Here is a 230,686-nt window from a genome sequence, read left to right as displayed (position 1 = left end):
TTCGTAAATACTGCTGCTACAAGATTGAGTGTCGTGTTAACAGAACTTGCTGTAGCAAAGATCATTCCTCCTAGCATCAGACCCAACATTCCGTTTGGCAAAACAGTTTTACACATCAACAGGTACGCTCCTTCATTTTCCATCCCTGTCAGATCGGTACTTACTAACCGGTACAGCATCGGCGGAAGCATCCAGATCACGGGACTAATGATGTACAATGCACCAAAGAGGTAGGCAACCTTGCTGGCGTCACGTTTCGTATTGACCGTCGTATATCGCTGCACGTATGCCCAGTTGCCTCCAATAAAAATCATGTTGTAAATAGCGAATGCAAACAAAAACCATCCATTATATTCTGAGTGCACCAAATCGAAAAACGATTCCGGAGACTGTGAAATAAAGGCATCTACTCCCCCGACTTTTTCAAATGCCAGCGGAACAACGATCACTACAGCGGCAGTAAGTATTACAAACTGTAGAACATCTGTTATTACAACGGCCCACAAACCACCCACAGCTGTATATATGATCACCATTAAACCCAGCACCACTATTGAACTATTGATGGAAAAACCAGATGAAACATTTACCAGTTTAGCTACCGGATAAAGGAAGGCACCTGTATACCCCAGGGAAAGAAATAAGATCAGGTAAGTATAATATCGCTGCGTATTCGCACCAAGTCTCTTTTTGATAAACTCGCCGGCTGTTAATATTTTTGCTTCTTTCCATCTCGGCGCAATGTAAAGGCCGATCAAGAATCCACCTATAGCCATCATCCATTGAATGCTAACAGCAACCATTCCGTGTTTGTAAGCAATTGAACCCCAAACAACAAATGTACCTGCGGAAAAAAAACTCATGAACAACGAAAGGCCATTAATCGGCCACGGAACATTACCTCCCGCAGCAAAAAATGATTTCATGTCCTTTCCCTGGTTTCCAAACGAAAGCCCTGCCACAAGTATTAACAAGGAAAACAAAACGATAACAAAAATGTCAAGTGGATTCACCGCTCTTAAGTTTTTTTGATTGGGGAAAATATTAGGGTTGTTCTTTGTTTCATTGATAAGTGACACGGAAGACTTTTAATCCATAAGGATCAATTTCAGTCTGCCATGTTCCCTGAGGTTCCAACTGTCCCTGTCCAGTAACATCATGAACCGCGCTGATTTTTCTTTCTTTTTCAAATAATTTTAGGGTAACAGATTGTTTTTCACCAACGTCATTTAACAAAATGATAAACACATCTTTTTCAACGGATTCCGCGAGAATGTATTCAATGTTGGGATTGTCAACATCGACAATTGCTTTTGATATAATAAGCTTTGCCTTTTCACCAAAAACATTTCCCGTTTCAAACCCGTAAGACTGATGTGGCCCGACTTTAGGAGTAACAAAACCTCTTGGAAAAATAATCTTTCCTGCTGAACGTAATTCAGCTTCTGCCATCAGGTAATCCATAATCCATCCGATCTGCCACCAGGCATGGTGGGGATATGGACCCGCGCCCCTACCCATAGCGTTCCAATAATACGATGCAACTTTTGTTTTGTTGTCCAGAAAAGCATCACGACCAATGGCGGCAGCACGTGCCATTGTAATAAATAATGAATCGCCAGTGATATTAAACATTCTTACAAATAATCCAGCATGACTGGCAAGTTGAATTGGGCCATGGCGTTGCGCTGAGCCCATGATACCACCGTGTTCAAAACTTAAACCCGCCTGGGAAATTTCCCAGTCTTCCCGGGTATTATCTTTTACCGTCTTAAGAACTGTTGAAGGTACTGGATGCGTGTAGACTGACGTTGTATATATTCTGGCAGCAGCAATAGCTGCTGCCTTATATTTTTCATTGCCTGTGATGTCAAAAAGATCCAGCAAAACCTGAGCAGTCTGGGCCGTAGCAAAGTCGGGTGCATACCTTGCGTCTCCACATACACCTATGAAATGACCTTTATTCACGCTGTGTTCAATGAGCCAGTCTGCCCCTTTAATCGCACCGGCCAGATAACGTTCATCTTTTAGAATACGGTACGCGACTACAAGACCATAAAATGTTGGACGCAGATCTTTAATGTCTTTAAAAAGTGGTTGTTTCGTTTTACGATCGTATGCAACTTCCCAATACCCATCTTCATGCTGCCACTTCAATAGTAATTCAGCACCATGCCTGAGCCGCTGATGAAGTTCCTGATCTTCCGGCTGAAACAAAAGAATATTTCCAAGATCGAGCATGGTGTAGTAGGTAAGACTTATAGGTTCGATAAAATCACCCCATTCCTCTACAAACGTCTTTCGTTTTGCGAGATAGTATTGACCCATAGCGGCACCGTTAAAAAAGCCCGGTTTGTCTTCTTGCTGAACGAGCTTGAAATTGCGAGCATAAGGCAACACTTTTTCATTGATTGCCAAATCTCCGGTAGCCTTACCCAACATCCACATGGCGCCATAATCAGCGTTTTTCATGGCATCTCCCTGTGAACCAACGACGCCACCCAGGTATGACTGCGCGCCAATGGTGCGGCCTTCATACTCTTCAAGATTCCACATGGACGTTTTCGGATCTGTCAGATAGCTATGCATCGCTTCGATTCTTTTTGTCAGCGACGTTTGATTCCTTCTCAACTTGAGTTTATCAGAAAACTGATACACATCATTGATGGCATGATCAAGGTTATCCATCCAGTATCCATTCCTTACACTGAACCTGAATTCCACTTTCAGTGTATCCCCAGCGGCAAGCTTCGATCCCTTTTCGCCTAGCACAGGATAATACAACGTCGGTGATAAAACGCCTTTCCTGCTCATGTGAGAAAATGCTGTGTTCCATTTTAAATGCGTATTCTGATCCTTCTCCCAGGGATCTCTGGTAAAGCCAGGTTCAACGGTCACCGCCACGCTCAGACTATCCTTGATGTCGGCAATGCTCGTTGGTGTAGTCATACAACGGTCTGGATAGATCGCAGGAAACGTTGGTATGCCCTGACCATATGCGTATGCAAGGACAGAATCCGGTTGCAAGGCGGCGCCATGAAAATACCCAGGAACAGTAGCCCAGGTAATGTCACCCGTGGCAATGTTCACCAACGACGGACTTGTCGTTGAATAAAAACCAGGCTTTTTTGCTATCAAGCTCTGGTTGACGATAATATCGTTTTTATGTACCGGGTCCACATTCCATTCGGCACTTACGATAGCAATTTCATTTTCCGATTGCAGCAAGATACCGTCTTGTGTCTCTGATATTCGGCTGGGGAAAAAATGATAGGCCTTTCCGGCTGTATTCATTGATACCGCAGATGTCGCAGCCTTCCAGGGTTCTTTCTGATAACGGTAAATTTCCTCCGGAAACACCACGCCTGTATTAGCGTGCATGGTGATAGAAGTCGAGTCGGGCTTTGTTGCGCTGAACAAAATGGTATGTTCTCCCGATGCACCTTTTACGACCTTCCAGTCATTGTTGCGCTTCACTTTTAACGCTTTAATTTTCCATTGTTTGTCAACTTCCTCCCACTCGACACTTAAATTTTCAGAAGCCAACCTACGGGTTTTGCTCGTATTGCACGCCGTTAAAATGAAAACAGAAAAAAAAATTAGGAATGTTAATCTCATATGAAAATAATATACTTAACTATTAATGTTAGAAACACCAAACGCCAAAGACAGAAGCAGGAATGTCTTCCGCAGGATGATCAACCTGGATGATCAGCTGTTTAGTAATGACTGGGTCATCGAATTCGATTATGTTTCGTGTCTGATAATTATTATTCTTTTCAAAAAGAATTTTATTGCCATCTCCAATGATCCTGTAGCTTCTTACGCAGAAAGGCATAATCGATTCTGGATGGCCCATCAATACCGTCTCCATGGGATGATCAAAATCAGTATCAAAACTCAGAACAATTTTACGTATCGTTTTTTTCGTTTCCCAATTGAGCCTGAGCTGTGGCTTGTCGTCATGCAAGTCTGCAACCCATGCGTTAGGCGCCAGAACAGGTCTGTCCACTCCATTGATCACATTACCAGGTGAAAAACAATCCAGCGGAGGATTTATTTTAACTGCAATGTTCTGTCCCTGTGGCCTTCGTTGCGGACACCAAAACTCAAATGAATCTACCCCAATCCCATCGGGTGGTGTTTGCTTTCCGTAGTTTGAAACGGCTTCGTTGACGAGATTGAATACAGATAAGATCCCGGTAATTCGCTGAGCTGAAAAATGCAGGTGTACCCGAGGGTTTTTCTTGAATAATATGAACGCGTACCCCTGATCGTCGAGTACGGTTTTGAAATTCAGATGTATACAGTTCCGGCCTGGCGACATACTGATGCTTATTGCTTCATGAAATCGATCCGGAGTAAAGCTTCCGCTTCGCTCACATGTGCGCAATTCCACCTGCAACACGGTCGACTCATCCGCCTCGGCGTGAACAATCAATTCAGGTACTTTGCCCTTCTTGAAGGGTAACAGCTGGCCGGCGGCAGGATCGAGTGTTTTCAGGATGCCACCTTCAGGAAGTTCTGCCAAAACAAAATTACTGCTTGCATCTACATGCGCCTTTGCCGCCAGATTCTCTGGTGCTATTACCTCTATGGCCGGTATGAACTGCCCTGACATTAATAAACGCTGTTGCATTTCCTCAAGTACCTGCTCACTGATCTGCCGGGGCAACAGATTCCTTTCTTTGCAGAGTGCGGCAGCTATTCCTACCGCTTGTCCTCCATATGCACTTGTTCCCATTACCCGCGACGAACCAAATGCAACATGGCTGACACTGATAATTCTTCCCGCAAGAAAAAGATTGTCGATGTTTTTACTATAATAACAACGATAGGGAATAGAATATATACCCTTGCTATGCCACTGGTTACACCCTGGGCGCTCACTGAATACACCATCTGCAGGATGGAGGTCAACAGACCAGCCACCGTAGGCAACTGCATCCCGGTGGAATCGCTGTTCGATAATATCTTGCTGGGTAAGTATATAGTCTCCTTCAAACCGCCGGCTTTCCCGCTTTCCTGGTATCGTGCCAACCCATTCCAGCGTCAGGTTCTCAGCTTCTGGAAACAAACCCGAATTCTTAATGTGATTCCATACCCCATAGACTACACGCCACAGTTCCCATTTGATATTTTCGGTATCATGAACAGTATCCAACCTTCCCCCATATTCAATCCACCATAGCTGGCAGCCCTGTTCGCTAGCGTTGAATTTTTTGTAACGTGGTATTTTCGTGATATCATCCAATGCGAATGAAGGTGGAACAAAATTTACAGGCCTGCCCGTATCTTTTGTATAAAAGTATATGGAATGACCCAACAACTCTCCGTATTCATTGTCTGGAGCGAACAATTCACCGAATTCTTCCCTTGATTCCGCTCCCATTCGAAAGGCGGCACCAGCCAGGAAACCTACAACGCCGTCACCGGACGCATCACAAAACAAGGGTGCTACTAAGTTATACGCCGTGGAGTTTTGACTGCAAAATGCTTTCAGTCCTTTGATCTTCGTGCGATTAAATTTTTCAACTTCTATTACTGCAGTATTTAATAACAACGTGATATTTTTTTCATTGACGACTTTATCCAGCACGACGGTGTCGAATATGACGGCATTACCTTCGGGATTCCGATACATATTCTCGACAAGTATTTCGTCAATCACGCCGCCCTCACGTGCCCACCGGTTGTTATTTCCCATGTGTGACGTTGCTCCTAATACCCATAACCTTATCTCGCTGGAGGAATTACCACCAAGCACCGGTCGATCCTGAACAAGAACTACTTTCATGCCTTCCCGGGCTGCGGTGATGGCACAACAAGTACCCGCCAGACCTCCTCCAGTTACAACCAGATCTGCATGTATAGTTTTTTGGAGAAAACTTCTCCGTTCTTCATTTTCTGATTTGATCATTTCAGTTCTGCATTAACCCATTACTATTCAACACTTTTTTCAGAATGACAAAACCTCCGGGTTTCACCAGTTCGATAATATTCTCTTTATTGCCAACGACGGAAGAAACCTGTTCAGGAATTATTTTGGATTCTCCTGGCTTAAGAACACCAAGCTTGAAAGCATTGCCATTGATACGAAGTTCATAGTTGTGTAACACATATGAAGGGAAGTCGGCGCGGGCGTGAACAGTTATCTGAAGTTTACCGGATACATTCGCAACCTGAATGGTAGCCGGTGAAAATTGCTCCTGCCATGTTACATACATTTCACGCAACTGGCGATTTGCATCCACAAGTCCCCAATGACGATATCCATCGATGTTAGTTCCGGGATAAAGACTCTGGTAATCATTGAAAGTCCAGATGGAAGCGCCAATCAAAAAATCACATTTTCTGAAATCCGCTACAGCTTTGATTAAATGTTGTATACGCTCATCCTCACTTTTAACATGATCAGCGCGAATCCCAAACTCACTGACATAAATAGGCTTGTAAGGATATAGTTCGTGAATATGTTGCAAGTGTTTCAAGTGATTACCGTATATATTGGCGCTGATGAAATCAACATATTGAGAAGCTTCATCTTCAGGCTTCTTGATAACATCCCGGAAAACCAACATACTGGCGAACGTCACCAAACGCGAAGGGTCAAGTTCTCGGGAGTAAGCAATCATGTCCTTTGTCCACGCCTGTCCCTCAGGTGTACTCGACTGATATTCATTGCCAACGCTCCATGCAATTACTGAAGGATGATTCCAGTCCCTTTCGATCATTTCCCGGAACTGGCTTTTAAACTTCTCTCGCATGACGGGATCTGACATTTGCTGCGGTGTCATTTGCCAGTTACCTGCTTCAAGTATAAGTAACATTCCATGTTCATCTGCCCAGTCCAGCAATTCAACGGAAACAGGATAATGACTGATCCTTGACAATTCCATGCTTCCATTCTTGATCAACGTAAGATCCTTTTCGAGGATTTGTTTTGGATCCATAGAACCAAAACCGGGATAATCCAGGGGACGGTTGCACCCTCCCATACGTACAGGCTCCCCGTTGAGAAGAAGTTTTGTACCGCTTATTTTCACCGACCTTATACCAAACTTCTGTTTCACAGTATCAAATCCACAAATCAACTCAGCTTCATATAATTCCGGTGTATCGAAGCTCCATAATTTCACATCTCGGCGAAGGAGAATCGAGGTTTCAAAAACAGCTTCCTGGCCCGGCAGAATATCCTGTTTGTCAACCTTGTATTTAACCTGCACATTTTTTCCTGCCTGGTATAAGTTGACACGGACATCTTGCTTTGCCGCTAGAGAACCGGAACTATTTTTGACGAAGGCCCTAATGTCTATCCTGGCAGTTTTGCCAGTGAGATCAGGCTCTGCAGATATTTTTAATTTTCCCAGATAAACTTCTGGCCGAAAGATAATTGATACGTTCCGGGTTATTCCTCCATAATTTATCCATGGATAAACCTGGGCGCTGCTACTCGTTTCATAATTAACTTTTGTCTTGGCACCTGGAATTGTTGTAGTATCCCAAGCGTTAGTCACCCGTATGGAGATTGTGTTTTCGTTTTTAACAATCTCGCTGATATCGAACTCAAAGGGTGTGTAACCACCTTCATGCTCACCTAGCTCAGTTCCATTCAGCCACACTGTGCATTTATAAAAAACAGCTTCAAAACGAAGAAATGCACGCATGCCTTTGCGCAAATTTTCCATTTTAAGTTGCCGAGTATACCAAACATCTCCAGTGAAATTATGGTAGCGTCTATCAACGGAAAAGCTATGCGGCACATTGACTTTATCCCATCCTTTTGGTATGAAGTCATCTCTAAACCATTGCTGGTCCTTGCCAACGGATACAGGATCTAATGCGAACGACCATTCACCATTTAATGACATCGTTCGTGGGAACTGTGCTAAAAGAAAATGAGGTAGCAGAAGAAATAATAAGAATATCTTTTTCACTTGTCTTTTGTTCTGTGTCGATCAAACTTAAGAAAAGGGGGGACTGATCTGAGGATCAGCCCCTGCCCAACCCAAACCAAATAATTACTTCCACGGGTCGTTTTGCGTCAGTACAGGGTTTGCATTTAATTCATCCTGTGGAATCGGAAAGTATTTATTACGCGCTTGTGGTGTACGTTGTGGGTACACATTATTCACGGCGGATGGTATTACCGTTAGGAATTTATCAGTCCGGGTAAGATCATACCAGCGGTCCCCTTCTGCAAACAACTCCCACGAACGTTCCTGGAGGACAGCTTCGATAAAACTGTCTGAGTTTAATCCGTCCTGCAATGGTTCAAGACCAGCACGACTGCGAACCATGTTAACATACTCATAGGCCAGTGGTGTAGCTCCGTTTAGATGAGCTTCAGCTTCTCCCGCGATAAGATACACATCGGCCAGTCTGAAAATAGGAATGTTAATGCTGTTACCGGAGACCGCTAGTGGATCTTGGTACTTTTTAACAAGCACCCCCTGCGTGGTAATGGGTGTAAGGTTCTTCTGTGGCACTATTGCCCCGCCGTTATTTACATAAGTTGTATCAAGTAACAAGCGGCGCTCATCATCGGGATCAAACGATGTAAAAAAAGAATAATATGCAAAGGTTGATCCATAGGTTGGTCTTCCATAATCCCTCCCAGCATTGTTTGGCGGCCCATAAAGTCCTGTTAATTGGTGTCCATAAAAAGTAGTCGATCCAGAAACCGTTGTTGATGATTCCGCTTCGTACGAAAAGATGTTTTCAGTCCTTGCCGCATCTTCACGTGTCACATTAAATACATCACGAACATCATCCAGCAGTTTTAAATATGGATTGGCTATGACTGCCTGTGCGTTGGCCAGCGATAGCGCCCATTTTTGGTTATACAAGGCAGCTTTTGCATATAATGCATGAGCAGTTTCCTTCGAAGGCCGGCCTTTCACAAGTGTTGCTGAATGAACTGGCAGTCGCGCTATCGCTTCATCAAGGTCCCTAAAAATCTGTGCATATACTTCGTCAATAGAACTTTTTTCAACAAAAGCTTCCGCTTCGGTTAGGCTGGCTTGAATTTTTATAGGTATCTCACCAAAGTTTTTCGTCGCCATCCAGTGATAAAATGCTCGAAGAAAATATGCCTCACCAATGATCTGCTGCTTTCTACCGTCATCCATGGTAGCAGCCTCAGCGCGTTGAATGACCCAATTGGATTTTTCAATGCCATCGAAACATGATATCCAGATCTGTTGCGGCGATTCGTATAGGCGGCCCGCAGCGCGCTGAGCAATGTAGTTTACATCGTATGTAAAAAGCGTTAATGTATTTCGCGACACGGCTACACGCGGATAAACCTGATCAGCACTGAAATCGGGAACCATCACTGCCGCCGGTCCAGAATAAAGTCCGACCAATGGTCCATACGCTGCAGCTATCGCAGCCTCCGCGTCAGAGGCAGTCTGAAAAAAATTCTCAGTATATATGGAAGAATATACTTCTTCCTCAAGTTCGCATGATGTGCACACTAACGCCAGTGCAAATGCGATTGAAAAGACATTTTTTATGTTATTAGTCATAAAGGATATTAATTTTCAGTTGAACTTAAAAAGTAAGCTGTACGCCTCCGATAAATGAACGCGCGGATGGGTACACGAAATTATCTACCCCTATCGTTGTGTTTGATCCCGCAAATGTATTTACCTCCGGATCGAAGCCACTGTAATTGGTGAGTGTAAATAAATTATTTGCGCTGATATAAATTCTAGCTCTTGAAATATGTTTGATCACTGGCAATACATATCCGAGCGTTATGTTCCGGCAGCGCAAGTAGGAACCGTCTTCTATAAAGCGATCGCTGATGGGAAGACGTCCGCCTTGCAATGGGCTGGCAAATTCATTACTTGGGTTAGTTTCCGTCCAACGATTTGCCACGCCCTGAAGGACATTACGCTGCCCAAGCGGGTTTTCAAATGAGGCACGGCTTACATTATAGATTTCATTGCCATAGGTTCCCGACAGAAACACACTCAAATCAAAGTTTTTCCATTGTAAATTGGATGAGAATCCGTAGATGAAATCCGGATTTGGGTCCCCGGTAATAACTTGGTCGGCAGAAGTTATCACTCCGTCTCCGTTAATATCCTTTACCTTATGGCCGCCAATGCGCCCATCTTGTCCTGGAATTATGGTTTCACCCGTTTGGTAAATTCCATCAAACACATAAGTCTTAAATACTCCTAGCGGTTCACCAACCTTTAGTAGCGTATACGTTGTAATGAATCTTTCCGTGGTTGTGCCGCCATCAATATTTGTCACCTCATTTTTGTTTACAGAAATGTTGGCATTTACCCGCCACTTCACCGGGCCATCCAAAATATAGGCCCCTGTAGAAAATTCAATTCCCTTATTTTCTATGTCACCCAAATTGGTAGTAATGAACTGGTATCCTGAAGTAAAAGGCAATGCTTTATCAACCAAAAGATCTTCTGTTTTTTTGTTGTAGACGTCTACTGTAAAATTGAGCCGATCTTTTATAAGACTTATATCTACACCAATGTTTGCCTGTGTTGACTTTTCCCAACGAAGATCGGGATTTGAAATTCCCAGCGGACTTATGCCTTTAGCCAGTCCGTGGTTGAGGTGATAATTGGCACCAGTAGCCATCAGCGACAATGATTTATAGGGATTAATGGCGCCGGCATTTCCTGTCATGCCATAGCTCACCCGGAGTTTCAGATCCGATATGAGTTCCTGATTTTGCAAAAACGGTTCTTCGATAATCCGCCAGGCTGCAGAAGCTGCCGGGAAATATCCGTATTTATGGTTTGCGCCAAACTTGCTGGATCCATCGGCGCGCATGGTAAAATCGATGAAGTATTTATCCCGATAACCATAATTCACCCGACCCATGTATGAGTCGAGTCGTTCCTTACTGCGGTAACTTTGCGTGGCGACCGTTTGCGCAAGTTGCAGTGCCTCGTTGCTCGTTACATCATTTGGAAAACCATTTGCCGATATAGAATGCGATCGATAATTGGTACTCTGCGTTCCGTAAACAGCCGTAAATTTCAAACTGTGTTTTTCTGAAATTAGTGTTGAGTAGGTTAAGATACTTTCATGCAACAGCACATCGGTTTTTGCAGTACCCTTCTGAGCTGAGCCGGAATTTACGTTACGGTCGCCTGTGGCAATTATATAAATGGGCGAATAGTACTCGCGGTCATCATCCTGCATATCAGAATTAAATGAAGCACGGTACGTTAGTCCTTTGGCGATTTGAGCGTCGAAGTATACATTGGTAAGTATACGGTCTATCTTTTTTTGATTAAGAATACTTGCAATACCTAACGGATTAGTGACTTCACGATAGCGACCACCAAACTGTTCTCCAAAGGGAAATATGGTACCATCATCGCGATAAGGTTTCAATGTGGGTGGCGCTCCTATCGCCGCACCGACAATACTTGAAGTAACGACGGCAGCATCACCTACATTTGTAACACCTGTGATCGTGCCATCATTAACGTTACGGCTACCCATGATGCTCGTGCCCACCTTGAATCGTTCGCTGATTTTATGGTCGAGATTTACCCGAAGGGAATAGCGGTTAAAAGATGAATTGATGATTGTTCCTTGCTGATCAAAGTAATTCGCAGATAACGCAAACTGTGTCTTTTCATTACCGCCTGTAATGCTTAACTGGTGATTTTGAATCGGCGCATCACGAAAGATGATATCCTGCCAGTTAATGCCTTCGCCTTCTGCCGGAGGATCAGCGTATAGTGCAGTTTTGTAAACATCGTTTTCAAGCTGGGCATATTCCGCAGCGTTCAATACATCGAGTGTCTTTGTGTTTTTCTGCACGCCATAGTAGCTCTCGATGGAAACATTTGTTACACCATTTTTCCCTCTTTTTGTGGTAATCAGCACGACACCGTTGGCGCCCCTGGCACCATAGATCGCAGTTGCCGAAGCATCTTTCAAAACTTCCACAGACTCAATATCGTTGGGATTTATCGTAGCAAGTGGGCTCACATCGGTGATACCGCCGCCGTTAGAGACTTGTATGCCGTCAATTACATATAATGGCTCTGACGTTCCATTGATGGAATTTGTTCCTCTTACCCTGACACTGATATTTCCGCCGGGAGCACCCGAATTCTGTGTGATCTGAATACCAGCAACTCTTGCCTGCAACCCTTGGGCTACATTACTTATGGGCAACTGGTTGATCTCTTCACTTTTGACGGAAGCAATGGCTCCTGTGGTTTCGATTTTTCGTTGGGTTCCATATCCCACCACGACGATTTCACTGAGTGTTTGAAGATCAGGAGTAAGCTGAACATCAATTTGTGTTTGTGCTCCTACCGTGACCTCCTGTGTTTGATATCCAATAAAGGAGATCACAAGCACGTCCTCTGCTCGCAGGTTATCAAGCACATAAATTCCATCGGTGTCGGTAACAACACCACGGGTGGTGCCCTTTACCAGAATGTTTACCCCTGGTAAAGACTCTCCTGTTTCAGCAATAATCTTTCCTGATACACGCTGGCCCTGCGCCTGAGCACTGATAAAGTGTCCGATCGAACAAATCCAAAGTATCAGCAAACATGCTAATCGACTTGGAGTAAAAATTTTTTTCATAGGCTGGTTTTATTACTGGTACCAAAATAGAATGCCGTTTCGAAACGACTATAGTAATCGATTGAAAAGTAAAAACAATAAGTACCGGGAACGCTTTCGGAACCGGTCACGATACGTTTTTAAACTATTACAGGGCAACATTTTTTTAGAACTGAAACATAACTGGCTTATTCCCTGGCTTTTTAAAGGAACCTTAGATCACAACGTTTGGCTATACATTTAAGAGCTTCAGGGACATTTCGTAGTCGAAAAAAAAATAAACGCCTCCCGTAGATAAGGCAGGAGGGTTTCTAGTCTACCATCTAAAATTGGTTATCAGAAAAAGACAAATTACAGGTGTGACACGTATTAATATTTACTGAAAAATTCATTTTCCCGATATTGTTTGAGCATGGCAAGACTAACATTCCATGAAGCGTTCCAATTGATCCAGCCTTCGGGATGCCGGTATTTGCCATCAGGGTTATAGGGATACATTTCCGAGCCTGGTGACGCATCAAGGCCACCTCTGCAAAATTCCAGACGCGCACACACATCCAACTTATAGCCTATTGGCCATCCCCGCTCAACCAGCTCGTATCCCTTCTCCGGCCGATGAGAAGCAGCAGCCATTTTTGGATTTCGACCAAAAAGATTGTCGATATGCGCATAGGCCACTTCTCTAATTCTGGCTTTAACATGTTCATCCTTGACGACGCGATAAGCAGCAAGTGCACACGCTGGAAACCCCGCGAGATTACCCGTTTCATTCATCACCGGAATGGTCCAATGATCCTGCAAGTCATATCGTCTGAAATCCCACATATTATCAGAACGGGACACAACTGTCTTTGCCCATACCTCAATTTTTTGCTGCAGGCCTTCGGGTGCATGCTCCGGCATTTTCTCAAGAAACCAGACAAGATTGAGGATGGTTTGAAATTCACTTCCTCGTTGTCCTTTTGTTGTACCAGGATGGTTCCAGTCAAGGTGTTCGATGATCCATCGCGTTTGTTCCTGTGCTGCGGCAAGAAAGGTTGCTGATAGCTCAGGATATTTATCCTTAACAACTTGTGACATATACAAGTTGGGAAGGATCGAGTGACCTGGAACATGTCGCCCCTTATAAGGATGCAAGTCCTTGTCAAGTTTCCATTCGCCAGCGGCTTTATCCGGATCCGTGTATGTTTTGGTGTCCCATAAAGGATCAACGCCAAAGCTTCCGGAAGCCTTCCAATGTGTCAGCGCAAAATGCAGGCACTGGTCATAGAAGGACTGCGGAAGCCACCGGTTCAACTTCAGACGATCCCATGCGTACAGCAGATGCGAAAACTGCTCAACGACTTGGCTATGGATCTGGCGAGGTGCAGGATCAGCCGAAGGATCCTTCGTATAAGGTTTCATCAAATAAAATCCCAGGCCCCAGTGGATCAACTTTACGATATCAGGCGCATCTTCATGAGGAGCTGCCAGTTCTGTATAATATCTTTTCACGGACTCCATGACCTGGTCACTTTCTGGATTATTTGCATCGAATATAAAACCGCTCGACAAGATCCGTTGTTTGTCATCTTCCCAGTTGATCTGTTTCGTCATTTGTTCAAAAAACGCCGGATCAGCTCGATAGAGCCAAATGAGTGATGGAACTTCATAGGCATAATAGACGCCGTCACGCCAGGGACTTCCCCCATAAGCACTTGGATGGCTACCTGTTACACTTCGGCTATCGACCATAAAATTCAATGCACTATTCCAGAACTGCTCCTGGTAAAAATTGCGCTCTATATTGAAAGGAAAGGATGTTTCAGTGCCGCCTTTCAGCACTACCACAAAATCTTTGCCCTGCGCATTGAAAGCCGTAAAATCACCGATGTGGTTTTTAACTTTAGCCTGAAAAAGATTTTTTGAATCGTTTTTTTTTCGAATCACAAATACTGCACCATCACTGGTGAGCGGTGCTGTAAATCTTTTGGGTGCATCAGGTTCAAAACCAGTTTGATTTAGAATTACCGGTTCATGCTTATTTACTAAGGCCTGAAAGGATGCAAGTATTAAAATGGATGAACCCAAAAATAACTTCAGAATAATATTGGTCTTTCTGTTTGTCATGGATTTAATAATGAACAAGTGTTAACGTTTAGCTTAATGAAGCCAACTGCTTCGCCAAAATAGTAATCGAAATGGTAAAGACACTTGTTTTTGAACTTGTTATAGCCCCATGATCTATCGGGAACGCTTTCGGAACCGGTCGCGATATCTTTTCTTCAACCGCCAAATGCCGGCGCTGCAATCCTTTGCATTACTGGGTGCATCTTGTTATTTTTCGAGTCCCTAAGGGAACATTGATGATCAAGTGTGTTAAATGCAATGAGGTGGATGCGATCGCGAAAGCGGGCATAGTCCGGGGCAAACAACGATACCATTGTGAGCATTGTGATTATTATTTTACGCTTCCACTTGTAGACGCTGCCGCTGAAAAAACTCCTACGCGCAAGCATCAGACCACGATCATCGATATCGCCAGGACGCTTCAAGTCTCTAAATCGACAGTATCCCGGGCCTTGCGTGGACACGCTGATATCAACCCCCAAACAAGACAGGCAATATTGGAACTTGCCAAAGAACTGGATTATCAACCCAACCTCCTTGCGTATGGATTGGCCAAAAACGTGAGTCTCACCATTGGCATTATTGTGCCGGAGTTCATCAACAGTTTCTTCCCTTACGTAATTATCGGTGCCCAGGAAATTGCAAATCCCCGTGGTTATCATATTCTGATCTGCCAATCAAATGAATCGCATGCCATTGAGATCGAGAATACAAAAGTACTCATGGCAAGCCGGGTGGACGGCATCCTTGCATCGCTTACTGGAGAAACACCTGACGTAGAACATTTTCGGAAATTTGAAAAAGCTGGTATCCCCGTCGTTTATTTCAATCGTGTATGTGACAATGTAAACGCCTCAAAAGTTATTGTCGATGATTACGAAGGTGCTTTCAAGGGCGTAGAACATCTGATTGAAAACGGATGTTCTAAAATTGCGCACATCGCCGGGCCGCCAAATCTTATGATTAGCAAAAATCGTCTTCAGGGGTATGTGAATGCCCTGAAAAAGCATAACCTTACCGTTGATGAGTCCTTAATTGTTAGGACCAACCTTACCACTAAGAGTGCTACAGATTGCGCACGTCATCTTTTTTCCATGGCTGACCGACCAGACGCGGTATTTTGCCTGAACGATCCAGCTGCAATTTCAGCGATGCTTGTAGCGAAAGAACTTAAAATTAAGATTCCTGACGATGTAGCGTTTGTTGGATTTAGCGATGAACCTGCTGCTGCACTTATGGAGCCGGGTCTTACTACACTAGCTCAGCCAACAAATGAAATTGGCAAAACTGCCATCGGTCTTCTTTTTGATCAGATGAACGCATCCAGGGAAACATTTGAGCACGTCACAAAAATTTTACAGACGAAACTGATCGTTCGAAAATCATCGCTACACGGAGTAACTAAGATTTAGCAGCAAACCCTTGTCCAGGAATTCACAGAATTTTTTTCATAACAATTAAACCCGGCTTCCTTAGCAGCCCAATATTCACGCGTTTGTATACCTCACCGTAGGGTAAATCAATATTGTGGGTTGACCTGAATTAACCATGTCTGATATTATATTACCAGGATAGTTGACACTCCCCGTAATTTTTTGAATATTTAATACCGAACCAACTCCTCTTATGTGAAGATTCTACCATTTAAAATTCCAAAAACTTCCCAGGAATCATTCCGGTTGCAGGAAGATCATGAGAGTCATTTTTATGATTATCTCCATCAGCATCCGGAGGTTCAGCTGACACTGATCCTCAGCAGCGAAGGAAAAGTAATTGTCGGAGATTTCGTCGGTACATTTAAACCCGGGGACATTTTTTTGGTTGGCCCAAATCTGCCACACGTCTTTCGAAACGATAGTAAGTATTATGCATCAAATAAGGACGGGCAGGCGCACTCTTTTTCTGTTTTTTTTGAATGGCAAACCTTTGGAGATAAATTCCTGTCTCTGCCGGAGCTCGCGCACTTGCAAGAGTTTTCTAAATTATCCGAACGTGGCCTCTTTATCCAGGAGCCTGTAAAATCTCGGATATCACAACTCATCAAGCGAATGTTTAAGAAACAGGGAATGGACAGGTTGATAGTCCTTCTCAAAATTCTGAACATTCTGTCTGAATATAAGCATGTGGAACCACTCGCTTCATCAGGGACTTATAATGATTTTGATGAGATCGATGGAAAGAAGTTAGCGGACATCTACCGATTTACAATGAATGAATATCACCGGAAGATTTCATTGGAAGAAGTTGCCAGCATTGCCCATATGACTACTAATTCGTTTTGCCGGTACTTCAAAAAAAGAACACGGAAATCCTATATCGATTTTCTTACAGAAATACGGATGGGCCAGGCGAAAAAATTATTACAACAAAAGAACCTTAGCATCTCACAGATATCCATCGAAGTTGGATTTAATAACCTCTCTAACTTCAACCGAAAATTCAGGGAAGTATGTTCCATTACGCCGACAGAGTTCCGAAAAATACAGGAAAATAAAGTTATGGACAGTTAAAAATTCAATTCAAAAATCTTTTTAAAGTTTGATAAACTTCCAATTGGTCTTGTAATCTGCTTTCAACTCCTGTTCGAGAAGAACGGCCCTGATCATTTCGATAGGAATGCAATTTTCCTTTAACACAGCATCATGAAATTCTTTTTCAGACATCTTCCCGGCAGTCACGATTTCTTTTTTCAACTCATACAATTGCAAGCCACCAATCATGTAAGCGATCTGGTATAACGGGCCATATCCACCCATAAATGATCTGCGAACCTCAGCCTCTGCGTTGGCATACTCATGTCCGACACGGTTCACTAAAAAGTCAATGCATTGCTGCGGTGTCATTTTTTCAAGGTGGTAATTCAACGAAAAAATTATCCTCGCACAGCGATGCATTCTCCAGAACAGCATTCCTATCCTATCCTCAGGACTTTTCGCAAAACCTTTATCCCAAAGATTCATTTCCCAGTATAACGCCCAACCTTCAATCCAAAAAGGAGTCTCGAAAATTGCGCGATAAGGCTTGTATCTTCTTTGCATAAATTGTTGAAGGTGATGGCCGGGAATGAGTTCGTGTTGCACCGTAGCTTTTGAAAAATGTGGATTGTTTCCGCGCATGCTCATCATTTTCTCACGGTGTTCCATGGTGTTTGTCGGATAAGAAATAATAATTTCTTCGCCACCCAAAAAGAAAGGATTTATCTTTTGAGCCGCCGGAGACATCATACGCGTGCGCCACGTTTCTTTGGCTAAAGGAGGAATGGTAATCAGATCCCGTTCTTCCAAAAATTTTACGGCATCTTCCGCCAGTCCTACAACCATCGCAGGCTGATCACCGGGTGCGACGTAACTATTTTTTACCCTTTCCAATGCTGATTTCCAATCATCACCAAAGCCCATCTCTTTTGAAGCTTTTAGCATTTCGCTATCACACCATGCAAATTGTTTTTGAGCAATGGCAATTAACTCTTCGGGCGTGTAAGGAATAAATTCTGTTTGCAAGCTTTTTATTATTGCCTCTCTTCCGATGGGCCTACCAATAATACCGCTACCGTCATCTTTTACTGAAGTGTTCTTAAAGTTCTGCTTCAGAAAATCGGCATATAAAGTCATAGAAGAATCGAGAACAACAAGAGGTCTTTCTGTCCACCATGTGAATAACGGATCGTAATTTTTATAAAAATGGAAGGCTTCCAGCATTCCCTTCCGCAACGAAGTAATAATTTGATAGGCCTTATCTGCTTCTTGCCAGCTGGCAAAGGGCAAACCACCTACCTTTTTTTGGTTCGCTGAAAGTGACCTATTCATATCGTCAAACATCTTCGCTGTTTGTTCGGCATTTACCTTTCTACCTCCCGCTCGCTCGTTAATAAACTTATAAATCGGATCCGCGAAATCAATCACATGTGCTACTGCCAGGAATTCTTTCTGCTCAATTTTCAGAAAGTACAAATCTTTTTCGACTTGATTTTTTAACAGAATATAATCAGCTTTTTCATCTTTCGAGAGATTATTAAAGTTTACGGCTTTTAGTTCATTGTTGAATTCATCATGATACTTCACCATCCGGTTATAAAATTCAGCAGACTCGTTTACCGGATACTTTCTGTAGAGCGCATTCTTGTCCTCGCCGTATTTATGAATTAAATTATATACTTGTTGTGCATGAACGACATGTACCAAAAGGACAATGAGCAAAGAAAGAAATCCCTTCACTTTAAAATTTTTCATACTTTCTTCATGCGTTTACTTCGATTCCTTGACAAGGCGGACACCATACACAGGCCCCGCTTGATTACCTGGTTTTGCCTGAAAAGTAATCTTTATTATTGATTTACCTTCCACAAGCCGCGCTGGAATTCTGTAGGAGATATCGTAAAACCTACTCTCCTTGTACTTATTAAGATCCTCGGTTGCAATTTTCTCACCGTCAACAAGAATATCAAACGTTCTTCCGCGGTTATCCATTCCCCAATAAGTGCCTATCAGGTTGTAAGAAAAACCAGCAACAACTTTCATATTAAAGCTAAAATATCCACCACCATTAGCTACCCTGAATTTTCGTGTATGCGACTCTCCTGTTTCCAGATTTTCGCCCGTAAAATTATGATCGCGTTCTGGCTGCATCTCTCCCACCCTAAGCATATCCAAGGTACTTTTTTCCATTTCGTACACCGCCCTTTTCTTTTCTTCATAACGCTTCTGTTCTTCCTTCCATGAATATGGTGTGAATACATCTAGGTATACAGAATAATATTCGTCGTCCAGTTCATAAAAAGGCTGAAACTTAACGTCTTCAGGAAAACCGACACCTCTGGTAGAGAAGGCCATTGAATCAGCTGGGGTGGCAACAATTAATTTCTCGATATTTTTTTCGTCCGATACAAGAACAGGAATTCCATTCATGGGATCGGGCTCTGTAGTTCCGAGGTTAGCAGCAAGCAAAACAGGTCCGAAGAAGAACACCCGACGTGAAGCATTATCTGGCATTGCTACGTCGTACAAAGATGACTTTAAGCTCAGCTCTACAATATCCTTGTTATGCCACTTACGAGAAATCAAAAGATAGCCATCGGGTTGTAAAATTGCAGGCGTCTCTTCACCATTCACCCTAACAATAATGTTTTCGGAAGCCCAATGCGGCTTGCGTATTCGGAGGTTCATGGATTGAGCTTTTCCGGTTTCAATAGTGAATGAAACTTTTTCATCGGACGGCAAGTTGCTTTTTAACGTAAGTTGGAAATCCTTTTCCTTCCATTTCAACACAGATGGAATGAATAGGTTAATAAACAAACTTCCATCACTTCCTTTGAAGTAAATACTTTCACCATACTTCACATGATTTTCTATTCCCGAACCGACGCAACAGGTAAACGTGTTGTATTCGTCACTGAACTCTTTTCTGGTCCCCATGCGCAATGGCACAAAGTAACACATCATGCCAGTGTTATGATTTTGTGACGCGAGGATATGGTTGTACAAAGCGCGCTCATAATAGTCCATGAATTCCGCTTTTGGCTGTAATGCAAATAAATGTCGTGTTAATTTCAACATGTTATAAGTATTACAAGTCTCCATCGTATTATCGGTCAACTTCTCATTCAGCTTATCGGGTTCGCTGAAGTATTCATAATTGCTGTTGCCGCCAGGAGCATAAGTGTGATGCTGTACAACGGTCTTCCAGAAGAAGTCACCAGTTACGTAATCATTTTTATTACCAGTCACTTCATACCTTCTCACTGTCCCAATTACTTTTGGAATCTGCGTGTTAGAATGTCTTCCAGATAATATATCAACACCTTTTGCAAGGGAATCCAATACAACCCTATCATGAAATTTGTACGAAAGGTCCAGATACTTTTTATTATTGGTAAAAGCATAGGTATTCACTAAGACTTCATTCATTCCTCCATACTCGCACAATAACATTTTTTGAATTTGATCGTCGTTTAGTTTTCGAAGTACATCGCCTGTCCAATCTGCCATTCGTTGTTCAATTAGCAACGCCTTCTGATTGTTGCAGTATAAATAAGCATCAAGCAAACCAGCCATTACTTTATGAATGGTGTACCACGGCGACCATGCGCCGTTTAGGTCGAACCCACGGGAGCGAATATCTCCTTGCGATACCTCCAGGAAAACAGAATCCTCCCTTGGGATTGCACCGATGTAACCCGTCTTTCTTGCACGCTGGCATTCTTCTAATTCGTCAACGATGTAATTGACACGCTTTAAAAATTCAGGGTTCTTCGAAACAGCATATTCCATCGCGCAGGCAGAGAGGTAATGTCCTAATGTGTGACCCGCTAATCCTTCGCTTTCCCATCCGCCATATTTTTGCGCCTTTGGTTTCAGTCCCGAGTGCGTCCGGAATTGCGACAGCAAACGGTCCGGTTCAATCAGCAAAAGATATTTAACATCAACGTCGTGGGCACGAGCAAAAGGACTTGGAAGTAAAGTCACATCGCTTAAAGGAAAAGCAAATGCTTTGACCTTAACAACCGGCTTAACTTTGACGGCGGGATTATTTTCCTCTGGAACATACGACTGGGCAAAACCTTCCGGACAATTAAAAATCGTTTGTCCAAAAAAGCACATCAGATATAAACCACTTCTTAAAGTCTGCCAAAACTCTTTAAATCGTATTCTCATTGACCAAGGTATTTTATGAATTTAGTGCTGAACACTCCACTCCATTATGCCGCTGGAATGTTCTTTGGGAAGTGTTACTTCCAACCTCAGGGCTGTTGTTATAATAGCCTCGAATGATACCTCAGCATATTGATCCTTCACGATTGTGTAAGGTGCTTTCGGATCAACTGGAATCCACGCTTCTCCTTTCTTATACAATAGTCGCCAGCCGGCGGGAATGCGGCAGCCTCCGTAGGGACCATCATCATACCAATAAACCTTTGAGGATGAAATCGTCTCGGCTTTTTCAAAGTCATACTGTACCCAATGGGTTGTATCTTTCTTTGGCCACCAATGATAATACATGATAGAATGATCGCTTGACGACTTAGGCTCCATCTGGTCATTCAATGCTTTTAATGTTAATTTGTTATAAGAAGCTGAAATCTTACTGGATGAAGCAATCGATGGTGCGGGTAACGGTTGAGTTGCTGATGCATCCTTTGGTATCCAAACAACCATTTCACCAGCGCCGCGATGCGCCCATGCATAATAAGGAATTAATTTTACAGGTACTTTTGCGGAATTAGTTGTTGAAGCAGAAGTTCTCGCGCTAGCCTGTCCTTGCGATTGAAGAACATACACACCTTTCAGCAAAGTAGAATCGTAGACTGCATTTACCGTGGCATCTTCAGGAATAAAAAGATTGAGCACTTTTTTACCAGAATTGTCTGGCCATTCCGCACAATAAACCAATGGTCCGCGTTGATAAGCGTATTTATTTCTGTCGGACACTATTTTATCATTTCCCTTTACCCTGTGTACTGGCATGGGGAAATTGATATCAATGACATCACCCTTTCTCCATTTTTTCCGGACTCCAGCATACCCTTTATCCAATTTGTAGCTGAACACTTTTCCATTAACGGAAATCTTGGGTTGCTCAACAGATTTTTCCTTGAAGGAATACAGATCGCCTGGAATGGGTTTATCAATTGCCCATCCCGGAATGCGTATTTTAATTTCTGCGTCTGCCGATGCCTGCGGGGTTACTAAAATTTGAACCTTCCCACTCCAGGGATAGTTTGTCTTTTGTTCAAGCTTTATCTTATTCGTGTTAACCATAAGTTCAGCTGTACTTCCAGCAAACAGGTTCACATAAATGGCATTGTCTTTTTGCGCATAGAAATATCCACCTATGGAGGGAACAAATCGTGTAACATTGCTGGGGCAGCAGGCACAACTAAACCAGGGACTTCGTTCATGTTGTCCATGTGACTCTAAAGGGTTCGGATAAAAAAAGCGATCGCCGGTCAACGATACGCCCGACAAAAAAGCGTTATAAAGTGTCCGCTCCAGTACATCATAGTATTTAGAATCTCCATGCAAAAGGAACTGTCTATAATTCCAATAAACATTTGCAATAGATGCGCACGTTTCGTTATACGCGGACATATTCGGAAGTTCATACGCAGCTCCAAAAGCTTCGCCATTGCCTGTTGAGCCTATCCCACCCGTTACGTATATTTTTTTAAACACTGCATCCTCCCATATATCATCAATGGCTTTGATGTACAACGAATCATTGGTAAGCGCGGCAATGTCAGCCATACCGGCATACATATACGCAGCCCTTACCGAATGTCCGACGGCTTCATGCTGATCTACAACTTTTTTGTGCGCCTGATTGTACGGTTCTCCACCCGGCCCTCGCGCATCTAAAATAAATTTGCCGGCATCCAGGTATTTTTTCTTCCCGGTCACTTTATACAATTTCGCCATGGCGAGTTCAACGATCTGATGGCCAGAATATGTGTGCAATTTTCCGGGACCGAAATCCTCACATACCAGATCAGCAGCTTTTACGGCAATATTCAACAATGTGGCCTTGCCCGTAGCATGATAATGTGCGACTGCAGCTTCGATTAGATGACCGATATTATATAATTCATGACTTAGAATTTCCTCCTTCTCCCACCGCCTGGCTCCTGCCCACTCATGGGAGTTGGAACCCATGATTGTTCGGTTTGTGTAAATATATCCGTCTGGTTCCTGGGCTTTCCCAATAACGTCAATCAATGAATCAACTTTCAACTCGAGAACGGGATCTTTAAATATTTGCAGAGAATAGCTGGCACCTTCGATGATCTTGTAAACATCGGTGTCATCGAATGTGAACTCCGTACAAAACGTACCGGTTTTCAAACCCGCGGCGATTTCAAAATTCTTGATCCTGCCTGTTGATTTGCACTTCTCTAATGTAAAAGGAATTGTAACCTCATGATTTGTTTTTATGCGACGTGCCCAAAAATCATCCTGAAGGTGTACGGCGTTAAATAAAACAGGTTGAATTGGATAGTCACCTGATTGAAGCTTCGCTTGTGAAAAGGAGACGCCACTTCCAACAACGCAGCCCAACACCATTAACATCAACTGATAAACACACTTCATACGATAATATTTAGAGATACAAAATACCTAAACAAATCTAGCAGATAGAAATACCTACGATTTGTTGAATCTTATCTTGATCTAGTGAAATCTTAGCTTAGGAATCTACGCTGGTAATGGTAGCCAAAAAAATTTAATTAAACCTCTCTGGATTAAATGGAGAAATGTCCATGCTGGTTTCCGTTTCGTTAACAAGTTCAGTCACAAGCTTGCCAGTTGCTAGCCCCAAGCTCAATCCCATCATGGAATGCCCCGTAGCAATGATGAGATTTTTATATTGACTTGACCTGCCAATGTAAGGCAATCCATCAGGGGAGCATGGGCGTAAACCATTCCAAACTTGGTTAGGAATAGGAACGTTCACCGACATCTCGGGATAATATTTAGGAATGGTTTGAACAATACCTTTAACCCTGTTCATGTTAACCGATCGATCAGTGTCTCCGATTTCCATTGTTCCTCCAAATCGCAACGAGGTGCCCATGGGTGTTACAGCCACGCGACCTTCCAACAGCAGTGACGGTATGCGTACATTCTTTTTTACATCCTGCAGGTTAAAACTATACCCTTTGCCCGACTGCATCGGAAGATCAAGGTTTAGCTTTGAACAGAAAATTCCCGACCAGGCTCCAGTGGCAATAATATACTCATCGAACGCCGGTCTTTCTTGTTGTACCTGAAGACTTGCAACCCGCTGGCCAGCGACCATGAAATCATCCACGCGCGTCTCGGAGAAAATTGTGACACCCCGTTTTTGCAAGTGTTGAATTAAATTGCTGATCAGCAACTGAGGAATCAAATGTGCATCTCCCGGAAAATAAATGCCGCCTCTTGCTTTTACCTGCACGTCGGGCTCAAGAAGTTGAACTTCAGAAAGCGAAAGCACACGCGCCTCAACTCCGTTTCTATTGGCAAGATTTGCAGCCTGGATTTCTTCCTTTTCCGTTTCGCTGGTTTGATAAAGCATGAGCAAACCCCGTTCCTCATATCCAAAATGAAAATCAGATTCCTTCGCAAGATCCCGATACAGACTTTTGCTCATGGCACTAATTTCTTTCAACACTGGAGCAGACTTTTCGACATGCTGATGATTTGCATGCGCATAGAATTTTAATCCCCAGCGAATAAGATCACCACTCAACCGCGGTCGGACATAAAAAGGACTCTTTGAATTAAACATCCAACGAATACCTTTGGAGATCATGCCCGGAGCAGCTAAGGGTATGATGTGACTGGGCACAATCATACCTGCGTTTCCACTTGAGCAATTATCTTTTAGATTTCCCTGATCAAAAATCGTGACCTTATGACCAGCTTTGTTTAAGTAATAAGCAGTACTCAATCCGATAATGCCGCCGCCTATAATTGCAATGTTCTTCATTTTAAAATCAATAAGTCAGGGTGCGGGGTGCTACGTTTATCATTCCGGATAATATCAACAAAAAAAATCTAGATAACCTGGAAGCCATGCGCATATGGATCGCTATCGTCAATGATAATGGTATTGTAACCCGTAACCATGGCCCAACCTTCTACACTGGGAACGATAGCCGGTTTACCATTCAACAAAGTTTCCTCTTCCACCCTTCCAATAAATTTAGACCCGATGATACTTTCGTGAATAAAAGCTTCGCCTCTTTTTAATTTTCCTTTTGCATGCCACTGTGCCAGTCTCGCCGATGTGCCAGTTCCGCAGGGTGAACGATCAATTGCTTTGTCGCCATAGAAAACAGCATTCCTCGCGGTTGACGTCGGATCGATTACTTTTCCCGCCCATAAGATGTGGCTGCATCCGTTAATGGTGGGATCTTCCGGATGAACAAATTTGTATTTCGTGTTAATATTCTTTCTCAGCTCCCGACTCCAGCCCACGAGTTGTTCTGCGCGATACTTCTCAACGCCTTGGAAATTTTTCTGCACATCGACAATCGCGTAAAAATTTCCGCCATAAGATACATCAAATGAAAGCTCGCCCAGGTCAACACATTCTGCAGTGAGTGCCTCAGCAGCCAGAAAAGATTTAATATTCCTTATCTTAACAGATGTTACTTTTTTACCATCCTGTTTATATTCGACTTGAATTAATCCAGCGGGGACTTCGATGTTTAGCAGCCCCTCTTTCTTCGGAACAACTAAACCTTCTTCTATGGCAATCGTCACTGTTCCAATAGTGCCATGACCACACATCGGTAGACATCCACTGGTTTCAATAAACAAAACGGCAATGTCATTATTTGGATCAGACGGCGGATACAAAATACTTCCACTCATCATATCATGACCGCGCGGTTCAAACATGAGACCTGTCCTGATCCAATCAAATTCTTTCAAAAAGTGCTGCCGCTTCTCGCTCATGTTTTTTCCTTCCAGCAGCGGTCCGCCGCCAGCAACCAGGCGAACAGGATTTCCACAGGTGTGCGCATCAATACAAAAAAATGTTTTCTTCATCAGCTAATGAATCAACTATCCATCCCTAATTTAAATTGTTAATTCGCAGCAATAATACTTTTCTTTTTACCAGTCGTGGTCGTAGAAAGTGTCGGCCGTGTTTTGATTGCTTCGCGGATAATGTGCAGCACTTCCGTACGTTCAGTACCAGAGAGAACAAGTCTCGGCGCGCGGACTATTTCCGTTCCGAGTCCAACTTCAGCTTCGGCTAATTTGATATACTGGACTAGCTTGCTGTAAGTGTCGAGTTCCAGGAGGGGCATAAACCACCGATTGATCTCTAGCGCTTCTTTTACTTTCCCCTGCATTACCAAATCATAAATGGCAACGGTTTCCCTAGGGAATGCACATACCAGACCCGCGACCCAACCGTGTGCGCCCATTATCAAACTTTCCAAAGCCAACGTGTCAACACCGGACAATACTTTAAACCGGTCACCAAACTTGTTTATCATTCTGGTTACGTTCACAACATCTCTTGTTGATTCTTTCACCGCGTCAATATTTCTGCATACCGTCAGTTCTTCAAACATATCCAACGTAACGTCTACCTTGTAATCAATGGGATTGTTGTAGATCATGATTTGAAGATCGGTGGATTCTGCCACCGCCTTAAAATAGGTAACGGTTTCGTGGTGATCAGATTTATAACGCATCGGGGGTAACAGCATTAACGCGCTGATCCCATTCCTCCTGGCTGACGAAGCAATCTTCACCGCATCACGGGTTGCACCTTCGGCAATATTCAGCACGACAGGAACACGGCCACCGACCTTTTCAATGGTAAAACTTAACAACTCCTCCTTTTCCTGGCTGGATAAAACACTCGATTCCCCCAATGTTCCACCAATGATTATTCCATTTACGCCTGCCTCCAGTTGAGCTTCCAGGTTCCTCTCAAAAGTTTTAAAATCAAGTTTATCATCCGGAGTAAATTTTGTCGTTAGTGCAGGGAAAACGCCTTTCCATGTAATCATGATCAGTTTATTTTTAATTAATACTTATTATAACCATTCTCCTCGGATTATTTTTATCCGCCTTTCACTTTCTTAGCTTCCCGGCACTTTAACCGTGGCATCCTTTTTACTCATGATGAAATAGTATACCGGAATACCCAACAAAATTATCCCGAGCCCGGGAAGCGTAAAATTTGTTTCAAACACCAATAACAAAAGTGCAAGTACGGTTGCTGTGGCGATGTATAATGCAGGAAGAACCGGATAGCCAAAAGCTCTGTAAGGTCTTGGAGCGTGAGGCTGAGTTCTTCGTAAAATAAAAATACCCAGAATCGTCAATGCATAAAATACCAGAACCCCAAAAATTACAAGCGCAAGCAGGTCGTTGTATTTGCCGGTTAAGCACAACAATGAAGCCCACGCACCTTGCATCCAAAGGCTGTTAGCAGGGACGGAGTATTTGTTTAACACACCGGCCTTCGGAAAAAAGAGCTGATCTTTAGCCATCGTGTAGTAGACACGTGCCCCGGCAATGATTAAACCATTATTACAACCAAAGGTTGAGATCATAATCATGATTGCGATCAGCAGCGTGCCATACGAACCGAAAATAAGTTCAGAGGCAACCACCCCGATGCGATCGCTTTTCGCAAATGCGATTTGAGGTAATGGAACGACAGCCAAGTACATGATATTTACCAAAAGATAGACTCCTGTTACAAGGGTCGTTCCAAGCACCAAACTTAACCCAATGTTTTTTTTTGGATCCTTTACTTCACCAGCGATAAACGAAATGTTGTGCCACGAATCACAGGAAAACAATGAGCCTTTCATGGCAATGGCTATCCCGCTGAATGCTGCAAGGCCCATCAACGGTATATTACTAATTCCAGCATCATCTTTTATCCATCCCGATAAATTCCAACCATCTTTCCAGTTGGCAGTCCACACGTCAGCATCGGCACCCCATGCAAAACCAAAGACTATCAAGGCCAGGATAGAAACAATTTTAATAACCGTAAGTGTTGTTTGAATTAAAACACCGTTTTTTACACCCAATGAATTGATGTATGTGAGAAATACGATTACGCCGATCGACAATAACTGCGACGCCGCAATTTTTACACCACCGATCGTGAGGAGAATGTTTTCTTCCGCCACGCCGGGAATGATATAAGCGGTAAATTTTGCAAAGGCGACCCCGACCGCAGCAATTGTTCCTGTTTGAATGATGGTAAAGAAAGTCCAACCATACAGAAAACCAACGAGTGGACTATAGGCCTCGCGTAGATAAACGTACATGCCGCCAGCCTTAGGAAACATCGCCGTGAGTTCACCGTAGCTTAAAGCGGCTATGATGGTGATAAGTCCGGCAAAAAACCACATCAATAAAAGTAAGCCAGCACTTCCTACATTTCGTGTAATTTCTGCACTAACAATAAATATTCCAGAGCCAATCATAGAGCCGGCCACGATCATAGTAGCATCGAGCAAGCCAATACGCTGCTTAAAGTCTCTCTTAGCTTCTGCCATTCTCCCTGTGTTTAGGTCTCTACGATGAATAAAGGTATTGCCATTAGCTCAAACTAACCCCGTAAAAATTATCCTACTTTGATACAATTTTCACCTGTCTCAAACGAACTAGCTGCCATATTTTAGCCATTAACTTGTTTAGCATGAGGTGCCAGCTTCATCAGATTTTTATTGATAGAAAGAATAATAACTGCTACCACAAAAATTACTAGCGCTATTGACATGAATAAATTTACAAGAACCTGTGGATCGACAGATATCAATTCAGCATCCATTTCTCCCGCAATCAAACCTGCCAGCAAGTTTCCTAATGCCAAAGACATAAACCAAACACCCATTAACTGCGCTGAATACTTTTTGGGTGCGAGTTTTGTAACCGCGCTCAAGCCAACCGGGTATAAACATATCTCTCCAAACGTCTGCAGTACGTATGTCATGATTAACCAAAGCGGTATCGCCTTCTGACCACCGAATGTTGTAAGCGCGGCGGCACTCATTAATGCGTAACTTGCTGAGACGAACAAAAGTCCAAATGAAAGTTTCACCGGCGTTGAAGGATTCAATTTACGTTGCGACAGGTATACCCACAGCCACGCAAAAACAGGTGCAAATATCAAGACCGAAACAGCCGGAACGGATTGCAACCATGATGCCGGCATTTCGAATTTTCCAATAAACATATCTGTGTAGCGTGATGCGAACAAATTCAATGAGGAACCTTGCTGTTCATAACCCATGTAAAAAACGACAGAGATAAAAAAGAAGACCGCGATCGTCAGTACACTTTTACGTTCGGCATTTTCAAGCGCAGCAAAAAATAAAAGAAAGATGAAATAGAGTACGGCACATGCTGCGATTACATATGCAGAAATTCTGGCAATCGACACAGGGTTAGGCTTTATGATGCCTATCATCATCAACAAAACGAATAAACCAATAATCAGCATAGCGAAAAAAAAGATCGTTTTGTTCTTGGTAAGTTGCTGCCTGTCTTCTGCCAAAAATGAGGGAAGCGACCCCTTGCTTTGAAGAAGATGTTCTGATAGTTTATATTGAATAAGGCCCAATACCATTCCTATCCCGGCCGCTCCAAACCCATAGTGCCAGTTAATCTTTTCACCAAGGTATCCGGTAATAAAAGGCGCCAGAAAAGCGCCAATATTAATTCCCATAAAAAAGATTGAATACCCAGCATCACGCCTTGCATCTTCATGAGGTAAATACAAATTACCTACAAGGCTGCTGATATTTGGTTTAAGCATCCCGGTTCCAACGACAATAAACAATAGTCCAAGAAAAAATGTCTCCAAGAATGGTAACAACAGAAGAAAATGTCCCACCGAAATTATGCATGCACCATAAAAAACAGTCTTTCTTAATCCCCATAAATTATCTGCTAGCCAACCTCCTGGCAATGCTAACAAGTACACGAGCATAGTGTACAAGCCATAAATTGCGCCGCCGGTTTTTTCATCGAAGCCTAACCCACCTTCCTCAACACTGGCTACCATATATAATAAAAGCAAAGCGCGCATCCCGTAGTAACTGAAGCGCTCCCACATTTCCGTGAAAAATAGTGTTGCGAGACCCCGCGGATGACCAAAGAACTTATGCTCCATCAAATTGTTTAAAAAAAGTCAATACAACGAAGATAGGAATTAGGAGATACGGACATCGATCTTATCGTGGTTTTGAATTTAGATAAGTAAGGAAATTTGTGCTACCTAAACGCCTTGATTAGAAGTCATATTGGTGCGCGCTATCAGGATGGTGATAGCACGCATCAAAGACGAGTTTGTATTACATTGATTAATTATAACCAGGATTGTGCTGAAGGTTTGGATTCGCATTCAGTACAGACTGTGGAATATCAAAAATCGTCCTATGTTCTCCGTTAGGAGAATGGCTCAGCCATGACTTTGAAGTAAATACGCCAAACCTTATCATATCCTGTCGTCTATGAAACTCCGCTGCGAACTCCCACCCCAGCTCATCAAAAAATCTGCCGTATTGTATGTCAGCCCCTCCTTCCGTTGTTAGCAATACACCGTTTTCATACTTTCCATAATTGTATTTGCTGCCTGCCATGAGTTCACTTCCAGTAACCACCGCGTTAGCAGGATTTTCCAGAAACGCTCTTTGCCTGACTTCCGTCACTATTGTGGCCGCAGCGTCGGGTTGTCCAAGACGTAGTAAACATTCCGCTTTAATCATCAATGCATCGGCATAACGGAACAAAGGAACATCATTGCTGATAGCAGTCCCTGTTACACCACGCTCAATTTCAAATTTACCAACGCGGTATCCTTCATACTCTTTAGTTTCATCTACGCTCCCAATTTGTTTTGTGTAATTCAATTGAACACTGCTTAACGCTGGGTCCATCGAATTATAGACTGGCGTTCCATTGCTGGCAAATTGCAGTCCTTTAATCCAGATATTTATTCTCGCGTCATCAGTATCATATGTGTCAATAAATTGAGGGATGGCACAACTCCCTCCCCATGGTTGCTCTGCGAGATCGTAAGTGGCGGCACTGGAAGGGTGAAGCGTTTTCCAGGGGTAGTGTAACCAACCAGATCGCGTAGCATCATAAACAATAGAAAAAATCTGTTCGTTGGATGTTTCATTTTTCACCGAGAAATTCGCGCTGTAACTCGCTTCCAGATTGTATAATCCACTTGCAATAATATCATCCACCTGAGCGATTGCATCATTCCATTTTGCCGCTCCGATATAGACTTCCGCATTCAAGTAAATCTTGGCAAGAACCATCTTTGCTGTCCACTTATTCATTTTGCCATACACCTTTGCTTCATTGAGCAATGGCATTACTTCAGTCAGTTCGTTCTCCACAAATTCAAAAACTTCGAGTCTGCTCTTTTGTTCTGGCGTCGCGTTTTTGTTTAGCAAATCAACTTCGGTTACAACTGGCACGTTTCCAAAGTTATCAAGGAGGAGGTAATAATATAATGCACGCAAAGCCCGTAATTCAGCAATTGCTCCTTCGAATCCTTGCTTAGTCTGATATTGAGCAATCCGTGTATTTAACAAGTTAATGGATCCAAATGCCCGGTTCCATAATGAATTAGGCTGACTTTGAAAAGAGTTCCAGGAATGCATGTGTAAATTACGATAGGTTCCGCCATCAACCCAGCCGTTGGGCCTTGCCGGTGTTACGATGATATCAGAACATTCTTCCTGAAGATCAAAATAGCCATGCCATCCGAACATTAAATCTGTTAAGCGGGTGTAGACAGGCGCTGTCAATGCCTCCAACACATCCGGCGAAGGCGTATCGCCGATGTCTGACTCCGTTAATAGATCATAAGGATCCTCACTTAAGTCAGTACAGGAAAAAACAAACAGGAGAAGTGTAAGTACAAGCGGATTGAGTTTTATAAATATTGATTTCATAGTGTTAGCTTTGAATGAATGGAAATTAGAAGGTAAGATTTACACCGAGTGTAAAAGAACGTACCGTTGGATACTTGTCTCTTTCATCCACTCCCGGAGCAAGTCCGGCGCGATTTACTTCAGGGTCGATACCTTTGTAGTCGGTAAACGTTGCGAGGTTTGAAGCCGAAACATAGACCCGCGCCGCCGCAAATTGCTTCACTTTCGACGCATTAAAATTATATCCCAACGTGACGTTGTCAATTTTCCAGAAGTCACCATCCTCCACATATGCACTCACATACGACTGCGGTGAGGTTAACACTTTTCCATCGATGGTATTAAAAGCAGAATTAAGTCTATTGTAAACGATGGTAGGATTCTCATAAAACATTCGCTGCGTATTTAATATCTGATAGTCGAACGCGCCACGCATCGTGACATTCAAATCAAAATTTCCATACCTGAAAGTGTTATTCCACGCCAGGTACCATTTAGGCAAACCATTTCCTAATATCTGACGATCATCTTCGGTAACATCAGTGATGGGCTTTTGCTCTCCTTTCGAATTTTCGATCAACCAAATGCCATCTTCGGTAATGCCAACACTTTTATAACCAAAGAAGCTTCCCATCGGCCTTCCGGTTTCCAATTTGTGAGTGGACATTTGGATGGGATCGCCCGTATATCCTTCAAATAAAAAGTCATTCGCCAATTTGAATTCACTGCTTGACAATGAGCTCAGTTTATTGGTGTTCCTAGAATAATTAATACTTGAAACCCACTCAATTTTTGATGTCGTGACAGGAACAAGGCTCAACGAAATTTCCAGCCCTTTATTTACCATAGAGGCCGCATTCGCCAACGTTGTGCCTACCAGGTTTGGTGGCACTGGTACGGGATAATTGTATAAGAGGTCTTCAAGGCGTCTGTCATAATAGTCGATGGCTCCATAAATGCGGTTTTGGAGAAATCCATAATCCACACCAATGTTATATTCCGTATTGGTTTCCCAACCAAGGTCAGGATTTGCATTCCCGACAGGGGCCAAAATATATACCCAATCTTCGCCATTAAAATAATAGTTACCCGCATCGTACCTGTACCGAACCAGCGATTGATATGGATCATTTGGTGTAGATCCTGTTTTACCAAAACCAGCCCGTAGTTTTAAATTGCTAACGAAATCTGCATCGGCAAGAAAGCTCTCGTTACTGAGCGTCCATCCAACGGAAACAGACGGAAACAATCCCCAACGATTATTGGCACCAAATTTAGACGAACCTTCATATCGCAAGCTTGCCAGGATGTTGTACTTATCATCAAACCCATACCCTACTCGACCAAAAAATGCAATTAGTTTGGAATAGTTTGGCCACATATCACTAGTAGCGTTCTTGTCAATGTTTACACCCGATCCATTCAACCCTTGCGCTAGTGCCTGTCCTAAATGAATGGCATGGTAAGAAAATTCATCGGTTGGGAAGTTAAAGTTGGTGATGGTGTTTCTCGAATAATAGTAATCGAGGTAACTATAACCTAACAATGCGCTAATTCGATGTTTGTCAATTGTTTTAGAATAATCTGCCGTGAGATCAAGGAATTTTTCTGTCTGCTCGGCATTGCTTACATACGCCACCCCATTTTTTCCGCGTAAAGCAGAGATGTGTTTTTTTGACTGGTACCATCCGATATCTTCTCTCCAATCATGCTGTGATCCTGCGATCTTAAGTTCAAGATCTTCGATGGGATAATAAGAAAGTGAAGTAGTTAGCCAGGTCCAATCTTGTTTATTATCTGTGATTTGTTCTTTAATCCGCGATACAGGATTTTCATACTGGAACTGATCGGTGTGTTCTACCCACTCACCATTGTTATTTTTCACGTTGTCAGTCGGATTTCTAATCAGTGCCTGACGATAAATATCTCTATCAAAGCTTCCGATATGCTGAATACCTTTTAACACATTCACATTTAACTTCAATTTATCTTTTACCAAATAGTGGCCCAGATCGAGGCGGAGCTTTAATTCCTCATTATCAGATTTAAGAAACATACCTTCCGCTTTTTGGTAGCTTGTATTGATGACATAAGTAGATCTACCGGTTCCGCCGCGGAGTGAAACATTGTGAAAATGATTTATGGGGTTCCTGGTAATTTCGTCCAGCCAGTCGGTATTTCCACCGAGGTCATACGCAGGTTCAATATTTCCGGCTGCAATCTGGCTACGAACTTCGTTTGCATCCATAAAATCAGCTTTTTTCAGAAAACGGTCGGTAGATACATAGCCCGAATATTCGACAACAGGTTTCATTTCTCCCTTTGCTTTTTTCGTGGTAATCAAAATGACACCATTTTTTCCGCGAGTTCCATAGATAGCTGAGGCCGATGCATCTTTTAAGACATCTACAGATTCGATATCACTCGGGGAGATGGAATTCAGATCACCCGTAAAACCATCAATAAGAACCAGTGGCTCTGATGAACCCAACAACGAAGTAATACCTCTCAATAAAAATTGGGCATCTTCATTAGGGTCACCAGTAGGCGTACCGATAGACAGCCCTGCCACTTTCCCTCTCAAAAGTTCGCCAACATTGCGAACGGCACCGGGCACAAATTCCTTGGGTTTTACCGAACTAACAGCGGTAGTAACATCCTGAGCGCGTTGTGTTCCATAACCTATAACGACAACTTCTTGCAAAGACGCTATGTCGGGCGTCAGGTTAACTGTAATATTCGTTTGATCACCGACTGGAATTTCCGTATTGGTATAACCAACAAAACTTATGACGAGAATTGCCTGGGGGCCGGGGACGGTAATTTCAAATTTTCCATTCGCGTCCGAAATCGTTCCTTGTGTTGAACCCTTAAGGACAACGTTTGCGCCAGGTAACGACTCACCATCTACCGAAAGAACGGTTCCGGTAACATTGTGTTGAGCGAAAGCACCTTGCATCGCTGTTAACATGCTCAATAAAAGCGTTAACCGCAATACATGTTTAAGTTTAGTAATTGATTTTATCATACGTTATTATTTATGGGTAGACATACTAACAAACTGTCTCCTTCAAAAGTAAGGACACACTTCTTTATGAAGGAGTTTCTAAAAATTAACTAATACGCCAGGTTTATATCAGGACGTTACAAGTCGGACGTCACTCATCCGAAATTGTATCTGTAAGGTAGGCTCGCAGGAAAGCGGTTATTTATCAAATTTTATCATTTGATAATATTATTTTGTCCAGTTATATATTTTTGAATGATACTTGGAATGCCGTAGAATATTTTCAGCTAACTAATTTATCTAACGGTATGCATATATCAGCCACAGATTATGGAACGTGGCGCAATGCTGTTGGTTGATGTGGAACATGTGTCATTGGTTCTTATCTAGCAACCTCCTGTGATAATTAATTTGTCCGAGATGATAGTTAATATGACTTACCAGATGAATCATAAAAAAACCAGTTGTCATAGACTTCCCTCCCGGTTTTTCCGGAAATTCGTCTTCTAAAATCTCCAATGAAATTACCGGTAGAACTTGGTGTATTGTTTCAATCGCGGATTTAACCTTGGATAGGATTTCGTCGCGGGTAATATTTTTTTCAGAAAATTCTTTATCCCTTTCCCTGACATAACCGTTCCTCCCCAATACTGCACCGATGAAATGATTTATCGCTCCTGCAATATGAAGTGCCAGGTTACCGCCTGTATTACCGATATTACCGGCAAGCGACCAAATATGATTTTCATTCTTGTAGGATTCAATTTCCTGTATCACTTTATTTAAGTCACGATTAAGAATTTCCAGAACAGTTTGGCTAAGGGATGTATTTCTCGTATTCATAATAGATTAGTTATAATTGCTTTTCTTCGTTATGAAATAATAGATTGATATTTAAATCATGACAATTAGATTGTAGGATTCAAGGAAGAGTATTCAATAAACTCAGATGACAGTCCGAACATATTGTCCATGAGAATCCAACGATGTATTGTTAAGGACCACGATCTATTTGTTCCTGACGTATTTAATGAAAGATCGGGAAGCTGCCAGTGTATCTGAACGTTTCCGATGATTTGAAGTGTTCTTTTTGATTCGTGATCCAACAGAAGTATTCCCGCGTTCGGATTAGTTATAAAGTTTCCCAACGTGTTAAACATGCCGTTACCGGGATAGTCTGGGATTATTAATGTAACCGGGTTGGTGATGTGAATAAATCCGGGTAGCCCTCCCCGGTGTGATGCATCCATTGAACCGCTCAGATCTGCGCTACCCACGAAAATACAATCTGCAGATTTGACTAAAGAAATTAACTCTGGTGATAATTCACGTCCCTGAATGATTGATTCGGGATAAATATTTTTTTCAACGCGCGCAAAACTTCTTTTCTGAATATATTTTGGACAGTTGGGATAAGCCTGCTCCAAAACAATTTGAATTTTTTTACCAGTTGAATCGATTTTGCCATTTAATCGATATCGCCTTCGTGTCAATGGCTCGATGAAGAGAAATCCAATATGTTGACCCAGTTGCGCATTGCGCCAGAATTGATCGTTAGGATTTGAGGAGCTTAATTCAACGTTGATCTCTATGTGACTATCGTTGATAACCCTGATAAAGCCTTCTGATCCCGAAAGGAAGGAAACGAAAATTTCTCCAGCCTCATTTCTGGAACTCGCGATTGCAAACGGAAGCTTTTCGATAAAATTTATAGCGCCGGGAATTATTTTATTAGTAACAGCCCTTCCGTTTCGATCAGCAATTGTTCTTTCATTCGCTTTTTGCTGTACCAAGATTTCTCCTGGATGATAAATATTCTCCATATAGGGAAACCCAGGAACAGAAATTGTTCCTGGGGAGTTTGATTAAAAAGTCAATACATTAAAACCCTGTTTTTGAATTGCATAAACGCTAGGAAGTCCTGTCGTACCAGGAACCTTATTGTCAGTAATAAGGTCGAAGCCGGAAGCATTAGCACCAAAGACATCGGCACAACCGCACGAAATGCCTACTACGTTATCCTGAACCGCTCTAAATAGTCTGTGTCCAGGATGATCTTTTTTAAGAAGCTCTTCGGGCCATCGGGTACCGGCGCCCTGAAAATAAATTCCGACTTCTTCACCTGCGTTCTTAATTTCATATGCAGTAGCCATGGCGTTAAATACCCGCCCGAGTGCTTCCTCCGACCCGGCCTTGGGATCAGAGAAAACCAGTATTGCTGTTTTCATAGTGTATTTGTATTCGTAAAAAATATTAAAGATGTCTGTCGGCAGCCTGGATTGATAGATCATTGATGCTTGCAAACCTTCTACTCATGTATCCATCCTCATCAAACTCCCACATCTCATTTCCATACGAGCGAAACCAATTGCCATCAGGATTATGCCATTCATATTCAAACCTGACGGCAATTTTATTCGCCGTGAATGCCCAAAGTTCCTTTCTAAGTTTATAATCCAACTCCTTCCTCCACTTTCTTTCGAGAAAAGCTTTCACCTCGTCCCGCCCTTTCAAAAATTCAGAGCGGTTTCTCCATTCGGTATCAGTTGTATAAGCTTTGCTTACACGATCGGGGTCTTTCGAATTCCAAGCATCTTCGGCAGCCTTTACTTTTTGAAGTGCTGTCTGCTGATTGAATGGTGGTACAGGGTGTCGCTGTTCTTTCATATAATTTTTTTTTTACCGCAGGTCATTTTATTTAAAATAGAAAGACAAGTCTGTCTATTTAAAAGACAAAATTTTTTACGCTTCTTCCAATATCATTTTTACCATTTTCTTTGCTGACTTAACGGGCCATGCATCCTTGTAAATTTTCGATTCAACGATAGCACCTTCGAATAATAGATAAATTGAATCTCCCATAGTTTCGATCCTTGCGGAGTCTTCCATCATGGCGTCCTTTACAAATGTTTTAATGTAATCTCGCAGCTTAGCTTTATGCTCAACGATTTGCTTTAACATTGCCGGACCAGCATCCGCTAACTCTGATAACATATTGATAAATTTGCATCCTCGAAACTCGTTATTTCTAAGGGCATATTCGAGGAAGTCAAAGCATGCATAAAGTTTCTGCAAGGGCGTACCTTTACTTCCGGTCCATTTATCCAAACCTTGGAACCATTCTATGCGAGCAGCTTTCAGGTATTCAAGTCCTACATCCTCTTTTGACCCAAAATGTTGGTACAAACTCGCCTTTGCTACTTTCGCCTCATCCAGTATCTGGTTGATTCCTGTATTGTTGTAACCTTGCTTGTAGAATAGTCTCGAAGCCGTTTCCAGTATCCGGTCTTTTGGTCCTGTTTCTTTACTCATATTTACTCCTGACAGCAGCAAATGTAAAACGATAATATTTAATAGACAAGTCTGTCTATTAAATATTATCGTTTAATTTAAAATCAGTCGATCCGGAATAATACGGACGATAATCCCTTAAACCTTATTCTTCTCTAAATCCAGCTCATCTAACATTTTCCTGGACGCAGTAATGTCTGTTGCAAACTTTAATACTTTAATAACTTTTCCTTCCGTGTCTAGTATGGGATTATAAATAGCGTTTAACAATACCACCGAATTATCAGAAGCGACACGTTTAAACACTCCACTCACAGGTTTACCGGAAGCCAGCGTAGGCCAAAACTGTTTATAACTTTCTGAGTGCCTGACTTCCAATGGAACAAATTTGCTGTGATGCTCGCCTTTAATTTCATCCAATGTATATTTCATGGACGTTAAGAATAGCTTATTAGCATTAACGATGGTTCCATCAGGTTTAAATTCTATTGTTGCCATTGTTGTCTCAATACCTTCCATAGTACTTTTTATCTCGGCCAGCAGCTCCTGTTGCTGTGTGATATCCGTTGCAAATTTGATGACCTTTACGACATCTTTGTTGGCGTTTAGGATAGGATTATAAATAGCATTCAACCACACCGTTTTGCCAGACGAATTGATACGTTTAAAGACGCCTGCGATAGCTTCACCCGATGATAATCGTTTCCAGAATGTCTTATAATCAGGCGAGTCTAATATTTCTTTAGGGACAAATTTACTATGGTGCTTTCCTTTGATCTGGTCAAGACTGTATTTCATTGCCTTGGTAAAATTCTCATTTGCTGTAAGAATGGTACCATCCGGAGTGAACTCAATTAACGCCATCGTAGCATTCATACCACTTATTAGTCCTTGATTTTCACTAATACGTTCCTGTTGCTCGGTAACGTCGGTCGCAAACTTGACAACTTTTGCTACTTCGCCTTTTGCATCAAGAATCGGATTATATACGGCATTCAACCAAATGATTTTTCTTTCAGCAGAAAGCCTTTTAAAAATTCCGGTAAAAGATTCACCTGCCGCTAATCTGCTCCAGAATTTTTTGTAATCATCAGAATCAATGATCTCTTCTGGAACCAATTGTTTATGATGCCGACCCTTAAGTTCACTGATCTTATAACCTGTCACTTTTAAAAAATTCGGATTTGCTGCTAATATTAAACCATCAGGCGTGAATTCAATCGTCGCCATGGAAGCATCAATACCATTTTTAATGCTGATCATCTCCGCTGACGCCTTCGCGATTTCGTCACTTTTACGTTGCATTTCTTCCTGCGTTGCCTGTAACTCTTCCATATTCTGCCGCATTTCTTCTTCTTGCGCTCTCAGTTCCTCAGCTTGTTCCTGACTTGAGTGGAGCAAGGTGAGTATACGGTCACCTTCCTTTACATTTTTAATTGCAGCGGCTATATTTTCTGAAAGCTTTTTCAAAAAATCTATTTTGTAAGGCGGAAATTCTTCGAAGGACGCAAGCTCTATTACACCGAAACTTTTTTCATTAATGAGAAGCGGTACAATCAAAACTTCTTTGGGTGTTGCCTGTCCCAAACCAGAAGTGATGCGCACATAATCATCGGGAGTTTTCTTTAAATAGATCATATCCTTTTCAAGTACACACTGACCTACTAACCCCTCGCCAAGATTTATTCTTTTTTCCAAATATTTTTTCTTTTCATACGCATAGCAGGAGATCATCTCCAGGTATGGATCTTTTCCTTCGCCCTCTTCATTCAATACAAAGATTGCCCCTTGGTTAGCGCCTAGATACTGTACGATATTTTTCAAAATCTCATCTGATAGTGCAGCCAATTTCTTCGATTCCTTGTTTCGAAGGATATCTGAAAAATTTGCCAGCCCTGTATTTAACCAATTACGTTCGTTATCGCCTTTCTTTATGTCCTGCAAATGAGCTTTAATGCCGAGAAGAGATTTACCCAACGTTGCTTGTATCATTTTTTCCGAAAGCGGCATATCGAGATTACCTCGTTCAATTTCCTTCATAAAGGAAGCAGCTTCATTTAATAAATTATTTTGCTGTAATAGTTGTTCGGCAATTTCTTTATGTTTTGCGCGCGTCTTAAAAATTTTCATATGTATCTCTAATCCTGAATGTTTCGAGATCACGTATACAACTATTAAACCCTGCCAAAACGTATAGCATTTTGTTTAATGAATGGCTTTCGGAGCTTCTTCCGTAAGAAGAAAAAAGGTTAGACCATTTTCGTCCTTAAACAAAACCTATTTTCTGCAAACCAGTTGATTCAAAATTACTCCGTGTAGCATGTTTTACTTCCAACCTGGGGAATGATGATGACCATATTGGGAATGTGGTAAAACGCATGGTGGGCAATAGAAATTACCATTTAAGGAAAGCATTTTAACTACAAAAATTCATTTAGCTCGTTCAATTCAACCGTTTAAGGATATATTATTTCCAAACAGACGAAAGTGGTGAAATGGCAAACTGCGGGTCGCCCTGTTCTAAGCGTATTTTATTGTAGGGTACAGAAGGAAACACAATTTCTGTCAGAACACGTCCGCCGCCGTTGACAAAAACCTCGATTGAAGCCAAGTCTACATACACGTCCAACGTTTCGATGTTTATGTCATGCATGTTCACTTTGTGTACAGCTGGAAAATCCTTGTTAAAAGATGTTAAACCAGATTGCCTGCGATCGAAGGATAAAACGCCAGCATTCAAAGACATCATCACCTTCTCGTTCTTTTCATTGTAAATCGTCAGGAGAAAGGTCTGCGAGGAATCTACTTTAAATGAAATTTTACACAAAGGATTATCAAGGGTCGCATCTTCATTGAAGTTTTTAGGAGTCCCTTCCAGGTTCTTCACTTCACGAGCCGGAGAAAACTTCAATTCGTAGACATCCACATTTCTTAATAAGGAGATTTCGCGTGGCAGCGTCATGGCGCTTCTCCATTTTTCAGTGGGCACCACCTGACCGTATTGCCAATTGCTCATCCATCCCAAAAACAATCTTCTTCCGTCACTCTGGGGAATATCAGACCAAGTAACCCCTGCGTAATTATCAGGACCATAATCGATCCAGCGGGTGATCGTATCCTGAGACGTGAATTTTTGCCCATCAAAATTGCCAACAAAATACTGCGTGGCAGATCCGCCTTGTGGTCCACCCGGGTTAATGCTGACAAACAAAATCCACTTTGTGTTTCCGTTTTGGTCCTTGAGGGGAAACAGATCGGGACACTCCCAAACACCACCATGAGCACCGACTCTTTGCCCGAACTCGCTCAACTTATTCCATTTCTTAAAATCAGGAGAACTGTAAAATTCAATATGATCTTTTACGGCCAGCGACATTATCCATTGCTTACTGCTTTCATGCCATGAAACTTTTGGATCTCTGAAATCCGCTATTCCAGGATTGTGTAATACCGGATTACCATCGTACATCTTCCAAGTCCGTCCCTTGTCCAAACTGTATGCAATGCCCTGTGTCTGAAAATCGTTCCTACCTTTCTCCGCTTCTGCTGCATCGTGAAAAGTAAAAATCGCTACCAACGGAGGGTTGGTTTTACTGCCCAGTCCACTGGTATTTTTCCAATCAACAACAGCGCTTCCGCTGAAGATATATCCCAATGAATCAGGAAACAACGCTATGGGTAGATGCTCCCAATGCATGAGATCTTTACTAGCTGCATGCCCCCAATGCATCGGTCCCCAAACCGTACTATCCGGATAATGCTGATAAAACAAGTGATATTCGCCTTCATAATAAACCATGCCATTTGGATCATTCATCCACCCGGACGGAGGCGTAAAATGAAATTGGGAACGATAGGGTTCCTGAAATTGGGTCTGATGATTATCATTTGGTTTATCCTTTTCCGGCTGGCAGGCTACTGAAAAGGAAAGGGTAAATACCAGTAAACATATTCTAATCATATCACTCGGGGTTGGGTCCAGGAACGCCGTAAAATTTAAAAGTAATGGTGATTCGTTGTCACCTTCAAGGTTTACTTATTTTGCTTTCATTGTTTATCCGGTCGTGTTGCTCTCTGACTAAACACATTTTTGATAAAGAACAAAGATCAGTGATCCGTCGACAATGGATACCAATCTAACTCAAACCTTATTTCCATTTTCAAATACGTTAATGACCACATTTCCCTTCTTATGAAATGTTTCAACATAAGCATGTGCTTCCCTGATTTGTGCAAGCGAATATCGCCGATCTATTACGGTTTTTAACTTTCCGGATTCAATAATCTTTTTTAGGACCAATAAATCATCCGGGTTTTCCTTAGGAGAACCTGATACCGATACATATTTGCCCGTGGGTTTTAATAATTTCTTGCAGACTGATTTCGATGTTTTCCCAACAGCATCCAAAATAATATCGAAACGCGTTTCTGTTTTTGTAAAATCCTCCTTCGTATAATCGATAACATGATCTGCACCGAGTGATTTTACCAGGTCCAGATTTGTAGTACTGCATACCGCAGAAACATGCGTACCAAAATATTTTGCAATCTGTACAGCAAACGTTCCGACACTTCCGGATGAACCATATATGAGAACGTTATGTCCTGGGCCTATCCCCCCTTGTTTTAAAAGTCGCAAGGCGGTAAGGCCACCAATCGGCACTGTTGCAGCTTCCTCGAATGTCATGTTGGAAGGCTTTATGGCAATCACATTGTTTTCAGGGAGACATTTGTACTCAGCATATGCACCAAATTTAAATCCACATGAAGCAAACACCGGATCTCCGATTTTAAATGACTTGACAAGTTTACCAGCTTCCTCAACCACGCCAGCTAATTCAAACCCAAGTATTTTTACCCTCGAAGGTTTGAATAAACCACTGAAAATTCTTACCAGGAATGGATCCGCTTTACGCATGCGCCAGTCTCCGGCAGTCACGGTTGTCGCATATACTTTCACCAACACTTCATTGTCTCTGGGTGCAGGCTTATCAATATCTCTAAGTTCAAGAACTTCTGGTGGCCCATATTTCTCGTAAACAACTGCTTTCATTGAATGAGTCTTAATGTTGAGATCACACTGTTAATTTAATTTCAGAACTAATATTTTACATCGTGTTCTCTTAGGAATATTTTCAAGACAGCATGCAGAGAACGGACCTCTTGATAATTTGTGGTTTCCGATTGTCAAGAAAGTGCCTGCGGCGACGGGTTACCTGCCGGCCTCGTGCGATCTTCAGGAAGGGGAACGAATTCATGGTTATCAGCAGGCGGCAAAATTATTCTTCCTTCTTTCCAATCTGCTTTGGCTTGCTCTATTCTTTCTTTGCGGGATGAAACAAAATTCCACCAGATAAATCTTTCGCCAACGGGTTCTCCCCCCAACAACATTAGTGTAGCAGGTTCTTTAGAAACGATCACAGGGTCTACTCCTTTGCCAAAAACCAATAGCTGTCCGGCGACATAAGTTTGCCCCGAAACCTCAATACTTCCTTTGGCTACATAGACGCCACGTTCGGAATGTTCCTTAGGTAATCCGAACCGTGTTTCTTTCTCCAGTAAAACATGAACATAAAACAAAGGGGAATGAGTTTTAACTTTATTCATCAAGCCAAAAGCATCTCCGGCAATCAATCTCATCCATACTCCTTTATCTGTAAATACAGGTAATACATCCGGTTTATAATTTACAAATGTCGGTGTGGATTCTTCATCCTTTTCAGGAAGCGCTACCCAAGTCTGAATCATTTCCAGTTGACCTCCAGCTAACGCAGCGGGATCTTCAAATCGTTCGGAATGAGCAATGCCCTTGCCAGCTGTCATCCAATTTACTTCGCCGGGCCGTATGATCTGCTCAACGCCAAGGCTATCCCGGTGCGTAACCTGTCCGCCAAATAGATAACTTACAGTAGACAGACCGATGTGCGGATGGGGCAATACATCCATGGTACGTGCCTCTTCCGGACGGACCGTCACCGGACCTGCATGATCCATAAAAATAAATGGGCCTACCATTCGTCGCATCCGAAACGGAAGTATTCTGCGAACTTCCATTCCTGGTGCCAATGACGCCTTTCGCGCTTCTATAACAATCTCAAGCATAGTCTAACAAAACCCGATAAAGGTAAAACAGAATCTTTCTTATTGACGCCAGTGGCGATTCCATATATCGTCATATTGATCAGGGTGCCTGTTAAATTGTGCACTAACGTATTGACAGAGTGGTACTACCTTCAACTGTTTTTGTCGCGCATATTCCACCATCTTGGACAATAGATCTTTAGCGATCCCCTGCCCTTTTAATTCTTCCGCCACCTCTGTGTGGTATACCATAAGGTTATTACCCGAAATTCCAATTTCCATTTCAGCGACCCGTTCGCCGGCATCTTCAATTATAAAAGCACCTTTTCCGTTTTGCTCTAGCCTCAATTGAATTTCATTCATCATGCCAACTTTTTATTTAGATTTTCAGCATTCTTCGAAATTAAATAAATTTTATGAACACGACGCCATTCGTCTCCAATCACTTTTCGACAAACCCAGAAACGAAATATTTGTTGATGCTTAACATCTATTTTCTTAAACTATTCCAGGGACCCGTTATGGCAAACGTTAACCCCTGTGTCTGAACATTTACAAAAAGTGTTTTTCCGGAAGGAGAAAAACAAAGGCCTGCAAGTTCTGAATCCGATCCCACATTTCTACCGATGTTATATATCTTACCTTCCGGAGTAATGCCACGTATATAGGAATCTTTAGAATCTTCAACCAGTATGACATCTCCCCAAGGGCTTACGGTCAGATTATCACAAAACTTCAGAATATCCATGTTGTTGGGTTCCGCGAATAAAACCAACTTACCCGGATTATCCTTTTCTTCTTTTTTCCCTTCACTGGGTGAAGGAATATACTTAAAGACCTGCCCGCATTTTTTCGCTCCACCATTCGTGCATGCGAAATAAATCTCTTTGTTACCATACCACATCCCTTCTCCGCGCGCAAACAACGCAGCGCCTTGTGCATGTCCACGGAGTCGAAGGTCATCCGCGTCAGCATCAACATCCGACAAAGTAATCCATTCCACATCAACCGTCTCGCCAACGTTTAGGGTAGGTGTTTCCCAATTCCGGGTATCAAAGGCTTTTGATGCGCGGATAACGAGCGCCTGTAGCGTACCCCCTAAATGCAGCTTCTCTGGTTCTTTTGGAATGAACCGGTAAATTAAACTATCAGATCGATCTTCTGTCTGATAAACAATTCCAGTTGTTGGATCAACACAAACCGCTTCGTGATTGAATCGTCCCATTTCTTTTAATGGCACAGGAGTCAACAATTTTTTATTGGCAGCTGGAACTTCAAAGTTATAACCATGTTTTGTTTCTGAAGTCTCACTCTTGGGAGAAGTATCTTCTTCGCAGGAAAGCCAACTACCCCATGGCGTTGGTCCACCTGCGCAATTCCTGTATGTTCCGGTTAAGCTGAGAAACTGCTGTTCAACCACTTGTTTGCTTTCATTGTAAATCAATGTAGTTGTACCGCCTAGCCCGGGCGTTTTTCCATAACCGTAATCAAATGCATTCAGTTTGTTTACTTTGCTGAACAAGGCCATATCTTCACCATAAGGACCAAACTTTGCAGGCAAAGGACTATTTTCATGATTTCGTATCACTACTACTTTTTCATTTAAATTAAAAGCGGCCATACCATCGCCTTTGCCTGGAACGAAAAATCCGTCAGACATTTTATCTCCCCATTTTGAAATCATCCTGGCTGTAAATCCTTCCGGTAGCTCAAGCCATTTTTCATCAGTCTGCATCATCCGTTTAGGCATTGCTAATGCGGGAATCGAAAGGAACTGATTTAATCCGGCAATGCCTGCCGAAACTGCAAGAGACTGTCTGATAAAATTTCTTCTTGTGGTCATAAACTACATTTTAGATGAACTAATTATGGATTAAAGATTGACATTTCTTGTTGTACAAATGAACTGGAGTTTTGCAGACTGGCCTTTGATTCTTCAGGATAAAATTTCCTTCTGAAAAATACGTAGTGTTTATCTCTAAAGAATTCTGAATATAATACTTTATGAAATAAATCAATCTCCAATCAAAAAACGTTGCAAGGAAATTTTTTTACAAAAGGCCCTAGCAAATTGAATGTTATCTTTTTATTAAACAATCACGATTGAAATCGACCAAATAAAAAATCAACAATTACAAGGCACAAAGCACATTAACGAAATAATGACTTGTGCCTAAAGAAATACAGACCAATGCCATCATTCCTGCTTATGATATAAAAACAAACAAACAATGAGGAAGGCCATGAAAGGTCCCTGCAGTGAATGTGGGCACAATCTAATTAATCATGCCCTGCATCTTCAGCCATTCGCAAAACAGGTTTATCCAATTGTGTGTTGTGTTAGAAGGACTTCCAATACCGAATCCATGTCCACCTTTTCCAAAAAGATGCATTTCGACGGGACGCCTGGCAGCATACCATTTTTTATACATATTAAGAGCATGAGGAGCAAATCCAAACTCATCGTCTTGTGCACATAACATGTATAATGGAGGCGCATCTGGCGAAACTGCACCAACTCTATTTTCGGGCATATCCGCATACACAGGTACGACAAAATCCGGGCGATTTTCAATCGTGTAGTCAAACGCAGAAGACGCAGCCACCATTCCTCCTGCAGAAAATCCCATGATCCCTATACGTTCAGGGCTTACGTTGTACTTCTTTGCATGTTTTCTCACATAAGCAATCGCCTGCCTACCATCTGCTATGGCTAATGGTATTATCGGCAAACTCTCCTCATCCCATGCCTTTTTATCAGGCGCGTTCAGCATATCATCGAACGGATTTTCGCTGTAAATACGCACAAGTCTGTACTTTAAAATAAAAACCGTTATACCTTTTTGTATTAGGACTTTTGCGATGTCGTTTCCCTCGTGATCAATCGCTAAAAAATGGAAACCTCCTCCTGGACAGATTATGATGGCTGTTCCATTAGAGGCTGAAGCCGCCGGCGAAAAAACTGTTAACGTTGGATGAACTACATTGAAAACAGTGGTAACGCTCACACTATTCCTGTTATTCACTCCTTCTTGCCATGTCCAGCTTTCGGAGCCAGGAGCTTTACCATCGTATAGTTGTATTTCCATTTGCTGGGCATTTACAATCGTTGTTATCAACATCAGAATTAGTATAATATTTTTCATCTTCTGTATCTCCTATCTTTGTCTCCTCAAAAGCTGATTGGACACCTCACAAAGGTAGAATTGTAATATTTTTCATAAGCGCTTATTCACGGCAATTTGGGGGCGAATTACGACAGAATGGTGAACGCGATCAAATTCCAAACTGCTTCTCGACTACATTTTTAATGATCCCAAAAGTTGTTCTCCAATAAAAATCAATATGTTTATAGATCGTCTCCGTTGGAAAATTACTAAGGGTCAATGTTAAGGATGTCTGATTTTCTAATGGTGCAAGTTTAAACGTTACTGTCGTATAATTTTCAGGTCGATCCGGTAAACGTGACAATGAACTTAGAAAATTATACTGAAGAATAGTATAAGGTTCAAATTTTAACACCCTTCCTTTGTTCTCGAAGTGGATATGATGAAATCCTTTCATAATGATTGGTCCACCCTCCATCCAATCTGTAATAATTTCTAAGGCTAACTCAGGCTCCGCTGCCCACAATTTCATGAGTGCTGGCACTGTCAGCGCTTTCCATACATCGAAAGAAGATGCGTTTACGATGTCGGTCATGCGAATTTTTTGCTTCATTCTTCTTTTTCTTTGAAGTAACTCATTTTTTCCAGAATGATGTGATAACTTTTGAAGTGACAGAAAGAATTTAAATATCTGATAATTCTTTCATTGCCCTTTTTCGTGATTGATGTCTAATTTGTTCCAAAACAATATTCCCCACTGTAGAATCAATGCATCAGCACAGCTTCAATTAATGTTTACGATGATTGATTTAAAATCGGCACAATGTTTTTGCAGGAAAATAAAAAAGTTTAAAAAAATTATCTATGAAACACATAGCAATTCTATTCGTATGCGTAGCTGCCACAAGTACGATTTCGTATGCACAACAAACAGACTCCTCTTATAATCGCGCAAGCTCTACTGGAATTAATCAAACCGACTCACAGAATGGAAACTTAAACCAATCAGCAACGCCGCAATCTATTCAAACCGCGCCTGCCAATCGAAATCAAAACAATGGCATGCAGCAATTCCAAAGCACACCACAAGCACAAGATCCAAATTCCCCAGTGGCCCAGCCGTTGCCTCAACCTCAAGGGCAAACACAACCCCAACTCCAACCGTCGTTACAGCCGCAACCTGAAATCAACTCGCAGCCAGAATTACAGGTATTGCCAACACAACCTCAGACACCAACCTCCGGGCAGCCAGTACCGAATAACCGGGACCTCCAAAATCGCTACAATGAATCCGTACAACCGACAACACCCCAATCGACTAATCCGGCAAACAATAACGGTACGAAACCCCTTAGATAATAGGCATTACCGATGCTCTATACGGACCTGAAAAATATCCGATCGTTTTACAGTTGACAGTAGGTTTAGGACTTAACTTGCCAATTACCTCGCCTTAACAGTATTCGAATTTCCTCGCCCAATAAACAATCCATATACGTTACACCGATTGTTTCCCAATTTCGTCGGCGATCAAATACCGCATAACTTCAAAGGTAGCCTCCCTTAAACCAGTTATATATATCTTATAATAAGTTTATTACCTTTCCTGAAAAACATTTAACCCTCTAAATCACAATATTATGCCGGACAAAACCGATGATTTAAAAGACACCAGACCTACGCGAATTGTAAAGAGAAATTCTCCAGAGCAGGAGAAGTGGGAGCTTGCACAAACTTATATGAAATCAAGTGACCTGGACAATGCACGAAAGGTATTAACAGAACTACGAGGCAACGCTAACCCATATAGTTCAAAGGCAACAAAATTACTTAAAGAGATTGGGGAGTAGTTCATACTCCTATTTACCTTCATTAACAAGCTTGCGAATTTGACACGTCACGGGCTTGTTTTCTTTTTCTTCGAAGAAAAAATAGAGAAGCTGCAGTCGCCAGAACCGTCATTATTGAGACTGCGTATATCTGCACCGATATGTTTTGATCATTTAGCTCCTTGTAATTACCCCATAACACTAGCCCAACCCAAAAGCGTGGGTGCGCCGTATATTCATCCGCCTCCTTTAAATACGTTAGTTGGGATTTACATAAAGCACTGCTCGCATATTCATTCTGTGCAAGGTTTTTATAAAACTGATGTATCAATGACACATTCTCGCCATCATTAATTCTCCAGAGCGTCATTAGTAAACTTTTTGAGCCTGCGTAGAAAAAACCACGGGCAATGCTGTATACACCTTCCGCCGTGAAAATCTTTCCATAACCTGTCTCACATGCACTCAACACTGTAAGATCAGAACCCAGGTTATATCCGTACAATTCATGTGCAAACAACTTTTCATCTCTGAACTGTAAATAATTATTATAGATATCATGTTCGTCGCCTACTCCGTGAATTGCCAAATGAAGTATCTTATAAGAGGAAGCTTCGGCCATAAATTTTTTCTTAACAGCGTCCTTTCCCATACTGAAGTCGCCCGGAAAAATACTGGCAATGGCTTGCAATTCACGATACGTTCCAGGAAGATCGTCAGTTGTATATTTTTCTTGCTCGCCATCTGACCACCCGAAAGCTAGCAATGGTTTCTCCGAATGGCTGCGCGGGTTAGTTAGAAATGGAGAGACCGCATCAAAAGAATATGAAATCGTAAAATGCTTAACAAGATAGTCCAGATCGCGGTAATTTACATGAGTTGTATTTGGCTTGGAAGCAAGTAATGCCTGAAACGGCAATAAAGAAAGCGGGCCGTCTGGCACAACCATGAGCTGGTGACGGTCATCTCCTGCTTGTAAGCCGAAACGATTAATTACTGGCAGCAAAAGATCTTCATATAAACTTGAGCCTAGCATTACGTAGTTCGCGAAATCCTCTTGCAGGTCTTTAGTTTGTAAGCCGTTTTTCAAGAGTTCGCAAAACTTATAAATATCCTGTGTCAGGTTTTTAGTCTCAATGGCTTCAAACCCCTGCGCTCCATCAAATGATGCGATCGCATATATCGTTTCTGCACCAAAAAAATATTCAACAAAGATCATATCCTCTTCTAATGCTTCCTGTAAACGGTAGAGCGTCATGACAGGCGACCTTTTTACTCCAAAGGTATATTGCGGAAACTGCTTTTTTATTTGCCGCTGCCAGACCGCTAACTCCTTCTGTCTGTTTAGCAGCTCTACATTCAATTCACTCTCTACCTCCAAGTTTTTTACCGAACCAAGCTTATTTTCTACCGATGTTATTTTGGCCTTGATATTTAACTCTTGTGTTAAGATGCTGTCAGGAATATACTTTTGTGCACGTTGACTGGCTTGCTCAACACCTTGTCGCAGAATACGCGCTTTGCTTTTATCCATTAGTTCAAAAGCAGATGCGATGTACTGCTCATCCGATGTAAGCCCGTAAAGTTTATACAAAGCGCTCAGCGCCCGTTCATAAATGTAATAGGTATCGCTTGCAAAATGGAGTTTTGAATTTTCATTCTCCTGAGAATCCCAATACCTGTCCATTAGCCTATCCGATAGATAAAAACATTCAGCAGCAAGTTTCAAAGTATTCACTGCATTTCTTCCTTCCGCAAGTTGCATCAACACGGTACCTTTATGAGCTAAAATATCATACAATCTTGGTTTATTCTCAAGTACCTTGTAAGACGGATTTGATGTGGAAGAAAGCGTTGTCTCTGAACCTAGCGCAGACTGAATACTTTGCTGCGCATAGAAAAGAGCCGAATCAAATTGTTTCATCTTGTACAAAACCTCGCTAAGATGTTTATAAGTATTCGAAATATCTGCAGTGTTGCTTTGTGAAAATGCATTTCGTATATGCAAACTCCGCCGGTAGTTTTCTAGCGCCTCCTGGTCGCGGTTCGCTTCACGCAGTGCTTTACCTTTGACAAGATAAATATCAGCCATTGTCGTTGAGTCATAAGCATTCTTATTTTTTATAATCAATAGTGCACTGTCAACGCAATGTAATGCCAATAAATGCTGTCCTGTTTCTATATAAGCCTGCGACAAATTTGTAAAATCATTGGCCATCTCAGCCGACATTTCGTGACGATCAAGCCGCAGGGACAAGGCCCTTCGATAATACAAAATTGCCTTCTCAGAAACATCCTGATTATTGTAAATATTGGCGATGATACCATAACATCGTATGAACGAAGTAGTGTCAACGGGGTCGATAGATTCGAGTGTTTGAATAGCACTGAAGGCAAATCCCAGCGCACGTTCAAAATCCTTCTTTAGACGGTTGGTAGTTGCGAGATTATAATAAACGCGGTAAAGTTGTTTGAGATATTTTGGTGGTGTTGTCTCCAAGATGTTGACTGACTTTTGAAAATATTTTTCCGCTTCAACATAATCCCTTAGCGTATAGCGGTAAACCTCCCCAATGCCGTTGTAACTTTCTGATACCAGGATGTGATTGGAACCCAACAAACGCACTCTAATGTTCAAGGCATGCTGATGCATTGCCAAGGATTCATGAGGCTCGTTGAGCAAGTCCAAAAGAATACCATATACATAATAGATTCTAGCAACCTCAATACCTTCTCCTATATTGTCACCGACAATTACCGCAGTGTCTAATAGCAGCCTTGCATCATCGAATGCACTCAGCCGGACTAAACAATAAGCCTTGCCTGCTACAGCGTTTAAGTAGCCACTCCAATTCTTTTGTATTTTAAAGTTGTTAGCAGCACTACTGTAATGCTGCAATGCTTTTTTGTAATTGCTGACTTCAAAAAAAACTTCAGCGCGTTTCATCGCTATCTCTGCTCCATTGCCAGATTGAAAAGAAAATCCCTGGTAACAAGGACATACTACGCATAAGGCAAAAAGAATAAAAAAAATATTATGTTTCATAGCACCTCCTCGATAACAAGAGGAACAGGGTATGAAGGTACAGAAATTATCGAAAAAGCTGTTACAACCCATACACTACCCTTAGCGCCTTCAACCTATGCTCATTCTTTTGAACTTCAATATATCATCCATTTCAATGGACATATCTGATGGCTTCGTTTGACCCAAAGTAGAATGCGACATCAACACAGCAGGGAGCCATAACCGAACCAGCCACAACGATAGGAAAAATCGCTGCCTCAGTTCGATGTGTACACCCTCACCCAATCAACCATCATCGTTCCTTCTTCAATGGTTGAAGGATCAAGGTTATTGAAAAACCATCCTCCTACTGCAACATTTAACGTTACCCTTTGCTGCTTTCCAAAAAGTTGCGGAATGTATCCACCCGATGCTTTCACTTCAACGACGGTACCATCAAGGATGGAAGTAAGCTTAGATTCTTCCCATATCAATTCATAAACATGATAACATGTTGTGAGATTGGCATCCGTTTCAATGACATGTTCTGCTCCTTTTACTAAATTGTTATTCGTGGATGTTCCAAAAAAATAATTGGTCTGATACTTCGTAGGTTCGTTTCCACGGGCTTCAAGAAAATCGATTTCACCTTGTGTTGGCCAAGGATCTCCGTAACTCCAAAATGCAGGCCATAATCCTTTCCCGCTAGGAAGTTTTATTCGCGCTGCAATTCTGACTTTGGGAGCATTCGGATTTGCAGATATATTTGTTTTGCTTTCAATTCGTCCCGAGGTAAAACCAAAAGATTTTTGCGTCGGATCCTGAGGCGTTGTATTTCCAGTAACAGATTCTTTTTTTGCATTGATCAGCAGTGTGCCATTTGCAACTTCAAGATTCGACGCCTGATAATGCTGAAGTTCTTCGTTATACGCTCCACCTGTCCATACATTCCATTGAGAAAGGTCTGATTCAAAATTATCTTCAAAAACCTTTAACCATCCTGTAGCTTTCATCTCCACTTCCTTCTGTTCGTAATCACAAATAGCCGGAGCTATGGAGGGAATGAGGGCATCACCATTCTTAGTAGACTCTTTTGAACAACTTACAAATAGCAATAAGAGGGCGACCGACCTACAGTTCATATCAGATAAGTATCTAAGTAACAATTTCCAGATATCCATAAGCGTCAATTTAATACTGGTAAATTAGATAAACTTTTCTGAATTGTATCGGGCTGTCCTGAGGGCTTCGTTTACAACAAAAACCTTCGCTGTGTGAGACTATAAATGTGCGCTTAGTTTTTTTGATGATGCGAGCACGTAAAGCCGGGTATCATATTTTCTCAAGCTTGCAAATCCCTAACAAATCTTCTCTAACTCAAATAAATAAAACTTTAGCTAAAAATATCTCAATGTGATTTTTGTCACTGTAACTGATACTACCCAATAACGAAATTTGTATAGTCATTCAGAAAGACATTTTCTGAGCATCGAAAAAAGTAACTATAAAAAGAAAACCATATGTTCAATCTATTTTCAAGTCCTGCCAAAGACTACAGCTCATTGAGTGGAAGGGAATTCAAAGAAAAATTCCTTAACACTAAAAAACCGGTTCTAATTGATGTCCGGACTGCATCTGAATATTCTTCCGGAACCATTAAAGGTTCAAAGAATATTGATATCATGTCGCCGAGATTTAAAGATGCCATTAGCAAGCTGGATAAGACTGTGGAATATTTTATCTTCTGCAGAAGTGGCGGCAGAAGCGCACAGGCTTGTTCTATTATGGCAAAGGAGGGTTTTAAAGTTAATAATTTAAAAGGTGGAGTTGGTGAATGGCCTCAGTAACAAGGCCATTTTTAAAATATGTATCACATCATTGCAAAGCCCATTATTGCAAATCATCAAAAACTTATTTTGTAACTGATGGTTGGTAACATTCCTAACTGTCTTCCTTTCGAAATTGACCCCGTCGCATGGACATATTCTTCGGATACTACTGTCTGATTGTTAAATATATTCTGAACATCAAATTTTAATTCTGAAGTGGTCCGTTTCCTATTCCTTCTCAAACCTATAGATAGATCGGTTCTGAAAATATCGTCACCTTTCTTGGAAAAAGGTTCTACTTCATCCGTAACTTCGTCACCGGCCTCAATTGATTTCTCAAGATCAATAGGAGAATATCTTTTTCCACCGATCAACGCAATTTTTGTGTTAATAAAGAAAACTTTGTTCTTGGAAGGAGCACCAACATTAAATTCCTTCCCACCAATCAGATTAGCAACATAATTATTATCGAAAGCGGATTTACGCTCAATGCCATCCATCGGCGTGTATAATGAGCGGAACAATGATAACGTTCCCATATAATATAAACCTTTGTGGAGATATCGTTCAACGGTAATTTCGACGCCATAATTCTTTCCATAACCTTCATTGACTAGCTGCCGTGTTGTATAACCTTCTGTTTGATTAAGTAAGGAAAATGAAGATGGACCGTTCTCTACAGGCACGTCATACAAATATTGGTAATACGTTTCAATTTTAACATGTGTATTGTTGGCAATTTGCCGATCATATCCTATGACAAAATGCGCAGCTTTGGTGATTTCGAGATCTTTGTTTGGCTGCGTGTAACCACCATCATTATCATATCGTTTTGCCAGATAAGTAGACACCGGCTCCAGTTTGCTATGCAGTCCTACCCCCGCATTAAAAGATTGTTTTTCATCAAATTGCCATTGCACTGCCAAGCGTGGTTCCAAAGAATAATTTTTATTTAATGCAAAATGAATGTAGTGCAAACCACTGATCATTGTAAATTCTTCACTCATTCTGTACTTCCAACTGGCAAATGCCTGGTATGTATTGGAGTTCCCTTTTTCCGAAAGTTGGTTCTCCAATAAATCCCTTTCAAAATTAAATTCGTCGGATCGGAGGTTATAATTCAGTCTTGTCAGGATAATTCCTGTTTCAACTTTATGTTTTGAATTAAGCTTATAGTTAAAAGCGCTAGAGGCTATGACAGATGATTTTGAGATTTTACCTGTTTCAATGGTATAAAATTCTTCCAGGTTGTTTGGAATGTCGTAATTGAAAATACTTTCACTACCAGTACCTGCGATAGAGCTCTTAATATACATATCGTCGTTCACCTGAAATGTATGTGAAATGCCTAACACGCCTAATTTGTTCTCGCCATTAAATTTCCCGATAATCCGGTCTTCATCTTCCTCGTCTTTGTCTTCCGTGTCAATGCTACTCATTCCCCCAAGGCCGAATAACGCAAAGTTATGTTTGCCGCTAACAGGCAATTGAATTTTGAAAGATAAATCCTGATATCTTGGCACGCCACCAAAATCTACAATGCCCGCTTTATCCAGGAGGTCAAGTGCGGAGTATCTGTAGTTGGCTATATAAGATCCTTTTCCTCCTTTTTTAAAAGGTCCTTCCGCCGTCATGTCGAGTCCTAACGTACTAATAGATGCAGTATATTCACGCTGCTCGTTATTACCAGCCTTCAGTTTCATATCAAAGACGCCAGATGTAGCATCTCCGTATTCGGGCGCAAATGCTCCCGTGAAAAAATCTGAGTTACTCAACATTTTACTGCTTAAAGCATTAATGGGACCGCCAGTAGAACCTTCTCCGGCAAAGTGATTTGGATTTGGAATCGCTATTCCTTCCAGTCGCCACAAAATTCCCTTAGGTGAATTGCCCCTTACGATAATATCATTATTACCTTCAGTGTTACCGTTGACACCTGCAAAGGCAGAAACCATTCGGGCCGGATCATCAAATGAACCGGCATAACGTTGGGTTTCCTCTACTGAAAATGTATGGGCACTTACTATAGCCATCTCGTTAAGAACTTCCCCTTTTTGTTTATTCGCATTAACTGTAATTTCTTCCAATGTACTGATAGATTCTATTAAACTAATATTTAACACCTCTTCCTTAGCCGCGCCAACAAGAAGATTCGGTATGATGCGATCCTCATATCCGATAAACGTGATCTTCAGCGTAACGCGGCCAATGGGCACACTATTAAGCCGGAAGTCTCCATTTACATCAGTAACCGCTCCTATCAACGGATTTGAATCTAGCACTACAACGGTTGCGCCAATGAGCGGCATTTGACTATCCTGGTCCAGGATACGGCCTCTTACCGTTTGATTAATCTGTTGGGCGTATAAAAACGTCGCTTGCAACGTCAGGAGAAGAGAAATTATTCTAACATTCATGAGTAGTGTGATTTTTGGTTGGTTTGGTTAATGACAACTCTATTGAACGATACCCCTACGGCAATTTTAAAATATTAGCTATTTTTTCAGGAGTCCAAGAGCGCCACGCCAGAATGTGCTACACTTTGTTCTTCCATCAAAAGCTGCTAATTTTAAATAACTCCTGTGATCATGAAAAGTATTCTTTTATTCACCTTATTTAATATTTCAAGTCTCTATGTTTTACATGGCCAGAATTTAGTCCCTACTGAAAAACAGAGGATAGATCTTCAGGTCTTAATTGACAAATACTCCCAGGCACGGGAAAACAGAGATACCCTTCTGCTTAAAAATATCTTATCTAGAGATGTGGATCAGTTGGTTTCTACAGGCGAATGGAGAAACGGAATAGCTTCATCTGTACAGGGAATGCTAAGAAGCTCTGCTACCAGTCCTGGAACCAGGACCCTTACTATTGAAAAGATACGCATGCTTAATTCAACAAGTGCTATTGTCGACTGTAAGTATGAGATACAAAATACAGATGGGAGCATTCGAAAAATGTGGAGTACGTTTATTGCCGTTTCTGATAAAGGTGTTTGGAAAATCAGTGCTATTAGAAATATGCTCCCGAGTGGGGGTTGACTTGCTCTTACAAACCTTTAAAACAAAAGACCTCCCAACGCCTATCTCTGCCGTCCCTGCGCAAAGTTGAACAACGTTTCCGCGAAAAAATCATCCGGCTACATAATAATGTTCTATTTTGACGGGTTGAGAAATAAAACAACATAACTATACGTTTATATGAAGCCCATCGTCCAAATTTCACTAGACTTAACCAATATTGATGAAGCACTGGAAACCGCAGCAATGGCAATGCGCGCCGGTGTTGATTGGCTGGAAGCCGGAACACCTTTGATTTTAGCTGAAGGATTGCACGGCGTTAAAAAATTACGGGAAGCGTTTCCCAATACACCTATTGTTGCAGATCTTAAAACAATGGATGGTGGCTACCTTGAAGCCGAGATGATGGCAAAAGCTGGCGCCTCCTATGTAGTCGTGATGGCGCGTGCTCATGAAGAAACAATAAAGTGTGTGGTTAAAGCTGGCAAAGATTATGGCATTGGCGTAATGGGTGATAATCTTGGGTGTCCTGATATGGTAGGCGCTGCCAAATGGTTGGAAGATTTAGGCTGTGGTTATATCATTCATCACATTGGTTACGATGAACGTCGTGGCATCGCAGCTGCTGGAAAGCGTATGCCTAGTCCGTTAGACCAGCTTCGTGAAGTGGTTAAAGCAGTAAACGTTCCGGTGCAGGCAGTTGGCGGCCTTACCTTAGAACAGGCGATTCAATGTCCTGCATATGGTGCCCCTCTTGTAGTACTGGGTGCACCTTTAACTATTGATGCCGACGCTTTTAAAACCGCAGACGGCAATCTTGAATCTTCATTACGTTTAATTTGCGATAAGATCCACGCTTATGGAGATATTCGTGTAGGTAATTAAAATAAAATTTATCAAATGAAATTAAACTGGGTCTATTACTTATCATTCTGTGTTCGTCCATATTTGAACCCAATAAAAGAATTAATGTATGATTGAATTCCGACGCTTATCTTTAAAGTCATCAAATTAAAACAGCATCTATCTGAAATTCCTTCCTTCTGGAAAAATTTTACCTTGGATAACTTCCCGTATTTTTGTTTTATCCTTCTTTGGAGGAACAGGGGCTGTTCTTTCATCCGCTCGTGACATTGGCGCCAAAGATAAATCCTCCGCACCAAATGCGATGGACTGTCTTAACAGTTTTGAGAAATTAAAACAACGCTTTACAATAACGTGTATAACTTTACCTTCACGCTGCATTGTTCCTTCCACCATTAACAAACTGGATTGCAAAATTTCTTTGCGATATTGATTAAACAGTTTTTCAAAAACAACCAGATTGATGCAACCTGTCTCGTCTTCGATGGTTATAAAACAAATGCCGCTTGCAGTTCCTGGTCGCTGTCTTACAAGAATAAGCCCTGCAACTTTTACCGCATCCCCGTTTTTCTTTGTATTAAGTTTCGAAGCAGATGAAATATGAAGCTGGTCAAGTTTCTCCCGGATAAAACTTACGGGATGTGCTTTAATAGATAATGAGGTAGTAGCATAATCATGCGCGACATGCTCTGAAAGTTTCATTTCAGGCAGCACCACTTTTTCTTCGTCAATACCCCCAAATTGTTGAACAGGGAAAATTGCTGTAGGACGATCTTTTGTCGACACCTCCCATAATGCCTTACGGCGGTCAATTCCGAGTGACCTGAACGCATCGGCATTTGCTAATTTTTCGAGCGCTGTTTCTGCAAGTCCAATTTTTCGAAGTTCATGGATTGATGAAAACATTTTTTCTCTTGCATCCATCAATATTTTTATATCATCTTCCCGCAGTCCTTTTACCTGACGAAATCCCAGGCGAAGCACACAGTACTTTCCGGATTTTTCTTCTAAGGTGTTATCCCAGCTGGAATAATTGATATCTACGGGGCGAACATCTACACCATGTTTACGTGCATCAATAACAATTTGTGCCGGCTGATAAAAACCCATAGGCATACTGTTGAGCAAAGCACAAGCAAAAATATCCGGATAATAACATTTGACCCAGGATGATACATACACCAACAAGGCAAAGCTGGCGGCATGACTTTCCGGGAATCCATAACTACCAAATCCCTCGAGTTGTCTAAACACGCGTTGTGCATACTCCTTGCTGTACCCATTTTTAATCATACCGCTGATTAATTTCTCTTCAAAATGAGCGACCACGCCTTTTGCTTTAAAGGTGGCCATACTCCGCCGTAGTTCATCTGCTTCAGCTGGTGTAAATCCGGCAGCAACAATCGCGATCTTCATGGCTTGTTCCTGAAATAACGGTACACCTAGAGTCCGTCCAAGAATTTCTTCTAAATCTTTTGAAGGATAATCAATCGGCTCTTCACCATTCCGGCGGCGCAGGTAGGGATGCACCATATCACCCTGGATGGGACCTGGGCGTACAATGGCTACTTCAATTACCAGGTCATAAAAACATTTGGGCCGCAGCCGCGGCAACATCGATTGCTGCGCACGACTCTCAATCTGAAATACACCAATAGTATCAGCTTCGCTTACCATATCATAAACAGCAGTATCATCCTGCGGGATGTTAGCAAGCGTTAAAGCTAAACCATAATGTTTACCCGCAAGATCAAACGCCTTGCGGATACAGGTTAGCATGCCCAGCGCCAGTACATCAATTTTAAGAAAGCCCAAGACGTCGATGTCATCTTTGTTCCATTCAAGGCAGGTACGATTTTCCATTCGCGCATTGAGGATAGGACATAAGTCAGATAATTTGGTTTGCGTAATAACAAATCCGCCAGTGTGCTGCCCCAATTGCCGGGGAAATCCCATAAACTGAGATGTGAGTTGTAAAGCTTTTACCAATGTGGCATCATTAGGATTGAATCCTTGCTCTGCAAGACATTTTCCATTCACCCATTCGTCGGTAAATTCCCACATTGCGCCAGACAAACGATTAATGGTATCAACCGAAAGTCCCATAGCCTTTCCTACATCCTTAATCGCTCCTTTATGATGTTGTTGCGTTACAGTTGCTACAATGGCTGCACGGTGACGGCCGTATTTTTCATAGATATATTGGATTACTTCTTCGCGTCGTTCGTGTTCGAAGTCCACATCGATATCCGGCGGCTCATTGCGCGCCGATGAAATAAATCGTTCAAACAGTAAATCGAATTTTGAAGGATCGACAGCAGTAATACCCAGACAATAACAAACAGTGGAATTTGCCGCAGAACCACGGCCTTGACAAAGAATACCTTTCTCACGTGCGAAGCGTACAAGATCATGAACCGTCAGAAAATATTCGGCATAGTTCATCTGTTCCATAAAGGCTAACTCATACTTGATGTTTGCTTGTATCTTGTCAGGAATCTTATCTCCATAAATATGTTGCGCACCTTGCCATGCTAAAAATGTAAGTTCTTCCTGCGGCGTGCGCCCATCGCTGGTGATTTCTTTAGGATATTGATATTTTAATTCATCAAGCGAAAAAGTACAAGCTTCAGCAATTTCAAAAGTACCTTGAATAGCCGCGGGATATTGTTGAAATAACCGCATCATCTCCTCCCCGGACTTGAGGTATCTTTCCGCATTCGGATGCAAGCGAAAACCTGCATTTTGAATGGTACATTTCTCGCGAATACATGTAACTACGTCCTGCAATTCCCTGCGTGTGGGGACATGGTAATGAACATCATTGGTTGCTACCATAGGCACATTGAATTGTGATGCGAGTTGTGAAATTCGGAATAAGAGTTTACTATCATCACCACTGTACGTGCGCGTTGCCGCCACATATAAATGTTCACCAAATACATGTTTATATTCTTGCAATGTTTTTTTAAACGATGGATCAAAATCCAAAACTCCATTCAACACTCCAGGAGGTAAGACGATCACTTTTGCACCTTGAACATATTGAAACACATCTGCCCTGTAGAGATGACATTCACCTTTTTCAGCACGAAGATTACCTAAGGTGATTAATGAGGATAATTGAGAATAAGCATTTATATCAGTGGGAAATGTCAGGAGTGACGGCCCATCCAAAAGATCAATACGACATGCAGGTATAATCCTGATTCCAAATTTTTTTGCAGCAACATGACCCCTGACAATACCAGCAAAACTATTTCTATCCGTAATGGCAATCGACTTGTAACCTAACATTGCCGCCTGTTCAACAAGTTCTTCAGGATGTGATGCACCCCTTAGAAAGCTAAAGTTTGTTGTGACTTGTAATTCAGTATACTCCATGCGCTATTTCTTCTATGCAAAAAAACCGTGCATAAACCATTGATAGGTTTTGTCATTATAATGACCTAGCCGGAACAGCCAATATCGCTGTCCTTCCTCATCCTCCACGCGGTAATAGTCACGATGTTGTCCTTGTTGCAGCCACCATTCTTGTTCGATTCGCTCAGGTCCATCTGCCTTCATAATTCTATGCAATTTTCCCTGGTATCGAAATAACATGGGTGGATAATCAGGAATAGGTGAAGTAACCTCAATCCGCTCGGGAACCGACAAAATGTTTATAGGCCGAGGCCTGTCCGATCTCCATGCTATTTTTAATTTTTCATTAAGTGACGATGCCGGTCTGAATGAGCGCTCCGGCCAGTAATGTTCATCTGGCAAATAACGAATAGCCTGTACGCCAGTTTTACCAGCCAACCGATCTATAAGTTCCGATATGCTGACGTCATCCAGTCCACCTGGTTTTTGCCACAATTCTTCCTGTTTTGGAGTATGGTCTTCAATTTTAGATGCTTCTAATACGAACAATTCGATACCCAAAGCTGGCTCTATCGTTGAGAGTTTATTTTCAAACAATTTGAAAAGATGGCTGACATTATGCGATGGCTGATGTGTTCCGATATCAACATGCACAACTTTTCCATCGACACGATAACCTTTCAACGTGGCTACACGAAGTCCTTTCTGTTCCTGCTGAAGACGATGGCATAACATTTTCAATACTTGATCTAAGGCGATCTCTATTCCTGTTAACGTAACGATTGGCTCGAGGCAAGGCAATCGCACGTGGTATGGTTCCATTGGCTGCACACTTTGGATTACTTCTTCTTCAAGCCCCAAGGCCAGATTCAAACGATGAATGAAATGCTCACCAAAACGTCTTCTTAAAGAAGAACGCGGCATTCCAATAAGTTGGCTGATGCGATGAAGACCAAGTTTATGTAAGCGATCGATCGTATCCATCTCCAGGCGGAGCGCTTCAGGCGGCAAAGGGAGCAATGCTTCTATATGAAACTCACTTGTAATAACAAAAGGGCCATTTCCATATCGTGCCACGGCCCATGCAGCTCCTGCGGTATCAGCAATTGCTGCGCGCACATCATATCCACGTGCGTTTAATTTCTTAATAATTTCATCCAAATAAAATTGATCGCCGCCCCAAAGATGTGTGCATCCAGTAACATCAAGCAAAAGCCCGTCTGGGGAATCAACGGCTACACTAGGTGTAAAACGAATACACCATTCAGCAAGACGTTTTAATAATCGATCCCCAAGGTCCGACTTATCATCCGCAATTTGTAAAGTAGGAATGATGGCACGTGCGTCTGCCACCGCTGTTCCCGTGTCTATTTCCATAGCCTGCGCAACAGCATTCGCTGCAGTGACTATCATTCTCCCATGTGAAGGGGCGCATAAGACAAAAGGCAGATCACGAAGGTGCGGCTGGCGAAGGGAAAACCAGTCAGTAGTTAAATACCGAAACCAGATAGAAACAAACCGCCTTTCCATTTATCCCGTTTTCTTTTGATATTCCCATGCCTGCTGAACTTTATGAGACCTATTGTATCCAGCCTCACCGTTATGGTCATGAGCAATTGTAGGTATGAATTTTCCATCCTGCCATCTGATATGCCACACACCAGGTTTACCATTTCTGACACGCAGCAACTCCACTCTCCAATGCGAAAAACCTATGCCTGGCAGCTGATCATCCGATTGACTGGTCAGGGATGTTATCTTCCAACGTGCGGCACAGGCAGTTGTATTAAGCTTGCGCGGATTCTTTCTAAGGATAAAACCTGTGACCTTACTATGCTCCACTGCTAATTGCAAGCGTCTCGAAGCGGTAAAACCAATTTCTTGCATCTCCCCTACCACTGCGGTTAGTGCGCTGCACTTCAATGCCTCTTCCATGGACCATATCACATGTTTTTCTTTTTGAAGATCAATAAAGATGAAACGATCGGGATGCATGCCAAAATTTTTCAGCGCCGGGGGAAAAAGTGTACGCGATGAACTAACCCATAATGCTACACCATTTTCATGCATAAGAGGTGTTAACATAGCGGCCAAAAAACCACTGGTTACTGCCGCAGATTCTGAACCTTCAAACACAAACTCATGGACAGCACCGGTTGGAAAGGTGTTATTTGGAAAAGCATCTTTTATTGGCCCAAGCCCCGTATCGATGGAAGGGCTGTTGGCTGGCTTATATCCTTGCAGCAGGAGTATATCCTGCTGCAGTTGGGAGATAATGTTTGCTCTTTCTGTTCGCATAAAGATATACGATGGCGTGAGCAACAAATTAAGACAAACTAATTTTATTAGACAATAAAACTAATATTTTTAGTTTAATTCTGGGTTTTAAAATATTTAAACCACTTTATGAGAAATAAAAAAGTAATAACTGGCATCTGCCAATTAAAAATATGAAGTTAAAATGCCTAAAAGAGGGGTCGAATAGAGGGTCAATTATGTAATAAAATTATACAATCCAGGCCACGTTCAAACGTTACCGCAGCATTCACATTCCTAGTTCCGCCCCGGTTCTAATTTCATAGCGGTTTAGTCCCAAAACAAGACATTTCCTTAATCAAAATGGGACAAGTACACGGAGAATTTCATGTAAGGAAAAGTTTAAAGTTTACATTTTTGATGCTGGGGATATATAGGGTACAAAACATCCGATTTGGTGCGCGCATTGCATCTAGATGGACAAAATGAACCCTAACCATGAAAGTTACCGATTTAATAAAAGGTAGAATTTCCTGTGCTTCGCAGGAAATATTCTATTTTTTTTGCCGGCAAGAATTAAAAGAAAGGCTTTGGATCTCAGTTTTTGCAGCTTCTATTCTTTTTCCTGTACATGCATCTGTTGCGCAAAATCCAACCCTCACAGGAATTGAGGTCACATCTTTAAATTATGATGAAGGACAAGCTGCTACGCATCTCTCAGCCGACATTGAAGCATCAGATCCTGATAGTCCATTGTTAACGAGTGCAACCATTCAGATTAGTGGGAATTATTCAAATACCGAGGATGTACTCGGGTTTAGCAATGCTTTTTCCATCACCGGATCATATGATGCGCTGACCGGAACCCTTACATTGACAGGACCGGCTTCACCAGCTGACTTTACAAACGCATTGCGTTCCATCACATATCAGAATACAAATAATAATCATCCTTCTAATTTAATAAGGACTGTTTCTTTTTCCGTGAATGATGGATCCACCAATAGTCTTACCGTTACCCGTAACATTCAAGTTAACCGGATTAACGACACACCGGTAGGACAACCCGACACATTTGTCATGAACGAAGACACAGACCTGGATTGTGGTTGTTTGTTGTCGAATGATACAGATCCAGATGGTGATCATCTGATCGCACTGGTTGGTCAGCCTCCCGCCAATGGTACAGTAGTCGATCAAGGGGGATTTTTTATTTACACCCCCAATCCTAATTTTTATGGAACAGATAGTTTTACCTATCACGCCAACGATGGTACGCTAAATTCAAGCGATGTACTTGTAACCATTACTGTACTTCCAGTAAATGACGCTCCCATTGCTTTAAACGATGGCATATCAACAGATGAAGATACGCCGATAAGCATTTCCATACTTTCCAATGATATTGATGTAGATGATATATTGGATGCCAGTATGATTGTATTGGTAGGATCCCCCGCAAATGGATCAGCTGCCATAAATCCATCAACCGGACAAGTAACATACGCGCCTAATGCCGATTTTAATGGTTCAGATTCTTTTACCTATAAGCTGAAAGATGCGGCTGGTGCATTATCCAATGTTGCTACCGTAAACATTACAATCAATGCTGTGAACGATGCGCCGATTGCTAATGCAGATTTAATAACAACTCCAGAAGAAACTGCCATATCAATTCCGGTTTTGGCAAATGATGTTGATGTAGACCATACGTTAGATGCCACCTCATTGCTCCTGATAAGTAATCCTGCTAATGGCACTGCGGTAATTGAATCTTCAACAGGTAAAGTTCTATATACTCCCTCAAATAATTTCACTGGAAATGATTCATTTACGTATTCACTGAAGGACGGTGCCGGTGCCTCATCTGCAACAACTACCGTGACGATAACGGTAACTCCGGTAAATGATGCGCCAATAGCTAATCCTGATGTAGCAGTCACACCGGAAGAAATTCCAATATCGATTCATGTTTTAGTCAACGACACGGATGTGGATAATGGGTTAGATATTTCTTCCGTGGTGGTTGTGAGTGGGCCTTCCAACGGTTCGGTGGTTGTACAATCGCCGACGGGAATAGTTCTGTATTCGCCGGCGAAAGACTTTACCGGAGATGATTCTTTTACTTACTCGGTAAAAGATTTGGCAGGCGCAACATCAGCAGCTACCACCGTAACTGTAACGGTAACTCCAGTGAACGACGCTCCAGTGGCAGTTGATGATGAGGCGACAACCGATAAAAACAGTGGAGTAGACATCAGTATTCTCTCAAACGATTATGATGTTGATAGCGATGTGGTGGCAACATCGGTTACGATCACAAGCAATCCGGCACAAGGTATAGTTACTTATAACGCATCAACAGGCGTAGCAAGTTTTACACCTGACAATGATTTCGACGGAAATGATTCTTTTACGTACACCATTAGGGATTCGGATGGGTTAACATCTTTGCCGGCAACGGTAAGCATATCCGTTGCAATGGCTCCGAATCTTGCACCGGATGCCGTAGACGACGGACCCGTGGTAAATACATCACTCTCTCCTATCACGATTGATGTTCTCGCCAATGATTATGATGAAGACAATAGTCACGACGAGCTATCGATCGTTTCTGTGACGAGCCCGGCTATGGGGTCTGTTAGCATCGTCAATGGAAAAATCGTGTATCAGCCAGGAGGTTTAACTTCAGGAACAGTCACTTTTATTTATACTATTCAAGATCCTGCGGGGCTTACCGATGCAGCAGTAGTTACGATCGAAAATCTTTACGCACCACTAACGATCTCTGAGGGCTTCTCACCGAACAACGACAATAACAACGAAACCTGGTTTATCCTTGGCATTGAAAATTACCCAAACAATTCAGTCAAAATTTTTGATCGCTGGGGATTTCTGGTTTATCAAAAACAACGATATGAAAATACAACAGCACCATGGGATGGCCGTGGAAATATGGCACAGCATGCCGGGAAGTTACTAGATCAGGGTACTTATTATTACATTTTAGAACCAGGGGAAGAAATGGAAACCATGACCGGATACGTGGTTATCGTCAGGTAACAAAAAAGGATTACAATGAAGAAAACATTACATATCAATGTAAAAAAAATGGATTCAGTAAAAAAAATGTGGAGGCTGCACCTGGTATTGGTAATCATACTGATCTCGCTTGAAGGTAACGCACAGCAGAATCCATTATTCACGCAATATATGTTTAATGGACTGGTGATTAATCCCGCGTACACGGGAAGTCATGAGTCGATGACAGCGACATTGGCTGCACGTTCGCAATGGACAGGACTTAAAGGTGCTCCTCAAACACAAGTCGCATCCCTGCATTCACCGTTAAAATTTTCGCGGTCTGCAGCAGGTGCGGTATTCGTGCACGATAAGGTTAGTGTTATCAATCAATACATGTTTTATGGAACGTATGCGTATAGGATCCCAGTGTCAAAAAATGCAAAAATTGCCATAGGCGGTCAAGCTGGCGCAACCTACTACCAGGCTAATTTATCCGAGTTAAACATCATTACCCAAAATGGCCAGGTAGACCCTACGTTTGCTCAGAACGAAAGCAGAGTTTTACCCAACCTCGGTATTGGTGCGTATTTCTATTCTAAGAGGAGTTATATTGGCATATCATTACCCACATTGATCAACAATCGCTGGAACGACCAGGATACCTACACGCAAGCCAGACAAAAAAGGCATTATTTTCTTTCGGCCGGGCATGTTTTCGCACTGGGTCCACAGGTTAAGCTAAAACCTAATGTGTTGTTAAAATGGCAAGAAGGGGGAGCTTTTCAATATGACCTCAATGCCAATATGCTATTCCACGAAGTTCTTTGGGTGGGTGTGTCCTATCGAATGAAAGATTCTGTGGACGGTTTACTTGAAATGAATATTAATAACCAATTAAGTCTGGGATATTCATATGGTTATCCAATCAGTTCGATCTCATCTATACAGACAGGTACCCATGAGGTTGTGCTTAACTACCGAATCAGTCGCAATAAACATATTGTTTACTCACCCCGATATTTTTAAGATGAAAAGGATATTTACCATACTACTGTTGTTCGTTGGAGTACAAGGATTTGCACAACACAGTAGCAATGCATATCGTGCTTTGGCTGACTCTCTTTACGTGCACCATCATTACCAGGTTGCAACCGACTATTATATAAAAGCCCTGAAAAAATCTCCACACCAGGGTAACATCATGCTTCAATTGGCAAAATGTTATTATAAAATCAACGGTATAGCTGAATCAGAAAAGTGGTTCATAAGTGCGCAAAAAAACAAAGGTTCCTTCTCCACAAAGGATTACTATGAGTTTGCGCAGGTATTAATCATGTTGAAAAAAAGAGAACAGGCTGATACGTTATTAGAACATGTATTAAAGCATGATCTTAATAATAATGTGGCACGAAAGGCCCTTGAAGATCTCCGGAATTATAAACAGTATTATCGCGATTCATCGGCGTGCACGGTAGTTAACTTACCAATTAATACATCAGCTTCAGAATTTGCGCCAGCATATTACAAAGACGGTATTGTCTTTACGTCCTCAAGGCATGAAGGTGCTTTCAAGAAAAAATCACATTGGGATAATAGTCCATTCCTCAATCTTTATTATGCTGGAAAAACACCTGACCAACGCCTAGGGGAACCCACATTATTTGAAGACGATTTGGATACAAGGCATCACGATGGTCCGGCAACGTTCTATTCACAGCATCAAAGAATGATCATTAATCGTAATCAACGAGTCGAAGTCGAAGGAAGAGAAAATGTTTTTGAATGGCGACCAGGTTTATATGACGCGCGACTGGATGTTAAAAAATCGTCCTGGGAAGTTGTGCCGTTGCCTTTCAATGATCCAGCCTATTCTTTTTTGCACCCAGCTATTTCAGAAGATGGCACTGTTTTATACTTTGCCTCCGATAAGCCTGGTGGATTCGGCGGTACAGACATCTACCGAACTACACGCACTAATGGCGTCTGGGGACCAATTGTAAACCTCGGACCAATTGTAAACTCAGCGGAGGACGAAGCCTTTCCATTTTTAGTTGAGAACACATTATACTTTACATCCAACGGCTGGGGTGGATTAGGAGGTTTAGATTTATTCAAGTGTGAACTATCGCCGGATGGGATTTCTGCGCCTGTGAACCTTGGATATCCGATAAATTCTACCTCAGATGATTTTTCTCTTATAATAAATCCGGAGCAACGGAGTGGGTACTTTGCATCCGCACGCAATGGCAATGACGACATATTTTCATTTCAAATGTTAACCAACGTCGATGTGCTCGCCATGGGACGTGTTACAAATATATTAGGAGAATTGGTAAGTGGGCACAAGGCAATTGTTACTGAAAAAAGTACAGGGGATACACTTGCTGTTGAAACAGATAAAGGATCTTTAACCTTTCTGGGTGAACGTGGTAAAGCATATGACGTAACGGTGGCGCATGAAAATTATCAAACAACCTCCCAGGAACTAAACATACCAAAGAACGGACCGGAAACTGAAAATTTTTCCATACTATTAAAAAATAAAGACGATGGAAGCGGATCTGAACTGCTTGTAGTAGATACCGAGCAAGGTACTTCTAAAATGTACATTACTTCTGGTAAATCGCTTACCGAAATAACTGAGAAAGATAGTCTGTTGTATCTTAAGACGCCTAAAGGAAACGAATATCTGACGAAAGGGAATTTATCAAAAATCAGAACAGATCCTTCGCCAGTGTTAAAGAAGTTAGGCATGGAAAAATCAGATCGCACCAACCTGCGAAATATATATTTTGACTTTGACATGGCAACCTTAGACGAGGAAGATAAAATCTATCTTGATCAAGTGAAAATGATTTTGGAACACGATCGATCTTTGAAACTACTGATTGCTGGCCACGCTGACGACCGAGGTGATGAAGACTATAATATAGGGCTATCGCAAAGACGAGTACAGGTAGTGACTAAATATTTGGCAGGCCATGGTATTTCAAAAGACCGGATTATACAAAAGGCATATGGGGAATCACTTCCAGTGGTACCTTGCTATGCTGTAGATTGTTCGGAAGAAGATCACCAAAAAAACAGAAGAGCAGAATTTGTGTTAAGAAACGATAATATTCATACGTCAGCACCTAGATTTTCAAATACACCCGTCGCAGCGGAATCCAATCAGTAAGAACTATATAAAAGATTTCAAGTCTCATGTAGATAAGCTTCCCGACCATTCAGTTAATCTTAATGAAACTATTGTTTCTGTGTCTGTTAAATACACAGATAGCAATAAACTTACACCATGTTATAATCAGTGGCAGTTTTAGCTACTTTTAAAATTCTAAACTTTATTAATGAAACCGTTTCTTCTAATTCTCGCCTTACTGATAAGTGGGGTATCAGTAGCCCAAAGCTCCTATTGGCAACAGGAACTTCGTTACACAATACAAGCCGAGCTAAATGATGCAGAAAAATCAATAATCGGTTTTGAAAATATCGTTTATAAAAACAATTCTCCACATACCTTAAGCTTCATCTGGTTTCATATCTGGCCTAATGCTTACAAGCATGATTCGACTGCGCTCATGACTCAAATCAAGAATGATAGTGCGCGTTCAAAGAAAGAAAGTCACGCGGGAATCGGATCAATTGATGGCTTGGCATTCAAAATAAATGATCAACCTGCGCAGACAGAGCCACATCCTAATCCACAATACATTGATGTAATAAAGGTAATACTTCCGAGTCCATTGAAACCGGGCGAGTCAGTCACTATTAGCACACCTTTTAAGGTTTTACTTCCACCATATTTTTCAAGATCTGGCCACTCAGGTACGCAGTTTATGGCATGCCAATGGTATCCTAAACCAGCAGTCTTTGATGCCGCAGGATGGCATGAATTTCCTTATCTAGACATGGGAGAATTTTATAGTGAGTATGCAGATTATGCTGTTAGCCTTACAGTTCCATCACACTATGTCGTTGGTGCAACTGGATCGCTACTGACAAGGGAAGAATTGGAAGTATATAAGACCGTGGGAAGAAAGAATACAGCAAAGCGTAAAAAGAAACCTGCTTTATATACGCCGTATTCCAGCAACAGGACAAAAACACTTGCATACGAAGCAAAGCATGTTCCTGACTTTGCATGGTTTGCCGATAAAGATGTGGTGATACAATACGACACCATTCGACTACCCAGTGGCAAAATCATAGATGGCTTTTCTTACTACCACAATAAAAAGAAAACTCTATGGAACAATAGCATAGATTATATTGAAGATGCGGTGAGAAAATATAGTGAATGGATTGGCGATTATGAGTATCCCGTGGTACAGGTAGTCGAAGGGCCTGCAAATAATTCCAGTGGCGGAATGGAATATCCAATGATCACTCTGATAACAGATCCTGATGCAACAGAGGAATCTTTGGACGGCGTTATAACGCATGAGATAGGGCACAATTGGTTTATGAGTATGCTTGGCAGTAACGAAAGAGCACATACCTGGATGGACGAGGGTTTGAATACTTATTTTCAATTCAGGTATGAAGCTGAAAAGTATAGAGGCAATAGCATGTTTGGAAAAAATATCCCTGCTCACATTAGAAAGCTACCCACCGATAAATTTTTGGGAGTAATCTATGAGGTTATCCATAAAAACCTTCCGATGGAATCCGCAATGGATATACCTGCTGATAAATTCCCAAGTAGCGACGAGTATGGAATGGTCTCCTATATAAAAACAGCTTTGTGGATGTACTTAATGGAATCAGCATTGGGTCAGGAGAAGATTGACCTTGCGATTAAAAACTACTTTAACAAATGGAAGCATAAACATCCTCAGCCCGGTGATATGCAAACTGCTTTCGAAGAAGCGGTCGGAGAAGATCTTGATAAATTTTTCATTCTAACAAAAAAGCAAGGAAAATTTTAAGAAATTTTTACACGTCAACTTCAGTTACTTTTCCGCCTACAGTAAACGTACTTCCTACATTCAGCTTCTGCGCCAGGTAATAAGCCATAAAGTTGAAGGGAACGATGTTATTCACCACAGAAAGGTTTTCTGAGACATTTTTTTCTTCTACCTGGATAACATGTGCTCCAGCTTTTTTTAATATTTCGGCCAACTTTATAGTGCGGACATAGGAAGGTCCTTGAGAAACAATTTGAATTATAACGCTATTTTTAGCAGTTTCTTTCGGTCCATGATCGTATTGCGCCATAGGCAAACCGTGAAAGTTACGCTTTGTGCTTTCACTTAATATCAGCGCAGCTTCCATGGCGGTGGCAATATTTGGGCCATTGCCAACAATGTATATCCCATGAATAGTGCCTGATTGCAGTAGTTCAAAAACTTCCTTGGCCATTGCTTTTCCCCGATCCTGGTAGACAGCCATATTATTTACCAATACGTTTAGCCCTGGCGTTACATCTATTCCGAATCCTTTGAAAAGCGTTAGCAATGTATTGGTATACGTTTTACTGGACGAATTATGTTCCTCACCAGCCATAATTGCAATTACCTGCTTTGCATTTTTTGCAAGTGCCAAAGGACTATTAAGATCATTTGTGATCGCCGTGTACGCATCCACCAGCGAAGTACACCAAACAGGTTCACTACTTCTACCCGATTGTGATAAGATAACAGCTTCAGGAATCTTATTTTCCTTTTTTAAGTATGCATGAAATTCAGAAGCTATTTCCGGGTAAATCTCAAAACCCATGTATTTAAAAGCAAGTGTCGCAAAGTGCGATGAACCCATTGCGAGGTAAGGAACATGTAAAGGCAAAGAATATTTCGCGGGATCTTCGAGTAACGTTTTGGCCCGTTCTGGTATTTCCAGAATTTCTGACAAGTTGCTATCCATATCTTATATGTTAATACTTTGCAACTTGACTTAAAAATTCGATAGTTGCGAGGAGTCCAAGGTAATCAACATTTCGGTTAAGCAACTAAGTTTTTTTTAACCTTGAGATTAACAAACCACTTAGAAAAATTGAGAGCGTTCCAACGACAATTACCATATTCATGTGAAGTGGATTTCGCAAGCCATCATACTGGTCGGGAAGTAGACTTGAAAATGTCATCCATATTATTACCAAGATACCAATCATAGTGGCCAGTTTGGCAACAGCATTTCCGGCGGTTCTGCTGATCATACCCAACAGGAATAAGCCGAGCATACCACCAGCAAAAATTCCTGCAAGTTGCCACCATAAATCAAGAATACTTTTTACGCCAATCATGACAATGCCGGTAACGATGGCTAATACGCCCATAGCTGCAGTGGCGATATAAAGTACAAGCAATTCTTTCTTAGGCGATATATCCTTGTCGATATATCGTTGGTAAATATCTTTTAAAAATACGGTGGCACTGCTATTCATACCGCTGCTAATAGTGCTCATAGCTGCAGAAAGAATGGCGGCAATAATTAATCCAAGCAATCCATGCGGCACCTTCGTGACCATAAAATGTGGTAGTACTTTGTCGCCGTAGTCCGCAGGCGTTAGTGCTGTTGCAGGTATACCCTTATCGGTGGCAACTTGTTGCTTGACGGCCTCGATAAGCTCGGGATGTTGGTGAAAGTATGCATACAAAGAAGTTCCAATAAAGAAAAACACCATAGACACCGGCAAATACCAATACACACAAAGCCAGATACTGCGGGCAGCTTCTTTGGAATTTTTTGCCGTATGATACCGTTGTACATAATTTTGGTCGATACCGAAGTTATTGAGGTTGATAAAAAAACCATATAGAAATACAACCCAAAATGTAGACGTGGTAAAATCAGTAAGACTAAAACTTCCCAGGCTGAACTTTTCATCAGCGCTTCCAATGCCGATAATGTCAGAAAAACCATTTTCCATTTCCATGATCACGATACCCAAGACCACCATTGCGCCAATGGTCTTGATAATACCCTGGGCAACCTCGGTCCAGATAACAGCCTCCATCCCCCCAAGCATGGTGTAAATTATAATACAGATTCCACTCACGACCATGATTGTCCGCATATCTATTCCAGTGAGTGCTTCCAACGTTAAGGCTATTCCAAAAAATATAGAACCCATCCGGGCCAGTTGGGTAAGCACGAAACAAAGCATCGCATAAGTTCTGGCCCAAGGCCCAAAACGGTGTTCAAGATGTGTGTATGCGCTGATCTCGCCACTCTTTCTATAAAAAGGGACAAAATACTTCGCGGCTATCCAGGCGGCAGCCGGCATGGAAAGGCTGAAGACAAAAGAATTCCAATTACTTCCAAATGCTTTTCCGGGTACACCAAGGAATGTGTTGCTACTGAGAAAAGTTGCATAAAGACTTATTCCCAGTGCCCATCCCGGTATATGCCCTGAAGCTTTCGTGAATTGATCCGTACTATTATTTTTTCTGGAAAAATAGACGCCAACCCCAATCATTCCGAGCAGGTATAAGGCAATGATCGAAAGGTCAATTAGAGGTAATGAATTCATTTAAATAATTATACACTGAAATTAATAATACCAAACCGCATGTCTACATATTTCATCCCTACTGGATTTTAACTTTGAAAAGTTCGTTCCAGTTTTTTACAACTGCATTGTTGATGATCGGCTTTGCCCATACCCCAATGGAAAGAATGTAACCCAGTGTTATGAATAAAAACAGCATGGCCAATTTAAGTCCTATCAATTCTGCGATGCCACCGATAATCAAGGGAACGACGGCACCCCCGACAATACCTGTGCATAAAATCCCTGAGAAAGTGCCGTGATGATGCGGAACGGAATTCATTCCCAGAGAAAAGATAACAGACCACATTATTGAAAGAAAGAAACCGGTTGCAGGGAAAGCGATTAAGGCAATGTTCATCGATCCGAATAAAGCCATTGATAATGTTATGATGCCACCCGATGCAAATACCACCAACACCCCGCGACTATCAAATAACTTCAACAACAGCAATCCTAAAAAACATCCCACGGTAATCAACCCCCAGAAATAAGAAATGGCTGATGCCCCACCTGTAGCCGGATCGATGCCATGATAAAGCTGAAGAAATTTTGACATCCAGTTTGCGATACCTTGTTCGGTTCCCACATATGCAAATATGCCAATGAAATAAAGGATTACATTGTTATTACGAAGCAGATCTTTGAAGGCAACGCCGGTATCAATTTTCTCATCAGCCTTTAACTCAACTTTTGGAAATTTAATTAAGCCAATGACTACAATCATTATCAGGCAAGTGAGTGCAAAAACCCAATACAGTGAAACCCATTTCAATTCAGGCGTTACCAGCTTATTGAAAAATAAAATAATACCACTAGCATTATTGCTATGGATATTGCTAACCATGGCGCTATACAACAACGGACTTAAGAACGATGCGGCACCGAAAAAGAAATTGGCAAGGACGGAGTTGAAAGCAAAATGCTCCTCTCCTCCTGCATGTCGAAGTAATGGATTAATAACCACCTGTAGCATTGCCATACCAATTCCAATGGAAAATAGCGAAAGCAAGGCCATTTGAAATGTTGGAATTATAGCAAACACTAAAGCAGCCGCGAATGCCAGTATAAAAGCAGCAATCAAGACCTTTTTTTCAGAATATTTTTCAATCAATATTCCGGAAGGAATGGACATTACACCGTATGCAACAAAAAATGAAAAAGGTAAAAAACCAGCTATACCAATGCTGAGGTTAAAGCTGTCAATAATGTCTGGTACCAGTGGTCCAAGAATATTTGTTAGAAAAGAGATAACAGAAAAAATCAAAAAAATGAGAGGAACAATTATTCGATTTGACTTCATAAAGTTGTTTCTACTAAGTTCCTGTTAAAATATCTATCCAAGTTTACATTCCTTTCATCAAACACACGCACCTTTCGCGAATATCATACCTCAAAATGCGTTTTGATGGATTGCGAAGGAAGATTTAAAGGTTGTAAAATTCCACATCAATATGCCGGGGTCAATCTTAAATCTTCAATTTTAACAATCCAATCTTCTAATCCCCTCCATGATTTCTAAAACTCTTAGGAGGCACTCCCATGATTTGTTTAAAGACTTTCGAGAAATGATATTGATCGAAAAATCCAAGGCTATAGGAAATAGATTTTATAGTTTGAGTCCTATTTTGCAATAACTGACATGCACGCTGAATTTTCATCGATGTATAAAGCTGCATAGGTGTTTGCATTGTTTTCTGTTTGAATAATGCGCAATAATGTGATACGGACAATCCCGCAACTTCAGCGAGGTCCTCCAAGGTAACCATGGTGTTTATGTTCTCTCTCATGTATTCGATACTCTGAATGACGCCATCTTTACTACCGTGTTTTCGCGAAGACAATACCATGAGCCTGAAGGAACACAAAAAACTATAGAAGCGACTGTTTGCGTATACAAGGTTCTCAATATTTTCCATCAACTCAAGGTGATGAAGAATGTCATTAAACTGGGCGATTCTTCCAATCAATGGTTTTGCTTTCTTCGGGGAATATTGCTTTCCGACCAAGTGTTGAACAACTTTTTGGGCCTGGGCTCCGGAAAAGTATGCCCAGTAGATACTCCAGGGATTTCTACTCGATGACTCCAAACCATTCGCAAATCGAACCGGCAAAACAAAAAAATCATTCTCCGTAACAGGATATACTTTCTTATTCACACGATACCTTCCCTCACCCTTAGAAACATAGACTAATAAATATTCACTGCCCTTACTTTTTGTAAATGGATGAAAAACCGTTTCATCTTCATATCCAATTTCAGTCAAATATAAATTGCTACACAGTGGGTGGTTAACTATCCGTTTCAGGACACTTTGGGGAATAACACAATACCGTTGATGAAGCGAATGAGTTTGTAATTGCATGCGAGAAATTCAAAGCCAAAAGTCTAACCAATGAAAATCATCCGCTCCAAGGTATAAAAAGGATCGCAAAATTTATCAGAATTTTATACATCTTTTTAGTAATGGCCTCCATTGATTCCCCTGAAAAGGTTGTTCAACTTGAGGTATGCTAAAACGACCAAGTTTTTGCAATGCTTTAAAGCTCTTATATGAATTCTAATAATGTAGAAATCCTCAATGCAACCTTCACTCCCATGGATGAGGATGGAATGATAAATTATGAACGGATTCCCGATCTATTCCGGCACTGTATTAACACAGGTGCAAATGGCATCTTTCTTAATGGAACCACCGGCGAGTGCATGTCACTTAGCGTTGAAGAACGTCTTAAACTTGTTGAAACGTGGACTTTACACCGTAGGGAACTGAATCGACCGGATTTTAAGATATTCGTACATGTGGGGAGTTGTAACCTGTATGAAACCGCACGCATGGCGGAGCATGCGCAATCGCATGGGGTAGATGGCATTGCAATGGTTGCTACATTTTACTTCCGACCAAAAACACTAGAGGAATTAGTCGAGCAATGTGAATATGTAGCCGCTGCCGCTTCCAAGACACCTTTTTATTATTATAATATTCCATTTCTTACCGGGGTGAATTTCCCTTTAATTAGTTTCCTCGAAATAGCATCAAGGCGCATTCCAAATTTTGCCGGGCTTAAAAATAGCTTTACAGACATCGTCGATTATCAACATTGTATTCACTTTGCCAAGGAGAATTATTCTCTTTACTGGGGCACAGATGAAGCATTTATGATGCTCTATGCAGCGGGGAACCGACATTACGTGGGAAGTACTTATAATTACATGGGAGATATCTACCAACAAATGCTGCAAGCACATCAGGCTGGCGATTTGAAATCGGTAGTGACCCTCGAGGGAGAAGCAGACGCCATCTACAAAATTATTTTGAAGCACAACGGTATAACTGCTGGAAAAGAAATCATGCGGTTTCTTGGAATAGACTGCGGAACCGTTAGGAAACCATTAAAGCCCTTTACTAAGGGAGACAGCGAAACACTGTTGAGGAAATTACGAGAGACAACGTTCTTTCACCATAATATCAGACATGTTGCAGTTAGTCCGATATGATTTATTGTATTAATGATGAATCGGATCAGAAGATTTTATATCATGAAACTCATTTACCTAACATACAACACTTATGATCAAACTGATTTTACTAAGCGACTTTGCCGAAGAATATAATAAAAATATTCTTCGCGGAATTACGCGGTACTCCAAAGACCACGGTCCCTGGACGTTCTGTAAAATGCCAACCTACTTTCGCGAAACCATTGGCATCGATGGCATTTTAAAATGGGCAAAGGAATGGGAAGCCGATGGTATTATCGGTCAGTTTTACAATGATGAAGAAGTCGAAAAGTTTACAAAAGCAAACATTCCGGTTATTGCACAGGATTTTAAAGAAAGATTTACTGACATTCCTAACATCACGGGCGCATATAAGGAGACGGGACGATTAGGAGCAGACTACTTCTTAAAGAAAGGATTCAAAAATTTTGCATTCTATGGATTTGGCAACATCGTTTGGTCACGTGAACGCGCAGAAGGTTTTGAAGAACGTATACAGGAAGCGGGATTTAATGTTCACTATTACGAACAAACAAATTCTCATTCCACGGACCTTTGGTATTATAAACCATCGGCGCTGAGTGATTGGTTAAAATCTCTGCCAAAACCTATAGCATTGATGACCTGCGATGACAATCAAGGGCATCATATCACTGAAGCAGCCAAGCATGCCGGTATTCGCATCCCTGACGAAGTTGCCGTGTTGGGGGTGGATAACGATGAAATGGTTTGTGATTTATCTGACCCACCCTTATCTAGTATTGAATTGGATTCGGAGAAAAGCGGATATGAAGCTGCACGTTTAATGGAACAAATGATCGAGGAAAAAACGTGCCATGCGCCTGACATTATCGTTAAAGCGACACAGGTTGTGACGCGTCATTCTACGGATATCTTTGCCAGCAAAGACAAATATATTGTAAGTGCGCTGAAATATATCCATTGCAACCTGGATAAAAATCTTAAGGTAGATCAGGTCTTGAAAGAAGTTCCGCTTTCAAGGAGATCACTTGAAAAGAGATTTATTCTAACAACAGGATATCCGGTGTACGAATATATCTATAATCAACGGATCGAAAAGTTTACACAAAAACTTTTAGAGACTGATATGACCATCTTTGAAATTGCTTTGGATCTTGGGTTAAGTGATAGCAAAAATATTGCTAGACAGTTCAAACAAATAAAAGGTTTGACGCCGATGGAGTACCGAAAAAAACACATGTTAACGAAGCAGTCGGCCTGAGTAAATTCTAAATTTAACTTTTTGATTTGATAATCGGTGTTCCGTATTCAATTATCACGGGCACCGATTCACCGACGAATCGCGCTCCATGATGGTGAAAACCAGATAGGTACAATGGGTATAATCTTAAGATAACGCAGCTTGCTTGATCTTCTTTATCGCTTCAACAAACTGATTCATATCTTCTTTTGTACCTAACATCGCGTGTTGTAGTATCCAAATAGCTTCTTCATAGCATGCACGCTCGGCTACTGGGCAATGAACCTTTGTATAATCTACATTTTCGGGAATCGCGTAGCACATGAAATTCTTTTTCTGAAACAATGGCTGTTCATAAATCGGTCTGGGATACCCCATAAAAGAAGGAACACCTTCTGCCGCAAGCATTTCTGAAAACTCTTTTTTTGGCAAGCCATTAAATTTTGTCTTGTCATATCGAAAAATATAAAGGTGATACGTGTGCATTGTTTCACCGTGACCACGCGTAAGCGGACTTATTCCTTCTACTGATTCCAGTAGCTTATTGAGATATTTTCCATTTTGATCTCGTAACTTCGTTTGCTCATCCAATCTCGTCAACTGTTGTGAAAGCAAAGCCGCTTGAAATTGTGTGATCCGATAGTTACACCCGATATAATGATGCTCATACCATTGACCGTCTTTCACACGGCCGACGTTTCGCAGCGAGTTCATGATGTTGTACAACGTCTCGTCATTCGTTACCACTAATCCACCCTCCCCCGCATTCAAATTTTTTGATGATTGAAAACTGAAGCAACCGGCATGGCCAATGCTCCCTAGTTTCTTGCCTTTATATTCTCCGCCGTGGGCGTGCGCGGCATCTTCAATGACAACAAGATTATGTTTATTTGCTATCGCCATGATCTGATCCATGTCACACGCTTGCCCGGCGAAATGAACCGGAATAATTGCCCTGGTCCGATCTGTAACCGCCGCCTCAATTTTGGAAGGATCAAGATTGTAGGTATCTGGTTCGATATCCACAAAGACTGGAACACAGTTCGCTTCAATCACAATAGTGGCCGTTGCAATAAACGTATAAGGAGGAACAATTACTTCATCACCCGGTTTAACACCTGATGCGATAAGCGCAAGCCGTAAAGCTACTGAACCATTTACGCAAGAGATGGCGTACTTACTATCACAATATCCAGCAAATTCCTTTTCGAATTTCTCGACCAGACCGCGACAATCAGGATTTCCCCATTGGCCGCTTTGCGCTACCTGAGTAACTGCATCCACATCCCTTTCATTAAAAACGGGCCAGACAAAATTCTTCTCGACCGTTTTCTTTCCCCCGTAAAGGGCTAAATTTTTTTTCATAAATCAAATATTGAGTTATCAGCCACACCTATGACTATTGGCCTTCATAGATGATCATAGCACAGTTCAATAGTTTTCAACGATGAGGCTGGTGTACATTCAAGAGGTTCGGTGTCATTCTCAATACAGGAGGCAAAATAATCAATCTCGTTGTAGAAACCATCCATAGCATTTCCGGCAGGAACATTGTCCATTTTCTCATGGGTGCATACCTGAATAAATTCCGGATGCAATGTTGAATAAACAACACTTCCAGTTTCAAATTGCGCCATGTATCCGGCTTGAAACGGAAAAGATGAATGAAATATATTTCCGCCTTCAATTTTCACTTTTGAGTGTGGGTAATTCCAATGTGCAACAATATAATCGTGTACGCTGAGCGCACCTGAATAACATACTGACTCAATTTTTTCCGGTACGCCCAAAGTATAATTCAAAAAATCAATATCATGAATTAGGAGATCAAACAAAGCTCCGCCAGAAGAACCATATTTCGCTTGCTTCTCTTTCCACTGACCCCACGAAGGCAATCCTGAAAAGCGTGTCAATGATATAAACTTCACCGCGCCAAATTCGTGGTTATCTATCCATTCCTTCAGCTTCCGGTAGGGTGGCATGAAGCGAACAACATGACCAACCATAAACTTAACTTTTTGATGCTTTGCATATGCAATCAACAATTGTCCTTCCTCAAGCCGTAACGTGATAGGTTTTTCCAGGAAAACATGCAACTTGTTTTCAATTGCTTCCTTTGCCATTTCATAATGCTGGTCCGTATGAACGCATATTTGTACAGCATCAATCCGCTCTGTCTTCAAGCATTCGTGAAGGGTTTTATATACCGGAACCTGAAGGATTGCGTTCACATCAACTTCTCCACCAGAGAAGTTTCCAACCTGCTCAGCAAGTTTTTCTGAAATCCCGTTTACGTTCCGTGTAATAATGGCGCGAAGAGACAATCTTTTATTCTTTAGTATATTCAAGGCATGTGTGATGCCCATAAACCCAAATCCGATAACAGCTACATTAATCATTTAAATCGAGTTTGACTCCCACCTAATTCGCCATGCGTCTGTATGGCAATTACTGCAAACATGGCAATGAGCAACACGGAAACTAAAGTAGCGGTCACCCATGGTCCCGAAGATTCTTGCTTCACTTCAAAATTATTACGGATACCAGGTAGCACCAGCACGATGACAACAATATTGACGAGATACAGATACTGTTCTATAGGATGCGTATAAATACCGGTCAGAAGAAAACTTAGAAATGTATACACTCCCAGGTATAAGAGAAAAATAGTCCTAACGTCATTAAAATTGAATTGCGAACGATAATATTTTGCTATTATAATTACTATGCATACCACGATAGATATTAAAGCGAGGCTCTGAAACCAAAAAATAGTCTCTCCGTTTCCGCCTAACTCAACTATGAATTTGAGTTTCTCGGTTACAAAGGACTGATCCCACAACACAAAAGGAATAAAAACCATCAGAAACAAAATAGGAAAAAGGTTAGCGTGTTTATTGACATGATCATTCGACACGGCCCATGATGAAGTTAATGTACCATAGGCCATACCCAAGCCACCAAAAAATCCTATCGAATATTCCATTACATTCCAAAAGTTGATTGACAAGGATGAACCTGCGCCGAGCACTTGCAAAAAATTACCGAACGCAAAACCAACGCCTGCACCCAACGCAGACCAGATCGCAACCTTTAATACGCCTTGCTGCCTGTTCCTCAACACATACCATCCTAACGCGATCGATGCTCCTAAACAAGCTGCCCATAATTCAGAACGTGGTGGCGTCATGAACCATTCCAATTGATTAATCAATAGGCCATACGTTAATAATGCAAAGGCTAACATTTCCGCAATTAGTGAAGTCCAGGTCACTTTAAAATCTTTTGAGTCCGCTAACGCAAGCCCAAAAAGTCCGCCTCCTAAAAAACCATACAACACCCCAATTACAAAAAGCATCAGCAAACCATAATAGGCATTTCCAAAATCTACGCTTCGGCCATAACCAACAATTTGTCCATAGCTGATCATACCACTCAATCCCCATCCAACAGCAGCGGCCAATGCAATTTTAAATACATTGTTATACCAGTCACGTCGTTTTGCGACCAGGACAACCGATATGGCACCGATAGCCCCTGCCCACGCAGCGCCCTGCTCATGTCCAAATTTACCACGGATAGCCCAGGCGGTGCCCAGCGCCATACCTACGATCAAAATAGATATAAGCGTTTGTTTATTCTTGATCATATAATACTAGTCTAATAGTTTACTTTATATTAGATCGCTAACAGACTGAACGTTTATTAAGCATTCAATTCTTTACCCAACTCAAAGGAAAAGAAACATACTTCACCGTTTTTCCAGGCTTGATGTCATTTCGATGAAAGCTGTAAGAAACATGGATCCGGCCATCCGCACCTTGAATCACCGATGGATAGTGACTGGATGTTGGTTTTTCCGACCGTGTATCATTCTCGATATGCTTTTTCCATTTCCAGGATTTACCTTCGTCATCTGATACTGCAACGCTCAGGTTATACCTTCCGTTTTCAGTATCGTTGAAAATCATCACCCACTCGCCAGTCGACAGTGTAACAAGATCAAAGCCTGCACCCGGGTTTGGTAGTACATCATCTTTGGGAATGCTCCACGTAAGTCCCTTATCACGAGATTCGGTACGTTGCATCCGCTGTGGCGGTGGGCCATTGTCACGTAAGTAAGCGACTAAAATACTGTCCTTCCCAATTGCAATTGTCGCCTGGATACCAGCACCGCCCAGTACAGGATTACTAAATATCCAGTGCTTTCCCGCGTCATCGGAAATAGCAAACAGCGAACAATCGAAACCGTCCGAATACAACGGTACAACCATACGATTACCAAGAAATACTGCTTTGTTTTTCGTCTGCCAGCCAATTCGCCTTGTTAACGGATAGCCCAACTGAGCTGGAGTTTCTTTATCGCCATCTTCAATCCGTCCCGCCCGAATCATATTCTTTCCTTTCGAAAGACTGTCCATTTTAACTTTATATTTTTTCCATTCTATAAGCAATGGTTTGCTGACACTATCGGGAAGGGTAGGCAACAACGATGCGCCCAGGTATTTCTCATAATCTTCTAATTGCTGATTTACTTGCTGCACAAAACTATCATCCGGTTGAATACCACGCTCTGTTTTGTCGCCAGCTTTTACAAAGAGAACATCTTGCCATGACCAAATAGGTGGCCCGGCAGAAGAATAATTTTCACTGATGCGATACATGGGAATAGAAGTCTCCCACTGATTGGCTAACACGGGATACCACATTAGCCATAACCGTTGATTCCGATCCATAAACATGATTGGATTAATATCCGGGAATCCGGGTACATCAGCCATTTCAAAAGTTGAAGACCAAGTCGTGTCACCTTTTACCAGTCGTGAACCCATAATCTTTACGTCATCTGCCCAACGCTCACCAGAACCTTGGAACCATGCCGTGAGTAAATCACCGTTGGGTAATTCAACAAGCGTTGAACCATGCACATGTTCATCCTGATAAGGAAAAACAATGTTTGAAATAAATGCTTCACTGCTCGTCGTTTCGTCTCTCTTAGTCTGACACGACAAAGTCGACCCGATGATAGCAAGAATTAAAACTATGATTGCAATTTTTCTCATTCAAATTTACGTTAAGGATGTAAACCTCTTTCACGAAGTGCTTGCAGCAACAACTGAGGTTCGTCCGTCTGAATTACATTGGCGCCGTGCTGTAATAATTTTTTAAGCGCACGTTTTTCTTTACCACTTTTTATGTCCTTGTCAGCGTCACCCAATGCGTTGATCCAAATACGTGCATAACTGCTTTGAATCGACTGAACACATTCCGGGTTATAAAACGAAAAGTCAATATGAACGACGGGAGGATCAAATAAACTGATCGCTGAATCGGCTTGTTCTATGGAATGAGCTCGCGGCATAATCATAAAATCTTTATCGGCTGCGTGTATACGGGATAACACTTTATAGTCGCTATCAAAAAAGAATACAATATCTTTTGTATCTGTTTTATTAACCACCCCGATTACTTCTTCTACTTTGTCCGTTTTCAAATCGAGATCAACGAGAATTTTACCATAGGCAAGTTCTAACGCATCTTTTAGGGAAGGAATTTTGAGAGATGTCCTTTTGCCTTTATCAATGATAAACAATTGCTGTAACTCGTCCCACGTAAATTCTTCCGGATCACCTTTCCCTGTTGTCGTACGATCCAGCGTACGATCATGCATCAAAAACGGAACGCCATCTTTTGATACCTTCACATCAATTTCTATAATATCAACACCAATTCTTATGGATTCCTGAATTGCCTTTAAGGAATTTTCGGGATACACGTTATGCGTAGCTCGGTGCGAGGCCACCAATACAGTTCCTGTATTAGCATCCAAAAAGGTTCTTCTGATCGCATCTGCATTTTGTTGCCCGAAAGCGACCGCGCTGCAAAGAAGAAAAAATTGGAAATAAAAGAACCGCTTCATTTAATAGTTACCTTACTTTACAAAGACCTCATCATTATCCGCCACATACATCCGCGTACTTTTTGTATACTCTCCCCCATTCGAATCTTTATATTTCAGATCGAGATAAAATGCACGATATCCACTGGCGGGATAAGGTTGTACAGAAGTGATCACAGCAGACTTCTTCTTTAGCCCAAGACTTTTTCCTTCCCACTTCTCATCGCGAAAATCAGTATCAGTCGAACTTGTAGACCAAAGAATCGCATCCACCAAAACATCCGGCGTCGCTTTTACTTTCAGCGTAATACCTTTCTTTCCGTATGTCAAATCTGGTTGACAAACAGGATAAGGTTTATTGGCTACAGTCGCCCCAAAGAAGGCGCTCAATGCTGCCAACGCTTGCTTTTTATCACCCAAGTCATGACCGACGTTGGGTACATAATGAACAAAGTTCTGACCCGGAATACTATCAATATAATGTTTGATAGCATCGACAGTCCAATATTCATCGTTGGTTCCCATGATAAGCATCTTGGGCATGGTTAATTTTTTTCTGTAGGAATAGGGATCCACCATCGTCGTAATCGCCTGACCTTTTTCAGAAGTCGCTGTTTGTGGTATTCCAAGTTTTACATAATCCTCAATTTGAACGCTGTAATCTTTCCACATTTTAACTTGATAATCGAGATTCACCGGCATATTCAAAATATCAATTACCATTGGAGCGATGGCAACCACCCGGCTATCGCTCGCGCCAGTAAGCCAGGTGGTCCATCCACGTTTGGAAGCTCCGGAAACCACAAAACGCTTTACCTCATGCTGTAAGGTGTTTTTTGCAAATTCTTGAACCGCATCCATGGCACGCACCGCGCTCTTCACCATTGGAAAAAGTAATGGCCAGGAGTAGTCGCCGTCTTCTTTGAATTTATGCAGTGTATATGAAATCAACGCGTCTTCAGTAAGGTCGCCATGAAGCGGTTGATTCGGTGTTTGACGAAGCAAAGCAACAATGCTTTTGTTCTTTGTTGCAACACTACCAAGCGCCTGAAGAAATTTATCATCCTTACTGTTCCAATTGGGTAAACCTTTTTTGTTACTTCCACCCGTGATGAACAACAGGGCGCCGTCATATTCATTTTCAGCAGGAACAAGAATGGTTAACTGATGGGTCCAGATGTATTCGTGCCATTGTTGAGAAGTAAGTAATAAGCTATAAGCTTTAGCATCCCCAACCGTATACGTCTCTTTTAGCTCCCAGTGATACGCTTTATCGCCATTGTTAAGGTATCCATGTAAGGCTGTCTCCGGAGTCAAGGCCGACTGCGCATGAATATGAGATAAAAAAATAAATTGCAACAGCACCGTTATCATGCAAATGAATCGTCTGGTCATTCTGGTTAATTTAAATGAGTGAAATTATTTATGCTTAGAATATCTTTATTTTTTTTCTGCTTTACTTTGATGCCTGTCTTTTAGCCATTGTAATACTTCACTGATGTAGATCTCTCCCGTCATTTCTCCAAGGCTGGTACGACTAACATAATCATATCGTTTGAAGCTATTAAAGTCAACCTTCGTGAGTATATATCCAAATGCATCATTGGTAAGCCCGAAAAGGAAAGCGTTGTCAGTATTCATATTCCGTTTGATATAAAACCCGATATTCGGCAATGCTTCGCCCGGAATGGTAAGTACTTTGGCTGTTCCTATTTCCAAATAATTTAAACGCGTACTGATTATATCATCTTTCACCGAAGTCATTTTAACAGGAGAATTTTTCAGAATATAACGCATCATTTCCGATTCAACAGGGAAATTGATTATTCGGGATTCACAAAGCAGTTTGGGCACCTTTTGAATTTCAGCTTTTTCAATGATGCGAAGCGCCTCGTCTGCCAGCAAATTTCCAATACGAATGCATTCTTCCCAGGTATTTGCTTCCTTTCCGTTTTCAAGTCGGGTATCAGCCGTGACCATGCCTCCCTGAGCACCATTCATAAAAATTGCAACACCACCCGTTTTCGCCTCGATGCGATCGTACAACGGTCCGCATAGATCAGGACTCAGTATGCCTTGACTGGAACCGATAACTTCCGGATGAATGGCATAATTCACAAGTGTAGCAATCACTTTTCCTTTGTCCTTACCAGACTCGGCAATGGCCTGCATCACACCACAACGGGGATCATACAGTTTATCAGCATAATAGTTATAAGAAATTTTACCGTTCGCTTCACCTACAGCAATTTTGAGAGATGCAGGGGTGAGATTTTTTTCCGCCTCCTGAACAGCATCTGCTATTTGGCCTACACACCAATCAAGATATCCCATGTCAGCCTGCGATTTACCAGCCTCATCGGGGAAACCATAGGCATCGGGTGCGCTATGTGTATGTGTGGCGCCGATAAGGATGTTCTCAGGAGGGATTCCTTTGATCAAGCTTCTTGAACGATCACCCAAGGCCGATGACCACCCAAGATTATCAACACTCACGATAGCCACACGCGTTTTTCCACGTTCAAGGACCATGGCACGAACAAAGAGATCACCTTTCTTTTGTGTTGATTTTTTCGGTTGGCCTACTCCGCCGGAAACAGGTAACAGCGGATCTGGCGTAATGACGCGAACGGCAGCTCCAACTTTAAAGTCCTGTGCGCATGCATAAGTGGCAATAGACAACACCCACAGACTAGCCAGAAGGTATTTGTGCAACAGTAAGAAATTACGCGTACTCATGTTATGAAGTGTGCATGCTATCAATTCACAATACTGCAAATACGAACGCAAATCACCTGCTATAAAAGTATCATTATTACCACCTCATTTTTTCACACTTCACGCAAATCGTAGGTCAAATTGCGCAATGTTGTTTTTTGCTATTTGATAGCAGCGTCCACCGCTCTACCTTTAAGTTAGTGGCAAATAAAACCTTTAAGGAACTCATGATGAAAAGCATTGGAATAAACATTATCGTTGTTTTAGTTCTTATACTGCAAAGTGGCGCTTTGACTGTGGATAGTAAACGAACTAAAAATCAAGAACCACATATCACGTGGGCCGAAAAGCTAAATTTCCCCAAGGGAAAAAAAGTGATCATGCTTCATGCCGATGACATTGGCATGTGTGAAGAAGCCAATATTGCTGCGATCAATTATTTAAAACAGGACAAGATCCAATCGGCAGCAATTATGATGCCGTGCGCATATGCACCTGACATGATCAATTGGGCTAAAAAAAATCCAAAGAAAGATATTGGTTTGCATTTGACCCTTACGAGTGAATGGAAAACGCACCGATGGGGCCCTGTCTCTCCGATGGCAGAGGTTCCGACCTTACTCGATCCTGATAAAAAATTGTGGCGAGACGTACCGGGAGTGGTCACCCATGCATCAGCAGCAGAAGTTGAAAAAGAAATTCGCGCTCAAATTGAAAAGTCGATTGCACTAGGATATCGGCCAGACCATATTGATACGCATATGGGTACGTTGTATGGCCACCCGGATTACATAAAGGCATTCTTCAAGGTTGCGGAAGAATACAATATCCCGGCAAATGTTATTGATGTCTCTGATGCAGCTGTGCTTGAAGAATTTCGGAAGATGGGATACCCAATTACAGATGAAGTCGTTAAACTATTTGCGAACTACAAACTGCCAAAACTGGATTATTTCACCAGTGTACCCAATGGCTCAAGTTACGAGGAAAAATTAAAAAACTTCAAAATACTCATTCAGTCGCTTAAACCAGGCCTCACAGAAATCATTTTCCATCCGTCTGTAGAAACGGAGAATCTAAAAACCATTACAGGATCGTGGCAACAACGTGTTTGGGAAGCTAAAATGTTTTCTGACCCCGAAGTTATTAAATTTTTAAAAGCTGAAGGAATCGTATTTACCAATTGGAATGAGATCATGAAACGGTTTAAAAAATAGTGAAGGTTAAAGTGTAACGCAGGATACCTATGGCGCAGTCAATTTTAAAACAGAAACCAATGGAAACTAAAAGTAAGTTTTCACGAAAAACTTTTATCAAACAAATTACGACTACAGGTATCGTTGCTTCGGTTTCAATACGAAACTACGGTAGCCCGACAGTTGAAATAAGCCCAGCAATTTCGCCTACAGCACCTCTGGCAAAGGCTGAAGATAAAAAGTTTGTACCTGTGATGATTACGCCATTTTTGCAGAATGGAAAAATCGATTATGATACGCTTACAAGGCTCATTGATTTCTACCTTGCTGCCGGTGTTAAGGGATTTTTTGCTAACTGCCTCAGCAGCGAAATGTATCACCTGAACGAGGAAGAGCGACTTGCATTGACGAGGCATGTTGTGAAACGTGTCAATGGTGTTGTACCCGTTGTTGCAACGGGGTCTTTCGGCGCAACGATGAATGAACGGGTAGAATTTTCCAAGAGGATTTACGACACAGGAATAAAAGCCGTGATATTGATTTCAAGTCACTATGCAACAAAGGACGAAAGTGACGCCACACTGTTAAGCAATATCGAAACTATGCTGGAGCTCACCGGCAATATTCCGATGGGACTGTATGAATGCCCTTCGCCTTACAAACGAATTGTGAGTCCCGAAGTTTTCAAAGCGTTGCTGGAAACGAAACGAATGGTATACCATAAAGACACATCCATAGATCGCGATAAGGTCAAAGCCAAACTTGCGCTGATTAAAAATAATCCAATGGAATTTTATGACGCGCATACAGCGAACACCGTATTTTCACTGCAGAACGGTGCGAAAGGCATGTCCGCCATTTCTGGAAATTTTTATCCCGAGATTTTAGTTTGGATGTGCAATCATGTAAACGACCCACTTAGACAAAAAGATGTCCAATGGCTTCAGGCTGAACTCGAAAAAACCGAGGACCTGATTTCAAGAGCTTATCCTATGAGTTCAAAATATTTTTTAGAAAAGCGTGGAATTCCGATTCAGCCTGTTAGTCGTTCGTCAGCGCAGCCCTTGACGGCTGAACAAAAGAAAACGCTGGATGGTGTACATCAGACTTTTTTAGGATGGTGTCAGCGCCTTGGTATCCAACATGTGTCTGTGCAATAATTTCCGGAGGAACATGAGCTATAAAGCCCTTATCATTTCATATTCAATTGCCCCGAGCTTCAGCTCGGGGCAATTGAGGGAGTTTTATAATCGCTCTTTGGTTGGGGGAATTCTATTCACTAGTTTATTCACCTTTCTGGACGATTTAAGCAAATCAAATGCATCATACAATTCACCATGGGCTGTAAAAGCTTCATACGACATTTTATCTCCTTCAATGGAGATAATCTGAAACAATTGTGTGCTCCGGGCCTTCCGTTGCATCCAGGGATCATTCGATACATCATACATTTTCGGGCCGCTAACGGATACTACGTACATGGTACCGGATGAATCATCTTTCAAATTTTTCCCGGTAGGTACATTGCTGACAATTCCCCTACCGTAAGCATGATCGTGGCCCTGCAACACAATATCCACTTTATGTTTATCAAATAAGGGTTTGAAGTGATTTCTCAAGTTTTCGTTATCGCGGTTTGGTTTTGTAGAAAAAACAGGATAATGAAAAGTAATGGCCGTCCATTTCTTAGGGTTATTGGATAGCACAGAGTCTAACCATTGTTTTTGTTTTTCCAGGTACATTGGCGACTCATCGATCTGTTCGGCGTCGAGAGAAATAACTTTCAGGTTTGAATAATCCACGACATAGCAAGTTTCTTCCAGCCCTTTTGGGCCGTTCAAGGGCAGGTTAAACTGAGGTCTCCATTGTGGTGAAAGTATTACCCCTTTTCCATACTCATGGTTACCAGGTGTCATCACGCTAGGCACCGTTGCGTGAATAAAGTTTCCTGCGTAGAACCATTCGCCCCATTCAACATCTCTATCGTGACGATTAATCAGATCGCCTGCATGCAACATGAAATCTACTTTGGGCAAAGTTTTATAAGCTTCGCGAATCACCCGTGACCACATCGACTTTAAATCATTCTGCGCATCGCCAAAATAGATGAAAGACAATTTCTGTTTTGAAGCATCCGGCATTTGAATTTGATACCATTCACTCCATGCAATGGCAGAGCCTACTCGATACACATATTTTTCTCCCGGATTGAGGCCTTCAATTTTTCCAGAGAAATAGTTTGATATTACAGTTGGTTCCTCGGGCCGGACTACTTTTAACCTTTCACGCACGGCGTTGACTTTCTGTACACTGTTTAAAAATTCAGGGCCCGCAGTAGCAACAGACCATTCGATGGTTCCTGATAAGACAGTCGTATCCGTTCGCCAGTTTACTGCAATTGAGGTTTCAGGGTTTTCGGTAAGATTTAGTATTACCCTGTCCGGATCAGGTGAAGGAAATAATAATTTTTGTGGGAGTAAGGTTTTTTCGCTGTGAGAATGCTCATGATAATGGTCGCTATGATCGTGATGATGCGAATGAGAATCCATAATGTGATTCTCATACAAGAATCCTGTGTAAACAAAAAGAGCAATAAGCAGAACCGTGAAACCAATTACTTTAAAAAATTTACGATGCATGTTTGATAAAGATATTTACTGAAGTAACATTAAAAAAATAGCGGGGAACCACCCCCGCTATTTAAACCCAATCCTATACCAACTTACTCCCAGGGCTTACCGGTTCCTTGAATCAGCCATGGTTTTGACCATGCACTGTTTTTACCGTCAGCCTGAGTATAGCCAGTGACTTCTAAATTATTCAATGCTTGTTCCGCATTATCTCCATTCAACGTTATTTCTCGCTGCATGTAGTAAAACCTTACGGGTAATACACTGCGTTTCGCAGCTGGTCCGGCCTGCAATGCTGGAAATCCTGTTCTTCTATAATCAAACCACGCTTCAGCTGCAGAGGTCCAACTGGCTATCCACTTTTGCTCCATGATTTGCTCTAGGGTACCGTTGTAAGCAACGCCAGGACCCGCGATATAAGTATCATAGGTACTACCAACTCCCCATGTAGTTAAGGACGCTTTAACGCCTTGTTTATAATAAGTTTCTGCATTCTCACCTACACTCCATCCCTTTAATGCCGCTTCTGCAAGAATGAAATTCACCTCAGCTGCCGAAAGTAGCCTGGCTTTTAACAATGGTCCTGTGGCAGCTTTATAAATATCGTTCAAAAAAGATACATGCGGGTTTTGAGATGTTTGCCCTGGCGTAGGATTCAGATTATAAGCGGAAGGTAGCGCAGAAAAACTTGTGGGTATACCGACGTATTCTGGATCAGTATCTACTGGCGTATCCCCAACCTTGTCTGGAGATAAATACCTAACACCATCAATAATCTCATCTGTATCAGGAGGAAGAGTAGCGTCAACCACTAAAGGAATCTGAACTTTATTAGCCCAAACTGCCAGGCGTGGATCTGATTTTGCCTGAAGAGACTCGACTAACGTAGCCGCCATTTTTATCCTTCGGTAATTGCTTCCGCTTGCGTCGAGCACCGTGTTTGCAGGCCAGGCGTTGTCGTTGCTGCTGCCAGGAAAAGACATTGTCACATCATCACCTTGAGATGTTATAATGGGATACTGACTAGGGTTATTAACAATCTTTTCAATGCCAGCTTTTGCCACATCAGGTTTTTTAACAGAGATTCTCATGAAGTAACGCATCATTAGAGAATTGGCAAACTTCCTCCATTTTGCAGGATCGCCTTGGAAGTATACATCGGTGTTTTTAACGATACCCGTGTACTCAGCTTCGTCCTTTGACAAAAGTGTATTCGCAGTTTCAAGATCCGCTAATATTCCATTATATATAACCTCTTGGCTATCGAATGATGGTTTAATATTTTCTTCACCAAGAAGTTCTCCCTTTAATGCGTTAGTATAAGGAGCATCTCCCCAGAGATCTGTGATGAGACCGAAAACGTAGGACTTCATTACCAGCGCAACACCCTGATGAAATTCGAGCTTTAAATCAACCGCTCTGTCATATACTAGCGCATTATTTCTCAGAATGCTATAGTACGGTCCCCAATCCTGGCTTCCTCCCCAATCGTAATCATTGTGTCCGTTAGACCACGCATCCTTTTGCGTATGCTGCATAACGCCGGCGATATCCTGGTATCCCAGATTAACATAAACTTTACCAGTCTCTGTCAAAACGCTTGGAAGAACCAAGTTAGGATTTACAACCTGAGGCTGTACGCCGTTTGGATTTACATTTGTTTCTGTGAGGTCTTCGCATGCCAGCAATAGTGAACATAGCAGGACAGCGAATGCGACAATTTTTTTATTTTTGATTATCATAATCTTAATTTTTTCAGGTGCTTAGAAAGTTAGACCAAGTTTGAATCCAACAGGTATAACCCAAGGGTTAACATTATACCGCTCGATACCTTGTTTGAATTGTGAGCCACCGTTTTGTATAGATCCCTCTTGTTGGAAAGCGGTTTCCGGATCAACACCAATCTTAGCTTTGGTCCAAAGCATAATGTTTCTGCTATACACAGAAAGGCTGGCATTTTGCAATCCAATTCTTTTGACAAAGCTGCTTGGAAGCGCATAAGAAAGTGATACCTCACGAAGTTTGATAAAAGAAGCATCAAACATAGCCGCCTTTGTAAAATCCCATGGGTAGTTGTCACCATAAGGAATGATCTTGGTACCTGGTCCACCTAAATTTTCTGTATAGCCAATAACGTTGCCGTCATCATCATATTCAGCAATTACGCCGGGATTAAACACACCATAAGGATAAGTATTTCCGCCGTACTCAAAAGGAAATCCACCATATTCAGCTGTGGGTCCGCCTACAATGTTGAATTTGTCGCCTACAACTACCAAGTTGTTATCGATCAGATAATTTCTGAGTTCATCGGCTGACATGTCACCAGGGTTGATCAAGTTATCGAGGAATCGTTGAGTCTTTAAGTCAGATTCGCCATAACGATAAGTTTGTGAAATAAAATCACCACCGCTGCGCCACTCGAAAGCTAAATTCAATGTGAATGCCTTATACGTAAGTGAAGTTTGCAATCCCATAATAAAATCAGGGTTAAAATTTCCGATTTTATTTTTGGTATTACCAGCGCTGATGCTCTGCCATGAACCATCATCATTAAGGATTGGATATCCATAATATGGTGAATTCTTATCCTCCACTGTAATCAATTTCGCATCATATAAATCGCCAATTTCGTCTCCTACATAGGTCCAAGCACCACCTTTTGCATCAGACCATAACTGGAACCGATCCATACCCTCGGTAAGCTCTTCAATTCTTGTTCTATTTTTTGAATAGTTCATATTGATATCCCACCGTAAGCCATTTCGATCAAAGGGTGTACCACCGATCGCTAACTCAATACCTTTGCTGACCAATAGCCCCGCGTTAAAATTAAGGAATGTAAATCCAGACGAAGGTGCAAGTTCATTGCGTACAATCTGATTTTCATTTTCTATCGTATAATATGTTCCGGAGAATCTCAGCCGGTTTCTGAAAAGCGTTACATCCATTCCCAAATCCACTGAGGTGGCCTGTTCAGGTTTCAGATTTGGTAACAGTATCGTTCCTGACTTAGAGAGGCGAGTAAGTGTACCCCAAGCCTCCATGTTATCGAGGATATTTACCAGGTTATAGGGATTTGTGTCATTACCTGCTACAGCAATACCACCGCGTAATTTTAATAAATCAAGACTGGGAGAAATGTCGATCATCTCATTTATCAAAACACTTAACGAAGCTGATGGATAAAAGTAAGAACGATTTTCTTCAGGCAATGTACTAGACCAGTCGTTGCGAGCGGTAAGATCCAAATACACCATATCCTTATAACCCAGGTTTATCAATCCATAAATACTGTGTACGGCTTTTTCTGTACCATAGCTGGTATATTGCAAATTGGCTGGCGCAATATTTTGAATGGTAAACAAGCCCGGAATAATAAGTCCTGTTCCGTTTTTACTTTGTGAGCTTACATCACTGGTTTTGCTGAATCGTACGTTTCCACCGACCGAAGTTGTAAGACTGAAGCTTGATAAATCCTTCTTATAGGTTGCAAGAAAGTCCGCATTCCGTTCATATCTCTTTAAATTAAGGATACCATAGGCGCCTCTAGGCTCACCTGTATAACTGGCACCAATTTTCGTTTCGCGTTGCTCATTATAAGTATCCAACGCATAGCGCGCCATAAAACTAAAGGCAGGTGTTATTTGATATTCCGCTTTGATATTTCCAAACAACCTGTCTCTAACGAAACTATTGTTGACTTCATAAGCGAGGAAGTACGGGTTATTGTAATCGCCAGGCGCTTGAGAAAGTTGTTGTAAGCCTTCCTGACCTGGTACCCAGTAATTTTTTAGATCACGAATGTCGATATGTGGTGACACAGCGTATGCCCATTGCAAAGGATTTGTGCCACGATTACCAGAAGGACGATTATTTGAATTGTTGCGACTAAAATCTAGGTTAGAGCTGATTCTCAACTTTTCACTCGCTTTAATCGATGTATTTAAATTCAATGAATTTTTAAACAGATCAGAATTGGGGATAATCCCTCTGCTATTCATGTTAGAATATGACAAGCGGTAAGAAAGTTGATCATTTCCTTTTGCGATCGAAATGCCATTGGTTGTGGTTATACCTGTCTGAACAAAATTCTTCACATTATTAGGATGCGATACTAACGGTGTGGGTATTGGATCACCGTTTGCATCCAATGGACTGTTCCATTGAATGGCATTGTAACCCTTGCCAAGCTCTGGGCCCACGCCACCTGCTGAACCTTCATCGATCTGTAAAACTCCACCAGGATAAGGATTGTTGTCTGGTGTAAAAGGTAAAATTCCCGTTGCAAATTTTGAATGCATGTCCAGGTATTTGAACGGAATGTCAAACACGGTATTAGAAGTAACTGAAACAGACAATTTATCTGACTTTGCTCCCTTTGTTGTAATAAGCACAACACCGTTACCTGCACGAGAACCATACAACGCCGCTGCACTTGGTCCTTTCAACACCGAGATACTTTCAATATCCTCAGGATTTAAGTTTGAAATGGCATTTCCATAGTCAACCTTGTTATCACGACCAATCTCTGTGATGTTGTTTAGTGTATTGGCGATGGGCACACCGTCTACGACAAATAAAGGCTGATTGTCATTTACCAGAGAAGTAGCACCGCGAATAACCATGCTCACGGATGATCCTGTTCCCCCGGTTGAGTTTATTGTTACGCCCGGCATTTTACCCGCCAGACCATTCAACACGTTTTCCTGCGCGATTCTTGTCAGGTCGCCACCGTCAACTTTTCCGACAGAATAACCCAAAGATTTTTCTTCGCGCTTAATACCCAACGCAGTGACTACTACTTCGTCAAGAGATTCGGCGCTCAGTTCAAGTACAACATCAATAGTGGCGCGTCCGCCGATCAAAATTTCCTGCGTAGCATAGCCGATGTAAGAAAAAACAAGCGTTCCATTCTCGTCTCCTACAGTAAGGGAATACGTACCTTCACTGTCGGTAATGGTTCCAATTTGAGTTCCTTTAACATACACGTTTACCCCAGGAAGTGGATTGCCGTCATCGGCAGCAGTTACTTTCCCGGTAATCGTCACGTCAGCGCCATCGGCACTTGCAAATACTTGGCTGGCAAGCAGCATAACCGTTAGCAGCGAAAATAAAAATCTCCTGCCCGGCCCCTTTTTGTAAAAATTTAAATTCATAGATGGTTAGTTAATACGGTCTCATTTTTTTTACTGAACTGCAGTTCATCTACAGTGGTTTTTCGTGAAATCAAAAGATGGAGTCGCGAATAACCTTTTTAAAGTTCGTGATTAAGTAAGTTGGAGATATCCGCATTTTGCGTTAACCAGTGCAGGGTTTGCGCAAGAGATCTAACATTTAATATTGCGGTAATAGAATGTAAGTCAATTTGTTAAAAAGGAAACAAACCGAACACACCTAAGCAACGGAAAGAGTTAAACGATGGCTGACTAATCAGGATATATTGGCAAGAGAAGCATTAAACTGCCTAACCATAGCGGCGGCGCCCAATAGCGTGATATTTTCGTTTTGAGACTGGAAAATCTTAAGTCTCTTCATGGATTCCGGATAGGTAAAATCCTTTAGGGTGGCATTCATGTTGTCCCGGAATAAGTTAAATGCTTTGGACAAAGAACCGCCTAAAACGATAGCCTCGGGATCATAGGCGTATACTACACACTTTACGGCTTCTGCCATGTGAATTCCAAATTCTTTCCAATATCCCAAGGCTTTGGCATCGCCGGCGAGGGCGCGCTGATGTGCCTCTTCCGCATTAATGTTGAAATACGCACGGAACAAATTTCCGCTGGCATAGTATTCAATGTTGTGATCCAAGTATGGCAACAGTCCGATTTCTCCTGCACCACAATTGTTGCCATAAAAAGGTTGATTGTTGATAATAATACCTGCGCCTAATCCAGTACCTGACGAAACTCCAACCACATGTTTCATTCCTCTCAATAACCCAAATTGGTGCTCGCCAAGTGTAAAACAGTTCACATCGTTATTCACACTGACCGGTATTCTAAATTCTTGTTCAAGAATGTCTTTCAATGGAACCTGTTCCCACGACGGTATATTGGTAACATTGTATACAATTCCTTTCTCGATATCGACCACGGAAGGAACGCCAATGCCCAGGCCTCTCACCTCTGCACGAACCAACGGTCTGACAAATTCTATTAACTGCGTTATCGTTTCTTCTAATGACCGGTCGGTGCGAAATATTTCTTTTCTCTGGTTGAAGACATTCCCACCATTTTCAATCCCTGCACGTATGTGGGTTCCACCCAAATCGACACCTATTGTCATATTGCTTTAGATACAATGTTTAAAGTAATGGAGTACAACCAGCACGCTGTTTGCAAAAGTATTCTATGCCTTTACCCTAATTTGCGAAACTTTGCGTTAATAAAACTTCATTTTGCGTCAAAGGTTTTCAACGGAATCCGTTTTTTCGCAGGACGTCAACGCACACAAATTCATAAGACAATTGAAAATTAAAAACCACTTACTTCAGTTTACCTGAACAACACGACTTGCTTTTCCTGATGCATCAAAACTTTTAAGAAGAATGGTACCTTTGATATCCACCGGGTTTTCATACTTCAACGAATTCAGCGTTGGTTCAGTGCCATCAGTCGTGTATCTGATGATCAAACCCGGATACGCTACGTTTGCCTTCAGCTTGCCATTTTCAACAATCGCGCCCGGAGAAGGAATACGATAGTGATATCCTCCATTTAAATAGCTTAGTCTTGGCAATTCTTTTTTCGCCAGACTATTCGCGTAAACATTCCATTCTTGTTGTATCAGCGTTTCCCGTTGTGTTTTGTCTTCAATCGTTTCCCATTTCCGCTCGGCTGCCCACGCACTTTCCGAAAATCCAATAAGTTTGGGAAGTGTATAATACTCCAGCATCTCTCGTCCTTTTATAGTCTCGCTCCAAACCTGTGCTTCAATGCCTAAAATATTTTTTCTCGCCTCCGGCCTTAAATGCTCTACAATTATTTTACTCTTACCGCCTGCTTTCATGTTCCCTGTTTCGAGATCAAGTTTTTGTCCCATGGAGTTTTTGGTAGTCGTTTTGAACATATCATAAGGAGCAAAGGTCCACGCATGTCTCGTATCCACAAAACCAGCCCAATACAACCCGGGTTCTTTCGGATCTTTGTTGTATGCCAGGTCAAAATAAAAATTCGAAACATTGCAAAGCACAACGCTATAACCGGCATTTGCCAACCGATAACCAAGGTCGGGATAGTCAAACATGTTATTCCAGATGTATGGCACTACATTTTCCTTTGCAAATTCAGGATTGGGAACATACTCCCCTTCTGATGTTTTCATGAGCGCGACTTCTTCCCAGCCATGTACCTGGAGATTTCTTTTCTTCAATCGCTTTAACAATTCACGAAAGAAATATGCTTGCAAATTTTTTGGATCTCTGATCTCAGGATGTTTGGTCATCAGTTCCGCAGCCAGTGGAGATTTTGTCCACGCACCTTCCGGAACTTCATCGCCTCCTGTATGAAATTCATCCAGCTTCAGACCGGCCTCTGCATACATTGCCGTAATTTCATCCACAACTTTTTCATAGAAGTGAAATACTGATTCGCGTGCAACACTGACAACGTTGTCCTTATATCCTTGAGCTGACAGATAAACGGAGGCATCCTGCGGATCTATTAACCGGTACTCATTGGCTTCCGCTTCTTTTCCGTCCTTCATGAATTTTTCGTAACGGGCTTCCATTGCTTTAATAGCTGCACGTGCGTGACCGGGAAAGTTTAATTCAGGAATGACCTTAATATGACGCTCATTGGCATACTTTAAAATTTCTATAAAGTCTTTCCTTGAATAATATCCATGGCCGAATTTACCTTCCGCTTTTGCAAAGGGACCAGACCCATAAGCCGGATGAAGAACTGCTGTTTCTTTACCAGCAGTATGTTCACGTTGGGCACCAACGCTCGTTAATTCCGGAAGGTCTTTTATTTCCAGTCGCCAGCCTTCATCTTCCGTTGTATAAAATAAAAAACGGTTTATCTTGTAAAATGAAAGCAAATCCAGAAGCCGCAAAATGGTTTCCTTCGTTTGAAAATTCCTGCTCACATCGAGGTGAAGTCCGCGGAAACTAAAGCGCGGTGCATCTTCTATGAATACATGGGGCAATGAAACTATTGAAGATTTTTTTTGGTACGCTTCAATAGGTACCAATGCGCGAAGACTTTGTATTCCATAAAATACACCGGCGGCATCACTTCCACTGATAGCAATTCCATCTTCTGCAACTTCAAGGCTATAGGCCTCTTTTGAAACGTTGGAAACCGTCATATCCTTGAGCCACAAGGTGATCAATTTTGTGCTCGAAGGTGTGGTAACGGTTTTGAATTCCTTTCCTGTCAAATCCTTTAAACTGGCCGCCAAGTACTTTGCTTCGTTCTCTAATCCATTCTGAAAATATATTTCCATTTCGTTGCTAAGGTCCAACGTCCCGCGACCCATCCTGAGGTTGACAGGGGAAGGAATGACTTGCTTTAATTCTGAATCGGGTACAACACCCGCGTCGGCATTCGTTTTATAAACCCATTCAGCCGTTGGAATAGGCTCCTCATCTTCTGCATTACGATTAATCTGTTCAGGTTTATCAAAAGCTGCCCAGGTATAATCCATTACCTCGACAATTTTTTTCTCCGCTCCATTATCATCGTAAAAGACAATATATAATCCAAGTGGTCTATCCGTTTCTTTAATTACAGCTTCAACTCCGCGATAGCCAATGGTAATCGACTGGCCAGGTTCTAAATTAAAATTTTCGTTTGGAACCAGCTTATACCAGTCGCCATTGATGTGATGCAAACTTGCCGGCTCTTTTATTTTGGGTTCAAGCAATTTGCGAGGCGCCATATTAAAAAACAGTGTCCAGTTTTTATTAGAAAGAGCAAAATCGCCGTTGTTTGTTATATCAAATTTCGCTTCAAAAACATTGTGCTCGTCCGTGAAGTTTGTGACGAGTTCCCAACGAACGGATATGCTTTCAGCAAAGGACAATTGATCCTTCGGGGATGTGCATGCTACAAGAAGAATAGCAGAAGCAAATAATATAATGAACTTGTTCATAGGGCAAATTTTTTTACCTGTGCGTTACCGCTTCTGCTTGTCGCAGCATCAGAGCCGGATAAAAATTTTCTTTTTGTACAACACATAGGCAATTGAAAAATTGATGCAAACAAAGATGATAGCGTAAAGCATGCTTACCAGTTTAGGTGCGACACCAATTGCTGTCAGGCCCGTCATAAAATGGACGTTCAACGAGGCTGCCCCAAAAGGCAAGCTGTAAAAAATGATAGAGATAACATCAGAAATAACATATATGGCAATAGCATTAGCCCCGAAAATTATTCCCGGTTTCGTGCCTGTAGTATAATGCCTGATATCAACAATGTAGTAAAGTGCGCCCAACAAAAGGGAAGCAAGGCCTGAGGTAACTAACACAAAGGAACTGCTCCACAAATTCTTGTTCACAGGAAAAGTTAAACCCCAAACGTATCCCAGCGTGACAGCTGCGAATCCCAAAATCATCAACAAAATAGATTTGTCGTACGGTGTTCGTTTACTCAGCAACAAATGTCCCGCGAGCAAACCTGTGATACCAGTAACGATGGATGGAAACGTACTAAGAATTCCTTCTGGGTCCCACGTGCCTTGCCACATCCTACCCGGAAGCAGCATACTATCTATCCATGCAGCCAGGTTTACACCTTTTTCCAAGCTCACGTACCCTACCCCTGGCGTTGGAATTAACGTCATGACCAACCAGTACAAGATGAGTGTTACAGCGCCCAGCCAGGCTTGTGTTTTAAATGAAGTATTCAGGAAGATGAACGAACAAACCAGAAAGACGATGGAGATTCGCTGCAACACGCCGGCGAACCGGATATTCATAAAATCAAAGTTTGGGATCAAACTTAGAATAATACCAACGGCAAATATTTTCAGCGCCCGGAACACAATCTTCTTATACAATTCCTTCCTGGAGTTTCCCTTCTCTAAAAGTTTTGTGTACGACAGCGCAATGGATACTCCTACGATGAATAAAAAGAAAGGAAATATCAGGTCGGTAGGCGTAAGTCCATGCCATTCCGCATGTTCGAGTGGCTGATAAATATGTTGCCAGCTTCCCGGATAGTTTACTAGGATCATTGCTGCAATGGTAAAACCACGCATGGCATCTAACGATGTTAGCCGTGTGCCTGCGTGTGATTGAACATTATTCATTCGAAGACAATTGTTAGGTTGGTTACAACATTCTAAAGTAGATTAATGTCATCGAGTACCAATCCGGATGAATCATTTTTTTTTCTCATCCGGCGCACTAATCACATTTAAATACCTTCCCATCCAATAAGGCAAAAGCCAAATATCTCCTGCGCTGTATTCGGAGGCCCCGTTATCTCCGCCATCCAAATCAAAACGGTTAGCATTGTGTCGACTTATTGGCAACTCACTTGCAGGAAGAACTTCTTTGATTGTCTGTCTTCGAAAGTTGGGCTCCATCAGTTCAATATCTTTCCGGTGACTGTTTTCGACCTTCCAGTGAACAAGGTCCATCGGGTATTCCTGCAAATACCAAACTGCTTCATTCAAATCGAATTCTTTCGTACCTGTAAGCGCCGTAAAAATATTCCAGGCACCTTCTTTCTCAGGCCTTTCTATTTGCCAATGATCAAGGATGGCCTCTTTGAATTTTACTTTTAAAGTATCGTTGAACGCGTAACGATAAAGTCCCCAGTAGCCCACAAAGTACATCTCATCATCAGAGTGATTCCAGGACTCTGACAACATTTTGCTCCAATCGTCGGCGTTGGCATCTGCTTGTCGCACCTGACTCATCGGGAACATGAGGTTTTCGTAGTAACCATGCTTTGTCATCAGCTCAAATGCTTTTTCTTTATAAACTTCCTTCTTTGTAAAATGATATGCAGTCTGAAGCATCGCGATGATGTTTGATGAATTGATCTTACGATCACCCACACCAACAGGTCTGGCGTTTACATATTTCGGATTCCATTTCCCCCAAAGCGTAGGCTCCCCGTTCCAGTCCACCAAATAAAAATCATTATCGATCGTGTGTTGCATAAGGGAATCGATTAGCGTGATCGCTCTGGTTTGAAGATCTTTTTGATCGTCGAGAAGTTCTGCCATCACACCAAAGGCAAAGATGTGACCGATTGCTTCATCGCTGCTGGTTGTAGATTTCCAATCCCACTCAGGATCCTTAGCTCTACGCCAAGGTTTATCCTCGTACTTATATCCGGTTCTTTCAAATGACCGTGACGGAAATCCTTTTACGCCGTTGATAGTATAAAGACGCTCCATCGCTGCCATGCACTCTTCAATATTTTGAAGAGCCTCCTCTGATTTCGTAACCGCGTAACGGAATACTTCTCCGCCCAGGTACATCGAAGTCCATAATCCATCGTTATCAGAGTCTTCCAACGATCCGGTAGCGAGGCTACCATCCTGCATATAGCCGAGCGTAGCGTTAAAACCGTGACGGATATGACGGGCGCGAACTTGCTTTTCAAAGTACATGGCTTTATCATGTAAGGTCATTGCTTTGAAACAAATTTGTCCAAGGCCCTTATCCGTAAGTACTAAAACCGAATTATCCGGACCTTTTTCAATATCCACTACGTTGTCTGAGGGAAGCCAGCGTTTAGAGGCATAATAGTCGAACTTACCATCTGCGTTAGCGGCGAAGGCACCTCTGGTTGAACCGAACCAGAGTTTACCATTAATTTCCTGAACTGTTGTAATTTCAGTCCACGGAAGTTTTTTGACCACCTCTCCTTTTTGTTGCTTTGAATCAGCATCGACAATAAGATATCCATCATTTGTTCCAATGACAATTTCCTTCCCCCCATTGGAAAGTGTAAAGCATGCAAAATTATTTCCTGAGAAAGCTGGTGTCATTGTAAGACTTTTTACGGAAAAGAAAGAGAGTGATTGGCCACTTAATAGCCAGAAAACGTTTTTACTCGCATCAAAAATAATGTCGTTGATTTTTTCACCTGACTTTCCTTCCCACAATACCTTGGAGTCTTTGAGATATTGCAGGGCATGACCATCGGAAATTAAGAACGAAAACGTTTCACCGCCTTCAAAGAGGGAAGCCCCAAGCATGGTATAACGCGAATAGAGATTACCAGCCCAAGCGTTGCTTAGTACCGCTTTATCATCGAGGTAAACAAATTGATCATGATAAAGACCGAGATTCAAAATCTTTTTATCAGCAATGGGACGGTATGTTTTATCGGGAACTAACAAGCCGGGATAAAGGAATTCTCCCGCATATGTTTTTAGTAACCCTGCCGAAGAATAAATCTGTATGACACCATTCCTGTCACTATATACTTTTTTTAAACCTACACCTTCCTGCTGTAGTTCAAACTTCTTGCTAAAATCCTGCAGATAGGAAACATCTTGATGGACTGGTTGGCCAGTCCCGGCTTCTTCATTCTTCTTTGAGCACGAAAATGCAACTATCAAAATACCAAGTGCCCACACCCATTGTGCAACTGTTTTCATCTTCAAATGATTTTATTATTCAATCGTAATTCTTTTTACAAGCAAGAATATATAAAAAGCCTCATAGTGGCGTATCGATTTACGTTTATAAAGGGGTGCTTTGCGAAATCCGTTTTGCTGTAAGGAGAGACGCGGTGCGATAGTACCTGTCGCAGGATCATTTAATCATTTCCATGTATCTTCCCATCCAATAAGGCAAAAGCCAAAACACGGGTTCCCGTTCTACATGGTGATTGCCACTGCTAATCCCCCACGGATTTTTGTCCCATCGTATTGTGCCACGGATGCTGGCGGGCGGCAATTCACTTACTTGGATTTCATCCAACACAGGATAATGCACCATACTAATGTCTTCACGCTTCGTATGATCAATCGTCCAGTCAATAAGATCTAAAGGTGTATCTTTCAGTAAATCGACCGATGGTTGAATTTCCACCTTTTTATTCCGTGAAAAGCAATAAATAAAATTTAACAATGGATTTTTATCACCCTTGCGATGTTCCATCCAGGTGTCAATGTGTTGTTGATAAAATGCCAATAGCTCAGGATCTTTTTCACATTTGAGCAGTATGGGATATTGATAAGCAGCCAGGGTAACATCAAAATAAATAAACCATGCGGGGTTCTGATGCGGGATGTTCGCCATGTTGTCCTTGTATCCCTCCTCGTTGATAAGTCTGCTATATTCACGCTGATACTTTTCATCTCCCGTCATGTAATGAGCCAGTTTCAGAAAAGCTAACAACTCCATCGAATTCAGGCTTCGATCAGGTGACCATTCCGGATCTCGATTTAATTTATCCGGAGACCAAACTCCCCAGCGCGTTGCTTTACCATCGAGATCCGTTAAGGTAAAATCATTCGCCATAAGGTGATCTACGATCTTAGCGACATGTTTTCGTACGATATCTTTCTCCGCGTCATCCGCTACCAGCTCATAATAAAAAAAATATCCAAACATATGGCCGCAGATTTCATCGCTGCTCGTGTCACCCTTCCAAAGCCACTTTCCATCCCTTGATTTATGCCATCGTATGGGAACTGGTTTGAAACGTGGTTCCTTTACCAACTCATCGGCTATCTGTCGGTCAGTATAGGTTTGGTTAACATCATGAATAAAACTCCAGTCAGAAGGGACAATGGTCCTCGCAAAGAAGCCATCAGTTTCAGTGACTTCTTGTAGCAATTTTAAAAACTGAAAAGCTTTCTTCGCTTTCACTTTAGCATCCTCATCTTTGGTGACTGCATAACGAAAACTCTCCATTGCCAGATAGTTGCCGGTATATTCACCATCGTTGTCATCATCCTCTGACTCCCATCGTGTTGTATCGCCGGCTACTGGAAGGCGGCATTGACCTGCGATCCAGGGATCACGAATATGGCGCCGCATTAATACATCATAAAAATAGTTTTGCTTGCCGGCCAACGTCATCTTCCTCCGCTTGATGGCACTTACTCCTCCTGCTGTAGCGATCCATGCATTGCCATTGTTATCGAACGCAATATCGTTTACCTGATCATCCAATAACCAGCGTCGGCTAAATAGAAGTGAATGGCTTTCGGCCTGATTATACCTTACTACGCCTACGGCGGTACCCACCCACATTACGCCATCGGGTGAACGCTTCAAGCAGTTTACCTGAATTGATGGAATTCCATCTTTTGGTAATAACCCGTTAACCTTTTTTTCATCCTGGAGAATGGTGACACCACCCAATCCGGCAGCCCACAGTTTATCATCATCTAAGGCAACGCCACGGATATATGCACTAAGCAAATGATCCGGCTTCACAAAATGTTTTGTCGCATTAGCATTACAGTGATAAAGTCCGACGTCGCTTCCTATCCATAATCCACCCCTGCCATCGGAAGTAGCATCACGTACAGATCGTGCAATTGGATAATCCATTTTAGTACAGCCGTTGTCATTATACAGCCAGACGCCATGCGGTCCTAACGCATAAACCCCTTCACTCCCAACACACAAAGTCGAAATGGGTGATTGAGCACCTGGCATGCGTTCAAGTATACTATTCTTAAAGCGGTAAACGCCGTTCCATGTAGTCATCCATACGGCGGATTGGTTGTCAATCTCAACAGAAAAGGAAGGACCTTGCTCTGATTCCGGAATCGCGTGAAGCCAATTTTTATCATTCTCTTTTTTCTTAAACACACCCATAGGTGTTGCAATCCAGACATTATTGGAAGAATCAACAGCAATACTGCGGACCTCATTGGCCTCCGCTTCTTTGCTAACCAAATAACCTTCATGGTATTCTTGCCAAAAAACGGTATCTGAAACGAAACTTGGTGTCTGTGAATCAGTAAGTTTATTTTCCTTTTTGACACAGCATGCCAGAATCATTCCGGATATCACGAGAATGCACAATTGTTTTTTATGGGCGAAAGCAACAGGCGTTGACATTATCATAAGAATACAAAAAGCACCATGACAGGAGTACGCATTTTGCGTATCTCATCTCACACTTTGCTCAAATTGCAAATCATGAGATGAAGTCCCGGCCGAAAAGAGTCACGCCGAACATCTTGATCGATCGTTAGGATAGACCTGCTTACAGCCAATGGATCTTGAGGTCATGTTGGAACGGAAAACAACTGACTCCCACCTTCGGGAGCAAATTTATTTTTGAATTGTAAATGTATCCTTTACTTCACCATTACTATCCACGGTTGTATACTTGAGAACTTTTCCATCAATTTCCATACGCTGATAAAAATATCCTTCATTGAATTGTTTAACAGCATACGGTTCTTCCGTCATATTATCATGTTTGCCAGGAATACTGATTGAAATGGCATAAACAGTTCCTTTACTATAATCGTTGACTACCTTTCCATCAAACATAGGGTGCGAACGCATGTAGTAGTGGATATGACCACCCATCACCATATCCACATGATATTTATCGAAGAGGGGAACCCATGCTTGCTGAATGTCCAGGTATGGTTCTTCAAAATTGTAAGGCGGGAAATGAAACATCACAAATTTCCATGTGGCCTTAGTTGACGAAAGCTTTTCTTCTATCCATGCTGTATGATCGCCTACCTCAGACGTTGCATCAATCATGAGAAACAATGCATTACCATATTCAAAAGCGTACGAACTTTCTTTTTCAACTTTCTCGGGACCATTTTTCGGAAGACTAAATAGATCGTAATACAATTGCGCGCCAAGCCCATCCTGCCGGTCGTGATTACCAGGAACAGGCATCAATGGTTTCTGAGCAAATACGCTCCCTGAGTATTCAAACAATTTATCCCAATCATCTCTGTTCAATCCTGTGCTCACAATGTCACCAGCAATAGAATAAAATGAGATGTCCTTGTTTTCCTTTTCTGCCAACGACACCAGCTTGCCGGAGTCGGGAAAACAATGCGTATCGCCAAACCACACAAATGAGAAATGATCGGTATCAGCCGGCTCGGTTTGAAAACTTTTTACAGCAGACCAATTTTGATCATCACTTCCTACCTGATATTTATAAGTTATCCCTGGCTTCAGCTCTTTCAGCTCAGCCGTAAACCGGTGAATATACCTGTCATTAAAAAGCATCCGGTCCTGAATCACTTTTAGAGCAGCAGAGGTGGTCAAAGTATCTTTGCTTCCCAACGCCCAGTAACGAACCGAACCGGTCGCTACCGTTGTATTTGTTCGCCATTGAATGTCTATTGTAGACTTTGGTGATCCACTCCAGGTAAGCATCACCTGATCAGGATTCTTTGATGATGGAAAAGGCGTCTCGCGAAAGGCGCCGATCACATGCGCTTCACGCGCGCGTCCCCGTACCGTTGTAAAGAACTTCGATCCAATAAGATGCTCTGGAATTTCCGTTAACAAAAGTCCCGACCAATCGTGATAGGTAAAGGCGCCCACCTGCATGGTACTCAGCGCGTATTGCGAGGGATAAATATTTGAGATCTTTAATTCGTGGTGAGAATTCTGTGGTGATACGGCAATAAAATATACCGGACGATGTTTATCAAAGCCATTTATTCCCAATTCAATCTTTCCTTCGGCATACTTCTTTTCCCAAACTTCATATTCATACCCTTCCGCATTTTTTACGATCTGATCTGTTTTTATAAACCCAGATGCGGGTAACCAAAATGGAATTGTTCTTTGCTGCGTGTGCCGCATCAGTGATACAGTCACCGGAACGTTTACGGTAAAATATAAGTACCGGGAGGCCAGCAGTTCTTTTTCATCCTCATTCAAAAATTCAAGCATGAAAGCGTCGTCGATGCTACTATATTGCTCTGCCGGAACCTGTTCGTAAAGCCGCGTGATTACATCGTCCATCACTTCTGAGATTGTATTCTTCTTTACGTCTTTTGTTTGACATGATAATAAGAAAGCAGCTATAGTGAGTATACACGATATTATTTTCATGTCAGTATAAAATATTAATAAAAGTAAAGGGCCGGGGTTACAACATACCACCGGCCCTAACTCATTTACCCAAACCTATAAAACTAATTATGAAGAAAAAGGTCACCACATCCGTCGGCTTTCTCCTCGTTGTTCAAAACAAAATTATAAGTCTATCCGGACATGAATGTTAACTTTTGCGCATAGAAAACTTCAAAACACGCATTTGTACATTATGAATTAGAGTTTTAAAAGGAGCTCGCCTAGTTAGTTTTTTGAAAACATTATGAAGGCATACGGGTCTGCCTTGAACAGCTCTCTACAATGCTCATTGCAAAAATGGTAGGTTTCGCCTGCACAGTTGTATGTCACATTTTTTCTATCAGTTCTTATCTGCATGTGACAGACAGGATCAACGTTTAGGCTAAATTCGTTGTGACAAGAGAGTTCATAGATCTCGACATTATGCATGACGTTTTTAAGTTTAAACGCCCCTATCGATGCAAAAGAAAACGAAGTATCTTCAACAACATCAACAAAATCTGAAGAACAAAGTACCTGGGCCCTCCCGGCAAGATTCATGATTCTGGATGCAACATTTATGGTTGAGCCAAAAAGATTTCCATTCTCACAATAAATAGATCCAAAGTGAAGACCAGCATGAATGGAAAGAAAACAATCCTCCTCCAGCGTGTACACGTTCAACATTTTTGCTGTAATCGCCAGGTCACTTGGATTGTCAGAAATCATCACGACCTGGTCTCCGATACGCTGAACCACCTGGCAGTCACCGTAAATGGATTTGTTCACAAGCTCCATGTACTTGGATACAAGCTTTGCAGCAGAGGCGCCCCCGTGAGCATCTGTCATCGCCGTGTACCCCGAAAGATCTGCCATTAGAATTGCTACATCCTTTTCCATAGGGTTCGTTTTTAGATGAGGAACTGTGTACGTGTAAAGACGCACGGCAATTAAAATTGATTTGCATTTTAAAGGGATGAATTTACATAGTTCACATTTTCCGCAAACCGATGGGGTCTTTGAAGGATGTCTTTGAACACATTTATAAAAAAGAACGTACCTATTTGATGCTGTAAGGGCATAGATTAGGGGTGTCGTTTAAACAGGGGAGCCAATGTTGCTAACAACGGAGGAATGGCAAGGCAATAAACAATTGCTTTCGAGTAGTAATCATGAATGCTAATTCACAACCCTTACCATCCAAAATGCAATACGTTGTCTCTTCCAGGTGTAAGTCAGTGCCACTGTGTCTCCAAAGTGAATGATCGATGGATACGAAAATTCGTCGTCTTCTTTTCCGGTCTCAAGATCGATGGAAGTCGGCCATGTTTTGCCGTTATCGCTGGAGATTGCCAGCGAAATGGGTGACCTGGATCCCCAGTTTTTTCCGTCGCGGTTATAGGCGAGTACCAATGTGCCGTTATCCAGTTTAGTGAGGTCAATGCCGCTATTCGGATTCGGCAAACTTATTTTGTAAACGGGCGACCAGGTTTTGCCATAGTCTTTTGAGTCTGTCCGGCAAATAACACCTGCCGAACTTCGAAGTAACGCATGAACATTTCCTCGCGAAGATTCCCATAATGCCGGTTGGATAATTCCCTCCTCTGGAATAGAATCTCTGTTAACTTCAAAAAAAGACGACACTGTCCACGTCTTTCCCTGGTCTTCACTGCGGTCAACAAATGCATTCCACACGCCCTTCTTTTCATTCGATGCCGGCGCTAACCACGTACCGTCGGAAAGAATGATGGGTTTGTTTCGCACCGGGCCCCTGCCACCTTTATCTCCTGTTACAAGTTCGACAGCTTCACTCCATGTATCGCCATTATCGGCGGAAACTTTGTACCATGTTTCCCAATTGTCAATAGTCTTACCTACTTTGAAGTACAGGATGATTTTTCCGTCTGGAGATGGAAAAAGTACGGGATTCCAATGAGCGTCTTCACGTATTTTTGCAATCTCCACGGGGTTAGTCCACGCCCCGGGCCTGCCCTTAGATAACCAGATGCCGACGTCATCATGTTTCTCGTGTGTCCCTCCGAACCACGCAACAAGAAAATTACCGTCATCCGTCCGAACGACTGATGAAGCGTGGCACTGCTGAAATGTTTGAGCAGTATCAAAGACAAATCCGCTTGAAATAACCATAAGGCTATCCTTCGTTAATTTGGTTTGCTTTTGATCAGCGGTCATCTCCTTTTTGCAGCTAGTTGCCGCCATAAGGATTGCCATATATAGAAAAACATATATTCGTGATGATTGTACAGCTTTATCCATTACCAGGGTTTTTGACATTAGACATTTATAAATATTAAATTTCTTTTTAAAAATAACTGGATCTGGCAGCCGTCCGCTTTTTTTTATTCAGGCTGAGCAACTGCTCCCGGTGAGGTCCCAGACCTACTTTAACCTTGATAATTCCCCGAGCTTCTAAATCGCGCTTCACGACTAAAAAACACCAACTCATATCACCTTCATATAAAAGCGTTTTATTTTGTTCGGCCAGGTCCAATAGTTCTGTAAATAGAATTTCTCCTTTTTCCTTCACGACGTTAAGTATAAATTCTTTAATGGACTCATATACAGGCGTGGAAAGAGACAAAGTCCGCTTTCCGAGTGCATCAACCAACAATATCGTTTTCATAGGCGAGTTCATTACCATCGTTTCAATTTCCGCAACACATCTCAACCGCTCAATAAACCTTAACACTTGAAATCACCGGGCAAGCTTTCGATGCTGTAATATTGATTTTTACTTTTTCTGTGTTAACCGGATCAAATTTTAATATTCTTTTATATCCAATGGTAGTAGCATCAGCAACTTTAGTCCACGCATTGTTTTTCCAAACTTCCACAGTAAACGCCTGTACGCGTTGACCCAACTTAATATACTCCTGAAGCTCTACATATTTGACTGTCGCGGCATCCTCAAGTTCTAACTCCAGGCTAGCCGTTGTAACATCATCATCTGTGGTCCAATACGTTTCCTTATTTTCATCAGAAATATTTAAGGGTGAAAAAACAACATTTTCGTCACGATACGAGGTTGCTTCCACCTTTGCATTTTTAGCGAGGTTGGTCTTGAATTCCTGGTCGAGCAGCGCACGCCACGCCTTAAGAACTTTTACATCATTCTCATGGAATAGTCCCCGTTTGTCTGGTGGGACATTTAGCAGCAAAGTAGAACCACGTCCGACAGAGGTTAAATAAATGTCAAATAGTTTTTCCGCGGATTTAACCAAAGTATCTTCTTTAGCATGATAGAACCAACCAGGTCGGATAGATACATCCACCTCGGCAGGTATCCAATGCGTTCCCTTTTCGTGGCCAGTCTCAAGCAGCTTCTCTATGCCGGCCTTTCCTGCGAATAGGGTATCCGGTGTAATCGAATTCCAATTTGTTTCACCAGCGATTCCTCTCTCATTACCGACCCAACGAACTCCAGGACCAGCATCGCTAAAGAAAATTACATCGGGTTCCAACTCCCTAACCATTTGCAACGTGGCTGGCCAATCATAGTAGCTCGCTCCATTGATTCTCCTTTTCTCTTTCGCACCGCCGTAATATCCATCACCACCATTTGCTCCATCGAACCACATTTCAAACACAGGCCCATATGCGGTAAACAATTCTTTCAATTGATTTCTGTAGTAATTAACATAAGGCGGCGTGCCATAATCAGAACGGTTTCTGTCCCATGGGGATACATAGATTCCGAATTTTAAATTGTGCTTTTTACAGGCTTCAGAAACTTCGCGAACAATATCACCTTTGCCTTCCTTGTACGGACTTTTCTTTATTGAGTGTTCAGTAAACTGGCTCGGCCAGAGGCAGAAACCGTCGTGATGTTTCGTGGTAAGAATGATACCTTTAAAGCCAGCCGCTTTCAACGTCGTCACCCATTGATCAACGTTTAATTGTGATGGATTAAAGAGCGACGGGCTTTCATCGCCATATCCCCATTCTTTATCTGTAAACGTATTGATGGTAAAATGAATAAATGCATTCATTTCCATTTCGTGCCATTCTAATTGAGCTGTGCTAGGAACAGGCAGTAAAGCAGCCGGGGCAATCACTTCCTTTTTTTTCGAACATGAAAGAATTAAAAAACACAGCACCAAAAATTTTATAGCACCAAGAATCCTTAGATGTATTTTTAAGACTTCTACTTTATGTATGTGTTCCATCGATTTAAATAGTGTATACGATTTTACCTTTTGTTACTTTGTTTAGTCTATAACTTCAACGTTCAGTCAAGATATTGAAAACGATGATGGACTAACTTTCTAAAGCCGAATTGTACAAAATCTTTTTTAATAAATCATCCGTTGGTGACTGCGTCAGTATCTTTCAAAATGATTTATTCTCAAATCTTTCATCGTGGGTTCATGTGTGTCGGTTTCTTTACGGGGAAGGTATCAACAAAAATTCAACCCATCGCTTCATACGTTTGGTTGATTTTTATGCCTAATAATTTAATTCTGAAAAAGAAAACAAGAAGTCCGGCTGCCGGACAAAAAAAGAAAAAAATTATGCTCTGGTAGCGAATTGTTTCGCAGATCTTCCCCGCGCATCTTAAGTACAGACGACATTGGTAACGGGGATGCTCGTTAATCGAAAATGCCGGGTGGTCATTTCGTGGAATCGCGCTCAATGAGTACAGACGGGATCATAATTTGTTCCTTCCTGATCATAGAACTTTTCTTCGTTAGACTCTTAATAAGAATCGAAGCAGCCATCTTTCCCATTTCAAATGCAGGTTGTGTAATGGTTGTAAGGGATGGATTCAAAAGATGCGCAATCTGCAAGTGCGAAAATCCGATAATCCTTATATCATTGGGTATCGACAAACGGATTTCCCTGCATACATCGTACGTCTGCATGACTACTTTTTCCACGGAGCCAACGATACCATCGGGTCGATCTTTGCTTTCCAGAATATTTCTGATCTGCTCCTTATTGAAACGCTCATCATTGGTGAGATAGAGAATTGGATTTTGCTGCAAATCGAAATTATACTCTCTCAGCGCTTGTTGGAACCCGTTCAATCTTTTTCGTACTATTGACAGGTCATCAAACAAAGCAAGAAAAGCAATTTTTTTACAACCGCGATGAATGAGGTGGCGGGCAGCATTATATCCACATTCCTGATCATTTGTAACAACACTGGTCGTATTTAAGTCTTCACAAATTCGATCAAAGAAAACAAGTGGTACGTTCCGTGTGGCTAGCTCTGAGAGATGATTATAATCTTTTGCGTCGGATGTTATTGATATCAATACACCGTCTACTCTTCCATTCCAAAAATCCCGGACAATAGCTTGTTCGGTTTTTACATTTTCATGCGTCAAATACACCATGACATGATAGCCTTGAGCTTGTGCAACCTCTTCAATGCCATTGATCGCAGCAGAAAAAAAGCTATCAGCCACTTCCGGCAATACCACCGCAATGTTCCCGCTTCTTCCCCTTTTCAAACTGCTGGCATAGGGGTTGGGCATATAATCTATTTCTGCCGCGTACGCAAAAACCCTGGCTTTTGTAGCTGCGCTGATTTCATGACTATCACGTAAAGCTTTAGAAACTGTTGAAACTGCCAATTGCAAATCCTCCGCAATCTTTTTTATTGTAATATTCATTGCGTTATTTAAAAATAAAAGCTGTTACACACACATCACACGAAAACGGTTTCGTAAATAAGCTGCCACTAAACATTGATGGTGTTGTTTTTATTTACCAAGTTCGAAATATTCTGCAGAGATGTGAAATAAGATTTTGAAAAATAAAATTCGAATTTATGAATCCTGAAAAAAATCCATTGGGAAATTTAGATGAGTGGGAAGAAGATTTGTTAAAAAGATATCCTGATCCCGAATCCATTGCCAATGGAAAATCGACTGCAGAATATCGCAATTACGATACTCCGCAACGCGACACAGTGAAAGAATTTTACAGACTTAACCATACGTATCAAACATACGACTTCGTAATCGAAAAAGAGAAAGACTTTCTCGCATTCAACAAAAAAGAAATGCCTATATGGAAAGCTTTCGAGTACTTAAATGAATTAGTTGACGATTCGGACCCGGATACGAACCTCGATCAGTTGCAGCATTTATTGCAAACTTCCGAGGCGATTCGCCGGGATGGACATCCCGATTGGATGGTACTCGTGGGATTGATTCACGATATGGGAAAGGTACTCTGCTTATTAGGTGAGCCACAATGGGCCGTAGTGGGTGATACCTTCCCTGTGGGTTGTGCTTATTCTGATAAGATCGTATATCCGGAATTTTTCCAGGCAAATCCTGACTATACCAATAAGGATTATAATTCCAAATACGGGATCTATTCGCCAAATTGCGGCTTGAGAAATGTCCACATGTCCTGGGGACACGATGAATATGTCTACCACATGATGAAAGATTATTTGCCAGAGTCCGGCCTGTACATGCTACGTTACCACTCTTTTTATGCGCAACATCGCGAGCATGCATATGATCATTTAATGGATGATCATGACCGTGAAATGTTTAAATGGGTAAAACTTTTTAATCCTTATGATTTGTATTCAAAAAATCCTACTCCGCCCGATTGGAAAGTGTTAAGGCCATACTATGAAGATCTGGTTGCTAAATATCTTCCATCTACATTAAAATTTTAATTGTTCGATTATAAGCGCTTAGCTGAAGGCCTGAAAAAGATCCATACAACGTAAATGAACCAGCTATCCCTTATAGACTACGTTGTTTTTTTTATCTATTTCATTATCGTGTCTTCGTATGGCTATTATGTTTATAGAAAGAAAAGCAAGTCATCCAGCACCACACGGGACTTTTTTCTCGCTGAAGGGTCACTAACATGGTGGGCCATCGGCGCATCATTGATTGCATCCAATATATCTGCAGAGCATTTCATCGGAATGTCCGGATCAGGCTTTGCGCTCGGACTGGCAATTTCTACCTATGAGTGGATGTCAGCAGCGACATTGATTATTGTTGCTATCTTCTTTATTCCGATATATCTCAAAAACAAGATTTACACCATGCCTCAGTTTTTAGCGAGGCGTTATAATGACACAGTGAGTACGGTCATGGCCGTATTTTGGATATTGGTTTATGTTTTTGTGAATCTGACGTCTATTATTTACCTGGGTGCTATAGCCATTACGTCAATATCCAACATCAGCTTTTCCGTTTGTGTGATTGGATTAATTCTTTTTTCTATTGTCGTTACGTTGGGTGGAATGAAAGTCATTGGATACACCGATGTGATTCAGGTTTCGGTTTTATTGATGGGAGGACTCGCCACTACTTATCTTGCACTTAATTTGGTTGCTGAAAAAGCCGGTAGCCCAGGCGATATCTTTGCGGGACTTTCTATTCTGCAGGAGAAAGCCGATTCGCATTTCCACATGATCTTTGAAGACGATCATCCTTATTATAAGGACCTGCCTGGATTGTCGGTTTTGATTGGAGGGATGTGGATCAATAATCTGAGTTATTGGGGATGTAATCAATACATTACGCAGCGAGCGCTGGGTGCAGACTTGAAAACTGCCCGGAATGGGATTCTTTTTGCAGCATTCCTCAAATTATTAATTCCGATTATCGCCGTCCTTCCCGGTATTGCCATGTTTGTTTTGCACCAGGATGGATTTTTCCAACAAGAAATGACCAATGAAGCAGGTGTATTGAAGCCGGACCATGCCTATCCCACACTGATGAATCTGCTGCCTGTAGGCATGAAGGGTGTTGCTTTTGCTGCGCTGACCGCAGCCGTTGTGGCTTCTCTTGCAGGAAAGGCCAACAGCATCTCAACCATATTTTCACTCGATATCTATAAAAAGTTTCTTAATAAATCGGCAAGTGATGATCAGATCGTCTATGTTGGGAAATGGACCGTGGTTGTTGCCTTAACCATCGCTGGCTTTGTTACGCCCCTCCTACGCTCACTCGACCAGGCCTATCAGTTTATCCAGGAGTATGTAGGCTTTATCGCGCCTGGTGTATTAGCTATTTTCCTGCTGGGATTATTCTGGAAAAGAACAACGTCCGCGGCCGCGTTAACTGGCGCCTTATTTACGATACCTGCGTCTACTATATTAAAATTTTTACCGCAATGGACAAATGGAGCTTTCCCCGATTATCCGTTCCTAGATAGAATGACCATTGTTTTCGTTATGATCATTGTAATTATGGTCGGTATGAGTCTTCTCGATCGTAAATCAGAAAATAATAGCAGTCGCATCGAAGTTGATTTACGTCGATTGCGCTTGTCTCCGGAATTTATTGCAGGATCAATTCTGATATTGGGCGTATTGACCGGCCTTTACACTTCTTTTTGGTAACGAATTTATATAGTCCCCGCACCTACTAAGAAACATTTTTGACAAGATTTTTTTTGCAACTTATTGAGAAGATTTCATGCCTATTTCTTTGCGGCTATTAGCCAGTCATTTATAATCTTATTCAAATCCGATTCGCGCGATAAAATATCGGCCAGACTTTTGAAAGTCACAAAGCAGCGATCATTTGCCTTCCATGTTAACAATCCGGAGTCATCAGTAATTAATTGGTTTTGGGCTGCTCCTGAACTTTTGCTCCACAGTGAAAAATGAGTTGGATTTGTCTAGGTGGATGAATTCTCATGGTGATTCTATCTTCACCATGAAATCCGTAGTTGGGGCCATTCCACTTGATATTTTCGGTCAATCCGCTGTTTGCAGATAGAATACTTTTTCGGAGCTGCTCGATTTGATCTCTTAAAGGATGTTGAAGCTCATCCAGAAATTTTGTTACTGCACCATTTAATTTCAGCTTTCCCATTTATTTTAATACATAGTTAAGCATTAGGATTCCGCAATTGTACACAATTGATTTTTTTAGTTTCAATTGTCGATGGGTATTTATCTTGTCAAAGATTGAATCGCCTTTTCCAAGCACAACAGGATTAACAAAGAAATAAAACTCATCGATCAATTCTTCTTTGACCAACTCCGAAACAAAAGAACTTCCACCATATACGACAAGATCTTTTCCGGGCTGACTTTTAAGTCTTTGGATTTCGTTAACCAAATTTCCTGCATTGACGTCGGTATTTTCCCATCTCGATTCGGGAATTGTCTTTGTAAACACGATTTTCTTAGCGCTAACAATTCTTTCAGCGAGACTGTACATTTCACCTTCAGGATTTTTCACAGTGTTAAGCCAGTATGGAATGTAATCGACCGCCAGCTTTCTGCCGATGATGATCGTGTCTGTACTTTCCAGCAATTCTAAAACCTGCGGCTTGATTTCATCTAATGCCCACGTTACCCACTGCTGCTCGTCGTTAGGCCCAGTTGAAACAAAACCATCTAATGACATCTGCATTTGTAATTTCAATTTTCTCATTGTGCTATTTCAGTTATTTTTTGATTGTAGTTTTCTCAGATAGTCTTCCAGAACTTGGTACATCGCGCTGAAACCTTGCCGCATGCTTCCTTCTATCGAACGGAAAGTTTCTTCCTCTTTGTTATTGGCCTCTACCGGTCTTCCTGTCATCGTAATTGTGGTAACTTTATTTTTCTCAGTAAAAACAAGGCTGTAAAGAATCTCCGAAGGAAGTTCAATGTCGAATGGTGCTCTTACGATATTCGCATTTTCATCAGCAAACCCGTTGGTAAATTCTAATAAATCATGGGGCTGGATTTTCTTGAACAAAAAACGACCGTAACTTTTTTTACCATTATCTTCCATTCGATAGTGAAAAATACCGCCCACCCTAAAGTCGAGCTTGATCACTGAATTTTTACGCTCGACGGGCCCCCACCATTCGCCTAATGCTTGTGGATCTGCAAAGGCATTAAACACCAGCTTCTTTGGCGCATTAAATTGATGCGTTATAATCAGTTCGTTCGTTTGATTCACGTTCTTCATGATCTTTTCTTTTTCGTTTTTTTTCGGGCCTGTACTTTATTTAGATACTTTTCCAGCGAAGTAAAGCGCTCTTTCCAGAAAAGGCGATATTGTTCAACCCAGGCAGAAACTTCTCCCAATCCATCCAGTTTCGCCTCGCAGACCCGCTCCCTTCCTTGCTGTTTGACAACGACAAGCCCACACTCTGTTAAAATTTTAACATGCAGTGAAACTGCCTGTCTGCTCATTTCAAACTTTTCAGATATGGCGTTAAGGTTTAATGGATGGTGTGCTACCATATCTATAATTTGTCTTCGGGTAGGATCGGCAATAGCCTGAAATACATCTCGTCTGGTTTCCATAATATGCAAGTAAGTGCTTGCAAATATATATGCAAGCACTTACTTGCGCAAGTTGTCGCGAGACCTTTTTAATCGATTTTATAAAACAGCCAGCAGTATAGGGGTTTGACCTTGATGTTGACGACTCACGTTAGAATATTTGGCGGCGGGATCATCAGGATGTGGTACAATAAAATGAAACAGACATACCAAGGCGTATAAATTGCCGATGGCTGAACTACCGAGCGGCCGCGTTGTAGTTATTGTTTAGTTTGGAACCACGTACGCGAACAAGAATATCAAACGGATATGTTCCTTTCGTTTTTGCTTGGAAAAGCAATTGCACACAACTTTACTTTATCACGCGAAAGTAATCGGGAAAATTTCAGATTCGCTTTTTTCGATCGTTTTGTCTCCCTTAACGGGCTTGATTTTATACTTATACTTTTGCTTGGCAGACGGATCCATAGTATCACCATCTTCAACAGAAATTTCAACAATTTCATAATCCACAAAATCATCTTCCTCGGTCAAATAGACCTTGTCGCCAGTGCTGTAAATGGGTTTCATAATATCATAAGTTAACGTTAAAACGATTTATTACCTGTCCTATTGTATAACGCCAGTTTCTCAAGGTAGTTTTTAAAAGCCCAAATCTTTTTCAATTAATATTGCCGTGGGACACCGCTCGATAAAAACCTCAGAATTAGGTTGTTGACGAATTCCATTGGGCTGTGATTCTGCTCCCTTATTTTTTGATCCCGCTCATATACCTTTCGGAACTTCGTCTCTCCAGTCGTGATACGCCTTGTCAGCGTTAAACTAGACCGTCTAGTCGTGTCATTTCGTCCAATACCTTTCAAACTTGGCCAACGTTGCATTAACCGATATGACCTGTAATCAACCACTCATTTAACTTTCATTCATTTGATGGGCATAAAACGATATCTTTAATTTTAGACGATTTTCCTATCACCCTAAATAAAACCGTATGAAAGAAATCAAAAAAGAAGACATCAAACAGGAAGTATTTGACCTTTACGATGACTATGCACACAACCGGATTGAACGGCGTGCATTTATTGATAAACTTTCTACCTATGCTGTCGGGGGTATTACAGTTGCCTCGCTGCTGAGCTTTATCAGTCCTAACTATCAAATTATTCAAATCCCTCCTGATGATCCCAGATTAAAGTCGGAATATATAAACTACAATTCACCAAAAGGCGGTGGGTCGATCCGCGGTTTGCTTTCGCGTCCCGTTGATGCCAAGGGAAAGTTACCGGGTATTATTGTTGTGCACGAAAATCGGGGCTTGAATCCATATATTGAAGACGTCGGGAGACGGGCTGCACTGGCAGGATTTATCTCTCTTGCCCCTGATGCGCTTACACCACTCGGCGGATATCCGGGCAATGATGATGAAGGAAGAACATTGCAAAGTAAACGCGATCGAAATGAAATGCTGGAAGACTTTATTGCAGCTTATCAACACCTTAAATCGCATGCTGAATGCACAGGTAAAGTAGGTGTCGTTGGTTTTTGTTTCGGAGGATGGATTTCTAACATGATGGCTGTACGCATTCCCGATCTTGCAGCAGCAGTTCCATTTTATGGAGGACAACCTTCTGCGGAAGATGTACCAAAGATAAAAGCACCTCTTTTACTTCACTATGCGGCGCTGGATACACGGGTAAACGAAGGTTGGCCTGCTTATGAGAAAGCATTGAAGGAGAACAATAAAGAATACACCGCCCATATGTATCCCAATGTAAATCATGGTTTTCATAACGATAGTACACCGCGTTATGATAAAGCAGCTGCCGAACTGGCTTGGCAACGAACCGTGGAATTTTTCAAAGCGAAATTGAAATAATCCTCAGGTAGAACATGATTTTAGGAGATTGAATTCATTGTACCCAAATTCAACGCGACCTGAAAAGCTGAAAATACAAGAAGCTTCCACACGTGCGAGTCATATCTAATATCTTCTGTATTTTAGCCGTCCAACATGACTGGGCAAAATCACAAGCGTTACCTTGGGGTGAACCTCCTATACAACGGTTGGCCTGGACTATTTATATCTTCAATAATCAAAAGTCTTACTTAGTCGAGCGAAATTTATACAGCCCTCCTTTTTTAGTTGGGAAAATTGTGATGTAACCCTGGTCATCCTTAACTGATTTTGCGGAGATACCTTCTATTTTTAGGGGTGTAGCTGTGCGCAGTATACAAGGTTCTCCGTTCAATGATTTGATAGCCGCACGTGTTATTTTTTGATTGGACCACGCAAGATTTACTTCAAATCCACCTCGCGCTTTTAAGCCTTTTACTTCTCCATTTTGCCACTCGTCAGGGATGGCAGCCAAAAAATGAAGCTCTTTTAAATGACTTTGCAATAACATTTCCGTTATTCCTGATGTACCACCGAAATTTCCGTCGATTTGAAATGGCGGATGTGCATCAAAAAGATTAGGGTAGGTTCCTCCCCCATTGGAATAATCAGTTCCATCGAGCCCCGTAATTTTTAACTGCTCGCGGATTAATTTATGGGCATGATTACCGTCCAGCAGCCGCGCCCAAACATTTATCTTCCAGCCCTTCGACCACCCTGTTCCACCATCGCCCCGGAGTTCCAAAGACTTTCGGGCAGCATCTGCAAACGCAGGAGTTTTTAAAGGTGTGATTTCATTTCCAGGAAATAATCCAAAGAGATGTGAGATGTGACGATGCTGAGGGTCGGCGTCTTCCCAATCCATATACCACTCCTGAAGGTTTCCCTTCTTCCCAATTTTTAGAGGATACAATTTTTTCTGTTTATCAATCAGCGTTTGACGGAAATCTTCGTCTACGCCCAATTTTTCAGAAGCAGCAATTAGATTCGAAAACAAATCACGAATAATAGACATATCCATTGTGGTGGCAATCGATACGGAGCCCTTAACCCCTTTATCCGTAATAAATTCATTTTCCGGAGAAGTCGAGGGCGCCGTCACCAACAATCCGTTTTTATCCGCTACCAGCCAATCCAAACAAAACAACCCCGCACCCTTCATTAACGGATAGGCTACCTCGCGCAAAAAGGTTATATCGCCGGTAAACTGATAATGTTCCCACAAGTGCTGGCACAACCATGCGCCCCCCAATGGCCAACTAGCCCACATGGGACTTCCACTGACAGGATTTGTTGTTGCCCAAATGTCCGTATTGTGATTTAACGCCCAACCTTTTGCATTGTAAAAATTCTGTGCTGTTTCCTTCCCAGTCACCGACAGGCGTTGGACCAAGTCAAGCAAAGGTGTATGCAATTCCGAAAGGTTGCAGGTCTCCACCATCCAGTAATTCATCTCTGTATTTATGTTCGTTGTGAAATTGCTGCTCCAAGGTGGACGAACATGATGATTCCAGATACCCTGAAGATTAGCTGGGATGCCTCCGGGCCGTGAACTCGAGATCAACAAGTAGCGTCCAAACTGAAAATACAATGCTTCAAGACCCGTATCCGATACTCCCTTTGCATATCTAACCAGCCGTTCATCTGTTGGCATATCTACCGACGGGTTCCCGTTGAGAACAAGGCTCACCCGATTAAAATAATGCTGATAATCAGCAATGTGATTTTTCTTGAGCTGGTCAAAGTCGAGTGGCCACGTATTATTTAAATATTGTTCGACAAGTTTACTTTCATCTTTACCATCTTTATCAGGGCATTTATCAAAACCATTGTAACTCGTTGCAGCGGAAACAAACAATAATACTTCACTGGCGCCACTTACTTGCAAACCATCATCAGTACTATTTACACGGCCGTCAATATTCTTTACCCTTACACGGAATTCAAAACGCATCCCGCGGCATCCAGTCGGATCGTTGTAGATAACAGGCTGCTCCATGGTTTGCATGTAACTGGGATCAGTATGCGAAGGCGCTTTTCCTTTCGTAGCAATTTCTTGCTTGCTGATAACCATATTTTTATGGTATAAAGGACTGGAAGGGTGAATCGTAAAATTCAAAGCTCCTTTTTGGCTCGCCGTGAGGCGAATAATCATTGTCTGCTGGGGTGCAGAAACAAACTGTTCCCTCATAAATTTAATGCCGTTTGCTGTGAATTGCGTACTGGCAATTGCGGTTGAAATATTGAGGTCACGATAATAATCGGTAGGCTCCCCTTCAAAAGTATGTTTTATCACAAGATCTCCAAGCGGCTCGAAAGACTCCGTAAACAATCCATGCATTTTCTTAGCAAGCTCTTCTGCTTTCTGGAATTCTTCATTAAACAATGCAGTCCGAATTTGCGAAAGATATTGAGTAGCCATAGGGTTAGGATTCGTGTTTACGGGCCCTCCTGACCAAAGCGTTTCTTCATTCAACTGAATAAGTTCTTCTTTAGCGTTACCAAAAACCATAGCGCCTACCCGGCCGTTGCCAATGGGTAATGCCTCATTCCAGTTTCGTGCAGCCTGCTTGTACCAAAGTTTAAGGTTATCCTGCGCGTAAACACAGGAAGAAAGTCCAAGGAAGAGAACAAAAAATAAATTTCTGATGACAGATATTAATGAAAGTTGCATAGTGCGTGAAGGTCGATTGGAGTAAAAAGTGGTATCTGCTAATTTAGTTTTACAATATGGTAGCTGCAGCCGGAGTTGAGTAATATATTTTTCCAGCGGAAGATTGTCGATGGATCAATTGAGGGGAAATCACCTTTCTTTGCGGAATAAAATTTTTCACCTTTCCATCCCTTAATTGATCAATGAGTAACTGAGCAGCTGTCGAGCCCAGGGTTTCACTGAATTGATCAACCGTAGAGATAGCAGGCGTTACTTGGGATGAAAATTGTTCATTACTGAAACCTACAATCCCAAATTCCTCAGGAATCTTTATTCCTTTTTCCTGAACGACGCTGATGGCGCCAAAGGCCAGATAATCGCTTGCGGCAAAGATGGCGTCCGGTGGTTGGCTCAATTTAAAAAGACTTTCAGTTGCGTTTATCCCTTCATTGGTATTAGGAGCGCATTCAATTAGATAATCGGGATCGAAAATTATTCCATGGTCGATAAGTGCTCTTTTATAGCCATCAATTCTCTTGCGGAAAGGTAATACATGACTGTAACCAGCAAGATGCGCTATCCTTGAATATCCCCGTTGCACGAGATGGTCAATCGCTTTCACGGCACCCGAAAAATCATCAACAGTAACGGTGCTGATTTTTTCATCTTCAAACGTACGGTCGAACAGGACAACAGGAATCTTTGACGATAAAATCTTATAGAAATCAAAATTTTGTGTGCCCATAGCAAGTGAAGCAATAACACCTTCTACCTGTGCACGCATCATTCCTTCGAGCTGCTTTTTTTCAAAATTATAATCATCTTTTGATTGCGCGATGATAACACTGTACCCTTCCCGGCTTAAAGTTTCTTCCGCACCTTTTATGGCAGTAGCAAAGAAACTGTAGTGAATTGCAGGAACAATTACACCGATGAGCCCACTTTTTCCCTTTCTTAATCCCGTAGCCATAGCGTTGGGACGGTAATCCAATTGTTGCGCTGCCTTTAATACGGCTTCCTTTGTTTGTTCACTGATGCGGGGATGATTACTGAAAGCTTTGGAGACGGCCGATGGGGTGATGCCCAGTTTTAATGCAATATCGACTATCGTGGCTTTTTTCTTCACTTTACCTTTTGAATTGTTCAAACGTTTGAACAAATTAGCGCACTTTTAATAATTATTCCAATACATCTTTGTAATTGACATTATGCACTTTGCAAGCATAACGAAAATGGCGATTAATATCTTTGAGGATTAAGCTTATGGAATGTCTCCATTCTATTAGCTTCGACTACAATACCATGCAAACAGCAAACATTTTATAATACAGATATCATGCATTATTATTTCTATTGGTTCTCTCTTGCTTTTATCGGTTGCGTCTTCTCGGTACAGGCACAAATGAACGAATCATTGTACACTACCATGGCCTTACAGGATCTGAAGGAATTTAAACCCACTAATGGGAATTGGAAAATTGCCAAGGATGTCTTTTACGATTGGAAAGAAGCAGGCAAAGCGAAAATTACCGGAGGGACTGGTATAGTCGTGAATGATATTTCCGACAAAGCAAAAGACCATTTGATCACAACCATGGAACATGGTGACATTGATCTCGAATTAGACTTTATGATGGAGAAAGGTTCCAATGCCGGCGTATACCTGCAAGGTCGTTATGAGGTTCAGATGTTTGACAGCTGGGGAATTTCTCCGGTTAAGGCAACCGATTGTGGTGCGATCTACGAAAGGTGGGATGATAAGCGACCTCCCGGAAAGCAAGGATATGAAGGACATCCTCCTGCGCAAAATGTTTCCAAAGCACCTGGCCTCTGGCAACATTATCGGATCGAATTCAGAGCCCCGCGGTTCGATGCAAGTGGTAAAAAAATCGAAAATGCACGGTTCATAAAAGTTGTTCACAACGGTGTAGTTATCCACGAGAATGTTGAAGTGACAGGACCAACCCGAGCAGCGATCTTTTCCGATGAAAAATCTGTGGGCCCTCTTGTAATCCAAGGAGACCACGGACCCGTTGCCATCCGAAACATTAAATTCAAGGCTTATGGCCAAGAAAAAATAACGTTATCTGACCTCAAATTGAATGCATATGAAGGCAGATTTTCCTCCCTCACAGAACTGAATGCCGCAAAACCTGTAGCGACAGTCGATATTGATTTACTCCAACACCAGGGAACTGAGACGATGGATTACTATGGAGGAAAAATCAGTGGTACCATTCATATTCCTAAAAGCGGTAAGTATTTTATGAATCTCCATTTGAAGTGGATTCCTGACGATACAAATCCTACCAATCCAAACGGCGGCGGCGAATTAAAGATCGACAACAAAGTTGTGATGAGCCTTGATGGGAGGAAAACAGGAAGAGCTTCCGCCGTAGTTGATTTGGAGGCAGGCAACTATCCTGTTGAATTAAACTATTACAAAAAATTTCAGCATTGGTATCAACAGGCCAACGACATCGTATTTGGCGTTGAAACAAATGGCATTGCATATACCAACCTTAATTCAGTTTTACTCTTCGCTGAAGCCGTTGGCGCCATCACGTTACCCGTAGGACAAGATCCGGTGATGCTTCGAAGTTTTGTGAACCATAAAGGTAAAAAGAAAACACATGTTATCTCCGTAGGTGAACCAACCAGAATTGGTTATAGCTATGATCTTAGCTCGGGAAGCGTATTGCAATACTGGCGGGGAGATTTTGTTGAAACCACACAGATGTGGTATGGTCGTGGAGAACCTCAGCTGGCTGTACCATTGGGCAGTGTAATAGAATCATCCGGTAGACCAACCGTGGCAATGCTCCGCGATAAAAGCGAAGTCTGGCCCGATTCTAACACAAATTACAGCTACATCGGCTATGATATCAGTAAAACGGGCAATCCGATTATCAAATATTCGATTGGTAAAACGCAGATCAAAGAACTATTATCTGCCGAAGATTCGGGACACATCCTGGCGCATACCATTACGCTGGCATCATCCGATGGCACACCGGTGTGGTGTAGAATTGCCGAAGGCAGCGCCATCACGAAATTACCTAATGGCCTATACGCTATAAACGATAAACAATTTTATATACAGTTGCCAGACAAGTCAGAACCGGTTATTCGAGGTGCATCCGGCGCGATGGAATTATTAATTCCTATGAAGTCAAAAGATAACGCCGGTTCATTAAAATATAATATCATTTGGTAACAAGCGATCGTACTAACATGAAAGTCAATACACCATTTCACCAAGGAAAACGCAGTCTCACCATAGCCGCGCTCCTGATTATAATTTCTTTTGCTTTGGCCGTCGCGCAAGAAGATCAAAACAAGAAACCCACGGCCATTGAAAAAGAGGAGGACTACTATCGTTTGTTCTCATTACCCGTACCTGAACACATTATACTTGAAGTGGGTGGCCTTGCTACATTGCCAGACGGTGGGATAGCTGTCTGCACAAGGAGAGGCGAAGTATGGATCATTTCAAATCCCTATGTCAAGGGCTTTGAAAGACCCATCTTTAAGCGTTTCGCGCACGGCTTGCATGAACCGCTTGGACTTGCTGTGAAAGATGGTGATATCTATGTGACGCAACGCGCTGAGTTAACCCGCTTGCGCGACACCGATAAAGACGGCATCGCAGACTCGTACGACAAAATTTATACATGGCCATTGTCGGGAAACTACCATGAATACTCTTATGGTCCATTGTTCCTACCGAATGGAAATATGTTAGTAACATTAAACTTGGGCTGGAGTAACTCCCTGGGACATGGTGTTAGTCTTGTTCCATGGCGAGGATGGCTGTTGGAAATTACGCCCGACGGACAAATGACGCCGGTAGCAGCGGGCTTACGATCACCAGCCGGATACGGGTTTAATGCAGTAGGCGATATTTTTTACACAGAAAATCAGGGTGATTGGGTAGGCTCAGGCAGAATGACGCATTTAGAAAAAGGGGACTTTGCTGGAAATGCAGAAAGTCTTAAATGGTCAAGTCTTCCGGGTTCTCCTGTAAAATTAAAACCGCAAGATGTTCCAAGTACAGGCAGACCGTTGTTTGATATCTCGAAAGAAGTTAAAGGCATAAAACCCCCTGCGGTTTGGCTGCCCCATGGCATTTTCGGGATCTCTACGTCAGGATTTGTATTTGACAGTACAATGGGAAGATTCGGTCCATTTGAGAATCAGTTGCTTGTAGGAGATCAGGGACAAAGCAAAATCATGCGTGTAGCTCTTGAAAAAGTAAAAGGTCAATATCAAGGTGCAGTCTTTGGATTCCGCGAAGGGTTTTCTTCGGGTATATTGAGGTTGGCGTGGGGCAATGACGGCTCTCTCTTTGTCGGGATGACAAGTCGAGGCTGGTCTTCAACCGGACAGCAACTGTACAGCTTACAACGTTTAGCCTGGACGGGAAAGTTGCCATTTGAAATGAAAACAGTACGGGCGATGCCTGATGGCTTTGAAATTGAATACACCATGCCCGTAGACAAAACACTTGCCAGCGATCCTCAATCCTATAAGGTGACTGGCTTTAACTATAAGTACCACGCTTCCTATGGTAGCCCTGTGATCAATTCCAAGGCGTGCCCTATCCGTGGTGTTGTGGTTTCGGAAGATGGATTAAAAGCCCGTCTTGTTGTTGATAGCTTACGCTTGGGATACATCCACGAGATTACAGCAGATGGTGTAAAGACGGCTAATGGAAAAACGCTTCTACACGCGACAGGATACTACACGTTGAACGCAATTCCCGACGGAGATAAGTTAAACATAACCTTTACACCCAAACATGATCATGCGGCGATGACCTCTTCAGCCAAGAAGCCGACAACGTCGAAATCAACCACGCCGACAGCAGCCAAGTCGTTGGCGAAACGTGTTACCAAAAAACCGGCTTCCTGGGGTGCTCCTGATTATACGATCAACGTCGGAACTAAGCCTGGACTCAAATTCACCCCCGAACAATTCCAGGTCAAGGCTGGAAGCAAGGTGCAAATTACATTCACCAACAATGACGACATGCTTCACAACCTGGTGGTTGTAATTCCAGGAAGCGCCATTCAGGTTGGAGAAACGGCCATGAAATTAGGTTTGGAAGGCCAGGAGAAAAATTACATACCTGAAACGCCGAAAGTATTGCACCACACCAATCTTCTTGAACCACATAGCAGTGAAAGCATTTACTTCATTGCTCCTGATAAACCCGGCGACTATACCTATGTATGCACCATTCCAGGTCATTTTTATTCCATGCAGGGGATAATGAAGGTGGTAAAGTAAAGAATGCATAACGGTTGGTATAATGAGGTCATCTTGACTTGATTTTACCCATCGTATCGTTTGAAATATTTTCTTTCTTGAAATTTATTTCACGATGGATAGCAGTAACTCCGGCTCATTCGTTGTGATGAAGTCTACATTTTTTTCAAGAAGTTCTTCCATCATTGCTTTCTCGTTGACCGTCCAGACGTTGATAGTTAGTTTATTGCTTTTGGCATCCTGCACCCAGGATGGGTTCTTTTGAAGAACATTGTAGTGATAATCGAGGCCAAAGAAATTATCCGACGCAAGTTCGGCCGGGGTTTTATCGCCATTCAAATAAGCCACCTTTGCATAAGGTGCAAGCTTCATTACTTCCTTGCATACATCGTAATCGAAACTGATGTAATCGACCCATGCCTGCGCCTTAAGCTTTTCAACCAACGCCACAATTTTACGTGTGGCGGCAATGGAGTTTTCTTTACCAAGCTCAGAAGGTTTTATTTCAAGAATGAGCTTTGTTTTACTTTGCATCATCCCGGCTTTCAAATAATCCTCCAGCGTTGGTAAAGGTTCGCCATTGGCAAGTTTCAACTTCAACAATTCTTCAGCACTTGTTTTTGCGATAGATACACCTTGAACAGAAGGGTCATGGTTGATGACGGGAAGGGAATCTGCAGACATTCGCACGTCAAATTCACTTCCTTCACAACCAAGCCTGACAGCATGATTCAAAGCCGCTATTGAATTCTCGGGCGCTCCTGTATTCTTCCATGCACCACGGTGGGCAATCACCTTGTTCCTAATAAAATTATCATTCATTATTCTGAATTGTTTTGAAACCACACCTAAAGAACCACTTACTTTTAGTGTAATTTCATACCATTGCTTCTTGTCTTTCAGTTTGCTGCTGTTAACCGACAGCCGATACGACTTATCAATTCTAAAGCCTCCCTTATCTTCTCCTTCAATCTTTACAGACACGATCTCTCCGGATCTCCATTTAACAAAGCCTATTACAGATTGTCCCTTCATCATTGTATAGTTGGTGAGATACACGTCGCCGGAACTGAAATGTTGTGCATTACAATGCATGCTTACAACGAGGAAGTAGTGTACAAAAAAAATAAATATCTTATTCATAAATAGTCTTCTAAGTTAAGTACCAAATAACTACTGGCTTGAATCAGTGAATTAACTGACTAATATCATATTTAAGGTGACTCAAACATCAGACCTTGCACCAAATTACTAAAGCGTGACGAATATATTGTCGAAATTAAGTCTACGCAAATTATAAGCTGCGCATAAGTACGCATGTGCAGTGTGTTATTAAAAAATCATTAACAATTACATCATGAATATTGAGAGTAAAACTTCTGCGGCATTTGTACCAACCGAAAGCATCAAATACGCTGATAACGCGGTTGTAAGCAAAACCATCGTTAAAAAACCAACTGGCAACATTACTTTGTTTGCGTTTGACAAAGGAGAAGGATTGTCTGAACATAGTTCACCTCATGAAGCAATCGCTCAGATTTTAGATGGCAAAGCCGAAATCATTATTGGCGGAAATGCTAACCACCTTGAAGCTGGCCAGTGTATCATCTTACCATCAAATATTCCACACGCACTGAAAGCGACTGAGAAATTTAAAATGATGCTGATCATGATAAAAAGTTAACTTAACAATTCTCGCTACATCATTGTCTTTATACGTTTAACGAAACCATCATGCACAAACCAATTAAGCGTCATGACTCTTTAAAGCCAGTCAGCAGAGATCACCACCATGGGCTTTTGTTTTGCTGGAAAATCAGAGAAGGCTTTAAACGAAAAATTCAACCCGATCGGATCAGAAATTACGCCGATTGGTTTTGGGAAACTCACCTGACACCTCATTTTGCAATCGAAGAGCATCACGTGTTTCCAGTGCTGGGCAATAACCATGAGTTAGTAAAAAAGGCCCTCGCGGAACACAGAAGACTCAAGCGTTTATTCGAATCCGAAACGGAAGATGCAGTGGCCCTTGGCTTAATCGAAGAAGAACTAGAAAAACATATCCGTTTTGAGGAACGGCAGTTGTTTAATGAAATTCAGGAGGTGGCTACGCCGGAGCAACTTGCTGAAATTGAAAAACACCACAACGAGCCTGCTGCTGGCGAAAACTGGCAGGATGAATTTTGGAAATAGAATTTTACTATATTGAATAAAAAGGCATGCCTTAGGGACCTTCGCTATATCTCCCAAATCTTTTTTCCAACGCGATCGTTCTGTATTCAAAAATATTTTGCAGCTGCCCTTTTATGATAAGTGTATTTGCTATTGCGCCAAAAAATCCGAATGGTGGCTGATACGTCACGATATCCGTCATCAGTGTACCTTTTGCAATAGGTTCTATTTTGTGCTGATGATGCCACATGGCGTATGGCCCAATGCGTTGCTCATCAACAAAATATTCCAAATCCTTGACATGGGTAATCTCGGTCATCCAGTTTAAGCGTATTCCCAACAACGGACTCACTTTATAGGTAATGATCATTCCGGGATACATCTTTTCACTACCCATACCGTTGGTTACCTCGAAGCCCATATGGACAGGTGTGATTTCCTTGAGGTTAACCGGCGAAGAAATAAAATCCCATACCTCCGACACAGAAGCGGGCAATTTTTGGGTTTTGATCATTTGATAAAATGGCATCCGCTCCGATCTTAAAAGATGTTCTAAAAACTGAGATTGACAGTCTTCATAGTAATGCACCGACAAAGTTCACTAGCAATAAATGTCATTACTTCACTAAATAGCATTAGTTTCAAACGGCAAGGTCTGAATTATTTTTTTGAGCGTCTACCAACAGATATCATCTGTTATTTGCGGCTAATCCGTATTTGTTTTTCAGGAACACAGCTATCTCCTTTTCAAGTTCTTTAAGTTTCGACACCGTCGATACCCCAACAAAAAACGGCAACAGAATAGCCAATTCAGTCCAGACCATAAAAGGCATAAAATAGGCAAAGGGAGGCGGAGGTGCTCCTTGAATTGTTATTTCATTTTCATGAATCGAAATTTGTGCTCCCACGGAATTGGATTTGCTTACGATAATACTTTTGTTCTTGCCCAGGCCATAAAGCTCACAGGAATAAGCAGCCGGCAACTCTTGTTTCAAAATTTTGATAAGATCATTTGTAGGCGGGGGTATTTCTTTCGTTGAAATCCTCATGTTATGCAGTTTAACGTATTAGTTTTAAACGAAACCAAGATGGAAAAGTGTACCAAAATCAGCAGAATATATACAATTATTTCGTCATTAGGAAACTAAAAACAAGGTGCCCTAATAAGGCAGTATCCTAAAGGTTACCCTTCTTCATTTCATCGACGGCATGGTTGCCAGCACGTGCCGTAAATGCCATAAAAGTAAGCGATGGATTTTGCGTTCCCGTTGAAACCATGGCTGCGCCATCCGTGACAAAAACATTTTTACAATTATGAAACTGATTCCATTTATTCAACAAGGAAGTCTTCGGATCGTTACCCATTCGTACGCCGCCCATTTCGTGAATATCAAGTCCAGGTGCCTGGCCTGTGTCGTGGATGACTATATTTTTGCACCCGGCTTTTTCAAGCATTTCCTTTCCCTGTTGATGAAAATCCTGAAGAGATTTAACATCATTGTCGTCATAATCAATAGCCGTAGTGAGCAGCGGAATACCCCAAGTATCTTTTTTATCTACGCTTAGGTAAACATGATTTGATGCTTTAGGTATTGTTTCACCTTGCATCATCATAAAGATTTGCCACGCTCCCGGTTTCGTAACGCTGTCTTTCAGTTCTGCGCCGATACTTTTTTCATTTCTACTCCAACCTTGTCGTGCTGCAGTATAAAACACCATGTAGCCCCGTAAAAAATCAGTTTCCTGTTTATGAACATTCCTAAATGAAGGCATCATGATGGCGGTTGGTCGTCGCCCACTATAGTATTGATCTTCATAACCCTCGAATTCGCCATATACATTTCCGCGGTAATTATGAAAAGCAACATACTTGCCTAACAAACCATTGTCATTACCAAATCCATTTGGGAAACGCGAGGAGATCGAATTTAATAGAATGAGGTTACTGTTAAGACATGCCGCATTTACAAATATTATTTTGGCATAAAATTCTACTTCTTCTTTTGAGTTTGCGTCGATGATCCGGACACCTGTTGCCTTTCCTTTCTTTTCATCATAAATGATGGAATGAACAACGGCGTCTGTACGGATCGTTAGGTTGCCAGTCTTTGCTGCCCAGGGCAAAGTGGATGAGTTGCTGCTAAAATATCCGCCGTAAGGACAGCCGCGGTAACATAAATGTCTTGCCTGGCATTTTCCCCTTCCCTGCTGGAGATGTATGTCCTGAGGTTCCGTCAGGTGAGCACATCTTCCGATTACCGGATAACGGTCGGGGTAGTGCGTTTTTATTTTTTCCTGAATATGCTTTTCAACACAGTTCATTTCCCACGGCGGAAGTGATTCGCTATCTGGCAAGGTTTCTAACCCATCACGATTCCCACTGATACCAATAAATTTTTCAACGTGCGAATACCAAGGGGCCAATTCATTATAAGTAACTGGCCACGGTATTGCAAAGCCATCGCGCGCGGGAGCCTCGAAATCAAAATGACTCCAGCGCTGCGTTTGACGAGCCCATATCAACGATTTACCCCCTTCCTGATAGCCGCGAATCCAATCAAAAGGTTTTTCCTGGACATACGGATGTTCAGTATCTTTTACGAAAAAATGTTTTGTTGCATCTTCATACGCATAACACCGGCTAAGTATCGGATTGTCCTGGTGCTCCTTTGCAGTAAGCCTACCTCGGAGTTTAAAGTCCCATGGATCTAATGTTGCCGTAGGGTAATCATTGAGATGTTTTACAGGACGCCCTCGTTCAATGACGAGTGTTTTTAATCCGTGTTCACATAATTCTTTTGCTGCCCAACCGCCTGTAATACCAGAGCCAATAACAATGGCATCGAAGGTATTTTTTGCTTTCGCCTCACCGTGTACGTTCATGCCATTAAATTAGAATTAAAACAGCAGAGACGCAATTAGGCTCCGTCAAATATGAAATGAAAATTGCAGGAAAAAGATGCTGTGTGTTGCAATTAAATCAGCTGGCGACGCTCATGGTATGTTGGTGAATAAATCAGCTCATACCGGTTGCGTGTTATGAATTCTCAGTCGCGAACGTAAAGAAACTGCAATTACTTTGTTGAAAGCGCCTTGATGAAATGACTTACCAGATAGCCAATCAATTTTCCGGTAAGGCCCCCGTCATTAGAAGCTATTCCTTCGCATATATGCAGATAAGCCACTTTGCAATTTCTGGCCATGTAATCAATATATTGAAGAGCTTCCCGGGATTCCACGCCGCAGGGTGTAACAGCGCTTGAAGGGAAATACGAAAGGCTGTCGAGATCCAATTCTATACCGGTGAAATAGTCATTGGTCACAAACTTTCCAGCCTCCTCCAACACTTCGGCCCAGGTTTTTTTTTGCCGGATAAAAATATCCTCATAGGTTATGAAAGCCATGTCTTTTATGTCAGCTACTTCGTTTAAAATATGCTGAGAAGTATAATTTTCATGAAGACTCAAAACAAAATAGTTTTTCAAAAAGCCTTCCTGCTTTGCATACCTGAATCCATTTCCACTGTGTCTTCCTTCTACAGCCCGATAATCCATATGTGCGTCCAGGTTGACACAGTTAATACCTTGTGAATACAAAGGTTCGGTTGATACCAACGCGGTGGCTGTACCTTTAATTAGCGGATAACAGTTGTTATGTCCTCCCCCTATCACGATAGGGATTTTTCGATGCATAACGATCAATCGGACTAATTCCTCTACGGCGGCGTCTATAATTTTTACTGCATCCCGATATTCCTTGACTTTTGCTTCCGGAGAGATCGGCTGTTTTTCTATTCTATGTTTTAATTCATCGAACGAGAGATGTCCGATCACAGCAATAGTTTCAGCTCGCGTAAAATTATTTGATTGAATATTTAAAAACGAAAGTAAAAACGAACGCCACGCTGTTGCTGTTCCACCGTTTCCACAATTAGCCAGGACCCCAATGTCTTCGGCAATTCCAATTACGATGAATGATGCAGGCGTTCTATCAAGAAATGCCGGCAACGACTCTTCGGCGGGAATGGCTACAACTTCACCAAGTTTCTGTTCTCCTGCTCTGCGGCGAATAAACGGATCGATGTCTGATTGTTTATACTGGTGAAAGAAAGAGGTTATGGTCTGTAGCATCTTTCAATTTAAATCCGTAGCACACAGGGGGCAACGAAATCATTCACTTTTTTTGTTAATGGTTCCACGGTAAATAAGGATACGTGCCATCGAAATGTTGTTGGATACGAATCAGCCCGCTAGTAATAACTAGACAAACCCGCCATTAAGCATTACCTGATCAATCCAATTTTCACCAAAAGAATAGGGTAAGTATGCAATTGAGTTAACAGGGGCCGTAATAATAAGATTAGCCCTTTTACCTCGGCGAATACTTCCAACTTCATTCTGCAATTCCATTGCGAAGGCACCGTTGATTGTGGCGGCGTTGATAGCTTCCTCAGGCAGCATCCTCATCTTTATACAGCCCATGGCCACCACAAGGTTCATGTTTCCACTTGGTGATGATCCAGGATTATAATCGGATGCCAACGCTACAGCTGCACCAGTATCAATCAACTTTCTAGCAAGCGGATATTGCATCCGTAAAAAAAAAGCTGCATTCGGCAACATTGTTCCTATTGTTGTGGCGTTGCTTAGCGCTTGAATTGCATGATCATCTAAACTTTCAAGATGATCTACAGAAAGAGCGTTCACAGCTACACCGGCCTGCACGCCACCAGAACAATGTAGTTGATTGGCATGCAGCTTTGGCTTGAGGCCATATTGCTTCGCCGCCTGACAAATCTGGACGGTCTCTATGGGCGAAAAAAAACCTTCTTCACAAAAGACATCCACGTAATCCGCTAATTTTTCTTCAGCAATCCGCGGAAGCATTTCGTCAATGATAAGTCTTATATACCCTTGATGGTCGTTCTTGAATTGTAAAGGGTAGGTATGCGCGCCTAAGAAAGTTGCTTTAACAAGCACGTTTGACTTTTCTTTCAGCTTCTTAATCACCCGCAACATTTTCAATTCCCCTTGAGTTGACAAACCATAGCCACTTTTTATTTCAACTGCCCCGGTACCCATCTTGCTGATTTGTTCCAGTCTTTTCCAGGCTGCCTGGAATAATTCATCTTCACTGGCATCCTTTAGCTTTGCAGCCGAATTCAAGATACCGCCACCTTTGGCAGCAATCTGTGCGTAACTCAATCCTTTTATCTTGTCTACAAATTCCTCTTCGCGCGATGCTGCAAATACCAGATGCGTATGGCTATCGCACCACGCCGGCAACACCAGCCTTCCCGTTAGGTCTATAGCATCACATCCCGCGGGTAATGTCTTTGACATAGCATCCATCGGACCATAATCAATAATTCTCCCGTCCTCCACCAACAGCCATGCTTTTGAAATGATAGGAAGCGCCGCTAGAGCATTGCCGCGCAGCAAGACATCATCCTCGCGCACGTTTACCAATTGGTCAATATTTTTTAATAAGGTTGCGCGCATTATTTCAACCGCTCATTTAAATCCAGACCCTGTTCTTTCGCAGTCTCCATAGCAACTTCGTAGCCGGCGTCTGCATGACGGATAACTCCCATACCTGGGTCGTTGCGCAGCACCCTGCTTAATCTTTTTGCAGCTGCATCAGTACCATCGGCCACGATGACCATACCGGCGTGAATACTATAACCCATACCTACACCACCACCATGATGGAGACTTACCCAGCTCGCCCCGCCAGCAGTGTTTACCAACGCATTGAGTATGGGCCAATCGGCAACGGCATCACTTCCATCCTTCATACCTTCCGTTTCCCGGTTAGGGGATGCGACCGACCCTGTATCCAAGTGGTCCCTACCGATTACAAGCGGAGCCTTAACCTTACCCGTTTTTACCAATTCATTAAATGCCAGTCCCGCCTTTTCTCTTTCACCCTGACCAAGCCAGCAAATGCGCGCTGGTAAACCCTGAAACTGAATGCGCTCTTTAGCCAGTTTCAACCAACGCTGTAACCCTTTATTCTCAGGAAATAGATCTGCGATTACATCATCCGTAACGGCAATGTCGTTGGGGTCGCCACTTAGCGCGGCCCACCGGAATGGTCCTTTTCCTTCGCAAAAAAGCGGGCGGATATAAGCAGGCACAAAGCCAGGAAAATCAAAAGCGTTGGCTAAGCCTCTTTCTTTCGCCCGGGCCCGTATGTTGTTACCGTAGTCGAACGTAACGGCGCCCGATTTTTGGAGGGCTAACATTAACTCAACGTGTCGGCGCATGCTGTCATAACTTTGACGAAGATATTCAGATGGATTTTTCTTTCGCAGCAGATTTGCCTGTTCCACTGTAAGTGTATGCGGAACATAGCCATATAGGGGATCGTGGGCGGAGGTTTGATCCGTCAGTACATCTGGCGTTAACTTTTTGTCCGCCAGGCGCTGCAGAAGATCAACTGCGTTGCAAGCTACGCCGATGCTCAGAGCCTTACCTTTAGTTTTTGCTTGCCATGCGAGGTCAATCCCCTCATCAATATCTTCGACCATTAAATCAATGTACTGCGTCCACAACCTTTTATCTATACGCCATTTTTCTACCTCCGCCGCCAGGCACACCCCTTCATTCATTGTAATCGCCAGAGGCTGTGCGCCACCCATGCCACCGAGTCCGGCGGTTACACTGATCGTTCCTTTTAGACTTCCATTAAAATGCTTGTCTGCTACTGCACCAAAAGTTTCGTACGTTCCTTGTACAATGCCTTGCGAGCCAATATAGATCCAGCTTCCTGCTGTCATCTGACCAAACATCATAAGTCCTTTTTTTTCGAGCTCATCAAAATGTTCCCACGTGGCCCATTGCGGCACGAGCTGTGAGTTAGAAATCAAAACCCTTGGAGCATCCTCATGAGTTCGGAGTATCCCTACAGGTTTACCGCTCTGCACAAGCAGGGTTTCATTGTTCTCCAATTCCTTTAGTGATTTAATAATCAGATCCAGGCATTCAAAATTGCGGGCAGCTTTTCCCCGGCCACCGTACACAATCAGTTCGCCCGGCTTCTCCGCCACAGCCGGATCGAGATTATTCAAAAGCATGCGAAGTGCAGCTTCTTGCACCCAACCTTTGCAATGCAGCGTCGTCCCTGTAGGAGTTTGATATTTGGCAATATCATAGCCTCTTTGTGTAGCGATTGGCATAATGTTAAACCTTTAACGTGAAAACTATAAACGCACTATACGAATGAAATGACACGACAAAACTAAACCTATAAAAACCTTATCCTTAATTCCTATTTCACTTGCGGCTCCGCACTGAATTACTTTTTATAAAATCACGTACTTGGCTTGCTTTAGCATAATAAAGAATTCGGAAAAGATTATCTAATTTACTTTTAGCTAAGTAACAAAGATTGTGTTGGTTTGCTCTTGCAGGGACTAGGAAAACGATATTGCAATGTTAGGAACGAACAAATTCATCCGCGCCAATGACAATGTCGAATGTTACCTGACAAATCATCAGGGGTAAAACACGGGAGCGTTTATAAAGTTTATCTTATTATAACGGACATTTCACAGGCGCTATCAGTGGATTACAGGTCTGATATTTTCCGTTACTTAGTGAAACTTGAAATTTGCCTGAGGGACTAAGACGGTCAAGATAGTAGTCAGTACTAATAACCTGCGCACCGGATGCAATAGCAGCCTCAAGTCTTGACAAGTCACCCGTCCTGGCTTCTTTCGTATCTGCATCAGCACGTGTACGAACCATAAATCCGGCTTTTACTTTTTGCTTAATATCTTCTTGCTGTTCTTTCGGATCATTCATGATAAAAAAAGCTGCTAACGGATGATTTTCATCTTCTATGTTGGGAAACATCGGCTTCCCCTTAATTGAATTTTCAATGTACATGTTGGTAATCGCCGCGCCGGCATCCAAAACAAAAAGTATTTTCCCCTTAACTTTATCGAGCGTCGGCCAACCCGATGATAATATGGCTTCCCGCAATGTGGGAAATTCACCCTGTACCAAATCCGGTGTAATGAGATCGGCTGATGAGAATACAGATAATATTTCCTGATCCAGGCTGTCCAGCACATTTTTGGTAAACGGCAATACCGGTGTTGAACCAGGCTCCTTCAATCCGGAATTTTTAGGATTAATAGTAATGATGATGGGAACATGGTTTGGATTTAAATCAGACCACTCCTTCACCTCTGTCAGGCAACTTATGAACGTGAGACAATGACTACGAAAATCTATATCCGGCACATGAAGGACTTTCAGCCCTGGCGCGGACAGTTGATTTAATGTATCAAATGGTTTTGGGGTTATACCTTTCTCCAAAAGCAACTTGATGCCTACCGGCGCCTTGTAGCGCCCACCTTGAGGGTCATGCAATGCATCGATTTCCAGGCTCCTTAAACCCAAGTCAAGTTGTTCCTTAATAGGGATATGAAAATAATCCAGCCCGATTGTACCAGAGTCTTTACCAAGTATAATTTCCATCAGTGGATCTTCAATTTCCCGTTTGTAGCTGTTATGACTACCAATAACCTGTAACTGGTTCATCGTGATTTCCTTTTCCTTCGGTGTTGAACAGGAAACGGCGAATAACATTGCCACCAGGAGTGTATGTAGAAAGGCAAAATATTTTGGAATCATCGTATTACTAAAGTTTTATTTCTTCGATTTCATTGTGTAGTGTAGCCCAAACGTAAAGCCAAGGCCCTTCCCCATTTACGAAGAAGGGCCAATAAGAAATGTGTGAGTTATATCCTTTTAATATCCTTGATTTTGAACAAGATATCCCGACATGAGCGACGCACCATCAATCGCATTCTGAGGAATCGGGAATAATCTTTTCAACTTATTGTTATCTGTCTTCTCCGTCCAGGTGTCCTCATACTTTCCAAACCGGATCATATCGGTGCGACGAAGCATTTCCCAATAGAATTCAAAACCTCGTTCCCGAAAAAGGATATCAAGATCCATTACTGTAAGCGCAGGAGGAGGAACTCCCCTTGCTGTCCTTGAGGCACGAACAATGTTTACGTCGTCCAGGGCGCCCGGTGCATCACCTTTACGAAGCTTTGCCTCAGCGCGCATCATGTAAACATCGGCGAGCCGAATGATGACAATATCAGCTTCGCCCTTATTTCTTCCCGTATCGGATTTCTTACTGAATTCATATTTTTCAACTCGGTATCCGGTGCTATAACCACTTCCTTCTGTAGTATAGTCAATTTCCCGTGTAAAGTTTACGAGTCGCGTTTTATTTGCTCTTGTGACATTACGCAATTTTCCAATCCGGTAACCAACACCATCATCACATCTAAGGAAAGGCTGTCCATGCGCAGTGGTAAGCAATCCATACTGTTGCCCTCTCAAAATTCCACGATTGATCTCGAAGTCCGCAGCGGCTATACATGAATCTGCTGGGATAATTAAGTTCTCTTTGAAGAACCTCGGATCAACAGAAGGGTCATCAGGTCCATATGCCGCTACCCAGCTATCATAGAAATCAGGCGTAATACCAGGACCATCTGTGCCATTCGCTCTCACAAATTCAGGTAGTGGAAACTGGTCGCCAGACAACGAAAAATAAGCAAGACGGTTATGCCCATTCAAATCCGCGCGCTGATCCACAGCAAAGATCAGTTCTTTGTTGTCATGATTTTCATCATCAAAAATTTCGAAATACTCTGGAGACAATTCATACAGTCCCAAGCCCAGAATTTTATTACTGTATTCGATAACTTTATCCATATCCTCCGTTGCAAAATTAAAATTGTCCGCATATGGATCTCGGTATACAGCTGCATTAAGATGCAGCCGTGAAAGTAAGCCCCAAACAGCGCCTTGAGTTATACGGCCGGGGCCGACAGTATTAATAACTTCGTTCTCAATGGCCAGCAGTTCGCTTTTAATGTATTCAACCGCATCGTTACCACGGAGGATTGTGGACGTCTCATTGGGATCATCTTTTACAAACACCAAACCGAAAAGGTCAAGGCTGAGCAAAGAATAATACGCTCTCAAGCCCCTTGCTTCCGCGAGATACACAGCCGCATTCTCACCTTCAGCAGATGAGAGCACGTTGATTGCCGTAACAGCTCTCGAAATCCCTTGTGTTATGGCATTCCATGCGTCATTAATGCGAACGTGAGAACTGGTGTAGGTGTGCCGGTGCATATCAATAAAAATACCATTATCGCCCCAATCGGTTCCTCCCCGGTAAGGTAGAATGGCTTCATCGGTAGAAATTTCCTGCAGTGTGAAATAATTGGTGTGTTGAAAAAATCCTGGTAACACGGCATATGCGGGTGCTAAGCTGCCATCCAAGACTTCGCTTGGAGACGCTCCACCAGTCAGGGATTCATCAAGAACTTCTTCTTCAAGGTCTGTGCAACCCTCTATTATCATCATGCCGAACAACAGCAGCAATAGAACTATTATCTTTTTCATATAGGTAAATCCCTTAAATTAAAATGTAACATTCAATCCAATTACAAGTGTTCTGGCCTTTGGATAGCTCAGATAATCGATGCCATAGGATGTAACATCGTCAATGTTCCGTTCATAATTCACTTCAGGATCATATCCATCGTAGTCTGTATGAACGAATAAATTCTGTCCGGTTAATGATAGACGTAACGACCGAACCCAATTTTGTATTCCCAATGCCTCGGGGTTAAAATTGTATCCTAAGCTCACGTTGTTCAACCGTAAAAAAGAAGCGTCTTTAAGATACCGGGTTGATACAGAAGCAGGATTTGTAGTTGATTCTTCCGGAAATTCAACGGCAGCGGAAGTAGTATTCAACGACTTGGCTAAACGCGCCTTATAGAAGTTTGAATTTGCCGTGTTATCATAAACTTTATTACCAGATACACCATTAAAATTAATGGCAAAATCAAACCCTTTGTATTTCATGTTAGCCGTAAAATTGTACAATGTATTCGGCAATGCGCTCCCTGCAGACACCCTGTCTTTGTCTGTGTCAAGTCCATCACCATCCGCATCACGAAAAATACTCCGTCCGTTTTCATCAATGCCGGCAAATTCCTTCATGTAGAAAGTACCAATCGGTTCACCGTTGACATAACCATTGATCGTGGCGGATGTTAACCCAGAGCCGGAGGCGCTCCCCGTTGTCAAAACTGTATAAGGGGAGTCTTTCACAACATTATCGATAAAGGTTACGTTGCCACCTACACCAAAGGAAAAATTACCACTGGTATACTGATAGTTTAATGCAATCTCGAGACCTTTATTAGTAATCGTCATGTCCTTCACGTTCGTCCAATATCTTGGTAATGGCTGAATCGGATCTGGCGAAATAACTTCGAGCAATATATTGTCGGAAACTTTATTAAAGTAATCCACGGTACCTGACAATGCTCCATCAAATAATCCGAAGTCGAGTCCGATGTTGGTTTGCGTTGAAACTTCCCACTGAATATTTGGATTGGCAAAACGTACATAAGTTGTACCCGCAGGATATGTACCCGTTGGTGCCAGCGGGTAGCTTGAAGAGCTATTAACAGTTGATCTGAAAAAAGCCTGCGTAATCTTTCCGGGTATTTCCTGGTTACCGGTTTGTCCCCATCCCGCGCGCAATTTCAAATTGCTGAGGGGTGATGACGCCATGAAAGGTTCTTCCGAAATTCTCCAACCCAATGCAAAAGAAGGAAAGGTTCCATATTTATTGTTGGCACCAAACTTTGAAGAGCCGTCTGCCCGCACCGTTGCGGTAAACAAGTAACGATCCTTTAAGCCGTAATTGACCCGGCCGAAAAAAGATTGAAGCTCATTTCTTACAGCTGTGCCTTCAGGCGCATTGTCCGTCAAATCTAGTTCTTGTCCTAACCCGGGGTTGTAACGAGGTTCAATACCCGTAACGGCAAATCGGTCAATGCTCCAATGACGAGTTTGAACAAAGATTTTTTGATACGAATGTCCCGCCAGGAAGGAAAAATTATGTGGACCTGTATTGAATGTATACGTGATGTAATTTTCAATAAGGCTGTTTTTGTTATTGACGAAATAGGAATCTAGATCACCAAGCTGCTGAGGTGTGGTGTTGGGAATAAATTGGACGTCGCGATCCGAACTGGAGTTATCAATCCCAAAATTCAGTTTATAAATAAGACCTTTCATTATTTCAACTGAAGGCGAAATGTTACCGATGATGCGGGTAGTATTCGTGAGATCATCATATAATGCCAGGCGGGTAATTGGATTTATCACGTCGGCAAATACCGTAGGCTGACCATTGGCATCGTAGGCAGGGTACGTGGGATTAATACTTAAAGCACCGCCCAAAACATCTGTGATCGGAGGCCGCTCGGTTAAGGTATTTGTTGCATTAAGGTTTAAGTCGATGTTCAATCTATCTTTCAGTAATTTTTGATTAACGTTAATTCTTCCCGTGTATCGCTTGAGGTTGCTGTTTTTGAGAATTCCTTCCTGATTCTGTATTCCCAGGGATGCATAATACGTCAGATCGTCCGCACCTCCTCCTAAGGTAAGATTATGGTTTTGTGTATAGGCAGTACGTGATATTTCTTTCTGCCAGTTCGTGGAACCGCCTTCATCAATTAGATCACCCCCAATTGCCACCACATTCTCGCGAAATTCATCCGCGGTAAACACCGGAATTTCTCTGGCCATTTTTGATACTCCCAGACTGGATGAAAAACTAATGCTCGAAAAACCAGCTTTACCTTTTTTAGTCGTAATCAGGATTACACCATTAGCACCACGTGCTCCATAAATGGCAGTTGCAGATGCATCCTTCAATACATCTATCGACTCAATATCCTGAGGATTAAGAAAGTTTAATGGATTCGTTTCGCCACCTGTACTGGAATTATCAAGTGGCATTCCATCGATTACGAACAATGGTGTGCTACCACTCCGCACGCTTCCTTGCCCCCGGATGGATATCAGTTGTGCACTACCTGGCTCGCCACTCCCTGAAATAATATTTACACCGGCAACCTTTCCTTGCAACAATTGCTCTGGCGTATTAATTATCCCACGATTGAATTCCTCGCTTTTTACAGAAGACACCGCGCCGGTGATGTCCTTCTTTTCCTGGGTTCCATAACCTACAACTACAACCTCGGATAAGGTTGCTGCATCACCTAACAATTTAATATTGATATCAGTCTGGTTTCCAACAGTAACCTCCTGACTAATGGTTCCGACAAAACTGAAAACCAAAACCGACTGATTTGATGCAACAACTAAAGAATACACGCCCTGAGCATCAGTTACAGTTCCATTGGTTGTTCCTTTTTCAATAATATTTACACCAGGTAAGGCCGCATCCGTATCATCTGTGACGATACCCCGAACAGTAATTGAGTTTTCTGCAAGTAAAACATTACAATCTGCAATGCATAGCTGTACCGTTAACAATACAACAAGAAACGTGAAAGCTTTGAAATTGCCTCGCAGGGGTCTTCTCTTTTGAATAAAATGATAGAATTGCTCCATACGCTTAAGGGTTTATGTTTGATTTTATTTTCTGGCAAGTAGTTCCTTTTCACCTGACATGACGGAACCTGTACATTAATTTTGTATTAATAAACTTGCTGAATTTTGTCGTGAGTTCACAAATGAGGATAGAGCACAAAGCACATAAACATTCTGTTTTTTACTGCCATGTTATTTTAAAAATACGGTATAACATATTAAAGACAGCCTCGTGCAGAAAAAACCACTACGAAAACGGTTTCGTAAATAGTTGCAAAATTTTCATTAGGTTGACCTTGACCCTCATAAATCGGAATGCCCAGATATTTTTCGACGGTAGACAGAGAGTTCATAAAAGATAAACTTCATTTCTACACGCTAACAACTTTGCGCTAATTGATAACGTTGCCAAAACAAACTTAACTGACATTAATTATTCGTCAATTTGTCAACTGCAGTACAGGTTTTACCGGATGGTGACGTTAGATTTACAATTGATTAAAAACCGAAAGGAATTTAAATTGCTATTGGATATTATGAAATTCCTACTTTACATTTTTATTGTTACAGTTTTCATGAGTGCATGTGACGAAGATCCTGCTCAAAAGGCTGTAGACCAGTCCATCGCCGAACATGGCGGGGAGCTTTTTCAAAACGTCCATATTGAATTTGATTTCAGAAATCGTCACTACGTATCGCATCGGCAAGAAGGTATTTTTACGTACACGCGAGAATTCCCGGACAGCTCAGGCCATATCAAAGATGTTCTCACCAATGACCGATTTCATCGAGAAATCAATGGCGGTCTTGCGAAAATTTCGGAAGAACGCGCAAAAGCTTTTACCAATTCTGTTAATTCCGTGATTTATTTCGCGCTACTGCCTTATGGATTAAATGATCGGGCAGTTATAAAAAAATATATAAAAGAAACCGAGATCAAAGGAAAAAAGTACGATCTTATAAAAGTAACGTTCCAGGAAGACGGCGGCGGGAAAGATCATGAAGATGTCTTTTTATATTGGATCGAAAAAGATTCGCATACGCTGGATTACTTCGCCTATAGCTATGAAACAGATGGTGGCGGCGTACGGTTTCGCGAAGCGGTTAATAGAAGAGCTGTGGAAGGTATCACCTTCCAGGATTATATAAATTATGAACCTAAAACTCCGGATGCGACATTAGAGGATATGGAGGCACTTTATAAAAATGGACAACTAAAAAAGCTTTCAGATATCATACTGGAAAATATCGAGGTTAGACTATTGCCAAAAACATAGCCTTGAGTTTTTGAACAACTTGTCCTTCACGTAAAGATTTTCACGATCCTTAGTTGTGTAAAAAATTATACCTGCTGACATACAGTTGTCTTTCTGTCCGTCTAATTTGACTAAGTACCAGAAACTTTACCATATGGAAGCCTTAATTCATACTTTATTTGAATCCGACTTCTATCGCATTTTAGATTTTAAATGCCGGTGTACGGACTGCACTACTTCCAAACCCGAGTACGCAAATTCCTTTTGCATCAGCTTCATTCGAAAAGGAAATTTCCTTTTTAATGTTTTTCGAAACTCATTTGACTCACACACGGGGAGGGTTCTTATTACAAAACCAGGTTATGAACATACCGTGACCCACGTTCATGAGGTACCCGACGAATGCACGATTTTCGAATTTACAGATACATTTTATCAACACTTGTTGGAGCATTACAAAAGTTCGACGTTAGACTTTTTTGGCAATCCGGATGTTCATTCCGTTATGCTAAAAACTGAAGTCGACGTAGAATACCTTCATCACGCAGCACTTGTTGCATGCATGAAGCACCGTGCTTCTCGCATGGAACTTGACACCATTGTGATGGACATTGTCGGTTCCGTGACGAAAAGCTTAAGTTCCATAGACGAGGGTAAACGAATTAAGGATGATCTGAAACGAAATCACCTCAGCACCATCGAAAAAGCTAAGCTGTATTTTGTATCACACTTGGCGGATAATATATCGCTTAAGGATATTGCCGATCATTGTTGTGTAAGTATGTTTCATTTTAGCAGAATCTTCAAAACGTTCACATCTTATTCACCCAATAAATTTTTAATAAACCTGAGATTAAAAAACGCAGAAGTTCTGTTACAAACTACAACGCTGCCTGTAACGCAGGTTTGTTTTTCTTCTGGCTTTCATAGCCTTGAACATTTTTCATTCGCGTTCAATAAAAAGTATGGCATCTCCCCGTCTAAATTCAGATCAAAAAAGACTACCGGACGAAAAATACTCACGTGATTTGATGTTCCGATACAAGCATAAACCTCTTTGCAAACAAAATGACGGTCGCTCCAAAAGAGCAAGATTTCTTAAGTTCTCATTTTTTAGGCCCATTACTTTTACCAAAAAGTAACAAGGAAAATGAAGAACGAATTATTATCAACAATTGAAAACTCCAGGAAGTTTCAATTGCCGTGGCGGAGGCCATGCCTGAAACACGTTATGATTTTAAACCATCACCCGATGTGTGGAATTTTAAAGAACTTATGAATCATATTGTTTACGGGATTTCTTGGTGGGAAAACAACTACCTGAAAAAAATTGAAACACCATGGAATCCTCCTCCAATACTGGGGAAACGTCAGGAAATTCTTGATGCCATGCACAAAGCCTACGACGCCTTAGCCCAAACGATCGCTAAAGGAAAATCAAACGATGGTGTTCTGAAAGGTTTTCATGCCACGCTGGACCACGTTACCCACCACAGGGGACAGGCTATCGTATATTTAAGATGTAATGGAATCACGCCACCTGAATACACTTTTTAAATTTAAACTTCAGTTGATCATGAACGTCTATTATATTATTAGCTACGATATCCATAATTCGGAAGAATATCAAAAATATCCACAAGGAGTACTTCCGTTATTTGAGAAATATGGCGCAGAGATATTAGTCTCGGACAGGGAAGCGATGCTTATTGAAGGTTCCACCAAGACCATGAATGCAGTTGTTAAATTTCCATCCAAGGAAATCGCATTACAATGTTATCATGATCCTGCTTACCAGGAAGTGAAGAAAATTCGAATTAACTCAACATCCAATTGCTCGATTGTTTTGGCAAAAGAATTTGAAAAAGCGCAGTAGTTATCGTTGGATTGATGTTCACCTTAGCGTCATCCCCCATGACGCTAAGGTTGAGTTACAAAATTGCCCTGCCTTGAAGAAAACATTGGGGAAATGAGACTGCTAATAACTTTCCTTATTTGAACCCATATTGTTAGCTTTAGTTTATGAAACGAAAAATCATACTATTCACTGTATACTTTTTACCAATGATCGTCATACAGTATTTAATCGTGGGCAAAGTTACTCCGTTGATCATTGGTACTAGTGCCATTTATAGTTTCTTAATGGTTGCCTTGGACAATTTAATGACACGTTTAATAAAGAAGGTTGTTGTAAAAGTTCTAAGCAAAATTGTTAAGCCTCGCTAATCGATATTCAGGCATCTATCCAAACGAAGCAGCTTCTACGCACAATTCTTTATTTCAAACCTGCATCTTTACACTTTCTAAAAACATTCCATCAAACAATATCTACCGTTATTAGAATTTCCTTTATTGTAAGTTAAAATTAACAGACAATTGAAGTAACCTTAACCAACTTCTTAATACGTATCATATGACTCTCAAATCGTCGAGAAGACAATTCTTCAAAAATGCATCCGCCTTGGGCATTGGTACGCTACCGTTATCGGTATTGGCCGAAACTAAAATTAAAAACGAGGGAGCTAAACTTAAAGTCATTTGTGTAGGCGGGCATCCAGACGACCCCGAAAGTGGATGCGGTGGAACTTTGACAAAATTTAGCACAGCGGGCCACGAAGTAAAGGTGGTCTATCTCACACGCGGAGAAGCAGGCATTGAAGGCAAATCACACAGTGAGGCTTCAGCAATTCGTACCAAAGAAGCTGAAGCCGCGTGCAAAATATTAAATGTAAAATCGTACTTTCTTGGACAAGTGGATGGTAACACGGAAGTAAACAACGAATGGATCACCAAGATGACTGAGCTTATGCAAAATGAAAAGCCGGATATTGTTTTTACGCATTGGCCCATAGATTCACATAAAGACCATCAGGCGGCAAGCTTCTTAACGATACAAGCATGGATGCGCGTAAAGAAGAAATTTCAACTTTATTTTTTTGAAGTGTGTGCAGGTGATCAAACCATGATGTTCCATCCCACCGATTATGTTGACATTACAAAAGAACAGGAAACGAAGCGTAAGGCTTTGTACTGTCATACCAGTCAGGATCCCGCAGGAATATATGCGTGCGGTCATGAGATGATGGAAAAATTCCGCGGCGCAGAAGCGGGTGTGACTGCGGCCGAAGGGTTTATATGCCTCAAAGGACGAAATTCAGTGTCAATGATTTTACCATAACCTTTCGTTAAGCAAGTAACGGTGAACACCTGGCATGACTGCTGAAATTGATTTTACTGGATTAATCGTTCTATATATTTTCTATTTTTGCGGCCGTATAAATCAACACACCCATGAGTATTGAAAAAGTATTGCACGAACGAAGCGGATCTGTTTGTGAATTATGCGGGAGCACTGAACAATTACAAGTTTATAGCGTACCTCCTATTGCTGCAGACGCAGACAAAAGCATTCTCGTTTGCAAAACCTGTTTTGAGCAGATAAATGATCCGGCAAAAATCGATGTTAACCATTGGCGTTGTCTTAATAACAGCATGTGGAGCACCGTACCCGCAGTGCAGGTAATGGCTTGGAGGTTGTTGAATTCATTGCGACATGAAGGATGGCCACAGGATTTATTGGATATGCTTTATCTCGATGATGAAACGTTGGCGTGGGCAAAGTCAACAGAAGAAACAGATGATCTAGCAGCCACTGAAAAAGTAATTCACAAAGACAGCAACGGCACAGTGCTCCAGACGGGTGATACTGTTGTTTTGATTAAAGACCTTGATGTTAAAGGCGGAGGTTTCACTGCCAAGCGAGGTACTGCTGTTAGAGGTATTACGCTGGTTGAGGATAATGCAAGTCAAATAGAAGGAAAGGTTAACGGCCAACAAATTGTGATACTGACACAGTTTGTTAAGAAGTCGTAAGGAGTGGCGCCAGTTTATATTTGTGACTTTCCACAACAGCATAGTTTCGATTTGTTGACCTCTAATTACTAAATCCTCGCGGAAAACGAAGCCATCGTGCCTCGTTGACATTGAAGAATACAACGATTGGTCTAAGGGTTATCGAAACGCCGGTTTTGGAAACTTGATGTCTACATTGCTTCACAGCATTTCACTTCGCTACGCTGTTCACTTCAAACCAATATCCCTCGAAACCCTGAAAAAAAACTTGCTTAATTCCATCGGCACGGATGTTAAACTTCTGGGGATTTCCAGGCCAGTCAGAATAAGGAATCTTTCTTGCATCAAGAATTTTAATGAAAGCATCGAAGTCAGAAGTTGTTAATGCAATGTGTATGGCTTTGTTTGTCATCACATTTTCTTTAACGATCGAGATCAAGTGCAGTTCTCTTCCAGGTCCTAAAGAGAACCATCGAACACCTTTTAATTTGGAACGGTTAGTAATCTCTTCAAGTTTTAAGACATCGGCACAAAATTTTGCAGCTCGATTTACATCCGTAACTGAAAGTGCAACATGATCGAGCGTAAAATTCAATGAAGTAGTAGTTTCTTGAGCTCGAAGTACACCGGTCAATGAGATCACTACGGTAAAAACTATCAGCTTCAGCATTTCGCCGGTGTTATAATTTTAACGTTTTCATATACGCTGCATCAGCTGCTGCTGCTTTCAGTGGTGTTGTGTTATCATAACGCTCTTGTTCTACAATAAAATACTTCATCCCATTTTTCTTAGCTGCTTCAATAATCGGTGGATATTTTATAAAACCAGTTCCTAAGACGCAACTGGCATCACGTTCGTCAGAATTTTCCATTCTGTCTTTTACGTGACCAAGCTTAAACCGGTTCGGATACTTTTTCAACCAGGCAATCGGATCTTGCTTACCAGTAACTACCCAGTAGATATCCATTTCAAAGTCCACCAGGTCAGGGTTCGTGTGCTTCATCAAAATATCTTGTGGAAATTGACCATCGATCAAATTGAAACCGTATTCGTGATTGTGATAGGCGAATCTAATTCCGCTTTTCTTGCATATTTCTCCTTTGGCATTAAAATCATCGGATACTTTTTTAAAATCGTCGACAGTTTTATTGGATCCTCTTGATGGACAGATTAAATATTTCATGCCGATCTCTGCGGCTTCGGCCGCTTTCCTCTCAAAATCCTTATCGATGTTGCAATGACTGGCGATGAACTCCATACCAAGATCGTCCATATACTTTTTAAATTCTTTGTTTGTCATCCCCCAGAACAAACCGGAAGGACCTTCATAACCTTCAATTTGTTTGTAACCAAAAGAAGCCACTTGCTTTAAAACTCCCTTGGGGTCCTGAGGTAAAACATCCCGTAAAGAGTATAACTGAAGTCCGAATTTTTTCGCCTTCTTTGCATTTTCGTCTAACAGGCTTTTGGCGGCAAGGCCAAGTGGCGCAATAGCCAGGCTGGCAGCAAGACCACTGCCGACTTTTAAGAAGTCTCTACGTTTATAATGCATTGTGTTTTAGTTTTATTTTGATTTCGCCCTAATGTAATTAAATGTTTAATGTTTAGTGCATGTCACATTAATAAAGTAAATCAGAATGTAAACCCTAAATTTACGGAACGAAGCATGTTGTTGAACGAGTCTTCTTCTGACCACTAAGTTACAGGTCATCATGCTGGCTCCTATGAATGAATGTTGCCGGCATTTCTTTTGAAATTGCTTTTTTGTAAACCTTGAAATAACATGAAATCAATAATATCTCGGGCACTTTTCATTTTCGTAGTCTTGGTTGTGAACGGCTGTTCAGATAAAGAAGCAAGCATGATTGAAGAAACGCCCTTAAGAAATTATAAACTTGCCATGGCTCAAATGGAAGTCGAGCCAGGTAAACCTGAAGCCAATCTGAATCGTGCGATAGAACGAATATCAGCTGCGGCAGCGAACGGCGCAAAAATAATTTTATTACCCGAGGTGATGGATTTGGGCTGGACAGATCCGTCGGCCAAGAGCATGGCCTATGAAATTCCAAATGGTAAAACATGCCTGCGGTTAAGAGACGCAGCAAGCAGAAACAAAATATATGTCTGTGCTGGCATCGTTGAAAAGTACAAAGACAAAACCTACAATGCTGCTGTCATCATTAATCCTTCGGGCGAGGTGATCTTAACCCACAGAAAATTAAACGAACTGGAAATAGCGCATGATCTTTACGCTCAGGGTGACAAGCTCAATGTAGCACATACCCCCCTCGGAACATTAGGACTTTACATCTGCGCTGATGCGACTGCTCAGGGAAATGTGCTCTCCAGCGCCCTTGGCTACATGGGTGCTGATATTATTTTGTCGCCCAGTGCCTGGGCGGTGCCGCCGGATTTTGACAATAACGTTACACCTTATGGAGATACGTGGAGGAATGTATATCAGTCTGTCAGCAAAAATTTTGATCTTTGGATCGTAGGCGTAAGCAACGTCGGAAAAATAGAAGCAGGTCCATGGAAAGACTGGAACTGTATTGGCAGTTCGTTGATCTTTGCTCCCGGCGGAAACGAATTGCTACAGGCACCTTACGGGGTGAATGCAGATACGATCATTTACGTTGATATTGCACTAAAAGACCGGCCGGCGCGTGGAACAACCTGGACCGAATATTGGAACAGGGAAAAATAGTTAGCTGCCCGGAAAAGTAAAGAGTTTTCTTCTGCGGGAGGCCACATTATTATCACTCATCACAAAAAAGTGAAAGGATTCGTAGATGCAATGTGCGTTATCTTAACCCCGGGAACTTTTGGTTGCAACCATTTAACAGCATACTCCATACCTGCTTCTTCGCTTACAGCGTGACTTAATACAAGCAAAGAAGTCTTTTGTCCCATAAGCTGTCCGTCTCTAACCCTTTCTACTGTTTCCCATTCCCTGGTTTCACCACTTAAAATCAGGTCCGGTTTGTATTGTTGAATGGCAGCGATTTGTCTTTTGCTATCCATATAACCAAACGCAAGATAGACTGTACTGCAACTTTGATTTAAATTACCGATAACGCGAACCGTAGGAATACCCAACCTTTCTTTAGCGAGAGACACGATAGATTTCAATGTCATCGGTTTGGGCAAAGTTAATAACCTCGGACTATTGACATCATGATATTTCTCCCATCCCAATTTTATTAAATTGCCCATAATAATTCCATCGGGCTTGTGCGAATGCCAGTAATCGTGGAACCGCCAAATGGCAATTTTATGTTTGTTTAACAAATCAATTTTATAACGGTAAGCATCGTCTTCCTGTAGCCAATCCGTTTCATCCTGGTTGTTGTAAAAAGGAGTTTCGTGCGCGATGATAAAATTAGCACCAGCCTTGGCTGTATCTTCAATTACTTTGATGGTTGGAAACATCGTTGTAACAATGCCCGTGACCTCCTGGTCGATGCTACCCGATCTTAGCTGATCAACGGTTGTAGCGAATGGCGCGTTTGGAATTTCTTTAAGAATAATGTCAATCACTTGCCTGACTGTGAAAGTCTGCTGCCATATACCTTCTGCGCGGCCGACGCCAGGAATTGTCATTACCAGGGATGTCCCGACCAAGCTGGTGACAGAAGATAAAAATTTCCTTCTTCCATTTGATGTGTCATCCGTTATCTGCTTCATACATTGTTCTTTATTGGTCAATTGAGATTGAATATAGAAAACATTTTTGGTATCGTCATTTACACATGATATCCGTTCATATAAAATAAGGTACTCAGATAGAAAATTTGGATCGTCATGAAAGAGAGAATTTTCAAATCAGTCGGCGTTGTATTCTTTTCCTATGCTAATTACGAGTGCATAATTAAGCAAGAGTGAGTATTAATTAAGTATAAACTGCAATAATTTGCGTCATTGGTTAACTGACTCATTAGTCCCGTATGGCGTTGAATTGCTACCGGTAAAGACGAGCAGCAAGAGCTCCGTATGTTATCGTTTTTTCATTCATGAGACTGCACGGCTCAGAGTCAAATTGACTAATGAATCGATGAAAGGTGGTTCATTTTTAGGATTACAGAGCCGCATTTTAAATGAAACACATCACGAAAAATTTCACGCATTACAAAGCTGATTATTAATTGAATCGCGCAGTTCGATATGGTTTTAGACATATACTTCGACGAATGTCACGGTTCATATTTTTAACCTCAGTCATTTACCATTCGCCGTGTTTATATCGCCAATGTAATGTTTGCCTTTTACGCGTTCATTCGCGATTCGTAATTGAGTTTGAAAAGCAATATCATTGACAAAGTTGCTGAGCTGAACATGAAAAAAATTAACACATGCAAACGCATTGAAAACCACTTCATTGCGTATGCGACCCTCTGGTGTTTAGTGGCCGTGATGTTAAGCGGCTGTCATCCGCTAACCAACCGCACGCAGGTTGCGCCATCTGCAATGGACTCCGTTATACTAATAGATTCTGCGCAAGAAAACTACCTAACCCTTTTTGCCGGGAACGCTGCTTTTGCGTTTTACAAATCCAAGGGTTTCGTTCCAGTTTGGTTAAAAAATAAAGCAAACACGATGCTGGCAGATTCGATGATAAGCCTGATCCGATCCGCCAGAATTTTCGGACTGCTTCCGCAAGATTATCACCTCGATGAAATTGAAACGCTTCTTGACACGACCCAAAGAATAAAGGAGCCATCCAGGATTCAAAAACTTGAACTGTTGTTGACGGATGCTTTCCTAAGTATGGCGATGCATTTAAAGAAAGGCCGCATTGACATTAATACCTTCGAAAGAATTCTGCACGATGATGATGGTTCTCAGGTCACGTCACTCGAAGGCGCCATCCGCGGTAAAGGCATCAGAAAAATGTTGGAAATTCATGAACCCGCCACAATCCAATACAAACAACTACGAGCAGCGTTGCAAGCCATATTAGACAGCGCAGATTTTATGGAGAGAAAACTACTATTGGCAGGCAGTACCATCGACTCTCTCGAAGTCTCCTCAAAAGTCGCGACGCTTGAGGTAAATCTGGAACGCCTTAGAAAAGAACAAATATTATCTGGTTCGTACATCCTGGTAAACATCCCTGCTTTTAAGTTAAACATCATCGAAGGCGATAGCACGGTTTTTGAATCGAAAGTGATCGTAGGCTCCGCCAGAAATAAGACCCCTTTACTTGATTCCCATATTAAACACTTCACGCTATATCCTTACTGGCAAGTGCCCCGCAGAATCGCTGTAAATGAAATCCTGCCGCATATAAAAGAAGATTCCACTTATCTTCATACGCATCAGTACGAGGTAATCGACATTCATGGTCAGATGCTGAACCCGGATTCAATCAATTGGAAAAGTTTCAGCAACAACAATTTTCCAGTCATCATCAGGCAACGTCAGGGCGCGCACAATTCTTTGGGTCGTGTCAAGTATGCATTCAACAACACCTATAATGTTTATTTGCACGATACGAATGCTCCCAAATTATTTAGAAAAGATAAGCGTTCTCTCAGTCACGGTTGCATCCGTGTTGAAAAAGCAAAGGAACTTTCATACTTCTTACTGGAACGGGATAGCAGCGATGTTTACGCAGAAGATTTGGATCAATACTATCAGTTACAGAAACAATTAGATATTAAATTAAAGAAGCCAATACGCTTGCATGTTCAATACCTCACAAATGAATATCATGAAGGTGAGGTGAAATTCTATGATGATATTTACAGCTATGACAAACCACTGCACCGTGCATTGTATGCAAAAAAACCAGAAACGGAAATTGATGTTTTACAGTGATGTCGTTTACTACTTAGCGTCGTCATCTTTAAATCATTCACGATTTTTAGTGCAGCTTTTACCTCTTAGTAGTAGTAGTAGTAGTAAATCATCATTTGTCTTACTCTTTTGTTTGCTGTTCGTTGTACAGCTCCGTTTGTTTTTTCAGCAAGAAATGGTGGATTGCCTCCGCGTCGGCTTCACTTAACGAGTTACTAAAGTTCGCCATGCCATTTTGTTCGAGAATTCCTTTCAACAAAATATCGTTGAACAACAAATGTTTAGCTTCCGTTAACTTCGCCAAGTCGGGGTGCTGGGACAAATGGCGATCCCCAAATTTACCGTGGCAAATGTCGCAATAGAACTGATACAGAAATGCTCCACGTTCAAGAAGCGCTTCCTTTATTTTCATGTTTGATGGTGGCGCCGGTATGGATATCGGTTTTATCTTGGGTGGCAACGGTGTTTCAGTTCCTCCAAGTTTGAAAGCTATGATCCTCGCTTTGTTTTCATACTGATATATAGCAGCATCCGGCAAATAGCCACTGGTTTCTGCACCGCCGTATGCCGCCATCACAGCGACATATTGTTCTCCGTCTATGCTATACGTTGTAGGTGCTGCCATAATACCGTTGCCGGTGAATATCGATTTCAGCTTCTCGCCCGTTTTCGCATCGTGCACATTGAAGTAGCCTGTCCGCGTTCCCTGAAAGACCAGCTCAGGCGTCGACATTGTTCCACCATCAGGGCCACCATCCGGAAATTTCCAGGCGACTTCCTGGGTAATGGGATTATAAGCCAGTAAACTTTCAGTACGTGTGGTATCTTCAGAAGATTTTACCTGATCCAGAACATGTTTTCGAAACTTAAACATTTCGGCATAGTCCAGATTTGTATTGTCTACATCAGGCAGCCATTCGTAAGTTTCGAAAGTTTTGAACACTTGTGGCACAGAACGCTCAGGTATGTACACCAACCCTGTGGCTGGATTAAAAGACATCGGTTGCCAGACATGTCCGCCACCGAGATAAGGGACTACCAGCTTTGGTTTGTCTTTATACCATTGACCTTGTTCCGTTAGCACGGGCCTGCCGGTTTTTAAATCGACATGACTGGCCCAGTTAACTCGTGTGTATTTTCCCGCCGACAGCAATTCTCCCGTGGCTCTATCCAGCACATAGAAGAATCCATTTTTCGGTGCCTGCATCAAAACTTTCCGGGGCTTTCCTTCTATCTCAACGTCGGCCAATACAATATTTTGAGTTGCAGTGTAATCCCATATCTCCCCAGGTGTTGTTTGATAGTACCAGACTAATTTTCCGTTGTCAGGATTAATGGCGAGGATGGAAGCCAAAAATAGATTGTCACCACCGGAAGGACTTCTAAACCAAATGGGGTAAGGAGCAGCATTGCCGGTGCCAACGTAAAGTAAATTGAGCTCTGCATCGTAAGCAGATTCTCCCCACACGGTTCCTCCACCACCGCTCTGCCAATGTGATTTAGGATCCCACGTTTTAGCGGCCATTTTCATTTCTTCACTTTCGTAACCATTGGCCGGATCACCGGGTACGATGAAGAAGCGCCATTTTTGTTCTCCTGTTTTCAAATCGTATGCTGTCACATAACCCCGCACACCATATTCGGATCCCGAATTACCAATCATCACAATATTGCCGGCTACTTGTGGAGGACTCGTAATGGTATACGACTTTGTTCTATCGGTAAACGTATCTACATTCCACAATACTTTACCATCTTGCGCATCCAGGCAAACCAGAAATCCATCAAGCGTAGCGACATAAACTTTTCCTTCCCAAACTGCTACACCACGGTTTACAACATCACAACAAGACCTACGCACATAGGATGGATCAACTTTAGGTTTGTAAGCCCACAGTTCTTTTCCGGTCTTGGCATCAAGTGCGTATACCGCTCCCCAAGATCCAGACGTGTACATAATTCCATCTACAACAATGGGCGTCGCCTCCAGACCTCGCGGAACATTACCGATATACGTACTGGCATCATACTCCCACGCATAGCCTAAGTCTTTAACATTCCCGCGATTGATTTTATTAAGTGGGGAATAGTGTTGCATGTGTTGATTGCCACCGGTGGTAAGCCAATCGGCAGCGTCGCGATTTTCTAACCGGGATTGATCGATCCATGCTTTAGGTTTTTCATCCTTGCAGCTAATGGAAAAAACAATCAGCAGGATGAAGTAAAATATCTTTTTCACTGAGATAGGGTTGGAATTAAGTGGAGTGAATATAGCATAATATTAAATTATCGAATACCCTATCTGCCGATCGATGATCCTCAATTTGCGGAAAAATATCTCAAGTTTTCCTGTCTTCCTTTCGTGCAAACCATTTCGGTTACACGACCATGATAGATGTACGTTACGGTGATGCACATATTCAACGCGCACAACCGAACGACCTGTTATCCAAGTGCGCAGGTTTGTTGGTCCGAAGACACAACAAAGGCGGGACGAGAAGCAACTTCAACGAGGGGCAAAGCGTAAGCGATAATTGAAGCACTTCAGCGATGCGTAATTGTAGCCATCTGAGATTAACGTTGATATCTTTTATTCTGGAGCAACTCCTCAAATTCCCGATACAGTTCCAGTAACTCCGTTTCATTCCCTATTAGCCCAGCCATCCACAGCTCCATGCCTTTTCTATACTCCATCCCCTCCTTTCCTTTTTTAAAAAACGGCGGTCCAAAAACTGTTGGGTTAATAAACGCTTCCTGGTCTTTTAGTTCCTCGCGTTTTGCGTCAATCCGCGAGAGAAGATTAATCGCTTCAAAATTTAACAACCGAAGACTATTGTTATTTAATGAAGTCCGCCAGTTTGTAGAGTGTAATTCTGACAATACAATTCCCTTGGTCTTTGTGCCGATATCGGCGATGCTATAGGACTCATTCTCCGAAAAAAACCTAAGGGAATCCAGAAAAAGTTGTTGCCGCGGCAAGATTTTTTCAATACTCTCTTTATTCTTCGAAAACTCATCGCTAAGCGACGCTAGCGTGGATGCTAATAGTTGTTGATCACGACGATTCTCCTGAAGGCTATTAATAAATAATGCAATAAGGATACCGCCTATCACCGGAATCATATCCAATCCGATCTTAACAAGAATAGGTTTAAGATTTCTTTTTCTATTCACGGTCTTTTCATCGTGCTCAGACCCGGAATCTTGATTTGTCGGAGAAGTCATTATGAATTTTTAGCGCAATAAATTTAAAGCAAGGATGATAATGTTAACACCCATACAAAAGGTTGGATGCAGCAACACAATACTGTGTGGAAAGATAGTTGTTAATCACCTTTTTGCATATTTTCAATGGGGATATTAATCTATTACTCTATTCCCTACAGATAAAAAGTTGAATGGAAGAAGCCACATTATTACGGGATCCGCATACCTTTCCTACTACGGAAGTTTTAAAAGATGTATTGCACGCCAGCTATTCTGTATATGAAGAATTGATCAACGTTATAACAACTCCAGCATACGGACTCGTCCCTGAGTGGAGATACTATAAGGACGGAAAGGCCTGGCTATGCAAAGTGCAATACAAAAAGAAAACTATTTTTTGGTTATCCGTTTGGGATCAGTATTTCAAGATGACATTCTATTTTACCCAAGCAACTTCATCTGGCGTTACAGCATTATCAATTAAAAAAAGTCTTAAGGAAATGCTCATCCAGACCAAACCTACGGGCAAGCTGATACCACTAACATTGGATATCAAAAAGAAAGAACAACTAAAGGATGTGTTAAGGTTAATAGCGTATAAGAAAAGTTTAAAATGAAAAACGTAAATAAAAAGGCTGCAACAGCCGGATGGAGCGCTTACGAAATATCATCAGACGATTTAGCTACTTTAATATGAAAACCTGTCAACAATCCCATCGTTTTTGCCGCGCCTAGAATAAAAATATTGGAACTGATAATCCAGATGTTTCCAATTTGTTTTTTACAGTCGCTCATAGTGGCTTGCCATAATTTTCTGGCTTCTGTGTCGAACCCGGTCATCTCGGTGCAGTCATAAATTAAATTCTTTGACGCCGGGTCATCCATAAGTTCTTTCCAGGTAGTAATCGCGCGTGCTGCAGCGTCGATATTTAGATGTCCTTTGAAGCAGAATTGAATGTACGTTTTTCCATTCTTTGTGACTTCAAAAACCTTTACATGATCAGTAAATTTTCCGGTCGTTGCTATCGTGTTCATAATTTTTAGGATTCCCTTATTAACAAGTTTATCAAATTATCAAAAACGATAAAAGCGGCGGTCGCCATAGGGATTATACGACCGACTGGTAGTCGTTATGCGAGTTTTTTTAAATATCGATCGAATGGCCTTCAATCCCCTGTTTTTGAGCCGTTTAAGAATCGCCACCGGGCGTTAAACAGGATTTATTTTCATCTTACACCGATTCAAAGTCTCGTGAATAATATGTATAACGCGACTACACATATATAACTTCAGACTTTCAATATGTATAATCAGAAGATACATATTGAAAGTCTGATTATACAGATTGAGAACGTGAAGTTACACATGTATAACGCGGCTACAAAGATGTATAACCTGACTATACAGATGTATAACGTGACTACACAGATGTATAACGTGACGCACAATATGTGTAGCGAGAAAATACATATGTATAGTCTGAAGTTTAATATTTAACACCAGACTTTACATATTGATAATCAGAAAAACAATTTGTAAAACGTGAAATCACAAACGTAACACATGAAAAATAAGCCCAAAATGATGAAATGGATTCCGTCTTTTCCAAGGTTATTGGCAAAGGCCACTGTTTCTGGGCAAGGTTTCCTAAAGCAATAATTCATTTACCTCCACCGCTTGACGCTTAAATTTGAAGCAATGGCGTACTCCCACCTCCCTTGAATCTTCGTCCCGGCATCGTTCTCGGCTAGGGGAACATGACAAATGATCGTCCGAACCGGAACCGGTTGAGTTTTGAAAGCTAGTGACCAGTTATCCAACGCAGCAGCGGAGGGGGCGCGGAAATAAAAACCTGATCTCGAATTACTGCGAACAATAGGACGCTAATTGAAACGATGTAATGAATGACTGGCGAAATAATCCTCCGCCAATTTATAGTGCTCCAATTTTTTCAGGCGTTCAATTTTCTAATGTTTTAATTCCTTAACTTGAATCAAAACAACTCCTAAATCATGGCAACCTACCAACTCAACGTCAACGGTGCAAACCGGGAGGTCGAAGCAGTCCCCAATACACCGCTTCTTTGGGTACTTCGCGACAACCTCAATCTTACAGGAACAAAATATGGATGTGGTGTAGCACAATGCGGCGCCTGTACGGTCCATCTCGATGGTACTGCGGTTCGCTCGTGTTCTTTACCGGTTTCCGCTATCGGAAATAAAAAAGTCACCACCATTGAAGGCCTGTCTTCCGGAGAAAATCTTCATCCGGTTCAGCAAGCGTGGATGGATGAAAATGTTCCGCAGTGTGGATATTGTCAGACGGGCCAGATCATGTCGGCCGCTGCATTGATCGAAAAAAATCAGACACCCAGTGATAGTGATATCGAAGAAGCAATGTCGGGTAACATTTGCCGGTGTGGTACTTACGAAAGAATAAGAAAAGCAATTAAGAAAGCATCTAACGCAGCAGCAAAATGAAAGCAGATACAAACGAATCTAAAATTTTCAAAGTCAGCCGCCGCGACTTCGTGAAAACAACGTCAATGAGTATTTCCGGATTATTGCTTGGTATAAGCTTCAGCTGTTCTGACACTGCAAAGAAACTAAGCGGTAATCCCGAATACGTATTTTCACCAAACCTCTTTATCACCCTTAACGGCAATGGCGATGTAACATTGATTGCTCATCGCTCTGAAATGGGAACGGGTATCCGTACAAGTCTCCCACTAATCATGGCAGATGAAATGGAAGCCGATTGGAATAGAGTGAAAGTTGTTCAAGCCGTTGGCGATGAAAAGTACGGCGACCAAAATACAGATGGTTCCTATAGTGTGAGAATGTTTTTCACACCGCTGCGCAAGGCCGGCGCCACAGTACGTCTCTTGCTGGAACAAGCCGCTGCCAAAGAATGGGATGTGGATGTTTCGGAGTGTAAAGCTAAAAATCATGAAGTAGTTCATAGCTCTGGTAAAACGCTTGGCTTCGGTTTGCTTGCAGAGAAAGCAGCAGCGCTGCCGATGCCGGAGGAGAGCAGTGTGAAGTTGAAAGAGCCAAAAGATTTCAAGTACATCTCCAAGCAAAGTTCCATTGTCGATTTAAAAGACATTGTCACCGGAAAAGCAAAATTTGGCTTCGACAACAATCACCTTCCCAATACAAAGATCGCAGTGGTCAAACGTAATCCCGAACCGGGCGCTGGATTGAAGTCTTTTATTGCAGACAATGCTGTAAAAGTGCCAGGCGTAATAAAAGTTTTTACGTTAGATGCGCCTGGCTTCCCTACAACCTTAAATAAACCACTGGGCGGCGTTGTAGTCGTGGCGGAAAACACGTGGGCCGCATTAGAAGGTCGGAAAGCACTTGATGTTACCTGGAATAAAGGTATGAATGCTGACTACGATACCAAGTCTTATAATAATGCGATGCTTAAAAGTGTCAAAACAAAAGGAAAAGTTCGAAGAGAAAATGGCCAGGTTGACAAAGCCCTGGCAAGTGCAAAAAAAATAATCGAAGCAGATTACGTCGTGCCATTGCTTTCACATACGCCGATGGAGACACCTTGTGCGCTGGCGCATGTTCATGATAATGCTTGTGAAGTTTGGGCGCCTGTTCAAGACCCGCAAGGCGTAAGAAAGTCACTTGCGGAAGCACTCGGCATGGATCTAAAAAATGTGACGGTGAACATTACGCTATTGGGTGGCGCATTCGGCCGCAAGTCAAAACCTGATTTCGTTGTTGAGGCTGCTCTCATTTCCCGAACAATGGGCACCCCTATAAAAATACTATGGACACGCGAAGATGATATTCAGCACGATTTTTATCACTTCCCTTCTGCACAGCATATAAAAGTAGGCATCGATGAAAACAACAAGGTAACGTCATGGCTACACCGTTCGGCCTTTCCACCAATTGACGGAACTTCCAATGCTAACGCAAAAGAGGCCAGTGGCGCAGAACTGAGCATGGGTATGATCGACTTACCTTATGCCATCGAAAATGTATGTTGCGAAACGCAGGAAGCAGAAGCTAAAATCCGCATTGGATGGCTAAGATCGGTAGCCAACATACATCACGCATATGCCGTGGGCTGTACGTTGGATGAAGTTGCAAAAGCGAGGGGTGTTGATCCCGTTCAGAACATGCTGGACCTGCTGGGCGATGACCGGACAATTGATTTCAATTCGTTAACTTCAGAATTCTGGAATTATAGTGAAAAATTAGAGGACTTTCCCTGGAGTACGGCTCGTTTTAGACACGTTATCGAAACCGCTAAGGAAAAATCAAATTGGGGAAAAAGCCTGCCCAAAGGAAGCGGTCAGGGTTTTGCAGCCCATCGAAGCTTTTTGACGTATGTTGCGTGCGTTGTAGAGGTAGCCGTAGATGCCAATAATAAAATCCGTATCCCTAAAGTCGACTATGTGGTGGACTGCGGTGTTCCCGTTAATCCCGAGCGGATCAAGGCGCAATTCGAGGGAGGTGCAGCGTTCGCAGCGAGTCTCGCATTAAAAAGTGAGATCACCGTAAGCAACGGCGCCGTTCAACAATCTAATTTTCACAACTACCAGGTAGGAAGGATGAGCGACTCTCCTTACGAGACCGCAGTACACATTATCGAAAGCAACGAAAAGCCTACCGGTGTTGGTGAACCGCCGGTGCCCCCATTTATTCCGGCGTTGTGTAACGCCATTTATGCAGCAACCGGAAAAAGGGTGAGGCAGTTGCCGGTGAGGTTGGCTTAGTGGTGGGTAGTGATCGGGTAATCAGTAATCAAGTATTCGGTAATCAGGTAATCAGGTAATCAGTGATCGGGTAATCGGTAATGAGGAAATCGAGTAATCAGTGATCATAAAAACCTGATTGCTCTTTTAACCATTACCCTATGACCTCCCTACGCTTTTATCCAGCACAATCGCAGCGGCCAACCGACGACCTGATTACCGAATACCCGTTTACCTGATTACCTGGTTACTGATTACCTGTCACGACCGGTCGCCCGCGGACACAAACGATCAGTAATGAAACACCTTACCTAAGATGATACCCTTCCAGTCTAAAAAAAAACGGCTTTTCTCCTTGGCACAATTCTTATATTCCTACAATTAGGAAATAATTATTGTGCCTATGAAAAAATATCGGCTGGGAGAATTTGAGGAAGTCGTGATCCTGACTATTGGTGTTCTCTATAAGGAAGCTTATGGCGTATCCATAAAAAAGGAAATCGAAGCACGACTTTCACGAAGTGTAAGTATGGGCGCCCTGCATACAGCTCTTGTCCGGCTGGAAGACAAAGGATATATCAAATCATTTGATGGGGAAGCCACAGAAGAACGTGCAGGTCGTCCCAAAAAATATTTTCAGATCACTGCGTTAGGAAAGAAAGCAATGGAATATACAAAGAGCACCCGGGATGCGCTTTGGAAAGACATTCCAAATGTTGCGCTGCATTTAAAGTTCTCATAATGAAAACGCAACCTTCTCCTCCCCGACTCTTCCTGCATTTTTTCCGATGGTATTGTCATCCGAAGTTGGCGAAACATATCGAAGGTGATTTAATGGAGGTGTATCATGAACAACTTAGAACAAAAGGAAAAACAAAGGCTGATATACAATTTGTCATCGATGTCTTGTTGCTCGTCAGACCGGGCATCATCAGGTCACGAGGAAAATATCAAGCTATCAACAACACTGCTATGTTTAAAAATTACGTAAAGATCGGATGGAGAAACCTTTTGAAAAACAAAGGGTATTCTTTTATCAATATTGGTGGTCTCTCGGCCAGCATGGTGGTAGCAGCGCTTATTAGTCTCTGGATATATGACGAATTAACAACAAATAAGTATCATCTGAATTATGAACGCATCGCACAGGTGATGCAACATTCCGCCGTGAATGGTGGAACCGTAACGTTCTCATCCTTACCGATGCCTACATCAGCTGCTATTCGAGCAGAATATGGAGAAGACTTTAAAAACGTAGCTTCGACGTGGACCGGTGAGCAAATCGTAGCTTATGAGGACAAGGTGTTTACGAAAATCGGTTGTTATTCTGAATCTTCCTTACCCGAAATACTTACATTAGAAATGATTCATGGAACGAGAACAGCACTGGAAGATAATTCTTCCATCTTACTAAGTGAATCACTAGCCAAAATACTTTTCGGCGATTTAGATCCTATCAGTAAACAAGTAAAAATCAACAACACATTTACCCAACAGGTTGGAGGAGTTTACAAAGACATTCCGAAAAACTCAACCTTTTATGGAATAGCCTTTATGGCTCCAATACGTTTACTTTTTTCAAACGGGACGGCTATGGACAATTGGCAAAGCAGTTCATTTCAGATCATTGCTGAGATCAATCCGAAGAATGATATCAAGGTGACTTCCTATAAAATAAAAGATATCCTTTATAAACATACAAAAGACGCTACGAGGCCGGTGCTTTTTCTAAACCCCATGAGCCGATGGCATTTATACGAATTCAAAAATGGCGAAAGCGTGAGCGGACGGCTACAGTATGTCTGGCTGGTTGGCATCATAGGAAGTTTTGTACTGTTTCTGGCATGCATAAACTTTATGAATCTGAGTACAGCCCGCTCCGAAAAACGCGCCAAGGAAGTAGGGATACGCAAGGCAATCGGATCTGTAAAAATGCAGTTGGTAACTCAATTTTTAAGCGAAGCATTCCTTGTCGTCACGATTGCATTTTCTTTTACAGTCATCCTTACGGCATTTTCATTACCGTGGTTCAATGAACTCTCAGGTAAGCAAGTAGCCATTCCGTGGTCAAATAGCGCGATGTGGGCTATCATCGTATGCTTTATTGTGGGAGTCAGCGTATTAGCAGGGAGTTATCCTGCATTTTATCTTTCTTCCTTTAAGCCGATCCGTGTATTAAAGGGCACTTTCAAAACCGACCGTTTCTCCGTTGCCCCCCGAAAAGTTTTGGTGGTAACTCAATTTACCGTTTCAGTGGTTTTAATTATCGGGACGCTAATGGTCTACAACCAGATTCAATATGCTAAAAACCGTCCTGTCGGATACGACAGGTCTTCGCTAATATCGATACCGTTGCTTACAAAGGAAATTCAGCAACAGTATGATGCATTCCGGCACGAACTGCTAAGAACAAATGGTATAACGAATGTATCGCGGTCATCCAGTCCTACCACGGGTATCTGGTCATCGGCCGATAACCTGGAATGGAAGGGAAAAGATCCAAACACACAGTCGCTTTTTGGTACGATCTCGATCGATCCGGAGTTTGGGGATGTAGTAAATTGGGAAATAACGGCAGGAAGAAATTTTTCCAATTCATTCGCGTCAGACTCACAAGCCTTCATCTTTAATAAAGCCGCCATTCTGCAAATGGGCCTCAAGGAACCTTTGGGTGAATCCGTCACGTGGCATGGAAAAAACTGGAATGTAATCGGTGTTGTAAATGACATGGTAATGACTTCGCCATTTGCTCCAACGATGCCCACCGTGTTTTTGATAGACAGCAAAGAGAGACCTTTCAATATCGTTCACATTAAGTTAAGTAAGAATTCGGATACCCGGAAAGTCTTATCAGCAATTGAAGAGATCTTTAAAAAATTTACATCAACCACACCTTTCAACTACAAGTTTGTCGATCAGGAGTATGCAATGAAGTTCGCTGGAGAAGAGCGCATAGGAAAAATTGCGTCTGCATTTGCAACACTTGCAATTATTATTAATTGCCTCGGTTTGTATGGCCTTGCATCGTTTATCGCGGAGCAGCGCACCAAGGAGGTCGGCATACGAAAAATATTGGGCGCCTCTTTATTTAATATCTGGGGAATGCTCTCTAAAGACTTCGTAGTACTGATCGCGATTTCACTTATCATAGCAATCCCCATATCATATTATTCTTTACTCCAATGGTTGCAGAATTATGACTACCGTGCTGAAATATCCTGGTGGATTTTTTTGGCGGCCGGGGGTGGCGCACTTTGCATTGCACTATTAACAGTAAGTTATCAGGCTATAAGGGCAGCGCTTATGAATCCTGTGAAGAGTTTGAGGTCTGAGTGAGGTAATTGGTAAAGGGTAATCAGGTAATTGGTGATCAGGTGATCGGTGCGCGTGTAGTATGTGGGTTGTATGTAATCCGGTAAGGCACAAAAGTAAAAAATGAAAAATAGTTCACCTCCCAAACTGTTCTTAAAATTCTTCCGATGGTATTGCCATCCGAAGTTGGCAAAACATATTGAAGGCGATTTGATGGAGGTATACCATGAACAACTTAGAATAAAAGGAAAAACAAAAGCTGATATACAATTTGTCATCGATGTCTTGTTGCTCTTCAGACCGGGCATTGTAAGGTCACGAGGAAAATATCATGCTTTAAACAACACTGCTATGTTTAAAAATTACGTAAAGATCGGATGGAGAAACCTTTTGAAAAACAAAGGGTATTCTTTCATTAATATTGCTGGACTCGCCCTGGGCATGGCCTTCACGTTGGTTATTGCCTTGTGGATACAGCACGAATTAAGCTTCGACTCCAGCTATGTCAATGCCCATCGGATCGCCCTTGTTCAAAAGAACACCTTCTTTAACGACGAAAGAAACACACAGGAAGCAACGCCTTATCCTCTCTGCGACGAGCTAAAAAATAATTATCCAGAAGTTAAGAGAGCATCGAAGGTCAGCTACCAACGTAAATTAAGTCTTATGGCTGGAGATCGGACTGTCAGCACAACGGGTAGGTTTGTGGATCCTGATTTCCTTGAAATGTTTTCTTTATCGTTTGCAAAAGGTAACGGCAAAACGGCCTTGCAAAATACAAATTCAATCATTCTGACCGAATCATCGGCAATTGCTCTATTTGGTACAACTGATCCGATGGGGAATACTGTTAAAGTCAATAATCAGTTTGAGCTGCAAGTTACCGGGGTCATAAAAGATGTGCGGCCTAATTCAACGCTTCAATTTGATTTTTTGGCACCCTATGAATTCGAAGCAATTAATTCTCCGTTTATTAATAATAACAGGACAAACTGGAGTAACAATTTCTTAATGAACGTAGTGGAACTGAGGGATGGTGTATCCATGGAAGAGTTTTCAGCAAAAATCAAGACCCTCAACATGGATAAGGATAATACGCTCAAAAATCAGACGCTATTTCTTCATCCGTTAAAAAAATGGCACTTGTACAACGACTACAAAAACTGGGTGAACGTCGGCGGCAGAATAGAATATGTAAAGCTGTTTGGTGCCATTGGGGGTTTCGTGTTATTGATTGCTTGCATCAACTTTATGAACCTGAGCACTGCGCGATCGCAGAAACGTGCGAAAGAAGTTGGCATTCGAAAAACATTGGGATCTCAGCGCTCACAAATTATATCACAGTTTCTCAGCGAGTCTATGCTTACAGCTTTTATCGGCTTCGTATTCTCAATATGCATCGTAACGCTTACGCTACCCTACCTGGAAACACTTGGCTTTGAAAATATCAATCTTAGCGTTGAAAACAGCTTTATCCTGATCTTCGGATTGGGAATATGCATCATTACAGGTTTAGTTGCCGGTAGCTATCCCGCTTTGTACCTCTCCTCCTTCTTACCTGTAAAAGTATTAAAAGGAATATTTAAGCAGGGTAAGAGTCCGATTACTTTTAGAAGGGTACTGGTGGTATCGCAGTTTGCCATTTCAGTAGGATTGATCACCAGCACGATAATTGTGTTTCAGCAAGTCGAGTATGCCCGAAACCGTTCGATCGGCTATAACCCTGACAACCTTATCTCAATAAATGCCAGCAGGGACTTGTACTTAAATTTCGCCGCATTAAAACAAGACCTGTTGACCACAGGATATGTCGAAGCCGTGGCCACTACCTCAAGTCCTATGACAGCTGTCTACAACGTGTGGAGTGACTTCTCCTGGGAAGGTAAAGATCCCGATTCACAGATTGCTCTTGAGGCGTTAATGACCGAATGGGATTTCGAAAAAGTCGCGCGATTGAAATTTAAATTAGGACGACCATTTTCCATCCGGCATGCAAGTGATTCCAATGGAATTATTTTAAACGAATCGGCGCTGAAGGTTATCGGATATAAAGATCCCATAGGCCGCACTATGAAATCTGGCGACCGCGAAGTAACCATTGTAGGAGTCGTAGAAGATCTCTTAATGCGGGATCCATTTAAACCCGTTTCGCCCGGCGTAATACTTTTCAACGCAGAAGCTGTCAACACAATATTAGTTAGGGTAAAGGAGAACACAGATCTAAAAGAAGTGCTGACAGCGATGCAGCCTATTTTTGAAAAGCATAATCCGGCCGAACCTTTCGAGTACACTTTTGTCGATGAGGATTTCAATAAAAAATTCGCCCTTGAAAACCAAGTTGGAAAACTCGCAGGAATATTTGCCGCACTCGCAATCTTCATCAGCTTCCTTGGATTGTTTGGCTTAGCATCCTACATAGCAGAACAACGGGTTAAGGAAATCGGAATCCGAAAAGTACTAGGAGCTTCTGTAGCTAATCTCTGGAAGCTTTTGTCAAAGGACTTTATCATTTTAGTTTTGATATCCTGTTGCGCTGCTTCCCCTATCGCTTATTATTTCATGAATAACTGGTTAATGAAATACGAATACCGTACAGACATTGCGTTGTGGATTTTTCTGGTAGTTGGAGGTTTCGCATTAATCATCACCTTGGCTACTGTCAGTTATCATGCGTTGAAAGCGTCGTTGGCAAACCCTGTTAAAAGTTTGAGATCGGAGTGAGTGAGTTATCGGTAATCAGGTAAGCGGTAATCTGGTAATCGGTTCGGCAAGTAGTATGTAGGTTGTCAGGTAAATCCTGGATGGGCACAAAAGTAAAAGATGAAAAATAATTTGCCTCCAAAACTCTTCTTAAGGTTCTTCAGATGGTATTGTCATCCGAAGTTGCAGAAACATATCGAAGGTGATTTGATGGAATTGTATCATCAACGATTGAAAGAAGATGGAAAAAGAAAAGCAGACCGTCATTTTATCATTGATGTTCTGTTGCTTTTCAGGCCGGGAATCATCAAACCAAGCGAAGGCTATAAAAATTTAAACGCATACGGCATGTATAAAAGTTACCTTAGAACAGGTTGGAGAAATATCCTCAAACAAAAAGTATTTTCGCTTATCAACATTTCAGGGTTGTCACTCGGACTTACCTGTTCCATTTTTATTGCATTGTGGGTATTGGATGAATATAGTATGGATGCATTTCACGAAAATGGAAACCGAATTTACACCGTTACCAGTTGTGAATATTCTGGCACCGAAGTGAATGGAGGTTATGACACGCCTGGAATATTGGCAGACGAAATGAAAAAAGTTTTGCCGGAAGTGCAATATGCCTGCAACTACGGGTGGCTTGAATACAATCTATTTTCCGTAGATGATAATAAGATGAAACTGCCTGGTAATTTTGCGGGTGAAGACTTTTTCAAAATATTCTCCCATCCTTTATTATTAGGAACAAAAGAAACGGCATTAAGAACGCCGGAGAGCATTGCGATATCGCGAAAAATGGCTGTAAATTTTTTCGGCAGCCCTGAAGAAGCGATGGGCAAGGGGTTGCGGTTTGAAAATTACAAAGACCTGAAAGTGACTGCTGTCTTTGAAGACTTGCAAAATAACGCATCTGAAAAATTTGAGTACATCATCAGCTGGGAACTATTCATGGAGCGGAATAGCTGGGTGAAAGACTGGAACAATAGTGGTCCTTTTACTTTCGTCATGCTGCAGGAACACGCAAATGCTGAGGCTTTGCGTTCCAAGATCCGCCACTTTCTCAAAAATTATGATAAACAGTATTCGGATCTCGAACATCTAGAGCTCGGGTTACAACCTTTCGAAGAAAAATACCTTCATTCGAATTTTAAGAATGGCTATGTCTCTGGTGGAAGAATAGAATATGTACAATTATTCACAGGCGTAGCCATTTTTATCCTGCTGATCGCTTGCATCAATTTTATGAATCTCAGCACAGCCCGCGCGTTGAAACGAGCCAAAGAGATTGGCGTACGAAAAGTTATTGGAGCGGTCAAAACGACATTGATAACTCAGTTTATGTTAGAGGCCTTTTTGTTTACGGCCATCGCCGTGTTATTTTCCATCATGCTCGTCTACACTCTTTTACCGCAATTCAATTTGTTAACTGAAAAAAATATTTCTTCCCCGCTCGGCGATGGAAAATTCTGGATCGGCATGACAATACTGACATTCCTTACAGGCTTTATTTCGGGAAGCTACCCTGCATTTGTCTTGTCCTCATTCAAACCTGTTTCAGTTTTTAAGAATAGTTTAAAAGACAACGCTTCCTCCATCATCTTTCGAAAAGGACTGGTGATACTTCAGTTTGCATTATCCATGATCTTTATCATGAGCATGATTGTGATTTCTAAACAAGTTGATTTCATTCACCACAAAAATCTGGGATACGAGAAGAATAATCTAATATACCTGCGATTATCCGGAACACTCTCTACAAATTTTAACACATTCAAACATGAAGCTTTGCAGCAACCTGGAATTATATCCATCAGCCATATTTCTCAACGGCCGGTGGGAATAGCAAACACTACCGGCAGCGTTGAATGGGAAGGTAAATCACCCGATACAAGACCAACTTTTACGCAGGCATCTGTCGGTTATGACTTCATGAAAACCATGGAGGCAACGTTGCTGTCCGGTCGCGACTTCTCAGAGGATCATGCAGATTCAGCAAGTTATATTATTAATGAGACAGCATTAAAGGTTCTCGGCTATAAAAACCCGATTGGGATGCCACTCACCTTCTGGGAAACGAAAGGCACCATCATCGGGGTCGTTAAAGATTTCCATTTTAGTTCCCTTCACGTACCAATTAATCCATTGGTGCTTCGCTTGCACAAGGGGGCAAGTTGGGGTTATGCCCTTATCCGTACAGCACCAGAAAAAACATCCGTTGCAGTCGAGGCACTTGAAACGCTTCACAAAAAACTAAAATCCGGATTTTGTTTTTGCTCATCAGTTTGCAGATGAAGAATATAATTACCTGTATAAAAGCGAGCAGGTAATTAAGCAACTCTCGGCATACTTCGCCTTTCTCGCAATTTTAATTTCATGCCTGGGTCTATTAGGTCTGGTAATGTTTACAGCGGAACAACGAACCAAAGAAGTGGGTATCCGAAAAGTTTTAGGCGCCACCGTTTCACAGATAGTAACACTTCTGTCAAAAGATTTTATGAGACTTGTAATTATCTCAACACTATTGGCAGGGCCAGTGGCGTATTATATCATGAAAGGCTGGTTGCAGGAGTTTGAATATCACATTGTTATTGAATGGTGGATGTTCGCGTTCGCGGCAGCGGCAGCAATTTTGGTAGCGCTGTTAACTTTGAGTTTCCAGGCAATAAAGGCGGCGACAATGAATCCGGTGAAGAGTTTGAGGTCGGAATGAGGTTGGTTGTAAAGTGGTAATTGGTATTCGGGTGATTGGGTGATCGGTAAGCGGTATGGCAAGTAAGAGGACGTCGACGACCTATTCGTGATATCTGCTACTTTCCAGGTAAAATATTATTCTTCGTATAATAGCAACGCAAACCCTACTTTACGGATGAAGAGTTACGAATCATTGCTCCCATGCACGGCATTGAGCGCGTACATTCCGCCCGAACGATAGATCGATTCTCTTTCCCCAATTTTCTCTACTTGAATAAACCCAGATATCAACAAGACCTTTCGCAAATTATCAAAGCGTATGGGATAAGGTACCCATGGATTTGTTTGTTCAGTTTCATATTCAATGATGATCAATTGCCCATTGGGTTTGAGGTGCTTCTTTATCTTACTAATAAAAGCAGGTTTGTCTTTTACATAATGTAAAGCGTTTGCCATTAGGATACCGTCGAGCATGGAGAATGGAAACATGTCATTAACAAAGTCAAGTTTGATAAATTCGATTTGGGCACTATTTCTGTCTGAAGATGTTATGTGCTGATTCGTATTATCGACAGCAAAAATTTTATTTCCATCTCCTAGCAAAACGGATAGGGCTTTGGTGAACGTGCCACTTCCGCAACCCAGATCTGCCCAAATATTATTTTCGATTTCATTTGGCACTGCGGCTTCAATCATCGCTACTGCTTCCTTTTGTTTCATTCGGTATCCAGGCTGGTTATGATATGATGATTATCACGCACAAATAAAATCTCTTCTCAACCATTCCCAGCTCCTATCCCGTTTGCATTTGACAATGGAAGCAGATCCTTCTGCGTCTGGAAAACTCCTTTGCATTCTTTTTGATTCCAATTACCGTTTAATTATTATCAAGGTTCAGAAATAAAATTTACTCAGATTATAGTCAAAAATCATCCACATCTGTAATGAAAAAAATCTGGGCCTTCAAACGTTACACACCCGGAGGAAGTTTGGGAAGCATCAACCTGCGATAATTTAAGACCCTGCCGTCCACCACAAAAGTGCCATCGCCATTGGCATGTATCGTTCGGCGTTCCTTTCGATTTACGTCAATCCATGCATGAACAGCTTCAAGCACAAAAATATCATGCTTTTTGATATGGTCAGTTACATGACATTCGACATTCGCCAGACACTCTTTTATCAACGGTGCGTCTATTGATTTTGCTTTAACAGGCGTAAGATCAAATTTCTTAAACTTATCGGTGTCTGATCCTGAGCATACCCCGATTCCGACAACCTTTTTAGAGATATCCACCGTTGGAATAGAAATGACACATGATTTTGTCCTGATAAGCGCTTTGTAGGAATAATTCCAAGGCCCCGTCAACAGGGCAAACCGGGGAGTGAAATCCATAACCATATGCCATGATATTGTCATGATATTGTTTTTGCCTTTATCTGCTGTTGTTACGAGCACAACCGGTCCGGGCTCCAACAGCATGAAGGCTTTGTTTAACGATAGTTTCCTCATTTGAAAAATATTCAATAATCAAAGAAGTTAATCAAAAAGATGAAACTCTCGATGACTAAAAAACTAAAAATAAACCCCGGTGTCTGCAGGCTTTCTCTCAGCTTCCCCTTTTTGTTCGTTAGAGAGGTGCACGAAATTATTCGGTAATGTGCTCGTCCGTTACATCCCCGTAAATTCCCCTGTCCATCTTAATATTTAATCGGGCCATCATTTTAGAAGGATCAAAGTTTTGTTTTCTATATTCAGCCTGAACCAGTTCCTTTGCGTTATTGACTGCATCCATACTTTCCCATAGGGCGATCGTGATACAATTGAGGTTGCCGTCATGGTCCCTGTTTTCATAAACTGTATCACCTAAAAAACCGGGCAATGTTTTTATGAACTGCCTGTTGATTCGCATTCTTTCATAAAACTCACTTTTCGCTTCGGTAGGGATTATGAACTTATCAATAAAGCTCACCTGATCTTTGCTATTTGTTCCAATTGTTGCCATACTTCTTTCTTTTTTGATTTTTCAAAAGTAGCTTCGGCACGAACGGAAGAATTGTAAAAAATCATTGATTTACCAATAGCCAGAGGATTTAAAAAAATCCTTCGGTGCCTGTCCTGTAAACAACCGGAAATCTTTGATAAAGTGTGATTGGTCGAAGTACCCTGCGGCGTACGCCAATTCGGTAAGCGAAGAAAAAGATTGAAAATTATTAATCACGTTTCTCAACCGGACGATAGAAGCAAATTGTTTTGGTGAACAACCTACTTGAGCCCGAAAACGTTTTTCAAATGAATCCTGGCTGCTGGATAACGTTGCCGCCAGATCTTTTATGCGAATCATTCCAATATGACTCTGGATAATTTGAATGGCTTTCTTGACCATTAAATCCGGCTTCCGGATGATCAGTCTGTTGGTGAGGATCGACTCTATGATTTGAACCCGTACATCATTAGAGGGCGCTGCATGGAGGCGCTCGAGGATTTCATCCAGCTCCGTGGGTTGAAAGAAATTTCCAGCCTCAACATTTAACCCGAACAATTCATGGGCGGGAATTCCGCTAAAGGCATTGAATCCACCTGCTTTAAAAATCACCAACAGGTTACCAGTGTTGTTGTCATAATGAAAGTGGCGGACTGTTTTTCGAATGCCCGCAACGTTGGACGAGAACAATGTTTCCGGTCTCTCGCCTTCCATTCTCATTACATTTCCCTTATACCGGAATGACATGACCATTGTTGTGTCGGGGATTGTTTTATTCAACGCCTCCAGTTCGCTTTCAATAATAATAAGTGCACTCACAAATGGAGCGAGAACAGCAGAGGGTTGAAATTTTTGAATTGTCATTTCCTACAGTTGAATCTTAACGGAAAATTAGTAAACCCTGAACCAAATTACGATGCTTGGCGGACAATGTTTCCACCACGATTTTATCAATGGCGGTAGAACGCGTATACTATTTAGGAAAATCATTAATCCTTATGTAAATGAATTCGACACCGCGGTTAGAATCCGAGATGCCAACCATTTTCAATGTTTGCTCATTTACGGAAACGTTCCACACGTCGTCCTCCCTACCCTGTGTATTTTTGAAAAAAGTAACTTCGGGCCGATGACCATTGATGTGCCAGAAACCGCTTGCTTTTTCACCCTTCGAAGTTCGTTCCACGTACACCCTATCCCATCGGATAAAAATGTAATACTTATCATCAGGGTCGAAGCTCGACTTTTCCGATTTGCCGTTTCTAAGAATTTCTTTTAAATCCCATAAACCAACCAACAGGTCACCCGTTGATTTAGGCAGCCTGGAGGTTCGTTGCAATTTCACCCGCACGGTCATTTCATCCTCGGCCCGTTCCCAAATCATCTCGTCCTTTAGGTAAGAAACTTTAAACGCGCCGTACGGGTCCTTTATACCGTTGGTTTCCGTTGGTAGAAACGAATTATTGGCTTTGTCAAAATTCCAGGTACCTTCTGAGTTTTGAATCCATCCGTTTCCAGATTGATAAGTACCATCTTCGTTTATCCTCGTCCATTTTGCAACGGGCGTTTTGATATCGTTTCCGACTTTAACTTCCAATACTTCCCAAAAGCCAGTGATCTTCTGGGCATAACAAAGTTGAACAACTAGAACGATTAATATTCCAGGGATGAGCCTCATGCTTTTATGTTTTTTATTTATTTCCATGCCGCTAACAAATGTTCCCAGTGCGGTATTATTTTTTTTAGTCTGCAGAAGCCAGTCCGGGTATATTCCCCACTAACTTCAATGTCATTCTAATACTAATTTAATAAACTTGTATAAAGTAGACCTATTGAGCTATATCAATTAAACAGAACAATAATTTAAATACAATGAATAGTTCGTACAAAGTCAGTAATGGAGTATTGAAATTCCTAAACCTCCAGGTCGCATCTGTCGTTTCAATAACAATCAATTGAAATTATCACAACGATAACCAGTTTATCAAGAAGTACATTTTACCATTACTGACCACTATCGATTGAAATAAAGATATTTTTGTCTTTTATTATTAAAATTACTGATTAACTTTGTAGCGTAATCACCAGATCAATGTTTTCAAAGGCATGCGAATACGGAATCCGGGCCATGATGTACATCGCCCAAAAATCCAAAGAGGGAGAACGTGTGGGCATAAAAGAAATTTCAAAAAGCATTGACTCACCGGAACCTTTTATGGCAAAAATTTTACAAGATCTCAGTCGTAAGGGACTTGTTCTATCTATTAAAGGACCACACGGAGGTTTTTACATGGACACGGGTCGTGATAAAATTTCACTCGCCGAAGTTGTAACTGCAATTGATGGAAATGAACTATTTACAGGCTGCGGACTTGGGTTAAAGGCATGTAATGAGAACAAACCCTGTCCTATTCACTATGAATTCAAAGCGATTCGCATAAAATTAAAAACTATGCTAGAGACGACTTACGTAGAAGAATTCTCAGAAAGCCTGAATAAAAAACTTATCCACCTGAAGCGGGCATAAAATTTTTGACTAATTAAAGGACAATTTTATCTTTTATTATATAAAGCAATTGAGTAATATGAAGTTGAAATCAAAATATTATGCCGTATCAATAATCCTTTTACAAATGGCCCTTCCTGTGGCAGCCGAACCATTGAAACCGGCAAGCATGTTTCCGTGGTTACTGGTGATCACTACAATATTTATCGTTTTGGTTAGTCTGATTTTATGGACCGCACTAAAGATCAGAAGTACCCTTACAAGGCATTTTCTAAAAAAAGATGTTAGCAGCTTCGTCAAATTAAATCTTCAGGAATTGAATGACGAGGAAATCGACATTCTCTTGGATGCGCGGAAAAATAAGAACAAGCTTGCTCGGTCATCGTCTTTGAAGAAAGTATCTCTTCTTTTTGGAGGCATTATTGTAACTCATCCGATTTTAGCAGCGCCTATCTCCGGATCGGGCACAACGTTGTTAAGTCAACCCGGCATTATAATTACACTGGTCCTCATTCTGATTCCGCTCTTCCTTCTCGTCCTGTTTCTTATATTCAAAATCAATAAGGTTATTATTCGTTACCATGCGAAAGAAAAGGAACGGGAAGCTGCACAACTGGCTGATTACCTTCTTCACCTGGAAGAACAAGAGATTGAGCCACTGCTGCTCAAAAGAAAAGCATCACTACAGTACCGACTTAGCAATACAGAACTAGCAGGAATTATTGTACCCGAAGATCGTAAAGGCATTATTCAGCGCCCAACCAACGATACGGGTATCCATTTTGTCGCAACGAAAAAGAAAGCTCTGAAGAGACCAAACATAGATCCACAGTTTTCTTCATTAATTCTATGGTTTTTAGGCACGGCTATCTTTTGGCTCGTGTTCGGAACGACGGTGGGAGAATATCTTGGGATTAAATTTGTTTCACCGGATGTTGACCATGTTAGCTGGTTAAGTTTTGGAAGATTAAGACCCGTTCATACGAATGCTGTATTTTGGGGTTGGTCATCCTTGGCGATGATTGGACTTGGGCATTACGTTGTCTCCGTTGTCAGCAATACACCTATTGCCAGTTTGAGAAAAGGATGGATTGCATTGCTACTCATTAACGCCTCTGTAATTATCGGAACTATTTTTTTGATGGCGGGAATCAACAATGGTGGCGGGGAATACCGCGAATACGTCTGGCCCGTCATGGCTTTGTTTGGAGCAGGACTCATCATTACACTGATCAATTTTATTCAGACCATTGCAAAACGAACGACACACGAAATATATATCTCTAACTGGTACATCGTTTCCGCCATCATCTTTACGGTGGTTATTGCATTCATTGCTTATTGGCCAACGTGGCAAAATGGTTTAGGCGAAACAATCGTACAAGGTTACTACATGCACCAGGGAGTAGGCATGTGGTTTATGTTGTTTAGCTTGGGTATTGTTTATTATTTTCTTCCACAGCAGTTGAACAAACCCATCTATTCATACAGTCTGGGTATTCTGGCATTCTGGACACAAATTCTTTTTTATACACTAATCGGTACACACCATTTTGTGTTCAGTTCCATACCCTGGTGGTTGCAAACTGTAGCGATTGTAGGAAGCATGGGTATGCTCATTCCTGTAACGGCGGGCACGACCAACTTCGTCATGACTTTCAAAGGCGACTGGAGTAAGATTGGAAATAGCTATACACTCCCCTTCTATGCAGTGGGCATTGTTTTTTATTTCACGGGGTCTTTCCAGGGAACGGCGGAAGCATTCCGGTATACCAACCTGCTCTGGCATTTTACTGACTTTACTGTAGCACACTCTCACATTACCATGTATGGAATCGTTGCTTTCCTATTGTGGGGAAGTATCTATGCACTCGTTCCGCGACTAACAGGCAGTGAGCCACCACAACTGATGGTGGGCGCTCATTTTTGGTTGGCGTTCATTGGTTTGCTGTTCTACTCTATTCCCCTCATGATTGGCGGAACCTTAAAAGGTTTGATGTGGATGGATGGAAAACCTTTCATGGACAGTGTGAAAATGATGGCGCCGTACTGGCTGTGGCGCGCGATCGGCGGCTCATTGATGTGGCTTTCTCACCTCTTCTTCGCCTACAACTTCTACCGCCTGATAGTGCCAAAGAAGGAAGTTGATATGAAGACGATTGCGTTCGAAAAAATTAAAGAAGCACAGGTGAAGAATGAAGCATTTCTCTACAATTGAAAAGTATAAGCATGGAAATATTCAGTAATCATAAAAAATTGTTTGGCGTAGCTTTTCTGTTCTTTGCAGGTCTTTCGGTCATGGTGGCAATTCTCCCGGCCATAAATAATCAAACTAACAACGCACCTTTGCCAGGAAGTGAAGCCTTGAGTGGCGATGCACTCGCCGGCAAACAAATTTTTATTGCCAATGGTTGCGTATCCTGTCATTCGCAACAGGTTCGTAATGTAGATATGGATAAAGGATGGGGACCACGTCCAAGTATTGCCGCCGATTATGCGAACAACGTTAGAATGCATTGGTGGATGAATACCGCTACTTTGATGGGAACAGAACGAACAGGACCTGATCTTACCAACATTGGCAACAGATTGCCTAGTGCTGATTGGCATTTGCTACACTTGTATAATCCCCGCGCTGTAATCGAAGAATCGATCATGCCGGCTTACCCATGGCTGTTTGAGTGGAAAGAAAACATAAGCATTAGCGATAAAGTTGTAAACCTCCCGGAAGGATTTGAGGGAAGACCAGATGAAAAATTAGTAGCTACAAAAGAGGCACTGGCATTGGTTTCCTATCTCCAGTCACTTAAACAAATGCCGCTACCCGACGGCACTCCTGCTCCAACATTCTTGTATGAAAAAAAATCCGACATCAATACTTCTTCCAAGGATGCTTCAGAATTAGACGGCGCACTTCTGTATGCAAACAATTGTCTGGCGTGCCATCAAGCGAACGGCGAAGGTTTAAAAGGAGCCTTCCCTCCTTTGAAAGGAAGCGCTGTCGTGTTGGACGATAATCCGGAAATACTGATCGATATTATCATGAGAGGTTATAATGCACGCGATGAGTACGCAGAGATGCCGCCTGTTGGAATGAACAGCAATCTTAAACCCGATGAAGTGACGGCAATCATAAATCACGAGCGATCCAGCTGGGGAAACAACGGCAAAAAGATTTCCGTGGAAGAGGTTGAAAAGATCATGACGTTTATTAAAACACAGACTCCAGATCTATGAAACGGGGACTAAAATTACTGCTATTACCAATGTTCATGCTGATGAATATTGTTTCCGTCGCATGCGAAGTTTGTAAAAAACAACAACCAAAAGTATTGAGCGGAATCACACATGGAGCCGGACCACAAAGTGATTGGGATTACGTGGTGGTTTGGATAACAATCATTATCGTTATGATATCACTTTATTATTCCGTCAAATGGATCGTTCGCCCCGGTGAACAGGAAAAGGAACACATCAAGTATAGCATATTTAACCTCGACTAAATATGAGTGAAAAAAGTAAGGTATTGGTTTTCATTGATGACGCGGCGCAACCTATCGGCGAATTTGATACACCCGTAAAATTTGACTTTGACACGCGAAAACTCATTGACGGTCAACATACATTCAAAGTTGTGAGCAAGGATCCATTGGGTAAAGAAGGAATATTAATTGTCCCTTTTACGGTACGCAACGGCCCAGCTATTGCCATTGAAGGTCTGAAGCAAAATGATGTCGTAGATGGCGTGTTACCACTGATGATCAACGCTTATGGGAAAGGCGACCAGACCCGTTTTCTGATTGACGGCAGTGAGACCCCGCGAAGCATACCGTCATGGATCTGGGCGCTTGGTATCCTGTTTACTGGATGGGCCGCCTACTATTTAATTACTTCATTAAGCATATGACACAAGACATCAAAGGCATTGAGGATATAAAATTCCTGGTCGATCATTTTTATGCAAAAGTCAGAAAAGATGAACTGTTGGCTCCGGTGTTTGCGCTTCGCATTACTGGTGACTGGCAACCTCACTTAAACACCATGTATCGCTTTTGGAATGCTGCTCTATTCCAAGTTCGCGAATACGTTGGAAATCCCTTCGCGAAACATGCCATGCTTCCTATTGACGGACTACATTTCGAACAATGGATAAAACTATTTTATGAAACCGTAGAAGAGCATTTTGCAGGTCTGTGGCTGACGAAGCGAAATCCAGAGCCATGATTATGGCACACACATTTTATAGACGGATTCATGAACAGCGGACTGAACATCAATAAATAACTTTATCAGAAATAAGAATTATCTGATCATAAACTTCAAGACGTAAACTACTAACACATGGAAAACATTGGAACATTAACATTAGGAGAAATTGTAAAACAGAATTACAAAGCAGCAGCAGTGTTCGAAAAGTTCGCGATTGACTTTTGTTGCATGGGTAATAGAACCTTCGATGATGCCTGTAAGGAAAGCAAAGTTGATCCTGCACTTGTAAGCAAAGAATTGCAACAAATTAATACAGAAAAAGGTGACGGCGTTAATTTTGATTCATGGCCATTAGACTCACTTGTCGATTACATTTGCAAGAAGCACCACAAGTATGTCGAAGAAAAGACGCCAATTATAAAAGCTTACCTTGATAAAATCTACCATGTACATGGCTCGCGTCATCCCGAGCTACTTGAAGTCAGAAACATCTTCTTCGAAATCGGCGGTGAACTTGCGGTACACATGAAGAAGGAAGAGCTTATGCTTTTTCCTTATATTAAAAAATTGGAGCATCATAAAGACGCTCCTACTCCCCTGACGTCGCCACTGTTTGGAAGTGTAACTAATCCGGTAGAAATGATGAAGGATGATCATGCGATTGAAGGTGAAAAGTTCAGACGACTCGCCGCCTTAACAAATAACTATCAGATACCTGCAGATGCCTGTAACACATTTGCTGTTACCTACCAAATGCTGGATGAATATGAAAAGGATCTTCATATTCACATTCATTTGGAAAACAATATTTTATTTCCCAAAGCTATATCGCTTGAAGATCAAATAAACGCCGCCGTATGATAGCGTTGTTCTCTGATAAGGTATGCCAGCTAAAAAAGACGCTATAAAATTTTTTTTGAATTGCGAAGGCAAAACGTTTGTGCTTGATACCTACACACATGAATACAGAAATCTGATGATGCTTATTTATGACAAGGTGTATCTTGAAAACTTTGGCGAATGCAAGGGAACAGGTAGATGCGGCACCTGTCATATTCTCATTGTAGATTACGACGGAGAACTTCTGACGAGGGAAGGAAATGAAAACACAACATTTAGTAAAATGCCATTTGTAAAGTCAAATAGCAGATTGGCATGCCAGATGATGGTTGACGAAAAACTCAACGGATTAACCATTGAAGTGATTCATGATAATGATTCCGTTTACTAAAGTTTTTTTAAAGAAATTTAGTGAACCCATAATAAAGTCGATGAATAAATTTTCAGTTAAAGAAAAACAAGCAGAACACAACTGTGCCTGCTTGTTTTTTTAAAAATGGTGACAAGTTACAAACCTACGACTATCCCTGCATAGATTGATCTTCCGCCTACATATGGCGTAATTGTACCTTCATGATTAGCCCAGATTTTTTCGTCCAGCATATTCTCACCTTGCATAAACAACGACAATTTTTTATTCGAGTCTATGTTGAACATCTTCATAAAGTCCAGGTTGACATACAGATTCAATACGTTGTGGCTACTGGAAGCATTTACAGAATTTAATCCGTTCTGTGGATACAGATTCTTTTTCAGTTCACCCTGATAAATATTAAAAACACTTACCGTAACACCACGGCTTGCCGTATAACTTAAACCAGCCTTAAATCCGAAATTTGGTATCGGTGTTCTTACTTGTGTGGTGTCCGTTCCGCCAAACATATTTTTAGTTAGGATAGGATCGGAATCGATTTTTTGATATAACATAGAGCCTGTAAAATAAAGCTGTTTCGTTACATAATATTTTCCTTCAAGTTCCAAACCCTGGATGGAGAAATCCTGAATATTGTTATAAGTCGTGATCGGGAAAAAGAATCCACCCCCCAAATCCATCAACTCCGGATTTCCTTCCGCATTCATTTTTGTACCCCGAACAATGCTGTTCTTTTGTGTTGAATGGAAATAATTTACGCCCACGGTAAGTTTTTTGCCCTGATAGTTAACACCGAAATCAAAGTTCTCAAGGTGTTCAGGTTTCAGGTTAGGATTACCAACGAAGAAACCCAGATAGTTTATACCAGTTTCATTTACTGTACCCGCTCTGAAAGCTTTACCATACAATGCCTTTATATTAATGCGTTCCGTCGGATAAAAGATCAACCCTGCGCGCGGAACAACATCGAGATCAAGTTTCTCCATTTTATTTGCCTGAAAACCTGCAATCAATTTCAGTTTATTCGGCATAGCCCAGTAGTCTAATTGAGCATACAATGCATAAGCGCCCCGCGAGTTGTAGGATATTGTATCTATCCCTGAAGTTGGATCTGTGCTGTTTTCCTTTCCCTTCATGTGATTATACAAAACACCAGTAACCAAATTCATTCGTTCACTCAGCGTAAAATAATTGGTCCACTCAATCACCTGGTCCGTACCTTTTCTCTTGATATTAACTGGCTCACCAGTCTGCATGGTCGTCCGGTTCATCGTGACGTTGAATGACGAATTCCATTTGCTTGTGAGCTTAAAATCATAACCTGCGTTATAAAAATTCTTTGTCCACTTGTTCAGACCAAATACATTTTGTTCAAGATATCCTGTTCGATAATCTTGTAAAGAAGTGCTTAGTCTTAGTCCTTTGTACGCAACATTAACGAATGCACCCGCGGACTTATCAGGGATTGATCCAGTAATCGTAGCTGTATCAGATACAACACCAAAAAAATCAGCTACCGGATAAGTATATGAATAATTCCGAACTTCCTTTTCCAGCATACGACCTGCCAGCGTTACCTTCAAATCTTTCACTGCGAATTGGCCATTGAGGGTTCTTCCATTCGCACCACCCTTTCCACGGATTTCGCTATACGCTACATTGTTTCTTTCAACTTCCTTCGTTACAATGTTGATAACAGCGGACATGGCATTAGATCCGTAAAGTACAGACCCAGGACCACGAATAACTTCAATGCGTTCAATGATGTTAACAGGAAAGGCACCCAGCATATCGCTAACAATACCACCTTCGACGATTTCGCGTGTAGGCCTGCCGTCAATTAAAATCAACACGTGGCTAGATGAAAATTTCACCATATCCCCTCGTGAAGCAATTGCATTGCGATCCGTCCAGAAACCTGAAGTTGGCGTAAGACTCGGAACGCGTTCAAGAATATCCCTTAAAGATAGTCCGCCGAAGCGGTCGATGTCCTCACGCGTTAAAACCGATATGACTCCGGGCGCGTCTGAAAGCTTCTCGGACTTTTTGGACGCCACTGTAATGTCTATGTTCATTAATTCTTCGAGTGACAAATTATAAAGACTGTCCGTCGAAATTTGTTCTTGTTGCGCGTACCCGGAATAATATACCTGCCCCAGCAGATAGAGTACTAGTAAACTTTTTTTCATAGTATGCATTTGTTTAATTTGGTTTGTGTTTATTTTTCAGCCAATGAAGAAAGGGCGCCAGATACTTTTAGCCCCCTGGACTTGATGGCCTCCTCGTTAATTTGAAATCTTAGTTTGCCAGACACTATTTTAAAGCTGACACAGGCGCCTTTTTGCGTGAAGTCCGCTTCTTCAGTAACGATCAGAATTGGCCGGTTATTAAAATTTTCGATAAGCTGGTCTGCCAACTTTGTGTTGTTTACAGGCACGAAAATAATTTGACAGGAACCAAGGTCTGATTCATTCAAGGAGTTGATTACATTAATTTCAACGCCAGCCGACGATTTGGCTTTTGCCACTTTTACCAAGTGGTCCTCGGCAGAGGTATTACCAACAACACCGATCTTTATCGATCGCGTTGCCGTCGGCCATTCCACATACTTAGCAAAATTGAAGATGTACAACGTCTGCAACGTATAATCCTTCATTGGCTCAGAAAAGAATCCGTTCGCCAGTGTAGAAAAATACGCGAGGAAAAAAGCAATGCTAAAGAGCACTGCTCGTGTTCTCACTGTTTTCATAGTTCACTTATGTTTAATTTGATTCATTACGCAAAAAATAACCGGGGGTGGCTTTGCGTCAGTAACGGACGGATTAGTAGGAAAATGATGTTCCTTTTGAAGGTTAGAGAATGGGCTAGTTTCTCTTCTCAAAAAAACCAGAAGAAACATATAGGGATAGTCTCTTCTTTTTTTCTAGGCAGAGGCTCCTTCAATTTCTTCTTGAGTCTCTTACTTTTTCCAAACCAAAGGTAGACTGCATTAAAATCTTACTGCACATATCAATACCATCCCACAATACGCTCGTAGGATTGGCAGATTTTTTTATTAAAAATTGAGCCCCTATCAGTAATTATACGGAAAGAAGCGCACAGAAAATTAGTAGAGATATTAAGGGTTAATGCCTTTTATTTGCTCAATAGGGAGAAGGATTGGCTGAAAAGACAATTTTAGGACGAGACTTAGAAAAAAATAATTAACATTTGGTAAGGGCGTCTTAAGTCATATTTTTTGTCCTACTTCATTTTTTTACACCAAAACTGTACGGTCATCGTAACTACGTTATATGATAATTTCACAAGACAAAAATGCACATGACACATTAATCATTCCTTGCAAAACAATACTATAACGATGGGCTTTATGCAGTTCAGATTCCAGAAGCAATTCTACAGCCCGGTTTTTCGCACGGGTGAATGATATTAACAGCCAGCAAGACGCAATGATGGCGTCAGCATTTGCTATTTGATATTGCCGTTAAAGGCATACGAGATCTGTAACTCTCAATGCCAGCCTGATGAATACATTTAATAGCACAATTACAAATAGTCATGAGAACACCAATCGCATACTTTCAACTATTTCAATCTTAAGCCCTCATTCCATCCGTAATAGCTTTTTCATTTTGCCTGTAAACCTTTTAAAGTGAAACTCACTTCTCATTTCTCGCATACACTTGGCACAAAGGCAATCACTGAATTTCTGAGCCATATAATTTCGCTCATCAACGGTAAGGGTAATCGCACTGCACTGGCATAATGTTATTGAGCCCACCTTGCATTCAAAAGGTGAATGGCATCGTTGACATGTTTTTTCTTCGTGTTTTATCATAATTGTAAAAGGAGGTCACACTTTTTTTGAGAATGACCTCCTCTGTTAGTTATCAAACGACGACAGGTTCTCGAAGTTCTTTGGCGGCACCTACCATTTCAATCAATGCTTTTTTTGTTTCATTCCAGTGCCGTGTCTTTAAACCACAATCAGGATTGACCCAAATCTGTGCTGCCGGAATAACCGTCCTTGCTTTGTTGAGCAAGAAAATCATCTCCTCACGTGATGGCACGCGTGGCGAGTGTATATCGTACACACCCGGGCCAATATCATTCGGATATTTAAATTGCCCAAAAGCATCAAGAAGCTCCATCTGTGAACGAGAGCATTCTATCGTAATTACATCGGCATCCATATCAGCGATGCTTTGAATGATGTCATTAAATTCAGAATAGCACATGTGCGTGTGAATTTGGGTTTCATCTTTCACACCGCTGGCCGAAATCCGGAATGCTTTTATAGCCCACGCGAGGTAATTGTGCCAATCCGATTTTCTCAGCGGCAACCCTTCGCGAATAGCAGGTTCATCAATTTGAATGATCTTGATACCTGCTTTTTCCAAATCAAGCACTTCATCTCGGACCGCCAGTGCAATCTGAAATGTTGTTTCTGACCTGGGCTGGTCATCGCGCACGAAAGACCATTGCAGTATAGTTACAGGACCTGTAAGCATTCCCTTAACAGGACGTTTAGTAAGCGACTGTGCAAAAGATGACCAATATACGGTCATCGGTTTTGGCCGCGACACATCGCCAAAGATAATCGGCGGTTTTACACAGCGTGATCCATAACTTTGCACCCAACCGTTTTTAGAAAAGACATATCCATTGAGTTGTTCACCGAAATATTCAACCATATCATTTCGTTCAAACTCGCCATGCACCAATACATCAAGTCCAATCGCTTCCTGCCAGCGTATTGCTTTTTCTGTTTCTTGCTTGATAAGCGTATCATATTCAGCAGGCGAAAGGGCTAGATTTTTTAACTTAGCCCGCCACGATCTTACTTCGGCAGTTTGCGGAAATGAGCCAATGGTTGTTGTCGGGAATAATGGAAGATTGAGTGATTGCTGTTGTTTTTTCTTCCGGATGGTGAATGTACTTTTTCGAGTTGCGTCGGCGTCGGTGATTGCAGCCACGCGTTGCTTAACAGCAGGGTTATGAATCAAGGCGGAAGTTTTCCTATCGCCAATTGCTTTTTGGTTACGGAGATACGAAGCAGATGACCGGTCTAGTGACATCGCAAGTTCTTTCAGCTCGGCGAGCTCCCGCAATTTTTGTTTTGCAAATGACATCCAGCCTTTGATCTCCGGCGGAAGAATGGTGTCGTTGGTTTCAAGTTCAAGATCGCACGGTGAATGAATAAGAGAACACGACGGAGCAATCATGACGCGGTGATCTTTTAATGCACCCAGTGTTTTTTCTATGGAAGAAAGTGATTTCGAATAATCGTTGATCCAGATATTCCGGCCATCTACAACACCCAGTGAAAGTGACATCTTTTCGCGAAGCAACGGAAGCACTACATCAAGTTCCTGAGGATTGCGCACGAGATCGATATGCAACGCACAAACAGGGAGCGATACTGCCAACGCCGTATTTTCGCCCAGCCCTTCGAAGTACGTGGCGAGCAGTGTTTTTAATGAAGGAAACTCTTTTTTGATTTCGGAGTAAACAAAACTGAATGCCTTCTTTTCCTTTTCAGTAAGATCTAAAGCGAGAAAAGGCTCATCAAACTGTACCCACTGTACGTCAAGCCTGTCGAGTTTCCTTAGAAGTTCGATATACACAGGCAACAGATTTTTTATGAGGTCAATCCGTTCGAACCCAGTTTCTTTCTCCTTTCCTAGCAAGAGATACGACACCGGACCGATCAATACTGGTTTGGTAATAATGCCGAGCTGTTTGGCTTCGTAAAACTCATCAATAACTTTTGTTGAGAACAATTTAAATTTTTGATCCTTGTGAAATTCCGGGACAATGTAGTGGTAGTTGGTGTCAAACCATTTGGTCATCTCCATCGCCGTAACATCCAGACCATCTTTTTGGTAACCACGCGCCATTGCGAAATACAAGTCGAGCTCGGAATTGTTTTTGTTCAGGATCACTTCATGATAACGCTCAGGAATCGCGTTTACCATGAGGGACGCGTCGAGTACCTGATCATAAAAAGAAAAATCATTGGAGGGTATGAGATCAATCCCTGCCTGCTTTTGTAACAGCCAGTTTTCATGGCGCAGGTTCTTCCCTACTTGTAAAAGGTTTTTGAGGGTTGACTTTCCAGCCCAATAATTTTCGCTGGCTCTTTTTAATTCGCGTTGGCTACCAATTCGCGGGTAACCGAGGTTGTGCGTAAGCATGTTTGTTGCTTTTAAGTGAAACAATAAATTTAGAATAGCACGCCTTTAGGAGCTAAACGTATTGCTTACACGAAAATGAAACAGACAGGAAAGCGCATATACCCCCGTTACAGAAGGAGATGATATTGTGATTCAATGCCTGACAATAGCTTCAGTCCGCGAAAGCAAAGTCAATACGTTGAAGGCAAGTCTCCTGGCTTTCCCGACTTTGCCCGCCTTCTCGTTCACGGGTAAGTGAACAATGGCATTCTTGAACAAAGCTTATCTCGATTAGATCGAGACGGGATTACAGTTGCGCGACAGCCCGTGAATTACACACGGTTCCTTTTTAATTCCCTGCCAAGGGAAACCACAACGGCTATGAGTGTTTATGAAGTAAAGAACGAACTCGTGGCGAATTTACAATAAATATTAGTAATCGTTTTTTTTACTGGGTGAATTAATGCCATGCCTGGTAAGTAAGTCTGATCTTCATCGAGAATACATCTTTGCATCATATGGTCCTGTATCGATAGAAAGTCCGCCTGATGGAGGTCGGCACGTGCAATTACCATTTTTCGCTCGCTCCGTTGTGCATCACTACTCTACAAATCACTTGCTATAACATCCACCTTTATAGCACTATCATTCATGCACCGACTTCCTTTCGTTGTTTCATTTTCATTATTCCCTTTTGCCAACCTACATAGGCAATTCCACCGAAGAGTCCAAAAAATACTCCCAGGTAACTGTGGTTATGCATTGAGCCTACTGCTATAAAGCTCTTGAAGTCCACTAAATTATCAGGGATAAACCATCGCCCAAAGTTCTCTTTTGGCTGGTGCGCCAAATAGGTGTAGCCTTCGTAAAGTCCGTAGAGCCCGGTGACGAATGCTATTATCATTGTTACAATGAACCCTTTCATAGCCATGTCAATCATTTTACTTCTGTCTGAGTGAAGACTGAAAAGCCCCAAGATTGTAGCAACCGGAATTCCCATCCACCATGTCGCCAGGAATCCCACCAATGAAACATAAAGTCTTGGATTTTCAAAAATCACTTCGCTTCCTTCGTCGGCAAACCCAAACTGATAGAACTTAAACTTGGTGTAGTATTCAGGTGAAATCGTGTAAGTCAACTGGTCATGAATGATTCCATATAGACCAGCGACCAGGCATCCCGTTGCAACTATTCTCAAAAATGTCAGAAATTTTTCATTCTCCTTTCTATAATCAACGTAGTGTTTCGTGCGCATCAATAACATTCAATTATTTATCCATCAATGAGCCCAATACGTATCTAAAGATATTGCGCGAGCGGTGATGCCCGTATCCCAGCCCGTATGCACTTGAAGTCAGACTTACTACCAAATTTTCACTGGGCACAACAAACAACAGATTACCCCCATTTCCAGATGCATAAACGCAGTCATATTTTTTACCGTTGACTTCTTTGGTAGCCGAAAACCAAAAGTATCCATAACCGTTAGCAAATGGATCATCCTTTGATATATCGAATCGTTTTTTGAAAATTTCTTGAATCCATGTCGGGCTCACAATCTTTTTCCCTTGCCATTGACCTTTATTGATTACGAGTTGTCCAAGTTTAGCAAAGTCTAATGTTGATATATACAAGTTCCCCATTGGCCCAGTGCTACCATTTGGAGCGGTGTACCAATAAAACTCTCTTATGCCAAGCGGCGAGAATAAATTTTCTTTTGCGAAGTCCGATAATTTTTTACCCGATGTCTTTTCTATGATTGCGCCAATCAGCATTGGGCAAACATCGTTGTATACATATTTTTCTCCCGGCGTAAAAATCATTGGAAGCGAAAGTGCAAAGTCTACCCAGTTGTCTTTCATCAGCCAGTTCCCGGTATTACCCGGAGAGTGGTCATCGTTATCGTCCGCGTTTAATCCGGAAGACATCGTTAGCAGGTGTTTGATTTTTATGTCCCGGTGCGCTCCTTGATCAGGTTGGGTAAATTTTGGGCGAGGAAAAAAATCGTATATACTTTGTTCGGTGTCTTTTATTAAACCTTTGTCAATAGCAATTCCTAAAAGTAGCGACGTAACACCTTTTCCGGCAGAGCGAATATCATGTATTGTCTCTCTCCAATAGGTATTAAAATATTCTTCAACAACTAATTTATTGTCCTTAATTACCACCAGACCCCTAAAGTCGTTGGGAGGATTTGTCTTTATCAATTGAATAACTTTTTCGATGGTGTCCTGGCTCATTTTAACAGAAGCCAGATCGGCGTGTAGTAAACCCGGGATAGGTTGTTTAAGGGGATCGACTAAATTACTTTGTCCAATACAATTGATAGTTGTAAAGAGGCCAATTATAAAAAATATAACCGTGTTGTTGATCAGTATTAAATTTCTGTACAAAGTCATCAAGAATCATTTACCGTAAGCAGGATGTACTTCTTTGATTTTTTTCTGTAATTCTCTCATTTGTATTTCCTGTCCTTCTAGCACATTATTCAGCTGTTCTTCCGTCCATTTTTCGGGATTTGTTTTTACATAATCTATATTAAGTTTGAGGGTTTCGATCGCCTCTGTATACTGTTTACGCTTTGTTAAAAGATCCACTTTGAGTGCATAGTACCAGGAAGTCTTTTTGTATTCTAATGCTTTGTTAATTAATGCGATCCCGGTTTCCAAGTCTCGATCGAGAAAGTAGTAATATTCTGCACCCATCGCAAGCAATTGAGGGTCTTTGATTTTTCCCGACAGAAGATCCTCGGTGACCATTTTCATAACCAACTGATCGGTTTCTGTTTTAATTTTAAAAGCTACACGGGTTTTCTCCCAGGAAAGATTTAGCTCGGCATCATTTTGTACCACATCAATGTCTATGGTGAATGATTCATAATGCCTACCTGTCATTTCCGGTTTTACTTTAAACCGAACGACGTCTTTACTTTCATCATATCCCCCAGTGCCATAAAGCGTTGTGTCGCTGTTTAAGATAATTGTCCATTCACTTTGACCGGGAATAGTCAATAAAGAGTAAGTTCCTGGTGGTAGGACTTTATTGCTTATCACAACATCACGATCGACTTTGATTTTTGTGCAGTTGCCCGCTCCAGTCCTCCACAGTTTTCCATAGGGAACGAGGTCACCAAAGATTTTCCGGCCACGTGCGGCAGGCCTTTCATACATCACAGAAATTGTTGTTAACCCAACTTTTTGGCGGATACTTCCTTCAGGGCTTAAGGCAGGGAAACGTGGTTGTCCGATTAAACCCGCGGTAAACAACATTAACAACGCCGTCAAATAGTTTCTCATATTTTTATTTGCTTGGTCCCGATTTCTACTTGATCACACGGCACAAACATTTTGCTATGCACTACTGCTACCCTAATCAACCAGCTTAATTTCGATTTCTGCCCCGTCTGGTAAATTCTTGATTTGCTTGTGTATGTATCCAGTGAACCTAAAATGTGCTTCAATATCCATTGGCGCAAAATTTTCTACGGTATATTCACCGCCTAAAATAGGTAACTTTTTGTACGAGTAAAGTTGCCCGTCTTTTAATTTTTTATCAGAAAGTCTTAGGTCTGTGGTTAAGTTAATCATGAACCATTCGTTCAATTGATCAATGTTTTTAAGTTTTTCTTCAAAGCTCTCAATGCTGTTAGCTACTAATTTAAGTTCACCACCTCCTATGTCTAACCAATAAACATTTTTAACGTTATCGGTTAGGAATAAGTCACCAATAGCAGAAATAAGTAATACTTTTTTTTCCATACCCGTTAACCAACTCCAGTTCTCAATCAGCCTATCCGAAAGGTCGTTATTAAATTTTACTGTTAATTCGTCCAGTTTTACTTTCATCTTGTTCTTAGTCGCGAGGTCTATACATTTGAGCTAGCAGCAGTGCCGCTAGACTTTGTTTATATCAATTAAATAATGCCGACTCGTAGTTTGATCCTCGACGTCAACTACTAAAAAATCAGCAAACTCTTTAAGTCCCTTAATGAGCTGAGTTTTATCATTCTTCGTCAATAGGTCAAGTGTTTTATTCTCGTCCAGCAGTAGTGTTCCTGTAAACGATGTCCAGTCGATCTGTCGAGATCGCGATCTTGTATTGAGCACTTGAGAATGATTGTCCTTCGTAATAACAATTTTCCTTAAAATGTTAAATTTTGCTCTCTCTTCCCCAACTGGTATTCCTAGAAAAGATAAAAAATCCCGGTACTCCTTTTTCTTCAGGTCTATTTCCGTCACATACTTTGTCGTCAATATAATAGTTGCAATTAATACAAGCACCGCACTCCAAATAGGATACCCGATAACCAACAGGTAAATCGCCGATCCTAAAATTAGAGGCGTTACATATTTTAATCCCAAGGGAAAATAAGGAATGGTGATTTTCTTCATTGTACAATAGACGCCAACCTACATTGATCACAACGTTTATTTAACCGCAGTTTCAGTTTATAAATTCTTTGTCCGCATTTCAAACTAAACTTAGTTAAAGAAAACTTTTCAACAAAACCGTATATCAGGATAAAAAGATCTAAATTTTAATAGCATTGAAATAATGGTTCTCGCCTTCGTCTTCAAATTCTTCAATCAAAGATAATCCTGATGCGGCCAATAGTTCTTTATACTTCACTTCTCCAAGAGATCTGGAATATTGTCCTGTCATAACATCTTCCCATTCTGTTTCCTGATATGGAGCCGTAAACAATAGTTTACCTCCGGTTTGCAACGCGTCAGATGCCTTTTGTATTAACTCTGCTTGTGCTTCCCTTGATAAAAGGAATATTAATCCCCAAGAGATTATAGTGTCAAATTTTCGATTAAAAAATAAAGAGTCTTCTACCGGTTCGCAGGCAGCACAAGCTTTTGGGAAATTTTGTCGATAAGCTTTAATCAAAGTAGGTGATGCATCAATTCCATAAACCGTGAAGCCTTCGTCAGTTAACACTTTTGAGACTGGGATGCCCGTCCCACAACCAAGGTCTAATACACTGGAACCTGGAGGTAGTGCCTGAGCCCAGTTACGAACAGACGATGTGCCTATCCCATTAAGTGTTCTTCCGCGGGCTTCGATAAACCTTGTCGCAATACCTTCATAACTGTTTGATTTGTCCATGGCGTCTTGCAATTCCTTAAATGTTTTACCCATTCTGGAGAAGTTGTCGTCCCCACTTTTTTGTGAAGTTTGAAAACCAAACTACAAATCAACCTGCACCTAGCAATCTTACTTAAATCTTGTTGGCAGCAGCACCATTCCACCGCTCAACCCATTCAGTGTCAACCTTTAATTTTTTATTAAGTCTTAAGTATTGTTTTGTTTCAAGGTCGTCCAGCATGTGAATAGAAAATAATTTCTTATCAGAAGTAAATCCCACTAGGTTGTTCAATGTTTCGCTGTCCCGAAAAACAAAGTATTGAAGTTTTTCCGATTTGTAAATCCCGAAACTCTTTTTTTCCCCAAGCTCATCGTTGACATGTTGAACCATTAAATGAAAGTCATGAAAGCTAATCCTATCTGGAAAAGCTATAACAGTCCGTGTATCCTTCGAGTTAATTTTAAAATCATCAACAGCGTACTTCTCTGTAAAGACTCCAATAAAGTCACCGATCAGTTCTTTTAAATCTTTAGTTGACGATATTACAAAAATGTATTTGTCGCCGTTCTTAAAATCGATCTTTAGATTCTGGGTTGATGGGTGAGGCTTGTCATCATCGTCAGTGCCATAGTCCAGAAGCTTTGTAATTGTCGGTGTGATTTTCCATTTGTATTTCTCTCCAAGATAAGTTAAGGGAATTCCAATTATCCACATGGGAATAAGCAAGATCGATTTGATTGGCCTAACTATTATGTGATGAAAAATCCCCGTTGGCAGTTTTAAAAGAGTCTCTTTGGGGTATTTGACTATCGTCACAATGAACGCCAGTCCAAGTAAAATAAAGAGCCCTTCAATAAAATAATTTTGCGCCATCGTTATTTTGTAATACTGCTGGACTAGGCATTAACTAAATATCACTAATTTTTTTTCAAGGGTTAAGTTAATGAAGTCAGTCCATTTATCATTTTCGGTCTGAATGCGCCATTTACCTATGATCTTTGTATTTTCATCATTGATTGTTCCATCGAACATTAAACCTTTTCCTTCAATCTTGAATTCATTGTTAATGATAGAACTTATCATTATGCCATCTTCACCTTTTGTGTTGAAGTATTGCATTTTTGCTCTATCCGTTGAGTTATCCAATTGAATGATTTCTAAAGTTTCACTTCTTTCGTTACCCATCTGAACGTCTGCCTTGTGCAATATATAGTTTCCATCAAGTATCAATTCGTAACTATCAACACCAATTAATTTCTGGTTTTCCTGACCAGATTTTATATCACCCGTAGTTTTCCAAACACCAATAAGCCTTTTAAAATTACTCTCACTTATCTTTTTCATTAATTTTGGTTTTTTTGTTTTTGCTTTTACAACCTCTACCGCTTGTGCGTAAGAAAGTGGCATGTAGAAACGGTATTCTTGTCCACCTAGTCTAGCTAAGTTGGTTGAGACAATGACGAATCGTATACGGGTAATGCGAAGAACTTCTGTCGTCCCGAATAATTTATTGCAGATGCGATGATAACAAAATGAATCCGCGTATGATTTATTTATGAAGTTGTGGATCGTTGCCTTGCCGAGTGCGACCAACCAACCATTCTCTGATCTGATTAAACTTCATTTCCCCCTTCGCTGAGCTAATAACAAACTCATACTTCTCATTTTCATTAGCATAGATATCAATACCATTTTCCAGGAGAATTAATCTCATCAAAACGTATGCTGTCCGCTTATTTCCATCTATGAATGGATGGTTTGAAATAATGCTCTCAAAAATTGCCGCCGCTTTGTCAACCGGGAGTGGGTACAACTCATTCTGATCGAATGTCTGAAAAGGCCTATTTATGGCTGATTCTAAAATTCCCAGGTCCCTAATCCCTTTTGATCCCCCGAATCTATCTATCAAAACTGCATGGATACTCTCAACGTCTTTTAGAGTTATCATTTAGCCAACCTTTCAAGGAGGTCTTTATCCTCGGCTAAGATGTCCCGAAGATTCTTACTTAGTTTTATTTTGTCAATCGATTTTCCTTGAATCAACTTCAAATAGTCTAAAATATCTTGAAGTACACTCTCAGGTATGTTGTCTAAAGTTTTCTGAATCTCAGATTTTATTTCCTTTGTTGTCATAGGCTAAATTTACAAATATTTTGGAAAAGTTTCCGGTGACTGGCAATGAGCCACAACAAATTATGTTTATTTCACCTTTAGCCGATAAGCATGCGAATTCACACTTTTTTCGAACTCAACAACACTAACAGGCTCCCTCAGACCAAAATTTAAATCTTTGCTCCCCCTCCTCTTTTCTCCGTAATACAGCTAGGTTCCTCTCACCCATGCATCGTCTCCAAATACTTCTTCCTATACTCCAGCGGACTGTGATGCGTAACTTCTTTAAACTGCCGGTTAAAATTGGAAAGTGTGTTAAAGCCGCTTTCGTAACAGGCATCGGCAATGCTGATCTTCTTTTCGATCAAAAGTTTGCACGAATAGCCGATCCGTATTTCTGTTAAAAAGTCGGAGAAGGTTTTGTTGGCGTGGATTTTAAAATAACGGCTAAACGATGTGGGACTCATGTTGGCAATGGCAGCCACTTCCTCCAGACTGATCTTCTCCCGAAAGTTTTTCATCACGTAAGCATGTACCCTGTTCATCCTGTCGCTTTCAGTTTCCTCCAACAAGTTCGTGTAGCCTTCCGTTGCAAGCAGCTTAAATTCTGTCGAATTCGCCAAGAGGTTTAAAAGATTCAACATGGTGAGTATGCGATCAAAGTCTTCAACGACCCATAATTCCTGCATCAACACTTTTGCTTTCTCTGCCGTTGGACCATAGATTTCCATTCCGCGTTGCGCTTTCTGGAAGAGTTGTTTGATCTTGTACGTTTCATTCTTGTGCAGGAAATCGCTTCCAAGAAAATTTTCGTGAAAGTAAACAACGATACCTTCTGTCTTCAATTCAGTATCGCTATTAAAATATTCAGGATCACTCTGCCAAAGGTGCGGAAGGTTTGGTCCGGTGAAGACGAGATCATTTTTTTTGAAAGCACTAACATGATCGCCAACGAAGCGGGTACCGGTCCCACGAATGACAATAAACAGCTGGTATTCTGAATGAAAATGCCAGTTGGGATCAAAGTGTGATTCGGTCAGCCATTTCACCTCAAAGGCGTGGTTGTCGGAGATCGGTGATTTCTGAAGCGGCGGTTTCATGGTCAAAAATTATCAACTATCGACACCAAAATCAGCCATCTATACCTTTTTTTATCATAAAAAATGGCCGGATTTCGATTCTCATGACAAAATACAGTCATTATTGGATAAAAAACAGTAAACGATTGCATAAATTATACAAGAATTTAGTTGCTCAAATCAACCACACTATGCGATTTCTCAATTTAAGCATCGTCCTCTTTCTAAGTGGCTTTCTCCTTTCATGTGATAGCTCGAAGTCGAAAATACGGAGTGGGCCACGCAGTTTAGAGATTCTTTTTTTAGGGCATAATAGTGAGCATCACAACGCGGCAGCCTATATGCCAATGCTCGCTTCTAACCTTTCGAAAGAAGGAATTCATTTTACCTACACCGATAATCCTGATGACCTAAACGCAGACAACTTAAACAAGTATGATGGCCTGATGATCTATGCAAACCACGAAAAAATTACGCCTGAACAAGAAAAAGCTTTGCTTGGTTTTGTTGAGAAAGGCAGAGGATTTATTCCGGTGCATTGCGCTAGCTTCTGCTTTCAGAATTCCCCGGAATATATCAGTCTGGTAGGTGGTCAGTTTTTAAAACACAAGACCGATACTTTTGTAGCGAAAATCATAAAGAAAGATCATCCTATTGTAAAATCATTGAATGAGTTTTCAACATGGGATGAAACGTATGTACACGACAAAATCGCGAAGGACATAACGGTGTTGATGGAGCGCGTGGAAGAAGATCATCACGAACCCTGGACTTGGATAAAAGAGCATGGCAAAGGAAGGGTTTTTTATACTGCTTATGGTCATGACGAACGTACCTGGAACAATCCGGGCTTTCACCAACTGATCAAAGAAGGGATTCTTTGGGCCGTTGGCGATGATGCAAAAAAAGATTGGGAGACTTTCAAAAATGAAATGCCAAAGCTTGTCTATCGTGATGAAGAGAACATTCCCAATTACGAAAAGCGTGATCCAGCGCCGAAGTTTCAGGAACCGCTATCGCCGGAAGAATCCAAAAAATTAATTCAGATACCCGTAGGGTTTGACCTGGAGTTGTTTGCTTCGGAACCCGACATCATCAATCCCATAGCCATGGAGTGGGATGAAAAGGGACGATTGTGGGTGGTCGAAACAGTAGATTATCCGAATAGCGTTCGCGACGACAAAGGTGCCGGTGATGACCGCATCAAGATATGCGAAGACACTGATGGCGATGGCAAGGCTGATAACTTCAAGGTGTTCGCCGAAAATCTGAACATCCCTACCAGCATCGTTTTTGCAAATGGGGGAATCATTATTTCACAAGCGCCGCACTTCATCTTTTTGAAAGACACCGATGGCGACGATGTAGCGGATGTAAAAAAAATCATCATCGATGGTTGGGGAACGTTTGATACACACGCGGGACCATCGAACTTAAAATATGGATTCGATAATCAAATCTGGGGTACGGTAGGATATTCGGGCTTCGAAGGAACGATCGCCGGAGAAAACAGGGTCTACAAACAAGGTGTGTATCGTTTTAAACCCGATGTATCAAGCTTTGAATTTATGACCTCCACATCGAACAATACATGGGGACTGGGCTTCACGGAAAACAATGATGTCTTTGCCTCCACCGCGAACAATACCCATAGCGTTTTCATGGCCATTCCTAACAAGGTGGTCGACCATGTCAAAGGCGTTCAATTCACGGGTAGTATTAAGCTCGATGGTCACTACGCCATGCATCCCATCACACAAAATGTGAGACAGGTAGATGTGTTTGGAGGTTTCACCGCTGCTGCAGGGCACAACTTTTATACGGCGCGCGCCTTTCCTAAAAAATACTGGAACCAGGTAGCATTTGTCTGTGAGCCAACGGGACACCTGGTGCACATGGCACGACTCGAGAAGGAAGGGGCGGGATTTATTGAGAAAGACAGTTGGAATTTATTTGCCAGCGCTGATGAGTGGGTATCTCCTGTGGAAGCGAAGGTAGGACCCGACGGAGCGGTTTGGGTTTTGGATTGGTATAACTTTATCGTCCAGCATAACCCTACGCCTACACCTGAACGCGGTGGTTATGCTGCTGTGAACGGAAAAGGAAATGCATATGAAAATCCCTTGCGCGACAAAACGCATGGACGTATCTGGAGAGTTGTAAGTCAGGAAGCGAAAAGCGTTGATCGGATTACCCTAAGTAAAGATGAACCGGATGATTTGATAAAAGCTTTTAAGAACGATAATCTTTTCTGGCGATTAACCGCGCAGCGCTTGCTGGTAGAAAGAGGTAATCAGGATGTATTACCGGATCTCTATGACCTCGTCAAAAAGGACCAGGTTGATGAATTCGGTTACAATCATGCCGCAACGCATGCCCTATGGACGATTGATGGTTTAGGTGCGCTGACAAAAGATGATCAAGCCGAAGCGGTAGTCGTCGGTGCTTTAAAACACAAATCGCCCGGCGTGCGGAAAGCGGCCATCCAGATTCTATCAAAATCCAGCTTGTCTGACGATGTTGTGATTAAATCAAACATCCTCCAGGATCCAGACCCCAATACACGCCTGGCTGCCATCGTATCGCTGATGGAAATCTCTCCTTCGGCAGCGCTAGGCGAAATCTTATTTAAGATGAGTCTCGAAGAAAGTGTAAATGCCGACCATTGGTTAGCAAAAGCTGTCTATGCATCGGCGGGTCAACATAATAAAGGTTTTATGGATGCCTTCATGAAGGCGAATCCTGGATATAAGATTGAAGCAGAAGAAATCAAAAAGCGGGAAGCTGTTGAATGGGATGATGCCTCCTGGAAACCAATGGACCTACCACAAAATTTTGAAAAAGCGGGATTGAATATCGATGGCATGGTGTGGTTTCGTCATACGGTTGAACTACCTGCTAACGCTGCCGGGAAGAAGGCAACCCTCTCGCTAGGTCCGGTAGATGATTCGGATGTCACGTATGTAAACGGTGTAAAGGTCGGTAGCATTGAAAGGAAGCGCAATGAAAAAAGGCTTTATGAAATACCCGCCCGGACATTGAAGGCTGGAAAAAATATTATCGCCATACGCGTTGAAGATTTTGGTGGTAACGGTGGATTGTATGGTAAGGAAGAAGAACTTTTTCTGGATGTCAGTGGCAAGAAAATATCCCTTGCCGGACCATGGAGATATGAAGTTGAAAAGGAATATAATCCGAGAGATGTATTTGGAAACAAAACACTCGCCGAAGTATTCATGAACACTTATTTAAATCCTGCAGCCGTGGAAGAACCCGTAGCCGCGACTACAAGCGGTCAGGCTACGGTTATCAAGATCGGAGTAATCAAAAATGAAATGAAGTATGATATTAAAACATTTACGGTAGAAGCAGGAAAACCTGTTGAGATCGTCTTTGAAAATCCCGACTTCATGCAACACAACCTCGTGATCACACAAATTGGTGCATTAAAAACAGTGGGAGCTGCGGCTGATAAATTAGCCTCGCAACCAAATGGCGCCGAGATGAATTATGTACCCGCAATACCCGAAGTACTTTTCTCCACGAAACTGGTGAACCCGCAGCAGACGGTGAAATTAAATTTCATCGCTCCCACGAAAGAAGGTGAGTACCCGTTTGTTTGTACCTTCCCTGGACACTGGTCCATCATGAATGGTGTGATGAAAGTGGTGGCGAAGAAAACGGCGTTGTGAGGGACATTAACAAATTCATAATACGCAAAGGCGAAGCGGTGCAAAAAATTATTATAAATAGTTTTTCTGTGAGCCGCTGTAGGTTGATGCAGTCAGCAAAGTATGTAAAACAATTCGTTTCGAAACTTTGTGCTCATTACGCCTTTGCACCGTGTATATGCTTCGAAAGCAAAATTCTATTTACTAAGTAAACAATCATCAGTGAGCCTGAACATTAAGTTGGGAGTGAGTACATGGTTATGGACCTCTCCTTTCACAACGGAAACCATATCGTTATTTCCGAAAATTAAATCGATGGGATATGATGCAGTAGAAATTCCGGTGGAGTATCCCGAAAAAATTGATGGCAGAAAGGTGAAGGAAGCACTGCAGGCCAATGGACTTAAACCAGTAGTGTGTGGTGCCTTTGGTCCAACACGCGATCTGACGAACGATGATCCAGCAGTACATGAAGTATGTTTCAAATATATTCGTGAATGCTTCGATCTTTGTAATGAATGGGATGCAAAATTTCTTGCCGGTCCCATGTACTCTGCTGTTGGCAAGGCAAGAATGATTTCACCTGAACAGAAAAAAATCGAGTGGGATCGCGCCGTAGGAAATATTCATAAGGTTTGCAAGCTGGCCGGCGACCGGGATCTGAGTGTTGCCCTTGAGCCCTTGAACCGGTTTGAATCGGACTTAATCAACACCGCCGAAGACGTCATGCGGCTTGTAAACGACGTCAATCATCCGTCCGCAAAAGTTCTACTCGACGGCTTTCACATGACCATCGAAGAACAGGATCTGGAAAAAGCGATCACATCTGTGGGTGATAAACTGATCCATGTCCAGGTTTCGGAAAATTACCGCGGCATACCTGGCACAGGTTTAACGCCCTGGGTATCGTTTAAAAAAGGTTTGACCAACATCAATTATCATGGAGTCGTATCCATCGAAAGCTTCACACCGGAAGTTAAAGAGCTTGCCGGAGCAGTATGCATCTGGAAAAACCTCGCGCCCAGTCAGGATGAATTTGCAACACAGGGATTTTCTTTTCTAAAACGACTTTTAACTAATTAAGCTATGAGCAATAAAAAAATCAATGTCGCCATTATTGGATTAGGTTTCGGAGCCGAATTTATTCCCATTTATAAAAAACATCCAAATGCCAATCTTATGGCGATTTGTCAACGGACTAAATCAAAGCTCGATGAGATTGGAAATGCATTCGACATTGAAAAAAGATTTACAGATTACGATCAATTGTTAAAAGATCCTGACATCGATGCCGTGCATATCAACACGCCCATCCCGGATCACGCCATTCAATCGATCAAAGCATTAAAAGCCGGAAAACATGTAGCCTGTACGGTACCTATGGCAACCACGGTAGCAGAATGTGAGGAAATCGTAAAACTGACGAAAGCAAACAATCTCACGTACATGATGATGGAGACCGTAGTGTATGCCCGTGAATTTCTTTTCATGAAAGAACTGTACGAAAAAGGTGAGCTCGGAAAAATTCAATTCCTGAAAGCAAGTCACCAGCAAGATATGGATGGCTGGCCCAACTATTGGCCAGGGCTCCCTCCTATGCATTATGCCACCCACTGCGTTGGACCGGTGTTAGGTTTATTGCGGGCCGAGGCTGAGTATGTTTCATGTTTTGGTTCCGGAACGATACGGGAGGATTTACAAAAGCATTATAACTCGCCTTACGCAGTAGAGACTGCGCATATCAAACTCCGGAATTCGGATGTGAGCGCACATGTTTACCGTTCACTGTTTGATGTAGCGCGCCAATACAGGGAAAGTTTTGAAGTCTATGGATCCAAAAAATCGGTAGAGTGGCCGTTAATCGAAGGACACCCATTGATCATGCATGTGGCGAAGCGGCCCGAACCTGAAATTCCGGAAGAAGTAGAATGTCCGGATTATGCAAAGTTTTTGCCAGAGCCCATCCAACGGTTCACGACAAAGGGCGTCTATGATTCAGACGAACATCAGCATCTTTCATTTACACAAGGTGCAGGCCATGGTGGCTCTCATCCGCATTTGGTGCATGAATTTCTCTCGGCATTAATTCAAAACCGAAATCCGTATCCGAATGCAACACAGTCCGCCAACATTACTTGTGTGGGATTGCTTGCTCATCAATCGGCCCAGCAAGGAGGAGCGATCATGAAACTGCCGGCGTTTACATTGTCCTAGAAATAAAACTCAACATACTTTATTCACGTTAACAACTTCCGGAAATTCTAAAACTTCCGGAAGTTAATATGATGCTGTTCCTTGCCATAGCGTCTTAATGGCAACTGATGTATATTGTATTGGATAACAATATACAATCATGAAAGCGTCAAAGACATTTCGAAAAACTGCTATTGCGTTAGCGGCGGTAGCGATCTTGCTAACCATCGCAAGCTGCGCCCACGTTACACCGATAGAAGAATGCGTTAACGATGAGCCTTATGGATTTTGGTTTGGCTTATGGCATGGCGTTATTGCCCCATTCAGTTTTGTCATCAGCCTTTTCAGCGATGATGTTGCTATGTATGGCGTAAATAATAACGGTGGATGGTATGATTTCGGTTTTGTGCTCGGCGCTGGAATCCTGTTTGGCGGTGGCGGCAGAAATGCTAAAAGGCGACCATGACTGAAACCGGTAACAATATCATCCGCTATAGCCTTAGCTTGCTACTGCTTATCATTGCACTTAATGCACTGGGCGGTGGATACTACGGTATGGCTGGAGCAGAAAACGTTCCAGGAGAATGGTTGGACGACGGACCGTTCAAAACATACTTCATTCCTAGCTTATTTTTATTTGTTTGTATTGGCGTCTACTTCTTTTTTACATCCATCGCTGTGTTCAGAAGAAAAACTTATTCACGGGTTGCCGCTTTGATCTGCGGCTTCATTCTCCTGGCATGGATCATCTTACAGGTTGCCATTATTGGTTATGTTTCATGGCTACAACCTGCAATGGGAATTTCCGCATGCCTCATTTTGATTCTTGCATTTTTTCTTCCTAAGGCTTGAATTGCTTTTGTTATCAAAAAAATACCTCAAAAGGACAGATTGAAGCTTGCACCCGGTAGCTCCTCCCCGGAGCTCATGTACGAAAACCCTGGCAGCTTGATTTAGCTCATATATCGTACTGATAAATCTCATTTCAACTGACAAAGCGATTATGCAGATTGATATTGCCGAACCTAAAGTTCAAGTCAATGACAAATGCAAAGCATCCAGAGACATACCTGCATTCAATTCTCAATGCATTTAGTGATTTGATATTTGTATTTGATGGAGATGGTGTTATTCTCGACTATCTCAAAGACGAAAATTCAGAGTGGCTGTATAAACCCAGGGAACAATTTCTGGGCAGGAACAATAAAGAAATCTTACCGGACAACGTAAGTTCAAAAATCGACCAAGCATTACAAGCATTAAAAAATGGTGAAACCAAATATACTTTTGACTACAACATCTTATTGAATGGTCGGTACAATTGGTTCACCGCCGTGTTCTCCCCTATCCATGAAGACACTGAAAAAATCACAAAATACCTCTGTGTCATAAGAGAGATCACTGCAAAGAAGGAAAGTGAACTTTTATTGCAAGGTGTTCTGCAAAATGCATTTAATTCATTTATTGTTTTACAGGCGATAAGAAACACCAATGGGTACATTATTGATTTCGAATTGATATTGGCTAATCATCAGGCTGAAAAGTTGATCGGGAAGAGCCCCGATGATTTAATCCATAAAAGCGTTCGTGGTTTTGATAACCAGCAATGGATCTTATGGGATAAATTTAGTGAGGTTGTTGAAACAGGCAACGATCTGGATCTTGAATATGATATTAATAACAACGAAACATTTCGGTGGGTGAATGCTCACGCGTCAAAGTACGGCGATGGCCTGGTCATAACCATTCAGGACATCACTGAGAAAAAACGAAGTGAATTGGATCTGCAAGCAGCGTTAGACCAGCTCAAAGTTTATAGTAAACAAATGGATTTGTTTTTCACACAAGCATTAACTGGTTTCTTTTTTATGATGTTCGATAAACCAATACAATGGGACGAAACGATAGATAAAGATGTTGCGATCGACTATGCCTTGAACCATTTACATTTTACGCGAGTTAATGCTGCCTTGCTTAAGCAGTACGGTGCGACTTACACACAATTAACAAATCGAACGCTTAAAGATTTTTTCAAGAATGACCTTGAAACAGGCAAGTCCATATTACGTCAATTGTATGATCAAAAACATATTCATATAAATCGGACAAGTAAAAAATTTGATGGATCTGAGATATGGTTTGAAGGTGACTACATCTGTTTTATGGATGATAACAATAACATTTTAGGTCATTTTGGAACGCAACAGGATGTCACAGAACGCAAACATGCCGAAGAATTGCTCCGGGCAAGCGAAGAGCGCTATCGCCTGCTGGCAAATAATATGCTGGATCTCGTGGCGCTTCATGATCCCGACGGAACGTATAAGTATGTAAGCCCTTCTGTAACCAACATCTTAGGATACACACCAGATGAACTTATTGGAACCAATCCATACATATTATTTCATCCTGATGACGTTTTATCCATTCAAAATCAATCTCACAGCAAAGCAAAAGAAGGCGAAGATGTACCAAGTATTGAATATCGCATTCAAAAGAAGAATGGTCAATACATTTGGTTTTCAACAAACACCAAAGCGATCAAAGATATCAATGGTAAGGTAACAATGCTTCAAACGGTTTCCCGTGATATCACGGAACGTGCAAACACACTTCACCTTCTTGAAGAGCTTAATCAACAGAAAAATAAACTATTCTCCATCATCAGTCATGATTTACGGGGTCCCATTGGAAATTGTCTTGGACTTCTCAATCTTCTTCGAAGCGATGTGCCAGTAGAAGACGTCCCGAAATACCTCGCGCATTTGCACACCAGTGTTTCAAATGTACATAGTTTATTAGATGACCTCCTTTTGTGGGCGGGTAGCCAGTTAGACAAAATTTCCTTTGAACCTACCCACTTTCAAATAAAAGAGGAAGCTACTATCGTTACTAATAGTCTCACAGAAATGGCAAAGCAAAAAAATATTTCGATCTACCTAAACATTGGCGATAATTCAATTACCGGTTATGGCGATAAACCAATGATCAGAACCATTCTCCGGAATTTGCTTTCGAACGCCATTAAATTTTCTAAACCCGGTAATCATGTAATCATTGAAGCAAAAAAGAAAAATAATATGCTCGAGATTTCTGTAAAAGACCACGGTATGGGTATCAAAAAAGAAAACCTTGAAAAGTTATTTGATAAAACCTCAAATTTTACAACCTACGGAACAAAAGGAGAACGGGGCACCGGACTCGGCTTGGATATTTGTAAGGACTTCGTTGACAAGCATCAAGGAAAAATATGGGTAGAGAGCGAATTCGAAAAAGGTAGTACGTTTATTTTTACTTTGCCCATCCCTAGCGCCGCGACGAAATAACAAAAGGCAAGCGCATCTATCTTGGATATTCATTTTCATTAAAAAAAAAATTTCCTTCACCGGAGCATTTCACCCCAGTGAGTAGATTTGGTACAATTTTATCATGTGCAATCCGTCTTAAAAAGTAACAACGGGGGTATTATCTGGCACAGATAGTGCTCACAAATAAAATATTTAAACGTACAAAGCATGATGGATAAGGCAATGTTTATTACAATTAAGGATTATGAACGGATTATGGGGCTCATCACGTCGATCGCCACGAAAAATAAACTTGCTGATTCAGTTGACAGGCTATTAAATAATCTGAAAGAAGCGCGGATGCTTCCACCAGAGAATATCTCCGGCGATATCATCACCATGAATTCACGAGCTTGTTTGAAAGAAATAGTCAGCGGAAGAAAAATCGAAATTACCGTTACGTACCCTCACCAATAATATTGCAAATAAGGTTTCAGGCTTTTCTACTATTGGTATCGCGCTGCTTGGCTCAAGGGCAGGCGATATCGTTTCCTGGAAAATCCCGGCCGGCGTTGGGCAATTTAAGATCGAAAAGGTTATCTATCAACCAGAAGCGGTAGGACATTATCATTTATAATAATCACACATTTTTTTATACTGGGAATGTATAGAAGCCACTTCCAAGAAAGCGAAGTACTCTTCTTTTTAATGGTCGCAGTAACGCCGGTGCGTCATGCCTATAGCGCTGGCGTGCTGTGACCGATTTTTTATCAACAGGTACACTTTAATATTCAATTTATCATGGCGATTAAAATGCTGGAATACTGCAAGACCATACTCCAAAAAATAAGCTTTAACAAACGTCTCTTTAAAAAAGAATACAAGAAAACATTTAAATATCTTACGAAGGACGAACATCTCGAACTTAAAAAATGGCTAAAATCACAGCTTAACGGAACGAATACCCGCATGGCAAAGGCGGAAGTAATTACAAGAGGTAAGAACGATATGCGGTGATAACAAGTTCAAAAAATCTAAAACAAAGTATCGGGCGGCAAGTGTATAAGTCGTTCGATACTTATCATCGATGTACATTCCATACGCAATCGATCTTAATCTGGTTCAATGAATAAGTCTTACATTCAAAGTACCTTTGTTTGTATTAAATGTAAGCTTATGAACACTGAATATACAGCACCGGCGCAAACGCGGATTGGCCATGTGCATTTGAAAGTTGCCGATCTTGAAAGGTCACTTTCTTTTTATCGCGATCTTTTGGGTTTTGAATTAACGACCATGTACGGCGACCAAGCGGCATTCATTTCCGCCGGAGGTTATCATCACCATATTGGACTAAACACATGGCATAGTAAAAATGCGCCACCAGCGTCGCGCCATGGTGTAGGACTTTATCATACCGCCATCCTCTACCCTACAAGAAAAGATCTCGCGGTAATTTATGACAGGCTACGAAAAGCAAATTATCCTATTAGCGGTGCCAGCGACCATGGTGTTTCAGAGGCACTTTACTTAAATGATCCTGACAACAATGGTGTTGAACTTTATTGGGATAGACCAAAAGATACCTGGCAATACAAACCAGACGGAAGCATTGAAATGTACACCAGACCATTAGACCTGGATTCCTTGCTAAAGGAACTTGACTAACGTATTACTATTTGTTTCTAAAAACTTGAAATAAAAAAAGCCCGTTCTTTTCGAACGGGCTACCAACTCCACTTACCTATCCCTAACCAAATTCACACTCTCTTATACAAACTTCTTACCAAATCTATTGCTGCTGTTCGTGGCAACCGTTAAGCGTTTTTGCTTTTCGAAACAATAACTTATCATTCATCCCTTTAGTTTCAATATTTACAATGGATGATAATTTCTTACCATATGATAAGGTTATGAAAGAGAACTATCAAAAGATCATTCTCCAGGAATGAATCGTAAGCTCAGATTACTGGTGCGACAACGACTTTCGTATGCGACTTAACGACTCCGGTGTGATGCCGAGATAAGAGGCAATCATCTTTTGTGGAATTCTTAAAGCCAGAGAAGGATGGGTTTGTATAAAGTTGAGATAACGATCTTCTGCCGTATCACTCAATAATGAAATTAATCTTTTTCGGAAAGCGCGAAAACTATTCAGTTGCAATCTGTCGTTCATAGCTTTTGAAGCAGGAACAATTTCCGGTAACTTTTGAAAAAAATCTTCTTCCATCGAAAGGTAGTCCGTATCCTCGACGGCATCTATAAAATACATACCCGGCTCTTTACTCATCATGCTTAACCGCTCTGATATCCACCAATTTTCAGGCGCAAATTGTATGATATGTTCTCTTTTCTTCTTGTCGACCACATAACTTCTTAAACAGCCATGGGTAACAAAGAAGACAGCTTTACAAATTTCATTGACTTTTAGCAAAACTTCGCCTTTTTCAGCCCTATGCGGTTTACATAAAGCTTCTATTTCTCTTAGCTGAGGGTCAGAGATTTCAATCTTCGATTTCAGGTAGGTGGCAAAGACTTCAAACATGCTTAGACTCCGGGGGCGCCGGCCAACGTTTCTTTACTCTAAGATCGACTTAACAAATGATAATAAAAAATAAAAAATAAACCCACTCATTCGAACGCCGTTAAGCATCGTATCAATATTGATAAAATATCATGGAAGCATATAAAGCGTTAGCCAGGCAAAAATATGAACATTACAAGCAAAGCGACATTGATAAGTCGTTAACTCTTTACCCCGCCTTTAGTGATTTTCAGGTGATCGTTGAGAAGCAAATTGCCGAAGGAAATGAGGTGGCCTCCTATTGGGTGATGCGTGGTAGACATACGGGTGAATATCTGGGTATCCCGCCTTCGGGCCGCGAAGTCATGCTTTCAGGCATGTCCATCGACCGCATTGAAGAAGGTAAGATCAAACCAATTTGTTCGGTAATGGATTTTGAAGAGTTCCTGCAGCGACTAAAATCTTTCAATTGATCTACCGGTTGCCAATTGAAACCATCATGGAAAATTTCAAAACTATTTAACTAGTGACTTGTTGATTGTTTGATAATAAGCAGATATGCATGGAACATCTCTGGCATATTTTTATTTGTTGTTTGGAATGGATATGATGAATGACAGGATTGAAGAAACCTTACCCACAGTTCAAGATTATCACAACATGAAACCGAATGCTTGTGAGCACTGAGAGGCTCATAAATAGAGACCGACGTCAAAGCTCCCTCAGTGCCATCATTTAAGGGGTTTAAATCGGATTAAAGTAGTTGTTACAAATTTTAATACCACTATGTTTTCCATCATCAAATCTGAAAAAGACAAAATGTTAGCCGGCGAGTTGTACAACGCTCTGGATAAGCAATTGTCGGATGAAAGGTTAAAAACCCGCTTGCTCATCAAACAATTAAATGATGCGGCGGAGGATGAGGTTGAACGACGAACAGCAATTTTAAAAGAGCTGATCCCGAATGCCGGGCCTGGGCTATGGCTGCAGCCACCGTTCTATTGTGATTATGGATCCAATATCATCATGGGTGAAAAAGTGTTTTTCAATTTTAATTGCGTGGTGCTTGATGTTACCTATGTAACCATAGGCAGCCGAACCCTTTTCGGTCCAAACGTACAGATCTATACTGCTACACATCCGATGAACTATAAGGAGCGTGCTTCGGGATTAGAGTACGCAAAGCCTATCAGTATTGGTGAAGATGTATGGGTTGGTGGAAGTGTCGTGATTTGTCCGGGTGTAACTATAGGCGACCGAGCGGTAATTGGTGCAGGAAGTGTCGTGACGAAAAATATACCTTCCAATGTATTTGCAGCAGGAAACCCATGCAAGGTAATTCGCTCGATGGAGGGATCTTAAATTTGTGATCCTTGGTTCAACCGGATAACGTAAGTCTTAGATCAAAACTTCATCCGTTGAATACGGATAGCATTCACGATTGCCAATAGGGCAACACCTACATCAGCAAACACCGCCTCCCACATGGAAGCAAGACCCCACGCTCCTAACGCCATAACAATCACTTTTACGCCGAAGGCTAATGCAATATTTTGCCAGACAATGTTGTTCGTCGCTTTACCTATGCGAATGGCTGTTACAATTTTTGAAGGCTGATCAGTTTGAATTACAACATCGGCAGTCTCAATAGCAAGATCACTTCCCAATCCGCCCATAGCAATGCCAACGTCGCTGATGGCGAGCACAGGAGCATCATTGATCCCATCCCCCACAAAGGCAACTGCTTCTTTTTTCCCTTTCTTAATTTCTTCAAGCTTTTTCACTTTGTCCTCGGGAAAAAGATCGCCATAAGCTGCATCAATATTTAATTCGCGGGCAACCTTATCCACTACCGCCTGCTTGTCACCGCTTAGCATGATTGTTTTGATATTCATTGCATGCATTTGCCGTATAGCAAGCCTTGAATCTTCTTTTATTTCATCAGCAATAACAATGTATCCTGCTAACGTTCGGTTTACCGCAACCACTACAAGGGTGTCAATCAGTGTTTCAAGTTCGGACTCCATGGGCACATCGAATTTCTTTAAGAGCTTTACATTTCCCGCGAGTATTTCCTTTCCCTCTACAATTCCCTTTAATCCATAACCTTTAATTTCTTCCAGGTGTGCTACTTTCTTTACAGGATCTTTGGATACATATTCTATTATAGCCTTGGCGATCGGGTGATTCGATTGAGATTCAAGCGCAGCCACATACGATAGCCATCCATTCTCGTGTAAACTTTTGTTTACTACCTGCTGTACTTTAAAAACTCCTTTTGTTAATGTACCGGTTTTATCCATCACAACGGTATCGACCCTGGTTATCCGATCCAGATAGCTGGAACCTTTAAAAAGAATGCCATTTCTTGAACCCGCTCCTATACCCCCGAAATAACCAAGCGGTATGGCAACAACCAATGCACAAGGACAAGAGATAACAAGAAATATCAGTGCTCTATACAACCATTGATTAAAGTTATAGTCTTCCACAAAAAAATAAGGCAGAAATGTTAATCCGACGGCGAGGAAAACAACGATGGGGGTATATACCTTTGCAAATCTTCGTATGAATAATTCTGTCTTTGCTTTCCTCCCTTGTGCGTTTTGCAGGAGAGAAAGAATTCTTGCCAGGGCGCTTTCGTTAAAAGGCTTTGTGACCTTTAAGTCAACAACCTTCGATTCGTTTATCATTCCCGCCAAAACCGTTTCACCGCGTTCAATGAACATTGGTCTACTTTCTCCAGTAAGCGCCGCCGCATTGAAAGCGCTCCCATCGCTCAGCATCTGCCCATCTAAAGACACCCTTTCACCTACCCTGATTTGAATGGTCTCGTCGACTTGAACACCCAGCGGGTCAACTGAGACATAATTGCCGTTCCTCAATACAGAAGCGCTTTCCGGGCGGCCATCCATGAGGGCTTTAATGCTTCGTTTTGCACGGTTAACGGCAGCGCCCTGAAATAATTCACCCACCGCATAAAACAACATGACAGCAACACCCTCTGGATATACGCCAATATAAAAGGCACCCATAGTGGCAATACCCATCAATAAAAACTCAGTAAAGATTGATCCCCGGAAAGCTAATTTAACACCTTTAAAAACTACCGGTAACCCTACAGGCAAATAAGCGATCACATACCAAACAAAACGTATGGAGCCGCTAAACCATTCAGGCCGGGTGAAAGTATCAAACAAAAGTCCGGCAGCTAAAAGAATAAAGCTTCCGATTGCAGCAAGCCATTCGTTTTGGATCCAACGTTCGTCTTTTCCTTTAACAGGTCCTGTGTCACGACTATAAACCTTCTCCGCAACCATTTCGACACTGGCCGGAGGCGTATTATTATTTTGGTTTACTTTTTCGTTTTCTTCCCTCATCGCCTACCAATTTAATGAATAAAGAAGGACGCAACACCAGTCAATACCAGCGTCAAGCCCGTTATAATGCCTGCGTTGTGTTCCAACGCATGCCAATTCCATCTGAAAAGGCCTCTATAGGTAAAACGTACCCATAGTACCATCCCTGAAATCGTCACCGTTGTATATAAAAGGCTTAGAAACACAACTTGTTCCCATCCCTGTACACCTGCCATTAAAAAATAGGCTTCGATTTCCAGGCACGGCGAAAAGAACATGGCAATGACAAGACCTATTATGATCCTAATTTTCGGCAAACTCGGTTGCTGATGCAAATGAAAGTGTTTGTGTCGATGATGCTGATATATGTAGAACAATCCAATAGCGATGAGTATTACCGGAGCAATAAGGTGAGTAAAACTTGTGACCTGCTCCGATATCGTAACACCTAACAACCCTATGACCATGCCTATGAACACTGTACTTAATGCATGTGACAATCCGGAGAGAAAAGTTATATAGGTAGTTCGACCCAAAGACCATTTTTCCTGGCGGCTGATAGCGAGGATAGGCAGCCAATGATTTGGAATTAACGCATGTAGAACGCTTAAGACAACGCTACCCGCTATTAAAGTGATCACGTTACGGAGTTTTGTTCAACAAATCTGCTTAATAAAACAATGCAACACGATTATTTTTTCGCTTACATCCTAACAAATGCATTATCGGATGTTGCGCTTATGACTTCCTCGAGCGCTTCTGTTCAACATTGGTCTGCCTTTGGCTATGCACCAAGATTTTTTCTTCCTTGCTCGCACAGTCAATTTCACAACTGGGTGCCCTCCTTTTTTTAAAGTAGGAAACGACAAAAAAAGTTAGGACCAAAATCATGACAGCAATACCGCCCCATTCCAGGAACCCAGATAAAGCTGTTATTGCGCCGATTCCAAAAACAACGGCAACAATCGGTATCGCGCAGCAGGCGACACAAAGTCCTATGCCTAAAAATCCTAAAAGCTTGAATAATTTTGTTGAATCTTTCATAATCTTTAATCCGTTATCTTAAAAATGTATTTCAAAGTTAAAGTGTGGACTATTGGCCATGGTCAAGAGTTTTCTTAAATAAATTTTCAAATATGCTGATTGGAGAACTTGTCGAAAGAACCGGACTTACCAAAGACACAATCCGGTTTTATGAAAAAAAGGGATTGATCTCCCTGGATAGAAAAAGCCGAAGAGAAAACAATTATAAGGAGTATTCTGAACGAGTGTTTGAAAAACTTCTTCTGATCAGAAAATTAAAGGACATCGGATTCACACTCAACGAAATTGATACTTTCCTTGAACTTTGGCGGGAAGAGGATGCGTCGTGTGAAAATCTCAAATACAACTTAGAAAACAAGATCGCCCTTGTTAATCAACAGATTCAAAAACTTCTTGACTTAAACTCGCGATTGATTACATCACTCACAAAATGTAATGCAGGTAACTGTGAGTTTGAGCGTACAATTCCATCCTGTCTGTGCTCTTAAAAACGCTATTAATATGAAACCGTGGATTATACTACACGGTGTTTTATCTATTAGATAATTTTCAGCAGTATGGCAGCTCAAAAATCAATATCGTGTAAACTCACTGCGCCAGAACTTCAAAAAAGAAAAGCAACAGTAATTATTGAACTCAAGAGACTTCTTCAGTATAAAGAAGAAATCGACAACGGGTTCTCCTATAGCTTTGAGAGCGCCGACGATATCCTCGACAAGATCAATGACTTTATTAAAACAGAAAGAATCTGTTGTGACTTTTTCACCTTTCAATTAAAAGTAGAAGGAAGCAAAACGTTCCTCACGATAACAGGTCCTGCAGGTGCGAAGGAATTTTTGAAAGACGAAATCAATTTTTGAGTTCCTTAGCAATACGCAAAGTAGGCTAAGGCAATGACTCGATGTCATAACCCCCGGTACAACTAAGGCAGGTATTACCATAAGCATCATACTCATCGTAAGCAGCACCCGGTTTGCCAAACAGGGTTATGATTCTGTCGATTCGGATATGAAACTCAGGATTCATAACGATGAACAAACCTTTACCCGCAATTTCTTTCATTTCGACAATCCTGCCTTCAACTGACTCCACAGTATTATCATTAAGAAAAAAGAACACCTTTCCGGTCGTCTGTTTTGCAATCTCTTCCTCAATGATTTCTCTATAAACATATTGAACAGGTGTAAATGAAGTTTCCATATTTTCAATTTAATGCCTCAATATCGTAAACAAGGTGATGACTACAAAAATTCAACTTTGATGTAAAAGTGTTTGAGCTGAAGGGCTAAAATAAAGCCGTATGAATATTAAGTTAAAAAAAATAATGTTGAATATGACGAGCGATATGTGGGACTAATTATCGCGCCCCTTCAGGGCTTGAGATTTCTGCTTTCCTTAGACGCAGGCCTAAAGTCCTGCGCTGATGATTTCGGCCTTTCAGGCCTGCGCACGATCCGTTCTCGATACAACCTCTGAAAGGTTGGTGTCCCGCATTTTGTGTAGCCCAATCGAAATGCAATGCGCTGTTGTTCCTCGTCAAGAAATCCTGATATCAACTGTTTGATATAAAAAATTTACGTTTGATACATTGCAGGCCAGAAAGGCCTTCATCACTAGCGCAGGACTTCAGGCCTGCGTTGAAAGCACCAAGCGGCATTAAGCCCTGAAAGCACGAAATAAAACCTTTATACAAAACCAAATTGTTAGCCTAGAGTAAGTTGTCAAAAATTAATACATGCGCTGTTATACTTTGTCAGGAAATCCTGACATCAACCTGTTTGATATAAAAATTTTACGCAGATAAATTACAGGCCTGAAAGGCCGTCATCATCAGCGCAGGACTTCAGCGTTGAAAGCACCAAGCGGCATTAAGCCCTGAAAGCACGAAATAAAACCTTTATACAAAACCAAATTGTTAGCCTAGAGTAAGTTGTCAAAAATTAATACATGCGCTGTTATACTTTGTCAGGAAATCCTGACATCAACCTGTTTGATATAAAAATTTTACGCAGATAAATTACAGGCCTGAAAGGCCGAAATCATCAGCGCAGGACTTCAGGCCTGCGTTAAAAGCACCAAGCGGCATTAAGCCCTGAAAGGGCGAAATAAAAACCGTTGTTCAAAATCAAATTTGTTATGGCGCAATCACTCGTCAAAAATTATATCCACATCATTTTTTCCACCAAGCACCGCCAACACATCATATCAAAAAATTTTGAAGATGAAATTCATAGATATTTAGCTGGGATATGTAACCGACTTGAATGTAATCCTATTATCATCGGCGGATACACTGATCATATTCACATCTTGTGTTTGCTTTCAAAAAAAATATCATTGGTCGAGTTAATGGGAGAGTTAAAAGCTCATTCTTCGAGGTGGATTAAAACGAAAGACGAATCGCTTAAGAATTTTTATTGGCAAGATGGTTATGGTGCTTTTTCGGTAAATCCGTCCGAGATCGATCTGGTAAAAATCTATATTAAAGATCAACATGAACATCACCAAAAGAGGACCTTTCAGGATGAATACCGTATGTTTTTAAAAAAATATAATGTTGTATATGATGAGCGATATGTATGGGACTAATTATCACCGCCCCTTCCTTGAGATTTTCTGCTTGCCTCAGACGCAGGGCTAAAGTCCTGTGCAGATGATTGCGGCCTTTCTGGCCTGCGCACAGTTCCCTTAGGTACCGGCTCTGAAAGGTTTGTGTCCAAATTTTTGTGTCGGCCCATCGAAACGCAATGCCCTGTATAATATCAGGAATAGCGATATCAACTGTTTGATATAAAAAAAATTACACTAGTGAATTGTAGGCTGAAAGACCGCCATCACTGACGCAGGACTTCAATCGTCAAAAAGGCACAACCGACATTAAGAATTCCATTACAATACACGCAATGTTCGTTTTCGTGGCTTAAAATTTCGCAATTTGAGATACAACTTATCTCTATGTAACACGATTAACTGGATCACGAACAACTTTCATACAATTTCCTCATAGTACTTTTTTTGTATTACTTAAAATTCTTTACTTGGTCGCTATAACCAATGACAACTATGAAATCAGCAGCAGTAGTGAACTTTGCACCCGAAAAAGGCTCCGTTGAAATTCGGGAAATCCCGATGCCTACTTTTGGTGACGACGATATTTTATTGGAAGTAGCCAATGTAGGCGTGTGTGGCAGTGATTTGCATCAATGGACATCCGATCATAGCTGGCCTGTAAACTATCCCGTGGTATTGGGTCACGAATTCGGAGGACATATTGTCGAATTCGGAAAGGCAGTCGTCGGTTGGAAAGCTGGTGACCGTGTTGTAAGCGAAACCGCTGCTGTTATTGATGCCAACAATCCAATGTGCCGGACTGGTCTATACAACTTGGACCCTACACGAAAAGGATTTGGCTATGGTGTAAACGGCGCAATGACGCGATATGTACGCGTACCTGCACGTTGCCTGCATCGCGTCCCGGATAATCTTGCGTTTGAACAAGCTTGCCTGACAGAACCTTGTTGTGTTGCATTCAACTCTGTTGCTCAAAACACCCGCCTTAAACCTGGAGATCGTGTGATTGTGTTAGGGCCTGGAACCATCGGTATTTTGTGTGCTGCCGTGGCAAAACTTTGTGGTGCTGATGTTGCCATTGTTGGATTAGAAGCCGACAAACACCGTTTGGCCACTGCAAAACAATATGGATGCGATGTAATCATTGGTGATGCAACATCATGGGCCAGGGAGCGTGACGGACTTGGTGCAGACTGCATCATTGATGCTGCAGGAGTAAGTGCTACCCTCAAAATTGCTTTGGAACTTGTTCGACCTAACGGACAAATTACCAAAGTCGGTTGGGGACCCCAGCCGATTGGATTTTCGTTGGATCCCCTCGTACAAAAAAACGTTACGCTTCAGGGAAGCTTCAGCCACAACTGGCCAACATGGGAACGTGTGATCGCTTTACTTGCTACAGGCAAGCTTGATGTGAAACCCATCATTGGTGGTGTGTGGCCCATCACCGAATGGCATGAAGCGTTTGAGAAAATGCACAAAGGAGAAGTCATTAAAAGCGTGCTTAAACCCGTTTAGTCCATGCGCCTTTTGGGTAAAGTCATTATTATAACCGGCAGTACGACGGGTATTGGTAAAGCTATTGCAACAGCTTGTGTTAAGGAAGGTGCACGGGTAGTCATTCATGGCCTGGAGAAAGATTGGGGCGAGAATGTAGTAGAAAACCTGGGCAACGATAAAGCTATACTACACATTGAGGATATCAGCAATGAAGGTGTCGCACAGCGACTGGTAGAACTTGCCCTACAAGCTTTTGGAAAATTGGATGCTATCGTCAACAATGCTGCCGCTGTTGTTTCATCAAACATCCACACCACAGATCTTGCATTTTTCCGAAACGTGATGGAGGTGAACACACTTGCTCCATTCTCCCTGATCAAAGCAGCGCTTCCACACCTTCGCCAGACACGCGGCTGTGTTCTTAATATCGGTTCTGTAAATGCCTGGTCTGGTGAACCCAATTTATTTGCCTACAGTGTCTCCAAAGGAGCACTCATGACCATGACACGCAACCTGGGGGATACACTTCATCGCGAAGACGGCGTGCGGGTCAACCAGATTAATCCAGGTTGGGTACTTACAGAGACAGAAGAAGAACGCAAGAAATCGCATGGGCTACCCGCAGATTGGTATAAAAAAGTTCCAAAAGTTTACGCGCCTGCGGGGCGAATCCTGAAACCGGCAGAAATTGCCGCCGCTGCAATTTACTGGCTTGCGGATGAAAGCGGCCCCATCAGTGGTCAGGTGGTCGACCTGGAACAACACCCCTTCATTGGTCGCAATCCTCCAAAAGATGAGACTACTATTTCTGCTTCTTAATATAAAACAAACTCACAACCCCTAATAACGAATGCCACGATTAGCTGCATTTCCGAAAGCCTTTATGCAGGCGCTTTGTAAAGACGGAACCATGAAAGTTTCGCAATGGATTGACCTTGCGTGTAAGCTTGACGTTGACGGACTGGAATGGTACGCCGGTTTTTTAGAAATGTCCGACGAAGCCAACTGGAAAAAATTCAGAAAGCAGGTTGAAGATCAAGGCAGGGTTATACCCATGATGTGCTGCTCGCCTGATTTCACACACCCTGATCCTGGTTTTCGTCAAAAAGAAATTGCCAAACAGAAACGCTGGATTGATATGACCCATACGTTGGGCGGTTCGTATTGCCGTGTTCTTTCCGGACAACGAAGACCTGAATTAACTTTGGATCAAGGTGTCAATCTTGCTGCCGAATGTATTGAAGCTTGTCTCCCCTACGCGCAGGAACGCAACATTACACTCATCCTTGAGAATCACTACAAAGACGATTTTTGGGAATATCCGGAGTTCGCACAAAAGATGGAAGTCTTCGTCAAACTTGTAGACAGCATTCATCATCCAAACTTTGGTGTAAACTATGATCCCAGCAATACATACATTGCAGGTGAAGATCCACTTGAGTTATTAAAGCGCATATCACATCGTGTTGTGACCATGCATGCAAGCGATCGTTATCTCATCGAAGGTACCATAGAAGACCTTCGTCGCGAAGAAGGTGGCTCAGCAGGATACGCCAAACGTCTTCGTCATGGCGAAATCGGCAAAGGCCTGAATGACTATGATGCTATCTTCAAAGAACTGAAACGTGTCGGCTTTGATGGCTGGATCAGCATCGAAGACGGTATTGAGGGCATGGAACAGCTTGAAAGAAGTGTAACGTTTCTTAAGAAAAAGATTGGCGTCTACTGGCCGTCGTTTTAGGCCTTGTTCTAACAGTTGAATCAGATATTTTATTTCAGACACAAACCCACTGTGTGCAGCAAGTGGGAGGTGTAGTCACATCTTCCCGCGAAGCAAGTCAGACGGGTGTCACGCCTTTGGATAATCTTCATCGGCATTCGCGCCTGTATTCCGTTCGACGGCATCATCGCATTTTTTTTAGGGCTTGCCGCACTTGCAGATAAGTTCCCACGGCCATTAAAAAATGGTACCCGAACCAACTCCCTGAAATCAATGATACCCAAATAGGTGATTGCGCCCCCCTTCCTCTATCCGCTACATTTACAATGCAATTGAAGATCAGGTCTCATGTAACGTGATGCCTATCTACACAAAAAAATATTTCATTCAGTTAACCATTAGTATTATGAAAACCTCCGACAACAACAGAACAAATGGTGCAGCGCCGGTCAAAGAACCGCCTGCCTTAAACCGCGGCGAAAATTTTGGTGGCAATTATGAAATACCACAACTCCCTCCTGGCCTAGAAGAAAAAATTGAATTGGCTAAAGGTCTTCAAGAGGATATCACTCAACAATTAAAGGAATTATCCTTCGGCCCTGGTGGCGAACCCGTCATTCCTCCCGGTCTGCCTGGAGAGCTGATACTTAAAGATGAGCTCGAAAAGATCAAAGACATCATCACCGGAAAGTATCGTCTGCCAGCCGGTATCAGAATCGCACATGTGGAATTAACACAGTCAACGCAATTCTGCAACTTTGATAACTTAAGCAGCGGTGCGGCGGACGACAACTCCGTTCCACTCGTTGCAAACAAGGATTTGATCATCAGGGTATATGTAGACAAAAGACCCGGAATGGCTGGTTACGTTCCAAATTTGGTGACCGGCCGAGTCCGTTTTGCCGGTAAGGAATTTACGCCTTTGAACGGGCCTATACCGCCGCGAGACAAGACCCTGATCAGACGGTCCAATTTAAATCATACGCTGAACTTTAGAATACCCGCAGCGTTGTGTCATGGGGAGAGAACATTTCAAGTCAGGGCATTTGACATCGCCTATACCTCCCCGCTCGTAGGCATTGGAATAAACATCGATGGCTCGTTAATGCACTTCAGCAGCACCAGTGAAACATTCTACGCCAGGTTTCGCAATGTTCCTCATTTAAAAGTTTGTGGTGTGATGATAAATTATGCAGGTCCCAATTTTAACTTGCCAGCGCCACTGGGTACTGACCTTCCTACATCGTTAAGCCGGTTTCTTCCGATGTTTCCTATTCAAGGCTTTGATTTTGGTCCATGTACCGTAACACCCTGGGGTGATGACATGCAGATTGAAAGTGGAAAAAAAGGAAGTGGCTGGGATAGTCTTATAAACTTTATTGCCAATCTGCGTTCAGCATCTACAATCCGCGCCATTTATGTGGGATTGTTACCTACAAATCTTGCAGGCCAATTGGGTATCGGTCAGCGCGGTATTGGCAGGCCAGGCATTGCCATCGCAGCGAAAGATGACACGCGTGCTCTATCCCATGAGTTGGCACATGCATTGACGTTGCTCCATTTGGATGATGGCACTGGTGCCGCCGGCCCATACGAAACAAATTATCCGAAATACAAAGAGGGCACCTTCCCATTTGGAAGCATTGGTGAGTTCGGGTTGAATACCAGCAGGATGACCCTTTTTGATCCGGCCAATAGCGTCGACCTGATGAGTTACGGGGACGGTATGGATGTACTTTTTCCAACCAATACATGGATATCTCCTTATCACTATCAGCGCATGTTAAATACAATTGTTGCGTCTGACGGCACTGGCGATATCATCACCATCGTCGCGATCGTAGTCATTGCCAATTTCCGGGTGTACAGAGATGGCAAGGTCGAACTCTTGTCATCGTATATAGTGGATAACGTTAGTAGATATGACAATGCTCCAATTACCGATGCTATATTATTAGACATCCATGGCGCAAATGGGGAAGTGGTGGGTACCCATCGTTGTCATCGACACAATCCATACCAGGACGAGGAAAATGCATTTATTGATTATCATGAACTGATACCTTGGACAAAAGATTTCAGTGGTTTCTCTGTCATTCGAAATGGCAAAGTAATTGACACGATTAAGACCGAGAAAAAGAAATCAAAGATTAAACTTGACAACATTAGCCGGGTGCAACGGAATGGGGACTTGATGCATTTGAAATGGAATACAGAAGCTGAAAACGCAGAACAACCTACGATGATCCGTTACTCGAACGACAACGGTAAAACATGGCAGGCGATTGCCACAGACGTAAAAAATGCAAGTCACCTCGTAAATCTTGACTTGCTTCCTGGCGGCAAAGAATGTCGCCTTGAAGTAATTGCTTCTGGATTACAAAAGGTGTCTGTACAAACAGAACCCTTTGAAGTGCCGGTTAAACCGCGAAAAGCTTTCCTGTATTCACCCCAGGACGGAGAAACGTTCACTGCAGGAACTTCGATCTCATTTCTTGGTGGAGGTTACTCACCGGATCATGATCCATGTGGTTTTGATGAGATCAGCTGGCATTCAAACATTCAAGGATACTTAGGTGCGGGAAATCAGATGTCAAAGAATGATCTGATCCCAGGCACACATCGCATTATCATGAGTATGCCTGATGGAGCTGGTGGAGAAGTTAAAACTGGTGTATGGATTAGAGTTGTAGAAGAAGGTGACGACCGTGAGGCCGGGCATTGCTAAGATTTTTTATCTGCAATCATAAAAAAAGCCCGGTGTTAAACGCCGGGCTTTTTTCATCATCCATTCAATATCGCTAGATAACTCACTTATTTAAAACTCTTTCAACCTTGGCAAAATCCACATACTTGTATTTGCCTAGGATCGTACGTTCTAATGTAAGGTTATAGGTACCACCCGAAAAGACAGTACTCGTCTTTATGATTTCCTTTTTTGGTTGCATCTTTTCGCTTTTATTTTCAGCCAGCAACTCTGTAACTACCCTTCCATTCATCTTTTCAGGAATAGCGATATTGTGTATTGATAAGATCGTAGGGACAATATCGACATTAGAAGTAGGCAATACACTTTCAAAGTTTTTCTTAAAGCTTGGGCCACTGGCTAACAAAGCAATGTCTACTTCGTAAGGGCTTAGTCCGCCGTGGCCGGCTACACCACGCGAATAACTGGTGCCTGCATATCCCATTTCATTTTTACGGTCATCCCAATTCTCATCCACAAGGATATCCGCTGAACGTTCAGGGTGATTCCAGTGAATTGATTCGAACGATAAAGTCCCGGCTACAATACCTTTCGTGTCACCAGCATTTTTTCCTTTGGTAAACAGCGGGCCAACCCATTCCTGGGCTTGTAATGCGGAAACGATTTTCTTGATGACATCGATATTGTGATCTTTTACATAGATAGCACCCTCAGCGACCACCACATCTTCACTTTCTTTGTCTTTTTTGAATCCGTTGCTGATCAGAAATTCTGTCAGTCCTTCTTTTCCAATATTGGTGATAAAACCATGATCTGTTGAAATGATGACGTTAAAATTTTTATCCAGATTTTTTGATTTTAGCGTGGCCATAATCCGTCCAAACTCTGCATCAACAATTCTGATAGATTCCATGGATGAAGCTGCTCCAATCCCATCGCTGTGCGCTGTACCGTCGGGATCGGAGAACCAGATGGCACTTACCAACGGACCATCTAGGGTCAGACCATATTTGATCAATGCATCGGTTACCCATTTGTGCTGACCTGCATTTGGTTTTGCTTTGGCAGGAATCGGCCCGATGTCACGAATGAGCGTATCCTTAAATGAAGCCGGCAAAATCATTCCGGGATTCACAACGGCACCGCCACTAACGGTGTGATTTTGCATCATCGCCTGCCCTGTTGAGCCTGAACTAAAGACCATCATTTTCTTTCCTGCTTGTTGAAGGACCTCGCCTAACGTTACGGCTGTCAGCAAGTGACCATTCGTTGCTGCCATTATCTTATTCAGATCGGCATAGTCGCCGGTGTTCAATCCTTTTTTAGAATCAACAGCTGGGAAGTAAACGGTGTTGCCCATCAATCCATGTGTTCCCGGATAACTGCCGGAAGAATACGAAGAAGCGTTTACACGAGTAACGGTAGGAAAAACACTGTGATGCTGTTTACCATAGCATCCTGCCTTTGAAAAAGCATACAGGTTTGGCATAGCCTCCGCTGTGATATAGTCCGGACGCAGGCCATCAAAAAAAACGATCAGCGTACGTAATTCCTTTTCATCTTTCTTTTGTGCCAAAAGTGTCGCTGAGGAAACAAGAAGTAAAAAGAGAAGAATATTTTTTATCGAATACATAATAGGTCAATTTAAAAATTAATATATCACTTTAAATTGTGCTCGTGAAGGGTTAATTATACTTGTTCAATATTCGTGATACATTCATCATCGGAAATTCATATCTACTTGTTGATATCTTATTGCTTAGTTTAACCGGAATAATTCGAACAAGGAATACCGAAAAAAACCTGAATATCGAAAATAACTTATCATTGTTCCCACCACACCTTCACATCACTATCATCACCACCCATTGCACGCACTGCTGCATCCAGGCTTTCTGCGTTGAGTGATTGAAGATAGGTAGGATATGGCACGCGGCTTGGAAAATTATTTTCAGCAGGAATGCCTGTACCTCGTGGCAAAACAGGATAACCCGTTCTTCTTTTTTCAAACCACGATTGATAATCTACAAAAAAGTAAGCGTAATATTTTTGCAGCATGATTTGCTCCAGTTGAACGTCCGTACTTGCTGCCTCATCGTATGCTATTCCAACTTGTTGCAGAAAATCGGGTGGCATGATAGCACCCCATTGTGTGATGGAAGCCGCAATCCCTGCTTCATAGTGACTCTTTGCTGATTTCCCTGTAGCGTAGCCTTTCAACGCCAACTCAGCTTTTATAAACGATACTTCAGCGTACGTCATCATAACACCCAGTTGGGGTAGCGTTTTAAGTGCATCAGTATAGCTCGAATTCTTTCCAACGACATATTCTTGTGTCGTTGGATATCCACTTTCAATTCCCTGAAATACACTTTCGCCATTTACATTAACGGGAAGCGCCCATATCGCCCGCCTTGGATCTTGTACTTCATTTAACTTACTCAAGAAAAACTTTGTAAAATACGTACCCTCGCGCCAATCCAGGGTGCGCGCATTAAAGTATGGATTGAAATATGGGAAGGTACCAGGGTAACGGAAGATGGCGTCATCCGAAGTGCTTGTGAATACAGGATAGGTAGCGGGATCAGCTAACAGCTGGTTGATCTGTTCACTTACGTTGATCTCTCCCTCGCGTTTGGAAATTCTTAACAAAAGTCTGAGGCGAAGTGAGTTTGCAAATTTCTTCCATTTCAAAATACCTGCATTCTTCCCACCCGACACAGTGTTGGCATTATACACCAGATCACCGGCATAGGTTAGCGCTTTTGTATCGTCAAATAAACTGTTGGCAGTTTCCAGGTTCTTCAAAATATCCAGATAAATGTCCTTTTGTGCGTCAAAGGATGGTTGAAGTACCCCTTCCGTTGCTTTGGTCGCCTCTGTGTATGGTACGTTACCATAGAGATCTGTAAGAATTGAATAGGCCCAGCTTTTATATACAAGGGCAATGGCTTTATAGTTATTTTCGTTCAATTTCTCAGCAAGCTCATAAATATTTTCAATATCGGTCAAGTATCCATAGAAGTTGCTCCATACACCTGCCCCCGGAGTAACCACATACCGGTGTAATCCGGCGCCGCTAGTGCTGGCACGAGGCGCATCCACCTGCATGAGTTCGTGCGTGAATGAACGTGCGGCCGAAATGGATGTGTTAACGATACGGTATTGCAGTTGACCCAGCATTACGCCAGGAGTAATCTCTTTCGGACGATTCGGGTCGGTGTTAATTTCTTCAAAATTATCAGTGCAGGCAACCATCAGGCCGCTTACAAAAATGAGTGTCAGATATATTTTTTTAAACATGATCATCACGATTATATATTACTAAAATTTGAACATTACGTTTGCGCCTATGGTGCGCGTTGAAGGGAACTGTGTCAGCTCGACACCCGGTGTAAGTGTGCCGTTATTCAGGTTGCCCCCTTCTGGATCAAAGCCCGGGAAATCTGTGAAGTTGAAAAGGTCTCTCCCATAAATGGCAATCGAAGCTTGCCGCAAACCCAGCTTGCCGATGATGCTTTCTGGTAAACCATATTCAAGGCGTACTTCCCTGATCTTCAGAAAAGAGGCATCAAAGATGTTTGTCTCTGCGTTGCTGATCTGATAATAGTTATCATAATAAGCGCTCGCCGGCACGTTGACTGTGTTCGGTGCAAATGTCCCGTCACCCTGTGATACAACACCCTCACCCACAATGCCACCATCTCTTCCGGGCAGTGTTACCCGTGTTTTTCCCAGGGTATTATTTTTATGATTGGTTTGTGAATACATATCGCCTCCATATTGTCCATCCAACAGTACGCTGATTTTAAAACGATACAGCCCGAACTCATTCAGGATACTTCCCTTCCAATCCGCAAAGGCATTCCCCCATTTCCGTGCAACAGGATCAAGTGGGGCCGGTAGCCCGGTAGATGCATAGATAATCTGACCATCGGGAGAACGTTGAAAACCCTTTCCATACATATCGCCCATCCGGCCACCAACACGTGCTTCTATAGTGACGTTGCTATTATGCGCGTAAATGATTTGGTTGGTGATCCCTTCAGCCAATTCTTTCACGTAGCTGCGGTTACGGGACCAGATGAATGTTGTATTCCACGAAAAATTCTCCCGAACCACAGGTTTACCGGAAAGTCTTACTTCAACGCCTTTGCTGTTGATGAGCCCTGCATTGATCAATGCGTTCGAATATCCTGTAACCGGATCCAGGGGGATCGCTAAGATTTGATTACGACTTCTATTGTCATATACGGCGAGATCTAAGCCGATTCTGTTTTGAAATAAGCGAAGGTCCAAGCCTGCTTCATAACTGCTCGTTATTTCTGGTTTTAGCTCGGCATTGAACAGGGTTGTTGAATTGGTAAAACTATTACTGTAAATCTTATCATAGTAGCGTGCCGTTTGATAAGGCCGTGTATCATTTCCAACCTGAGCCCACGAGAACCTGAGTTTTGCGAATGAAACAGGCCGAGGCAATGACATCAGTTCATCCAACAAAAAACTGGTACTAACCGAGGGATAGAAAAAAGAATTATTTTTAGCAGGCAAAGTACTAGACCAGTCGTTGCGGCCTGTGATATCCAGGAATATCATTTCATCAAATGAAAACTGTGATGTAGCATACACACTGTTGATGGCCTTCTTTGTTTTTTGCGGGTCAGCTACGGCCTGATCGAGACTGTTCGAAATCTGATAGATACCGGGCTGCGCCAATTGATCCGCATACATTCCGGCAAAGTCGTACGTCTGCCGCATGGCATTCGCACCCGCCGATACAGTAAACGCTATGCGATTACTTAGCTTATCATTGTAGGTAAGCAGGAAATCGGAATTAGATTCATAGCTGAAAACATTTTGCTCGCGAAACATCCCTCTTGGATATTTCGTCATACTATAAGGACGTTGTTGGGAGCGATACTCAAAGGACATGTCCAATCCGGTTCTTACCATCAAGTTCAGTTTCTTGGATATTTCATAGTTGGCAGAAACTGTCCCGATGATACCATGCTTGTTCATCTTGTTTAACATTTCATACATATCCAGGTAAGGATTGTCGGGACCGGGGTTAAATGGATTCTTCTGCTTTACATGCTCCAGCCCAGGCATCCAATATGGTTTGAACCATTCGTGGTTGATGTTGGGCGCAGTGCCGATAATTAAAAAATACATCAACGACTGGTTGTTGTAGCCAGCGGCCGGAAGGTTATCACTCGTCTTGTTCGTATAGTTTGCCTTTCCCGTGATCTTCAGCTTTTCTGACACTTTTTGATTTACCGAAAGCGATGCATTGATACGTTCGAAGCCCGTGTTTGGAATGATCCACTTGTTTTTCAAGTGGGTTAATGACAATCTAGCCGAGCCGTTATCTCCGCCGCCTTCTATAGCGATGCTGTTAGAATAGGTAACACCGGTTTGAAAAAATCCTGAGATATAGTTTTTGTACGGCACCCACGGTGTTCGTTCTACAGGTCTTCCGTCAGGCGCGTCGGGGTTGTATTGGAAATATGATTGACCGTTGAACTTCGGTCCCCAGGCTCTACCGGCCGCAACGGTTGTGCTGGTGTTAATGCCATCTTCACTGTCCAGGTAAGAATAATATTCATCGGTACGGCCTTCACCATACTCAAACTGATAGTCCGGCCACCGGTTCACCTCCTCCATGCTTACATTGGAATTTATCGTAATTCCAATTCCATTATCTTTTTTAGATCCCGATTTTGTCGTGATGATTATCGCACCGCCCGCTGCCCTGCTACCATACAACGCAGTGGCACCCGGTCCTTTCAGCACCGTTATCTTTTCAATGTCATCCGGGTTAAGATCCGAGAGTGTAGAGCCGTAATCTACAGGACTGTCGGCCGACAAATGTGAATTATGCCCCGTGCCTGTTATCTTACTACTCACTGGCACACCATCTACCACGATCAGTGCCTGATTGTTATCAAGGTTTAGAGACGATTCACCCCTTATAGTAATGCGCGACGAGCCCATCGGGCCCGCACCGGCACCTTGAATATTCAAGCCAGCAACTTTGCCGGAGAGGGTGTTCACCCAGTTGTTTGACTTCGCATCCTTTACAGCATTTTCGCTCACGGACTGCGCCGCATATCCCAATGATTTGTCTTCACGCTTGATCCCCAGCGCGGTCACCACTACTTCCGACAACTGTTTTGCATCCGATGTAAGAGTTACATTCACGATGTTGCGGCCGTTCACAGAAACTTCCTGGGCGTTGTAACCTACGAATGAAAAGATTAACACATCTTCCGCGGAGCTTGCGTTAATACTATAATTCCCGTCAGCGTCGGTAATGGTCCCGTTACTCGTTCCTTTCACCAGGATATTGACCCCCGGCAACGAACTTTGATCTTCAGCCACAATTACTTTCCCTGAAACTGTAAACTGACCCTGCGCTGTTGATACGACAAATGATCCGGCAAATAGTAAAAAGAAGATTCGGAATAAGACATGCGTTCTTAGTAGAAGTTTGAGCATAGTGGTTAGGTTTAGGTGTGATAATATTCACACGCAAAACTGCTACCCGCCTGTGTCCTTAGTTTATCATGGAAATTATTTTAAGGTTATGGTTATGTATCGGGATTATTAAATGCGTAATGTTTTTTTAGCATTATAATTTTAAAAAAGACATCGCCGAGGAACTTCAACATTAGTCCATGCAATTTTTTTTTACTCAAATCCCATTCCACGCCCCATTATCGCTGATGTTACAATTGTGTTATCCATAGGGAGACCAGTGTTAATCGCAGAAAATCACCCCCAGTACTTTTGTCGCAGTTATTTTTCAAATCAAAAAATCATAAAAACATGAAAACAAAAGTCCATTTCTTATTGATGATCATTGTATTAATAGGAATTCAAGAGGTGAAATCTCAAGTTGTAGCGACTCCGGGAGGAGGTACAGGGGCAGGTCCGGGAGCCCCTTTTGAAGAGGGTGGCGGGTCGCCTTCTACTACATGGAGTGTAAATGCAAATGGCCTACACGTAAATGGTTATTCTAATATCGGAATTGGCAACATACTCCCCACCCGGAAGTTGGACATTTATGGCGCTTCAAATACGTTTTTGCGTGTAACCTCATCAGGAAGCGAAGGAGGAACCCATGTAGCAGGGCTCGAGTTAAAACGGATTGCAGGTGGCAGTGAATCGACCTGGGACCTCGTCAATCAAAGTCATTTTAGAATTCGAAAAGCAGGTATTGCTGTATTTTCGATGGATACAGATGACGCATTTTTTGGAAGTATCAATGAGAAAATGTCCTTAAATATCTGGGGTAAAGAGACCACTGTCAGCAACGGTACCGTTCAGGATGGTAGCATTGTTTTAAGAAATAATGTTGTAGGGATAAACCAGGTTCTGCGTTTGGATGCCGATCAGTTGGAAAGTGACAGAGACTTTTTTATAAATTTCAATTCCAACAAGAATCTGGACCTTGTTCAGGGTGGCGGCAAAGTTCGTATTAATACGAACGATAACGATGCCCAACTGAATCTCGCATCAACTTCAGAGATGCAACTTAAGCTTATCAATCCTGGCAACCAGGGTGGTTCATGGAGGATCGGCGTTGCAAATGGTGATTGGGCCGCAGGAGCAGGTAAACTCGTATTTACGAAAACAGCAAATTCTAACGATGCGACCATGGTTATTACGCCTGCAGGAAATGTGGGAATCGGATTAACCACACCTTCAAAAACGCTTCATGTCAATGGCGTTACCAGCACGAAAGTACTTGAGATAACAGGTGGAGCTGATTTTGCGGAAAATTTTGAAATCGCAGAGAGCGATAACCTTCTTCCTGGTACCGTTGTGAGCATCGATACAGATAACGCCGGTCAACTTCGGGTTTCCGATAAAGCATATGATAAGACAGTTGCCGGGATCATCAGTGGCGCAGGGGGCATTCAACCTGGTATGTTGATGGGACAAGATGGAACCATCGCAAATGGTAGACATCCCGTTGCTTTGACTGGAAGAGTATATTGCTTAGTAGATGCGAGCTATGGTGAAATCACACCAGGCGATTTACTGACTACATCGCATACGTCAGGACATGCAATGAAAGTTTCCAACCATGAAGCAGCGCGGGGAGCGATAATCGGAAAAGCCATGACTTCATTGAAAACCGGCACGGGGCTGGTCTTGGTACTTGTAAGCCTTCAATAATTCACTGCCATAACTCAAATCCTCTTGTATCATGAAAAAACTAATGATAGATGTAGTCCTTTGTGTGGTGATTTTTTCAACCTCTCCCCTATGGGCTCAAAAGATAATACCCTATAACTTTTATCACCAAACAGATTCTTCAGCGGAAGGTTCGCTGCAAGTGATCACCACCGTAAATGCTTCATCAAATTTTTTGCGATTGTATTTTAAAGGAACCCAGCTAGGAAAAGAAAGCTATCTCGTGCTGGAGACCGCCGATGGTGCGAAGCAGAAATTACATTACCGGGACCTCGAAAATTGGGGTTTTAGCTCAGCCTATTTTAACGGAAATGCTGTGAAGGTTTCTCTATACACTGGCAAAGGAGATATGAATAAGATTATCATTAACGCAGTAAAAGTAAGCGATGGAGAAATGGAGAAATCTACGGTCAAAGATGTGGTGGGAAGAAAAAATGTTTCAAGTCAACCTGCGGTCGCAAACAGTGATATCAATTATGAATTACCGCCCCATGCCGCAGCAGTGGGAAGGTTTACGAATGGAAATAAGTCATACGGAACGGGTTGGATCGCGCCTAATGGCGCCATAGTAACTTCCCAAAGAGTGGCCTATAATCTTGTGCAGGAAGACGGGTATGATGTAATAGAATTTAACATACCACCATCAAATCATTATGGATCGGTAAATCATCCTGGACCAGACGATCAATATCCTGTGAACATTAACAAACGAGATATTGGTTCTGAAAACTACAATTATAAAAGAAAACATGATTTTGATATTGAAAACGAAGATGGCTATGGCGAGTGGCACACGACATGGGGAATAATCGAAGCATTACCGAATAGTACAGGGTTGCGCCCCGGTGAAAGGCAGCAGCACCATTTTCAGATCGTGCGAAATCCTGGCTCCTTCACGCTGGAGTCGACTAATGTTTGGGTAGATATATTTCATTATGGTGAAATTACTACTGATTTGATTTACGAAAGTCAATACAGGACTTTGAAAACACATGTCACAAAGTTGCTTCCCTCAGAAGAATACTTGACAAGCAACGATCATGATAACTTTGTGCTGTACAATAAAGACAACGGAGACATCACACTTTCGGACAGTGATACTGGAGCCCCAATTGCCTATAACCAATTCAACATTGCCATAGGCGTTCATGATGATTTTCTATTCTGGCCCCCAGCTGTCGGTACCGGTTTTAGAAACAGTGAACTTCTCAATGGGCTAGATCATTTTTTTTCGTCGGACGTGGTGTATGTCGATCAAAATAGTTTCTGGGATTCAAGCACGGGCGCTATTGACAAACCATACTTTCAAGTACTTGACGCCATTGATCATGCCGACATTTCAGGGATCGTTAGTATAGCCAAAGGCACCTATGATGAACCGATGTACGTTACGAAAGCGGTGACTTTAAAAGCACCTGTCGGTAAAGTTGTGATCGGAGAAGAAGGCGTTTTCAATACAAGAAAAGCAACGCTTCCACGGGAGCTCTTCCTTGAACCGGAGACAGCAGGTTTACAAGGCAACCTGGAGGAAAATGATAGTGGTTTTGACTTGAAGAGTTTTCCAAATCCATTCACCCTCAGTACAGAGATAAATTATTCGTTGGAAAAATCGTCAGGAGTTGACGTAAGTGTGTATGATAATCTGGGAAATAAAATCAAGTCATTGGTACACGAAAAAATTCAATCGCATGGATACCATTCCGTTGTGTGGGATGGAAACAACGAAAGCGGATTACAAGCAATGCCTGGGCTATACGTAATAAGAATAGAAACCGGATCCCAATCAAAGATTGTAAAAGTTATAAAAAACTAGGAAGGTCAATGATTAACCCTTTCACTTAAAATTAAGATAAATATGGCTAAGGAATCGCAAGATAATA

At 41.9% G+C, this 230,686-nt stretch carries 178 protein-coding genes and 1 riboswitch (2 of these 179 only partly in view); of the genes, 68 read left to right on the top strand and 110 right to left on the bottom strand.

Translation table 11 applies throughout. The annotated features are described in order from the left end of the window. The 7 genes from P2W71_RS12375 to P2W71_RS12345 all read right to left on the bottom strand — a co-directional run. Window positions 1-1,079, bottom strand: partial view of a sodium:solute symporter family protein gene (locus P2W71_RS12375; RefSeq protein ID WP_276371404.1) — the 5' portion only. Its footprint begins 697 nt before the window's first position; only the first 1,079 of its 1,776 coding nucleotides appear in the window; the start codon lies at window positions 1,077-1,079; the stop codon falls past the left edge of the window. Beyond that, window positions 1,063-3,546: a glycerophosphoryl diester phosphodiesterase gene (locus P2W71_RS12370; RefSeq protein ID WP_276371403.1), complete on the bottom strand. Its 2,484-nt coding sequence runs from the start codon at window positions 3,544-3,546 to the stop codon at window positions 1,063-1,065. The genes P2W71_RS12375 and P2W71_RS12370 overlap by 17 nt, the downstream gene beginning before the upstream one ends. A 100-nt stretch (window positions 3,547-3,646) precedes the next feature. Then, window positions 3,647-5,920 (bottom strand): FAD-dependent oxidoreductase, encoded by a 2,274-nt coding sequence (locus P2W71_RS12365; protein WP_276371401.1) that lies wholly within the window; start codon window positions 5,918-5,920, stop codon window positions 3,647-3,649. 1 nt (window position 5,921) lies between these two features. Beyond that, window positions 5,922-7,937: a glycoside hydrolase family 2 TIM barrel-domain containing protein gene (locus tag P2W71_RS12360; protein ID WP_276371398.1), complete on the bottom strand. Its 2,016-nt coding sequence runs from the start codon at window positions 7,935-7,937 to the stop codon at window positions 5,922-5,924. An 84-nt stretch (window positions 7,938-8,021) separates the two neighbouring features. Further along, window positions 8,022-9,530 carry a RagB/SusD family nutrient uptake outer membrane protein gene (locus tag P2W71_RS12355; RefSeq protein ID WP_276371396.1) on the bottom strand — a complete coding sequence of 503 codons (1,509 nt, stop codon included), beginning with the start codon at window positions 9,528-9,530 and terminating at the stop codon, window positions 8,022-8,024. A 25-nt stretch (window positions 9,531-9,555) separates the two neighbouring features. Then, entirely contained in the window at window positions 9,556-12,597 is a 3,042-nt protein-coding gene (locus P2W71_RS12350; protein WP_276371394.1) for a TonB-dependent receptor, read from the bottom strand. A gap of 348 nt (window positions 12,598-12,945) precedes the next feature. Further along, window positions 12,946-14,685 (bottom strand): hypothetical protein, encoded by a 1,740-nt coding sequence (locus tag P2W71_RS12345; RefSeq protein WP_276371392.1) that lies wholly within the window; start codon window positions 14,683-14,685, stop codon window positions 12,946-12,948. Between the two features lie 236 nt (window positions 14,686-14,921). Between P2W71_RS12345 and P2W71_RS12340 the strand changes: the two genes are divergently transcribed. Then, the gene (locus P2W71_RS12340) at window positions 14,922-16,097 is read left to right on the top strand and encodes a substrate-binding domain-containing protein (protein ID WP_276371390.1); all 1,176 of its coding nucleotides are present in this window, start codon (window positions 14,922-14,924) and stop codon (window positions 16,095-16,097) included. A gap of 216 nt (window positions 16,098-16,313) precedes the next feature. Further along, complete coding sequence (locus P2W71_RS12335) at window positions 16,314-17,195, top strand: AraC family transcriptional regulator (protein ID WP_276371388.1); 882 nt, start codon at window positions 16,314-16,316, stop codon at window positions 17,193-17,195. Window positions 17,196-17,216: 21 nt separating this feature from the next. On the opposite strand, the gene P2W71_RS12330 is transcribed toward P2W71_RS12335, so the two are convergent. The 23 genes from P2W71_RS12330 to P2W71_RS12220 all read right to left on the bottom strand — a co-directional run bounded on the left by P2W71_RS12330 (window position 17,217) and on the right by P2W71_RS12220 (window position 48,197). Further along, window positions 17,217-18,914 carry a DUF885 family protein gene (locus P2W71_RS12330; protein WP_276371386.1) on the bottom strand — a complete coding sequence of 566 codons (1,698 nt, stop codon included), beginning with the start codon at window positions 18,912-18,914 and terminating at the stop codon, window positions 17,217-17,219. Between the two features lie 15 nt (window positions 18,915-18,929). Further along, entirely contained in the window at window positions 18,930-21,335 is a 2,406-nt protein-coding gene (locus tag P2W71_RS12325) for a beta-L-arabinofuranosidase domain-containing protein (RefSeq protein ID WP_276371385.1), read from the bottom strand. A gap of 21 nt (window positions 21,336-21,356) precedes the next feature. After that, on the bottom strand, window positions 21,357-23,765 hold the full coding sequence (locus tag P2W71_RS12320; protein ID WP_276371384.1) for a glycoside hydrolase family 127 protein: 2,409 nt from the start codon (window positions 23,763-23,765) through the stop codon (window positions 21,357-21,359). 133 nt (window positions 23,766-23,898) lie between these two features. Beyond that, window positions 23,899-25,146, bottom strand: coding sequence for an FAD-dependent oxidoreductase (locus P2W71_RS12315; RefSeq protein WP_276371382.1), 1,248 nt, complete (start codon window positions 25,144-25,146; stop codon window positions 23,899-23,901). A gap of 68 nt (window positions 25,147-25,214) precedes the next feature. Continuing rightward, the gene (locus tag P2W71_RS12310) at window positions 25,215-26,213 is read right to left on the bottom strand and encodes a 4-hydroxyproline epimerase (RefSeq protein ID WP_276371380.1); all 999 of its coding nucleotides are present in this window, start codon (window positions 26,211-26,213) and stop codon (window positions 25,215-25,217) included. 38 nt (window positions 26,214-26,251) lie between these two features. Next, entirely contained in the window at window positions 26,252-27,187 is a 936-nt protein-coding gene (locus P2W71_RS12305) for a dihydrodipicolinate synthase family protein (RefSeq protein WP_276371734.1), read from the bottom strand. 75 nt (window positions 27,188-27,262) lie between these two features. Next, window positions 27,263-28,702 (bottom strand): amino acid permease, encoded by a 1,440-nt coding sequence (locus tag P2W71_RS12300; RefSeq protein ID WP_276371378.1) that lies wholly within the window; start codon window positions 28,700-28,702, stop codon window positions 27,263-27,265. Between the two features lie 122 nt (window positions 28,703-28,824). After that, window positions 28,825-30,321: a peptide MFS transporter gene (locus P2W71_RS12295; protein ID WP_276371376.1), complete on the bottom strand. Its 1,497-nt coding sequence runs from the start codon at window positions 30,319-30,321 to the stop codon at window positions 28,825-28,827. A gap of 190 nt (window positions 30,322-30,511) precedes the next feature. Beyond that, window positions 30,512-32,119, bottom strand: a complete 1,608-nt coding sequence (locus tag P2W71_RS12290; protein ID WP_276371374.1) for a RagB/SusD family nutrient uptake outer membrane protein — start codon at window positions 32,117-32,119, stop codon at window positions 30,512-30,514. Between the two features lie 25 nt (window positions 32,120-32,144). Next, window positions 32,145-35,126 (bottom strand): SusC/RagA family TonB-linked outer membrane protein, encoded by a 2,982-nt coding sequence (locus tag P2W71_RS12285; protein WP_276371371.1) that lies wholly within the window; start codon window positions 35,124-35,126, stop codon window positions 32,145-32,147. Window positions 35,127-35,477: 351 nt separating this feature from the next. Beyond that, entirely contained in the window at window positions 35,478-35,948 is a 471-nt protein-coding gene (locus P2W71_RS12280; RefSeq protein WP_276371369.1) for a DinB family protein, read from the bottom strand. 65 nt (window positions 35,949-36,013) lie between these two features. Further along, a complete protein-coding gene (locus tag P2W71_RS12275) occupies window positions 36,014-36,928 on the bottom strand; it encodes a pyridoxamine 5'-phosphate oxidase family protein (RefSeq protein WP_276371366.1) in 915 nt (304 codons plus the stop codon). A gap of 42 nt (window positions 36,929-36,970) precedes the next feature. Beyond that, window positions 36,971-37,333 carry a hypothetical protein gene (locus P2W71_RS12270; protein ID WP_276371364.1) on the bottom strand — a complete coding sequence of 121 codons (363 nt, stop codon included), beginning with the start codon at window positions 37,331-37,333 and terminating at the stop codon, window positions 36,971-36,973. Window positions 37,334-37,358: 25 nt separating this feature from the next. After that, window positions 37,359-37,772 carry a nuclear transport factor 2 family protein gene (locus P2W71_RS12265; RefSeq protein ID WP_276371361.1) on the bottom strand — a complete coding sequence of 138 codons (414 nt, stop codon included), beginning with the start codon at window positions 37,770-37,772 and terminating at the stop codon, window positions 37,359-37,361. 75 nt (window positions 37,773-37,847) lie between these two features. After that, the gene (locus P2W71_RS12260) at window positions 37,848-38,417 is read right to left on the bottom strand and encodes a TetR/AcrR family transcriptional regulator (protein ID WP_276371358.1); all 570 of its coding nucleotides are present in this window, start codon (window positions 38,415-38,417) and stop codon (window positions 37,848-37,850) included. 117 nt (window positions 38,418-38,534) lie between these two features. Then, on the bottom strand, window positions 38,535-40,526 hold the full coding sequence (locus tag P2W71_RS12255; RefSeq protein WP_276371355.1) for a PAS domain-containing protein: 1,992 nt from the start codon (window positions 40,524-40,526) through the stop codon (window positions 38,535-38,537). A gap of 337 nt (window positions 40,527-40,863) precedes the next feature. After that, window positions 40,864-42,357 (bottom strand): glycoside hydrolase family 32 protein, encoded by a 1,494-nt coding sequence (locus tag P2W71_RS12250; RefSeq protein ID WP_276371352.1) that lies wholly within the window; start codon window positions 42,355-42,357, stop codon window positions 40,864-40,866. A 180-nt stretch (window positions 42,358-42,537) separates the two neighbouring features. After that, on the bottom strand, window positions 42,538-43,449 hold the full coding sequence (locus P2W71_RS12245) for an NAD(P)-dependent alcohol dehydrogenase (protein ID WP_276371350.1): 912 nt from the start codon (window positions 43,447-43,449) through the stop codon (window positions 42,538-42,540). 134 nt (window positions 43,450-43,583) lie between these two features. Beyond that, entirely contained in the window at window positions 43,584-44,498 is a 915-nt protein-coding gene (locus P2W71_RS12240; RefSeq protein WP_276371349.1) for a pirin family protein, read from the bottom strand. 39 nt (window positions 44,499-44,537) lie between these two features. Further along, window positions 44,538-44,843, bottom strand: a complete 306-nt coding sequence (locus P2W71_RS12235; RefSeq protein WP_276371347.1) for a GNAT family N-acetyltransferase — start codon at window positions 44,841-44,843, stop codon at window positions 44,538-44,540. 124 nt (window positions 44,844-44,967) lie between these two features. After that, window positions 44,968-46,320, bottom strand: coding sequence for an alkaline phosphatase PhoX (locus P2W71_RS12230; protein ID WP_276371345.1), 1,353 nt, complete (start codon window positions 46,318-46,320; stop codon window positions 44,968-44,970). Between the two features lie 433 nt (window positions 46,321-46,753). After that, on the bottom strand, window positions 46,754-47,566 hold the full coding sequence (locus tag P2W71_RS12225) for an alpha/beta hydrolase (protein ID WP_276371342.1): 813 nt from the start codon (window positions 47,564-47,566) through the stop codon (window positions 46,754-46,756). Between the two features lie 187 nt (window positions 47,567-47,753). After that, on the bottom strand, window positions 47,754-48,197 hold the full coding sequence (locus P2W71_RS12220) for an SRPBCC domain-containing protein (protein ID WP_276371339.1): 444 nt from the start codon (window positions 48,195-48,197) through the stop codon (window positions 47,754-47,756). A 251-nt stretch (window positions 48,198-48,448) separates the two neighbouring features. Between P2W71_RS12220 and P2W71_RS12215 the strand changes: the two genes are divergently transcribed. Continuing rightward, window positions 48,449-48,943 (top strand): hypothetical protein, encoded by a 495-nt coding sequence (locus tag P2W71_RS12215; protein WP_276371336.1) that lies wholly within the window; start codon window positions 48,449-48,451, stop codon window positions 48,941-48,943. Between the two features lie 281 nt (window positions 48,944-49,224). After that, the gene (locus tag P2W71_RS12210; RefSeq protein WP_276371334.1) at window positions 49,225-49,434 is read left to right on the top strand and encodes a hypothetical protein; all 210 of its coding nucleotides are present in this window, start codon (window positions 49,225-49,227) and stop codon (window positions 49,432-49,434) included. A 22-nt stretch (window positions 49,435-49,456) separates the two neighbouring features. Here P2W71_RS12210 and P2W71_RS12205 read toward each other — a convergent pair whose 3' ends face one another. Further along, window positions 49,457-52,459: a CHAT domain-containing tetratricopeptide repeat protein gene (locus tag P2W71_RS12205; protein ID WP_276371331.1), complete on the bottom strand. Its 3,003-nt coding sequence runs from the start codon at window positions 52,457-52,459 to the stop codon at window positions 49,457-49,459. Between P2W71_RS12205 and P2W71_RS12200 the strand changes: the two genes are divergently transcribed. Further along, window positions 52,451-52,609 (top strand): hypothetical protein, encoded by a 159-nt coding sequence (locus tag P2W71_RS12200; protein ID WP_276371328.1) that lies wholly within the window; start codon window positions 52,451-52,453, stop codon window positions 52,607-52,609. The two genes, P2W71_RS12205 and P2W71_RS12200, sit on opposite strands and share 9 nt — an antisense overlap. Before the next feature lie 89 nt (window positions 52,610-52,698). Here P2W71_RS12200 and P2W71_RS12195 read toward each other — a convergent pair whose 3' ends face one another. After that, the gene (locus P2W71_RS12195; protein WP_276371326.1) at window positions 52,699-53,601 is read right to left on the bottom strand and encodes a glycoside hydrolase family 16 protein; all 903 of its coding nucleotides are present in this window, start codon (window positions 53,599-53,601) and stop codon (window positions 52,699-52,701) included. A gap of 339 nt (window positions 53,602-53,940) precedes the next feature. Here P2W71_RS12195 and P2W71_RS12190 point away from each other — a divergent pair, with 339 nt between their 5' ends. Next, window positions 53,941-54,267 carry a rhodanese-like domain-containing protein gene (locus P2W71_RS12190; protein ID WP_276371323.1) on the top strand — a complete coding sequence of 109 codons (327 nt, stop codon included), beginning with the start codon at window positions 53,941-53,943 and terminating at the stop codon, window positions 54,265-54,267. Between the two features lie 56 nt (window positions 54,268-54,323). Here the strand turns inward: P2W71_RS12190 and P2W71_RS12185 are convergent, their stop codons facing one another. Beyond that, complete coding sequence (locus P2W71_RS12185; RefSeq protein WP_276371320.1) at window positions 54,324-56,666, bottom strand: TonB-dependent receptor; 2,343 nt, start codon at window positions 56,664-56,666, stop codon at window positions 54,324-54,326. Window positions 56,667-56,837: 171 nt separating this feature from the next. Between P2W71_RS12185 and P2W71_RS12180 the strand changes: the two genes are divergently transcribed. Next, entirely contained in the window at window positions 56,838-57,290 is a 453-nt protein-coding gene (locus P2W71_RS12180; RefSeq protein WP_276371318.1) for a DUF4440 domain-containing protein, read from the top strand. Between the two features lie 159 nt (window positions 57,291-57,449). Next, on the top strand, window positions 57,450-58,154 hold the full coding sequence (locus tag P2W71_RS12175) for an orotidine 5'-phosphate decarboxylase / HUMPS family protein (protein WP_276371316.1): 705 nt from the start codon (window positions 57,450-57,452) through the stop codon (window positions 58,152-58,154). Window positions 58,155-58,292: 138 nt separating this feature from the next. Here the strand turns inward: P2W71_RS12175 and P2W71_RS12170 are convergent, their stop codons facing one another. The 3 genes from P2W71_RS12170 to P2W71_RS12160 are packed head-to-tail and all read right to left on the bottom strand — an operon-like array spanning window position 58,293 to window position 63,794. Then, a complete protein-coding gene (locus P2W71_RS12170) occupies window positions 58,293-61,517 on the bottom strand; it encodes an error-prone DNA polymerase (protein ID WP_276371313.1) in 3,225 nt (1,074 codons plus the stop codon). A 12-nt stretch (window positions 61,518-61,529) separates the two neighbouring features. Beyond that, window positions 61,530-63,026, bottom strand: a complete 1,497-nt coding sequence (locus P2W71_RS12165) for a DNA polymerase Y family protein (RefSeq protein WP_276371309.1) — start codon at window positions 63,024-63,026, stop codon at window positions 61,530-61,532. Continuing rightward, window positions 63,027-63,794 carry an Error-prone repair protein ImuA gene (locus tag P2W71_RS12160; protein ID WP_276371307.1) on the bottom strand — a complete coding sequence of 256 codons (768 nt, stop codon included), beginning with the start codon at window positions 63,792-63,794 and terminating at the stop codon, window positions 63,027-63,029. Between the two features lie 456 nt (window positions 63,795-64,250). On the opposite strand from P2W71_RS12160, the gene P2W71_RS12155 reads away from it, so the two are divergent. The 4 genes from P2W71_RS12155 to P2W71_RS12140 all read left to right on the top strand — a co-directional run bounded on the left by P2W71_RS12155 (window position 64,251) and on the right by P2W71_RS12140 (window position 71,704). Further along, the gene (locus P2W71_RS12155; protein WP_276371304.1) at window positions 64,251-66,815 is read left to right on the top strand and encodes an Ig-like domain-containing protein; all 2,565 of its coding nucleotides are present in this window, start codon (window positions 64,251-64,253) and stop codon (window positions 66,813-66,815) included. A gap of 15 nt (window positions 66,816-66,830) precedes the next feature. Beyond that, the gene (locus P2W71_RS12150; protein ID WP_276371301.1) at window positions 66,831-67,802 is read left to right on the top strand and encodes a type IX secretion system membrane protein PorP/SprF; all 972 of its coding nucleotides are present in this window, start codon (window positions 66,831-66,833) and stop codon (window positions 67,800-67,802) included. A 1-nt stretch (window position 67,803) separates the two neighbouring features. Further along, the gene (locus P2W71_RS12145) at window positions 67,804-69,954 is read left to right on the top strand and encodes an OmpA family protein (RefSeq protein ID WP_276371299.1); all 2,151 of its coding nucleotides are present in this window, start codon (window positions 67,804-67,806) and stop codon (window positions 69,952-69,954) included. A gap of 169 nt (window positions 69,955-70,123) precedes the next feature. After that, complete coding sequence (locus P2W71_RS12140) at window positions 70,124-71,704, top strand: M1 family metallopeptidase (protein ID WP_276371297.1); 1,581 nt, start codon at window positions 70,124-70,126, stop codon at window positions 71,702-71,704. Window positions 71,705-71,711: 7 nt separating this feature from the next. Here P2W71_RS12140 and P2W71_RS12135 read toward each other — a convergent pair whose 3' ends face one another. From P2W71_RS12135 to P2W71_RS12120, 4 genes are all read right to left on the bottom strand, one after another. Continuing rightward, window positions 71,712-72,638 carry a hypothetical protein gene (locus P2W71_RS12135; protein WP_276371295.1) on the bottom strand — a complete coding sequence of 309 codons (927 nt, stop codon included), beginning with the start codon at window positions 72,636-72,638 and terminating at the stop codon, window positions 71,712-71,714. 85 nt (window positions 72,639-72,723) lie between these two features. After that, window positions 72,724-74,247, bottom strand: a complete 1,524-nt coding sequence (locus P2W71_RS12130) for a sodium:solute symporter (RefSeq protein ID WP_276371292.1) — start codon at window positions 74,245-74,247, stop codon at window positions 72,724-72,726. A 58-nt stretch (window positions 74,248-74,305) separates the two neighbouring features. Then, window positions 74,306-75,568: an MFS transporter gene (locus P2W71_RS12125; RefSeq protein ID WP_276371289.1), complete on the bottom strand. Its 1,263-nt coding sequence runs from the start codon at window positions 75,566-75,568 to the stop codon at window positions 74,306-74,308. Between the two features lie 196 nt (window positions 75,569-75,764). Next, a complete protein-coding gene (locus tag P2W71_RS12120) occupies window positions 75,765-76,631 on the bottom strand; it encodes a helix-turn-helix domain-containing protein (RefSeq protein WP_276371286.1) in 867 nt (288 codons plus the stop codon). A gap of 188 nt (window positions 76,632-76,819) precedes the next feature. Between P2W71_RS12120 and P2W71_RS12115 the strand changes: the two genes are divergently transcribed. Together P2W71_RS12115 and P2W71_RS12110 are read left to right on the top strand one after the other, a co-directional pair. Next, complete coding sequence (locus P2W71_RS12115; protein WP_276371284.1) at window positions 76,820-77,764, top strand: dihydrodipicolinate synthase family protein; 945 nt, start codon at window positions 76,820-76,822, stop codon at window positions 77,762-77,764. 73 nt (window positions 77,765-77,837) lie between these two features. Further along, on the top strand, window positions 77,838-79,010 hold the full coding sequence (locus P2W71_RS12110) for a DNA-binding transcriptional regulator (protein WP_276371282.1): 1,173 nt from the start codon (window positions 77,838-77,840) through the stop codon (window positions 79,008-79,010). Window positions 79,011-79,136: 126 nt separating this feature from the next. Here P2W71_RS12110 and P2W71_RS12105 read toward each other — a convergent pair whose 3' ends face one another. The 7 genes from P2W71_RS12105 to P2W71_RS12075 form a co-directional block, all read right to left on the bottom strand. Further along, window positions 79,137-80,354, bottom strand: coding sequence for a DegT/DnrJ/EryC1/StrS family aminotransferase (locus P2W71_RS12105; protein ID WP_276371280.1), 1,218 nt, complete (start codon window positions 80,352-80,354; stop codon window positions 79,137-79,139). Between the two features lie 44 nt (window positions 80,355-80,398). After that, window positions 80,399-81,388 (bottom strand): Gfo/Idh/MocA family oxidoreductase, encoded by a 990-nt coding sequence (locus P2W71_RS12100; RefSeq protein WP_276371278.1) that lies wholly within the window; start codon window positions 81,386-81,388, stop codon window positions 80,399-80,401. Then, window positions 81,385-82,638, bottom strand: coding sequence for a hypothetical protein (locus tag P2W71_RS12095; protein ID WP_276371276.1), 1,254 nt, complete (start codon window positions 82,636-82,638; stop codon window positions 81,385-81,387). Before P2W71_RS12095 ends, P2W71_RS12100 begins: the two co-directional genes overlap by 4 nt. A gap of 64 nt (window positions 82,639-82,702) precedes the next feature. Then, complete coding sequence (locus P2W71_RS12090; RefSeq protein ID WP_276371273.1) at window positions 82,703-84,052, bottom strand: exo-alpha-sialidase; 1,350 nt, start codon at window positions 84,050-84,052, stop codon at window positions 82,703-82,705. 11 nt (window positions 84,053-84,063) lie between these two features. Next, window positions 84,064-84,909 (bottom strand): glycerophosphodiester phosphodiesterase family protein, encoded by an 846-nt coding sequence (locus tag P2W71_RS12085; protein ID WP_276371271.1) that lies wholly within the window; start codon window positions 84,907-84,909, stop codon window positions 84,064-84,066. Between the two features lie 12 nt (window positions 84,910-84,921). Beyond that, the gene (locus tag P2W71_RS12080; protein WP_276371269.1) at window positions 84,922-86,283 is read right to left on the bottom strand and encodes a PhoPQ-activated protein PqaA family protein; all 1,362 of its coding nucleotides are present in this window, start codon (window positions 86,281-86,283) and stop codon (window positions 84,922-84,924) included. Between the two features lie 45 nt (window positions 86,284-86,328). Continuing rightward, window positions 86,329-87,627, bottom strand: a complete 1,299-nt coding sequence (locus P2W71_RS12075; RefSeq protein WP_276371267.1) for a hypothetical protein — start codon at window positions 87,625-87,627, stop codon at window positions 86,329-86,331. Window positions 87,628-87,833: 206 nt separating this feature from the next. Here P2W71_RS12075 and P2W71_RS12070 point away from each other — a divergent pair, with 206 nt between their 5' ends. Together P2W71_RS12070 and P2W71_RS12065 are read left to right on the top strand one after the other, a co-directional pair. After that, window positions 87,834-88,823 (top strand): polysaccharide deacetylase family protein, encoded by a 990-nt coding sequence (locus P2W71_RS12070; protein ID WP_276371265.1) that lies wholly within the window; start codon window positions 87,834-87,836, stop codon window positions 88,821-88,823. Between the two features lie 59 nt (window positions 88,824-88,882). Beyond that, window positions 88,883-89,962 (top strand): dihydrodipicolinate synthase family protein, encoded by a 1,080-nt coding sequence (locus P2W71_RS12065; protein WP_276371262.1) that lies wholly within the window; start codon window positions 88,883-88,885, stop codon window positions 89,960-89,962. Between the two features lie 84 nt (window positions 89,963-90,046). Here P2W71_RS12065 and P2W71_RS12060 read toward each other — a convergent pair whose 3' ends face one another. The 14 genes from P2W71_RS12060 to P2W71_RS11995 all read right to left on the bottom strand — a co-directional run bounded on the left by P2W71_RS12060 (window position 90,047) and on the right by P2W71_RS11995 (window position 114,055). After that, window positions 90,047-91,441 carry a metallophosphoesterase family protein gene (locus P2W71_RS12060; protein WP_276371260.1) on the bottom strand — a complete coding sequence of 465 codons (1,395 nt, stop codon included), beginning with the start codon at window positions 91,439-91,441 and terminating at the stop codon, window positions 90,047-90,049. Window positions 91,442-91,524: 83 nt separating this feature from the next. Further along, on the bottom strand, window positions 91,525-93,174 hold the full coding sequence (locus tag P2W71_RS12055) for a SusD/RagB family nutrient-binding outer membrane lipoprotein (RefSeq protein ID WP_276371257.1): 1,650 nt from the start codon (window positions 93,172-93,174) through the stop codon (window positions 91,525-91,527). A 21-nt stretch (window positions 93,175-93,195) separates the two neighbouring features. Then, complete coding sequence (locus tag P2W71_RS12050; protein ID WP_276371733.1) at window positions 93,196-96,528, bottom strand: SusC/RagA family TonB-linked outer membrane protein; 3,333 nt, start codon at window positions 96,526-96,528, stop codon at window positions 93,196-93,198. 337 nt (window positions 96,529-96,865) lie between these two features. Continuing rightward, window positions 96,866-97,723, bottom strand: coding sequence for an ROK family protein (locus P2W71_RS12045; RefSeq protein WP_276371255.1), 858 nt, complete (start codon window positions 97,721-97,723; stop codon window positions 96,866-96,868). A gap of 204 nt (window positions 97,724-97,927) precedes the next feature. Further along, on the bottom strand, window positions 97,928-100,534 hold the full coding sequence (locus tag P2W71_RS12040; RefSeq protein WP_276371253.1) for a family 20 glycosylhydrolase: 2,607 nt from the start codon (window positions 100,532-100,534) through the stop codon (window positions 97,928-97,930). A gap of 48 nt (window positions 100,535-100,582) precedes the next feature. Beyond that, on the bottom strand, window positions 100,583-101,692 hold the full coding sequence (locus P2W71_RS12035; RefSeq protein WP_276371251.1) for a heparan-alpha-glucosaminide N-acetyltransferase domain-containing protein: 1,110 nt from the start codon (window positions 101,690-101,692) through the stop codon (window positions 100,583-100,585). 72 nt (window positions 101,693-101,764) lie between these two features. After that, window positions 101,765-104,005, bottom strand: coding sequence for a hypothetical protein (locus tag P2W71_RS12030; RefSeq protein ID WP_276371249.1), 2,241 nt, complete (start codon window positions 104,003-104,005; stop codon window positions 101,765-101,767). A 157-nt stretch (window positions 104,006-104,162) separates the two neighbouring features. Next, complete coding sequence (locus P2W71_RS12025; RefSeq protein WP_276371247.1) at window positions 104,163-106,430, bottom strand: regulator; 2,268 nt, start codon at window positions 106,428-106,430, stop codon at window positions 104,163-104,165. 216 nt (window positions 106,431-106,646) lie between these two features. Next, the gene (locus tag P2W71_RS12020; protein ID WP_276371245.1) at window positions 106,647-108,416 is read right to left on the bottom strand and encodes a metallophosphoesterase family protein; all 1,770 of its coding nucleotides are present in this window, start codon (window positions 108,414-108,416) and stop codon (window positions 106,647-106,649) included. A gap of 246 nt (window positions 108,417-108,662) precedes the next feature. Next, window positions 108,663-109,316: a YHS domain-containing protein gene (locus tag P2W71_RS12015; RefSeq protein ID WP_276371243.1), complete on the bottom strand. Its 654-nt coding sequence runs from the start codon at window positions 109,314-109,316 to the stop codon at window positions 108,663-108,665. Between the two features lie 279 nt (window positions 109,317-109,595). Then, a complete protein-coding gene (locus tag P2W71_RS12010) occupies window positions 109,596-110,693 on the bottom strand; it encodes a sialidase family protein (protein WP_276371240.1) in 1,098 nt (365 codons plus the stop codon). Window positions 110,694-110,739: 46 nt separating this feature from the next. After that, window positions 110,740-111,060, bottom strand: a complete 321-nt coding sequence (locus P2W71_RS12005) for a hypothetical protein (RefSeq protein ID WP_276371238.1) — start codon at window positions 111,058-111,060, stop codon at window positions 110,740-110,742. A 49-nt stretch (window positions 111,061-111,109) separates the two neighbouring features. Then, window positions 111,110-112,603: an alpha-L-fucosidase gene (locus P2W71_RS12000; protein WP_276371236.1), complete on the bottom strand. Its 1,494-nt coding sequence runs from the start codon at window positions 112,601-112,603 to the stop codon at window positions 111,110-111,112. Between the two features lie 444 nt (window positions 112,604-113,047). Then, window positions 113,048-114,055, bottom strand: a complete 1,008-nt coding sequence (locus P2W71_RS11995) for a LacI family DNA-binding transcriptional regulator (RefSeq protein ID WP_276371234.1) — start codon at window positions 114,053-114,055, stop codon at window positions 113,048-113,050. 158 nt (window positions 114,056-114,213) lie between these two features. Here P2W71_RS11995 and P2W71_RS11990 point away from each other — a divergent pair, with 158 nt between their 5' ends. Both P2W71_RS11990 and P2W71_RS11985 read left to right on the top strand, forming a co-directional pair. Beyond that, window positions 114,214-115,080, top strand: a complete 867-nt coding sequence (locus tag P2W71_RS11990; RefSeq protein WP_276371232.1) for an inositol oxygenase family protein — start codon at window positions 114,214-114,216, stop codon at window positions 115,078-115,080. A 54-nt stretch (window positions 115,081-115,134) separates the two neighbouring features. After that, a complete protein-coding gene (locus P2W71_RS11985; protein WP_276371229.1) occupies window positions 115,135-116,766 on the top strand; it encodes a sodium/sugar symporter in 1,632 nt (543 codons plus the stop codon). Between the two features lie 220 nt (window positions 116,767-116,986). On the opposite strand, the gene P2W71_RS11980 is transcribed toward P2W71_RS11985, so the two are convergent. From P2W71_RS11980 to P2W71_RS11960, 5 genes are all read right to left on the bottom strand, one after another. Continuing rightward, complete coding sequence (locus tag P2W71_RS11980) at window positions 116,987-117,244, bottom strand: DUF1801 domain-containing protein (RefSeq protein ID WP_276371227.1); 258 nt, start codon at window positions 117,242-117,244, stop codon at window positions 116,987-116,989. Beyond that, window positions 117,245-117,811, bottom strand: a complete 567-nt coding sequence (locus P2W71_RS11975; RefSeq protein ID WP_276371225.1) for a dihydrofolate reductase family protein — start codon at window positions 117,809-117,811, stop codon at window positions 117,245-117,247. 9 nt (window positions 117,812-117,820) lie between these two features. Further along, entirely contained in the window at window positions 117,821-118,336 is a 516-nt protein-coding gene (locus P2W71_RS11970) for an SRPBCC domain-containing protein (RefSeq protein WP_276371223.1), read from the bottom strand. Next, window positions 118,333-118,677, bottom strand: a complete 345-nt coding sequence (locus P2W71_RS11965) for a metalloregulator ArsR/SmtB family transcription factor (RefSeq protein WP_276371221.1) — start codon at window positions 118,675-118,677, stop codon at window positions 118,333-118,335. Before P2W71_RS11965 ends, P2W71_RS11970 begins: the two co-directional genes overlap by 4 nt. Window positions 118,678-119,016: 339 nt before the next feature. Continuing rightward, a complete protein-coding gene (locus P2W71_RS11960; protein WP_276371219.1) occupies window positions 119,017-119,226 on the bottom strand; it encodes a hypothetical protein in 210 nt (69 codons plus the stop codon). 421 nt (window positions 119,227-119,647) lie between these two features. On the opposite strand from P2W71_RS11960, the gene P2W71_RS11955 reads away from it, so the two are divergent. Next, window positions 119,648-120,532: a dienelactone hydrolase family protein gene (locus P2W71_RS11955; protein WP_276371217.1), complete on the top strand. Its 885-nt coding sequence runs from the start codon at window positions 119,648-119,650 to the stop codon at window positions 120,530-120,532. 226 nt (window positions 120,533-120,758) lie between these two features. On the opposite strand, the gene P2W71_RS11950 is transcribed toward P2W71_RS11955, so the two are convergent. Beyond that, entirely contained in the window at window positions 120,759-123,224 is a 2,466-nt protein-coding gene (locus P2W71_RS11950) for a glycoside hydrolase family 95 protein (protein WP_276371215.1), read from the bottom strand. Between the two features lie 49 nt (window positions 123,225-123,273). Further along, window positions 123,274-124,350, bottom strand: coding sequence for a LacI family DNA-binding transcriptional regulator (locus tag P2W71_RS11945; protein ID WP_276371213.1), 1,077 nt, complete (start codon window positions 124,348-124,350; stop codon window positions 123,274-123,276). A gap of 189 nt (window positions 124,351-124,539) precedes the next feature. Here P2W71_RS11945 and P2W71_RS11940 point away from each other — a divergent pair, with 189 nt between their 5' ends. Both P2W71_RS11940 and P2W71_RS11935 read left to right on the top strand, forming a co-directional pair. Then, window positions 124,540-126,420 (top strand): DUF1080 domain-containing protein, encoded by a 1,881-nt coding sequence (locus P2W71_RS11940; RefSeq protein ID WP_276371211.1) that lies wholly within the window; start codon window positions 124,540-124,542, stop codon window positions 126,418-126,420. A 17-nt stretch (window positions 126,421-126,437) separates the two neighbouring features. Then, window positions 126,438-128,495: a plastocyanin/azurin family copper-binding protein gene (locus P2W71_RS11935; RefSeq protein WP_276371209.1), complete on the top strand. Its 2,058-nt coding sequence runs from the start codon at window positions 126,438-126,440 to the stop codon at window positions 128,493-128,495. Between the two features lie 84 nt (window positions 128,496-128,579). Here P2W71_RS11935 and P2W71_RS11930 read toward each other — a convergent pair whose 3' ends face one another. Then, entirely contained in the window at window positions 128,580-129,617 is a 1,038-nt protein-coding gene (locus P2W71_RS11930) for a glycerophosphodiester phosphodiesterase family protein (RefSeq protein WP_276371206.1), read from the bottom strand. 214 nt (window positions 129,618-129,831) lie between these two features. Here P2W71_RS11930 and P2W71_RS11925 point away from each other — a divergent pair, with 214 nt between their 5' ends. Together P2W71_RS11925 and P2W71_RS11920 are read left to right on the top strand one after the other, a co-directional pair. Further along, window positions 129,832-130,158 (top strand): cupin domain-containing protein, encoded by a 327-nt coding sequence (locus tag P2W71_RS11925; RefSeq protein ID WP_276371203.1) that lies wholly within the window; start codon window positions 129,832-129,834, stop codon window positions 130,156-130,158. Window positions 130,159-130,208: 50 nt separating this feature from the next. After that, window positions 130,209-130,667 (top strand): hemerythrin domain-containing protein, encoded by a 459-nt coding sequence (locus tag P2W71_RS11920; RefSeq protein WP_276371201.1) that lies wholly within the window; start codon window positions 130,209-130,211, stop codon window positions 130,665-130,667. A 31-nt stretch (window positions 130,668-130,698) separates the two neighbouring features. Here the strand turns inward: P2W71_RS11920 and P2W71_RS11915 are convergent, their stop codons facing one another. The 9 genes from P2W71_RS11915 to P2W71_RS11875 form a co-directional block, all read right to left on the bottom strand. After that, window positions 130,699-131,160: an SRPBCC family protein gene (locus P2W71_RS11915; RefSeq protein WP_276371199.1), complete on the bottom strand. Its 462-nt coding sequence runs from the start codon at window positions 131,158-131,160 to the stop codon at window positions 130,699-130,701. 175 nt (window positions 131,161-131,335) lie between these two features. Beyond that, window positions 131,336-131,695 carry a hypothetical protein gene (locus tag P2W71_RS11910; protein WP_276371197.1) on the bottom strand — a complete coding sequence of 120 codons (360 nt, stop codon included), beginning with the start codon at window positions 131,693-131,695 and terminating at the stop codon, window positions 131,336-131,338. Window positions 131,696-131,822: 127 nt separating this feature from the next. Continuing rightward, a complete protein-coding gene (locus P2W71_RS11905; RefSeq protein ID WP_276371195.1) occupies window positions 131,823-133,529 on the bottom strand; it encodes a GMC family oxidoreductase in 1,707 nt (568 codons plus the stop codon). 191 nt (window positions 133,530-133,720) lie between these two features. Further along, window positions 133,721-134,776: a formimidoylglutamase gene (locus P2W71_RS11900; RefSeq protein ID WP_276371193.1), complete on the bottom strand. Its 1,056-nt coding sequence runs from the start codon at window positions 134,774-134,776 to the stop codon at window positions 133,721-133,723. A 129-nt stretch (window positions 134,777-134,905) separates the two neighbouring features. Further along, window positions 134,906-136,147 (bottom strand): imidazolonepropionase, encoded by a 1,242-nt coding sequence (hutI, locus tag P2W71_RS11895; RefSeq protein ID WP_276371191.1) that lies wholly within the window; start codon window positions 136,145-136,147, stop codon window positions 134,906-134,908. Further along, window positions 136,147-137,826 carry a urocanate hydratase gene (gene hutU / locus P2W71_RS11890; protein WP_276371189.1) on the bottom strand — a complete coding sequence of 560 codons (1,680 nt, stop codon included), beginning with the start codon at window positions 137,824-137,826 and terminating at the stop codon, window positions 136,147-136,149. Before hutU ends, hutI begins: the two co-directional genes overlap by 1 nt. 358 nt (window positions 137,827-138,184) lie before the next feature. Beyond that, complete coding sequence (locus P2W71_RS11885) at window positions 138,185-139,291, bottom strand: phosphatidylinositol-specific phospholipase C1-like protein (RefSeq protein WP_276371187.1); 1,107 nt, start codon at window positions 139,289-139,291, stop codon at window positions 138,185-138,187. 117 nt (window positions 139,292-139,408) lie between these two features. After that, window positions 139,409-141,094 (bottom strand): RagB/SusD family nutrient uptake outer membrane protein, encoded by a 1,686-nt coding sequence (locus P2W71_RS11880; protein ID WP_276371185.1) that lies wholly within the window; start codon window positions 141,092-141,094, stop codon window positions 139,409-139,411. An 18-nt stretch (window positions 141,095-141,112) separates the two neighbouring features. After that, the gene (locus P2W71_RS11875) at window positions 141,113-144,133 is read right to left on the bottom strand and encodes a TonB-dependent receptor (RefSeq protein ID WP_276371183.1); all 3,021 of its coding nucleotides are present in this window, start codon (window positions 144,131-144,133) and stop codon (window positions 141,113-141,115) included. Between the two features lie 515 nt (window positions 144,134-144,648). On the opposite strand from P2W71_RS11875, the gene P2W71_RS11870 reads away from it, so the two are divergent. The 6 genes from P2W71_RS11870 to P2W71_RS11845 all read left to right on the top strand — a co-directional run bounded on the left by P2W71_RS11870 (window position 144,649) and on the right by P2W71_RS11845 (window position 149,241). Then, complete coding sequence (locus P2W71_RS11870) at window positions 144,649-145,389, top strand: DUF6503 family protein (protein ID WP_276371181.1); 741 nt, start codon at window positions 144,649-144,651, stop codon at window positions 145,387-145,389. Window positions 145,390-145,522: 133 nt separating this feature from the next. Beyond that, window positions 145,523-146,395: a response regulator transcription factor gene (locus P2W71_RS11865; protein ID WP_276371179.1), complete on the top strand. Its 873-nt coding sequence runs from the start codon at window positions 145,523-145,525 to the stop codon at window positions 146,393-146,395. Window positions 146,396-146,571: 176 nt separating this feature from the next. After that, a complete protein-coding gene (locus tag P2W71_RS11860) occupies window positions 146,572-146,925 on the top strand; it encodes a DinB family protein (protein ID WP_276371177.1) in 354 nt (117 codons plus the stop codon). Between the two features lie 19 nt (window positions 146,926-146,944). Further along, window positions 146,945-147,244 carry a DUF1330 domain-containing protein gene (locus tag P2W71_RS11855; RefSeq protein ID WP_276371175.1) on the top strand — a complete coding sequence of 100 codons (300 nt, stop codon included), beginning with the start codon at window positions 146,945-146,947 and terminating at the stop codon, window positions 147,242-147,244. 537 nt (window positions 147,245-147,781) lie between these two features. Continuing rightward, window positions 147,782-148,546, top strand: a complete 765-nt coding sequence (locus tag P2W71_RS11850; protein WP_276371173.1) for a PIG-L family deacetylase — start codon at window positions 147,782-147,784, stop codon at window positions 148,544-148,546. Between the two features lie 113 nt (window positions 148,547-148,659). Then, entirely contained in the window at window positions 148,660-149,241 is a 582-nt protein-coding gene (locus P2W71_RS11845; protein ID WP_276371170.1) for an alkylphosphonate utilization protein, read from the top strand. Window positions 149,242-149,431: 190 nt separating this feature from the next. Here P2W71_RS11845 and P2W71_RS11840 read toward each other — a convergent pair whose 3' ends face one another. Continuing rightward, complete coding sequence (locus P2W71_RS11840; protein WP_276371168.1) at window positions 149,432-149,890, bottom strand: VOC family protein; 459 nt, start codon at window positions 149,888-149,890, stop codon at window positions 149,432-149,434. Between the two features lie 10 nt (window positions 149,891-149,900). Next, window positions 149,901-150,773, bottom strand: coding sequence for a sugar phosphate isomerase/epimerase (locus tag P2W71_RS11835; protein ID WP_276371165.1), 873 nt, complete (start codon window positions 150,771-150,773; stop codon window positions 149,901-149,903). 231 nt (window positions 150,774-151,004) lie between these two features. Here P2W71_RS11835 and P2W71_RS11830 point away from each other — a divergent pair, with 231 nt between their 5' ends. Further along, window positions 151,005-151,928 carry a carbon-nitrogen hydrolase family protein gene (locus tag P2W71_RS11830; protein WP_276371162.1) on the top strand — a complete coding sequence of 308 codons (924 nt, stop codon included), beginning with the start codon at window positions 151,005-151,007 and terminating at the stop codon, window positions 151,926-151,928. A gap of 59 nt (window positions 151,929-151,987) precedes the next feature. Here P2W71_RS11830 and P2W71_RS11825 read toward each other — a convergent pair whose 3' ends face one another. Beyond that, the gene (locus P2W71_RS11825; RefSeq protein WP_276371160.1) at window positions 151,988-152,908 is read right to left on the bottom strand and encodes a Nif3-like dinuclear metal center hexameric protein; all 921 of its coding nucleotides are present in this window, start codon (window positions 152,906-152,908) and stop codon (window positions 151,988-151,990) included. 648 nt (window positions 152,909-153,556) lie between these two features. On the opposite strand from P2W71_RS11825, the gene P2W71_RS11820 reads away from it, so the two are divergent. Continuing rightward, complete coding sequence (locus P2W71_RS11820; RefSeq protein WP_276371157.1) at window positions 153,557-155,041, top strand: L,D-transpeptidase family protein; 1,485 nt, start codon at window positions 153,557-153,559, stop codon at window positions 155,039-155,041. Between the two features lie 100 nt (window positions 155,042-155,141). On the opposite strand, the gene P2W71_RS11815 is transcribed toward P2W71_RS11820, so the two are convergent. Both P2W71_RS11815 and P2W71_RS11810 read right to left on the bottom strand, forming a co-directional pair. Continuing rightward, window positions 155,142-157,259 (bottom strand): PQQ-dependent dehydrogenase, methanol/ethanol family, encoded by a 2,118-nt coding sequence (locus P2W71_RS11815; RefSeq protein WP_276371154.1) that lies wholly within the window; start codon window positions 157,257-157,259, stop codon window positions 155,142-155,144. A gap of 335 nt (window positions 157,260-157,594) precedes the next feature. Next, window positions 157,595-158,245 carry a hypothetical protein gene (locus P2W71_RS11810; RefSeq protein ID WP_276371152.1) on the bottom strand — a complete coding sequence of 217 codons (651 nt, stop codon included), beginning with the start codon at window positions 158,243-158,245 and terminating at the stop codon, window positions 157,595-157,597. 173 nt (window positions 158,246-158,418) lie between these two features. Between P2W71_RS11810 and P2W71_RS11805 the strand changes: the two genes are divergently transcribed. Beyond that, window positions 158,419-158,844, top strand: a complete 426-nt coding sequence (locus P2W71_RS11805; protein ID WP_276371150.1) for a DUF3788 family protein — start codon at window positions 158,419-158,421, stop codon at window positions 158,842-158,844. Between the two features lie 40 nt (window positions 158,845-158,884). On the opposite strand, the gene P2W71_RS11800 is transcribed toward P2W71_RS11805, so the two are convergent. Continuing rightward, window positions 158,885-159,262, bottom strand: a complete 378-nt coding sequence (locus tag P2W71_RS11800; protein WP_276371148.1) for a hypothetical protein — start codon at window positions 159,260-159,262, stop codon at window positions 158,885-158,887. A gap of 977 nt (window positions 159,263-160,239) precedes the next feature. Here P2W71_RS11800 and P2W71_RS11795 point away from each other — a divergent pair. The 7 genes from P2W71_RS11795 to P2W71_RS11765 all read left to right on the top strand — a co-directional run bounded on the left by P2W71_RS11795 (window position 160,240) and on the right by P2W71_RS11765 (window position 171,675). Beyond that, window positions 160,240-160,707 (top strand): (2Fe-2S)-binding protein, encoded by a 468-nt coding sequence (locus P2W71_RS11795; protein ID WP_276371146.1) that lies wholly within the window; start codon window positions 160,240-160,242, stop codon window positions 160,705-160,707. Then, window positions 160,704-162,968 carry a molybdopterin cofactor-binding domain-containing protein gene (locus tag P2W71_RS11790; RefSeq protein ID WP_276371144.1) on the top strand — a complete coding sequence of 755 codons (2,265 nt, stop codon included), beginning with the start codon at window positions 160,704-160,706 and terminating at the stop codon, window positions 162,966-162,968. The genes P2W71_RS11795 and P2W71_RS11790 overlap by 4 nt, the downstream gene beginning before the upstream one ends. A gap of 382 nt (window positions 162,969-163,350) precedes the next feature. Then, the gene (locus P2W71_RS11785) at window positions 163,351-163,689 is read left to right on the top strand and encodes a helix-turn-helix transcriptional regulator (RefSeq protein WP_276371141.1); all 339 of its coding nucleotides are present in this window, start codon (window positions 163,351-163,353) and stop codon (window positions 163,687-163,689) included. Beyond that, a complete protein-coding gene (locus P2W71_RS11780; RefSeq protein WP_276371139.1) occupies window positions 163,689-166,283 on the top strand; it encodes an FtsX-like permease family protein in 2,595 nt (864 codons plus the stop codon). The genes P2W71_RS11785 and P2W71_RS11780 overlap by 1 nt, the downstream gene beginning before the upstream one ends. Before the next feature lie 99 nt (window positions 166,284-166,382). Continuing rightward, the gene (locus P2W71_RS11775) at window positions 166,383-168,980 is read left to right on the top strand and encodes an ABC transporter permease (protein ID WP_276371137.1); all 2,598 of its coding nucleotides are present in this window, start codon (window positions 166,383-166,385) and stop codon (window positions 168,978-168,980) included. 99 nt (window positions 168,981-169,079) lie between these two features. Next, a complete protein-coding gene (locus P2W71_RS11770) occupies window positions 169,080-171,257 on the top strand; it encodes an ABC transporter permease (protein ID WP_276371135.1) in 2,178 nt (725 codons plus the stop codon). 106 nt (window positions 171,258-171,363) lie between these two features. Then, window positions 171,364-171,675 carry an FtsX-like permease family protein gene (locus P2W71_RS11765; RefSeq protein WP_276371132.1) on the top strand — a complete coding sequence of 104 codons (312 nt, stop codon included), beginning with the start codon at window positions 171,364-171,366 and terminating at the stop codon, window positions 171,673-171,675. 164 nt (window positions 171,676-171,839) lie between these two features. On the opposite strand, the gene P2W71_RS11760 is transcribed toward P2W71_RS11765, so the two are convergent. The 5 genes from P2W71_RS11760 to P2W71_RS11740 form a co-directional block, all read right to left on the bottom strand. Then, window positions 171,840-172,376: a class I SAM-dependent methyltransferase gene (locus P2W71_RS11760; RefSeq protein WP_276371130.1), complete on the bottom strand. Its 537-nt coding sequence runs from the start codon at window positions 172,374-172,376 to the stop codon at window positions 171,840-171,842. Window positions 172,377-172,626: 250 nt separating this feature from the next. Beyond that, window positions 172,627-173,169, bottom strand: coding sequence for a flavin reductase family protein (locus P2W71_RS11755; protein ID WP_276371128.1), 543 nt, complete (start codon window positions 173,167-173,169; stop codon window positions 172,627-172,629). A gap of 136 nt (window positions 173,170-173,305) precedes the next feature. Beyond that, window positions 173,306-173,662, bottom strand: a complete 357-nt coding sequence (locus P2W71_RS11750; RefSeq protein WP_276371126.1) for a hypothetical protein — start codon at window positions 173,660-173,662, stop codon at window positions 173,306-173,308. 69 nt (window positions 173,663-173,731) lie between these two features. Beyond that, window positions 173,732-174,505, bottom strand: a complete 774-nt coding sequence (locus P2W71_RS11745; RefSeq protein WP_276371124.1) for a helix-turn-helix domain-containing protein — start codon at window positions 174,503-174,505, stop codon at window positions 173,732-173,734. A 109-nt stretch (window positions 174,506-174,614) separates the two neighbouring features. Next, window positions 174,615-175,319, bottom strand: a complete 705-nt coding sequence (locus P2W71_RS11740) for a hypothetical protein (protein WP_276371122.1) — start codon at window positions 175,317-175,319, stop codon at window positions 174,615-174,617. Window positions 175,320-175,733: 414 nt separating this feature from the next. On the opposite strand from P2W71_RS11740, the gene P2W71_RS11735 reads away from it, so the two are divergent. The 8 genes from P2W71_RS11735 to P2W71_RS11700 all read left to right on the top strand — a co-directional run bounded on the left by P2W71_RS11735 (window position 175,734) and on the right by P2W71_RS11700 (window position 181,587). Further along, window positions 175,734-176,168 carry an Rrf2 family transcriptional regulator gene (locus P2W71_RS11735; protein ID WP_276371119.1) on the top strand — a complete coding sequence of 145 codons (435 nt, stop codon included), beginning with the start codon at window positions 175,734-175,736 and terminating at the stop codon, window positions 176,166-176,168. 58 nt (window positions 176,169-176,226) lie between these two features. Then, window positions 176,227-178,365: a cbb3-type cytochrome c oxidase subunit I gene (locus P2W71_RS11730; protein ID WP_276371117.1), complete on the top strand. Its 2,139-nt coding sequence runs from the start codon at window positions 176,227-176,229 to the stop codon at window positions 178,363-178,365. 11 nt (window positions 178,366-178,376) lie between these two features. Continuing rightward, complete coding sequence (locus P2W71_RS11725; RefSeq protein ID WP_276371115.1) at window positions 178,377-179,384, top strand: cbb3-type cytochrome c oxidase subunit II; 1,008 nt, start codon at window positions 178,377-178,379, stop codon at window positions 179,382-179,384. Beyond that, window positions 179,381-179,650, top strand: coding sequence for a hypothetical protein (locus P2W71_RS11720; protein ID WP_276371113.1), 270 nt, complete (start codon window positions 179,381-179,383; stop codon window positions 179,648-179,650). The genes P2W71_RS11725 and P2W71_RS11720 overlap by 4 nt, the downstream gene beginning before the upstream one ends. A gap of 2 nt (window positions 179,651-179,652) precedes the next feature. After that, window positions 179,653-180,054 carry a cytochrome C gene (locus P2W71_RS11715; RefSeq protein ID WP_276371110.1) on the top strand — a complete coding sequence of 134 codons (402 nt, stop codon included), beginning with the start codon at window positions 179,653-179,655 and terminating at the stop codon, window positions 180,052-180,054. Beyond that, window positions 180,051-180,371 (top strand): group III truncated hemoglobin, encoded by a 321-nt coding sequence (locus P2W71_RS11710; protein WP_276371108.1) that lies wholly within the window; start codon window positions 180,051-180,053, stop codon window positions 180,369-180,371. The genes P2W71_RS11715 and P2W71_RS11710 overlap by 4 nt, the downstream gene beginning before the upstream one ends. A 117-nt stretch (window positions 180,372-180,488) precedes the next feature. Continuing rightward, on the top strand, window positions 180,489-181,217 hold the full coding sequence (gene ric, locus P2W71_RS11705; protein ID WP_276371105.1) for an iron-sulfur cluster repair di-iron protein: 729 nt from the start codon (window positions 180,489-180,491) through the stop codon (window positions 181,215-181,217). 22 nt (window positions 181,218-181,239) lie between these two features. Beyond that, on the top strand, window positions 181,240-181,587 hold the full coding sequence (locus P2W71_RS11700; RefSeq protein ID WP_276371102.1) for a 2Fe-2S iron-sulfur cluster-binding protein: 348 nt from the start codon (window positions 181,240-181,242) through the stop codon (window positions 181,585-181,587). 116 nt (window positions 181,588-181,703) lie between these two features. On the opposite strand, the gene P2W71_RS11695 is transcribed toward P2W71_RS11700, so the two are convergent. The 14 genes from P2W71_RS11695 to P2W71_RS11630 form a co-directional block, all read right to left on the bottom strand. Next, the gene (locus P2W71_RS11695; RefSeq protein ID WP_276371099.1) at window positions 181,704-183,758 is read right to left on the bottom strand and encodes a TonB-dependent receptor; all 2,055 of its coding nucleotides are present in this window, start codon (window positions 183,756-183,758) and stop codon (window positions 181,704-181,706) included. Between the two features lie 29 nt (window positions 183,759-183,787). Further along, the gene (locus P2W71_RS11690) at window positions 183,788-184,318 is read right to left on the bottom strand and encodes a YfiR family protein (protein ID WP_276371097.1); all 531 of its coding nucleotides are present in this window, start codon (window positions 184,316-184,318) and stop codon (window positions 183,788-183,790) included. A gap of 1,141 nt (window positions 184,319-185,459) precedes the next feature. Next, window positions 185,460-187,766, bottom strand: a complete 2,307-nt coding sequence (metE, locus tag P2W71_RS11685) for a 5-methyltetrahydropteroyltriglutamate--homocysteine S-methyltransferase (protein WP_276371095.1) — start codon at window positions 187,764-187,766, stop codon at window positions 185,460-185,462. Window positions 187,767-187,931: 165 nt separating this feature from the next. Next, window positions 187,932-188,135, bottom strand: a riboswitch (cobalamin riboswitch). Between the two features lie 259 nt (window positions 188,136-188,394). Continuing rightward, on the bottom strand, window positions 188,395-189,000 hold the full coding sequence (locus tag P2W71_RS11680; RefSeq protein WP_276371093.1) for a hypothetical protein: 606 nt from the start codon (window positions 188,998-189,000) through the stop codon (window positions 188,395-188,397). Between the two features lie 13 nt (window positions 189,001-189,013). Next, entirely contained in the window at window positions 189,014-190,144 is a 1,131-nt protein-coding gene (locus tag P2W71_RS11675; protein WP_276371091.1) for a serine hydrolase, read from the bottom strand. 6 nt (window positions 190,145-190,150) lie between these two features. Then, window positions 190,151-191,041 (bottom strand): DUF2911 domain-containing protein, encoded by an 891-nt coding sequence (locus P2W71_RS11670; protein ID WP_276371089.1) that lies wholly within the window; start codon window positions 191,039-191,041, stop codon window positions 190,151-190,153. A 72-nt stretch (window positions 191,042-191,113) separates the two neighbouring features. Continuing rightward, a complete protein-coding gene (locus tag P2W71_RS11665) occupies window positions 191,114-191,590 on the bottom strand; it encodes a T6SS immunity protein Tdi1 domain-containing protein (RefSeq protein WP_276371087.1) in 477 nt (158 codons plus the stop codon). Window positions 191,591-191,638: 48 nt separating this feature from the next. Next, complete coding sequence (locus P2W71_RS11660) at window positions 191,639-192,136, bottom strand: hypothetical protein (RefSeq protein ID WP_276371086.1); 498 nt, start codon at window positions 192,134-192,136, stop codon at window positions 191,639-191,641. Window positions 192,137-192,275: 139 nt separating this feature from the next. After that, window positions 192,276-192,890, bottom strand: a complete 615-nt coding sequence (locus P2W71_RS11655) for a class I SAM-dependent methyltransferase (protein WP_276371084.1) — start codon at window positions 192,888-192,890, stop codon at window positions 192,276-192,278. Window positions 192,891-192,969: 79 nt separating this feature from the next. Further along, the gene (locus P2W71_RS11650; protein ID WP_276371082.1) at window positions 192,970-193,710 is read right to left on the bottom strand and encodes a hypothetical protein; all 741 of its coding nucleotides are present in this window, start codon (window positions 193,708-193,710) and stop codon (window positions 192,970-192,972) included. A 30-nt stretch (window positions 193,711-193,740) separates the two neighbouring features. Beyond that, a complete protein-coding gene (locus P2W71_RS11645) occupies window positions 193,741-194,244 on the bottom strand; it encodes a hypothetical protein (RefSeq protein WP_276371079.1) in 504 nt (167 codons plus the stop codon). Window positions 194,245-194,386: 142 nt separating this feature from the next. Further along, window positions 194,387-194,785, bottom strand: coding sequence for a type II toxin-antitoxin system death-on-curing family toxin (locus P2W71_RS11640; protein ID WP_276371077.1), 399 nt, complete (start codon window positions 194,783-194,785; stop codon window positions 194,387-194,389). Next, on the bottom strand, window positions 194,782-194,970 hold the full coding sequence (locus tag P2W71_RS11635; protein ID WP_276371075.1) for a hypothetical protein: 189 nt from the start codon (window positions 194,968-194,970) through the stop codon (window positions 194,782-194,784). The genes P2W71_RS11640 and P2W71_RS11635 overlap by 4 nt, the downstream gene beginning before the upstream one ends. Before the next feature lie 200 nt (window positions 194,971-195,170). Next, window positions 195,171-196,049, bottom strand: coding sequence for an AraC family transcriptional regulator (locus P2W71_RS11630; RefSeq protein ID WP_276371072.1), 879 nt, complete (start codon window positions 196,047-196,049; stop codon window positions 195,171-195,173). A 170-nt stretch (window positions 196,050-196,219) separates the two neighbouring features. On the opposite strand from P2W71_RS11630, the gene P2W71_RS11625 reads away from it, so the two are divergent. The 9 genes from P2W71_RS11625 to P2W71_RS11585 all read left to right on the top strand — a co-directional run bounded on the left by P2W71_RS11625 (window position 196,220) and on the right by P2W71_RS11585 (window position 206,847). Next, on the top strand, window positions 196,220-199,720 hold the full coding sequence (locus P2W71_RS11625) for a PVC-type heme-binding CxxCH protein (protein WP_276371070.1): 3,501 nt from the start codon (window positions 196,220-196,222) through the stop codon (window positions 199,718-199,720). 201 nt (window positions 199,721-199,921) lie between these two features. Further along, window positions 199,922-200,782 carry a sugar phosphate isomerase/epimerase gene (locus tag P2W71_RS11620; protein WP_276371068.1) on the top strand — a complete coding sequence of 287 codons (861 nt, stop codon included), beginning with the start codon at window positions 199,922-199,924 and terminating at the stop codon, window positions 200,780-200,782. Window positions 200,783-200,785: 3 nt separating this feature from the next. After that, window positions 200,786-201,913: a Gfo/Idh/MocA family oxidoreductase gene (locus P2W71_RS11615; RefSeq protein WP_276371065.1), complete on the top strand. Its 1,128-nt coding sequence runs from the start codon at window positions 200,786-200,788 to the stop codon at window positions 201,911-201,913. A 139-nt stretch (window positions 201,914-202,052) separates the two neighbouring features. Then, complete coding sequence (locus P2W71_RS11610; protein WP_276371062.1) at window positions 202,053-202,358, top strand: hypothetical protein; 306 nt, start codon at window positions 202,053-202,055, stop codon at window positions 202,356-202,358. Continuing rightward, entirely contained in the window at window positions 202,355-202,744 is a 390-nt protein-coding gene (locus P2W71_RS11605; protein WP_276371059.1) for a hypothetical protein, read from the top strand. Before P2W71_RS11610 ends, P2W71_RS11605 begins: the two co-directional genes overlap by 4 nt. Window positions 202,745-202,932: 188 nt before the next feature. Further along, window positions 202,933-205,218 carry a PAS domain S-box protein gene (locus tag P2W71_RS11600; RefSeq protein WP_276371056.1) on the top strand — a complete coding sequence of 762 codons (2,286 nt, stop codon included), beginning with the start codon at window positions 202,933-202,935 and terminating at the stop codon, window positions 205,216-205,218. Window positions 205,219-205,407: 189 nt separating this feature from the next. Then, complete coding sequence (locus tag P2W71_RS11595) at window positions 205,408-205,656, top strand: hypothetical protein (RefSeq protein WP_276371053.1); 249 nt, start codon at window positions 205,408-205,410, stop codon at window positions 205,654-205,656. A 324-nt stretch (window positions 205,657-205,980) separates the two neighbouring features. Beyond that, window positions 205,981-206,196, top strand: a complete 216-nt coding sequence (locus P2W71_RS11590) for a hypothetical protein (protein ID WP_276371050.1) — start codon at window positions 205,981-205,983, stop codon at window positions 206,194-206,196. A 159-nt stretch (window positions 206,197-206,355) separates the two neighbouring features. Further along, complete coding sequence (locus P2W71_RS11585) at window positions 206,356-206,847, top strand: VOC family protein (RefSeq protein WP_276371048.1); 492 nt, start codon at window positions 206,356-206,358, stop codon at window positions 206,845-206,847. 298 nt (window positions 206,848-207,145) lie between these two features. Here the strand turns inward: P2W71_RS11585 and P2W71_RS11580 are convergent, their stop codons facing one another. After that, the gene (locus P2W71_RS11580; protein ID WP_276371045.1) at window positions 207,146-207,724 is read right to left on the bottom strand and encodes a Crp/Fnr family transcriptional regulator; all 579 of its coding nucleotides are present in this window, start codon (window positions 207,722-207,724) and stop codon (window positions 207,146-207,148) included. 131 nt (window positions 207,725-207,855) lie between these two features. Between P2W71_RS11580 and P2W71_RS11575 the strand changes: the two genes are divergently transcribed. Together P2W71_RS11575 and P2W71_RS11570 are read left to right on the top strand one after the other, a co-directional pair. Next, the gene (locus P2W71_RS11575; protein ID WP_276371043.1) at window positions 207,856-208,176 is read left to right on the top strand and encodes an ester cyclase; all 321 of its coding nucleotides are present in this window, start codon (window positions 207,856-207,858) and stop codon (window positions 208,174-208,176) included. A 325-nt stretch (window positions 208,177-208,501) separates the two neighbouring features. Continuing rightward, complete coding sequence (locus P2W71_RS11570; RefSeq protein WP_276371732.1) at window positions 208,502-209,065, top strand: sugar O-acetyltransferase; 564 nt, start codon at window positions 208,502-208,504, stop codon at window positions 209,063-209,065. 41 nt (window positions 209,066-209,106) lie between these two features. Here P2W71_RS11570 and P2W71_RS11565 read toward each other — a convergent pair whose 3' ends face one another. Both P2W71_RS11565 and P2W71_RS11560 read right to left on the bottom strand, forming a co-directional pair. Continuing rightward, a complete protein-coding gene (locus P2W71_RS11565; protein WP_276371041.1) occupies window positions 209,107-211,083 on the bottom strand; it encodes a heavy metal translocating P-type ATPase in 1,977 nt (658 codons plus the stop codon). Between the two features lie 11 nt (window positions 211,084-211,094). After that, a complete protein-coding gene (locus tag P2W71_RS11560; RefSeq protein ID WP_276371039.1) occupies window positions 211,095-211,703 on the bottom strand; it encodes a hypothetical protein in 609 nt (202 codons plus the stop codon). A gap of 495 nt (window positions 211,704-212,198) precedes the next feature. On the opposite strand from P2W71_RS11560, the gene P2W71_RS11555 reads away from it, so the two are divergent. Further along, window positions 212,199-212,594 (top strand): MerR family transcriptional regulator, encoded by a 396-nt coding sequence (locus P2W71_RS11555; RefSeq protein ID WP_276371038.1) that lies wholly within the window; start codon window positions 212,199-212,201, stop codon window positions 212,592-212,594. Window positions 212,595-212,663: 69 nt separating this feature from the next. Next, window positions 212,664-212,966: a hypothetical protein gene (locus tag P2W71_RS11550; protein WP_276371036.1), complete on the top strand. Its 303-nt coding sequence runs from the start codon at window positions 212,664-212,666 to the stop codon at window positions 212,964-212,966. A gap of 25 nt (window positions 212,967-212,991) precedes the next feature. Here the strand turns inward: P2W71_RS11550 and P2W71_RS11545 are convergent, their stop codons facing one another. Further along, window positions 212,992-213,306 carry a hypothetical protein gene (locus tag P2W71_RS11545; RefSeq protein ID WP_276371033.1) on the bottom strand — a complete coding sequence of 105 codons (315 nt, stop codon included), beginning with the start codon at window positions 213,304-213,306 and terminating at the stop codon, window positions 212,992-212,994. Between the two features lie 936 nt (window positions 213,307-214,242). On the opposite strand from P2W71_RS11545, the gene tnpA reads away from it, so the two are divergent. From tnpA to P2W71_RS11520, 5 genes are all read left to right on the top strand, one after another. After that, complete coding sequence (gene tnpA, locus P2W71_RS11540) at window positions 214,243-214,695, top strand: IS200/IS605 family transposase (protein WP_276371030.1); 453 nt, start codon at window positions 214,243-214,245, stop codon at window positions 214,693-214,695. A gap of 474 nt (window positions 214,696-215,169) precedes the next feature. Beyond that, window positions 215,170-216,195 carry a zinc-binding dehydrogenase gene (locus P2W71_RS11535; RefSeq protein WP_276371029.1) on the top strand — a complete coding sequence of 342 codons (1,026 nt, stop codon included), beginning with the start codon at window positions 215,170-215,172 and terminating at the stop codon, window positions 216,193-216,195. 3 nt (window positions 216,196-216,198) lie between these two features. Further along, complete coding sequence (locus tag P2W71_RS11530) at window positions 216,199-216,996, top strand: SDR family oxidoreductase (RefSeq protein WP_276371027.1); 798 nt, start codon at window positions 216,199-216,201, stop codon at window positions 216,994-216,996. A gap of 31 nt (window positions 216,997-217,027) precedes the next feature. Then, window positions 217,028-217,918: a sugar phosphate isomerase/epimerase family protein gene (locus tag P2W71_RS11525; protein ID WP_276371025.1), complete on the top strand. Its 891-nt coding sequence runs from the start codon at window positions 217,028-217,030 to the stop codon at window positions 217,916-217,918. Window positions 217,919-218,303: 385 nt separating this feature from the next. Further along, on the top strand, window positions 218,304-220,625 hold the full coding sequence (locus P2W71_RS11520; RefSeq protein WP_276371023.1) for a hypothetical protein: 2,322 nt from the start codon (window positions 218,304-218,306) through the stop codon (window positions 220,623-220,625). Between the two features lie 82 nt (window positions 220,626-220,707). Here P2W71_RS11520 and P2W71_RS11515 read toward each other — a convergent pair whose 3' ends face one another. The 3 genes from P2W71_RS11515 to P2W71_RS11505 form a co-directional block, all read right to left on the bottom strand. Beyond that, window positions 220,708-222,237 (bottom strand): alkaline phosphatase family protein, encoded by a 1,530-nt coding sequence (locus P2W71_RS11515; RefSeq protein ID WP_276371021.1) that lies wholly within the window; start codon window positions 222,235-222,237, stop codon window positions 220,708-220,710. 191 nt (window positions 222,238-222,428) lie between these two features. Next, window positions 222,429-223,907 (bottom strand): SusD/RagB family nutrient-binding outer membrane lipoprotein, encoded by a 1,479-nt coding sequence (locus P2W71_RS11510; protein ID WP_276371019.1) that lies wholly within the window; start codon window positions 223,905-223,907, stop codon window positions 222,429-222,431. 21 nt (window positions 223,908-223,928) lie between these two features. After that, the gene (locus P2W71_RS11505; RefSeq protein WP_276371017.1) at window positions 223,929-227,102 is read right to left on the bottom strand and encodes a SusC/RagA family TonB-linked outer membrane protein; all 3,174 of its coding nucleotides are present in this window, start codon (window positions 227,100-227,102) and stop codon (window positions 223,929-223,931) included. A gap of 330 nt (window positions 227,103-227,432) precedes the next feature. On the opposite strand from P2W71_RS11505, the gene P2W71_RS11500 reads away from it, so the two are divergent. The 3 genes in view from P2W71_RS11500 to P2W71_RS11490 are tightly spaced (at most 42 nt apart) and all read left to right on the top strand, a layout consistent with a single transcriptional unit that may run on beyond the window. Next, window positions 227,433-228,788 (top strand): hypothetical protein, encoded by a 1,356-nt coding sequence (locus P2W71_RS11500; protein ID WP_276371015.1) that lies wholly within the window; start codon window positions 227,433-227,435, stop codon window positions 228,786-228,788. A 31-nt stretch (window positions 228,789-228,819) separates the two neighbouring features. Further along, window positions 228,820-230,619: a T9SS type A sorting domain-containing protein gene (locus tag P2W71_RS11495; RefSeq protein ID WP_276371013.1), complete on the top strand. Its 1,800-nt coding sequence runs from the start codon at window positions 228,820-228,822 to the stop codon at window positions 230,617-230,619. A gap of 42 nt (window positions 230,620-230,661) precedes the next feature. Then, window positions 230,662-230,686 carry the 5' end (the start) of a group 1 truncated hemoglobin gene (locus P2W71_RS11490; RefSeq protein WP_276371011.1) on the top strand. The gene runs 359 nt beyond the window's last position, so the window shows 25 of its 384 coding nt (coding positions 1-25); its start codon is at window positions 230,662-230,664; its stop codon lies off the right edge, out of view.

Origin of the sequence: Chryseolinea sp. H1M3-3 (assembly GCF_029360725.1) — a bacterium.
In the GTDB taxonomy this organism is placed as follows: Bacteria; Bacteroidota; Bacteroidia; order Cytophagales; family Cyclobacteriaceae; genus Chryseolinea.
Note: the sequence above shows the minus strand (reverse complement) of the source record. Positions and strands in the feature narration are given on the sequence as shown.

Coding starts and splice junctions, on each gene's coding strand:
- P2W71_RS11820 (WP_276371157.1), top strand. CDS start 153,557: ATGAAAAAAATTAACACATGCAAACGCATTGAAAACCACTTCATTGCG.
- P2W71_RS12155 (WP_276371304.1), top strand. CDS start 64,251: ATGAAAGTTACCGATTTAATAAAAGGTAGAATTTCCTGTGCTTCGCAG.
- P2W71_RS11975 (WP_276371225.1), bottom strand. CDS start 117,811: ATGAGAAAATTGAAATTACAAATGCAGATGTCATTAGATGGTTTTGTT.
- P2W71_RS11955 (WP_276371217.1), top strand. CDS start 119,648: ATGAAAGAAATCAAAAAAGAAGACATCAAACAGGAAGTATTTGACCTT.
- P2W71_RS11750 (WP_276371126.1), bottom strand. CDS start 173,662: ATGGCAACAATTGGAACAAATAGCAAAGATCAGGTGAGCTTTATTGAT.
- P2W71_RS11725 (WP_276371115.1), top strand. CDS start 178,377: ATGGAAATATTCAGTAATCATAAAAAATTGTTTGGCGTAGCTTTTCTG.
- P2W71_RS12160 (WP_276371307.1), bottom strand. CDS start 63,794: ATGCGAACAGAAAGAGCAAACATTATCTCCCAACTGCAGCAGGATATA.
- P2W71_RS11610 (WP_276371062.1), top strand. CDS start 202,053: ATGAAAGCGTCAAAGACATTTCGAAAAACTGCTATTGCGTTAGCGGCG.
- P2W71_RS12110 (WP_276371282.1), top strand. CDS start 77,838: ATGATCAAACTGATTTTACTAAGCGACTTTGCCGAAGAATATAATAAA.
- P2W71_RS11965 (WP_276371221.1), bottom strand. CDS start 118,677: ATGGAAACCAGACGAGATGTATTTCAGGCTATTGCCGATCCTACCCGA.
- P2W71_RS12325 (WP_276371385.1), bottom strand. CDS start 21,335: ATGAGAATACGATTTAAAGAGTTTTGGCAGACTTTAAGAAGTGGTTTA.
- P2W71_RS11825 (WP_276371160.1), bottom strand. CDS start 152,908: ATGAAGCAGATAACGGATGACACATCAAATGGAAGAAGGAAATTTTTA.
- P2W71_RS12005 (WP_276371238.1), bottom strand. CDS start 111,060: ATGAAAACGATATTGTTGGTTGATGCACTCGGAAAGCGGACTTTGTCT.
- P2W71_RS12245 (WP_276371350.1), bottom strand. CDS start 43,449: ATGAAAGCAGTTGTTTACGAGAAATATGGGCCACCAGAAGTTCTTGAA.
- P2W71_RS11720 (WP_276371113.1), top strand. CDS start 179,381: ATGAAACGGGGACTAAAATTACTGCTATTACCAATGTTCATGCTGATG.
- P2W71_RS11670 (WP_276371089.1), bottom strand. CDS start 191,041: ATGAGAAACTATTTGACGGCGTTGTTAATGTTGTTTACCGCGGGTTTA.
- P2W71_RS12125 (WP_276371289.1), bottom strand. CDS start 75,568: ATGAAGTCAAATCGAATAATTGTTCCTCTCATTTTTTTGATTTTTTCT.
- P2W71_RS11650 (WP_276371082.1), bottom strand. CDS start 193,710: ATGGCGCAAAATTATTTTATTGAAGGGCTCTTTATTTTACTTGGACTG.
- P2W71_RS11770 (WP_276371135.1), top strand. CDS start 169,080: ATGAAAAATAATTTGCCTCCAAAACTCTTCTTAAGGTTCTTCAGATGG.
- P2W71_RS11525 (WP_276371025.1), top strand. CDS start 217,028: ATGCCACGATTAGCTGCATTTCCGAAAGCCTTTATGCAGGCGCTTTGT.
- P2W71_RS11580 (WP_276371045.1), bottom strand. CDS start 207,724: ATGTTTGAAGTCTTTGCCACCTACCTGAAATCGAAGATTGAAATCTCT.
- P2W71_RS11575 (WP_276371043.1), top strand. CDS start 207,856: ATGGAAGCATATAAAGCGTTAGCCAGGCAAAAATATGAACATTACAAG.
- P2W71_RS12240 (WP_276371349.1), bottom strand. CDS start 44,498: ATGCTTGAGATTGTTATAGAAGCGCGAAAGGCGTCATTGGCACCAGGA.
- P2W71_RS11625 (WP_276371070.1), top strand. CDS start 196,220: ATGCGATTTCTCAATTTAAGCATCGTCCTCTTTCTAAGTGGCTTTCTC.
- P2W71_RS12090 (WP_276371273.1), bottom strand. CDS start 84,052: ATGAGAAAAATTGCAATCATAGTTTTAATTCTTGCTATCATCGGGTCG.
- P2W71_RS12220 (WP_276371339.1), bottom strand. CDS start 48,197: ATGAAGCAAAAAATTCGCATGACCGACATCGTAAACGCATCTTCTTTC.
- P2W71_RS11565 (WP_276371041.1), bottom strand. CDS start 211,083: ATGAGGGAAGAAAACGAAAAAGTAAACCAAAATAATAATACGCCTCCG.
- P2W71_RS11845 (WP_276371170.1), top strand. CDS start 148,660: ATGAGTATTGAAAAAGTATTGCACGAACGAAGCGGATCTGTTTGTGAA.
- P2W71_RS12120 (WP_276371286.1), bottom strand. CDS start 76,631: ATGCAATTACAAACTCATTCGCTTCATCAACGGTATTGTGTTATTCCC.
- P2W71_RS12035 (WP_276371251.1), bottom strand. CDS start 101,692: ATGAATAATGTTCAATCACACGCAGGCACACGGCTAACATCGTTAGAT.
- P2W71_RS12205 (WP_276371331.1), bottom strand. CDS start 52,459: ATGAAACATAATATTTTTTTTATTCTTTTTGCCTTATGCGTAGTATGT.
- P2W71_RS11735 (WP_276371119.1), top strand. CDS start 175,734: ATGTTTTCAAAGGCATGCGAATACGGAATCCGGGCCATGATGTACATC.
- P2W71_RS11985 (WP_276371229.1), top strand. CDS start 115,135: ATGAACCAGCTATCCCTTATAGACTACGTTGTTTTTTTTATCTATTTC.
- P2W71_RS12295 (WP_276371376.1), bottom strand. CDS start 30,321: ATGGAGCATAAGTTCTTTGGTCATCCGCGGGGTCTCGCAACACTATTT.
- P2W71_RS12020 (WP_276371245.1), bottom strand. CDS start 108,416: ATGAAAATAATATCGTGTATACTCACTATAGCTGCTTTCTTATTATCA.
- P2W71_RS12310 (WP_276371380.1), bottom strand. CDS start 26,213: ATGAAGAAAACATTTTTTTGTATTGATGCGCACACCTGTGGAAATCCT.
- P2W71_RS12050 (WP_276371733.1), bottom strand. CDS start 96,528: ATGCTGCTTGCCAGCCAAGTATTTGCAAGTGCCGATGGCGCTGACGTG.
- P2W71_RS12260 (WP_276371358.1), bottom strand. CDS start 38,417: ATGAGTAAAGAAACAGGACCAAAAGACCGGATACTGGAAACGGCTTCG.
- P2W71_RS11665 (WP_276371087.1), bottom strand. CDS start 191,590: ATGAAAGTAAAACTGGACGAATTAACAGTAAAATTTAATAACGACCTT.
- P2W71_RS11870 (WP_276371181.1), top strand. CDS start 144,649: ATGAAATTCCTACTTTACATTTTTATTGTTACAGTTTTCATGAGTGCA.
- P2W71_RS11510 (WP_276371019.1), bottom strand. CDS start 223,907: ATGTTTAAAAAAATATATCTGACACTCATTTTTGTAAGCGGCCTGATG.
- P2W71_RS12200 (WP_276371328.1), top strand. CDS start 52,451: ATGTTTCATAGCACCTCCTCGATAACAAGAGGAACAGGGTATGAAGGT.
- P2W71_RS11765 (WP_276371132.1), top strand. CDS start 171,364: ATGTTTACAGCGGAACAACGAACCAAAGAAGTGGGTATCCGAAAAGTT.
- P2W71_RS11830 (WP_276371162.1), top strand. CDS start 151,005: ATGAAATCAATAATATCTCGGGCACTTTTCATTTTCGTAGTCTTGGTT.
- P2W71_RS12000 (WP_276371236.1), bottom strand. CDS start 112,603: ATGGAACACATACATAAAGTAGAAGTCTTAAAAATACATCTAAGGATT.
- P2W71_RS11635 (WP_276371075.1), bottom strand. CDS start 194,970: ATGACAACAAAGGAAATAAAATCTGAGATTCAGAAAACTTTAGACAAC.
- P2W71_RS12080 (WP_276371269.1), bottom strand. CDS start 86,283: ATGACCAGACGATTCATTTGCATGATAACGGTGCTGTTGCAATTTATT.
- P2W71_RS11810 (WP_276371152.1), bottom strand. CDS start 158,245: ATGACTTCTCCGACAAATCAAGATTCCGGGTCTGAGCACGATGAAAAG.
- P2W71_RS11940 (WP_276371211.1), top strand. CDS start 124,540: ATGCATTATTATTTCTATTGGTTCTCTCTTGCTTTTATCGGTTGCGTC.
- P2W71_RS12365 (WP_276371401.1), bottom strand. CDS start 5,920: ATGATCAAATCAGAAAATGAAGAACGGAGAAGTTTTCTCCAAAAAACT.
- P2W71_RS11910 (WP_276371197.1), bottom strand. CDS start 131,695: ATGAGGATTTCAACGAAAGAAATACCCCCGCCTACAAATGATCTTATC.
- P2W71_RS11805 (WP_276371150.1), top strand. CDS start 158,419: ATGGAAGAAGCCACATTATTACGGGATCCGCATACCTTTCCTACTACG.
- P2W71_RS12025 (WP_276371247.1), bottom strand. CDS start 106,430: ATGTCAACGCCTGTTGCTTTCGCCCATAAAAAACAATTGTGCATTCTC.
- P2W71_RS11755 (WP_276371128.1), bottom strand. CDS start 173,169: ATGAGGAAACTATCGTTAAACAAAGCCTTCATGCTGTTGGAGCCCGGA.
- P2W71_RS12150 (WP_276371301.1), top strand. CDS start 66,831: ATGAAGAAAACATTACATATCAATGTAAAAAAAATGGATTCAGTAAAA.
- P2W71_RS12085 (WP_276371271.1), bottom strand. CDS start 84,909: ATGAAGCGGTTCTTTTATTTCCAATTTTTTCTTCTTTGCAGCGCGGTC.
- P2W71_RS12065 (WP_276371262.1), top strand. CDS start 88,883: ATGGAAACTAAAAGTAAGTTTTCACGAAAAACTTTTATCAAACAAATT.
- P2W71_RS11925 (WP_276371203.1), top strand. CDS start 129,832: ATGAATATTGAGAGTAAAACTTCTGCGGCATTTGTACCAACCGAAAGC.
- P2W71_RS12130 (WP_276371292.1), bottom strand. CDS start 74,247: ATGAATTCATTACCTCTAATTGACCTTTCGATCATTGCCTTATACCTG.
- P2W71_RS11695 (WP_276371099.1), bottom strand. CDS start 183,758: ATGAAAAAAAGTTTACTAGTACTCTATCTGCTGGGGCAGGTATATTAT.
- P2W71_RS12030 (WP_276371249.1), bottom strand. CDS start 104,005: ATGAAAACAGTTGCACAATGGGTGTGGGCACTTGGTATTTTGATAGTT.
- P2W71_RS11900 (WP_276371193.1), bottom strand. CDS start 134,776: ATGCTACAGACCATAACCTCTTTCTTTCACCAGTATAAACAATCAGAC.
- P2W71_RS12300 (WP_276371378.1), bottom strand. CDS start 28,702: ATGGCAGAAGCTAAGAGAGACTTTAAGCAGCGTATTGGCTTGCTCGAT.
- P2W71_RS11880 (WP_276371185.1), bottom strand. CDS start 141,094: ATGAAAAAGATAATAGTTCTATTGCTGCTGTTGTTCGGCATGATGATA.
- P2W71_RS12355 (WP_276371396.1), bottom strand. CDS start 9,530: ATGACTAATAACATAAAAAATGTCTTTTCAATCGCATTTGCACTGGCG.
- metE (WP_276371095.1), bottom strand. CDS start 187,766: ATGCTTACGCACAACCTCGGTTACCCGCGAATTGGTAGCCAACGCGAA.
- P2W71_RS12105 (WP_276371280.1), bottom strand. CDS start 80,354: ATGAAAAAAAATTTAGCCCTTTACGGGGGAAAGAAAACGGTCGAGAAG.
- P2W71_RS12145 (WP_276371299.1), top strand. CDS start 67,804: ATGAAAAGGATATTTACCATACTACTGTTGTTCGTTGGAGTACAAGGA.
- ric (WP_276371105.1), top strand. CDS start 180,489: ATGGAAAACATTGGAACATTAACATTAGGAGAAATTGTAAAACAGAAT.
- P2W71_RS12095 (WP_276371276.1), bottom strand. CDS start 82,638: ATGATCAAGAATAAACAAACGCTTATATCTATTTTGATCGTAGGTATG.
- P2W71_RS12140 (WP_276371297.1), top strand. CDS start 70,124: ATGAAACCGTTTCTTCTAATTCTCGCCTTACTGATAAGTGGGGTATCA.
- P2W71_RS12135 (WP_276371295.1), bottom strand. CDS start 72,638: ATGGATAGCAACTTGTCAGAAATTCTGGAAATACCAGAACGGGCCAAA.
- P2W71_RS11850 (WP_276371173.1), top strand. CDS start 147,782: ATGACTCTCAAATCGTCGAGAAGACAATTCTTCAAAAATGCATCCGCC.
- P2W71_RS11840 (WP_276371168.1), bottom strand. CDS start 149,890: ATGCTGAAGCTGATAGTTTTTACCGTAGTGATCTCATTGACCGGTGTA.
- P2W71_RS12265 (WP_276371361.1), bottom strand. CDS start 37,772: ATGAAAGAACAGCGACACCCTGTACCACCATTCAATCAGCAGACAGCA.
- P2W71_RS12280 (WP_276371369.1), bottom strand. CDS start 35,948: ATGAATACGAGAAATACATCCCTTAGCCAAACTGTTCTGGAAATTCTT.
- P2W71_RS11785 (WP_276371141.1), top strand. CDS start 163,351: ATGAAAAAATATCGGCTGGGAGAATTTGAGGAAGTCGTGATCCTGACT.
- P2W71_RS11640 (WP_276371077.1), bottom strand. CDS start 194,785: ATGATAACTCTAAAAGACGTTGAGAGTATCCATGCAGTTTTGATAGAT.
- P2W71_RS11535 (WP_276371029.1), top strand. CDS start 215,170: ATGAAATCAGCAGCAGTAGTGAACTTTGCACCCGAAAAAGGCTCCGTT.
- P2W71_RS11775 (WP_276371137.1), top strand. CDS start 166,383: ATGAAAAATAGTTCACCTCCCAAACTGTTCTTAAAATTCTTCCGATGG.
- P2W71_RS11995 (WP_276371234.1), bottom strand. CDS start 114,055: ATGAATATTACAATAAAAAAGATTGCGGAGGATTTGCAATTGGCAGTT.
- P2W71_RS11715 (WP_276371110.1), top strand. CDS start 179,653: ATGAGTGAAAAAAGTAAGGTATTGGTTTTCATTGATGACGCGGCGCAA.
- P2W71_RS11600 (WP_276371056.1), top strand. CDS start 202,933: ATGACAAATGCAAAGCATCCAGAGACATACCTGCATTCAATTCTCAAT.
- P2W71_RS11875 (WP_276371183.1), bottom strand. CDS start 144,133: ATGGAGCAATTCTATCATTTTATTCAAAAGAGAAGACCCCTGCGAGGC.
- P2W71_RS12185 (WP_276371320.1), bottom strand. CDS start 56,666: ATGAATGTTAGAATAATTTCTCTTCTCCTGACGTTGCAAGCGACGTTT.
- P2W71_RS11960 (WP_276371219.1), bottom strand. CDS start 119,226: ATGAAACCCATTTACAGCACTGGCGACAAGGTCTATTTGACCGAGGAA.
- P2W71_RS12165 (WP_276371309.1), bottom strand. CDS start 63,026: ATGGAAAGGCGGTTTGTTTCTATCTGGTTTCGGTATTTAACTACTGAC.
- P2W71_RS12215 (WP_276371336.1), top strand. CDS start 48,449: ATGAAACACATAGCAATTCTATTCGTATGCGTAGCTGCCACAAGTACG.
- P2W71_RS11645 (WP_276371079.1), bottom strand. CDS start 194,244: ATGCCACTTTCTTACGCACAAGCGGTAGAGGTTGTAAAAGCAAAAACA.
- P2W71_RS12275 (WP_276371366.1), bottom strand. CDS start 36,928: ATGGAGAATATTTATCATCCAGGAGAAATCTTGGTACAGCAAAAAGCG.
- P2W71_RS12100 (WP_276371278.1), bottom strand. CDS start 81,388: ATGATTAATGTAGCTGTTATCGGATTTGGGTTTATGGGCATCACACAT.
- P2W71_RS11655 (WP_276371084.1), bottom strand. CDS start 192,890: ATGGGTAAAACATTTAAGGAATTGCAAGACGCCATGGACAAATCAAAC.
- P2W71_RS12330 (WP_276371386.1), bottom strand. CDS start 18,914: ATGAAAAATTTTAAAGTGAAGGGATTTCTTTCTTTGCTCATTGTCCTT.
- P2W71_RS11930 (WP_276371206.1), bottom strand. CDS start 129,617: ATGAATAAGATATTTATTTTTTTTGTACACTACTTCCTCGTTGTAAGC.
- tnpA (WP_276371030.1), top strand. CDS start 214,243: ATGGCGCAATCACTCGTCAAAAATTATATCCACATCATTTTTTCCACC.
- P2W71_RS11970 (WP_276371223.1), bottom strand. CDS start 118,336: ATGAAGAACGTGAATCAAACGAACGAACTGATTATAACGCATCAATTT.
- P2W71_RS11555 (WP_276371038.1), top strand. CDS start 212,199: ATGCTGATTGGAGAACTTGTCGAAAGAACCGGACTTACCAAAGACACA.
- P2W71_RS12170 (WP_276371313.1), bottom strand. CDS start 61,517: ATGGAGTATACTGAATTACAAGTCACAACAAACTTTAGCTTTCTAAGG.
- P2W71_RS11500 (WP_276371015.1), top strand. CDS start 227,433: ATGAAAACAAAAGTCCATTTCTTATTGATGATCATTGTATTAATAGGA.
- P2W71_RS11545 (WP_276371033.1), bottom strand. CDS start 213,306: ATGGAAACTTCATTTACACCTGTTCAATATGTTTATAGAGAAATCATT.
- P2W71_RS12290 (WP_276371374.1), bottom strand. CDS start 32,119: ATGAAATCAATATTTATAAAACTCAATCCGCTTGTACTTACACTTCTC.
- P2W71_RS12180 (WP_276371318.1), top strand. CDS start 56,838: ATGAAAAGTATTCTTTTATTCACCTTATTTAATATTTCAAGTCTCTAT.
- P2W71_RS11710 (WP_276371108.1), top strand. CDS start 180,051: ATGACACAAGACATCAAAGGCATTGAGGATATAAAATTCCTGGTCGAT.
- P2W71_RS12210 (WP_276371334.1), top strand. CDS start 49,225: ATGCCGGACAAAACCGATGATTTAAAAGACACCAGACCTACGCGAATT.
- P2W71_RS11745 (WP_276371124.1), bottom strand. CDS start 174,505: ATGACAATTCAAAAATTTCAACCCTCTGCTGTTCTCGCTCCATTTGTG.
- P2W71_RS11680 (WP_276371093.1), bottom strand. CDS start 189,000: ATGCGCACGAAACACTACGTTGATTATAGAAAGGAGAATGAAAAATTT.
- P2W71_RS11855 (WP_276371175.1), top strand. CDS start 146,945: ATGAACGTCTATTATATTATTAGCTACGATATCCATAATTCGGAAGAA.
- P2W71_RS12270 (WP_276371364.1), bottom strand. CDS start 37,333: ATGAAAACAGCAATACTGGTTTTCTCTGATCCCAAGGCCGGGTCGGAG.
- P2W71_RS12015 (WP_276371243.1), bottom strand. CDS start 109,316: ATGGAAAAGGATGTAGCAATTCTAATGGCAGATCTTTCGGGGTACACG.
- P2W71_RS11590 (WP_276371050.1), top strand. CDS start 205,981: ATGGCGATTAAAATGCTGGAATACTGCAAGACCATACTCCAAAAAATA.
- P2W71_RS12235 (WP_276371347.1), bottom strand. CDS start 44,843: ATGATGAATGAAATTCAATTGAGGCTAGAGCAAAACGGAAAAGGTGCT.
- P2W71_RS11950 (WP_276371215.1), bottom strand. CDS start 123,224: ATGCAACTTTCATTAATATCTGTCATCAGAAATTTATTTTTTGTTCTC.
- P2W71_RS11585 (WP_276371048.1), top strand. CDS start 206,356: ATGAACACTGAATATACAGCACCGGCGCAAACGCGGATTGGCCATGTG.
- P2W71_RS12115 (WP_276371284.1), top strand. CDS start 76,820: ATGAATTCTAATAATGTAGAAATCCTCAATGCAACCTTCACTCCCATG.
- P2W71_RS12285 (WP_276371371.1), bottom strand. CDS start 35,126: ATGATAAAATCAATTACTAAACTTAAACATGTATTGCGGTTAACGCTT.
- P2W71_RS11700 (WP_276371102.1), top strand. CDS start 181,240: ATGCCAGCTAAAAAAGACGCTATAAAATTTTTTTTGAATTGCGAAGGC.
- P2W71_RS11740 (WP_276371122.1), bottom strand. CDS start 175,319: ATGAGGCTCATCCCTGGAATATTAATCGTTCTAGTTGTTCAACTTTGT.
- P2W71_RS12010 (WP_276371240.1), bottom strand. CDS start 110,693: ATGGATAAAGCTGTACAATCATCACGAATATATGTTTTTCTATATATG.
- P2W71_RS12195 (WP_276371326.1), bottom strand. CDS start 53,601: ATGGATATCTGGAAATTGTTACTTAGATACTTATCTGATATGAACTGT.
- P2W71_RS11990 (WP_276371232.1), top strand. CDS start 114,214: ATGAATCCTGAAAAAAATCCATTGGGAAATTTAGATGAGTGGGAAGAA.
- P2W71_RS11675 (WP_276371091.1), bottom strand. CDS start 190,144: ATGACTTTGTACAGAAATTTAATACTGATCAACAACACGGTTATATTT.
- P2W71_RS11790 (WP_276371144.1), top strand. CDS start 160,704: ATGAAAGCAGATACAAACGAATCTAAAATTTTCAAAGTCAGCCGCCGC.
- P2W71_RS12230 (WP_276371345.1), bottom strand. CDS start 46,320: ATGACCACAAGAAGAAATTTTATCAGACAGTCTCTTGCAGTTTCGGCA.
- P2W71_RS11760 (WP_276371130.1), bottom strand. CDS start 172,376: ATGAAACAAAAGGAAGCAGTAGCGATGATTGAAGCCGCAGTGCCAAAT.
- P2W71_RS11690 (WP_276371097.1), bottom strand. CDS start 184,318: ATGAAAACAGTGAGAACACGAGCAGTGCTCTTTAGCATTGCTTTTTTC.
- P2W71_RS12255 (WP_276371355.1), bottom strand. CDS start 40,526: ATGAAAATTTTTAAGACGCGCGCAAAACATAAAGAAATTGCCGAACAA.
- P2W71_RS11915 (WP_276371199.1), bottom strand. CDS start 131,160: ATGATCAAAACCCAAAAATTGCCCGCTTCTGTGTCGGAGGTATGGGAT.
- P2W71_RS12320 (WP_276371384.1), bottom strand. CDS start 23,765: ATGAAGTGTGTTTATCAGTTGATGTTAATGGTGTTGGGCTGCGTTGTT.
- P2W71_RS12345 (WP_276371392.1), bottom strand. CDS start 14,685: ATGACAAACAGAAAGACCAATATTATTCTGAAGTTATTTTTGGGTTCA.
- P2W71_RS12045 (WP_276371255.1), bottom strand. CDS start 97,723: ATGACAATAGGTGTCGATTTGGGTGGAACCCACATACGTGCAGGGATT.
- P2W71_RS12055 (WP_276371257.1), bottom strand. CDS start 93,174: ATGATAATCAAAAATAAAAAAATTGTCGCATTCGCTGTCCTGCTATGT.
- P2W71_RS11835 (WP_276371165.1), bottom strand. CDS start 150,773: ATGCATTATAAACGTAGAGACTTCTTAAAAGTCGGCAGTGGTCTTGCT.
- P2W71_RS11935 (WP_276371209.1), top strand. CDS start 126,438: ATGAAAGTCAATACACCATTTCACCAAGGAAAACGCAGTCTCACCATA.
- P2W71_RS11780 (WP_276371139.1), top strand. CDS start 163,689: ATGAAAACGCAACCTTCTCCTCCCCGACTCTTCCTGCATTTTTTCCGA.
- P2W71_RS11800 (WP_276371148.1), bottom strand. CDS start 159,262: ATGAACACGATAGCAACGACCGGAAAATTTACTGATCATGTAAAGGTT.
- P2W71_RS11505 (WP_276371017.1), bottom strand. CDS start 227,102: ATGCTCAAACTTCTACTAAGAACGCATGTCTTATTCCGAATCTTCTTT.
- P2W71_RS11595 (WP_276371053.1), top strand. CDS start 205,408: ATGATGGATAAGGCAATGTTTATTACAATTAAGGATTATGAACGGATT.
- P2W71_RS11520 (WP_276371023.1), top strand. CDS start 218,304: ATGAAAACCTCCGACAACAACAGAACAAATGGTGCAGCGCCGGTCAAA.
- P2W71_RS12340 (WP_276371390.1), top strand. CDS start 14,922: ATGATCAAGTGTGTTAAATGCAATGAGGTGGATGCGATCGCGAAAGCG.
- P2W71_RS11605 (WP_276371059.1), top strand. CDS start 202,355: ATGACTGAAACCGGTAACAATATCATCCGCTATAGCCTTAGCTTGCTA.
- P2W71_RS12315 (WP_276371382.1), bottom strand. CDS start 25,146: ATGAAGAACATTGCAATTATAGGCGGCGGCATTATCGGATTGAGTACT.
- P2W71_RS12040 (WP_276371253.1), bottom strand. CDS start 100,534: ATGAACAAGTTCATTATATTATTTGCTTCTGCTATTCTTCTTGTAGCA.
- P2W71_RS11920 (WP_276371201.1), top strand. CDS start 130,209: ATGCACAAACCAATTAAGCGTCATGACTCTTTAAAGCCAGTCAGCAGA.
- hutI (WP_276371191.1), bottom strand. CDS start 136,147: ATGCGCGCAACCTTATTAAAAAATATTGACCAATTGGTAAACGTGCGC.
- P2W71_RS11795 (WP_276371146.1), top strand. CDS start 160,240: ATGGCAACCTACCAACTCAACGTCAACGGTGCAAACCGGGAGGTCGAA.
- P2W71_RS12070 (WP_276371265.1), top strand. CDS start 87,834: ATGATGAAAAGCATTGGAATAAACATTATCGTTGTTTTAGTTCTTATA.
- P2W71_RS12350 (WP_276371394.1), bottom strand. CDS start 12,597: ATGAAAAAAATTTTTACTCCAAGTCGATTAGCATGTTTGCTGATACTT.
- P2W71_RS11495 (WP_276371013.1), top strand. CDS start 228,820: ATGAAAAAACTAATGATAGATGTAGTCCTTTGTGTGGTGATTTTTTCA.
- P2W71_RS11550 (WP_276371036.1), top strand. CDS start 212,664: ATGGCAGCTCAAAAATCAATATCGTGTAAACTCACTGCGCCAGAACTT.
- P2W71_RS11905 (WP_276371195.1), bottom strand. CDS start 133,529: ATGAACGTACACGGTGAGGCGAAAGCAAAAAATACCTTCGATGCCATT.
- P2W71_RS12175 (WP_276371316.1), top strand. CDS start 57,450: ATGAAGCCCATCGTCCAAATTTCACTAGACTTAACCAATATTGATGAA.
- P2W71_RS11530 (WP_276371027.1), top strand. CDS start 216,199: ATGCGCCTTTTGGGTAAAGTCATTATTATAACCGGCAGTACGACGGGT.
- hutU (WP_276371189.1), bottom strand. CDS start 137,826: ATGCCAATCGCTACACAAAGAGGCTATGATATTGCCAAATATCAAACT.
- P2W71_RS11660 (WP_276371086.1), bottom strand. CDS start 192,136: ATGAAGAAAATCACCATTCCTTATTTTCCCTTGGGATTAAAATATGTA.
- P2W71_RS11630 (WP_276371072.1), bottom strand. CDS start 196,049: ATGAAACCGCCGCTTCAGAAATCACCGATCTCCGACAACCACGCCTTT.
- P2W71_RS11730 (WP_276371117.1), top strand. CDS start 176,227: ATGAAGTTGAAATCAAAATATTATGCCGTATCAATAATCCTTTTACAA.
- P2W71_RS11980 (WP_276371227.1), bottom strand. CDS start 117,244: ATGGGAAAGCTGAAATTAAATGGTGCAGTAACAAAATTTCTGGATGAG.
- P2W71_RS12075 (WP_276371267.1), bottom strand. CDS start 87,627: ATGAGTACGCGTAATTTCTTACTGTTGCACAAATACCTTCTGGCTAGT.
- P2W71_RS11515 (WP_276371021.1), bottom strand. CDS start 222,237: ATGTATTCGATAAAAAATATTCTTCTCTTTTTACTTCTTGTTTCCTCA.
- P2W71_RS11615 (WP_276371065.1), top strand. CDS start 200,786: ATGAGCAATAAAAAAATCAATGTCGCCATTATTGGATTAGGTTTCGGA.
- P2W71_RS12190 (WP_276371323.1), top strand. CDS start 53,941: ATGTTCAATCTATTTTCAAGTCCTGCCAAAGACTACAGCTCATTGAGT.
- P2W71_RS12250 (WP_276371352.1), bottom strand. CDS start 42,357: ATGATTAGAATATGTTTACTGGTATTTACCCTTTCCTTTTCAGTAGCC.
- P2W71_RS11865 (WP_276371179.1), top strand. CDS start 145,523: ATGGAAGCCTTAATTCATACTTTATTTGAATCCGACTTCTATCGCATT.
- P2W71_RS12225 (WP_276371342.1), bottom strand. CDS start 47,566: ATGGAAATACAACTATACGATGGTAAAGCTCCTGGCTCCGAAAGCTGG.
- P2W71_RS12060 (WP_276371260.1), bottom strand. CDS start 91,441: ATGCATCGTAAATTTTTTAAAGTAATTGGTTTCACGGTTCTGCTTATT.
- P2W71_RS11885 (WP_276371187.1), bottom strand. CDS start 139,291: ATGATTCCAAAATATTTTGCCTTTCTACATACACTCCTGGTGGCAATG.